This is a genomic window from Piscinibacter sp. PDB5-1, assembly GCF_056676035.1.
On sequence record NZ_JBWVZL010000004.1, the window covers coordinates 1 to 222398 of the forward strand.

At 68.3% G+C, this 222398-nt stretch carries 213 protein-coding genes and 6 tRNA genes (1 of these 219 running past the window's edge); 83 read left to right on the plus strand and 136 right to left on the minus strand.

All coding sequences use genetic code 11. The annotated features are described in order from the left end of the window. Window positions 1–476 precede the first annotated feature (476 nt). Entirely contained in the window at window positions 477–2273 is a 1797-nt protein-coding gene (gene ptsP, locus AC1KAT_RS16175) for a phosphoenolpyruvate--protein phosphotransferase (RefSeq protein WP_480327808.1), read from the minus strand. A 120-nt stretch (window positions 2274–2393) separates the two neighbouring features. Between ptsP and AC1KAT_RS16180 the strand changes: the two genes are divergently transcribed. Continuing rightward, a complete protein-coding gene (locus tag AC1KAT_RS16180; RefSeq protein WP_480327810.1) occupies window positions 2394–3239 on the plus strand; it encodes a GNAT family N-acetyltransferase in 846 nt (281 codons plus the stop codon). Window positions 3240–3354: 115 nt separating this feature from the next. Here AC1KAT_RS16180 and AC1KAT_RS16185 read toward each other — a convergent pair whose 3' ends face one another. The 3 genes from AC1KAT_RS16185 to AC1KAT_RS16195 all read right to left on the minus strand — a co-directional run bounded on the left by AC1KAT_RS16185 (window position 3355) and on the right by AC1KAT_RS16195 (window position 4694). Then, on the minus strand, window positions 3355–3624 hold the full coding sequence (locus AC1KAT_RS16185; RefSeq protein WP_480327812.1) for an HPr family phosphocarrier protein: 270 nt from the start codon (window positions 3622–3624) through the stop codon (window positions 3355–3357). Then, a complete protein-coding gene (locus tag AC1KAT_RS16190) occupies window positions 3593–4042 on the minus strand; it encodes a PTS sugar transporter subunit IIA (protein WP_480327814.1) in 450 nt (149 codons plus the stop codon). The genes AC1KAT_RS16185 and AC1KAT_RS16190 overlap by 32 nt, the downstream gene beginning before the upstream one ends. A gap of 133 nt (window positions 4043–4175) precedes the next feature. Beyond that, window positions 4176–4694, minus strand: a complete 519-nt coding sequence (locus AC1KAT_RS16195) for a hypothetical protein (protein WP_480327816.1) — start codon at window positions 4692–4694, stop codon at window positions 4176–4178. 38 nt (window positions 4695–4732) lie between these two features. Between AC1KAT_RS16195 and AC1KAT_RS16200 the strand changes: the two genes are divergently transcribed. Together AC1KAT_RS16200 and AC1KAT_RS16205 are read left to right on the plus strand one after the other, a co-directional pair. Then, window positions 4733–5995, plus strand: a complete 1263-nt coding sequence (locus AC1KAT_RS16200) for a CaiB/BaiF CoA transferase family protein (protein WP_480327818.1) — start codon at window positions 4733–4735, stop codon at window positions 5993–5995. Between the two features lie 223 nt (window positions 5996–6218). After that, window positions 6219–7373 carry a hypothetical protein gene (locus AC1KAT_RS16205; protein WP_480327820.1) on the plus strand — a complete coding sequence of 385 codons (1155 nt, stop codon included), beginning with the start codon at window positions 6219–6221 and terminating at the stop codon, window positions 7371–7373. A gap of 29 nt (window positions 7374–7402) precedes the next feature. On the opposite strand, the gene AC1KAT_RS16210 is transcribed toward AC1KAT_RS16205, so the two are convergent. Beyond that, window positions 7403–8086 carry a DUF4197 domain-containing protein gene (locus AC1KAT_RS16210; RefSeq protein WP_480327822.1) on the minus strand — a complete coding sequence of 228 codons (684 nt, stop codon included), beginning with the start codon at window positions 8084–8086 and terminating at the stop codon, window positions 7403–7405. Window positions 8087–8139: 53 nt separating this feature from the next. On the opposite strand from AC1KAT_RS16210, the gene AC1KAT_RS16215 reads away from it, so the two are divergent. After that, the gene (locus AC1KAT_RS16215) at window positions 8140–8649 is read left to right on the plus strand and encodes a TlpA family protein disulfide reductase (RefSeq protein WP_480327824.1); all 510 of its coding nucleotides are present in this window, start codon (window positions 8140–8142) and stop codon (window positions 8647–8649) included. Window positions 8650–8656: 7 nt separating this feature from the next. Here AC1KAT_RS16215 and AC1KAT_RS16220 read toward each other — a convergent pair whose 3' ends face one another. Together AC1KAT_RS16220 and AC1KAT_RS16225 are read right to left on the minus strand one after the other, a co-directional pair. Continuing rightward, the gene (locus tag AC1KAT_RS16220) at window positions 8657–9520 is read right to left on the minus strand and encodes a DMT family transporter (protein ID WP_480327826.1); all 864 of its coding nucleotides are present in this window, start codon (window positions 9518–9520) and stop codon (window positions 8657–8659) included. A 101-nt stretch (window positions 9521–9621) separates the two neighbouring features. Beyond that, the gene (locus AC1KAT_RS16225; protein WP_480327827.1) at window positions 9622–10053 is read right to left on the minus strand and encodes a hypothetical protein; all 432 of its coding nucleotides are present in this window, start codon (window positions 10051–10053) and stop codon (window positions 9622–9624) included. Window positions 10054–10286: 233 nt separating this feature from the next. Between AC1KAT_RS16225 and AC1KAT_RS16230 the strand changes: the two genes are divergently transcribed. Next, entirely contained in the window at window positions 10287–14165 is a 3879-nt protein-coding gene (locus AC1KAT_RS16230; protein ID WP_480327829.1) for a hypothetical protein, read from the plus strand. A gap of 19 nt (window positions 14166–14184) precedes the next feature. Here AC1KAT_RS16230 and AC1KAT_RS16235 read toward each other — a convergent pair whose 3' ends face one another. Beyond that, window positions 14185–15255 (minus strand): 2Fe-2S iron-sulfur cluster-binding protein, encoded by a 1071-nt coding sequence (locus AC1KAT_RS16235; RefSeq protein ID WP_480327831.1) that lies wholly within the window; start codon window positions 15253–15255, stop codon window positions 14185–14187. A 13-nt stretch (window positions 15256–15268) separates the two neighbouring features. Next, window positions 15269–16936, minus strand: a complete 1668-nt coding sequence (locus AC1KAT_RS16240; RefSeq protein WP_480327833.1) for an ethylbenzene dehydrogenase-related protein — start codon at window positions 16934–16936, stop codon at window positions 15269–15271. 226 nt (window positions 16937–17162) lie between these two features. Here AC1KAT_RS16240 and AC1KAT_RS16245 point away from each other — a divergent pair, with 226 nt between their 5' ends. Then, window positions 17163–17819, plus strand: coding sequence for a response regulator transcription factor (locus AC1KAT_RS16245; RefSeq protein WP_480327835.1), 657 nt, complete (start codon window positions 17163–17165; stop codon window positions 17817–17819). Continuing rightward, window positions 17770–19239, plus strand: a complete 1470-nt coding sequence (locus tag AC1KAT_RS16250) for a sensor histidine kinase (protein WP_480327837.1) — start codon at window positions 17770–17772, stop codon at window positions 19237–19239. The genes AC1KAT_RS16245 and AC1KAT_RS16250 overlap by 50 nt, the downstream gene beginning before the upstream one ends. 30 nt (window positions 19240–19269) lie before the next feature. On the opposite strand, the gene recQ is transcribed toward AC1KAT_RS16250, so the two are convergent. Together recQ and AC1KAT_RS16260 are read right to left on the minus strand one after the other, a co-directional pair. Continuing rightward, the gene (gene recQ, locus AC1KAT_RS16255) at window positions 19270–21129 is read right to left on the minus strand and encodes a DNA helicase RecQ (protein WP_480327839.1); all 1860 of its coding nucleotides are present in this window, start codon (window positions 21127–21129) and stop codon (window positions 19270–19272) included. 96 nt (window positions 21130–21225) lie between these two features. Beyond that, the gene (locus tag AC1KAT_RS16260) at window positions 21226–22389 is read right to left on the minus strand and encodes a pectinesterase family protein (protein WP_480327841.1); all 1164 of its coding nucleotides are present in this window, start codon (window positions 22387–22389) and stop codon (window positions 21226–21228) included. Between the two features lie 247 nt (window positions 22390–22636). Between AC1KAT_RS16260 and ssb the strand changes: the two genes are divergently transcribed. Beyond that, window positions 22637–23134 (plus strand): single-stranded DNA-binding protein, encoded by a 498-nt coding sequence (gene ssb, locus AC1KAT_RS16265; RefSeq protein ID WP_480327843.1) that lies wholly within the window; start codon window positions 22637–22639, stop codon window positions 23132–23134. 79 nt (window positions 23135–23213) lie between these two features. Here ssb and AC1KAT_RS16270 read toward each other — a convergent pair whose 3' ends face one another. After that, a complete protein-coding gene (locus tag AC1KAT_RS16270; protein WP_480327845.1) occupies window positions 23214–26405 on the minus strand; it encodes a sensor domain-containing diguanylate cyclase in 3192 nt (1063 codons plus the stop codon). A gap of 191 nt (window positions 26406–26596) precedes the next feature. Here AC1KAT_RS16270 and AC1KAT_RS16275 point away from each other — a divergent pair, with 191 nt between their 5' ends. Continuing rightward, on the plus strand, window positions 26597–26884 hold the full coding sequence (locus tag AC1KAT_RS16275) for a hypothetical protein (protein ID WP_480327847.1): 288 nt from the start codon (window positions 26597–26599) through the stop codon (window positions 26882–26884). Window positions 26885–27003: 119 nt separating this feature from the next. Here the strand turns inward: AC1KAT_RS16275 and AC1KAT_RS16280 are convergent, their stop codons facing one another. From AC1KAT_RS16280 to AC1KAT_RS16290, 3 genes are all read right to left on the minus strand, one after another. Continuing rightward, a complete protein-coding gene (locus AC1KAT_RS16280; RefSeq protein ID WP_480327849.1) occupies window positions 27004–27894 on the minus strand; it encodes a hypothetical protein in 891 nt (296 codons plus the stop codon). A 290-nt stretch (window positions 27895–28184) separates the two neighbouring features. Further along, the gene (locus tag AC1KAT_RS16285) at window positions 28185–29069 is read right to left on the minus strand and encodes a hypothetical protein (RefSeq protein ID WP_480327851.1); all 885 of its coding nucleotides are present in this window, start codon (window positions 29067–29069) and stop codon (window positions 28185–28187) included. Between the two features lie 185 nt (window positions 29070–29254). Continuing rightward, complete coding sequence (locus AC1KAT_RS16290) at window positions 29255–29599, minus strand: antibiotic biosynthesis monooxygenase family protein (protein ID WP_480327853.1); 345 nt, start codon at window positions 29597–29599, stop codon at window positions 29255–29257. Between the two features lie 189 nt (window positions 29600–29788). Here AC1KAT_RS16290 and AC1KAT_RS16295 point away from each other — a divergent pair, with 189 nt between their 5' ends. Then, the gene (locus AC1KAT_RS16295; protein WP_480327855.1) at window positions 29789–30046 is read left to right on the plus strand and encodes a hypothetical protein; all 258 of its coding nucleotides are present in this window, start codon (window positions 29789–29791) and stop codon (window positions 30044–30046) included. 79 nt (window positions 30047–30125) lie between these two features. Here AC1KAT_RS16295 and AC1KAT_RS16300 read toward each other — a convergent pair whose 3' ends face one another. The 6 genes from AC1KAT_RS16300 to AC1KAT_RS16325 all read right to left on the minus strand — a co-directional run bounded on the left by AC1KAT_RS16300 (window position 30126) and on the right by AC1KAT_RS16325 (window position 37405). Then, window positions 30126–32651, minus strand: a complete 2526-nt coding sequence (locus AC1KAT_RS16300; protein ID WP_480327857.1) for a putative bifunctional diguanylate cyclase/phosphodiesterase — start codon at window positions 32649–32651, stop codon at window positions 30126–30128. Then, window positions 32648–33259 carry a methylamine utilization protein gene (locus AC1KAT_RS16305; protein ID WP_480327859.1) on the minus strand — a complete coding sequence of 204 codons (612 nt, stop codon included), beginning with the start codon at window positions 33257–33259 and terminating at the stop codon, window positions 32648–32650. Before AC1KAT_RS16305 ends, AC1KAT_RS16300 begins: the two co-directional genes overlap by 4 nt. Before the next feature lie 162 nt (window positions 33260–33421). After that, window positions 33422–34630, minus strand: a complete 1209-nt coding sequence (gene mnmA, locus AC1KAT_RS16310) for a tRNA 2-thiouridine(34) synthase MnmA (protein WP_480327861.1) — start codon at window positions 34628–34630, stop codon at window positions 33422–33424. Between the two features lie 62 nt (window positions 34631–34692). After that, entirely contained in the window at window positions 34693–35172 is a 480-nt protein-coding gene (locus tag AC1KAT_RS16315) for a cache domain-containing protein (protein WP_480327863.1), read from the minus strand. 30 nt (window positions 35173–35202) lie between these two features. After that, the gene (locus AC1KAT_RS16320; RefSeq protein WP_480327865.1) at window positions 35203–36780 is read right to left on the minus strand and encodes a methyl-accepting chemotaxis protein; all 1578 of its coding nucleotides are present in this window, start codon (window positions 36778–36780) and stop codon (window positions 35203–35205) included. A 256-nt stretch (window positions 36781–37036) separates the two neighbouring features. Further along, window positions 37037–37405, minus strand: a complete 369-nt coding sequence (locus AC1KAT_RS16325; protein ID WP_480327867.1) for an NIPSNAP family protein — start codon at window positions 37403–37405, stop codon at window positions 37037–37039. A 75-nt stretch (window positions 37406–37480) separates the two neighbouring features. Between AC1KAT_RS16325 and AC1KAT_RS16330 the strand changes: the two genes are divergently transcribed. Next, a complete protein-coding gene (locus tag AC1KAT_RS16330) occupies window positions 37481–38179 on the plus strand; it encodes an ArsR/SmtB family transcription factor (protein WP_480327869.1) in 699 nt (232 codons plus the stop codon). Between the two features lie 9 nt (window positions 38180–38188). Here AC1KAT_RS16330 and AC1KAT_RS16335 read toward each other — a convergent pair whose 3' ends face one another. Genes AC1KAT_RS16335 through AC1KAT_RS16345 form a run of 3 tightly spaced genes read right to left on the minus strand, consistent with a single transcriptional unit; the run spans window position 38189 to window position 39627 of the window. Next, window positions 38189–38662, minus strand: a complete 474-nt coding sequence (locus AC1KAT_RS16335; protein ID WP_480327871.1) for a PaaI family thioesterase — start codon at window positions 38660–38662, stop codon at window positions 38189–38191. Continuing rightward, on the minus strand, window positions 38659–39075 hold the full coding sequence (locus AC1KAT_RS16340; protein ID WP_480327873.1) for a MerR family transcriptional regulator: 417 nt from the start codon (window positions 39073–39075) through the stop codon (window positions 38659–38661). Before AC1KAT_RS16340 ends, AC1KAT_RS16335 begins: the two co-directional genes overlap by 4 nt. Before the next feature lie 60 nt (window positions 39076–39135). Further along, complete coding sequence (locus AC1KAT_RS16345) at window positions 39136–39627, minus strand: NUDIX hydrolase (RefSeq protein ID WP_480327875.1); 492 nt, start codon at window positions 39625–39627, stop codon at window positions 39136–39138. Window positions 39628–39804: 177 nt separating this feature from the next. Here AC1KAT_RS16345 and AC1KAT_RS16350 point away from each other — a divergent pair, with 177 nt between their 5' ends. From AC1KAT_RS16350 to AC1KAT_RS16405, 12 genes are all read left to right on the plus strand, one after another. Continuing rightward, window positions 39805–40920: a Re/Si-specific NAD(P)(+) transhydrogenase subunit alpha gene (locus tag AC1KAT_RS16350; RefSeq protein ID WP_480327877.1), complete on the plus strand. Its 1116-nt coding sequence runs from the start codon at window positions 39805–39807 to the stop codon at window positions 40918–40920. 11 nt (window positions 40921–40931) lie between these two features. After that, a complete protein-coding gene (panD, locus tag AC1KAT_RS16355) occupies window positions 40932–41297 on the plus strand; it encodes an aspartate 1-decarboxylase (RefSeq protein WP_480327879.1) in 366 nt (121 codons plus the stop codon). A 42-nt stretch (window positions 41298–41339) separates the two neighbouring features. Next, window positions 41340–41660: an NAD(P) transhydrogenase subunit alpha part 2 gene (locus AC1KAT_RS16360; RefSeq protein ID WP_480327881.1), complete on the plus strand. Its 321-nt coding sequence runs from the start codon at window positions 41340–41342 to the stop codon at window positions 41658–41660. Continuing rightward, entirely contained in the window at window positions 41657–43096 is a 1440-nt protein-coding gene (locus tag AC1KAT_RS16365; protein ID WP_480327883.1) for an NAD(P)(+) transhydrogenase (Re/Si-specific) subunit beta, read from the plus strand. The genes AC1KAT_RS16360 and AC1KAT_RS16365 overlap by 4 nt, the downstream gene beginning before the upstream one ends. A 235-nt stretch (window positions 43097–43331) precedes the next feature. Further along, the gene (locus tag AC1KAT_RS16370; RefSeq protein WP_480327885.1) at window positions 43332–44864 is read left to right on the plus strand and encodes a YiiX/YebB-like N1pC/P60 family cysteine hydrolase; all 1533 of its coding nucleotides are present in this window, start codon (window positions 43332–43334) and stop codon (window positions 44862–44864) included. Window positions 44865–44887: 23 nt separating this feature from the next. Further along, on the plus strand, window positions 44888–45637 hold the full coding sequence (locus tag AC1KAT_RS16375) for an AAA family ATPase (protein ID WP_480327887.1): 750 nt from the start codon (window positions 44888–44890) through the stop codon (window positions 45635–45637). Window positions 45638–45759: 122 nt separating this feature from the next. Further along, window positions 45760–47433 (plus strand): long-chain-fatty-acid--CoA ligase, encoded by a 1674-nt coding sequence (locus AC1KAT_RS16380; protein ID WP_480327889.1) that lies wholly within the window; start codon window positions 45760–45762, stop codon window positions 47431–47433. 125 nt (window positions 47434–47558) lie between these two features. After that, a complete protein-coding gene (locus tag AC1KAT_RS16385) occupies window positions 47559–48035 on the plus strand; it encodes a hypothetical protein (RefSeq protein WP_480327891.1) in 477 nt (158 codons plus the stop codon). Window positions 48036–48039: 4 nt separating this feature from the next. Next, window positions 48040–48807 carry a 5'-methylthioadenosine/adenosylhomocysteine nucleosidase gene (locus tag AC1KAT_RS16390; RefSeq protein ID WP_480327893.1) on the plus strand — a complete coding sequence of 256 codons (768 nt, stop codon included), beginning with the start codon at window positions 48040–48042 and terminating at the stop codon, window positions 48805–48807. Continuing rightward, complete coding sequence (locus tag AC1KAT_RS16395; RefSeq protein ID WP_480327895.1) at window positions 48807–49544, plus strand: 16S rRNA (uracil(1498)-N(3))-methyltransferase; 738 nt, start codon at window positions 48807–48809, stop codon at window positions 49542–49544. Before AC1KAT_RS16390 ends, AC1KAT_RS16395 begins: the two co-directional genes overlap by 1 nt. Before the next feature lie 74 nt (window positions 49545–49618). After that, complete coding sequence (locus AC1KAT_RS16400) at window positions 49619–51007, plus strand: sensor histidine kinase (RefSeq protein ID WP_480327897.1); 1389 nt, start codon at window positions 49619–49621, stop codon at window positions 51005–51007. A 149-nt stretch (window positions 51008–51156) separates the two neighbouring features. Then, entirely contained in the window at window positions 51157–52557 is a 1401-nt protein-coding gene (locus tag AC1KAT_RS16405; RefSeq protein ID WP_480327899.1) for a sensor histidine kinase, read from the plus strand. A gap of 21 nt (window positions 52558–52578) precedes the next feature. Here the strand turns inward: AC1KAT_RS16405 and AC1KAT_RS16410 are convergent, their stop codons facing one another. The 9 genes from AC1KAT_RS16410 to argS form a co-directional block, all read right to left on the minus strand. After that, a complete protein-coding gene (locus AC1KAT_RS16410) occupies window positions 52579–53802 on the minus strand; it encodes a THUMP domain-containing class I SAM-dependent RNA methyltransferase (protein WP_480327901.1) in 1224 nt (407 codons plus the stop codon). Window positions 53803–53838: 36 nt separating this feature from the next. Further along, a complete protein-coding gene (locus AC1KAT_RS16415; protein ID WP_480327903.1) occupies window positions 53839–54411 on the minus strand; it encodes a YbhB/YbcL family Raf kinase inhibitor-like protein in 573 nt (190 codons plus the stop codon). 57 nt (window positions 54412–54468) lie between these two features. Beyond that, on the minus strand, window positions 54469–55290 hold the full coding sequence (locus AC1KAT_RS16420) for a helix-turn-helix transcriptional regulator (protein WP_480327905.1): 822 nt from the start codon (window positions 55288–55290) through the stop codon (window positions 54469–54471). A 38-nt stretch (window positions 55291–55328) separates the two neighbouring features. After that, a complete protein-coding gene (locus tag AC1KAT_RS16425; RefSeq protein ID WP_480327907.1) occupies window positions 55329–56858 on the minus strand; it encodes an RNA polymerase factor sigma-54 in 1530 nt (509 codons plus the stop codon). A gap of 120 nt (window positions 56859–56978) precedes the next feature. Next, the gene (gene lptB, locus AC1KAT_RS16430; RefSeq protein ID WP_480327909.1) at window positions 56979–57731 is read right to left on the minus strand and encodes an LPS export ABC transporter ATP-binding protein; all 753 of its coding nucleotides are present in this window, start codon (window positions 57729–57731) and stop codon (window positions 56979–56981) included. Continuing rightward, window positions 57728–58291 (minus strand): lipopolysaccharide transport periplasmic protein LptA, encoded by a 564-nt coding sequence (lptA, locus tag AC1KAT_RS16435; protein ID WP_480328517.1) that lies wholly within the window; start codon window positions 58289–58291, stop codon window positions 57728–57730. The genes lptB and lptA overlap by 4 nt, the downstream gene beginning before the upstream one ends. 237 nt (window positions 58292–58528) lie before the next feature. Continuing rightward, window positions 58529–59188 (minus strand): thiol:disulfide interchange protein DsbA/DsbL, encoded by a 660-nt coding sequence (locus AC1KAT_RS16440; protein ID WP_480327911.1) that lies wholly within the window; start codon window positions 59186–59188, stop codon window positions 58529–58531. A gap of 78 nt (window positions 59189–59266) precedes the next feature. Further along, window positions 59267–59902 carry an SPOR domain-containing protein gene (locus tag AC1KAT_RS16445; RefSeq protein ID WP_480327913.1) on the minus strand — a complete coding sequence of 212 codons (636 nt, stop codon included), beginning with the start codon at window positions 59900–59902 and terminating at the stop codon, window positions 59267–59269. A gap of 10 nt (window positions 59903–59912) precedes the next feature. Then, window positions 59913–61604: an arginine--tRNA ligase gene (argS, locus tag AC1KAT_RS16450; RefSeq protein ID WP_480327914.1), complete on the minus strand. Its 1692-nt coding sequence runs from the start codon at window positions 61602–61604 to the stop codon at window positions 59913–59915. 161 nt (window positions 61605–61765) lie between these two features. On the opposite strand from argS, the gene AC1KAT_RS16455 reads away from it, so the two are divergent. From AC1KAT_RS16455 to AC1KAT_RS16470, 4 genes are all read left to right on the plus strand, one after another. After that, entirely contained in the window at window positions 61766–63130 is a 1365-nt protein-coding gene (locus tag AC1KAT_RS16455) for a serine/threonine-protein kinase (protein WP_480327916.1), read from the plus strand. A 144-nt stretch (window positions 63131–63274) separates the two neighbouring features. After that, complete coding sequence (locus tag AC1KAT_RS16460; protein WP_480328518.1) at window positions 63275–63586, plus strand: PsiF family protein; 312 nt, start codon at window positions 63275–63277, stop codon at window positions 63584–63586. 196 nt (window positions 63587–63782) lie between these two features. After that, window positions 63783–64922 (plus strand): ABC transporter substrate-binding protein, encoded by a 1140-nt coding sequence (locus AC1KAT_RS16465; protein ID WP_480327918.1) that lies wholly within the window; start codon window positions 63783–63785, stop codon window positions 64920–64922. Between the two features lie 229 nt (window positions 64923–65151). Then, window positions 65152–65970 (plus strand): DUF1161 domain-containing protein, encoded by an 819-nt coding sequence (locus AC1KAT_RS16470; protein ID WP_480327920.1) that lies wholly within the window; start codon window positions 65152–65154, stop codon window positions 65968–65970. Between the two features lie 31 nt (window positions 65971–66001). Here AC1KAT_RS16470 and AC1KAT_RS16475 read toward each other — a convergent pair whose 3' ends face one another. Then, window positions 66002–66904 (minus strand): LysR family transcriptional regulator, encoded by a 903-nt coding sequence (locus tag AC1KAT_RS16475; protein WP_480327922.1) that lies wholly within the window; start codon window positions 66902–66904, stop codon window positions 66002–66004. A gap of 199 nt (window positions 66905–67103) precedes the next feature. Here AC1KAT_RS16475 and aceB point away from each other — a divergent pair, with 199 nt between their 5' ends. Continuing rightward, window positions 67104–68684, plus strand: a complete 1581-nt coding sequence (gene aceB, locus AC1KAT_RS16480) for a malate synthase A (protein WP_480327924.1) — start codon at window positions 67104–67106, stop codon at window positions 68682–68684. A gap of 75 nt (window positions 68685–68759) precedes the next feature. Here aceB and AC1KAT_RS16485 read toward each other — a convergent pair whose 3' ends face one another. Then, a complete protein-coding gene (locus AC1KAT_RS16485; RefSeq protein ID WP_480327926.1) occupies window positions 68760–69392 on the minus strand; it encodes a class I SAM-dependent methyltransferase in 633 nt (210 codons plus the stop codon). Window positions 69393–69428: 36 nt separating this feature from the next. Further along, complete coding sequence (gene cadR, locus AC1KAT_RS16490; protein WP_480327928.1) at window positions 69429–69854, minus strand: Cd(II)/Pb(II)-responsive transcriptional regulator; 426 nt, start codon at window positions 69852–69854, stop codon at window positions 69429–69431. A gap of 77 nt (window positions 69855–69931) precedes the next feature. On the opposite strand from cadR, the gene AC1KAT_RS16495 reads away from it, so the two are divergent. Beyond that, on the plus strand, window positions 69932–70600 hold the full coding sequence (locus tag AC1KAT_RS16495) for a cation efflux transmembrane domain-containing protein (RefSeq protein ID WP_480327930.1): 669 nt from the start codon (window positions 69932–69934) through the stop codon (window positions 70598–70600). 69 nt (window positions 70601–70669) lie between these two features. On the opposite strand, the gene AC1KAT_RS16500 is transcribed toward AC1KAT_RS16495, so the two are convergent. The 3 genes from AC1KAT_RS16500 to AC1KAT_RS16510 all read right to left on the minus strand — a co-directional run bounded on the left by AC1KAT_RS16500 (window position 70670) and on the right by AC1KAT_RS16510 (window position 73853). Beyond that, a complete protein-coding gene (locus AC1KAT_RS16500) occupies window positions 70670–72838 on the minus strand; it encodes a thrombospondin type 3 repeat-containing protein (protein WP_480327932.1) in 2169 nt (722 codons plus the stop codon). A gap of 215 nt (window positions 72839–73053) precedes the next feature. Further along, the gene (locus tag AC1KAT_RS16505) at window positions 73054–73434 is read right to left on the minus strand and encodes a hypothetical protein (RefSeq protein ID WP_480327934.1); all 381 of its coding nucleotides are present in this window, start codon (window positions 73432–73434) and stop codon (window positions 73054–73056) included. A gap of 29 nt (window positions 73435–73463) precedes the next feature. Then, window positions 73464–73853 carry a TraR/DksA family transcriptional regulator gene (locus AC1KAT_RS16510; RefSeq protein WP_480327936.1) on the minus strand — a complete coding sequence of 130 codons (390 nt, stop codon included), beginning with the start codon at window positions 73851–73853 and terminating at the stop codon, window positions 73464–73466. A 199-nt stretch (window positions 73854–74052) separates the two neighbouring features. On the opposite strand from AC1KAT_RS16510, the gene AC1KAT_RS16515 reads away from it, so the two are divergent. Genes AC1KAT_RS16515 through AC1KAT_RS16530 form a run of 4 tightly spaced genes read left to right on the plus strand, consistent with a single transcriptional unit; the run spans window position 74053 to window position 78293 of the window. Beyond that, entirely contained in the window at window positions 74053–75510 is a 1458-nt protein-coding gene (locus tag AC1KAT_RS16515; protein WP_480327938.1) for a DHA2 family efflux MFS transporter permease subunit, read from the plus strand. Window positions 75511–75568: 58 nt separating this feature from the next. Next, window positions 75569–76792 carry an NAD(P)/FAD-dependent oxidoreductase gene (locus AC1KAT_RS16520; RefSeq protein ID WP_480327940.1) on the plus strand — a complete coding sequence of 408 codons (1224 nt, stop codon included), beginning with the start codon at window positions 75569–75571 and terminating at the stop codon, window positions 76790–76792. A gap of 24 nt (window positions 76793–76816) precedes the next feature. Beyond that, window positions 76817–77578 (plus strand): class II glutamine amidotransferase, encoded by a 762-nt coding sequence (locus AC1KAT_RS16525; protein ID WP_480327942.1) that lies wholly within the window; start codon window positions 76817–76819, stop codon window positions 77576–77578. Further along, window positions 77571–78293, plus strand: a complete 723-nt coding sequence (locus AC1KAT_RS16530; protein WP_480327944.1) for an alpha/beta fold hydrolase — start codon at window positions 77571–77573, stop codon at window positions 78291–78293. The genes AC1KAT_RS16525 and AC1KAT_RS16530 overlap by 8 nt, the downstream gene beginning before the upstream one ends. 6 nt (window positions 78294–78299) lie before the next feature. On the opposite strand, the gene AC1KAT_RS16535 is transcribed toward AC1KAT_RS16530, so the two are convergent. The 3 genes from AC1KAT_RS16535 to AC1KAT_RS16545 all read right to left on the minus strand — a co-directional run bounded on the left by AC1KAT_RS16535 (window position 78300) and on the right by AC1KAT_RS16545 (window position 82385). Beyond that, window positions 78300–80858: a putative bifunctional diguanylate cyclase/phosphodiesterase gene (locus AC1KAT_RS16535; protein WP_480327946.1), complete on the minus strand. Its 2559-nt coding sequence runs from the start codon at window positions 80856–80858 to the stop codon at window positions 78300–78302. A gap of 205 nt (window positions 80859–81063) precedes the next feature. Beyond that, the gene (locus AC1KAT_RS16540; RefSeq protein WP_480327948.1) at window positions 81064–81339 is read right to left on the minus strand and encodes a hypothetical protein; all 276 of its coding nucleotides are present in this window, start codon (window positions 81337–81339) and stop codon (window positions 81064–81066) included. Between the two features lie 116 nt (window positions 81340–81455). Then, window positions 81456–82385: an alpha/beta hydrolase gene (locus tag AC1KAT_RS16545; protein WP_480327950.1), complete on the minus strand. Its 930-nt coding sequence runs from the start codon at window positions 82383–82385 to the stop codon at window positions 81456–81458. 166 nt (window positions 82386–82551) lie between these two features. Here AC1KAT_RS16545 and AC1KAT_RS16550 point away from each other — a divergent pair, with 166 nt between their 5' ends. Further along, window positions 82552–83208 carry a TetR/AcrR family transcriptional regulator gene (locus AC1KAT_RS16550; protein WP_480327952.1) on the plus strand — a complete coding sequence of 219 codons (657 nt, stop codon included), beginning with the start codon at window positions 82552–82554 and terminating at the stop codon, window positions 83206–83208. Window positions 83209–83222: 14 nt separating this feature from the next. Here AC1KAT_RS16550 and ypfH read toward each other — a convergent pair whose 3' ends face one another. Beyond that, window positions 83223–83954 carry an esterase gene (gene ypfH / locus AC1KAT_RS16555; RefSeq protein WP_480327954.1) on the minus strand — a complete coding sequence of 244 codons (732 nt, stop codon included), beginning with the start codon at window positions 83952–83954 and terminating at the stop codon, window positions 83223–83225. Window positions 83955–84171: 217 nt separating this feature from the next. Here ypfH and AC1KAT_RS16560 point away from each other — a divergent pair, with 217 nt between their 5' ends. After that, on the plus strand, window positions 84172–85287 hold the full coding sequence (locus AC1KAT_RS16560; RefSeq protein WP_480327956.1) for an acyltransferase family protein: 1116 nt from the start codon (window positions 84172–84174) through the stop codon (window positions 85285–85287). An 82-nt stretch (window positions 85288–85369) separates the two neighbouring features. On the opposite strand, the gene AC1KAT_RS16565 is transcribed toward AC1KAT_RS16560, so the two are convergent. Next, window positions 85370–86410, minus strand: a complete 1041-nt coding sequence (locus AC1KAT_RS16565) for a porin (RefSeq protein WP_480327958.1) — start codon at window positions 86408–86410, stop codon at window positions 85370–85372. A gap of 174 nt (window positions 86411–86584) precedes the next feature. Here AC1KAT_RS16565 and AC1KAT_RS16570 point away from each other — a divergent pair, with 174 nt between their 5' ends. Beyond that, window positions 86585–87088: a (2Fe-2S)-binding protein gene (locus tag AC1KAT_RS16570; protein ID WP_480327960.1), complete on the plus strand. Its 504-nt coding sequence runs from the start codon at window positions 86585–86587 to the stop codon at window positions 87086–87088. A gap of 85 nt (window positions 87089–87173) precedes the next feature. Beyond that, window positions 87174–89456: a xanthine dehydrogenase family protein molybdopterin-binding subunit gene (locus tag AC1KAT_RS16575; protein WP_480327962.1), complete on the plus strand. Its 2283-nt coding sequence runs from the start codon at window positions 87174–87176 to the stop codon at window positions 89454–89456. Window positions 89457–89991: 535 nt separating this feature from the next. Here the strand turns inward: AC1KAT_RS16575 and AC1KAT_RS16580 are convergent. From AC1KAT_RS16580 to purB, 3 genes are all read right to left on the minus strand, one after another. Beyond that, window positions 89992–93240 carry a PAS domain-containing hybrid sensor histidine kinase/response regulator gene (locus AC1KAT_RS16580; protein WP_480327964.1) on the minus strand — a complete coding sequence of 1083 codons (3249 nt, stop codon included), beginning with the start codon at window positions 93238–93240 and terminating at the stop codon, window positions 89992–89994. A 102-nt stretch (window positions 93241–93342) separates the two neighbouring features. Continuing rightward, window positions 93343–94182, minus strand: a complete 840-nt coding sequence (gene pyrF / locus AC1KAT_RS16585; protein WP_480327966.1) for an orotidine-5'-phosphate decarboxylase — start codon at window positions 94180–94182, stop codon at window positions 93343–93345. A 1-nt stretch (window position 94183) separates the two neighbouring features. After that, complete coding sequence (gene purB / locus AC1KAT_RS16590) at window positions 94184–95551, minus strand: adenylosuccinate lyase (protein WP_480327968.1); 1368 nt, start codon at window positions 95549–95551, stop codon at window positions 94184–94186. Window positions 95552–95816: 265 nt separating this feature from the next. Between purB and AC1KAT_RS16595 the strand changes: the two genes are divergently transcribed. Continuing rightward, entirely contained in the window at window positions 95817–96377 is a 561-nt protein-coding gene (locus AC1KAT_RS16595) for a hypothetical protein (RefSeq protein ID WP_480327970.1), read from the plus strand. Between the two features lie 16 nt (window positions 96378–96393). After that, window positions 96394–96744, plus strand: a complete 351-nt coding sequence (locus tag AC1KAT_RS16600; protein ID WP_480327972.1) for a GFA family protein — start codon at window positions 96394–96396, stop codon at window positions 96742–96744. Between the two features lie 74 nt (window positions 96745–96818). Here the strand turns inward: AC1KAT_RS16600 and cphA are convergent, their stop codons facing one another. Next, complete coding sequence (gene cphA, locus AC1KAT_RS16605; protein ID WP_480327974.1) at window positions 96819–99392, minus strand: cyanophycin synthetase; 2574 nt, start codon at window positions 99390–99392, stop codon at window positions 96819–96821. A 37-nt stretch (window positions 99393–99429) separates the two neighbouring features. Next, window positions 99430–101664 (minus strand): cyanophycin synthetase, encoded by a 2235-nt coding sequence (locus AC1KAT_RS16610; protein WP_480327976.1) that lies wholly within the window; start codon window positions 101662–101664, stop codon window positions 99430–99432. Between the two features lie 204 nt (window positions 101665–101868). Between AC1KAT_RS16610 and AC1KAT_RS16615 the strand changes: the two genes are divergently transcribed. From AC1KAT_RS16615 to AC1KAT_RS16625, 3 genes are all read left to right on the plus strand, one after another. Next, a complete protein-coding gene (locus AC1KAT_RS16615) occupies window positions 101869–104280 on the plus strand; it encodes a cyanophycin metabolism-associated ABC transporter (RefSeq protein WP_480327978.1) in 2412 nt (803 codons plus the stop codon). Continuing rightward, window positions 104277–104747, plus strand: coding sequence for a cyanophycin metabolism-associated DUF1854 family protein (locus tag AC1KAT_RS16620; RefSeq protein WP_480327980.1), 471 nt, complete (start codon window positions 104277–104279; stop codon window positions 104745–104747). The genes AC1KAT_RS16615 and AC1KAT_RS16620 overlap by 4 nt, the downstream gene beginning before the upstream one ends. A gap of 173 nt (window positions 104748–104920) precedes the next feature. Continuing rightward, window positions 104921–105262 carry a hypothetical protein gene (locus tag AC1KAT_RS16625; RefSeq protein WP_480327982.1) on the plus strand — a complete coding sequence of 114 codons (342 nt, stop codon included), beginning with the start codon at window positions 104921–104923 and terminating at the stop codon, window positions 105260–105262. A 42-nt stretch (window positions 105263–105304) separates the two neighbouring features. Here AC1KAT_RS16625 and AC1KAT_RS16630 read toward each other — a convergent pair whose 3' ends face one another. Next, window positions 105305–105982, minus strand: coding sequence for a L,D-transpeptidase (locus AC1KAT_RS16630; RefSeq protein ID WP_480327984.1), 678 nt, complete (start codon window positions 105980–105982; stop codon window positions 105305–105307). 248 nt (window positions 105983–106230) lie between these two features. Between AC1KAT_RS16630 and AC1KAT_RS16635 the strand changes: the two genes are divergently transcribed. The 5 genes from AC1KAT_RS16635 (at window position 106231) to AC1KAT_RS16655 (ending at window position 112997) form a co-directional block, all read left to right on the plus strand. After that, the gene (locus AC1KAT_RS16635; RefSeq protein WP_480327986.1) at window positions 106231–107496 is read left to right on the plus strand and encodes an HD-GYP domain-containing protein; all 1266 of its coding nucleotides are present in this window, start codon (window positions 106231–106233) and stop codon (window positions 107494–107496) included. Window positions 107497–107631: 135 nt separating this feature from the next. After that, entirely contained in the window at window positions 107632–108540 is a 909-nt protein-coding gene (locus AC1KAT_RS16640; RefSeq protein ID WP_480327987.1) for a helix-turn-helix domain-containing protein, read from the plus strand. 268 nt (window positions 108541–108808) lie between these two features. Next, a complete protein-coding gene (locus AC1KAT_RS16645) occupies window positions 108809–110524 on the plus strand; it encodes a carboxylesterase/lipase family protein (protein WP_480327989.1) in 1716 nt (571 codons plus the stop codon). Between the two features lie 89 nt (window positions 110525–110613). Continuing rightward, window positions 110614–111858 (plus strand): poly(ethylene terephthalate) hydrolase family protein, encoded by a 1245-nt coding sequence (locus tag AC1KAT_RS16650; protein ID WP_480327991.1) that lies wholly within the window; start codon window positions 110614–110616, stop codon window positions 111856–111858. A gap of 224 nt (window positions 111859–112082) precedes the next feature. Then, window positions 112083–112997, plus strand: a complete 915-nt coding sequence (locus AC1KAT_RS16655; protein WP_480327993.1) for a CE1 family esterase — start codon at window positions 112083–112085, stop codon at window positions 112995–112997. A gap of 130 nt (window positions 112998–113127) precedes the next feature. Here AC1KAT_RS16655 and AC1KAT_RS16660 read toward each other — a convergent pair whose 3' ends face one another. Then, the gene (locus AC1KAT_RS16660) at window positions 113128–113616 is read right to left on the minus strand and encodes a GNAT family N-acetyltransferase (protein WP_480327995.1); all 489 of its coding nucleotides are present in this window, start codon (window positions 113614–113616) and stop codon (window positions 113128–113130) included. Between the two features lie 176 nt (window positions 113617–113792). Between AC1KAT_RS16660 and AC1KAT_RS16665 the strand changes: the two genes are divergently transcribed. After that, window positions 113793–114443, plus strand: a complete 651-nt coding sequence (locus AC1KAT_RS16665; RefSeq protein ID WP_480327997.1) for an FMN-binding negative transcriptional regulator — start codon at window positions 113793–113795, stop codon at window positions 114441–114443. 15 nt (window positions 114444–114458) lie between these two features. On the opposite strand, the gene AC1KAT_RS16670 is transcribed toward AC1KAT_RS16665, so the two are convergent. Beyond that, a complete protein-coding gene (locus tag AC1KAT_RS16670) occupies window positions 114459–115196 on the minus strand; it encodes an META domain-containing protein (RefSeq protein ID WP_480327999.1) in 738 nt (245 codons plus the stop codon). A gap of 203 nt (window positions 115197–115399) precedes the next feature. Between AC1KAT_RS16670 and AC1KAT_RS16675 the strand changes: the two genes are divergently transcribed. After that, window positions 115400–115651, plus strand: coding sequence for a hypothetical protein (locus tag AC1KAT_RS16675; protein WP_480328001.1), 252 nt, complete (start codon window positions 115400–115402; stop codon window positions 115649–115651). A 108-nt stretch (window positions 115652–115759) separates the two neighbouring features. On the opposite strand, the gene AC1KAT_RS16680 is transcribed toward AC1KAT_RS16675, so the two are convergent. The 6 genes from AC1KAT_RS16680 to lipB form a co-directional block, all read right to left on the minus strand. After that, window positions 115760–116113 (minus strand): hypothetical protein, encoded by a 354-nt coding sequence (locus AC1KAT_RS16680; protein WP_480328003.1) that lies wholly within the window; start codon window positions 116111–116113, stop codon window positions 115760–115762. Between the two features lie 97 nt (window positions 116114–116210). Beyond that, window positions 116211–116900: an aquaporin Z gene (aqpZ, locus tag AC1KAT_RS16685; protein ID WP_480328005.1), complete on the minus strand. Its 690-nt coding sequence runs from the start codon at window positions 116898–116900 to the stop codon at window positions 116211–116213. Window positions 116901–116994: 94 nt separating this feature from the next. Beyond that, window positions 116995–117705, minus strand: a complete 711-nt coding sequence (locus AC1KAT_RS16690) for a phosphatase PAP2 family protein (protein WP_480328007.1) — start codon at window positions 117703–117705, stop codon at window positions 116995–116997. Next, window positions 117693–119378 carry a phosphoethanolamine transferase gene (locus AC1KAT_RS16695; RefSeq protein WP_480328009.1) on the minus strand — a complete coding sequence of 562 codons (1686 nt, stop codon included), beginning with the start codon at window positions 119376–119378 and terminating at the stop codon, window positions 117693–117695. Before AC1KAT_RS16695 ends, AC1KAT_RS16690 begins: the two co-directional genes overlap by 13 nt. An 85-nt stretch (window positions 119379–119463) precedes the next feature. Continuing rightward, window positions 119464–120468, minus strand: coding sequence for a lipoyl synthase (gene lipA, locus AC1KAT_RS16700; RefSeq protein WP_480328011.1), 1005 nt, complete (start codon window positions 120466–120468; stop codon window positions 119464–119466). A 25-nt stretch (window positions 120469–120493) separates the two neighbouring features. Then, window positions 120494–121171: a lipoyl(octanoyl) transferase LipB gene (lipB, locus tag AC1KAT_RS16705; RefSeq protein WP_480328013.1), complete on the minus strand. Its 678-nt coding sequence runs from the start codon at window positions 121169–121171 to the stop codon at window positions 120494–120496. Window positions 121172–121324: 153 nt separating this feature from the next. On the opposite strand from lipB, the gene AC1KAT_RS16710 reads away from it, so the two are divergent. The 8 genes from AC1KAT_RS16710 (at window position 121325) to AC1KAT_RS16745 (ending at window position 131093) form a co-directional block, all read left to right on the plus strand. Beyond that, window positions 121325–122848, plus strand: a complete 1524-nt coding sequence (locus tag AC1KAT_RS16710; protein WP_480328015.1) for a DUF4331 domain-containing protein — start codon at window positions 121325–121327, stop codon at window positions 122846–122848. Window positions 122849–122859: 11 nt separating this feature from the next. After that, entirely contained in the window at window positions 122860–123129 is a 270-nt protein-coding gene (locus tag AC1KAT_RS16715; protein WP_480328017.1) for a hypothetical protein, read from the plus strand. An 82-nt stretch (window positions 123130–123211) separates the two neighbouring features. Then, complete coding sequence (locus AC1KAT_RS16720; RefSeq protein WP_480328019.1) at window positions 123212–124408, plus strand: hypothetical protein; 1197 nt, start codon at window positions 123212–123214, stop codon at window positions 124406–124408. Further along, a complete protein-coding gene (locus AC1KAT_RS16725) occupies window positions 124405–125550 on the plus strand; it encodes a HupE/UreJ family protein (RefSeq protein ID WP_480328021.1) in 1146 nt (381 codons plus the stop codon). Before AC1KAT_RS16720 ends, AC1KAT_RS16725 begins: the two co-directional genes overlap by 4 nt. 46 nt (window positions 125551–125596) lie before the next feature. Further along, the gene (locus AC1KAT_RS16730; protein ID WP_480328023.1) at window positions 125597–127678 is read left to right on the plus strand and encodes a TonB-dependent receptor; all 2082 of its coding nucleotides are present in this window, start codon (window positions 125597–125599) and stop codon (window positions 127676–127678) included. A 78-nt stretch (window positions 127679–127756) separates the two neighbouring features. Then, a complete protein-coding gene (locus AC1KAT_RS16735) occupies window positions 127757–129595 on the plus strand; it encodes a sensor domain-containing diguanylate cyclase (protein WP_480328025.1) in 1839 nt (612 codons plus the stop codon). 160 nt (window positions 129596–129755) lie between these two features. Then, window positions 129756–130082, plus strand: coding sequence for a hypothetical protein (locus AC1KAT_RS16740; protein WP_480328027.1), 327 nt, complete (start codon window positions 129756–129758; stop codon window positions 130080–130082). An 87-nt stretch (window positions 130083–130169) separates the two neighbouring features. Further along, window positions 130170–131093, plus strand: coding sequence for a ketopantoate reductase family protein (locus AC1KAT_RS16745; protein ID WP_480328029.1), 924 nt, complete (start codon window positions 130170–130172; stop codon window positions 131091–131093). Between the two features lie 80 nt (window positions 131094–131173). On the opposite strand, the gene AC1KAT_RS16750 is transcribed toward AC1KAT_RS16745, so the two are convergent. Both AC1KAT_RS16750 and AC1KAT_RS16755 read right to left on the minus strand, forming a co-directional pair. Beyond that, the gene (locus tag AC1KAT_RS16750; RefSeq protein WP_480328031.1) at window positions 131174–132571 is read right to left on the minus strand and encodes a hypothetical protein; all 1398 of its coding nucleotides are present in this window, start codon (window positions 132569–132571) and stop codon (window positions 131174–131176) included. Between the two features lie 129 nt (window positions 132572–132700). After that, window positions 132701–133072: a hypothetical protein gene (locus AC1KAT_RS16755; protein ID WP_480328033.1), complete on the minus strand. Its 372-nt coding sequence runs from the start codon at window positions 133070–133072 to the stop codon at window positions 132701–132703. Window positions 133073–133342: 270 nt separating this feature from the next. Here AC1KAT_RS16755 and AC1KAT_RS16760 point away from each other — a divergent pair, with 270 nt between their 5' ends. Next, window positions 133343–134431, plus strand: a complete 1089-nt coding sequence (locus tag AC1KAT_RS16760) for a fatty acid desaturase (RefSeq protein WP_480328035.1) — start codon at window positions 133343–133345, stop codon at window positions 134429–134431. A 46-nt stretch (window positions 134432–134477) separates the two neighbouring features. After that, a complete protein-coding gene (locus AC1KAT_RS16765; protein WP_480328037.1) occupies window positions 134478–135296 on the plus strand; it encodes a nucleotidyltransferase domain-containing protein in 819 nt (272 codons plus the stop codon). A 13-nt stretch (window positions 135297–135309) separates the two neighbouring features. On the opposite strand, the gene AC1KAT_RS16770 is transcribed toward AC1KAT_RS16765, so the two are convergent. Both AC1KAT_RS16770 and rtcR read right to left on the minus strand, forming a co-directional pair. Continuing rightward, window positions 135310–136062: a hypothetical protein gene (locus AC1KAT_RS16770; RefSeq protein ID WP_480328039.1), complete on the minus strand. Its 753-nt coding sequence runs from the start codon at window positions 136060–136062 to the stop codon at window positions 135310–135312. Between the two features lie 326 nt (window positions 136063–136388). Continuing rightward, window positions 136389–137996 (minus strand): RNA repair transcriptional activator RtcR, encoded by a 1608-nt coding sequence (gene rtcR, locus AC1KAT_RS16775; protein ID WP_480328519.1) that lies wholly within the window; start codon window positions 137994–137996, stop codon window positions 136389–136391. Between the two features lie 316 nt (window positions 137997–138312). On the opposite strand from rtcR, the gene AC1KAT_RS16780 reads away from it, so the two are divergent. From AC1KAT_RS16780 to rtcA, 5 genes are all read left to right on the plus strand, one after another. Further along, window positions 138313–138381 (plus strand) — tRNA-OTHER (locus AC1KAT_RS16780). Window positions 138382–138659: 278 nt separating this feature from the next. Next, on the plus strand, window positions 138660–139796 hold the full coding sequence (locus AC1KAT_RS16785; protein ID WP_480328041.1) for a slipin family protein: 1137 nt from the start codon (window positions 138660–138662) through the stop codon (window positions 139794–139796). A gap of 72 nt (window positions 139797–139868) precedes the next feature. After that, entirely contained in the window at window positions 139869–141092 is a 1224-nt protein-coding gene (locus tag AC1KAT_RS16790; protein ID WP_480328043.1) for an RtcB family protein, read from the plus strand. Window positions 141093–141121: 29 nt separating this feature from the next. Then, complete coding sequence (locus AC1KAT_RS16795) at window positions 141122–141517, plus strand: zinc-ribbon domain containing protein (RefSeq protein WP_480328045.1); 396 nt, start codon at window positions 141122–141124, stop codon at window positions 141515–141517. A 35-nt stretch (window positions 141518–141552) separates the two neighbouring features. Then, entirely contained in the window at window positions 141553–142590 is a 1038-nt protein-coding gene (gene rtcA, locus AC1KAT_RS16800; RefSeq protein WP_480328047.1) for an RNA 3'-terminal phosphate cyclase, read from the plus strand. 69 nt (window positions 142591–142659) lie between these two features. Here rtcA and minE read toward each other — a convergent pair whose 3' ends face one another. The 3 genes from minE to minC all read right to left on the minus strand — a co-directional run bounded on the left by minE (window position 142660) and on the right by minC (window position 144588). Next, entirely contained in the window at window positions 142660–142926 is a 267-nt protein-coding gene (gene minE / locus AC1KAT_RS16805) for a cell division topological specificity factor MinE (RefSeq protein ID WP_480328049.1), read from the minus strand. 5 nt (window positions 142927–142931) lie between these two features. Next, a complete protein-coding gene (gene minD / locus AC1KAT_RS16810; protein WP_480328051.1) occupies window positions 142932–143747 on the minus strand; it encodes a septum site-determining protein MinD in 816 nt (271 codons plus the stop codon). Between the two features lie 73 nt (window positions 143748–143820). Then, window positions 143821–144588, minus strand: coding sequence for a septum site-determining protein MinC (minC, locus tag AC1KAT_RS16815; RefSeq protein ID WP_480328053.1), 768 nt, complete (start codon window positions 144586–144588; stop codon window positions 143821–143823). A 202-nt stretch (window positions 144589–144790) separates the two neighbouring features. Between minC and AC1KAT_RS16820 the strand changes: the two genes are divergently transcribed. From AC1KAT_RS16820 to AC1KAT_RS16840, 5 genes are all read left to right on the plus strand, one after another. Continuing rightward, the gene (locus tag AC1KAT_RS16820) at window positions 144791–145192 is read left to right on the plus strand and encodes a cupin domain-containing protein (RefSeq protein WP_480328055.1); all 402 of its coding nucleotides are present in this window, start codon (window positions 144791–144793) and stop codon (window positions 145190–145192) included. A gap of 79 nt (window positions 145193–145271) precedes the next feature. Continuing rightward, entirely contained in the window at window positions 145272–146042 is a 771-nt protein-coding gene (gene modA, locus AC1KAT_RS16825; protein WP_480328057.1) for a molybdate ABC transporter substrate-binding protein, read from the plus strand. A 4-nt stretch (window positions 146043–146046) separates the two neighbouring features. Further along, window positions 146047–146736 (plus strand): molybdate ABC transporter permease subunit, encoded by a 690-nt coding sequence (modB, locus tag AC1KAT_RS16830; protein ID WP_480328059.1) that lies wholly within the window; start codon window positions 146047–146049, stop codon window positions 146734–146736. Next, the gene (gene modC / locus AC1KAT_RS16835; protein WP_480328061.1) at window positions 146733–147809 is read left to right on the plus strand and encodes a molybdenum ABC transporter ATP-binding protein; all 1077 of its coding nucleotides are present in this window, start codon (window positions 146733–146735) and stop codon (window positions 147807–147809) included. The genes modB and modC overlap by 4 nt, the downstream gene beginning before the upstream one ends. A gap of 101 nt (window positions 147810–147910) precedes the next feature. Beyond that, complete coding sequence (locus tag AC1KAT_RS16840) at window positions 147911–148597, plus strand: condensation domain-containing protein (protein ID WP_480328063.1); 687 nt, start codon at window positions 147911–147913, stop codon at window positions 148595–148597. On the opposite strand, the gene AC1KAT_RS16845 is transcribed toward AC1KAT_RS16840, so the two are convergent. The 38 genes from AC1KAT_RS16845 to rpsL form a co-directional block, all read right to left on the minus strand. Next, the gene (locus tag AC1KAT_RS16845) at window positions 148522–148794 is read right to left on the minus strand and encodes a hypothetical protein (protein WP_480328065.1); all 273 of its coding nucleotides are present in this window, start codon (window positions 148792–148794) and stop codon (window positions 148522–148524) included. The genes AC1KAT_RS16840 and AC1KAT_RS16845 overlap by 76 nt on opposite strands. Window positions 148795–149366: 572 nt before the next feature. Continuing rightward, window positions 149367–149443 (minus strand) — tRNA-Met (locus AC1KAT_RS16850). Between the two features lie 97 nt (window positions 149444–149540). Continuing rightward, window positions 149541–150326: an ABC transporter permease gene (locus AC1KAT_RS16855; protein ID WP_480328066.1), complete on the minus strand. Its 786-nt coding sequence runs from the start codon at window positions 150324–150326 to the stop codon at window positions 149541–149543. Window positions 150327–150342: 16 nt separating this feature from the next. Beyond that, window positions 150343–151266, minus strand: coding sequence for an ATP-binding cassette domain-containing protein (locus AC1KAT_RS16860; protein ID WP_480328068.1), 924 nt, complete (start codon window positions 151264–151266; stop codon window positions 150343–150345). A 167-nt stretch (window positions 151267–151433) separates the two neighbouring features. Next, window positions 151434–151826, minus strand: coding sequence for a 50S ribosomal protein L17 (gene rplQ / locus AC1KAT_RS16865; RefSeq protein WP_480328520.1), 393 nt, complete (start codon window positions 151824–151826; stop codon window positions 151434–151436). A 162-nt stretch (window positions 151827–151988) separates the two neighbouring features. Next, the gene (locus tag AC1KAT_RS16870) at window positions 151989–152975 is read right to left on the minus strand and encodes a DNA-directed RNA polymerase subunit alpha (protein ID WP_480328071.1); all 987 of its coding nucleotides are present in this window, start codon (window positions 152973–152975) and stop codon (window positions 151989–151991) included. A 148-nt stretch (window positions 152976–153123) separates the two neighbouring features. Further along, entirely contained in the window at window positions 153124–153747 is a 624-nt protein-coding gene (rpsD, locus tag AC1KAT_RS16875) for a 30S ribosomal protein S4 (protein ID WP_480328073.1), read from the minus strand. Window positions 153748–153940: 193 nt separating this feature from the next. Continuing rightward, window positions 153941–154342 (minus strand): 30S ribosomal protein S11, encoded by a 402-nt coding sequence (gene rpsK / locus AC1KAT_RS16880; RefSeq protein WP_480319293.1) that lies wholly within the window; start codon window positions 154340–154342, stop codon window positions 153941–153943. Window positions 154343–154392: 50 nt separating this feature from the next. Then, entirely contained in the window at window positions 154393–154758 is a 366-nt protein-coding gene (gene rpsM / locus AC1KAT_RS16885; RefSeq protein ID WP_480328075.1) for a 30S ribosomal protein S13, read from the minus strand. 35 nt (window positions 154759–154793) lie between these two features. Next, on the minus strand, window positions 154794–154907 hold the full coding sequence (rpmJ, locus tag AC1KAT_RS16890) for a 50S ribosomal protein L36 (RefSeq protein WP_011830995.1): 114 nt from the start codon (window positions 154905–154907) through the stop codon (window positions 154794–154796). A 64-nt stretch (window positions 154908–154971) separates the two neighbouring features. Further along, window positions 154972–155190: a translation initiation factor IF-1 gene (infA, locus tag AC1KAT_RS16895; RefSeq protein WP_327492388.1), complete on the minus strand. Its 219-nt coding sequence runs from the start codon at window positions 155188–155190 to the stop codon at window positions 154972–154974. A gap of 27 nt (window positions 155191–155217) precedes the next feature. Then, a complete protein-coding gene (gene secY, locus AC1KAT_RS16900) occupies window positions 155218–156528 on the minus strand; it encodes a preprotein translocase subunit SecY (RefSeq protein ID WP_480328077.1) in 1311 nt (436 codons plus the stop codon). Between the two features lie 39 nt (window positions 156529–156567). Beyond that, window positions 156568–156999 carry a 50S ribosomal protein L15 gene (gene rplO, locus AC1KAT_RS16905; RefSeq protein WP_480328080.1) on the minus strand — a complete coding sequence of 144 codons (432 nt, stop codon included), beginning with the start codon at window positions 156997–156999 and terminating at the stop codon, window positions 156568–156570. A 29-nt stretch (window positions 157000–157028) separates the two neighbouring features. Further along, a complete protein-coding gene (rpmD, locus tag AC1KAT_RS16910; protein WP_480328082.1) occupies window positions 157029–157211 on the minus strand; it encodes a 50S ribosomal protein L30 in 183 nt (60 codons plus the stop codon). 29 nt (window positions 157212–157240) lie between these two features. Further along, window positions 157241–157759 carry a 30S ribosomal protein S5 gene (gene rpsE / locus AC1KAT_RS16915; protein WP_480328084.1) on the minus strand — a complete coding sequence of 173 codons (519 nt, stop codon included), beginning with the start codon at window positions 157757–157759 and terminating at the stop codon, window positions 157241–157243. A gap of 27 nt (window positions 157760–157786) precedes the next feature. Continuing rightward, window positions 157787–158152 (minus strand): 50S ribosomal protein L18, encoded by a 366-nt coding sequence (gene rplR / locus AC1KAT_RS16920; protein ID WP_480328086.1) that lies wholly within the window; start codon window positions 158150–158152, stop codon window positions 157787–157789. 12 nt (window positions 158153–158164) lie between these two features. Continuing rightward, on the minus strand, window positions 158165–158698 hold the full coding sequence (gene rplF / locus AC1KAT_RS16925) for a 50S ribosomal protein L6 (protein ID WP_480328088.1): 534 nt from the start codon (window positions 158696–158698) through the stop codon (window positions 158165–158167). Window positions 158699–158714: 16 nt separating this feature from the next. Beyond that, on the minus strand, window positions 158715–159110 hold the full coding sequence (rpsH, locus tag AC1KAT_RS16930) for a 30S ribosomal protein S8 (protein ID WP_480328090.1): 396 nt from the start codon (window positions 159108–159110) through the stop codon (window positions 158715–158717). Window positions 159111–159140: 30 nt separating this feature from the next. Next, a complete protein-coding gene (gene rpsN, locus AC1KAT_RS16935; protein ID WP_480328092.1) occupies window positions 159141–159446 on the minus strand; it encodes a 30S ribosomal protein S14 in 306 nt (101 codons plus the stop codon). An 8-nt stretch (window positions 159447–159454) separates the two neighbouring features. After that, window positions 159455–159994 (minus strand): 50S ribosomal protein L5, encoded by a 540-nt coding sequence (rplE, locus tag AC1KAT_RS16940; RefSeq protein ID WP_480328094.1) that lies wholly within the window; start codon window positions 159992–159994, stop codon window positions 159455–159457. An 11-nt stretch (window positions 159995–160005) separates the two neighbouring features. Beyond that, on the minus strand, window positions 160006–160323 hold the full coding sequence (gene rplX, locus AC1KAT_RS16945; RefSeq protein WP_480328096.1) for a 50S ribosomal protein L24: 318 nt from the start codon (window positions 160321–160323) through the stop codon (window positions 160006–160008). Window positions 160324–160347: 24 nt separating this feature from the next. Continuing rightward, on the minus strand, window positions 160348–160716 hold the full coding sequence (rplN, locus tag AC1KAT_RS16950; protein WP_183103998.1) for a 50S ribosomal protein L14: 369 nt from the start codon (window positions 160714–160716) through the stop codon (window positions 160348–160350). A 237-nt stretch (window positions 160717–160953) separates the two neighbouring features. Further along, entirely contained in the window at window positions 160954–161463 is a 510-nt protein-coding gene (locus tag AC1KAT_RS16955; RefSeq protein ID WP_480328098.1) for a redoxin family protein, read from the minus strand. A 108-nt stretch (window positions 161464–161571) separates the two neighbouring features. Further along, the gene (rpsQ, locus tag AC1KAT_RS16960; protein WP_480328100.1) at window positions 161572–161850 is read right to left on the minus strand and encodes a 30S ribosomal protein S17; all 279 of its coding nucleotides are present in this window, start codon (window positions 161848–161850) and stop codon (window positions 161572–161574) included. Continuing rightward, the gene (gene rpmC / locus AC1KAT_RS16965; RefSeq protein ID WP_480328102.1) at window positions 161847–162047 is read right to left on the minus strand and encodes a 50S ribosomal protein L29; all 201 of its coding nucleotides are present in this window, start codon (window positions 162045–162047) and stop codon (window positions 161847–161849) included. Before rpmC ends, rpsQ begins: the two co-directional genes overlap by 4 nt. Before the next feature lie 20 nt (window positions 162048–162067). Beyond that, complete coding sequence (gene rplP / locus AC1KAT_RS16970; protein WP_480328104.1) at window positions 162068–162484, minus strand: 50S ribosomal protein L16; 417 nt, start codon at window positions 162482–162484, stop codon at window positions 162068–162070. A 2-nt stretch (window positions 162485–162486) separates the two neighbouring features. Beyond that, window positions 162487–163371 (minus strand): 30S ribosomal protein S3, encoded by an 885-nt coding sequence (rpsC, locus tag AC1KAT_RS16975; protein ID WP_480328106.1) that lies wholly within the window; start codon window positions 163369–163371, stop codon window positions 162487–162489. Between the two features lie 12 nt (window positions 163372–163383). After that, window positions 163384–163713: a 50S ribosomal protein L22 gene (gene rplV / locus AC1KAT_RS16980; protein ID WP_480328108.1), complete on the minus strand. Its 330-nt coding sequence runs from the start codon at window positions 163711–163713 to the stop codon at window positions 163384–163386. 11 nt (window positions 163714–163724) lie between these two features. Continuing rightward, the gene (gene rpsS / locus AC1KAT_RS16985) at window positions 163725–164003 is read right to left on the minus strand and encodes a 30S ribosomal protein S19 (RefSeq protein WP_480328110.1); all 279 of its coding nucleotides are present in this window, start codon (window positions 164001–164003) and stop codon (window positions 163725–163727) included. Between the two features lie 15 nt (window positions 164004–164018). Continuing rightward, a complete protein-coding gene (gene rplB, locus AC1KAT_RS16990) occupies window positions 164019–164846 on the minus strand; it encodes a 50S ribosomal protein L2 (RefSeq protein WP_480328112.1) in 828 nt (275 codons plus the stop codon). After that, window positions 164846–165163 (minus strand): 50S ribosomal protein L23, encoded by a 318-nt coding sequence (rplW, locus tag AC1KAT_RS16995; RefSeq protein ID WP_480328114.1) that lies wholly within the window; start codon window positions 165161–165163, stop codon window positions 164846–164848. Before rplW ends, rplB begins: the two co-directional genes overlap by 1 nt. Then, window positions 165160–165780, minus strand: coding sequence for a 50S ribosomal protein L4 (gene rplD, locus AC1KAT_RS17000; protein WP_480328115.1), 621 nt, complete (start codon window positions 165778–165780; stop codon window positions 165160–165162). The genes rplW and rplD overlap by 4 nt, the downstream gene beginning before the upstream one ends. Further along, complete coding sequence (rplC, locus tag AC1KAT_RS17005) at window positions 165780–166451, minus strand: 50S ribosomal protein L3 (RefSeq protein ID WP_480328116.1); 672 nt, start codon at window positions 166449–166451, stop codon at window positions 165780–165782. Before rplC ends, rplD begins: the two co-directional genes overlap by 1 nt. 184 nt (window positions 166452–166635) lie before the next feature. Then, the gene (rpsJ, locus tag AC1KAT_RS17010) at window positions 166636–166947 is read right to left on the minus strand and encodes a 30S ribosomal protein S10 (protein WP_019561663.1); all 312 of its coding nucleotides are present in this window, start codon (window positions 166945–166947) and stop codon (window positions 166636–166638) included. A gap of 91 nt (window positions 166948–167038) precedes the next feature. After that, window positions 167039–168229: an elongation factor Tu gene (gene tuf, locus AC1KAT_RS17015; RefSeq protein WP_480328118.1), complete on the minus strand. Its 1191-nt coding sequence runs from the start codon at window positions 168227–168229 to the stop codon at window positions 167039–167041. A gap of 120 nt (window positions 168230–168349) precedes the next feature. Then, the gene (fusA, locus tag AC1KAT_RS17020; RefSeq protein ID WP_480328119.1) at window positions 168350–170452 is read right to left on the minus strand and encodes an elongation factor G; all 2103 of its coding nucleotides are present in this window, start codon (window positions 170450–170452) and stop codon (window positions 168350–168352) included. A gap of 83 nt (window positions 170453–170535) precedes the next feature. Continuing rightward, complete coding sequence (rpsG, locus tag AC1KAT_RS17025) at window positions 170536–171006, minus strand: 30S ribosomal protein S7 (RefSeq protein WP_480319332.1); 471 nt, start codon at window positions 171004–171006, stop codon at window positions 170536–170538. A gap of 164 nt (window positions 171007–171170) precedes the next feature. Next, window positions 171171–171548, minus strand: a complete 378-nt coding sequence (rpsL, locus tag AC1KAT_RS17030) for a 30S ribosomal protein S12 (RefSeq protein ID WP_480328121.1) — start codon at window positions 171546–171548, stop codon at window positions 171171–171173. A 265-nt stretch (window positions 171549–171813) separates the two neighbouring features. Here rpsL and AC1KAT_RS17035 point away from each other — a divergent pair, with 265 nt between their 5' ends. Then, the gene (locus tag AC1KAT_RS17035; RefSeq protein ID WP_480328123.1) at window positions 171814–172266 is read left to right on the plus strand and encodes a PIN domain-containing protein; all 453 of its coding nucleotides are present in this window, start codon (window positions 171814–171816) and stop codon (window positions 172264–172266) included. 112 nt (window positions 172267–172378) lie between these two features. Beyond that, window positions 172379–172549 carry a hypothetical protein gene (locus tag AC1KAT_RS17040; protein WP_480328125.1) on the plus strand — a complete coding sequence of 57 codons (171 nt, stop codon included), beginning with the start codon at window positions 172379–172381 and terminating at the stop codon, window positions 172547–172549. Here the strand turns inward: AC1KAT_RS17040 and AC1KAT_RS17045 are convergent. From AC1KAT_RS17045 to AC1KAT_RS17055, 3 genes are all read right to left on the minus strand, one after another. After that, window positions 172524–172919 carry a barstar family protein gene (locus AC1KAT_RS17045; protein WP_480328127.1) on the minus strand — a complete coding sequence of 132 codons (396 nt, stop codon included), beginning with the start codon at window positions 172917–172919 and terminating at the stop codon, window positions 172524–172526. The two genes, AC1KAT_RS17040 and AC1KAT_RS17045, sit on opposite strands and share 26 nt — an antisense overlap. Window positions 172920–172964: 45 nt before the next feature. Continuing rightward, entirely contained in the window at window positions 172965–173387 is a 423-nt protein-coding gene (locus AC1KAT_RS17050) for a guanyl-specific ribonuclease (RefSeq protein ID WP_480328521.1), read from the minus strand. Window positions 173388–173627: 240 nt separating this feature from the next. Further along, window positions 173628–175922, minus strand: coding sequence for an NADP-dependent malic enzyme (locus tag AC1KAT_RS17055; protein ID WP_480328129.1), 2295 nt, complete (start codon window positions 175920–175922; stop codon window positions 173628–173630). A 262-nt stretch (window positions 175923–176184) separates the two neighbouring features. On the opposite strand from AC1KAT_RS17055, the gene AC1KAT_RS17060 reads away from it, so the two are divergent. The 6 genes from AC1KAT_RS17060 (at window position 176185) to AC1KAT_RS17085 (ending at window position 181968) form a co-directional block, all read left to right on the plus strand. Continuing rightward, a complete protein-coding gene (locus tag AC1KAT_RS17060; protein WP_480328131.1) occupies window positions 176185–178398 on the plus strand; it encodes a sensor histidine kinase in 2214 nt (737 codons plus the stop codon). Further along, window positions 178395–179057, plus strand: coding sequence for a response regulator transcription factor (locus AC1KAT_RS17065; protein ID WP_480328133.1), 663 nt, complete (start codon window positions 178395–178397; stop codon window positions 179055–179057). Before AC1KAT_RS17060 ends, AC1KAT_RS17065 begins: the two co-directional genes overlap by 4 nt. 54 nt (window positions 179058–179111) lie before the next feature. Continuing rightward, on the plus strand, window positions 179112–180065 hold the full coding sequence (gene thiL / locus AC1KAT_RS17070) for a thiamine-phosphate kinase (RefSeq protein ID WP_480328135.1): 954 nt from the start codon (window positions 179112–179114) through the stop codon (window positions 180063–180065). Beyond that, window positions 180062–180628 carry a phosphatidylglycerophosphatase A family protein gene (locus tag AC1KAT_RS17075; protein WP_480328137.1) on the plus strand — a complete coding sequence of 189 codons (567 nt, stop codon included), beginning with the start codon at window positions 180062–180064 and terminating at the stop codon, window positions 180626–180628. Before thiL ends, AC1KAT_RS17075 begins: the two co-directional genes overlap by 4 nt. Window positions 180629–180638: 10 nt before the next feature. Further along, window positions 180639–181127: a CinA family protein gene (locus AC1KAT_RS17080; protein ID WP_480328139.1), complete on the plus strand. Its 489-nt coding sequence runs from the start codon at window positions 180639–180641 to the stop codon at window positions 181125–181127. 223 nt (window positions 181128–181350) lie between these two features. Continuing rightward, on the plus strand, window positions 181351–181968 hold the full coding sequence (locus AC1KAT_RS17085; protein WP_480328522.1) for a TetR/AcrR family transcriptional regulator: 618 nt from the start codon (window positions 181351–181353) through the stop codon (window positions 181966–181968). A gap of 9 nt (window positions 181969–181977) precedes the next feature. Here AC1KAT_RS17085 and AC1KAT_RS17090 read toward each other — a convergent pair whose 3' ends face one another. Both AC1KAT_RS17090 and AC1KAT_RS17095 read right to left on the minus strand, forming a co-directional pair. After that, window positions 181978–182751, minus strand: a complete 774-nt coding sequence (locus tag AC1KAT_RS17090; RefSeq protein ID WP_480328523.1) for a sulfite exporter TauE/SafE family protein — start codon at window positions 182749–182751, stop codon at window positions 181978–181980. 688 nt (window positions 182752–183439) lie between these two features. Next, entirely contained in the window at window positions 183440–184078 is a 639-nt protein-coding gene (locus tag AC1KAT_RS17095) for a MarC family protein (RefSeq protein ID WP_480328141.1), read from the minus strand. A gap of 291 nt (window positions 184079–184369) precedes the next feature. Here AC1KAT_RS17095 and AC1KAT_RS17100 point away from each other — a divergent pair, with 291 nt between their 5' ends. Continuing rightward, window positions 184370–184864 (plus strand): RNA recognition motif domain-containing protein, encoded by a 495-nt coding sequence (locus tag AC1KAT_RS17100; protein WP_480328144.1) that lies wholly within the window; start codon window positions 184370–184372, stop codon window positions 184862–184864. A 129-nt stretch (window positions 184865–184993) separates the two neighbouring features. On the opposite strand, the gene AC1KAT_RS17105 is transcribed toward AC1KAT_RS17100, so the two are convergent. From AC1KAT_RS17105 to AC1KAT_RS17120, 4 genes are read right to left on the minus strand one after another with little or no spacing between them, the layout of a single operon-like run. Beyond that, entirely contained in the window at window positions 184994–185785 is a 792-nt protein-coding gene (locus AC1KAT_RS17105; protein ID WP_480328146.1) for an SDR family oxidoreductase, read from the minus strand. Beyond that, window positions 185782–186444: an LPS export ABC transporter periplasmic protein LptC gene (lptC, locus tag AC1KAT_RS17110; protein WP_480328148.1), complete on the minus strand. Its 663-nt coding sequence runs from the start codon at window positions 186442–186444 to the stop codon at window positions 185782–185784. Before lptC ends, AC1KAT_RS17105 begins: the two co-directional genes overlap by 4 nt. A gap of 10 nt (window positions 186445–186454) precedes the next feature. Further along, window positions 186455–187027, minus strand: a complete 573-nt coding sequence (locus tag AC1KAT_RS17115; protein ID WP_480328150.1) for a KdsC family phosphatase — start codon at window positions 187025–187027, stop codon at window positions 186455–186457. 25 nt (window positions 187028–187052) lie between these two features. After that, window positions 187053–188042 carry a KpsF/GutQ family sugar-phosphate isomerase gene (locus AC1KAT_RS17120; protein ID WP_480328152.1) on the minus strand — a complete coding sequence of 330 codons (990 nt, stop codon included), beginning with the start codon at window positions 188040–188042 and terminating at the stop codon, window positions 187053–187055. A gap of 65 nt (window positions 188043–188107) precedes the next feature. Between AC1KAT_RS17120 and AC1KAT_RS17125 the strand changes: the two genes are divergently transcribed. Beyond that, the gene (locus AC1KAT_RS17125; protein ID WP_480328154.1) at window positions 188108–190108 is read left to right on the plus strand and encodes a monovalent cation:proton antiporter family protein; all 2001 of its coding nucleotides are present in this window, start codon (window positions 188108–188110) and stop codon (window positions 190106–190108) included. 34 nt (window positions 190109–190142) lie between these two features. Here the strand turns inward: AC1KAT_RS17125 and AC1KAT_RS17130 are convergent, their stop codons facing one another. From AC1KAT_RS17130 to AC1KAT_RS17145, 4 genes are all read right to left on the minus strand, one after another. After that, entirely contained in the window at window positions 190143–191690 is a 1548-nt protein-coding gene (locus AC1KAT_RS17130; RefSeq protein WP_480328156.1) for an alpha/beta hydrolase, read from the minus strand. Window positions 191691–191919: 229 nt separating this feature from the next. Next, a complete protein-coding gene (locus tag AC1KAT_RS17135; protein WP_480328158.1) occupies window positions 191920–192387 on the minus strand; it encodes a cyclic nucleotide-binding domain-containing protein in 468 nt (155 codons plus the stop codon). Window positions 192388–192525: 138 nt separating this feature from the next. Then, window positions 192526–193380, minus strand: a complete 855-nt coding sequence (locus AC1KAT_RS17140) for an SIR2 family NAD-dependent protein deacylase (RefSeq protein ID WP_480328160.1) — start codon at window positions 193378–193380, stop codon at window positions 192526–192528. Next, window positions 193377–193775 carry a response regulator gene (locus AC1KAT_RS17145; RefSeq protein WP_480328162.1) on the minus strand — a complete coding sequence of 133 codons (399 nt, stop codon included), beginning with the start codon at window positions 193773–193775 and terminating at the stop codon, window positions 193377–193379. Before AC1KAT_RS17145 ends, AC1KAT_RS17140 begins: the two co-directional genes overlap by 4 nt. Window positions 193776–194002: 227 nt before the next feature. Between AC1KAT_RS17145 and AC1KAT_RS17150 the strand changes: the two genes are divergently transcribed. Further along, the gene (locus tag AC1KAT_RS17150; protein WP_480328164.1) at window positions 194003–195724 is read left to right on the plus strand and encodes a right-handed parallel beta-helix repeat-containing protein; all 1722 of its coding nucleotides are present in this window, start codon (window positions 194003–194005) and stop codon (window positions 195722–195724) included. A 157-nt stretch (window positions 195725–195881) separates the two neighbouring features. On the opposite strand, the gene AC1KAT_RS17155 is transcribed toward AC1KAT_RS17150, so the two are convergent. From AC1KAT_RS17155 to AC1KAT_RS17175, 5 genes are all read right to left on the minus strand, one after another. Further along, window positions 195882–196988 (minus strand): tyrosine-type recombinase/integrase, encoded by a 1107-nt coding sequence (locus AC1KAT_RS17155; protein WP_480328166.1) that lies wholly within the window; start codon window positions 196986–196988, stop codon window positions 195882–195884. Then, the gene (locus AC1KAT_RS17160; protein ID WP_480328168.1) at window positions 196966–197460 is read right to left on the minus strand and encodes a helix-turn-helix domain-containing protein; all 495 of its coding nucleotides are present in this window, start codon (window positions 197458–197460) and stop codon (window positions 196966–196968) included. The genes AC1KAT_RS17155 and AC1KAT_RS17160 overlap by 23 nt, the downstream gene beginning before the upstream one ends. Before the next feature lie 57 nt (window positions 197461–197517). Further along, complete coding sequence (locus AC1KAT_RS17165; protein WP_480328169.1) at window positions 197518–197787, minus strand: helix-turn-helix transcriptional regulator; 270 nt, start codon at window positions 197785–197787, stop codon at window positions 197518–197520. A 92-nt stretch (window positions 197788–197879) separates the two neighbouring features. Beyond that, window positions 197880–198704 (minus strand): hypothetical protein, encoded by an 825-nt coding sequence (locus tag AC1KAT_RS17170; protein WP_480328171.1) that lies wholly within the window; start codon window positions 198702–198704, stop codon window positions 197880–197882. A gap of 1 nt (window position 198705) precedes the next feature. Beyond that, a complete protein-coding gene (locus AC1KAT_RS17175; protein ID WP_480328173.1) occupies window positions 198706–199950 on the minus strand; it encodes a hypothetical protein in 1245 nt (414 codons plus the stop codon). Between the two features lie 190 nt (window positions 199951–200140). Here AC1KAT_RS17175 and AC1KAT_RS17180 point away from each other — a divergent pair, with 190 nt between their 5' ends. Both AC1KAT_RS17180 and AC1KAT_RS17185 read left to right on the plus strand, forming a co-directional pair. Beyond that, window positions 200141–202249, plus strand: a complete 2109-nt coding sequence (locus tag AC1KAT_RS17180) for a site-specific DNA-methyltransferase (RefSeq protein WP_480328175.1) — start codon at window positions 200141–200143, stop codon at window positions 202247–202249. Window positions 202250–202252: 3 nt separating this feature from the next. Further along, complete coding sequence (locus AC1KAT_RS17185; protein ID WP_480328177.1) at window positions 202253–204847, plus strand: DEAD/DEAH box helicase; 2595 nt, start codon at window positions 202253–202255, stop codon at window positions 204845–204847. Between the two features lie 27 nt (window positions 204848–204874). On the opposite strand, the gene AC1KAT_RS17190 is transcribed toward AC1KAT_RS17185, so the two are convergent. The 15 genes from AC1KAT_RS17190 to AC1KAT_RS17260 all read right to left on the minus strand — a co-directional run bounded on the left by AC1KAT_RS17190 (window position 204875) and on the right by AC1KAT_RS17260 (window position 222157). Further along, the gene (locus tag AC1KAT_RS17190; RefSeq protein ID WP_480328179.1) at window positions 204875–206086 is read right to left on the minus strand and encodes a tyrosine-type recombinase/integrase; all 1212 of its coding nucleotides are present in this window, start codon (window positions 206084–206086) and stop codon (window positions 204875–204877) included. 184 nt (window positions 206087–206270) lie between these two features. Beyond that, window positions 206271–207644 carry a tRNA uridine-5-carboxymethylaminomethyl(34) synthesis GTPase MnmE gene (gene mnmE, locus AC1KAT_RS17195; protein ID WP_480328181.1) on the minus strand — a complete coding sequence of 458 codons (1374 nt, stop codon included), beginning with the start codon at window positions 207642–207644 and terminating at the stop codon, window positions 206271–206273. A 216-nt stretch (window positions 207645–207860) separates the two neighbouring features. Further along, on the minus strand, window positions 207861–212084 hold the full coding sequence (gene rpoC / locus AC1KAT_RS17200; protein WP_480328183.1) for a DNA-directed RNA polymerase subunit beta': 4224 nt from the start codon (window positions 212082–212084) through the stop codon (window positions 207861–207863). A gap of 150 nt (window positions 212085–212234) precedes the next feature. Continuing rightward, window positions 212235–216359, minus strand: coding sequence for a DNA-directed RNA polymerase subunit beta (gene rpoB, locus AC1KAT_RS17205; RefSeq protein ID WP_480328185.1), 4125 nt, complete (start codon window positions 216357–216359; stop codon window positions 212235–212237). A gap of 377 nt (window positions 216360–216736) precedes the next feature. Then, entirely contained in the window at window positions 216737–217111 is a 375-nt protein-coding gene (gene rplL, locus AC1KAT_RS17210; protein WP_480328187.1) for a 50S ribosomal protein L7/L12, read from the minus strand. A gap of 46 nt (window positions 217112–217157) precedes the next feature. Further along, window positions 217158–217691: a 50S ribosomal protein L10 gene (gene rplJ / locus AC1KAT_RS17215; RefSeq protein WP_480328188.1), complete on the minus strand. Its 534-nt coding sequence runs from the start codon at window positions 217689–217691 to the stop codon at window positions 217158–217160. A 288-nt stretch (window positions 217692–217979) separates the two neighbouring features. After that, window positions 217980–218690, minus strand: a complete 711-nt coding sequence (gene rplA / locus AC1KAT_RS17220; protein ID WP_480328190.1) for a 50S ribosomal protein L1 — start codon at window positions 218688–218690, stop codon at window positions 217980–217982. Between the two features lie 4 nt (window positions 218691–218694). After that, a complete protein-coding gene (gene rplK, locus AC1KAT_RS17225) occupies window positions 218695–219123 on the minus strand; it encodes a 50S ribosomal protein L11 (protein WP_480328192.1) in 429 nt (142 codons plus the stop codon). 178 nt (window positions 219124–219301) lie between these two features. Then, complete coding sequence (gene nusG / locus AC1KAT_RS17230; protein ID WP_480328194.1) at window positions 219302–219895, minus strand: transcription termination/antitermination protein NusG; 594 nt, start codon at window positions 219893–219895, stop codon at window positions 219302–219304. A gap of 10 nt (window positions 219896–219905) precedes the next feature. Continuing rightward, window positions 219906–220289 (minus strand): preprotein translocase subunit SecE, encoded by a 384-nt coding sequence (gene secE, locus AC1KAT_RS17235; protein WP_480328196.1) that lies wholly within the window; start codon window positions 220287–220289, stop codon window positions 219906–219908. 149 nt (window positions 220290–220438) lie between these two features. Continuing rightward, window positions 220439–220514: transfer RNA gene (locus AC1KAT_RS17240), tRNA-Trp, on the minus strand. Window positions 220515–220528: 14 nt separating this feature from the next. After that, entirely contained in the window at window positions 220529–221719 is a 1191-nt protein-coding gene (tuf, locus tag AC1KAT_RS17245) for an elongation factor Tu (RefSeq protein WP_480328118.1), read from the minus strand. 43 nt (window positions 221720–221762) lie between these two features. Beyond that, window positions 221763–221837 (minus strand) — tRNA-Thr (locus AC1KAT_RS17250). An 81-nt stretch (window positions 221838–221918) separates the two neighbouring features. Continuing rightward, window positions 221919–221992 (minus strand) — tRNA-Gly (locus tag AC1KAT_RS17255). Between the two features lie 79 nt (window positions 221993–222071). Next, a tRNA-Tyr gene (locus AC1KAT_RS17260) sits at window positions 222072–222157 on the minus strand. A gap of 118 nt (window positions 222158–222275) precedes the next feature. On the opposite strand from AC1KAT_RS17260, the gene AC1KAT_RS17265 reads away from it, so the two are divergent. Beyond that, window positions 222276–222398: the 5' end (the start) of an outer membrane beta-barrel protein gene (locus AC1KAT_RS17265; protein ID WP_480328198.1), read on the plus strand. 462 nt of this gene lie beyond the right edge of the window; 123 of the gene's 585 nt are visible here — the first part of the coding sequence; it begins with the start codon at window positions 222276–222278; its stop codon lies beyond the right edge, outside the window.

The following is a 222398-nucleotide window of genomic DNA, read 5'->3' on the forward strand; positions in this document are numbered from 1 at the left end:
ACTTCTATGAGCGTTTTAGGTCCATGAGACCTGAAGTCTTTCAACTTCTGGCACTCGCCTTCAAACGCCCACACTTATCGGCTGTTCATTTTTAAAGAGCTGCAAACTGTTTGTTTGCGTCCCGCTTTTAGCAGGAGAGCGATTTTGACATGTTTTTTAAACCCTGTCAAACACTCTGATATTTGCTTATTTCTTACGCCGCTTGCAGCGCAGTGTTTTTAGCTGAGCCTTCAATTATGACATGATTTTTAAGTCATCGTCAACACTGATTCGCCCTCTTGCTTCTCGTGTTTGGCACCACTTGAACTGGCGCCTCGGCGATCAGCGAAGCCTTTGATTATGACATGCTTTTCAAGCATCGCCAACCCTCAGGCCACTCCGCTCCCCAAGTTCTTACCCTTGCGGGCTAGGTCCTGAACAGCACAGCCTTCGACTATAGCACGCTTTGCAGTCGAAAACTTCGGAAGCCGCTGGCGTTATGCGGCGGGGACGTCTCGCTGCGGGGCGCGGGCACGGCTACCCAGCGATAGGCATGCGGCAGCTGGGTCTTCGCTGCTCAGCACAAGTCCCAGGTGCCCTTCCAACCGTTTGGTGTCGGCTCGCAGGACGCGTTGCTTTACGGAGGCAATTTGGGACGGATGCATCGAGAACGTACGCAGGCCCATCGCCAACAACAGTTCGGTGAATTCGGGATCGCCCGCCATTTCTCCGCATACCCCCACGCCTTTGCCGGCGGCTCTTGCGCAACGGATGCTCTCGGCGATGAGTTTTAGCACCGCGGGGTGCCAGGGATCGTAGAGATGCGCCACCGCCTCATCAGCACGGTCGATGGCTAGCGTGTACTGAATGAGGTCGTTGGTTCCAATCGAGACGAAGTCGAAGTACTTCAACAAGGACGGGAGCACGAGGGCCGCCCCAGGCACTTCGATCATGGCCCCTATCTGCACTTCTCCATAAGGCCGGCCCGCGTCGGTGAGTTGTTGCTTGACGCGGGCCAGGGCATCGAGCGTCGCCTTGACCTCGCCAAGATGCGCCAGCATTGGGATGAGCAATCGCACAGGACCCAGCGCACTGGCGCGCAGGATGGCGCGCAGTTGCTGGCGAAACATGGCGGGTTCGGACAGGCTCCAGCGGATCGCCCGCAGGCCCAGCGCGGGGTTGAGCGCGTGTTCGTGCCGCAGTTCGTTGACGGACAACCGATCCAGCGGCTTGTCGGCGCCAATGTCCACGGTGCGGATGGTGACCGGCAACCCTTGCATGGCGAGGACCGCCGCGCGGTAGGCCTCGAACTGCTCGTCTTCGCCGGGCAGTTCGCCGCCGCGGTTCATGAAGAGGAACTCGCTGCGAAACAGGCCGACGCCCATCGCCCCGGCTTCGAGCGCTGCCGCCGCATCCGAAGGCAGCTCGATGTTGGCCTGCAACTCGACGCGCTCACCGTCGAGGGTGATGGCCGGTGTGTGGCGCAGCCGAGCCAAGCGCTCGCGCTCCAAGCCGCTCTGGCGCTGTCGGAAGCGGTATTCCTCCAGCACGATGGGTGACGGGTCCACGATCACGATGCCGCAATCGCCGTCGATGACCACCCAATCGTCCTGCCGCACGATGCGGCTCGCTTCGCGGGTGCCGACGACGGCGGGGATGTCCATGCTGCGCGCGACGATGGCCGTGTGCGAGGTCTTGCCACCCACATCGGTGATGAAACCGGTGAACACGCTGCTCTTGAACTGCAGCATGTCGGCCGGCGCGATGTCGTTGGCGACGAGCACCAGCGGATCTTCGCCCGCGAAATCGCGCGCACGCACCGCGGGGGCAGCGCTGTAGTCGGGGGCCGCGGCGCCGGTGGTCAGAGCACGCAGCAGGCGTTCGACGACTTGTTCGAGATCGGCCTTGCGCTCGCGCAGGTAGGCGTCTTCCATCTCGTCGAACTGGCGGGCCAGCACTTCGAGTTGCGCCGACAGCGCCCATTCCGCGTTGTAGTGCCGCTCCTGGATCCACTGCTTGGTGGCGCCGGTGAGCGTGTCGTCGTGCAGCAGCATCAGGTGCACGTCGAGCAAGGCCGACAACTCTGCCGGCGCGTCGATGGGCAGTTCGCGCTGCAGCGTCGTCAGCTCGGTGGCGACCGCGTCGCGCGCCACACGCAGCCGATCGACTTCGGCCTCGACCTGCGCGTCGTCGATGAAGTAGTGGGCGACGTCGATGCGGCTCGATGCAATCAGCACCGCGCGCCCGATGGCCACGCCACGAGATACCGGCAGACCAAACACCTGGATGCTCATGCAGCCCATCCTAGCAGCCGCGCGCACGGGGAAAACACCGCTGTCATGCCTTCGTCACCAGCGCTTCACGGGCGCGTCACGCCGCCCGCCGACGATGCCGCCAACCTTCGGAGAACCGCCATGCGTGAACTGCCCCAACCGACGTTTCCCCTGGCCGAGCTGTGCGGCGAACCTTCTCGGAGGTCACTTCACGAACGCTCGCCAGCGCCCGGCCTCGCCCGCACGGAAGCGGCTCGGTTTGAAGTGGTTTGGGCACGCACTCAAGAAGAGGTTCGCGAAGCCCAGCGCTTGAGGCACCTGGTCTTCGCCGAAGAGATGGGCGCGCGGCTCAGCGTGCCGCAAGGGTCGCCGGCTGGGCACGACATCGACATGTTCGACGCGTTCTGCGAGCACCTGCTGGTGCGCGCACCCGGCGAAGGCGGAGAGCCAGGCCCGGTGATCGGCACCTACCGGGTGCTGACGCCAGATTCGGCCAAGCGCGTGGGCGGCCTGTACAGCGAGACCGAATTCGACCTGACGCGCCTGCGCCCCTTGCGCGGCAAGATGGTCGAACTGGGCCGCTCGTGCGTGCACCCGGCCTGGCGCTCGGGCGGCGCGATCATGTCGTTGTGGGGGGCGCTGGCCAGCTTCATGGTGCGCAACGAGCTGGACACGATGATCGGCTGCGCCAGCATCAGCATGCGCGACGGCGGCCACTTCGCCGCCAGCCTGTGGGAGCAACTTCGCCACACCCACCTGGCGCCGATCGAATGGCAGGTGCGCCCGCGCCTGCCATTGCCGGTGGAAGAACTGCAGCGCGACCTGCCGGTGGAAGCGCCGGCACTGATCAAGGGTTACCTGCGCTGCGGCGCCAAGGTGCTGGGCCCGCCGGCATGGGACCCCGACTTCAACACCGCTGACCTGCCGATGCTGATGCGCATCGACGACCTGCCGCCGCGCTATCGCAAGCACTTCCTCGGCGCCTGAGTCCACCCAACAACAAGAAGAAGACAGAACAACAAAAACCAAAGCGGCCGCCCGGCCGCTTTTTTATGTCAGGGCAGCGTCCACCTCAGCAGATGGCGCCGGCACCCCGCCGGGCTCACTCGCCTTCGCCGAACTTGTCGTTGATCAGCGCCAGCAGCGCGTCCATGGCCTGTTGTTCGTCCGGGCCGGTGGTTTCGATCTCGATCTCGCTGCCGTAGCCGGCGGCCAGCATCATGACGCCCATGATGCTCTTGGCGTTGACCTTGCGGCCGGCGCGGGCCATGAAGACTTCGCTCTTGAAGCTGCCGGCCAGCTTGGTCAATTTGGCCGAAGCGCGGGCGTGCAGGCCGAGCCTATTGCTGATGGTGATGCTTGCTTTGGTCATTGGCACCCGGTTTGAAAGCTTGGTTTTGCGGCCGTGACGACGCCACCTGCATCACCCCCTGGGTGGCACCGGCCACCGCACGGGCGACGACGGCGTCGAGCGGCTCGTCGGCATAACAGAGGGATCGCCACAGCATCGGCACGTTGACGCCGGCCAGCACCTTGACGTTCAGGCCGTCGGCCAGGCGCTGGGCCACATTGCAGGGCGTCGCGCCGAACACGTCAGTGAATATCAGCGCCTCGGGCCCGCCAAGCTGCGCCAGCAGGGCACGTGCCCGGGTCTCGATCTCTTCGGGTGGCATGTCGGGCGGCACGTCCAGCGCGACCAGACGCTTGGCGCAGTCTGGAAACGTGTGCTGCGCCACCGCCTGGAGCGACGACGCCAGCGGCGCGTGGGCAATGATCAGCAGGCCTGGCATGGGGCGAAATTCGATGGACCGAGGAGGACGGGGGCGGACCCTGACTGCCGGGCGCGCGTGGATTTTGTGCAGTGCAGGCTACCGCATCGCCCGGCGCTTGACCACCCGGGGCGTGCGCTGCCGGCCACACAGATCACGGCGGCGTGAATTTGAGCGACTCGACGAAGGTGTCGCCGGCCTCGGGGCTCAGCTTCGGGCCCATCGCCACGAGTTGGTAGACCCGCGTGCCCTGAGCGAACACCGCCACCTGCTGCCGCAGCCGCCGGCCGTCGGGAAGTTGTCCGTCGATGCGCCAGCGGCTCGCCCCCGGCGCGGCCCCGGCCGGGGCGCCAGCCAGGGGCTCGGTCGGGCCACGCAGCTTGCTGCTCAGCGCGGCGCGCAGTTCCGCGAGCGCGGGGGCGACCCGGGCGGGGTCGGCCACGTCGGCATGCGCCAGCGCGAACGCCGCATCGCCCGCCTCGCAGCCGACCATGGCCATTTGCACCGGCGCGCCGGCCAGCGGCAGCGTTCGGGTCTCGGTCTTGGGCTTGCACGGAAAGAGCACCAGCACGCCGCTGCCCTCGGGGCGCACCTCGCGCCAGTTGAGTTCGGGGGCGCAGCCGGCCAGGGCCCAGGCACCGGCCAGAGCGGTGAAAACCAGGTGAAGACGCATCGGGCGATTATCGGCAGGCCCTCTTGCACAATGGCCCGATGACCTCGCCCACCCCTGCTTCTTCAGCGGCCGCGCAGCCCCTGGCCGGCGTTCGCATCCTCGATCTGTCGCGCGTGCTGGCCGGCCCCTGGTGCACGCAAACCCTGGCCGACCTGGGCGCCGACGTGATCAAGGTCGAACGGCCGATGCGCGATGGCAGCGGCGGCGACGACACCCGCGGCTGGGGCCCGCCCTTTCTGAAAGACCGCGACGGGCACGACACGGCCGAAGCCGCCTATTACCTGGGCACGAACCGCAACAAGCGTTCGATCACCGTGGACATCGCCCACCCCCACGGGCAGGCGCTGATCCGCCGCCTGGCCGGGCAGTGCGACGTGTTCATCGAGAACTTCAAGGTCGGCGACATGGCGCGCTACGGGCTCGATGCGGCCCGGCTGCTCGCCGAGCACCCACGCCTGGTGTATTGCTCGGTGACGGGTTTCGGCCAGACCGGCCCCTACCGCGAACGCGCCGGCTACGACTACGCCATCCAGGGCATCGGCGGGCTGATGAGCGTCACCGGCGAACGCGACGACCTGCCCGGCGGCGGCCCGCAGAAAGTAGGCGTGGCCGTGGCCGATCTCTTCACCGGCATGTATGCGACGGTGGCCATCCTCGCCGCGCTGCGGCACCGCGACGCCACCGGCCAAGGCCAGGCGATCGACATGGCCCTGCTCGACACACAGGTCGCCATGCTCGCCAACCTGGGCGCGAACTACCTCGCCACCGGCGTCGCACCGAAGCGGGCAGGCAACGCGCACCAGAACATCGTGCCGTATCAAGTGTTCGAGACGAGCGACGGCCACCTGATCCTCGCGGTGGGCAACGACAGCCAGTACGCCAAGTTCTGCGACGTGGCCGGCCGGCCCGACCTTGCCACCGACCCGCGCTTCGCGCGCAACGCCGACCGCGTGCGCCACCGCGATGCGCTGGTGCCCTTGCTGGCCGAGGTGATGAAGACGCGCCGCAAGGCCGAATGGCTGGCCGCACTCGAAGCCGCCAAGGTGCCCTGCGGCGCGATCAACCAGCTGGACGAGGTCTTCGCCGACCCGCACGTGCAGGCGCGCGGCATGACGGTCCCGATGCCGCACCCGCTGACGGATGCGCTGCAGCTCGTCGCGAGCCCGATGAAGTTCTCGGCCACGCCGGTGCAATACCGCCGCCCGCCACCGCTGCTGGGCCAACACACCGACGAGGTGCTGCGCGATGCGGGTCTGAGCGACGCCGAAGTCGCGGCCTTGCGCGACGCCGGCGCCCTTTGACGCGCCGCCATTCGTAAGCAGCAGTAAACCGCGGTAAGCGGTTTCATCGTTTCGCGCTGCCGACGGTGCGCGCCCCCGTGTTTTCGGGGGCTTTCAGCACCCCTAGTTCCAGGGGAGCAGCGCCCCATGCACTGGCGCGCAGGAGGACACTCCGTGACAAGACTTGTGTGACAAAAGCCGGCACTTGGTGACGCGCAATGTCAGATCTGCACAGGAAACGACCATGGACATGACCGACCTGAACCGCGCCACCTCCCCCCTCGCCGGCGAAGCGCCCGCCGACGCACCGCCTGCGGCCGACGACCGCTTTCGCGAACTGGTCGGCGAGCTGAGTGCCGAGATGGCCGGCCCGCTGACCGCCGCGCTCGAACGCGTTCAAATCATGGCCACCACCGGCCGCATCGACCGCGCCGGGCTGCGCGCGCTGGGTGAAGAGATCTACCGGGCGCGCAAGGTCAGCATGTCCGGCCAGCAGCTCTCGCGCCTCGCCTCGGGCGACCTGCGCCAGACGCCCGAGCGCCTGCCGCTCACCGACACACTCAAAGACGTGCTCACGCAGCGCGCCAACGAGACGCAGGCACGCAACATCCACATCAAGCAGGTGCTGCGGCCCACCGAGGTCATCGTCGATGCGTCACTGCTGTACACGCTGATCAACACGCTGATCGACTGGGCGCTGCCGCAGGCGCAATCGACCCTCGAACTGCGCATCGACATCAAGACCTGGCCGGCGCATGCGCGGCTGAACTGCAAGTTCGCGCACTACCCGGTCGACCAGCAGCTCGACGAGGCCGAAGCCGAGCGCGTGCTGCGCCGCCTCGACGCCATCAACTGGCGCCTGCTCGAACAGACCGCATGGACCATGGGCCTGCCGATCGAGCGCAAGGTCAACGGCGCAATGGTCGAACTGGTGATCGAATTCCCGCGCACGGTGAATGACCAGCTCGAAGGCGTCAGCGCCATCGAACTCGACCAGGGGTTCGCCCCCACGATGCAAGGCAGCAAGCCGCTGGCCGGCAGCCATGTGCTGGTGGTGGCCTCGCGCCGCGACGTCCGCATCCAGGTGCGCGATGCGATCCGCAACATGGGGTTGATCGTCGATTTCGTGAACTCGGTCGATGAAGCGCGCGAGTTCTGCCGCGGCGGCCTGCCACACGCCATCGTGATCGAGTCGGTGCTGCGCGGCGAGCGTTTCAACGACCTGCGCTCCGAGGTCGAGTCCGAACGCGCCGACGTGGCCTTCATCGAGATCATCGAAGAGGGCAACAGCTTCGAGATCTCGGGCTTCGGCGGCCTGAGCATGGCCCGCGTGGGCCGCGACGCGATCCTCACCTCGCTGCCCTCGGCGCTGCTGTTCGAGCTGTCGAAGGCGATGTGACCCGTCTTCGGCGGGCGTAAGCGTTCAGGTCAACGCAGCCCGCCGAACACACGCTTCAAGATCGCGCTGCCGGTGGCCACCGGGTTCTGGCGGATCTTGCGTTCTTCTTCACCGATCAGCAGGTACAGGCCGTCGAGCGCTTTGTTGGTGACGTGCTGCTCGATGCTCGCGTCTTCGGCCTTGACGAGGCGCAGCTTCACGGCGCGTGCGGCCAGCGCGTTGTACTTCTCGGCCAGCGACACCTTGCGCGTCGCTTCGACCACCACCGGCAAGAACTTCTCGGTCAGCGGCGCGCGCGTCTTGGTGATGAAGAACTGCGTCACCGAATCGTCGCCGCCGCGCACGATGTCGCGGGCGTCTTCGACGCTCATGCCCTTGACCGCATTCACCAGCAGTGGGCGGGCCTGCGCCACGGCCGATTCGGCGGCGCGGTTCATCGCGGTGATCAGCTCGTCGGCGCGTTTTTGCTGGCCGGCCGCGCGCAGCAGGCGTTCGGCGTCGGCCAGGTAGGGCGGCAGCGGGATGCGAACCTTCGGGTTGCCGAGGAATCCATCGGTGCGGCCGAGCAGCGACACGGCCGCGTCGGCGCCCTTTTCCAGCGCCAGGCGCACCGCCGAGGCGGCGTCGGTCTCGGTGAAGGCCTGCGCGGTGCCCAGGGTCAAGACCCAGCCGCTGCCGCCCGCGCCGAGGGCCATAAACTTTCGTCGTTGCATGAAGTTCTCCAGTCTGTCCGTTGGTCTGTCTTGACGCGCCGAGGCGCCGCCCGATGAAAACGTCTCGCCATGTTGCCCTGTTGACCGCCGCCCTGATCGGCCTGGGTGCACTCGGCGTGGCAGGCCATCAGTGGCTCAAGCGGCCCCCCGCGCCCGACGTGGCCTTCACGCGGCTCGACGGCAGCAGCAGCCGGGTCGGCGCCTTGCAGGGCCGCGTGGTGCTGGTGAACTTCTGGGCCACGACCTGCGCGGTGTGCGTGAAAGAAATGCCGCAGCTCGTGGCCACGCACGACAAGTTCAAGGCGCGCGGCTTCGAGACGTTGGCCGTCGCGATGGCCTACGACCCGCCGGCCTCGGTGGTCAACTTCAGCAGCTCGCGCAAGCTGCCGTTCACGGTGGTGATCGACCTGAGCGGCCAGGTCGCCCGGGCCTTCGACGACGTCAAAGCCACGCCGACTTCAGTGCTGATCGACAAACAAGGCCGCATCGTCGAGCGCATCGTCGGCGAGCCCGACTTCGCCGCGCTGCACGCGCGCATCGACGGCCTGCTCGACGAGCAGTAAGCGCCTGTCAACCCGGTGCGCGCAGGCCCACCAACGCCGCGCCAACGATCAGCACAGCGGCCAGTCCGATCCACAGCGTCAACGCCTGCCCGGCGACGAACACCAGCAAGAGCGTGGACGCAAGCGGCGTGAGGTAGCTCAGGATGCCGATGCGGCGCGGGTCGCCGAGCTTGAGCGCGCGGTCCCACAAGAAGAAGGCCGCCCCCAGCGGGCCGAGCCCCATCGCGGCGATCAGGCCCGCGTCGCGCAGGCTCAGCGCGGCGGGGGGCTCCAGCGCGGCGTGGCAGGCCAGAGACAGCAGTCCCGACACCAGGCCGAAAAGGCCGATGGCGGCGGTCGAGAAGTGGGGCACGCGGCGCGTCCACAGCGAATAGCTGGCCCAGATGAAGGCCGAGCCCAGCGCGGGCAGGTAGCCCCAGGCGAACTCGCCCGACAGCTCGCGCCCGCCGACGATGGCCAGCGCCGCGCCCGCGAAGCCCACCAACGCGCCCAGCACGTGCACGGCGTGCAAGCGCAGGCCGGGCAGCAGCAGCGGTGCGAGCACCACGATCAACAAGGGCCACAGGTAGTTGACGAGGTTGGCTTCGACGGGCGGCGCGTGGCGCAGCGCGATGAACAGCAGGAAATGAAAGCCGAACAATCCGTACACGCCCAGCAGCAGGGTGCGCATCGGCACCCGCCATTGCCGCCACAGCGGCCACGCGGGCAGGCTGCCGATCACCAGCGCCAGGCCGGTCAGCAAGAAGGGCGGCACATGGCTGAGCGCGACACCGAGCGTCGCCAGCGACGCCCACAGGGCGATGGCGGCCAGCGCGCACAGGGTCGCCTGGGGCGCATGCGAGGCAGAGGACAGGGTCGCGGCAGGGGTCATGGCGGGGCGGTGCGCTCCCGCCATGTCGGGGGCGGCGGGGCCGTTCAGTATGGCCCGCCTGCCGGGCATGCAGCGGTCGGTCGCCGCGCCGTACCCGGAGCTCAGTACTCGACCATCAGGTGCAGCACGTGCGAGCCGATGCGCTTTTCGACGCGTGGGATGTACGCCAGCCGCACGGTGGCGCCGGCGACCTTGGCGATCTCGGCCGAGGGCACGATCAGCGCCTGGACCGGGTGCGTGTAGCCGCTGACGCCGGCCAGCGTGAGGCTGAACGGGCCATGGCTCAGCGTGCGACCGACGTAAATGCTCGGGCGCGTGAGCGAGTTCATGTAGAAGCCGCCGACCCAGCCTTCGGGCGTGCGGTAGTACAGCCCGGGGTTGAGGTTGCTGTAGCGCTGCTTGTAGGGGATGTGCTGGCTGGCGACGTGCACGCCGATCACCTGCGCGGCTGCGGGCAGTGCGGTGCCGGCGAGCAGCCCCGCGAAGGCGGCGAGGCCGGCACAGCGGGCGAGATGGGCAAGGAGGCGGCGCATGGTCGGGCGGTGAAGCGGTGTTGCTTCGATATCGGCCGGCGCGCCCGGTCGCATCAGCCCCCGCCGCGCGAAGCCGCGCCCACGCGTGCAGAACACACGGCACTTTTGCGCGCTTGCACGGGTGAATCCCGATGACGCCCCCCTAGAACACCGCCCAGGCAATCGGTGACAGCACCGCGGGGGCTGCCTAAAGTTGCAGCAGTCCACCCACCGCGCCCCGACGCGGCCTCGCCATGACAGCCCCAGCCCCCGGTTCTTTTGTCGATGCGGCCCTGCGCTCCCCCGGGGGCGAAGCCCACCGGCCCCTCGGCGACGACTGGGCCGCCTTGCAGGCCGACGAGCGCGCGGCGCTGCAGCAACGGCGCCAGCAGGTGCTGGGCGCGGGCGCCACGCCGGACGACCTCTCCCTGCCGCGCGTCGGCCTCGCGCTGTCGGGCGGCGGCGTGCGCAGCGCGACCTTCGCACTGGGCTTGCTGCGCGGGCTGGCGCGCCCGGCCTCGCGCCGCGACGAGGGTGAATCCACCGAGCCCTCGTCACCGCCCGCCGCCGCGCCCGGGGGCTGGGCCCAGGCCGGCGTGCTGGCGCGCATGGACTACCTCTCGACTGTCTCGGGCGGCGGCTACACCGGCGGCATGTGGGGCCGGTTGGTCGGCACCTATGGGCTGGCGCGGGCGCTCGCGCTGCTGTCGCGGGCGGACTCGCCGGTGCTGCAATGGCTGCGGCGCAATGGGCGCTACCTCACGCCGACCGGCTCGCGCGACCTCGGCATCGCGGCAGTGACCTACCTGCGGCCGGTGATCGCCATCCACGTCGAGTTCATGTTCGCCTGCATGCTGCTGGGCCTGCTGGTCGTGGCGCCACACCTGTGGCAACACACCACGCAGGCGCTGGCCTCGCAGGGCTGGGAACGCTGGTTCACGCCCTGGTGGGCGCTGGCGCTGGCGTGGTGGGCGGCCACCGCGCCGGGGCTCATCACCGGCTACTGGGCGGCGCGCGACGCGCCCAACCCGAGCGCGCAGCGCGTCACCTTCGCGTGGCGCGACTGGTTGTTCCTGATCGGCGCGGCGGCCGGTTCGTACCTGCTCTTGTGCGAACTGCTGGCGAGCGGCTCGCTCAACCCGCGCCGCGACAGCCTCAACTGGCCGACCGCCGCCGTGCTGGCACTGGTCTCGGGCGTGATCGGCCAGGCCGCGGTGCAGCTCGGGCTGGCCATCACGCGCTCGCCGCGCGCGCTGGCGGTCGCCCGCGTGCGCAACACGCTGACCCGCGCGCTGCGTGCCTGCACGCTGGGGGCCGCGGCACTCGCCGGGCTGGGGGCGCTCGACCGGCTGAGCTGGTGGGTGCTCGAAGAGCTGCAGTCGGGCAACGAATGGCTGTGGGGCGGCGTCGGCGTGGGCGGCGTGATCGTGCTGGCGCTGCGCACGATGATGCAGCCGCTGCAGCAGGTGGCCGCGCAGGCCACGGCCCACGCCACCGAGTGGCTGCCGCGCCTGCTGAACGTGGCCGGGGCCTTCGGCCTGCTGGTGCTGGTCACCGCGTGGCTGGTGGTGCTGCAGTGGTTCGTGTTCGCGCCCGAGACCTTCGAGGTGTTTCGCAACGTGCCAGCGTGGATGCGTGCCGGCCTCGTCGCCGCGGTGTGGGCGCTGTGGGTGCTGCTCACCGCCTGCAACGCGCAGATGGCCAACACCTCGGCGCTGCACAGCTTCTACCGTGCGCGGCTCACGCGCGCCTACCTCGCGGTGGGCAACCGGCAGCGCGGCTTGGCCGACGACGCCCCGCACGCTGGCCGGGCCGACGACGTGACGGCCGTGGTCGAAGGCGACGACACCGCCCTGCCCCACTACCGGCCCGAGCTGCAGGGCGGGCCGATCCACCTCGTGAGCACCTGCCTCAACCAGACGCGCGACGACCGCAGCGGCCTCTACAACGCCGACCGCAAGGGCTCGGCGCTCACCGTCACCTGGCGCGGCTTCGAGATCGGCCCGAAGCAGTTCGTCGCGCTGCGCCCGGGGCAAGACGTGGGCACGCTGGGCCGCTGGGTCGCCATCTCGGGCGCGGCGGCGTCGCCGGGCGCGGGCTCGTACACCTCGCGCGGGCTGGCGCTGCTGGTCTACTTTCTGGGCGTGCGCCTGGGCCAGTGGGTGCGCGCGCCGCGCGACTGGGTGCAGCTGCGCTGGCTCAGCCAGTTCGGCTGGCGCTTCCTGACCAAGCCCCTGATGCTGACGAGCGAGGCCACCGCCACCTTCTTCGGCGTCGAGCGGCCCTGGTGGTACCTGTCGGACGGCGGCCACTTCGAGAACACCGGCGTGTACGCGCTGCTCAAGCGCGAGCTCGATTTCATCTTGCTGTCGGACGCCAGCTGCGACGCCGACTACGCCTTCGGCGACCTCGAAAACCTGGTGCGCAAGGCGCGCATCGACTTCGGTGCCGAGATCGAGTTCTATTCGCGCGAAGAGGCCGCGCAGCTGATCGACGGCGAGAACCCCGCCGCCGAGTGGTGCCGCGAGCTGACCGTGCTGTCGCCCGAAGACATGGCCGACAACCACTCGTGCCGCGGCGTGCTGCTCGCGCGCATCCGCTACCGCGAACGTCCGGGGCCCGACGGCCTGCCGCACCGGCCCGAAGGCACGCTGCTGGTGGTCAAGCCCAACCTGCACGACGGGCTCGACGTGGACCTGCTGGCCTACGCGCAAAAGCACCCGGCCTTTCCGCACGAATCAACCGGCGACCAGTCGTTCGACGAAGCGCAGTGGGAGAGCTACCACCGCCTGGGCGAAGACTTCGGCCGCGCGCTCAGCGGGCCGTGGCTGGCGCAGTTGCCGGGCTGGACGGCCCCGGCGCGGCACGGGCACCACGTGTCGGCCCGGCTGCGCGCCGCGCAAGAGGCCGCCGCCGCGACCGCCAAGGCCGAGCCGCTGTGGCGCCGCACGGCACGCGCCACCGCCGTGGGCACCACGCTCGGGCTGGGGGCCTCGGGCACGCTGCTGCTGTCGCTGTGGCAGGTGCAAGAGCAACTGCGCCGCAACGAGATCGACCAGCAGACCGAGGCCCGGCAACTCTTCACCGACGTGTCCAAAGGCCTGCAAGACTTCAGCGGCAGTTGCCCCAAGGTGGCCGAGCACCTGGTCACGCAGGTGTCGCTGCTGCTCGACCTGCGCGACAGCCCCGTGATGCGCCCGCTGGAGCGCGCCGGCATCGAACGCCTGGCCGCGCGCATCGGCGACGAATGCACGAAGCCGGTGGACGCGAGCGAGGAATGCCTGCTCGCCTCGCAGCGCATCCAGAACGACCTGTGCGCCACGGTGCTCAAGCCGCCGACCGAGAACACCGCGTTCAACTACTGGCACCCCGGCGTGTCGCCGTCGGAGCAAGCCTTCGCCGCGCGGCAGGTGCTGGGCGAGATCGCCACCTGGTGGCCCGGGACGCGCGACATGACGCTGGCGCAGGCCGATGCGGTGGGGGCGGCGCCCATCCCGGCCGCACCACCGACCGCACCACCGACCGCGCCACCGACCACACCGCCGGCTGCATCGCCCCCAGCCACCGCGCCGGCCACGCCCGCCGCCGACAGCCCCCGCCCCCCGCCCGCTGACCCGCAACCCACCCCGCCCCCGCGCGACCGCCCGCCCACCGCCCACACCCCCGGCGGGACGGCCTACGCCAACAGCGCCCAAGCCGTGGTGCCGCTCAACCCGGCGCTGGCGTCGGCCTGTGCCAACGGCAGCCGCAGCACGCTGTACATCCAGGTCTACGACGAAGACTCGCGGGTGCTGGCGCGGGCGCTGCGCCGCCGCATGCAGCAGGCCGCCGGCGAGGCGGTGCAGGTTGCGCCCATCGAGAACGTGTCCCGCAGCGCCGAGCTGCGCGGCGAACGCCGCCCCGTGCCCTGGCCGCAGCCCACCTTCGTGCTGCACGACCCCAGCCGGCGCGCCTGCGCACTGGCCCTGGCCGCCTACATCGGCGAGCCCTGGGTGCCGGCCGCGACGCCCGACAAGGTGTGGGTGCGCGCGCTGCCGCAGGCCTTGAAGCAGCGCAACGTCGCCCAGGAACGCCCGGGCGTGATCGAGTTGTGGCTGCCGCCGCAGGCCCGGGTGCCGGCGGCGGCCCGCTGAGCAGCGCTGCCTCCGCCCTTCAGGCCACCGCCGGCACGCGCGGGCCGAACAGGCGCTTCAGGCGGTCGAGCAGCCCCAGCGCCTCGGGCGCCGCGGCATGGAAGGCGTCGGCGAAAACGTCCTGCTCGCGGGCGCCGGCCTGCAGCGCACAGGCCCGCACGGCATCGACCATCGGGGGCGGGCCCGCCACGAAGACACGCGTGCCGCGCAGGTCGGCGTGGTCGCGGGCGATGGCGTCGTGCAGCCAGCCGGTGCGGTGCACCGTCGGCCCCGAAGGCAGCGACAGCACCGGCACGTAGCGCAGCCGCCGCTGCGCCTGCAGGTGGGTCAGCCACGCGTGGGCGTACAGGTCGCGCTCGTCGCGCACGCCGTGGTACAGCACGATGTCGCGCGGGCCGGCGTTCAGGGCCGCCTCCAGCACCGACCACAGCGGCGCCAGCCCGGTGCCACCGGCGGCCAGCAGCAACGGCGCCGCATCGGCCTGGGCCTCGGCGCGCCACACCGCCGCACCGAACGGCCCTTGCAGCGCGACCTCATCGCCGACCTGGAGGTCGGCGGCCACGTGCCCGCTGACCCGCCCCTGGGGCAGCACGCGCACGTGGAAGTCCAGCTCGGCCTGACCGGGCTGGCTGGCCATCGAATAGCTGCGCGCCGGCAGCCGGCCGAAGCGCAGGCGCGCGAACTGCCCCGGCAGAAAGTGCAGCGGCTTGCCCGTCACCGCCAGCCGCAGGCGCACCACGTCATGCGCGAGCCAGTCTTTCTGGGCGACGCGGGCGCGCACGCGGCGCACGGCGGGCACGGCCTCGCCCAGCCGCGCAGGCAGCAGCCATTCGACCTGCACCGCGCCCTTGGGCCGCGCGCGGCAGGCCAGCACCAGGCCCTGCGCCCGCTCGTCGGCGGTCAGCGCGTCGGGCAGGTGCGGCCCGTGCTCGACCTCGCCGCACAGCAGCCGGCTCTTGCACTGGCCGCACTCGCCGCTCATGCACTGGTGCGGAAAGGGCACCCCCTGCGCCAGCGCGGCTTCGAGCACCGTCTGCTGCGGGCCGCACGGCACGGACTGGGGCCATTGCTGGATCTGGATCTGCCGCATGGGACACCCCCTGTCAGTCAACGATGAGCCGCACCGGGTGCACATGCCGCGTGTGGCGTGCCTGGGTGTGGTCGAAGGCCGAGACCCACAGGTACAGGCCGCTCTGGAAGCGCTGGTCGAACTTCGAGCCGGTGTCGAGCTTGCGGCGCGCCTCCAGGCGCCACCAGCCGTCGTGCCAGGTGCCCACGGCGCTCACGTCGCCGCGGTCGCCCACGAAAGGCGCATCGAGCAGCACCGAGGGCAACACGGTGCCGACCGGGTAGGTGTCGAGCTCTTTGCTGTAGGGCACGGTGTCGGCCAGTTGCATGGCCATGGGCACCTCGTCGGGCGCGTCGGGCTGCAGGCGCAGGCCGCGCAGGCGGGCCTGCAGGGCGGCCATGTCTTTGGGCAGGCGCTTGGGCGTCACGAAGCGGCTGCCGGCGACCTTGTCCCAGTTCTGGTCGAAGCCGCCGGCGGTCTTGGGGTCTTGCGAGTAGCCGCCGGTGTAGCGCTTGCCTTCTTTTGCCGGCAGGGGCGGGCCGAAGTAGTTGTCGTCGATCTGGCCGATGCCGGCGGAGCGCACGCCCTTCCAGTGCCACACATCGACCAGCGAGCCGTCGGTCGTGTAGTGCAGGCCGCGGCCCGCCGCCGGGGCCGGCTTGCCGGGCAGCGGCTGCGTGCCGAGCTGCGAGGCGCCGCCACCCATCGTGGCCTGCGTCGAGAACATCACCGCGAACTTGTCTTCGTAGAAGTCGTCCTCGTCGTCTTTCGCGTACTTGTGCTCTAGCACCTCCCAGCCCTCGGCGGTCTTCACCATCGGCAGGTGCTTGAGGCTGCGCGTCGTGTCGCGCCACTCGAACAAAAAGACGGCGTGCTCGGCGTCGTGCACCGCGCGGATGCGCACGTCGGTCTCGCCCCCGGGGAAGTTGGCGCCGCGCACGGTGTGCACCGTCACGGCCGGGGCGCCCTGCCAGGCGGCGTCGTTGGGCAGGCCGTCCACCTGCGGCAGCGTGCGGGCCGCCGGCATGTGCAGGTCGGGGATGGCGGCGCGGTCGCCACCGGCCAGCACCGCCCACGTCACCCCGGCCATGCCCAGCGCCACGGCACCGGCCGCCCCGTAGGCCATGCGCGGGCGCACGATCTTCAGCAGCTGCGCGATGCCCCCGAGCCAGACCTGGGCCGCCACGTGCAGCACCACATAGCCGACGAAGCCCCAGGCGGCCCACTGGTGCACGGTCGCAAGCGGCATCTCGGGCAGCAGGCCCGAGGCGAAGTACATCGCCGCGCCGGTGAGGCCGGCCACGCCCAGCAGCGCGAAGGCCAGCCAGTAGAGCAGGCGGTTCCAGGCACGGCGGCGCTGCTCGGGGTCGTCGGCGGCCAGCGCCTCGGCACTCAGCCGCACGCGGCCACCCAGCGCGCCGCGCCACAGCAGCACCGCGTAGGCCAGCGCGCCGGCGAGCAGCAGGTAGGCACTCCAGACGTGCCAGCGGCCCACGTCGCCCTGCAGCAGCAGGGGTTCGAGCCAGCGCGCGCTGACGCGGCTGTCGCTGACGGCAATGCGCAGGCCGGTCAGCAGGCTCACCACCAGCGCGGCCACCATGGCCCAGTGGATGACGAAGGTGGGGGTGTCGGTGCGCGGCGCGCCGGTGGCGAAGCGGGGGCGGCCTGGCTGGGGCTCGGGGGCCCGGGCGGGGTGGCTCATGCGGTCTCCTGTCTTGGGTGGGCCGGGGTGGGTCCATGCCCACCACCGGCACCGGCTCGTGGGCCGGCCAGGCCAATCTAGGAAAGAAATGCACGGGCGTTGATTAGGGGTCGCCGCCGCGCGGCTTCATATACGTAACGTCGGGTTACATCTCAGGCGCCGCCCGACGGCGCGCTTCACACTGAGGCCAGACGACACGGGGCCACCGCAGCCCCAGGAGGAGACGATGCGCGTGCTGCTCGCAGAAGACGACCCGGTGCTGGGCCGTGCGGTGCAGGTGGGGTTGGGGCAAGACGGGCTGGACGTGCACTGGACGCGCGACGGCATCGACGCCTACGCGGTGCTGCAGCGGCACGAGTTCGGCGCCGTGGTGCTCGACCTCGACCTGCCCGGCATGCACGGCCTCGACCTGCTGCATCGCATCCGCCAGACGCACCAGCGGCTGCCAGTCGTGATCGTCACCGCCAGCGGCGAAGTCTCCCAGCGCATCCGCGGCCTCGACTTCGGCGCCGACGACTACCTCGCCAAGCCCTTCGACCTGGACGAGCTGCTCGCACGCCTGCGTGCCGTGAACCGCCGCGCGCACGGCGCGCCGGGCCGGGTGCTGCGCGTGCGCGAGGTCGAGCTCGACCTCGTCGAGCACCAGGTGCGGCGCGACGGCGAGCCCGTGTGGCTGAGCGCCCGCGAGTTCTCGGTGCTGCGCCGCCTGATGGAGTCAGCCGGCGAACCGCTCTCGCGGGCGCAGATCGAAGCGCACCTGCGCGGCTGGGGCGACGAGATCGAGGGCAACCTGGTCGAGGTCTACATCTACAACCTGCGAAAGAAACTCGGACGTGAGTTCATCCAGACCTTCCGCGGCAGCGGCTACCTCATCCCGCTTTGACGCCGGCCTCGCCGCGCCGCCCCCCGCGCACGCGACAACCGCACTCGCCCCGGCACGCAGCCTGAAGGCGCGCTGCCTGCGCAGCATCGCCTGGGTGTCGCTGCTGACCTGGCTGGTGCTGTCGATGGCGCTGCTGGCGGTGGTGCAGCACGAGGCGCACACCATGTCGGACGCCACCCTGCGCGAGCTGGCCGAGATGGCGCTCGCGTTCGCCGACCACGAGCTGGCCGAGATCCAGGCCTCGAACGGCCCCGGCGTCAGCGACGCGGTCGATGCCTCGTTCAGCGACAAGGTCGTCTACCAGGTGTGGCAGCCCGGCGGCGTGCTGGCCTACCGCAGCGTGCGCGCACCCGTCACGCCCCTGACCGACGGGCAGCACGGGTTCGCGCAGGTGCAGCTGCAAGACGAAACGCTGCGCAGCTACACCGCGTGGAACGCCGAGCACAGCTTCCAGATCCAGATGGCCGCGTGGCCCGACGAGCGGCGCGCGTACAGCACGCGCCTGTCGCTCGCCGTGGTGGCCGGGCTGGTGCTGGCGCTGGGGGTCTTTCAATGGCTGATGCGGCGCAGCCTCGACCACGCCTTCGCGCCGCTGCGCCAAACAGCCGACGCGCTGGGGCGCAAGCCCGCCTCGGACCTGTCGCCCGTGAACGCCGAACAGCACGCGGCCGAGTTCACGCCCGTCATCCAGGCCTTCAACGGCCTGATGCAGCGCGTGAGCCGGCTGCTGCGCCACGAGCAGCGATTCACCAGCGACGCCGCACACGAGCTGCGCACACCGCTGGCCGGCCTGAAGGTGCTGGTTCGCAACGTGCGCCGCGCGCGCAGCGAGGCCGAACGCGACGAGGCGCTCGCCGAGATGGACCGCTCCATCGACCGCTCGACCCAGCTCATCCAGCAACTGCTGGCGCTGGCCCGCTACGACGGCGACCCCTCGCAGCTGGTGCTCGACGAAGCCGTGCAGCCCAACGCCCTGGCGCAGCAGGTGCTGTCCGACCTGCGCCCGCTGGCCGACGAGCGCGGCACCCGCCTCGCGTGGGTGGCCGCCGAGGGCACGCCCGCGCTGCGCGGCAATGGCGAGGCGCTGGCCTCGCTGCTGCGCAACCTGGTCGAGAACGCCGTGCTCTACACGCCCGCAGGCGGCCAGGTGCGCGTCGAAACCTGGGTCGATCACGCCCAGGCACGCGCCGGCTGGCGGGTGCACGACAGCGGGCCGGGCGTGCCGCAGGAGCTGCGCGAGCGCGTGTTCGCCCGCTTCTTCCGGCTCGACCGCAACGCCTCGCGCGGCGCCGGACTGGGGCTGGCGCTGGTCCAGCGCATCGCCCAGGTGCACGGCGGCATAGTCAGCCTGGGGGCGTCAGCCGAACTCGGCGGGGCGCGGGTCGAGGTGAGCCTGCCGCTCGACGGCCACGCGGCGTGACACGTTGAGGCGCTGAGGCGCCGCAGCGTTTCAGCCTTCGAGCACCCGCAAGATCTCGCGGCCGTAGGCTTCGAGCTTTTTCGCGCCGACCCCGCTGATGTGCCCCAGCGCATCGAGCGACTCGGGCGCGCTGCGGGCCATCTCGGCCAGCGTCGCGTCGTGAAAGATCACGTAGGCCGGCAGGCCGTGTTCGCGCGCCACCTCGGCTCGCCAGGCCTTGAGCGCGGTGAAGCGCTCGGTGGCCTCGGCGTCGAGCGGCACCGGCGGCGCCTTGTCTTTCGCACCCGCCGTCTTGGCGAACTTGCCCCGGCGCCCCTTTGGCGCCTCGGTCGGCTGGCGCAGCAGCATCGTCACCTCGCCGCGCAGCACCTCGCGCGCACTCGCCGTGAGTTCGAGCGTGTTGTATTCGCCCTCGGTGCGCACGTGGCCCAGGGCGATCAGCTGGCGCAGCACGGCGCGCCATTGCGCCTCGCTCACGTCGGCGCCGATGCCGAAGGTGCTCAGCGTCTGGTGGCGGTACTGCGTGACCTTGTCGGTGACCTTGCCGCGCAGCACGTCGATCAGGTGCACGGCGCCGAAACGCTGGCCGTTGTTCTGGTGAAAGCGGTAGATGCAGCTGAGCGCCTTGCGTGCCGCCTCGGTGGCATCCCACGTCGCCGGGGGCGTCAAACAGTTGTCGCAGTTGCCGCAGGGCTGGCTGTCTTCACCGAAGTACGACAACAGCCGCACGCGCCGGCAGTCGTGCGCCTCGGCCAGCGCGAGCAGGGCTTCGAGCTTGCCGACCTGGTTGCGCTTGAAGTCTTCGCCGGCGGGGCTCTCGTCGATCATGCGGCGCTGGTTCACCACGTCGGCCAGGCCGTAGGTCATCCACGCGTCTGCCGGCAGGCCGTCGCGGCCGGCGCGGCCGGTCTCCTGGTAATAGCTCTCGATGTTCTTGGGCAAATCGAGGTGGGCCACGAAGCGCACGTCGGGCTTGTCGATGCCCATGCCGAAGGCGATGGTGGCGACCATCACGAGGTCGTCCTCGCGCAAGAACTTGTCCTGGTGGCGCTTGCGGATGTCGGCGTCGAGCCCCGCGTGGTACGGCAGGGCGTTGATGCCTTCGGCCTTGAGCCAGTCGGCCGTCTCTTCGACCTTCTTGCGCGACTGGCAGTACACGACGCCCGCGTCGCCCTCGTGCTCCTCAGCGATGAAGCGCAGCAGCTGCGCGCGTGCGTTGTCTTTCTCGACGATGCTGTAGCGGATGTTCGGCCGGTCGAAGCTGCTGATGAAGACGCGTGCATCTTGCAGTTGCAGGCGCTCGATGATGTCGGCGCGCGTGAGGTCGTCGGCGGTCGCGGTGAGCGCGATGCGCGGCACGTCGGCATAGCGCTCGTGCAGCACGTTGAGCGACAGGTAGTCTTCACGGAAGTCGTGGCCCCACTGGCTCACGCAATGCGCCTCGTCGATGGCGAAGAGGCTCAACAGGCCCCGCTCGTGCAGCGAGTCGAGCTGCGCCAGGAAGCGCGGCGTGGTGATGCGCTCGGGCGCGGCGTACAGCAGCACGAGGCGGCCGCTCATCATCTCGCGTTCGATGCGCGACGCGTCTTCCGAGGTCAGCGTGCTGTTGAGAAAGGCCGCGTGCACGCCGGCCTCTTCGAGCGCACCGACCTGGTCGTGCATCAGCGCGATCAGCGGGCTCACGACGATGGCGACGCCCTGGCCGCCGCGGTGCCGCGCGATCGCCGGCACCTGGTAACACAGGCTCTTGCCGCCGCCGGTGGGCATGAGCACCAGCGCATCGCCGCCGGCGGTCACGTGGTCCACGATGGCCTCTTGCTGCCCCCGGAAGGCGCCGTAGCCGAAGACCTCTTGCAGGATGCGCAGCGGCGCGGTCTCGGGCAAGGTCATGGGCGGGGACGTGGGCAGATCGGCAGGGGACAGCATGGCGGGGGCAACGCGGACAAGCCGCGCATCGTACCCGCCGCCCCCTGGCCGAGCCGCCTCTCAGGAGCCCGCGCCGGTGTTCTTGTACTCGCGCAGGCGGTTGCCCGAGGGGCTGAAGGCGCGGCCCGAGGTCGAGGGGCCCCAGGGCTTTTGCAATGTGATGTGCGAGTCGAGCGTCGATTCGCGGATCACCGCCTGCCCGTTGGGCGACACCCCCGGCACGTAGCTGCCGGTGCTCAAGCCCTCGTCCCAGCTGCGGCCGAGTTCGATCACGTTCGAGCCGGTGTTGCTGTCGCGCGCGAAATGGCTCTTCACGAACAGGAAGCCGTACGTGTTGCCCGCCGCCGTGGCGGGCGCGATGTGGTTGCCGTTGTTGCCCCAGCGGCTGCTCACGTACTGGATGCGGCAGCCGTCGAACACGGCGGTGCCGCGGCCGAAGATGAAATCGACGTCACCCTGGATGTGGCTGTTCTTGAAGTACGAGCGCGCCACGTTCTGGTAGCCGCCGGTCGAGACGAACAGGGTGTCCTGGTTGCCGAGCACGCGCACGTTGTCGAACACCAGCTTGTCGCTCATGGTCATCAGCGCCACGGCCTGCACGTTGTTCGAGCCCGACTCGCTGTAGTCGTTCGAGAAGGTGAGGTTCTTGGCGTGGAAGTCTTTCGCCATCACGGTGAACGAGGCGCTGCCCGTGGTGCCGTAGGTGGTCGAGCCGGTGTTGGGGTTGCAGGCATTGGCCGACGCGCTCGACGACTTCGACTTGCCGGCGTGGTTGTTGTAGACCAGCACGGTCTTCGACGCGTCGGCGTTGGTGCTGTACAGCGTGATCGGCGGCTTGCCCGCCGGCACGCACACCACCTGCCGGTAGGTGCCAGGCTTCACGGCGATGTAGACACGCGCCGTGCCCGAGGCCGAGTTGATGGCCGCCTGCACGCTGCTGTGCGTGCCGCTGCCGTCGGCCGCGACGGTGTAGCGCGGCGTGAAGGTGGCCACATCGCCCGCGCCGGTCGGTGCCCAGTTGTCGGTGACCAGCGAGCCGATGGTGCCGGCGCGCTGCAGGTACCGCGCGGCGGTGTAGCTGGTGGCCTGGCTGTTGCTCAGGTTGGGGCGCGAGGCCGACACGGTGGCGGCCTGGACGCCTGGGGCGACGGCAACGACGGCCCAGGCCGTGCAGGCGAGCGCCCAGCGCGGGGCGAACCCGCGGCGATGCGAGAAGGGGGTCATGGGTTTGTCTCCTGGCCGGTCGTGCCGGCTTCGTTGTGGTGGATCACCCCGCGGCGCAAATTGCCGAAGGGTGTCCGCACATTCTCGATTTCGCCGCCCCCACCCGCATTGGTGGAAGCCCTTTCGCCGGCCGGTGCCCCCGCTTGCGGGCCTGTCCCAGAGACCGCCTTCGGCATAATCGACGCCTCTTCGGGCCGCGCCGCGCGCCCTGCTGCTCTACCCCTTCCACGCTTCACAGGACACCGCCATGGCGTCGATCAACAAAGTCATCCTCATCGGCAACTTGGGCAAGGACCCGGAAGTTCGCTACACGCCCAGCGGCTCGGCCGTCTGCAACATCACGGTGGCCACCTCGCGCCAGTGGAAAGACAAGACCTCGGGCGAGCGCCAGGAAGAAACCGAATGGCACCGCGTGGTGTTCTTCGACCGCATGGCCGAGATCGCCGGCGAATACCTGAAGAAGGGCCGCCCGGTCTACGTTGAAGGCCGCCTGAAGACCCGCAAGTGGACCGACAAGGACGGCGTCGAGAAGTACACGACCGAAATCATGGCCGAGAACATGCAATTGCTGGGCGGCCGTGACGGCGGCGGTGGTGGCGATGAAGGCGCCAGCGGCGGCGGTGGCTACAGCCGCGGTGGCGGTGAGCGCAGCGCCGCCCCGGCCCCGCGCCAGGCCCCGCAGCGCCCGGCCCCGCAGAAGTCGTCCACCGGCTTCGACGACATGGACGACGACATTCCGTTCTGAGCGGCCCCGCCCGTTCGCCCCGACAGCCCGCCGCGTGCGGGCTTTTTCATGGCCGCCCGACGCGCGGCCGCCGCACCGCTCACGCCAGCACTTCTTCGACCCGGTAGGTGTTGCGGCCCGCGGCCTTGGCCTGGTACAGGGCCTTGTCGGCCAGCGCGAGCAGCGCGTCGCGGGCAAGAGGCCGCTGGGTGAAGGCGATGCCCACGCTGGTGGACACAGCCACCGTGCGCTCGGCCACCGGCCAGTCGCCGGCGATGGCCGACACGATCTTGGCGGCGACCTGCTGGGCTTCGTCGAGCTGGCGCAGGCCTTCGAGCACGACGATGAACTCGTCGCCGGCCAGGCGCGCGACGGTGTCGGTGACGCGCACGCAGCCCTTCAGGCGCCGGGCGAATTCGACCAGCACCGCGTCGCCGGTGGCGTGGCCGAAGCTGTCGTTGATGTGCTTGAAGCGGTCCACGTCGAGAAACAGCAGCGCCAGCGGCCGGCCGCTGCGCTGGCTGCGCGCCAGGGCCTCGTCGATCTTCTCGTTGAGCGCGTGGCGGTTGGGCAGGCCAGTCAGGGTGTCGAAGCGGGCCAGTTGCGCCAGCTCGGCCTCGATGCGGCGGAAGGCCGTCACGTCGGTGGTCATGGTGTAGATGCCGATGACCTCGCCCGCGTCGTTGCGATCGGGCACGTAGACGACCTCCATGTGGCGCCGCGTGCCCGAGGTGTCGGAGTGCGCGTCGAAGCTCAGGCGCTCGCCCGCCATCGCGCGGTCGAAGAACGGGTGGCACTGCGCGTACAGCTCGGGCTCGATCACGTGAACCAGCCGCTTGCCGACCATCGTCTCGGCCGCGATGCCGCTCCAGTGCTGGTAGGTGGCGTTCATGAAGGTGACGCGCTCGTCGCGGTCGAGGTAGATCACAAGCACCGGCAGGTTGTCGGTGATGAGGCGCAGGCGGTGTTCGTCTTCGGCGATGCGCAGCTCGTTGTTGCGGCGCTCGGTGACGTCGGTGGTCATCGCGAAGAAGGCCTGCACACGGCCGGCTTCGTCGTAGTCGGGCACGTAGGTGGCCTCGAAGTGCCGCAGCTTGTCGCGCACCAGGGTGCTGCCCTGGTAGGTGACCCGCTCACCGGCCAGCACCTTGGCGACCTGGGTCTGGATCAGGTCGTACAGCGTGCCGCCGCGTTCTTGCGCGATGTGGCGCCCGACCATCTGCTCGGGCGTGGTGCGAAAGAGCCGCGCGACCTGCTGGTTGGCAAACAGGTAGCGCTGGTCGGCGTCGATGTGCGACAGCAGCGCGGGGATGTTGTCCGTCATGGCGCGCAGGCGCTTTTCGCTGGTGGCGAGTTGCTGCTCGGCGGCGCGGCGTTCGGAGATGTCGCGCACGAAGGCATGGGCGACGTAGCCCTCGCCGTCGTGGAAGGACGCGATCGACAGCTCGACCGGCAACTCGTGCCCGTGGCGGTGCGAGGCCATCAACTCGATGCGCCGCCCCACCACCGGCCCGCTGCCGGTCTGCGTGAAACGGGCAAAGCCCCGTTCGTGGGCCTCGCGCTGTGCCGCCGGCACGATCAGTTCGGACAGGCGGTGGCCCTGCGCTTCGGCAGCGCTCCAACCGAAGGTGCGCTCGGCCTGCGCATTCCAGTCGGTCACGCGGCCCTCGCGGTCGAGTGCGATGAAGGCGTCGTTGGCGTTGTCGAGGATGTTGCGGGTGCGCCGTTGCTCGTTGAGGATCTGCACGACGAGCGGGTGCACGCGGTTGTGCAGTGCATAGCCTCCCAGCGCGACCAGCGCCACCAGCGTGACCATCAGCCACACGACGCGGTCTTTCAGCGGCGCGTAGAGGGTCTCGACGTCGCTCTTGACGACCAGGCCGAGCGACCACGGATCGAGCGGCGTGTAGGCACCGACCACATCGACGCCGCGAACGTCTTTCATGACGCCCACACCGCGCTCGCCGAGCACGGCGCGGGCCAGCGGCAGGCGCGACTCGTGTTCGGCCGCGCGCAATTCGACGCGAAACGGCTCGGCGTGGTGGCGCGAAGGGGCGCACAGCGCATGCACGCCGTCGCGGCGGCACAGCAACGCGTCGGACGCGTCACCCGTGGTGCGCAACTCTTGCAGCACGCGGTCGAAGCTGCGCAGGCGCTGCTCGGCCACGATGTGGCCCACCACGCGGTGGCCGTCGCGCAGCGGCGTCTGGGTGCGCAGGCGGTAGCCATCGAGCCACAGCAGTTCGGCGGTGTCGTCTTCGCCGCCCAAGGGGCTGTGCCAGGGCGTGGCACCGCTCAGCGAACCGGCCTCGATGCGCACGCGGCCGGTGGTGTCCACCAGGCGCACGCCGAGCATGTCACCCACCAGCAGGCGATCGACCTCCTGGTGCGCCTGGGCGTTGCCGGCGGGGGCATTCAGCGCCGTCACCAGGCCGGGGCGCGAGGCCATGCCGGGCATCAGGTCGAGGGCGGCTTCGAGCGCGTTGCTGAGCGCCGCGGCGTTGGTGCGCGCGGTGAGCAGCAGCTTGTCGGCGATGGCCCGCTCGAACGAATCGCGCATGACACCGAAGCCCGCGATGCCCGCACCCAGGGCGACCAGCGTGAGCACCATGCGCGAGCGGCCGACGATGCGCTTTTCGTGGCGGTCGAACGAGTCGTGACGGGCCTCTTCTCGCGCATCGCGCAGCAACCACAGGGCCCCGCCGAGCAGCGTGAGGCCGAGCGCCGTGGGCAGCAGCAGGCGGTTGTAGTTGCCCAGGCGGTACAGCGCCTCGAGGCGAAGAAAGTAACCCGCCAGCCCGGCCAGGCCGATCAACGTGACGAGGGTGGCCATGGCGACGAAGCCTCGGTCCAGGCTCGGGCGGCGCGGCACGCGCGCCATCAGCACCGCCAGCCCGAAGGCCAGAAAACCGATGCAGGCATTCGGCGACATGCGGCCGGGGAAGGGCCGCCCGGGCGTGGGCCGGTCGGGCAGGTAGACCCAATCGACGCCGAGGTTTACGCCACCCAGGTGCTCGACCAGCATGGCCGACGGCCAGGCGATCAGCGCGGCGGCCAGCACCAGCAGCGCAGCCCCGGCCGCGCGCGAGCCCGCGCTCGGGCGCGGCAGCAGCACCAGGCACACGGCGGCGGCCACCAGCAGCAGCGGCGAGGCCAGGCCCATGTCGGTCACGCCCGGCATCCAGGCCGTGACCAGCGGCGAGCCGGTGAAGCCGCGCCAGGTCGCAGCCAAGCCCAGCAAGCCGGCGAGCGCGGCGAGCAGGTGCTTGGGCGTGAAGTGGGGCAGGGTCATGGCAGCAGCCGGCGCGCGCGCAAGGGCACCCGGGGGCCGGGTCCGGGCAGCATAGGTGCGGGGGCTGCGGGCAAAGCCGAAAGATGATGCCGGCGGGGCGGTCTTTTCCGCTGGCGGCCCGGCTGAAATGCGGGGCGGACGGCCCGCTGTTTCGGCGAGTGCAGAGGACCGGCGTCTCGACAATTCGATCCATGCCGCAGAAGACCCCCGCCCCCTCGCCCGCCCGTGGCGCCCGCCACGGCCTTGCCAGTTGCCTGCTGTTGGGCCTCGTGCTGGGCCAGATCGTGCTGTCGATGGCCGCGCAGCGGCCCGGCGACCTCTTCAGCCTGGTGATGGCGATGGTGTGCCTGTCCGCCGCTTCGGCGTCGATGGTCAGCTACCTGCTCAGTCGCGCCCCTGCCGCACGTGCGCAGGTGCCTGCGTGGTTGCTGGCCATTGCGGCCGGCATGTTGCTGAGCCTGCATGGGGCGTCGCTCTGATCCAGCCGCCCCAGAGAAGCGAACCCAAAAAAAACGCCCCGTTTGCACGGGGCGCTTTTCTTCGTGGAAGGCCCAGCTGACGGTCCGGGGTCAGGCCCCCGGCCGTCACGCCTGCCGAATCACGGCGTGGTGTAGGTCTTCAGCCAGTCGAGCGTGGCTTCGAGCGCCCAGGCGGACGAGCTGTTCAGGTAGCCCTGATCGATGCTGGTGCCGCTGCAGCCGCCGTTGAGCATGAAGCAGTGGTCGGCCTCGCCGTCTTGCACTTCGCTGTCACGCACGATGTACCAGCCGCTGCCGTTGGCGCGGAAGCACGAGGTCGCGGTGCTGCCGCACGACAGGCCGGTGATGGCCTGGTTGGCGGTGCGCACGTTGCTGGCGGTCGGGCCGACGAAGATGTCCTTCTCGCCGTTGATCAGGCGGATGCGATCGGCCGTCTGCGTGTGGCGGCCGTTGTTCATGCACGAGGACAGGTCGTAGATCGAGTACTTGTTGCCCGTGCCCTGGCCCATCGACGCACGCACGCGGCTGTCGTAGTTGCGAGAGAGCACCGAGACGATCGACCCTTGGCTCAGGCCACCGGTGACGATGCCCTTGGAGCAGTCGGCCTTGGCGCGGGCGCACAGCTTGGCGACGGCCGAGTTGCTGTTCGACGGGTTGAAGATGCAGCGCGTCTTGGTGCCGATCGACGAGCACGAACCGAAGCTGCCGTTCGAGTAGGCGACCGTGGCGGCCACGAAACCCTTGGCGGCCATGCGCTGGATGGCGGCCATGGCCAGGATGCTGTCGTAGGCCTCGCCGGTGCCGCCGGTGTGGATGTAGACCGGGAACTTGCCCGTGCCAGTGGGCTCGACACCCTTGATGTTGTAGCTCGACGAGCACAGCGATGAGGTGCCGCCGCGGTAGGTCGTGGTGAAGCTGGTGGTGGCGAGTTGCGCCATCGCCGACGTGCCCACCGACACGAATGCCAGGGCCGCGCCCAAGCGCAGCAGGGTCTTGCTGAGGGATTTCATGGCTGTCTCCAAGGTATGGGTGTGTTCGACTGACCGCGCGCAGGCCCGGGGGTTGGCCGGTCAGTTCGTCATCGGGCTCGGTGGCCCGACGCGCGATGGTCTTTTTTTGAGCCGCCGCTCACCATAGTGGTTTGCACGGTTGTGCAAGGACGGCGGCGCCGTCCAGGGCAACCCTGCGAAACCGGCCTCGAAACGCAAAAAAGGCGCAGCGCCGGAAGGGCGTTGCGCCGGGCCACGGTCCGCTGGGGACCGGGCGGCAAGCCTCAGTTCAGCCCCTCAGGGCTGGCCGCTCAGGGCGTGGTGTAGGTCTTCAACCAGTTGAGCGTGGCTTCGAGCTGCCAGGCGGCGGCGCCGGTCTTGTAGCCCGCGTCGGTGGTCGCGCCGCTGCATCCGCCGTTGAGCATGAAGCAGTGGTCGGCCTCGCCGTCGGTCACTTCGGCGTCTTTCACGATGTACCAGCCGCTGCCGTTGGCCCGGAAGCACGAGGTCGCGGTCAGGCCGCACGACAGGCCGGTGATGGTCTGGCTGGCCGTGCGCACGCTGCTGGCGGTCGGGCCGACGAAGACGTCTTTCTCGCCGTTGATCAGGCGGATGCGGTCGGCGGTCTGCGTGTGGCCGCCGTCCTTCATGCACGAAGACAGGTCGTAGATCGAGTAGTTGGTGCCGGTGCCCTGGCCCATCGAGGCGCGCACGCGGCTGTCGGTGTTGCGCGAGAGCACCGAGACGATCGAGCCCTGGCTCAGGCCGCCGGTGACGATGCCCTTGGAGCAGTCGGCCTTGGCCCGGGCGCACAGCTTGGCGACCGCCGAGTTCGTGTTCGACGGGTTGAAGATGCACTTGGCCTTGGTGCCGATCGACGAACACGAACCGAAGGTGCTGTTGGCGTAGGCCACGGTGGCGGCGACGAAACCCTTGGCCGCCATGCGGTTGACCGCCTCCATCGCCAGGCCGCTGTCGTAGGCCTCGCCCGTGCCGCCGGTGTGGATGTAGACCGGGAACTTGCCCGTCGCCGACGGCTCGGCGCCCTTGATGTTGTAGGTGGACGAGCACAGCGACGACGTGCCGCCCTTGTAGGTGGCGGTGAAGGCCACGGTCTGGGCGAGAGCGGCGCTGCCGAGCGAAGCCAGGGCGACGGCAGCGCCGAAGCGCACGAGGTTTTTGGCGACGAAGTTCATGGAGGTCTCCGATGCGTTTTGTGGGGGCCGTCGGTCGAGGAAGCCCGGGCAGTTCCTCTGGCGACGCGTCGGTGATGTGCCGATGGATGCATCGTCGCGCGGCGAAACCAAGAGGTGACTCATGGTTTCCACGCGTAACAAGTCGTGTTTTTGGTGCGAGCGTGACCGATTGCGCAGGCCTGCCTTCAGGCCTCGCCGGCCCCACCCGCGGGCTTGGCATAGCTGCGCTCGACCTGGGCGATGCGCACCTCGTAGTGGGTGTACCAGTCGCGGCGGCCGGTTTCTTGCGCGATGCGGTGTTCGGCGTGGGCTCGCCAGGCGGCGATGGCCTCGGTCGAGTCCCAGTACGACACCGTGATGCCGAAGCCGTCGGCGCCACGCGCGCTTTCGACGCCCAGGAAGCCGGGCTGCTGGGCCGCCAGTTCGACCATGCGGTCGGCGGTGTGTTCGTAGCCGGCTTCGACCGCCGTGCGCAGCGACGAGAAGATGACGGCGAAGTACGGCGGGCGCAGGTTTCGGGCGAAGTTCATGGGCGGCACGAGGGGTGTCGAAGACGATCGGAGGCCGATCCTAGCCACGCCCTTGTGACTTGCCTCAACACCCCCAAGTGGGCGAATTCACCCCGGCAGACGGGAAGCCGCGAATGAGAGGACAATCACGGCCCCGGCGCATTGCCCTGTCTCCCCTGCCCCGGCTCCAACCAGAGGTACTCCGCATCCATGGCCACTCGACGTTCCCCCGCTGTCGCACCCTCCGAGACGACGCAGAAGCTGCGCCAAACCCAGGCGGAGTACACCGCCGCCCGACCCTCCGGAGAACCCGGCATCAAGCCGATGATGTCCAGCGCCAAGATGTACGTGTGCCGGCGCTGCCAGGCGAATTTCAAGACCGGTGACGGCAAACCCGACCCGCGCCTGCCGGGCCTGGGCAAATGCAACCGCTGCCTGGAGGCCGCCGCCGCCAAAGCGGTCGCCTGAGCCCCGGCGGCTCCGCCCCCATGCCAAACGGCCGCTCGCGCGGCCGTTTTGCTTTTTGAGCGATGCCCCGAACGCGGGCTCAGTGCAGGATCACCGGCCCCGGGTCCACGCCGCCGGCGTTGCCCGACACCCGCACCGCGTGCTTGGCGGTCCAGCCGCTGCACCAGCGCGTGAACTCGTGCGAGGGCATCGGCTTGCCCATGTGGAAGCCCTGGGCCTCGTCGCACGACAGGTCGCGCAACAGGTCCCAGGCTTGGGCACTTTCGACACCTTCGGCCACCACGCTCAGGCCCAGGCCGTGGGCCAGGTCGATGGTGGAGCGCACGATGCGCGCGTCGTCGGCGTCTTTCTCCATGTTCATCACGAAGGACTTGTCGATCTTCAGCTCGTCCACTGGCAGGCGCTTCAGGTAGGCGAGCGACGAGTAGCCGGTGCCGAAGTCGTCGATGGCGAGGCGGAAGCCCAGTGCGCTCAGGCGTTCGAGCGTCGCCAGCGCCCGCTGGGGGTCGTCCATGATCGCGCTCTCGGTGATTTCGAGGCAGAAGCGTTCGGCCGGCACGCCGTGCTTGGCGAGCAGCGCGTCGAACTTGGCCGGCAGTTCGTGGTCGAGCAGGTCGCGGGTCGAGAGGTTGACCGAGATGACGATGGCAACGCCGCCCTCGTCGAGGAGGCGCGAGGTGCGCGCCGCCTCGCCGAACACCCACAGCGTCAGCGCGCGGATGAAGCCGGTCTGCTCGGCGAAGGGGATGAACTGCATCGGCGGCACCAGCCCGCGCTGCGGGTGCTGCCAGCGCACCAGCGCCTCGGCCCCGACCACCGCGCCGGAGCTGAGCGAGAGCTTGGGTTGCAGGTACATGCGCAGCTCGCCGTGTTCGACCGCGTGGCGCAGTTCGCTCATCAGCGTGAGCGTCTGGGTGCTGGCGGCGTCGAGGGCGGGGTCGTAGAGCATCGGCCCGTCACCGCGGCGCTTGGCGGCGTACATCGCGACCTCGGCGCGGCCGAGCAGCACGTCGGCGTCGCTCGCGTGCTGCGGGCAGCTCGCCATGCCGATGCTGGCGCTGATGTCCACCGTGTGTTCGTCGAGCTGCATCGAGCCGTCGAAAGCCACCGCGATGCGCTGCGCCACCTGGCGCGTGAGGCCCAGGTCACCGATCGGGTCGAGGTCGGCCAGCAGCACGGCGAACTCGTCGCCATCGAGCCTGGCCACCATGTCGCCCGAGCGCACCGCCTGTTGCGACAGCCGCTCGGCGACGCGCTTGAGCAAGAGGTCGCCGAAACGGTAGCCCAGCACGTCGTTGACGTGCTTGAAGCGGTCGAGGTCAAGCATCACCACCGACACCGAACGCCCGCTCGATTGCGCGGTGGCGATGGCCTCTTGCACCGCGTTGCGGAACTGCACGCGGTTGGGCAGGCCGGTGAGGCCGTCCCAGTAGGCCAGGCGCAGGATCTCGCCCTGCTGCTGCGCGATGCTTTCGCGCATGCGTTCGAACGATTGCGACAGCTCGCCGATCTCGTCGCGGCGGTGCTGCCCGAGGAGCGGCGTGGCGTAATCGCCGGCACGCAGCCGCTCGGCCGCCATGGCCAGGCGGCGCAGCGGCGCGGTGACGTGGCGCGCGGTGAGCACGCTGCCCACGCCGAACACCAGCACGCCCAGCAGCGTCAACACGGCCAGGCCGACCTGCAACTGACGGTAGGGCGCGATGGCGTCGTCCACCGAGCGCAGCAGCACGGCCGCCACCTCGGCGCCATCCGCCCGGTCGCTGCGTCCCAGGCGCACGGCGCGTCCGCTGAACTCGCCGTCGAGCAATTCGAAGTTCATGGCCCGCGACGACGCGTCGGTCGCCAGCGCCGGCGCGAGCTGGTTGACTTGGTGTTCGATGGTCGTGCGCGCGTCGGCCGCCAGCGTCGAAACGGCGGCCTTCCACGGCGTGCTGCCGTTGGGGCGCACATGCAGGCTCAGTTCGAGGCCCGAGATGTCGTGCAAGTCATCGACCAGTTGCTGATCGACCGGAAAGCCCATCAGCACCCAGCCCGCGAGCAGCGGCGTGCGCAGCGGCACCAGCACGAACTGGAACGGCCGCCCGCCCAGCACGGCGATGTCGCCTATGTGGCGCGCCTGCGGGTCGCGGCCGGCCAGGCGGCTCACGATGGGCTCCAGCTCGCTCGCTTCGCTCTGGGTCGAGGCACGCAGGCGCAGGCGCGTGTCGAGCAGGGCCGACACCGGCGCGCCGATGCGCTCGCCGTGGTTGGCCAGCACCGAGCCGATGGTGCCGGTGTCGTTGCTGCTGACCGCCGCGCGAAAACCGAAGTCGGCCGCCAGCAGGCTGGCCGCGTCGCCCAGCTTCTGGGCGTTCTGGTCGAGCACGCGCTGCAGCACGCGTTCGCCGACGCGCAACTCGTCGGCGATGGCCGCCCGCGCGTTGCGGTCGATGCTGGCGCGGATGGCAAGGAAGCTCGCCGCCTGCACCGCCAGCAGCAGGCCCAGGAACAGCATCACGATGCGCATGCCGATGGAGTTGCGCTTCCAGGCGTGGAAGGCGCCGCGCACCCACACGGCCGGCGCAAAACGGCGAATGACCGGCGGCGGCCCGTCGGTCGCGTTCATGGCATCCCCGCCGCGGGCAGTTGCACCGTGAGCGTCGCGTCGGCCGCGCCGACCTGCAGCGCCTGCGTGGGCGCTTCGCGGTCCACGGGCCAGCCGGCGTGCCAGGTGCGCAGCCGGTAGGCGCCGGGGGCGACACCGTCGAGCCGGGCCGCGCCTTGCGCGTCGGTGCGCGCGTGGTGCGGCGTGTCCACCACGACCACCCAGGCCACCATCTGGTCGTGGATGTTGCAGCCGAGCACGGCCACGCCGGGCTTGTCGAACACCACCGGCTTGCCCGGCACCCCGGCGTACAGCTTCAGCTCGAAGGTCTTGGCGGGCGAGAACGAATACACGTGGTGCCGCACGGTGTCGTAATTCGGAAAGTTCACCGCCGTGCCCGTGGTGACGACGGTCACGCGGGGGTTGAACTGGCGCTTGGCCTGGGCGATGTCGACCGGCGCGAGGGGCTGCACCGGCAGGCGGCCCTTGGCAGGTTCGAGCGTCAGCACGGCATCGGCCACCGGGCGGCCGGCCGCGTCGCTCACGACCACGCTCACGCCGGCAGCGTGAGCGGTGGGCCCGGCGACCAGCAATGCGGCGAAGACGAACAGAAGGCGGGTGAACAACATGGGCGGTGCGGGCAGACGCCGGCGGGCGCACCTGTGCGCGCCTCTTCGGCCTCTTTCCTATCGGCCGGTGCGGGCCTCGGTTGAGGCGCGCCCCGCCGGCGCCGCCGAAGCGCGTGACTTATGCCCACAAGCAGCGCCGGCTGTGCGCCGGCAGCCACTGCATCAAAGCGCCTGCGCGATCACCCCGCCACCGAGGCACACCTCGCCGTCGTAGACCACGGCCGACTGCCCCGGCGTGACGGCCCACTGCAGCTCGTCGAAGCGCAAGCTGAAGCTGGCGCTCGCCTCGGGCGTGTCGCTCGACGGCCCGTGGGCCAGTTCGCACGGCGCGTCGGCCTGGCGGTAGCGCGTCTTCGCGGCGACGCGGCCCGGCGCGGGCGGGTGGCCGGCGGTCCAGCTGATGTCTTCGGCGCGCAGCCCGGGCGACAGCAGCCAGGGGTGGTCGTGGCCTTGCACGACGTAGAGCGTGTTGGTCGCCATGTCCTTGCGCGCGACGAACCAGGGCTCGTGCTCGGCGCCGCCCTTGGCCGACTTGCTCTCTTTCACGCCGCCGATGCCGATGCCCTTGCGCTGACCCAGCGTGTAGAAGCTCAGGCCGACGTGCTCGCCGATCTTGCGTCCGCGGTCGTCCTTGATCGGGCCGGGCTGGTTGGCCAGGTAGCGGTTGAGAAACTCGCGGAAAGGCCGCTCGCCGATGAAGCAGATGCCGGTCGAGTCTTTCTTCTTCGCGTTCGGCAGGCCGATCTCGGCGGCGATGCGCCGCACCTCGGTCTTGGGCAGCTCGCCGACGGGAAACATCGTCTTGCTCAGCTGCGCCTGCGTCAGGCGGTGCAGGAAGTAGCTCTGGTCCTTCAGCGGGTCCAGGCCCTTGAGCAACTGGAAAGACGACGCGGGGGGGGCGTCGCCGGGCCGCCCCAAGACGGCCCGCGCCCCCTCGGGGGGCAGGAGCGCAGCGACGTGGGGGCACTCACGCACGCGGGCGTAGTGCCCTGTCGCGATTTTTTGCGCGCCCAGGCGCATCGCGTGGTCGAGGAAGGCCTTGAACTTGATCTCGGCGTTGCACAGCACGTCGGGGTTGGGCGTGCGGCCGGCCTGGTACTCGCGCAAGAACTCGGCGAAGACGCGGTCCTTGTAGTCGGCCGCGAAGTTGACGTGCTCGATCTCGATGCCCAGCACGTCGGCCACGGCCGCGGCATCGACGAAGTCGATGTTCGACGAGCAGTACTCGCTGTCGTCGTCGTCTTCCCAGTTCTTCATGAAGATGCCGACCACCTCGTGGCCTTGCTGCTTCAGCAAATGGGCGCTGACGGCGGAATCGACACCGCCGCTCAAGCCGACGACGATGCGGTGCTTCGGGGACTGCTGGGACATGGGGCGCGATTCTAGGAAGCGCCTGGCGGGCGCGCCGCGCCCGGCCCGTTCAGCCCCTCATCTCACTGCTCGTACGCCCCGCACAGGTAGATGATGTCGCCGGCGCGCTGGAAGAACGCGAGCTTGGGTTCCATCTTGCCGTTGGTGGGGTTCTTGTACTTGTAGTCCACGACGCCGCCGCCCTTGGCCAGCGCCATCTCGACGATGACCTTGCGGAAGAGTTTGCCGTCGGGGTCGGGCACGTCGATCATGTTCTTGCCGATCAGCTTGGCATTGACCGGGTGCGCGACGACCTCGCCCTTGGTGTTGTACGCAAAGGCGTACAGCTCGCCCTTGTGGAAGGGGCCTTCTTTCGTGCTGATGGCCGCGAGCGTCTTCTCCGGGCCGGCCGTGCGGTGCATGGCCATCACGGCATCGACCATCTTCTGCGCGTTGGCGCGCGAGGCCTCTTCGGCACCGGCGAACGGGGCCGCCGCCAGCGACATCAGGCCGAGGAACAGAGCGCCGAGCGCACGGCGCGTGGGGACGAAGCTTGCGTTCATGGGCGTTTGCCTTTCGTGGATTTGGAAGGGTCAACGGGCGCCGGCCGGGGCCAGGTCCATCTTGAAGATCGAGACGGTGCTCACCAGCCGCTCGGATTCCTTGCGCAGCGAGGCCGCCGCCGCCGCCGCCTGCTCGACCAGGGCCGAGTTTTGCTGCGTGGCGCCGTCGATGCTCGACACGGCCTCGGTCATCACCGAGATGCCTTCGTTCTGCGAGCGCGAGGCGAGCGAGATGCGCTCGACCGTGGCGGCCAGGCTGCCGGCGGCCTCGACGATGCGGCGCATGGCCTCGCCCGCGTCGTTGGCCAGGCGCGCGCCGGCGTCGATGCGCGCCACCGAATCGGTGATGAGCCGCTTGATCTCGCTGGCGGCCGTGGCGCTGCGCTGCGACAGCGAGCGCACTTCGCTCGCCACCACCGCGAAGCCGCGACCCTGCTCGCCGGCCCGTGCCGCTTCGACGGCCGCGTTCAGCGCGAGGATGTTGGTCTGGAAGGCGATGCCGTCGATCACGCTGGTGATGTCGTGGATCTGCCGCGCTGAGCTGGTGATGTCGCCCATCACGGCCACCACCTGGTTGACGATCTGGCCGCCCTCTTCGGCCGCCTTGAACGATTGGTCGGCCAGGCGCGCGGCGTCGTCGGCGCTGCGGGTGTTGTCGCCCACGGCCGACAGCAGCTCGGCCATGTTGGCGCTGGCCTGCTGCACCTGCGAGGCCTGCTGTTCGGTGCGCGCCGACAGGTCGGCGTTGCCCTGGGCGATCTCGTGGATGGCCTGGTCGATGTGGCGCGAGGCATCGACCACGTTGCTGAGCGTGTGGCGCAGCGTTTGCACGGTGTCCGACAGCGCCTGCGCCGAGCGCGCGACCTCGTCGGAGCCGGCCACCGCGTGCATGGGCGACAGGTCGCCGACCTTCAGGCGATGCGCCGCGTCGCGGATCGACCCGACCGAGCCCAGGATGGCACGGCGCACCAGCGCCCCGACCAGCCCGGCCAGCAAGAGTCCGCCGGCCACGACGGCCAGCGTCGTCCACACGGCCACGCTGTAGGCGGTGGCGGCGGCGGTCGCGTCTTCGTGCGCATGGGCTTCCTGCGCCTCGCCGAGCGCACGCACGTCGCCGAGGATCTTGTGCAACTGGGGTTCGAGCTTGACCATCACCAGCGTGGCCAGCAGCGGGTCGGTCTCGGACAGGTCGAGCGCCTGCACGATGCTCTTCGAGAAGCTCTCGACCTGCTGCGGCAGGCCGGCCGCGCGGGCCGCTTCGTCGGCGTTGTAGAGCGGTGACCGGCTCAGCGCGCCGGTCATCTCGGCCAGCGTCTTGATGTGCGTGCCCAGGCTCTTTTGCAGCGCCTCGCACTGCTCGGCCGAGTAGTCGGAACTCTTCCACGCCAGCAGTTGGTAGGTGGTGCCTCGCACCAGCTTCACCTGGTCGGCCAGCCGCACCGTGGCGAGCACCTGCGGGTAACGCTGCTCGATGATCTGGCCGATCGCCGCATGCTGTCGGCTCAGACCCAGGTAGCAGGCCCCTCCGACCAGCATCAACAGCAACACCGCCAGGGCCGGCGCGAGCAGCAGTTTTGCGCCCAGGCCGATGTGGTTCAAGGTCTTCATACGCCCTTCCTCGTGCACACCTCCGTCGGGTCCCACTCCCTCGAAGGCGGCTTGGTTGTCAGTTCGTACCGCTGTGAGCCAGCCTTAACGGCCGAATCGCGCACAGCTTTAGGAGCCGTCAGCCAGGTGTCAGCGATTTGAGGACAACGGACCCCAAGATTCGGGGCCGGGCGTGACGGATTCCGCGTTCCACCTGGCAGATCACGTCGCGAAGGCGATAGCGCGACCGCCGCAGCCGGGCCGGGCGGCCGGCGTTTCAAGGGCCGGGGACTGGCGCGGGGGCCTCCACAGCGGGCACGCCGAAGGTGCCCGCCACGGCGTCGCAGAAGCTGCGTTCCTCGCGCAGGATGAAGCGCTGGTCCTGCGCGAAAGCGAAGTTGGCCCGGCCCTCGGCGTCGGTCTTGAGCCGGGCGCGGTAGCGCTCGTAGGCCGCGAGGCTGTCGAAGGCGATCAGGCCCCAGGCGATGTCGTTCGTGCCCTCGTGCGGCAGGAAGTAGCCCACCAGGTGCCCGCCGCAGCGCGGGATGATCCGGCCCCATCGTTCGGCATAGGCCCGGAAGGCGTCGCGCTGGAAGGGGTCGATCTGGTAGCGGATGAAACAGGTCAGGGACGGGGACGAGGCCATGTGAAGACTCCAACGGTGACAGAGGCTTCACGGTAGGGCGCAGCCCGCTCGCTACAGTTCGGCGCGAAACGAACCATGGACGGCATCGACCCGATGAAAGACGGCCCCCACATCGCGCGCATCGCCGGCCTGATCGGCGACCGCGCCCGCGCCGAGGTACTGACGGCCTTGATGGCCGACCGCGCGCTCACCGCGACCGAGCTGGCCGAGGTCGCCGGCATCACCAAGCAGACGCTGTCGGCGCACCTCGCCAAGCTGGTGGACGCCGGGCTCGTGGGCGTCGAAAGCCAGGGCCGCCACCGCTACTACCGCCTCGCCGACCCCGACGTGGCGCGCCTGCTCGAACTGCTGATGGGCGTGGCCTTTCGCAGCGGTGCGGTGCGGCTGAAGTCGAGCCCCCGCGAGCCGGCGCTGCGCACCGCGCGCGTCTGCTACGACCACCTGGCGGGCGAGCTGGCGGTCGCCGCCTACGACGCGGGCCTGAAGCGCCGCGCGCTGCAGGTCGAGGCCGGTGAATTGCGGCTCGGGCCCGCGGGCGCCGGGTGGTTCACCCGCCTGGGGCTCGATGTGGAGGAGCTGCCGCGCAGCCGCCGGCCGCTGTGCCGGGCGTGCCTCGACTGGAGCGAGCGCCGCCACCACCTGGCCGGCACGCTGGGCGCCGCGCTGCTCGACCGGCTGCTCGTGCTGCGCTGGGCGCGCCGCGACGCCGACTCACGCGTCGTGCGCTTCACGGCCGTCGGCGAACGCAACCTGCGCGCATGGGCCGAGGGCTGATCCGCCGGGTCACACCATACGGAAGCTGGCGTTCGCGCGCGCCACGCATCGCTCGCCGATCACGACACGGCACTCGGCAAAGGCCAGCGTGCGCCCGACCTTCAGCACCACCGGGTGACATTCGAGCACCTCGCCCAGCCGGCCGGTGTCGAGGAAATCGAGCGCAAGCGACACCGTCACCGCGCCCGCCTGCGTCAACCCCAGGCCTTCGCGCGCATGGCGCACGCACGACAGGCCCATCGCGTTGTCGGCCAGCGACGAGATCAGTCCGCCATGGGCAAAGCCGCGGGCGTTGCAGTGCGCCTCGCGCAGGCACAGCGCCAGTTGCACCGCGCCGGGCGTCTCGCGCGCGAACAGCGGCTCCCACGGGTCGGTGAGCGGGCTCCGGCGCGTGTGGCGGCGGTAGCCCTCAGGGAAAGCGCCCGGGGCCATGAGGCCATCGTCGCTGGCGTTGGCCAGGCTGGCGGGTGTGGGTGCGTTCATGCGCGCTTCTTCGCAGGTGCCGGCCAGGCGGCAACCCCCGACGCCTTCTTGCGCGCGGCGGCTTCGGCCTTGCGCCGCTCCAGCCAGGCGACGTGCTCGACGAGCCGCTTGCGCAGCGCGCGCTGGGCGTCGATCTCGGCGTCGACTTCGGCGATGCGTCGGAGCATGTCGCCGATCACCTCGTCGTGCGTCAGCGTGCCAGCGCGGTACCGCGGCAGCGATTCGGCCAACGCATCGAGCGAGAAGCCCAGGTCGCGCGCCATCGAGATGAACACCACCTCGCGGATGGCGCGTTCGTTGAACTCGCGGTACCCCGAGGCGCTGCGCTCAGCCTGGATCAGGCCCTGGGCCTCGTAGCGGCGCAGGCGGTGAATGGAAACGCCAGTGCGGCGTGCAAGCTCGGAGACTTTCATGCCGCAAAGGCTAGCAAGCCTCGCGCTGTGCGAGGGTTGGCCGCGCAGCCCCGCCTGGGGTCAACCCTTGATTTCGGGCGCGAAGACGGTCGCGTCGGTGATCACCGCTTCGAGCGGGTAGCGCTGGCCGGCGAGGTGGTCTTCGATGCAGCGCAGCACCAGCGTGCTGCGGTGCCGCTCGCGACTGGCGCGCAGTTCGTCGAGCGTCATCCACACAGTGCGCACGATGCCGGTGTCGAGGGCGCGTTGCGGGTCGGGTTCGCCCACCGTGCCGGCGAAGGCAATGCGAAGGTAGGTCACGTCTTCGCCGCGCGCCGGCCGCTGGTAGCGCGACAGGTACACGCCGACCAGGCTGTGCGGCGTGAAGGCGCAGGCGGTTTCTTCCAGCACCTCGCGCACCACGCCTTGCTGCGGGGACTCGCCCGGGTCCAGGTGGCCAGCCGGGTTGTTCAGGCGCAGGCCTTCGGGCGTGTGCTCTTCGACAAGCAGGAAGCGGCCGTCGCGCTCGATGACCGCGGCGACGGTGACACTGGGTTTCCAACGGCTGGACATGGGCGCGCATGGTAGCGGCGCGCCGCGGCCGGGAAAGTCGCCACCGAAACACCGTCTCGGTTCTGCATCGCAGAAGCACGAATCCGCTGCGCAGTAGGGTAATCTTGCGGACTTTTCGCGCGCCGGGCTCACCGCGTGCGCCGTTCGACCCAATTCCAGCGCCTGAGGAGGGCATCCATGTTCATCGGGGTTCCGCTCGAAACAGCGGCCGGGGAGACCCGTGTCGCCGTCACCCCTGAAACCGCCAAGAAGCTCAAGGCCCAGGGCCACACCATCCGCGTCCAGTCGGGCGCCGGGGTGTCGGCCAGCGTGACCGACGAAGCGTACGTGGCGGCCGGCGCCGAGATCACCGACCAGGCCGGCGCCTTCGGTTGCGACCTGGTGCTCAAGGTCCGCTCGCCGCTCGATTCCGAACTCTCGCTCATGAAGACCGGCAGCGCGCTGGTCGGCATGCTCAACCCCTTCGACCGCGACAACCTGCAGCGCCTGGCCGGTGCCGGCCTGACGAGCTTCGCGCTCGAAGCCGCGCCGCGCACCACACGCGCCCAGAGCATGGACGTGCTCTCGTCGCAGGCCAACATCGCCGGCTACAAGGCCGTGATGATCGCCGCCGACAAGTACCAGCGCTTCTTCCCGATGCTGATGACCGCCGCCGGCACCGTGAAGGCCGCCCGCGTCGTGATCCTCGGCGTCGGCGTGGCCGGCCTGCAGGCCATCGCCACGGCCAAGCGCCTGGGCGCGGTGATCGAAGCGTCGGACGTGCGCCCCTCGGTGAAAGAACAGGTCGAGTCGCTCGGCGCCAAGTTCATCGACGTGCCGTATGAAACGGCCGAAGAGAAAGAAGCCGCCGAAGGCGTGGGCGGCTACGCCAAGCCGATGCCGCAAAGCTGGCTCGACCGCCAGAAGGTCGAAGTCGCCAAGCGCGTGGCGCAGGCCGACGTGGTCATCACCACCGCGCTGATCCCGGGCCGCGCCGCGCCGGTGCTCGTCACCGAAGACATGGTCAAGGCGATGAAGCCGGGCTCGGTGATCGTCGACCTGGCGGCCGCGCAAGGCGGCAACTGCCCGCTGACCGAAGCCAACAAGACGGTCGTCAAGCACGGCGTCACGCTGGTCGGCGAAACCAACCTGCCGGCCCTGGTGGCGGCCGACGCGAGCGCGCTCTACGCACGCAACGTGCTCGACTTCCTCAAGCTCGTCATCACCAAGGAAGGCACCTTCAACGTGCCGATGGACGACGACATCGTCGCCGCCTGCCTGATGACGCAGGGCGGCGAAGTCAAACGAAAGTAAGCGGTACCGATATGAACAACCGAGTGATGCTGCGGGCCAAGCTGCACCGCGCCACCGTCACCGAAGCCGACCTGCACTACGAAGGTTCGTGCGGCATCGACGAAGACCTGATGGACGCGGCCAACATGGTCGAGTTCGAGCGCATCGAGCTCTACAACATCAACAACGGTGAGCGCTTCTCGACCTACATCATCAAGGCCGCACGCGGCTCGGGCGTGATCTCGTTGAACGGCGCGGCCGCACGCAAGGCGCATGTGGGCGACCTGCTCATCATCTGCACCTACGCGACGATGAGCGAGGCCAACGCCTCGACCTACAAGCCCAGCGTGGTGCTGCTCGACGAGAAGAACCGCGTCAAAGAAATTCGCAAGTTCTGATCGCAAGTTCTGAGTTGGATTCTTAAAACAGGAGAACGTCGGATGGACATCATCTCGCCGACCATCGTCAACCTCATCATCTTCGTGCTCGCGATCTACGTGGGCTACCACGTGGTCTGGACCGTGACCCCTGCGCTGCACACGCCGCTGATGGCCGTCACCAACGCCATCTCGGCCATCGTGATCGTGGGCGCCATGCTCGCGGCCGCGCTGACCGAAACGGGCCTGGGCAAGACCATGGGCGTGCTGGCCGTGGCTCTGGCCGCGGTCAACGTCTTCGGCGGCTTCCTCGTGACGCGCCGCATGCTCGAGATGTTCAAGAAGAAAGACAAGAAAGTCGCCGTGAAGGAGGGCGCCAAGTGAGCCTCAACGTCGTCACGCTGCTCTACCTGGTTGCGAGCATCTGTTTCATCCAGGCCCTGAAAGGCCTGTCGCACCCCACCACCTCGATCCGGGGCAACCTGTTCGGCATGGTCGGCATGGCCATCGCCGTGGTGACCACCGGCGCGCTGATCTGGAAGCTGGCCGAAGCCGCCAGCATCGCCCCGATGGTCGGCCTCGGCTGGGTCGTGCTGGGCCTCCTGGTCGGCGGTGCCGCCGGCACCATCATGGCCAAGCGCGTCGAGATGACCAAGATGCCCGAGCTGGTCGCCTTCATGCACAGCATGATCGGCCTGGCCGCGGTGTTCATCGCGGTCGCCGCGGCCGTCGAGCCCTGGGCCTTCGGCATCACCGCCAAGGGCGGGTTGATCCCGCACGGCAACCGGCTCGAACTCGCGCTGGGCGCGGCCATCGGTGCCATCACCTTCAGTGGTTCGGTGATCGCCTTCGGCAAGCTCTCGGGCAAGTACAAGTTCCGTTTGTTCCAGGGCGCGCCGGTCACGTTCAAGGGCCAGCACCTGCTGAACCTCGCGCTCGGCCTGGCGGCGGTGTTCTTCATCGTCGGCTACACGATCAGCGAAGCGCGCATCGATTTCTGGGCGCTGTTGGCCATCGCCTTCGTGCTGGGCGTGCTGATCATCATCCCGATCGGCGGCGCCGACATGCCGGTGGTGGTGTCGATGCTGAACAGCTACTCGGGTTGGGCCGCGGCCGGCATCGGCTTCTCGCTCAACAACAGCATGCTGATCATTGCCGGCTCGCTGGTGGGCTCGTCGGGCGCGATCCTGAGCTACATCATGTGCAAGGCGATGAACCGCTCGTTCTTCAACGTGATCCTGGGCGGCTTCGGTGGTGACGCCGGCAGCGCCGGCCCGGCCGGTGCGCAACAGCAGCGCAACGTGAAGAGCGGCAGCGCCGACGACGCGGCCTTCGTGCTCGGCAACGCCGAGACCGTGGTCATCGTGCCGGGCTACGGCCTGGCCGTCGCCCGCGCGCAGCACGCCGTGAAAGAACTGGCCGCCAAGCTCACCGAGAAGGGCATCACCGTCAAGTACGCGATCCACCCGGTCGCAGGCCGCATGCCCGGCCACATGAACGTGCTGCTGGCCGAAGCCGAAGTGCCGTACGACCAGGTCTTCGAGATGGAAGACATCAACGGCGAATTCGGCCAGGCCGACGTGGCGATCATCCTGGGCGCCAACGACGTGGTGAACCCGGCCGCGCACATCAAGGGCAGCCCGATCTACGGCATGCCGATCCTCGAGGCCTACAAGGCCAAGACCATCATCGTGAACAAGCGCTCGATGGCCGCCGGCTACGCGGGCCTCGACAACGAGCTGTTCTACATGGACAAGACCATGATGGTGTTCGGCGATGCGAAGAAGGTCGTCGAGGACATGGTGAAGGCCGTCGAGTAAGCCTCGCCCACGCCGCCCATGCAAGCCGCGCCGGTTCCACATCGGCGCGGCTTTTTTGTTGAGCCTTGCGCTTCGTCGAGAGCAACGCGCACGGAGCCGACATTCAACGCAAAGCTCGCCATGACGCCAAGGACGCCAAGAATTCAAGGGCTGCTTTCTGGGCGTCCTTGGCGTCTTGGCGTTGAATGAACCGCGACACCTCTCCGCCTACCCCACCTCATCAAAGCATCGCCCCATGAGAAAGCACCTCGCTGCCTGCCTCGGCACCCTGCTCCTCGCCATTGCATCGCCGGGTCACGCGCAGGCCGATGACGCCGCTGCGATCGCCCATGCGCGCACCGGCCTCGCGCACACGGTGAGCTACATGCGCTCGAAGCCCGAGCTGTTCGTGAAGCGCGAACCCAGGCCGCCCCGCGTCCTGAGCCCCGAGCAGCGCCGCGAACTGCGCGACCTGTGGGCGAGCTTTCAAGACCGCATGCTGATGCTCGACAACGTGAGCCGCCGCCAGGTCGAGGCCGCCGCCGGCGGGGCGGACGCGGCCGCGCGTGCGCGCGCCCTGGCGCTGCACCACGCCGCGCTGGTGTCGCGCTACCGCCACGCGCTCGACTTCATCGCGCTGACCGACGCCGACCCCACGTTGCGCATCGTGCTCGACGAACCCGTGCCCGAACTCGGCCTGCCCGGTGGCAGCTACGCGCAGTTCAAGCTGCGCTACCTCAACGCGCTGATCGCGAGCGAGTTCGCCGCCTTGTCGGCACGCCGCCAGCAGGCCGCCGCGCAGCTGAAGCAGCCCCCCGCCCTGCCCGCGCCGCTGCTCACGGCCGCGCAGGACGACGACCGCGCGCTGTGGAGGGCCGGCCGCGGCGACGGGCTCATCAACACCCTGCGCAACATGGGCCACGTGACGCAGGACACGGGCTTCAAGCTCTTCTTCCCGGTGCAGAAGGGCGTGTCCGAATGGATGGGCGACACCCGCGTGGCGCAGGGCGAACGCTTCCTCGTGCGGCCGGCGCAGATCGACAAGCTCGACGCCGTGCTGCGCCCCGGCGATGTGCTGCTGGTGCGGCGCGAGTGGTACCTGTCGAACGTCGGCCTGCCCGGCTTCTGGCCGCACGCGGTGCTGTACGTCGGTTCGCCCGAACAGCGCGCCACCTGGTTCGACACCCCCGAGGTGCGCGCCTGGCTTGTCGCGCAGGGCGCCGCCGACGGCCGCCTCGACACGCTGATGAAAAAGCGCCACCCGGCGGCCTACGACCGGTTGCTGGCCAAAGACGCCCATGGCGACCCGCACCGCGCCATCGAGGCCATCAGCGAAGGCGTGGTGCCGACCAGCCTGCCGCACGCGGCCGGTGGCGATTCGGTCGTGGTGCTGCGCCCGCGCCTGACGCCGCTCGACGTGGCGCAGACCCTGGTGGCCGCCCTTCACTACCAGGGCCGGCCCTACGACTTCAACTTCGACTTCCGCACCGACGACACGCTGGTGTGCACCGAGTTCGTGTTGAAGGCCTACGCCACGCAGACCGGCAAGCGCGGCCTGCAAATGCCGCTGCGCCCGGTGGCAGGCCGCCCGGTGACGAGCGCCAACGACATCGCCCAGCACTTCGACCAGACCTACGGGACGCCCGCGCAACAGTTCGACTTCGTCGCCTTTTTCGACGGCGACGCGCAAAAGGGTGAGGCCGTCGAGGGCGACCTCGCGCGCTTCCGCGAGAGCTGGAAGCGGCCCAAGTGGCACATCGTCACGCAGGGCATGGGCGCCCCGCGCTGAGCGTCGCCTTCAGGCCCCCGCCCATGATCTCGACGCAGTTCTTGCAATGCGCGAGCCTGCGCCGCGACACCATCGCGTCGTTTGAGGTCTACCCCTTTCACCTGCCTGCGGTGCGCGCGCTCGAACGGCTGGACTTCCACCCGAAGCTCACCGTCTTCGTCGGCGAAAACGGCAGCGGCAAATCGACCTTGCTGGAGGCCATCGCGGTGTCGCTGGGCTTCAACCCCGAGGGCGGCTCACGCAACTTCAACTTCGGCACGCGGGCATCGCACTCGGTGCTGCACCAGCACCTGCGCGTCGCCAAAGGCGTGAAGCGACCGCGTGACGGCTTCTTCCTGCGCGCCGAGAGCTACTTCAACGTCGCGACGAACATCGAAGAACTCGACGCCGCGCCGGGCCCGGGCATGCCCATCCTGCCGGCCTACGGCAGCGTTTCGCTGCACGAACAATCGCACGGCGAGTCGTTCATGGCGCTGGTGATGAACCGCTTTCGCGGCCAGGGCCTGTACCTGCTCGACGAACCCGAGGCCGCCCTCTCGCCGCAGCGCCAGCTTGCCTTGCTGGCCCGGTTGCACGCGCTGATCGAAGAGCAGTCGCAGTTCGTGATGGCCACGCATTCGCCGATCTTGATGGCGTATCCCGACGCGTGGATCTACCAGTTCACCGCCGACGGCATCGAGCGCGTCGCCTACGAAGAGACCGAGCACTACCAGGTCACGCGGCGCTTCCTGCTCGACCGGCAAGGCATGCTCGACCAGCTGTTGGCCCGCTGATCCCGGGCCGTTTGCACCCCCGCCGAGACATCTTTCCTCCCACGATTGAACGGGGACACAGAATTCTGGCCTCGGCTTCCGTCAGAATTGCGCGGTTTTGCATCAAGCAAGGGTCGCCTGCAATGGAAAAGATTTGGCTCAAGCACTACCCCCAAGGGGTCGCGGGGCAAGTGGAGACGGGGCAGTACAAGTCGTTGAACGACTTGCTGGAGGAGAGCTTCAAGAAGCACGCGGGGCGCTCGGCCTACCGCTTCATGGGCAAGAACTTCAGCTATGCCCAGATCGATGAGCTTTCGCGCGCCTTCGCCGCGTACCTGCAAGCGCAGGGCTTCGCCAAGGGCGACCGCATTGCGGTGATGATGCCCAACGTGCCGCAGTACCCGGTCGCCGTGGCCGGCATCCTGCGCGCGGGCTGTGTGGTGGTGAACGTGAACCCGCTGTACACGCCGCGCGAACTCGAGCACCAGCTGAAGGACTCGGGCGCCAAGGGCATCGTGCTGATCGAGAACTTCGCCACCACGCTCGAACAGTGCTTCGGCGCCGTGCCGACGAAGAAGGTCATCGTCACCGGCATGGGCGACCTGCTCGGCTTCCCCAAGGGCGCGATCGTCAACTACGTCGTGCGCAAGGTGAAGAAGATGGTGCCGGCCTTCAAGCTGCCCGGCGCAGTGAGCTTCAAGGACGCGCTGTCGCAAGGCCGCTCGGCCACGCTCAAGACGCCGCAGATCGGCTCGGACGACATCGCGGTGCTGCAGTACACCGGCGGCACGACCGGCGTGAGCAAGGGCGCGGTGCTGCTGCATCGCAACCTCGTGGCCAACGTGCTGCAGTCCGAAGCCTGGTACCAGCCGGCGCTGCGCAAGATCCCGAACGGCCAGCAACTGGTCACCGTGTGCGCGCTGCCGCTGTACCACATCTTCGGCTTCAACTCGAACATGATGCTGGGCCTGCGCACCGGCGCCTGCAACATCCTGATCCCGAACCCGCGCGACATCCCGGCGGTGTTCAAGGAGCTGAAGGGCCAGACCTTCCACAGCTTCCCGGCCGTCAGCACGCTTTTCAACGCGCTGGTCAACCACCCCGAGTTCAGCACCGTCGACTGGAGCCACCTGGTGATCTCGGTCGGCGGCGGCATGGCGGTGTCAAGCGCCACGGCCAAGCAGTGGCTTGAGAAGACCGGCTGCCCGATCGTCGAGGGCTATGGCCTGTCCGAGACCTCGCCGTCGATCACCTGCAACCCGACCGACAGCAACGCCTTCAGCGGCAACATCGGCATGCCGCTGCCCAACACCGAGGTCAAGCTGATCGACGACGACGGCAACGAGGTGCCCCCGGGCACGCCGGGCGAGATCGCCGTGCGTGGCCCGCAGGTGATGGCCGGCTACTGGCAGCGCCCCGACGAGACCGCCAAGACCATGACGGCCGACGGCTTCTTCCGCACCGGCGACATCGGCACCGTGGACACGCGCGGCTTCTTCAAGATCGTCGATCGCAAGAAAGACATGATCCTGGTGAGCGGCTTCAACGTGTACCCGAACGAGGTCGAAGACGTGGTCGGCCTGATGCCCGGCGTGCTCGAATGCGCCGCGGTCGGTGTGCCCGACGCCAAGGCCGGCGAAGCGGTCAAGCTCGTGATCGTCAAGCGCGACCCGAAGATCACCGAAGCCGATGTGCGCGCGTACTGCGAGGCCAACCTCACCGGCTACAAGCGTCCGAAGCTGGTGGAATTCCGCACCGAACTGCCGAAGACCAACGTCGGCAAGATCCTGCGGCGCGAACTGCGCGACAAGGCCTGAGCAGCCCACCCGGCCCCGCCCGCGGCGGGGTTCGGGGCCGGCCCTGCGGCGCGTCGCCCATTGGGTTGACGCGCTGCACAAAGCACCGCAGCATGGCCCCCCACTGAACTGGGGGGAACCACACGGTGATCTGGACCAAGACCGAGGCAGGGCGCACGGAAATCCAAGCCAAGGCGCTCATCAAAGAGCGCGCCCAACGCAACCTGCTGGTGCTCATCGACGGGCACAAGAGCGAAGAGATGCTGCTGGGCGCCATCGCCGGCATCACGCCCGATGACTTCACCTGGCTCGAATCGCTGGGCTTGATCGAACCCCTGAGCGAACCCGAGAGCCGCTCGCCCGCGCGTGCGGCAGCCCCCAGTGCGGCGGCCGCCCCGCCGCCCCCGGCCCCACCGACCGACTACGCCCACTTCACCGAGGCGCTGACGCAGATGATCTCGAAGGAACTCGGCCTGCGCGGCTTGCCGCTCACGCTGGCACTTGAGAAAGCCTCGACCCCGCAAGAACTGCGCGACGTGGCCGAGCGCGTGCTCGACAAGCTGAAAGAGCGCAAGGGCGAGGCCGTCGCCGAAGCGGCGCGCCGCACCCTGTTCGGTGGTTGAGGCGATGGTCTTTTCCGCCGAACGGCCGCTGGCGATCAGCAGCCCGATGCACGAAGAGCTGCGCGCGCTGCTGCCGCTGGTCGAAGACGTGCGCCGCGTGCCGCTGGCCGGGCGCGAATTTCACCTCGGCCACATTGCGCGCCAGCCGGTGGTGCTGGTGCTCTCCGGCATCGGCAAGGTCGCCGCCGGTGCCACCACGGCGCTGCTGCTGTCGCACTTCAACGCCGGCGCGGTGGTGTTCACCGGTGTGGCCGGCGGGCTGGGCGCCGGCGTGAGGGTGGGTGACATCGTCGTGGCCGACGCCCAGGCCCAGCACGACATGGACTGCTCGCCGCTCTTTCCGCGCTTCGAGGTGCCGCTCACCGGCACGACCCGCTTCGCCACCGACGCCGCGCTGAGCGCCGAACTGCACGCCGCCGCCGCACGCGTGATCGACAGCGCCGAGCGCTTGATCGGCCGCGCGCACCTGAACGACTTCGGCATCACCACGCCGCGGCTGCACACCGGCCTCATCGTCAGCGGCGACCGCTTCGTCTCGACGGCCGCCGAGAGCCGTGCGCTGGTGCAGGCGCTGCCCGACGCGCTGGCGGTCGAGATGGAAGGCGCCGCCGCTGCGCAAATCTGCGCCGATTTCGGCCGGCCCTTCGCGTCGCTGCGCACCGTGTCCGACCGGGCCGATGACGACGCGCATGCCGACTTCTCGCGCTTCATCGTCGAAGTCGCCAGCGTCTACACCCGGGCTGTCGTGCACGACTGGCTCGCCGCGCGCTGATGCCGCGGCTGTATGTCGAGGCGGCGCTGGCCGCCGGCGCCGCGTTCGATCTGCCGGAGGGGCCCTCGCGGCACGCCCAGGTGCTGCGCCTGCAACCGGGCGCCGCGCTGACGCTGTTCAACGGCGCAGGCGGTGAGTGGTCCGCCCAAGTCACGCAGATGGGCCGCAAAACGGTCACGGTGGACGTGCTCGCGCACGACCCCATCGAGCGAGAGCTGCCCGTGCAGGTGACGCTGGCGATGGGCATGCCGGCCAACGACCGCATGGACGCGCTGGTCGAGAAGGCCACCGAGCTGGGCGTGGCGGCGATCCAGCCGCTGCTGACCGAACGCTCGGTGCTTCGCCTGAGCGGTGAGCGCGCCGACAAGCGCGTCGAACACTGGCGCGGCGTGGCCATCGCGGCGGCCGAGCAGAGCGGGCGCACGCGCGTGCCGCGCATCGCGCCGATCCGCCCGCTGTCTGACTGGCTGCGCGACGCGGCGCCCACCGAAGGCAATGCGCGTTGGCTCTTGAGCCTGACCGGGGCCGAACCGCTGGCGCGAGCGCTGGCCGCGGTGGGCCCGTCCGTCACGGTGCTCAGCGGCCCCGAAGGTGGCCTCGCCCCGGCCGAAGAGGCGCTCGCCCGGACCGTCGGCTTTGTCGGCGTCGGCCTGGGCTCCCGCGTGCTGCGGGCCGACACGGCCCCGCTCGCGGTGCTGGCGAACGTGTCCCTGCGCGACTCGTTGGTGCTGCCTTAGGGGGTTTGCGCCCGTGACGCCGGCGTATGCTGGCTCGCCCCCGCACTGGCACGGGGCGCATCGGGAGACAACGCATGACGGCGACCGACACCTATGCCCTGGCTGGGGCGCTGGCACTGGGCGCCCTGGGCCTGCTGCACGGGCTGGTGTGGCGGGTGCAGCGCGAGCGCTGGGCCGCGTGTTTCGCGGTGGGCTTCATGGCTGCCGCCCTGGTCTATGCCTTCGACGAGCACACGCGCCCGCAGGGCGACCTGCCCAACGTGTATTCGGGGGTCGTGGCCCTGCTGCTGGTCACGCTGACCACGCTGGGCCTCATCGACTACTTCAGCATCACGGGGCGCGCCGCAAAGCGGTTGGCCGCGGGGGTGCTCGGCACCTCGGCCGTCATGACGGTGCTGATGGCCTTGGGCGCGGTGAACCGCCTGACGGCGTTTGCGGTTTACGGGGCCCTGCTCGGGGTCCAGGGGCTGATGGCCTGCCATGCCATGCGGGCCGAGCCCCGCAGCGGGCACGGGCTGGTGGCGGCGACCTTGCTGCTGTACCCCGGGGTGATTGGTGCGGCCGCGCTGGGCTGGCTGCCCGTGCCCCTGCTGAGGTACCTGCTGATCGTGCCCACGGCGGCGGTCGGTGCCACCGTGCTGACGACCGGCCTGCTGCGTGCCCACCGCCGCGCCCAGGCCGAGCTGCAAGGTCGGCAGGCCGCCGAACAGGCCCTGCAGGCGCTGAACGAATCGCTCGAACAGCGCGTCGCGCAGCGCACCGCCGAACTGCACGAGGTGGTCCTTGCGCTGGAAAGCTTCAACCGCAGCGTGTCGCACGACCTGCGCGGACCGCTCGGCGGCATCGCCGGCGTGTCACGGCTGGCCGCCGAGGCGCTCGCCCGCGACGACCGCAGCACCGTTCAGCGCATGCTGGAGGTCATCGCCACCCAGGCCGACAGCTCGGCCAAGCTGGTGGGCGCCCTGCTGGCGCTGGCGCGCGTGGGCGATGTGCCGCTGCGTGCGCAGCCCGTCGACCTGGACGTCTTCGTGCGCGACACGCTGGAGCAAATGCGCCTGGCCGACCCCGAGAGCAGGCCGCCGCCGGTCACCGTGCAGACCCTGCCGCGTGTGCATGCGGACCCGGACCTGCTGCGCCAGGTCGTCGTCAACCTCGTGGGCAACGCCATGAAGTTCACCCGCGACAGCCACCCGCCGCGCATCGAGGTCGGCGCCCTGCAAACGACCAACACCCCCGGCAGCGAGCGCATCCTCTTCGTGCGCGACAACGGCGTGGGCTTCGACATGGACGAGGCCACGCAGCTGTTCCAGCCCTTCAGGCAACTGCACGGCCCGCAACGCGCGCAGGGCCACGGCGTGGGCTTGAGCATCGTCAAGCGCATCGTCGAACGCCACGGCGGCAAGGTCTGGGCCGAATCCGCCCGCAACCACGGCGCCACCTTCTACTTCAGCCTGCCGGCCTGAGCCGTGCCCCGGCCGACCCGCGCAATTTGTCGACCCCGTCACGCGCAAGCCTCACCTGTGGTCTCACCCGCGCGGAACGACGCCTCGTGTCCCTGGGCATCGGCGTATGCTGATCGGCCTCACGCTGTGCGGGCCCTGGGGACGTGGTGATGCAGGCGGTCGAAGGTTATGCCTTGGTGGGGCTGTTGGCGCACGCTGCGCTGGCCTTGCTGTTCGCAGCGGTCTGGCACGCCGAGCGGGCCCGTTGGGCCGCCTGCTTCGGCGGGCTGTTCGCCATCCTGACGCTGATCTTCCTGTTCGACACCCAATGGCGACCCATCGGCCTGCGCCCCCACCCCGCGCCCCTGTCGCTGGGCATGGTGGGCGCGGCGCTGACAGCGCTCGGGCTGATCGACCTGCTCGCCCCGCCACGGCGCCTGCGCCGGGTGCTCAACGCACTGGCCATGGCCTGGCCGGCAGCACTGTGGTTGGCGGTGCAGGCAGGCAGCGGCACGGGCCCGCTGGTCCTGGGCCTGGCGTTCTTCTTCGCATCACTCGCGGTGCTGGTGCTGTGGTCCGCCTGGCGACAGCGCGACGCGCGCTTGCTGCTGATCTTCGTGGTGTTCGCGATGTACCCCACGGTCTTCGGCATCTCGGCCGCGGGCCTCATCCCGACCGGCCTGCTGCGCTATGCCGCCGCCGTGCCCACGCTCGCGCTGGGCATGACGGTGCTGACGCTGGGCCTGTTGCGCGCGCACCGCCGCGGACAGGATGAACTGCAGCGTCGCGAAGCCGCCGAGCAGGCCTTGCAGGCGCTGAACGAATCGCTCGAGCAGCGCGTGGCGCAACGCACGACCGAGTTGCGCGAGATGGTCGAGGGGCTGGAAAGTTTCAACCGCAGCGTCTCGCACGACCTGCGCGGGCCGCTCGGTGGCATCGCCGGCGTGGCGCGCCTGGCGCGTGACGCACTCGCGCGGCGCGACCTGGTGAGCGCCGAGCGCATGCTCGATGTGATCACCACCCAGGCCGACTCGTCGGCCAAGCTCGTGGCTGCGCTGCTGGCGCTGGCGCGGGTGGGCGACGTGCCCCTCGCACCACGCCGGGTGGACCTCAACAGCTTCGTGCGCGACACGCTGGAGCAAATGCGCCAGGCCGACACCGCCCCCACGCCGGACTGGCCGGTGACGGTCGAGGCCCTGCCCGCCGTGCGCGCCGACCCCGACCTGCTGCGGCAGGTGCTGATCAACCTGGTGGGCAACGCGCTGAAGTTCTCGCGCGAGACCGAGCACCCGCAGGTCGTGGTGGGCGCGCTCGGCCCCGAGCAGGCCCCGGCCCAGGCCCACCGCGGCGAGCAGGTCGTCTACGTGCGCGACAACGGCGTCGGCTTCGACATGAAAGACTCGGAGCGGCTCTTCGCCCCGTTCGAGCGCCTGCACAGCGCGCAGCGCTTCCAGGGGCACGGCGTGGGCCTGAGCATCGTCAAGCGCATCGTCGAACGCCACGGTGGCACGGTGTGGGCCGAGTCCGCACCCAACAGCGGCGCGACCTTCTACTTCAGCCTGCCGGCCTGAACGGCACGGCCTTCGGCCGGGTCAGGCCTTCGGCGAACCCGCCACCAGGTCGAATCGGAACAGGCGGCATTCGATCGGGCCGTTCCACATCGGCACGCGGCGGCTTTCTTTCAGGCGCATCGCGCCGGGCAGCTTCATGTCGGGGCTCAGCACCCACGCCGTCCAGCCCGCCGGGTGCTGCGTGTAGGCGCGCTTCCAGTGCGTGGCCAGGCGCGGAAAGAAGTCGTCCGGCGTGTCGCGGTCTTGCGCCGACGGCCGCGCCGCCTTGCCCGCCACGTCGATGCGCTCGCCATAGGGCGGGTTCAGGATCAGCGTGCCCGGCAGGTCGGCCGGCAGCGTGGGCGCCGGGCGCTCCAGCGCATCGCCCCCGTTGAACTGGATCGCCTGCTCGACGCCCGCGCGCTGCGCATTGCGCCGCGCGAAATCAACCATGCGAAACGCGATGTCGCTGGCGTGGATGGGCACCGCGCTCGGGCGGACGCGCGCCTGCGCGTGGCTCTTCAGGCGCTGCCACTGCGCGCGCATGTTGGCGTCGCTGAACGGCAGCTGGCGCTCGAACGCGAAGCGGCGTTTCAGGCCCGGCGCGATGTCGCACGCGATCTGCGCGGCCTCGATGGCCAGCGTGCCCGAGCCGCAGCAGGGGTCGTGCAAGGCGCCGCCTTCTTGCGGCGTGCCGCGCCAGCCGGCGGCGGCCAGCATCGCGGCGGCCAGCGTTTCTTTCAGCGGCGCATCGCCCTTGTCTTCGCGCCAGCCGCGCTTGAACAGCGGCTCGCCCGAGGTGTCCACGTACAGCGACGCCCGCTCGGGCCCCAGGTGCAGCACCAGCGGCAGGTCGGGCCGGTGCGTGTCCACACTCGGGCGCTCGCCGGTCGCCTCGCGCATCACGTCGCAGACACCGTCCTTGATGCGCAGCGCGGCGAAGTTCAGGCTCTTGAGCGGGCTGCGCTGCGCGGTGGTGTCGACCTTGATCGTGTGCTGCGGGGTGATCCACTGCGTCCAATCGACCCCGCAGGCCAGGTCGTACAGATCGTTCTCGGCGAAGTACGGCCCCTCGGCCACCTCGGCCAGCACCCGCTGCGCGAGACGGCTTTCGAGGTTGAGCTGCATCACCTCGTCCGGCCCGCCTTCGAGCGACACCCCGCCGCGCGCGGCATGCACCGGCACCTCGGGCAGGATGCGCCGGACTTCATCGGCCAGCAGCGATTCAACGCCAGCGGCGCACGGGAGGAAGAGGGGCAAAGGCATGCCGGCATTGTCGCCGCTGGCCTTGCCCCCGCCAGCTCAGCGCCCGTACCGCGCCTCGATGCTCGCCGAGCCCAGCCGGTTCATCGTCAGGTAGAAGCCGACCATCGCGGCGCTCGCGCCGGCGGGTGGGTCGATCGCCTCGACCTTCAGCGCATGCACGGTGAACACGTAGCGGTGCGGCTTGTCGCCAGCGGGCGGGCAGGCGCCGCCGAAGCCGGGCGTGCCGTAGTCGGTGCGGCCTTGCACGGCGCCCGCAGGCAGGCGCGGGGCCTCGGCCGCGCCGGCACCGACCGGCACGCCGGTGGTCGAAGCCGGCAAGTTGTAGACGACCCAGTGCCACCAGCCCGAGCCGGTGGGCGCGTCGGGGTCGTAGGCGGTGATGGCGAAGCTGCGCGTGCCGGCGGGCGGGTTCTTCCATTCGAGCGCGGGCGAGCGGTTGCCGCCCTGGCAACCGAAGCCGTTGAAGACCTGCTCGCTGCCGAGCGTGCCGCCGGGGCTGAACTGCGGGCTGGTGACGGTGAAGCCTTCGGCCTGCGCCACGGGGGCCGCCACGAGCTGGGCGATCAGGGCAAGGGCGGCAAGGGCGGGACGCATCGGGGGCAAGGGCATGGCGATCTCCTGTCGAGGTGATGGAGCCACCATGCTGCCGTCGGCAGGCCCGCCGCCCTAGCCTGCGAGCGCCAAGTCTTGTGCCGCAGCGTTCATCCCGGGCCGCAACTCATTCGGCGCAAGGCCGAAGCGCGACTTGAACGCCGCGCTGAAGCGGCTGTGCGATTCGTAGCCGCAACGCGCAGCGATTTCGCCGATCGGCCGGTCCGTCGTCTGCAGCAGGCCGAGCGCGGCCTCCAGGCGCACCTCGCGCACCAGTTCGCCGGCGGTGATGGCTTCGTCGGCGAGGCGGCGGCGCAAGGTGCTCGCGCTCATCGCGAAGGCCTCGGCCAGCGCCTCGACCGTCCAGTCGGCTTCGAGGCGGTTGGCGACGACTGCCCGCACGCGGTCGGCCCAGCCGCGCGTCTGGCCGGGCGCGAAGCACCAGCCGCGTTCGGCCAGCACCAGCAGCAGTTCGTGCAGACGGTGCCGCGCCACGGCAGGCGACACGCCCGAGGTCGCGTCGAGCGCACGCGCGCTGCGGGCGAAGGTGTCGGCGAGCTCGTCGTCCGCTCGCAGGCGCACCGCGTCGTGCACGTGGCGGGCGCGGGCGGCTTCGGGCCGGGCCGCGAAGGCCTGCACCTCGTCGGGGCCGGGCACGAGGACGAGCGCACGGTAGTGGCCGTCGGGCGCCGGGTCGTTGACCACGTCCCATTGCCGGCCGCGCGGCAGCACGAACAACTCACCGCGCTGCCAGTGGCGTTCGCCCTCGGGGCCGAGCAGGGTCTTGGTGCCGGACTGCACCCAGCCGATCACGTCTTCGCGGATCGCCAGCGTCTTGAGCCGGTAGCGCACCGAGGTGGCGAACAGGGCGGAGGCCGCCGCGCGGGTCTGGCTCACGGGGACACCCTCTCAGCGCGCAGCCACCGGTGCCCCGCTCACAGCGCCCGGCGCAGGTTGGCCGGCGCGATCTTGAGCGCTTCGCGGTACTTGGCCACCGTGCGGCGCGCCACCTGGATGCCCTGCTCTTCGAGCATGTGGCTCAACTGGCTGTCGGACAGCGGCTTGGCCGCGTCTTCGGCCGCCACCAGCTGCTTGATGAGTGCGCGCACCGCCGTGCTCGACGCGTTGCCGCCGGCGTCGGTGTTGAGCGACGAGCCGAAAAAGTACTTCAGTTCGAAGGTGCCGTAGGGCGTGGCCATGTACTTGGCCGTGGTGACGCGCGAGATGGTCGATTCGTGCAGGCCCAGCTCATCGGCAATCTCGCGCAGCACCAGCGGCTTCATCGCGATCTCGCCGTGCGTGAAGAAGCTCTTCTGCCGCTCGACGATGGCCTGCGACACGCGCTGGATGGTGTCGAAGCGCTGCTGGATGTTCTTCATGAACCAGCGTGCCTCTTGCAGGCGCGAGCTGAGCGCCGAGCCGCCGGAGCCACGCGAGCTGCGGATGGCCTGCGCGTACAGGTCGTTGATGCGCAGCTTGGGCATCACGTCGGGGTTGAGCACGACCTTCCAGTTGCGGCCCGACTTCTGCACGATCACGTCGGGCACGACGATGTTGGCCTCGGCGCGCGTGAAGGGCCGGCCGGGCTTGGGTTCGAGCTGCACGATCAGCACCTGCGCGGCCTTGATCAGCTCTTCGTCGGCGCCGGTGGCGGCCATGAGCTTCTTCATGTCGCGCTTGGCGAGCAGGTCGAGGTGGCTCTTGCAGATCAGGATGGCGATCGCCTGCGCCTCGTCGCGCGGCAAGGCGCGCAGTTGCAGCACCAGGCATTCGGGCAGGTTGGACGCGCCGACGCCGATGGGCTCCATGTTCTGCAACCACTTGAGCGCGCAGCGCAGGCGATCGACCAGGTCTTCGCGTTGCGCGAGGCTGTCTTCGTCTTCGCCCGGCACCAGCTCGGCGGCGATCGCTTCGAGCGAATCGGCCAGGTAGCCGTCTTCGTTCAACGATTCGATCAGCACGTGCACGGCCGCTGCGTCTTCGGGGCTCAGCCGCATGCCGAGCAACTGGCGGCGCAGGTGCTCTTGCAGGCTTTCGCCGACCGGGTTGCGGTCTTGCGGATCGAAGTCGTCGTTGTCGTTGTTGCCGCTGCCGGACGAGGGCGTTTCGCGGATGCCATCGAAGTCGTCGCGCTCGGTGCCGTTCTCCCAGTCCTCGCGCTCGGTGGCGCCGAACTCAGCCGCATCGACGCCGGCCGGCTCGTCGCCATCACCGCTGCTGGTGCTGTCGTTCGCGTGATCGACCTCGCGCTCGGCGTTGCGCTCGGCCGGCAGCAGCCGCTCGGCCAGCGGCTCGAAGGCCGGGCTGCCGTCGTCATCGGTTTCGAGGAACGGGTTCTGCTCCAGCATCTGCTCGACCTCTTGGTGGAGTTCGAGCGTCGAGAGCTGCAACAGGCGGATCGACTGCTGCAGCTGCGGCGTCAGCGCGAGATGCTGCGAGAGGCGGACCTGCAACGATGGTTTCATCGTGCAGCCTCGATCAACGCGAGGGCCGCAGCGCCGGGCCGCCCCCAAGCAGCGGCCCCATCCCCTCGGGGGATCGGATCGCCAGGGTTGAGACGAGGGGTGAGATAAGGGGCCGTCATCTCACATCCGGAAGTTTTCGCCGAGGTACACCTTGCGCACATCGGGGTTCTCGACGATCTCGGCGGGCGTGCCTTCGGCCAGCACCTCGCCCTCGCTGATGATGTAGGCGCGGTCGCAGATGCCCAGCGTCTCGCGCACGTTGTGGTCGGTGATCAGCACGCCGATGCCACGGCTCTTCAGGAAGCTGATGATTCGCTGGATCTCGATCACCGCGATCGGGTCCACGCCCGCGAAGGGCTCGTCGAGCAGAATGAACCTCGGCTGCGTCGCCAGCGCGCGGGCGATCTCGACCCGCCGGCGCTCGCCGCCCGACAGCGCCGGGGCCGGGCTGTTGCGCAGCTTCTCGATGCTCAGGTCGTGCATCAGGCCCGACAGCAGCTTGTCGATCTGCTCTTTGGGCAGCGGCTTGCCGTCGGGGCCGCGCTGCAGTTCGAGCACCGCGCGGATGTTCTCTTCGACGGTCAGCTTGCGAAAGATCGACGCCTCTTGCGGCAGGTAGCTCAGGCCGAGCCGCGAGCGCTGGTGGATCGGCAACCGCTCGGCACGCTGCCCGGCGATGCTGATCTCGCCGGCGTCGGCGCGCACCAGGCCGACGATCATGTAGAAGCTGGTGGTCTTGCCGGCGCCGTTCGGGCCCAAGAGGCCCACCACCTCGCCGCCATCGACGGCCAGGCGCACGTTCTTCACCACCTTGCGCGAGCCGTAGCTCTTTTGAAGGCCCTGGGCCTCCAGCCGGTTCGGCGCCGCCGTCATCGGCCACCCCCGGCCTGCGATGCGCTCTGCGCGGCCGCTTCGGCCGCCGCGGCCGTCCCCTCGCGGGGCGACAGCACGGCGCGCACGCGGCCGGTGGGGTTGCTGGGCGTGGCCGCGGCGGCCCCGCCCGAGACGGTGAACACCTCAGCGGTGTTGTCGTAGGTGATCAGCGCGCCGCTCACCTCGTCGGCCACCGCCTCGCCGCGCAGGCGGCGCACCTGCGCCTTGCCCACGAACTTCACGGTGTCGCCCTTGCTGTCGTATTCGAGCCGGGCGGCTTCGCCTTCGATGAACTCGTTGACGCCTTCGCGCTTCTGGCGAAACTTCGCCGGCTGCTCGGGCGTGCCGGTGGCAATCGCGATCTGGTAGCCGTCGGGCGTTTCGCGCACTTCGATGCGCTGCGCGCGGATGGACATCGTGCCCTTGAGCACCACCACGTCACCGCTGAACACGACGACCTGGTTCAGCAGGTCGATCTTGCCGGGCTGGTTGGACTCGACCTCCATCTTCTTGAGGCGGTCGGCGCGCTCGGCCTGGGCCGGCGCCACCGCACCGAACACGGCCAAGGCGGCGCCCAGTGCTGCAACGCAGCAACGACTTGACAAGAGGGAGGAAATGAGGGTCTTCATTGCGGCACGAAACTTGCAGGCCATTCTAGCCCACAGGCGTGGCCGACCGCAGGGGAAATCTCACATCCGGCGGGCGAATCCGCCGGTGAGGTCACCCCGACGGACGCCGTCCAACGCCGGGGTGATGAGCGGCACCTGCTGACGAGGCGCCGCGTCAAGCGAGGGGGCTCAGCCCTTTTTCTCGCGCAGGGCGCGCTGCACCAGCACATCGGCCACCTGGAGCGAGCGCTCCGGCGAGCCGGCCATCTGGCCCGAGGTCAGGTAGCGGCCGTTGATGCCCAGGGCCGGCACGCCTTCGATCTTGTACGCGTCGGCCAATTGCGAGGCCTGGCGGGCCTTGGTCTGCACCGAGAAGCCGTTGAACAACTCCATGAAGCGGGCGCTGTCGAGGCCGTTCTTGCCGATGAACGCGGCAATCTCTTCGGGCTTGTCGAGGCGCTGGCGCTCGCTGTGCATCGCATAGAACACGCGACGGTGCATGGCGTCGAGCTTGCCCATGGCTTCGAGCGCGAAGTAGAGGCGTTGGTGGATGCCGTGCGGGTTTTCGCGGAAGGCCACCGGGCTGCGGCGGAAGGCCACGTTGGCCGGCAGCTTCTTGACCCACTCTTCGAGCGCGGGCTCGAAGGCGTTGCAGTGCGGGCAGCCGTACCAGAAGAACTCGACCACATCGATCTTGCCGGCGGGCGACGACACCGGCGCGCCGGGGTTCACGCGCACGAAGTCCTTGCCCTCTTGCGGGCCCTGGGCGAGGGCCGCGAACGGCGCCATCAGCGCGGTGCCGCCGAGGCCGAGGCCGGTGAGTTGCAACGAGAAATCGCGACGGTTCATGGGGTCAGTCCTGCAAGTGGGTTCGGGGTTTCCGAGTCGGGCCGGGGCACAAAGTTCAGGCCCCGCGGCCCGGGTTGCTTACGGTTGCTTTTGCACGCGCACCAGGTCGGATTCGATGCTGGCGCCGTCGAGCTTTTGCTTGGCCGCGCCCGCCGCGTCTTTCGAGTCGAACGGCCCGACGCGCACGCGGTACCAGGTGCGGCCCGCCTGTTCGCGTTCGGTGATCTTGGCGCTCAAGCCCATCATCGCGAGCTTGGCGCGCTGCTGTTCGGCCTCTTCGGACCGGGCATACGCACCGGCCTGCACAAAGTACGTGAACGGATCGGCGGTCGATCCGGTGGACACGGGTGCCGACGCGATGGCCCCGGGTTTGTCCGCCAGGATGGCGGCGGGGTCGCGCGTGCTGGCCGCGGCACTGGCGGGTGCGGTCGCGGCCGAGGCCGGGACCGAGGCCGAGGGCAGCGGCGGGATCACCCCGCTGGCCGTGCCCGAGGGCTTGGCCGGGTTCTTGCCGTACAGGGCCGAGTTCGGGTCCCAGTTCTTGTTGCGCTCGGTCTCGGCGGCGTCTTGCTCAGGGGTGCGCTGCGGCACCTTGTTGACGAAGGGGATGGGCACCTTCGAGATGTAGAGCGCCACACCGAGCGCCAGCGCCAGCCCGATCAACAGGCCGACAACCATGCCGAGAAAAAACCCGCCGCGTTGGTTCTTCTTCATTCCGTCTCCGTCACATCTTCTCGGGGGCGCTCACACCCAGCACGGCCAGGGCGTTGCGCAAGACCTGCCGGGTTGCCGCCAGCAGGGCCAGCCGGGCGCGCGTGAGTTCCGCGTCGTCCTCGACCAGAAAACGTTCGGCGGCATAGTAACTGTGGAAGGCACCCGCCACGTCACGCAGGTAGAAGGCGATGTCGTGCGGCGCGAGGCCCGCGGCCGCGCCCGCCAGCACGGCCGGAAACTCAGCCAGCTTGAGCATCAGCGCCGCCTCGGTCGGCGCCGCCAGCAGCGCGAGGTTCGCGCCTGACAGGCCGGCCACATCGCCGCCCTTGTCGCTGGCCCAGTCGCGCAGCACCTTGCTGAGGCGCGCATGCGCGTACTGCACATAGAACACCGGGTTCTCGTCGTTCTGCTTCAGCGCGAGGTCCACGTCGAACACGAACTCGGTGTCGGCCTTGCGGCTGATCAGGAAGAAGCGCACCGCGTCCTTGCTGGTCCACTCGATCAGGTCGCGCAGGGTGACGTAGCTGCCGGCGCGCTTGGAGATCTTGACCTCTTCGCCGCCCTTCATCACCGTGACCATCTTGTGCAGCACGTAGTCGGGGTAGCCCTCGGGGATGCCCTGATTCACTGCCTGCAGACCGGCGCGCACGCGGGCGATGGTGCCGTGGTGGTCGCTGCCCTGGATGTTGATGGCCTTCGTGAAGCCGCGCTCGTGCTTGGCGAGGTGGTAGGCCACGTCGGGCACGAAGTAGGTGTAGGTGCCGTCGGACTTGCGCATCACGCGGTCCTTGTCGTCACCGTAGTCGGTGCTGCGCAGCCACAGCGCGCCGCCGTCTTCGAAGGTCTTGCCGGCGTCGATCAGGCGCTTCACCGTCTGCTCGACACGGCCGCTCGAATACAGGCTCGATTCGAGGTAGTAGTTGTCGAAGCGCACGCCGAAGGCTTGCAAATCGAGGTCTTGCTCGTGGCGCAGGTAGGCCACGGCAAACTGGCGGATGCCGTCGAGGTCGTTCGCGTCACCCGACGCGGTGAACTCGCGGTCGTCGGCCTTGACGGTCTTCTTCGCCATGAAGTCGGCGGCGATGTCGGCGATGTAGTCGCCGTTGTAGGCCGACTCGGGCCAGGCCGCGTCGCCCGGCTTCAGGCCGTCGATGCGCGCTTTGGTCGATGCAGCCAGCGTGCCGATCTGCACGCCCGCGTCGTTGTAATAGAACTCTCGCGTGACCGCGAAGCCCTGCGTCTCGAAGAGGTTGCAGATCGCGTCGCCCAAGGCGCCCTGGCGGCCATGGCCCACGTGCAGCGGGCCGGTCGGGTTGGCCGAGACGAACTCGACCAGCACCTTGTTGTCGGCCTGCGTGGGCTGGCGGCCGAAGGCGTCGCCAGCGGTCAGCACTTCGCGCACGACGGCCTGCTTGGCGGCGGCCTTCAGGCGCAGGTTGATGAAGCCGGGGCCGGCGATCTCGAGCGCATCGACCCACTGCTGCACGGCCGGCTGCGCGTTGAGCGCGTCGATCAGCGCCTGGGCCAGTTCGCGCGGGTTCTTCTTGAGGGGCTTGGCGAGCTGCATGGCCGCCGTGACGGCGAAGTCGCCATGTGCCGCTTGTTTGGGCAGTTCGACGGCCGCCGGCAGCGTGCTGCCGGGGCTGACCTGGGCGATGGCTGCGGCCAGCGCATGCAGCAGGTCTTGTTTGGCTTGGATCATGGCGCGCGATTCTAAGTGGGGGTCTGATGCACACCCGGGGCCTGCGGCACGCTGGTACGGGGCGGTCCCAAGCCCCGGATAAGCACGTGGTTTCGTGCGTTACTTGGCAAGCACAGCGCGGTGCGCAGTGCCAAGATGGCCTCCCCGATCTTGTGCACTTCATGTCTTCGCCCGTCGCCAGCCCACCCCCGTTTTCGCCCCCCGGTGCCCTGCCACTGCCTGCGCAGATCGGCAAGTACCCGGTCTTGCGCCGCCTGGGCGAAGGCGCGACGAGCGAGGTCTTCCTGGCGCGCGACGAATTTCACCAGCGCGACGTGGCCATCAAGCGCGTGCGCGCCGGGGCCATCAGCGACCCGAACGACGGGCGCTACTTCGAGCGCTTCTTCGCCGCCGAAGCGGCGCTGGTGGGCCGCCTGCAGCACCCGAACGTGGTGCAGATCTTCGACGCGGTGGCCGACCCGGTCGAGCCCTACCTCGTCATGGAATACGTGCCCGGCAACACGCTGCGCCCGTACTGCCGCGCCGACCAGCTGCTGCCGCTCGAACTGATCGTCGAGATCGGCTTCAAGTGCGCGATGGCGCTGGGCTACGTGTACCGCCAGGGGCTGATCCACCGCGACGTGAAGCCGGCCAACCTGCTGGCCGTGGTGCAGAACGGCAACGTCACCGACGTGAAGATCAGCGACTTCGGCAGCGTGCTCAACATGTCGGCCGAGACCACGCAGGTCTACCGCGTGGGCTCGCTGACCTACATGGCGCCCGAGCAGCTCGACGGCGCGCAGCTCGACTGCCGCGCCGACATCTATTCGCTGGGCGCCGTGCTGTACCACCTGATCGCCGGGCGGCCGCCCTTCGATGCGAACACGCAGCCGGCGATGATGAACCAGATCTACACCGCCAAGCCGCCGCTCTTGAGCACGCTGCGCGCGGGCGTGGGCCCGGGGGTGGACGAGGTCATCCTCACCGCGCTCGAAAAACACCCCGACGACCGCTACCCGAACTGGGACGAGTTCGCGCACGCGCTGTCGGGCCTGATCGTGCGGCAGCAGGTGCCGCGCGGGCACATCCAGGGCGTGCTCGATTCCGAGCGCTTCAACACGCTGCGCACGCTCGACTTCTTTTCGAGCTTCGGCGACGTCGAGATCTGGGAAGTCGTGCACCGCGCCAAGTGGCAGCGCCACTACGACGGCCACGCGCTGTACCGCAAGGGCGAAGAAGGCCGCACCTTCCACATCATCGCCAGCGGCGAGGTCGAGGTCTTCCGCGACGGCAACAAGGTCGCGCAGCTGGGCGCCGGCACCTCGGTGGGCGAGATGGCCTACCTCGCGCCCAGCGCCGAGCTGCGCCGCCACAGCACCGACGTGATCGTCACGCAGCCCACCACCACCATCTCGTTCACCCCCGAGACGCTGGCGCAGGTCAGCCCGAGCTGCCGGCACCTGTTCGACGAGGCCTTCATCCGCGTGCTGGTGCGACGCCTGCACGCCGCGCACGAAGCGCTGGCGCACCCACGGCGCATCCTCTGAACTGCCGGCGCACGGCCCTGACACGCCTGGTTTCTTGATCGCGGTCAGCCGGCGCGGTCTGCGGCGCGTTGCTGCCTTGTCGGTGCGCGCAAGCCCATGCTTCAATCGCACGCCGATGCCGTTCGCAACCCTTCAGGAGAACCCATGAAAAAGCTCGTTTCAATGCTGGCCCTGTCTGCTTTCTGTCTGGGCGCCGCGCATGCCCAGGCCCCGGCCGCCGCCGCCTCGGCCCCCGCCAAGGCCCCCACTGCACAGCAAAACAAGATGGCCACCTGCAACAAGGATGCGGGTGAGAAAAAGGGCGACGAGCGCAAGGCGTTCATGAAAGAGTGCCTGTCGGCCAAGGCCGATGGCCGCACCGCCCAGCAGGAAAAAATGAAGACCTGCAATGTCGACGCCAAGGGCAAGAAGGGCGACGAGCGCAAGGCGTTCATGAAAGAGTGCCTGAGCAAGTAAGAGCCGCACGGCACAATGCGCACCTGCATGACCCGCGCGTCGGGCATGCAGCATGCAAGGCCCGGTGGTCCGGGACAGCGACTTGCCAGCCCGGGCGACCGGGCCAGAAATTTGTGAGGCCCGGTTGACCCGGGCCTCTTGCATTGCACTCGATCGTTTCAGTTCGTGACGGGCCGCAGAGCCCTGGGGGACATCCATGACATCCAAACTCACCAGCCGACGCGGCTTCGTGGCCGGCGTTGCGGCCAGCACCGCGCTTTTCCACATCCAGCGCGCGGGCGCCGCCGAAGGCGACATCGTGATCGGTCAGAGCGCACCGCTCAGCGGCCTGATGGGCTCGGCCTTCAAAGAGGGCGCGCTCGATGGCCAGCGGCTCGGCTTCGAAGAGATCAACCGCAAGGGCGGCATCAACGGCCGCAAGATCCGCCACGTCATCGTCGACGACGCCTTCGACCCCAAGCGCTCGGCCGACAACGCCCGCACGCTGATCGACAAGGAAGGCGCGGTCGCGTTGTTCGGCTTCGTCGGCACCGCGCAGACAGCCGCCGTGCTGCCGGTGGTGGCCGAGAAGAAGGTGCCGCTGATCGCGTGCTACTCGGGCAGCCCGGCGCTGCGCGCCAAGCCCAACCCCTATTTCTTCACCACGCAGGCGAGCTACGTGGACGAACTGCACCAGATGGTGCGCAACCTGATGGCGCTGCAGCTCAAGCGCCTCGCGGTGATTTACCAGAACAACGACCTGGGCAAGGGCCTGCTGCCGATCGCCGAGAAGGTGATGGCCGAACAAGGCGCCTCGCTCGCGGCGGCGCGCACGGTCGAGTCCGACGGCGGCGACGCAGTGCAGGCGGCACAGCACGCCGGCACGGTCAAGCCGCAGGCGGTGATCATCCTGGCCGCCGGGCCGTCGGTCGCGGCCACGGTGAAGGCGCTGCGCCAGCACGTGCCGGCACCGATCTACACGATCTCGCTCGGCCTGACCAACAGCGTCGTGGCCGCGCTCGGCGACGACGCCCGCGGCGTGGCCGTGACCCGCACCACACCTTATCCGTGGCGGCCGGTGAACGCGCTCACGCGAGACTTTGCCGCGATGATGCAGAAGGCCGGCAAGCCGCTGAGCTACGACCTCTTCGCCGGCTACATCAACACACGCGTGGTGGCCGCGGCACTCAAGGGCGCCGGCCGCAACCCGACGCCCGAGAGCATCACGCAGGCGATGGAACGCCTGGGCACGCTCGACCTCGGTGGCTACAAGATGAACTTCGGCCCGAACAACCGTCATGGCTCGAAGTTCGTCGAGATCACGATCATCGGACCGCGCGGGACGTACATCAAATAGCGGCCGGCTCGGCATCGGGGCCGGCCGACGCGGGCGCAATCGCGTGAATTTGCCCGCGAGTCTCGCCCCCACCCCGGGGTGAGCCCCCTGCCACGAGAGCGGGTGATCGCTCCACAATCGGGACGCATCGATGCGCTGCCTCCGGGTTGCGGTCCGCGGCCCTGCGAGCGCTGATCCTGGCGCCACACCGACAGGGCGCCGGGCTGGCCCTCACCAGGACCCCTTCGCCATGCCATTGCAAGCCGCCGCACCCGCCACCCGCCCCACGGCGCAGCCCGCCAGCCGGTCGCGGGCGCGACGCCTGCTGGGTCTGGCCGTCACCTGCGGCGTGTTCGCCGGGGCGGTGCCGGCCACGGCGCAAGCCCAGTCGGCCGCCTGCGAGCAGTTGAAGACGCGACTCGCTGGCCGGCTCGACCCCAGCATCCGCGGTTACTCGATGGAAGTCGTCCCCGCCAAGACCCCGGTGCCACGTGGCGCCAAGGTCATCGGCACCTGCGACGGCGGCGCGCACAAGGTGCTGTACTGGCGCTTCGGTGGGTCGCTGGCGAGCTCGCCGGCTGCGGCGCCTGCGCCGGCCCCGGTCGCCCAGGCCGCCCCCGCGCCCGTGGTGCCGCAGCCCGCGCCAGCACCTGCCGAGCCCGTGCGTCGCACACCGCCCCCCCCGCCGGTGGCGAAGCCTGCGGCGGCACCGGCGCCCGCCCCTGCCCCCGCGCGGCTGGCGGCGCCGGCCTCCGCGCCGCCGCTCATCCCCAAGCCAGCGGCCAGCGCAGTCGCTGCGGTGGTGCACCCCACTCCCGCCCCCGCGCCGGTCGACAGCGCCTCGCCGGTCGTCAGCGCCGCGCCGGTCGAAGCCCCGGCTGCGGTGGTGACAGAAACGCCGCCGGAGAACGCATCGTCGTGGTGGTCGCAGGCCGCTTCGGCCTTCGTGGCGCGGCCCTGGGCCTGGCTGCTGGCGATCCTGCCCATCGCGGCCGGGCTCTGGTTGTGGCTGGCCCGTCGCAGCGCCTACGACGCCGCCGGCCTGCCGCGCGGGCCACGGCTGAACTGAACCGAGTGGCGGGCACACCGCCCCCTGCCGTTCAGCGCCAGTACGCCGCGTCGCTGTAGGTCAGCTTCAGGAAGTCCACCCAGGCGCGCACCCGCAGCGGCAGGTGCTTGCGCTGCGGAAAGAGCGCGTAGATGCCGTTCGGCGGTGCCGCGAACGCATCGAGCACGGCCACCAGCCGCCCGGCCTTGAGGTCGCTTTCGACCTCCCAGGTGGACCGCCACGCCAGACCCAGGCCCGCCACGCACCAGTCGTGCAGCACCTGGCCATCGCTGCAATCGAGCCGGCCGCTCGGCCGCAGGTGCAGCACCTCGCCTTCGACCGTGAAAGCCCAGCCGCGGGTCTGGCTGGCGTCGCTGCTCAGCATCAGGCACTCGTGGCGCGCCAGGTCGTTGGGGTGCTGCGGGGTGCCGGCGCGCTGCAGGTAGCTGGGCGCGGCGACGCAGAGGCGCCGGTTGTCGGCCAGGCGCACGCTCACGAGGCTGCTGTCGGGCAGGTCGCCGACGCGCACGGCGCAGTCGAAACCCTCGTTGACGATGTCCACCAGCCGGTCGCTCAGGTTGAGCGAGAAGCGCACCTCGGGGTGGTCTTCGAGAAAGCGCGGCACCAGCGGGGCCACGTGGCGGCGGCCGAAGCCGGCCGGCGCGGTGACGCGCAAATAGCCGCTGGCCTTGACGCCGCCGGCGCTGACGCTGGACTCGGCGCTCGCCAGGTCGGCCAGCACGCGCTGGCAGTCTTCGAGGAAGGCGCTGCCCTCGTGCGTGAGCGTGATGCGCCGCGTGGTGCGCACCAGCAGCTTGACGCCCAGGCGCTCTTCGAGCGCGTCGATGCGCCGGCCGATGACCGCCGGCGCCACCCCCTCCGCCTTGGCCGCCCCGGTCAGGCTGCCCTTGGCAGCGACCGCGACGAAGGACTCGATCTGCTTGAGTTTGTCCATCCGCCGAGACTACCTTCACTGGAGTCACAAATACAAGCCGTTCGGGGTACTTAATCAATCTGGCGGTATCGAATAAATTCCCCGCCTCGGGCGCGACGCTTGCGTCGCCGGGCGGGCACCGCCCCGCACGCACCACGGTGAACCGCTTCGCCGGCGCGGCCCTCCCCTTTCGTCTTGTTGAACCGCTGAAGGAACCTCCATGAGCCTCACCCTGCCCCAAGGCATGCAGATCAACGCGCCCGTCCTGCCGGGCTTCGAGAACGTGCTGACCCTGCCGGCGCTCGAACTGGTCGCCAAGCTGCAACGCCAGTTCGGCCCGCGCCGCAAAGAGCTGCTGGCCGCCCGCGTGGCGCGCGCGAAAGAACTCGACGGCGGCGCGAAGCTCGACTTCCTGGCCGAGACCGCGCACATCCGCAACGGCGACTGGAAGGTCGCGCCGATCCCGAAGGCGCTGCACTGCCGCCGCGTCGAAATCACCGGCCCGGTCGAAGCCAAGATGGTCATCAACGCCTTCAACTCGGGCGCCGACAGCTACATGACCGACTTCGAGGACAGCAACGCGCCCTCGTGGACGAACCAGATCCAAGGCCAGATCAACCTCGGCCAGGCGATCCGCCGCACGCTCAAGCTCGAACAGAACGGCAAGACCTACCAGCTCAACGACAAGATCGCCGTGCTGCAGGTGCGCCCGCGTGGCTGGCACCTCGAAGAAAAGCACGTCACGCTCGACGGTGAACGCATCTCGGGCGGCATCTTCGACTTCGCGCTGTTCATGTTCCACAACGCGAAAGAGCAGATCGCTCGCGGCGCCGGCCCCTTCTTCTACCTGCCGAAGATGGAGTCGCACCTCGAAGCCCGCCTGTGGAACGACATCTTCGTCGCCACGCAAGACGCGCTGGGCCTGCCGCAAGGCACCATCAAGGCGACCGTGCTGATCGAGACGATCAACGCCGCGTTCGAGATGGACGAGATCCTGTACGAACTGCGCGAGCACAGCGCGGGCCTGAACGCCGGCCGCTGGGACTACATCTTCTCGTGCATCAAGAAGTTCAAGGTGGACAAGAACTTCTGCCTGGCCGACCGCGCCAAGGTCACGATGACCTCGCCCTTCATGCGCGCCTACGCGCTGCTGCTGCTCAAGACCTGCCACAAGCGCGGCGCCCCCGCGATGGGCGGCATGAGCGCGCTGATCCCGATCAAGAACGATCCCGAGAAGAACGCCATCGCCATGCAAGGGATCATCAACGACAAGAAGCGCGACGCGACCGACGGCTACGACGGCGGCTGGGTGGCACACCCGGGCCTGGTCGAGCCGGCGATGAAGGAGTTCATGGCCGTGCTGGGCGACAAGCCGAACCAGTTCACCAAGCAGCGCGACGACGTGAACGTGACGGCCGCCGACCTGACGAACTTCCAGCCCGAGACGCCGATCACCGAAGCCGGCCTGCGCATGAACATCAACGTCGGCATCCACTACCTGGGTGCCTGGCTGGCGGGCAACGGCTGCGTGCCGATCCACAACCTGATGGAAGACGCGGCCACGGCCGAGATCAGCCGTTCGCAGGTGTGGCAGTGGATCCGCTCGCCCAAGGGCGTGCTGGAAGACGGCCGCAAGGTGACCGAAGAACTGGTGCGCGCCCTGGTGCCCGAAGAGCTCGAAAAGGTGAAGGCCTCGGGCGCCGCCGGCAAGTTCGACCGCGCCGCGGAAATCTTCGTCGAGATGAGCACCAAGGACGCGTTCGAGGAATTCCTGACGCTGCCGCTCTACGAAGAAATCTGATCGACGCGCAAGGCCGCGTGACAACGAAAACGGCGCCTTCGGGCGCCGTTTTTCATGGCGCGCCCGAACGGGTTCTCAGCCCTCGCGCTGCATCAGGCAGTAGACGAACTGCTGCGGCGCGCCCCAGGGCGTGGTGTGCAGGTCCAGGCTGTGCTGCCGCAACACGAAGCCGGGGCCGAACTCGGCGTGCAGCGCCTCGGGCGTGTAGCGCGCCACCGGCAGGCCGCTGCACTGCGTGGGGCCTTGCGGGCCGAAAGTCGCGACGACCACGAAGCAGCCCGGCCGCAGCGCGTGGCGCAGCTGGGCCACGTACCGAAGGCGCTGCGCCGGCTCGGTCAGGAAGTGGAACACCGCGCGGTCGTGCCAGAGGTCGAACGAGGCCGCCTCGAACGGGTGGCTGAGCACGTCGCCGACGCGCCAGTCCACCCGCGCTGCGCGTTCACCCAGGCGCGCACGGCAGACCTCGGCGGCCTTGGCCGAGAGGTCGAGCACGCTCAGGTGCGTGTAGCCGGCGTCGAGCAGGTCGTCCACCAGCGTCGATTCGCCGCCGCCCACGTCGATCAACGCGGCCGAGGGGGGCAGGCCGGTGCGCGCGATGCACGCCAGCGATTCGCGCAGGTGCGGCGCGTACCAGCTCACCGCGTCGGCGGCCTTGCTGCCGTAGACCGTTTCCCAGTGGGTTTGCGTGCTCGATGTGGTGGCGGACATGGCGGCCTTTCGGTGATGAATCGGGCGTGGTGCGGCTCAGCCCGCCGGGTGGCAGGCGCAGGCGTGCTGCTCGGCGGCGCTCATGAAGGATTCGAGGATGGCGCAGGGCTGCGAGCCGTCGCCGTTGCAGGTCTTGCGCAGCGCCACCAACTGCTTCTCCAGCGCCTTCATCGCCTGGATGCGCTGGCGCAACAGCGCGATGTGCGCGTCGAGCAGGTCGTTGACCTGGGCGCACGACTGGTCGGCGTGCTGCGACAGGTCGAGCAGCTGCCGCACCTCGGCGAGCGAAATGTCGAGCGTGCGGCAGTGGCGGATGAAGTTGAGCCGCGTGAGCTGGCGCTCGTCGTAGCGGCGGTAGCCCGAGGCCTCGCGCGGCGGCGCATCGAGCAGGCCTTCGCGTTCGTAGTAGCGCACCGTCTGCACGTCGCAGCCCGCGCGGGTCGCCAGTTCGCCGATCTTCATGGCCGATTCCTTCGTGCTTGACCCTGTACCAGCTACAGGGTTTCCAATGCTCGCACACCGTCACTTGCCCTCTTGCCATGTCTGCCCATTGCCACGACCACTGCCATGACCACGCCGAAGCCTCGGCCATCGACCCGCGCTACCGCCGGGTGCTGTGGGTGGCGCTGGTGCTCAATGCGCTGATGTTCGTCGTCGAGGTCGGTGCCTCGTGGTCCTCGTCGTCGGTCTCGCTGCTGGCCGACTCGGTCGATTTCTTCGGCGACGCGGCCAACTACGCGATCTCGCTCGCGGTGCTGGGCATGGCCGTCTCGACGCGCGCCAAGGCCTCGCTGTTCAAGGCGGCCTGCATGGCGGGCTTCGGCGTGTTCGTGATCGGCCGCGCGCTGTGGGCGCTGTACGTGGGCACCGTGCCCGAGCCGCTGACGATGGGCGTGGTCGGCTTCGCAGCGCTCACGGTCAACGCGGGCGTGGCGCTGATGCTCTACAGCTTTCGCACCGGCGACTCAAACATGCGCTCGGTGTGGATCTGCTCGCGCAACGACGCGCTGGGCAATGTGGCGGTGATGCTGGCGGCGCTGGGCGTCTTCGGCACCGCGAGCGGCTGGCCCGACCTGGTGGTCGCCGGCGTGATGGCCACGCTGGCCTTGACCGGCGCGCAGACGGTGCTGAAGCAGGCGCGGCGCGAACTGCGCGGCGCAGCGCCGGCGCACGGCGAGCACGCCGGTCACGAAGGCCACGCGCACTGAGCGCCGCCCCGTCCAAAAAAAAAACGGCGCCCGAGGGCGCCGTTTGTCATTGAGCGATTCGCCGGTGCGTCAGTGCACGAACGGCGGCGCGAAGATCGGCAGGTCGAGCGAGGGCTGCACCAGCCGGCGGTCTTGCAGGATCGGCAGGGCCGGCATGCGCAGGCAGCTGTTGGTGGCCAGCGCCTCGATCTGCTGCGCACGGCGTTGCAGGTCGGCGAAGTGACGCTGGGGGGCGCCGTAGGCCGCATCGGCCACCGGCGTGAAGGGTGCCGTGGTCAGGGTGCCGGTCAAAAAGCGCGACAGGCCGGCCGGGGCGTTGAGCGGCCCGTCGCCGCGCACGTGCGTGAAGGCCGTGCCGGTCTCGCTCAGGTGGCAGCCGCTGCAGGTGTTGAGGCTGACGTTGAAGCGCGCCGGGTTGGGCACTTGCGGCGAACCGTTCCACGGCGGGTTGTTCGGGAACGAGCCCGGCCCGTAGGTGATGGCCGCGCCGAGCAGGTCGCTGCCCATGAACTGGCGCGGCATCTCGGTGGTCGGGTTGGGCGTCATGTAGGCGTTCAGCAGCGCGGTGTTGTTCCACGACTTGTCGGGCGTGTTCTTCACCGTCTCGTGCATCAGCTTGCCCGACGCGAGGCCGCCTTGCAGCGTGAACTCGCGGATCTCCCACGGCGAGGCGAGGCGGATCTCGTTCGTGCGCACCTGCCCGATGGCGCTGTTGTTGATGCGGCCCGGGAAGGCGTTCGCCAGGGTCACCTGGTCGGTCAGCGACTGCAGCTGCGTGTTGTAGGCCACGCTGCCGGGCACCAGGCCGTCGAGCGCGATCCAGCGGTTGGCCAGGTTCTTCAGCGTCAGGCAGGCCGTGCCGGGCACCTTGTATTCGAAGATCACGGTCATCTCGCGGCTGGGCACGCAGCTGGCGCCCGAACGCTCGACCAGGCCGAAGACGAAGCGCAGCTCACCCGGCTCGCCCGAGCCGAGGTAGCCCGCGCCCGCGAGGTCGAGGCGGTTGACCACGGCCAGCAGGCGGAAGGGCAGGCGGTCGAGGTCGAGCGTGGCCGGGTTGTTGGGGTTCCAGCCGGGCTGGAAGCCTTGCACGATGGTTTGCAGCGCCGGGCGCGCGGGGATGACCCAGGGCACGGTCGCGCCATCGCTGTGCTTGACGGCGTTGTCGGCCACCAGCCACTTCTTCAGCCAGTCGTTGACGAAGACCTGCGGCGAGGTGCCTGTGAGGGCCGGGTTCGCCATGTTCGTCATCAGCGTCTTGAAGGCCCAGGCGCCGTTCGGGTTGCCGAAGGGCGCGATGGCCCCGGCCGGGGTGCAGGGCGAGAAGCTGCGCGTCGGGTCTTGCACCACACCGAGGTGGTTGACCATCAGCGTGCGCGCCGGGTCGGTGGTGGCCGGCAGCGGAAAGCGCGGCAGGCGGATCGGCTTGGCGACCAGCCGCAGGCTGCCCACGGCCGGGCTCACCACGCTGAACTCGGCCGAGGGCGCTTCGGCTTCGAGCGTCTGGCTGATGTCGAAGGCGACCTCGCGCGACAGCTGGCGGCCGTTGAACAGCTGCACCGTCGTGAGCTTCTTGGCCGTGGCGCGGCTGGCGAACGAGTTCGCATCGCGCGCGGCGGCCTCGCGGCCGAAGCGGACCAGGCCGCCGTAGATGCCGTCACCGCTTTTCTGGTCGGCCTCGAAGCCGATGTCGTTGACCACCACCACACCGACCTCGGTGTGCAGCGCGATGGCCGCCGGCGGCTTGATGCCGCGCGCATCGAAGGCGCCGCTGAAGTCGGCCTGCACGATGGCGTTGCGGCCATCGGCCAGCGGCGTGTCCAGCCCGAAGACCTGCACCGACTTGGCCAGCGGCGGCGTCTTGGCGAAGCTCGCCTTCAGCGCGAAGCCGGTCGGGCCGGGGCGCGAGCCCAGCAGCTGCGTGAAGCGGCTGGAATCGGCCTCATCGACCTTGCCGTCGCCGGTGAGGTCGCCCGAGGGTTCGCTGGTGCCGAGCCAGCGCTTGAGGATCGCGGCATCGGCGTCGTTGACGATGCCGTCGTTGTTGAAGTCGGCGTCGCAGGCGTTGCCGAAGCCGTCGCCGTCGCTGTCACGTTGCTGCGGGTTGGCGGCGCGGGCGCAGTTGTCCACCGCGTCGGGCACGCCGTCGGCGTCGGCATCGTTCAGTTGGGCATGGGCCGCGCCGGCCGTGAGCATGCACAGTGCCACGCAGGCACCGAGCCATCTGGGTTTCGTCATGTGTTCTCTCCTCTGGGGTGTGGCCGATGACACCGGCCGCTGCATGCGATGGATGCAGCGGGCGGGACTGTCGTCGGCCCAGAAGAGAGGGTCAAGACATCTGCGGGCGACAGGCTAGGGGTGCTTCATCCCGCGCCCCGCCCGAAGGAGGGACTGGCCTGCGCGGGGCCCTCGGGCGCACGCGCGTCACGGGCGCGCGTGTCTGTGCGGACCGCTCAGGTCGGCGTCGGCGAGCCCTGCATGCGGTCGTACTTCAGGAAGTACTTGCGCGCCAGCGCCACGAGCTGCGCGTCGCTCGGGTGGTCGATCGCCTCGGTGCCGACCAGCTGGCCCACGACCTGCGGGCGGTGCTTGTGGCAGTACGAGACGAACTCGGTCGGCGCGGTGCCGGGGCCAGCCACCAGCACCTCGGCAATGCCTTGCAGCGCGTCGGCGACCTCGCCATAGAACTCGTGCTGCGTGCGCACCTCGCTGCCGTGCTGGCGGGTGTGGTGCGTGTGGGCCTTGATCTTCTGGGCCTGCACGTGCTCGGCATCGAACTGAAGGATCTGTGCGACGGCGTGGTCGATGCGGACAACGGCGTGAATGGTGGTCATGGGTGAAGGCTTTCGGGGTGAAGAACTTGTCAAAGCGTCGCGTGGCGCGCGCCGCCGTGGGCGGCCTCACGCACGGTCTCGCAGGCCACGCAGCGCAGGGCCCAGGGTTCGAGCTTGAGACGGTCGAACGGAATGCTCACGTCGCAGTCCGCGCAGCGGCCGTAGTCGTCGGTGCCGATGCGTTGCAGCGCTTCGCTCACGGCGGTCAGCTCGCGCTCTTCCAGGTCGCCGAGGGCTTGCGACACCTCGCGGTCGGCCGCGCGCTGCGGGGCATCGTCGGGGCCGTCGCCGGCCAGCGTGCGTGCGTGCTCGACGCGGCTCTCGCCGTGCTTGGCCGCGGGCAGGCGGCTCTTGAGTTGGTGCTGGCGCTGTTGCAGCAATTGTTCGAGCAGGGCGCGTTGGCCGGTGGTCAGGTGCATGGGGTTCTCCTTGCGACCTGCGCATGCTCGCGCCGAACCGGCTGCGCGCGCTTGACGCGGCGCAAGTCGTCGCGACACCGACGCGCGGCCCCTCGCCTGTCATGGGGGCGACAGGCCCGGCGTGCGCTTGTCACGCGAGGTCTGGGGCGGCGGCGCGACGCAGGGTGCATCGGCGCCGCTGCAGGGCTAGCATGTGCCGGTGTCCGAGACGCCCCTCTCTTCATCGCACCCCCACTCGCTGAGCGCGCTGCGCGAACGCCACGGCGAGAACTACCGCTGGCGCGTGCTGCTGACGGTGATGCTGGGCACGATGGCGTCGATCATGGCCTCGACCATCATCAACGTGGCCGTGCCCGACATGAGCCGCGTGTTCACCTTGGGGCAAGAGCGCGCGCAGTGGCTGTCGGCCGGGTTCATGGCGGCGATGACCATCTCGATGCTGACCACGCCCTGGCTGCTCGAACGCTTCGGCTACCGGCGCACCTACCTCGCGGCGGTCTGGGTGCTGATGCTGGGCGGCATCGGCGGCGGCCTGGGCACCCACTTCGAATGGGTGCTGGCGATGCGCGTCACCGAGGGCCTGTCGGCCGGCGTGCTGCAGCCCATCCCGGCCGTCATCGTGATGCACGCCTTCGCGTCGAACGAACAAGGCCGCGCGATGGGCATCTTCGGCTTCGGCGTGGTGCTGGCGCCGGCCATCGGGCCCAGCGTGGGCGGCGTGCTGGTCGATGTGTTCGGCTGGCGGTCCATCTTCTTCGGCGTGGTGCCGTTCTGCGTGGCCGCGCTGTGGCTGGCGCTGCGCTACCTGCCGCACAACGCACCGGGCGGGGCCGAGGTGAACGCGCGGCCGCGGCCCTTCGACCTGCTGGGGCTCGTGCTCGTGTCGGTGTTCGTGCTGTCGCTGCTGAACGGCCTGGTGCACCTGCACGCCGATGGCTCGGGGCCGGCCCTCGCACTCTTGGGGCTGGCCATCGCCGCGCTCATCGCCTTCGTGCTGCACCAGCGGCGCAAGGCCGATTCGCTGCTCGAATTGCGCCTCTTCGGCCACACCGCGTTCTCGATGGGCGGCTGGGTCGCGTTCATCTACGGCATGGCGCTGTTCGGCTCGACCTACCTGGTGCCGGTGTTCATGCAGATCGCGCTGAAGCTGCCCGCCTCGCAGGCCGGCGCGGTGCTGCTGCCGGCAGGGTTGGTGCTGGCGATCACCATCCCGGTCGCGGGGCGGCTGGCCGATCGCGTGGCGGTGCACCGCGTGCTGTCGGTGGGCCTCATGCTGCTGGCGCTGTCGTTCGCGCTGATGGTCATGGTGGGGCTGAAGACGGCGCTGTGGGTCATCACCGCCTGGGCCATCGTCGGGCGCATCGGGCTGGGGCTGGTGCTGCCCTCGCTCAACCTGGGGGCGATCCGCCGGCTGCCGCTGAACCTGGTGTCGCACGGCTCCAGCACCATCAGCTTCCTGCGCCAGCTGGGCGGTGCGGTGGGCGTCAGCCTGGTGGGCATCGTGCTCGAATGGCGCCTGCAGGTGCACGCCGACGACCCGGTGCAGGCCTTCCACGAAACCTTTCTGATGCTCGGGGCGATCAGCGCCATCGCGGTGCTCGCGGCGTGGCGCATGCGGCCGCCGCCGAACGACGCCAACCCGCCATCCAACCCCTGACCGGCCGGCCCTACCATTCGGGCCCCGCCGCCCCTCGGTCCCTCGCACCGCCCTGCCCATGAACCTCGACCTCGACCAACTGCCTGCGCGCTGCGACGTGCTCGTCGTCGGTGCCGGCCCGGCCGGCAGTGCGGCGGCCACCGTGCTGGCGAAGGCCGGCCTGTCGGTGGCCCTGGTCGATCAGCAAGCCTTTCCGCGCGACAAGGTCTGCGGCGATGCGCTGATCCCCGACGCCCACGCGGCGCTGCGCCGGCTGGGCGTGCTCGACGCCGTGATGGCCCGCGCGCAGCGGGCCCAGCACGTGGGCTGCGTGGCGCCACGCGGTGGGCGCGTCGAGGTGCCCGGCACGCTGGCCGTGCTGCCGCGCAAGCAGCTCGACCTGCTGCTGTGCCAGGCCGCCGTCGATGCGGGCGCGCTGATGGCCGCGCCGGTGCGCTTCGTGGCGCCGACCGAGGCGAACGGTGTCGTCACCGGCGCCCAATTGCGCAGCGGCGAGCGCACGCGCGAGATCACTGCGCGCTGGGTCGTCATCGCCACCGGCGCGGTGCCGCAGGCGCTGATCGCCGCCGGCATGTGCGAGCGCCAGTTGCCCAGCGGCGTGGCCCTGCGCGGCTACGTCAAGAACCCGGCCTTCACCGCGCAGCTCAAGTCGCTCGACATCGTCTGGCACCGCGCCCTGAAGCCGGGCTACGGGTGGATCTTCCCGTGCGGTGGCGACGTCTTCAACATCGGCGTGGGCGTCTCGCACAGCCACCAGGCGGTGCGCGGCGGCGTGGCCAAGAAGGGCGACGCGAACCTGCGCGACATCTTCGAGGCCTTCACCCGCGTCTACGAGCCCGCACGCAGCCTGATGGCCGGCGGCACGCTGCAGGGCGAGCTGAAAGGCGCGCCGCTGCGCTACTCGCTCGAAGGCGCACGCTTCTCGAAGCCCGGCCTGCTGGTCACCGGCGAGGCGGCGGGCAGCACCTATTCGCTCACCGGCGAGGGTATCGGCAAGGCACTCGAGACCGGCACGCTGGCGGCCGAGGCCATCGCCCAAGGGCGCGACGACGCCGACACCCGCGCGCGTTACGCCGCCGGCCTGGCCGCGCTGAAGCCGCGCTTCTCGCTGTACGAGCGCGCCAATCGGCTCAACGAACACCTCTGGCTGGCCGACCTGCTGGTGTGGCGCGCACGGCGCAGCCCGGGCATCCTGCAGCGCATGAGCGGCCTGCTCGACGAGACCAGCAACCCCGCGCGCTTGATGAGCGTGTCGGGTGTGTTCAAGCTCTTCACCCGCTGACACCTTTCGCCGACGACAACCGCCATGTGCCAACTGCTGGGCATGAACGCCAACACGCCGACCGACCTGATGTTCAGCTTCAGCGGCTTCTCGCGCCGCGCCGATGAACACAAGGACGGCTTCGGCATCGCCTTCTTCGAAGACCGCGGCGTGCGGCTCTTCGTCGATTCGCAAAGCGCCGCGCAGTCGCCGGTGGCCGAGATCATTCGTCACTACCCGATCCGCAGCAGCCAGGTCATCGCGCACATCCGCAAGGCCACGCAGGGCCGCGTGGCGCTCGAGAACACGCACCCCTTCCAGCGCGAGCTGTGGGGGCGCTACTGGGTGTTCGCGCACAACGGCAACCTGAAAGACTTCGAACCTCGCCTGCACGGCGCCTTTCGCCCGGTGGGCGACACCGACAGCGAGCGTGCCTTCTGCTGGCTGATGCAAGAGCTGGCCAAGGCCCACGCCAGCGTGCCGCCCATCGGCGAGCTGACCGCGACGCTGCGCGAGCTGGCCCCGGTGGTGGCCGCGCACGGCACCTTCAACTTCATGCTGAGCAACGGCCAGGCGCTGTGGGCGCATTGCTCGACGCAGCTGCACCACCTGACGCGCGTGCACCCCTTCGGCGCGGCGCGCCTGCAAGACGAAGACCTGCAGGTCGACTTCGCCCAGGCGACCACGCCGAACGACCGCGTGAGCGTGGTCGTCACCGAACCCTTGACCATCAACGAAGCCTGGCAAGCCTTCGCCCCTGGGGAGCTGAAGGTGTTTGTCGATGGCGCGGAGTGGACCCATGGCTGACACCCTCGACAAGCCGCCGATGCTGCTGCTGCACGGCGTGAACGGCACGCAGGCCGAAGTGCAGCCCTGGGCCGAGGCCCTGCGCGACGACTTCGACACCCAGGCGGTCAACCTGCTGGGCCATGGGGGCCGGCCGCTGCCCGAGGCCTTCAGCGTCGAGGCCTTTGCGCAAGACCTGCTGGCGCAGATGGACGCGCGCGGCCTCAAGGCCCCCGTGTTGCTGGGCTACAGTTTCGGCGGCCTGCTGGCGCTGTACCTCGCGGCGCACCACCCCGAGCGGGTCGGCGCGGTGGTCACGGTGGCGACCAAGTGGCATTTCGACGCGACGACGATCCGCCACGTGACCTACCTCTTCGGCATCGAACGGCTGGTGGCGATGAAGGCCCGTGCCGCGCAACTGGCCACGCTGCACCAGCCCAACGACTGGAAGCAGCTCGCGCTGCGGCTGAGCGCCATGTACACCGGCTTCGCGCAGCAGCCGCCCTTGAACGCGGCCGACCTGCAGCGCGTGCGCTGCCCGAGCCTGGTGCTATCGGGCGACTCGGACCCGATCGTGCCGCTGGCCGAGACGCACGCCCTGCACCGCGCCCTGCGCGGCAGCGGCCTGGCCACGCACCCGGGCTCGGCACACCCGGCGGGGCTGATCCCGGTGCCGGGCCTGCGGCGCGCGGTGCGCGAGTGGGCCACGCACGTCGGCCTCGCCGGCCGCGCGTGACGGCGTTCAGCGCAGCGCGAGCCTCGGCGTGAAGTCGGCCGCCGGCTCGGGCCGCGCGAACAGGTAGCCCTGCAGCACGTCGCAGCCCTGCGCGCGCAGGTAGTTGCGCTGCGTGTCGGTCTCGACCCCTTCGGCCACGACCGAGAGCTTGAGCCGGTGCGCCAGCGCGATGACCGCATCGACGATGGCCGCGCCACCCGCATGCAGGCCGATGTCACGCACGAACGACTGGTCGATCTTCAACGCGTCGATCGGAAAGCGCTGCAGGTAGCCGAGGTTCGAGTAGCCGGTGCCAAAGTCGTCGAGCGACAGCTTCACACCCAGCGTCTTGAGGCGGTGCAGCAGCGCGGTCTGCGCCGGGCCGTGGTCCATCAGCATCGACTCGGTGAGTTCGACTTCGAGCAAGGCCGCGGGCACGTTGTGGCGCTGCAGGGCCTGACCGATCACCACATCGAGGTCCCCCGCGGCGAACTGCCGCGCCGCCACGTTGACGGCGATGGGCACCGGCGAGCGCCCCGCGTCGAGCCAGGCCCGCAGTTGCGCGCAGGTCTGGTCGATGACCCAGGCGCCGATGTCGAGGATGAGGCTGCTGTGCTCGGCCACCGGGATGAACTTGCCCGGGGGGACCATCACGCCATCGCGCCGCCAGCGCAGCAAGGCTTCAGCACCGACCACCGCGCCGCTTTGCGCATCGACCTGCGGTTGGTAGTGCAGTTCGAGTTCGCGCCGTTCGAGGGCGCGGCTGAGGGCGAACTCGAGTTCGTACTGCTCGACCGCATGCGCGTTGAGGTCGCTGGTGTAGAAGCTGAAGCGGTTGCCGCCCTCGTCCTTGGCGCGGTACAGCGCGGCGTCGGCGTCGCGCAGCATCTCGACCGCCGTGCCGCTGCCATCGTCGGGGTGCACGCTGATGCCGATGCTGGCGGTGACGCGGCTCAGCCGCCCGCCGCTCAGGGCCACCGGCTCGGCGATGGCGCTGAGCAGGTCGCGCGCCAGGGTGCTGGCGGCGGTGGGGTCGTCGAGAGAATCCAGCACCACCAGGAACTCGTCGCCGCCCTGGCGACCCAGCGTGTCTTCGGCGCGGATGCGCGCCTTCAGGCGCTGGCCGATCGCCACGATCAACTCGTCGCCCACCGGGTGGCCGAAGCTGTCATTCAGTGCCTTGAAGCGATCGATGTCGATCGACATCACCGCCACGCGCGTGCAGTGGCGCTGCGCGTGGGCCAAGGCCTGGTCGAGCCGCGCGTGGATCATGCGGCGGTTCGGCAGCTCGGTGAGCGGGTCGTAGTGCGCGAGCCGTTCGACCTGCGCCTCGCTGCGCTTGAGGCCGGTGATGTCGGTGAACACGCCCACGTAATGCGTGCGGCGGCCCGCGTCGTCGTGCACCGCATCGAGCGTCAGCCATTCGGGGTACAGCTCGCCGCTCTTGCGGCGGTTCCACAGCTCGCCTTGCCAGTGGCCTTGCTCGGCCAGGGCCTGGTGCATGGTGGCGTAGAAGTCTTCGCCCTGGCGGCCCGAGCGCAGCATCGCCGGCGTGTGGCCGCGCGCCTCGTCTTCGGTGTAGCCGGTGATCTGCGTGAAGGCGCGGTTGACGGCGACGATGCGGTGCTCGACGTCGGTGATGATGACCCCGTCGCGGATGCTGGCGAAGGCCGTGGCCCACTGGCGCAGGCGGTCTTCTTCGCGCTTGCGCTCGGTGATGTCACGGCTGATGCCGAAGATGCCGACGACCTCGCCATCGGTGCCGCGCAGGGGGCCCAACGTGTCGAAGTAGAAGCGCGTGCCCGTGGGTGTGGACACCGGGCCTTCGTGGCGCACCACGCGACCCGCGTCCATCAAGGCCTGCGCGCTGCGCCGCATGCAGTCGGCCTGCGACTTCGGAAAGAACGCTTCGACCTCACGGCCGATCACCGCCTCACGCGCGTGGCCCAGCACGCGGCAGACCTCGTCGTTGACGAACAGGAAGCGGCCCTCGCGGTCTTGTGCGTAGATGGCGTCGGTCGAACCGTTGGCGATGCCGTCGAGCAGTTGCAGCAGGTGCAGGTTTTCGCGCTGTTGGGTGTACTCGCGTTGCGCGACCAGGGACTCGCGGCGCTGCCACATCGCAAACAGCATCGAGCCGCACGCTGCCAGCGCCAGCACCTGCACCGCCGCCACGATGGCCGAATGGCGCATCAGCTGCGCGTGCAGCTCGGCGGCTGGCAGGTTCGCCAGTTGCGCCACGCCGGCCAGGCCGGCCAGCACGATCACCGCCGACAGCACGGCGAAGAGCAGCAGCAGGCGCCCAGCATTGCGCGGGCCCGGCTCGGGCGGGGTCGCGGCATCGTGCGGCGCGGCGCGCGGGCATGTCCACCAGAACAGCATCACGCTCGACAGCAGCACGAAGGCCACGCCCTTCCACAGGCTCAGCGTCGAGAGCGAGGCCACGTCGGGGGCCAGTGCGAACAGGATTTGGTCCGACAGCAGGATCCACGACAAGCCGAACACCGCATAGCCGATCACGGCCGCGACCGCGGGGTGCCTGCGAGACAGGCGGAATGAAGAAACAAGGGGATCGTTCGAAGTCATGGCCCAGCGCTTCGTTCAAAGACGATGACGAAGGAACCACGAACCGAAGGGCCGATGGAATCAGCGCCCGCATGACCACCAGTGCGTGCCGGTGGGTGTGTACCTTCCCTGAGCTTTGATCAAAACACACACGCCGCGCGCCGCGCTTGATGCCTGTCAATCGCGTAACCAGCACACGCGCTGTCGTGCGCAGTCGTTCACGGGTTCACGGCGCTTGGCAGCGCCCGCGCTTTTCGGCCCAGTACACGATGTTGCCGACCACGGCGATGCTGCCCGACACGACAGCTGTCGCCGCGGCCACGGCACCGCTCGCCACCAGGAGGGCGACGCAGCCTTCGTTGGCACAACCGCCGAAGCTGCCGATCTGCGTGGCTTCCAGCGTCATCTGCTTGACGTAGATGCGGCAGTCGGCGTCGTACACCTCTTGCGTGCGCGGCACGACGATGCAGCCGGCCAGCGACAGCGCCATGAGCACGGGCATGCAGGTTCGGGCGGGCAGGCGACGCGAAGTCATGGCGGCGGAAGGTCAGGCGCAAGGCGCGCCGCCTTGCACTGTGCCTGAAGGCCCGCGCGCGCCGGGCGGGTGCAGCCGTGCCGTCAGCGCTGCGCAGGCGCGGGCAACGCCGCGTCGCGCAGGAAGGAGAACGCCGCGTCGATCGAACGCTGGGCCTCGGGCATGCGCCACACGAGTTGCCACGCGTGGTGCATGCCGGGCCACACCTGCAGGTCCGCCCGCACGCCGGCGGCGCGGGCCCGCTCGGCCAGGCGCACCGAGTCGTCGCGCAGGATTTCGTCTTCGCCCACGTGCAGCAGCAGTGGCGGCAAGCCCTGCAGGTCAGCGCGCACGGGCGAAGCCAACGGGTGGGTCGGGCTCGTGCCGCGCAGGTAGACGGGCGTGAGCCGGTCTTCGTGTCCGCCTTTGAACATCGCATCGCGGCCCGCGCAGCTGGTGCGCGAGGGGCTGTCGTTGCACAGGTCGGTCACGGGTGAAAACAAGGCGGCCGCCGCAGGCAGCGCGCGGTGCTCGTCACGCAGGCGCAGCATCAGACCCAGCGCCAGGTTGCCGCCGGCGCTGTCGCCCGCCACGGCCGGCACGCGGTGCCTGCCGGCCGCTTGCTCGGCCGCGCACAAGGCGCGCCACGCGTTGCAGACGTCATCGAGCCCTGCCGGAAACGGGTGCTCGGGCGCCAAGCGATAGTCGGGCACGAAGACCCGCGCACCACGCAGCGCGAAGGCCGCCGTCACAGGACGGTGCGTGCGCGCCGAGCCTCCGACAAAGGCGCCGCCGTGCAGGTACAACAAGGTGTAGTGTGCGGCGCGCCCCTCGCCCGACTCGACCCATTCACCCGGCACGCCACCCAATTCGCCCGGCACGTAGCGCACCCCGGACGGTGGAGGCAAGGTCTTGTCGAACACCGCGCGCACCTGCATAGCGTCGCCCAGATCGCCCAGTCGGCGACGCACCCGATGCCGCACCACGAAGTTGCTGAGCCTGGCCTGCCAGCTCACGGGCATCGGCTTGCTCATGTGATTTTGATGACAAACATCTTCACAATGCTAGGGGGGTGTCGGTCTGGTGTCAAATTGCGGGATGGTGGAACCCGATACGAAGACCAGTCCCGCTGAACTCGGCGAGACGCCCTCCGCGCAGCGAAAGACACGCCGCGCACTGCGTGAAACAGGCTCTGGCGAGGTGCCCACGGGCCGCCCTTACGGCGGCCGCAGCCTCGAAGACCGCGTGGCCACGCGACGTGCGCGCTTCATCGAAGCGGGCATCGCGCTCTTCGGCCGGCAGGGCTTCCGGGCCACCACCGTGCGGGGCGTGTGTGCCGAAGCCGGCCTCACCGACCGCTACTTCTATGAATCGTTCGACAGCCTCGAAGACCTGCTGATCGCGGTGCACGCCGCGCTCACCGACGGCATGCGCGACCGCATGGCGCGCGAAGCGCTGGCCGCGCCGACGCTGGAGATCGAAGACATCAAGCGTCGCGCCTTCAATGCGTATGCGGTGTGGTTCGATGCGGTGAGCGACCCACGCTTCGCGCGCATCGTGCTGTACGAGATGCTGGGCGTGAGCCCGCGGGTCGATGCGGTGTACGAGGCCCGCCTGGCCGAGTTCGGCGACATGACCTCGGCGCCGCTGAACTCGAAGGTGCTGCTGCCGAACATGTCGGACGAGCGCCGCGCGATGATCGGGCGCGCCCTCGTGGGCGGCGCGGTGCAGGTCGCCGCGGCCTGGTACACGGGCGGCTACAAGGAGTCGCGCGAACTTGTCATTGGCACCTGCACGCTGCTCGGCATGGGCGTGCTGCACGCCCTGGCCGCCGAGGCGATGGCCAACCGCCGCTGAGGGCGTTCGGCCACTCAGCCGTCCCCACTCGGCCCGTGGCCGAGTTCGTCGCTCGACGCCGTGCGCGGCACGAGCGGCGCTTCGCTCATCACCTCGCGCCACACGCGTTTGGGCAAGAAGCTGCGCAGCTGCTCGATGGCCTGGTCGATCAGGCGCGGGTGCAGTTCATGGGCGATGCCTGGCAGCACGTCGGCGGTGACATCCCCACCGAGCGCCAGCAGGCGCTCGGCCGAATCGATGGCCGGGCCGGGTGGCACGACGCGGTCTTCCATGCCGTGCAGCAGGTGCACGGTGGTGTCTTCGGGCGCGTGCATCGGCGCGGTCGCATGCCGGCCTGAAAACGCCAGCACCCGCCCCGCCAGCGCTGGCTCGGCCTGCACCGCTTCGAGCGACATGATCGCCCCCTGCGAAAAGCCCGCCAGCGCGGTGCGTTGCCAGTCGAGCCCGAAACGTGCGGTCTGCGCGCGCACTGCCGCAATGAACTCGGGCAGGGCCGCGGCGATGCGCTCGGCACGGTTCGCTTCGGTCAGGCCCACGGTCGAGAACCACTGGTGGCCGCTGCCACCCGGCGCGCCGTCGTAAGCGCGAGGCGCGTTCATCGACACGATGGCAGCGGCCGGGTACTCGGCCGCGAGCCGCTGCGCCAGGGGCAGCATGTGCCGCGCGGTGCAGCCCACCCCATGGCACAGCACGAAGAGCAGGGCCGGCGCCGTGCCGGTGGGGACGTATTCGAGGGCGGGGGTCATGCGGGAAAGTGGTGACAACAAGAAACACGTGCCAGCGCCCGGTGCAGAAGATGCATGCTGCGAGACGCTGCGTTCAATAGTAAGACCTTGCTATTGAAACGCCCGCCGAGTCAGGAAACGATGCGCGCTGCGCCCGGGTTCGCGTGCACATCCCTTCACAGAACCGCGGACCGATGTCCCCCACAATCGCGCGCCCCGCTTCGTCTGCGGGCAGCCTATGACCCCCTCCACCACCCTTTCTGCTGACGCCATCGCCCTTCCCGCACCTCTTGAGCAAGCGCGGCCCCGCGAGGCCATGCTCGACATCGCCAAGGGCATCGGCATCTTGCTGGTGGTGCTGGGCCACAACCCGTGGCTGTGGTTCGACCTGAACCAGCTGCTGTCGTCGTTTCGGCTGCCGTTCTTCTTCTTCATCGCGGGCATCACCTTTCCGGCCGAGCGCGGCGTGTGGACGATCGCCCGCCAGCGCGCCGATTCGCTGCTCAAGCCCTTCATCGTGGTGGTGCTGACGCTGAGCCTCTTCCAGTGGTTCTCGGGCTCGACCACCGCGCAGTCGCCCTGGCTCGCGGTGCTCTATGGCACGGGCTTCACGCTGTCGTGGCAGCCGCTGTGGTTCCTGCCGCATCTGTGGCTGGTGAGCCTCTACGGCGCCTTCATGCTGGGTTCGGCACGCGCCCTGTTCAGCACGCCGTGGCGCCGCGCCCTCACGCTGGCCGTGACGCTGGTGCTGGGCGCGTGGCTGATGCGCCAGTTCGACGGGCCCGTGCAGAACGGCGCGTGCCGCTTCATCGACGACTTCAGCTGGACTCTGTTCGACTGCGGCCTGCCATTCAGCGCCGACGTCGTGCTGATGACCGGCTTCTTCTTTTTGGGCGGCCACCTGTGCAAGCACTGGGTGCGTTCGTTTCGTCCGAACGTGTGGCTGTTTATCGCCGCGCTGTCGGTCTTCGTGGTGATGTGGCTCGCTTTCGAGCATGGGCTGAACTACAACTTCCGCGAGTACAGCCACCTGGTGGTCTCGACGGCACAAGCCATGCTGGGCATCTATGTGCTGCTGTGCGTGTGCCATGCCTTGCAGCACGCGGCACGGCTCTCGGCGGTGATTCGCTACGTGGGCCAGGGCAGCCTGTTCGTGCTGGTCTTCCATTACGTGCCGCAAGTGCGCCTGTACCGCGGCCTCAGCGAAGCCACCGGCAGTCTCACGCTGAGCGGGCTGTTGTCGTGGGTGCTGTGCGTGGCGCTGTGTCTGCTGATCTGGGAGATCACACGGCGCAGCCGCGTACTGTCGGCGCTGTTGCTGCCGCGGCCGCGTGCGCGCGCGCACGCGGCCTGACGCAAGCACGGGTCCGCAAAAAAAACCGACACCCGAGGGTGCCGTTTTCACGCAGGCCGCAGCGAGCCCGCGGGGACCGAGCTCAGAAGCGGTGGCGAATGCCCAGCGCGAAGCTGTTGCCGCTGTCCACGCCGGTGAGCTTGTCGTTCATGTAGATGCCGTACAGGTCGGTGCGCTTCGACAAGAAGTACGTGTAGCCCAGCGTCAGCGTCTTGTTGGTCTTGTCGGCCGCGCCGACGATCTCGGCCTTCGACTGGCCGTACTGCGCGAGCAGCGTGCCGGGGCCGATCGGGGCCGAGGCACCCAGCTGCACGATCTTGGTGTCGCTGTCGGGCCCGGCCACCAGGTCGGTGTCGTGCGTGACGTACTCGGCAAACAGCTTGATCACCTGCAGGTCGTAGGCCGCGCCGAGCAGCACGCTCTCTTGGCTTTGCAGCGTGGGCGCGGTGCCCTGGCCCTTGACCTTCTGCGCCGCGAGCGTGGCCGAGAAGGGGCCACCGAAGTACAGCACGTTGCCACCGACGTTGCCGCCGACGCCGCCGTCGGACTCTTTGCTGGTGGCCTGCAGGTTGAAGCTCAGTCCGCCGAACTTCGGGCTCGAATAGGTGATGGAGTTGCTCCAGCCCGTGTCGCCATAGAAGTTGGGCAGCGAGGCTGTCGTGCCGTGCAGCGTGTGCGGGACCAGGATCTGCCGGATCGCCGGCGAGTAGCCGAACGCGTCGCTGAAGGCATTGAAGATCAGCGTCGAGACGAAGAACTGGTTCGTCGTGCGGCCGAGCTTGGTCGAGCCGAAGTCACCTGACAGGCCGACCCAGGCCGAGCGTGCCCAGAACTTGTCGCCAGGGAAGCGCCCCAAATCGCCCGTGTCCACCCGCAGGAAGTGCTCAATCGAGAAATCGGCCTTCAGGCCACCGCCCAGGTCTTCGCTGCCTTTGAAGCCGATGAAGCTGGTGGTCATGTTGCCGCTGTCCAGGCGCTTGTCTTTCGTGGCCCCGGCGTTTTGAAACTGGCCGAGCGAAAGGTCGAGCAGACCGTAGATTGAGACCGACGACTGCGCCAGCGCGGGCGCGCAGAGGCACAACGTGGCGGCCGCAGCGGCCACGGCTTTGAGAGAACGCGTCATGAGAAGAACTCCAGTGAGAGGTTGCGGATTCGGAAACAAGCGCGTCCGTCTTGTATGCAAGGCATATGCCCACGTGACGGATGCCCGTTCGCGCTGCATCTCGTTGCGAGGCGGCGCCCCGCGCAGCGCAGAATGGGCCGCACCTGGGCGCACGCGCCGTCAACTGATGTCCCGATGAACCTTCTTCTCAACGGCCAGACCGTTCCGCTGCCCGACGAGGCGGTGGCGCCCGAGATGCCTGTGCTGTGGGTGCTGCGCGATGTGCTGGGCCTGACCGGCACCAAGTTTGGGTGCGGTGTCTCGGCCTGCGGGGCCTGCACGGTGCATGTCGAGGGCGAGGCCGTGCGCGCCTGCACGCTGCCGCTGTCGGCGGTGCAAGGCAAGGCGCTGCGCACCATCGAAGCCCTGGGCAGCGACGAACACCCGCACCCCTTGCAGGCGGCCTGGCTCGCGCACCAAGTGCCGCAATGCGGCTACTGCCAGAGCGGCATGCTGATGGCCGCGGCGGCCCTGCTGGCCAAGAACCCGAACCCGAGCGACGCCGACATCGACGCCGCCATCACCAACCTGTGCCGCTGCGGCACCTACCCGCGCATCCGCGCCGCCATCCAGACCGCCGCACGCACGCTGCGGCAGCAGGCCCCGGCGCGCAAGGCCGCGGGACGCGGCGTCGCATGAGGCGCGCCCCTTCAGCCCCGCGGCGGGCCGAGCGCGGGGCCGTGCCCAAGCGGGCCCGCACACAGGCGTCGGCCGAGGGGCCCACATGAAGCGGCGCACCTGGTTGCTCAGCGGCCTGGGCGGCGCCGGCGCGTTGATCGTCGGCTGGGGCGTGCTGCCACCGCGCAGTGCGCTCGGCGAAGGCGACCGCCCGCCCTTCGGTGACGGCCCGGTCGCGTTGAACGGGTGGATTCGCATCGCCCCCGACGGCCAGGTGCAGCTCGCCATGCCGCGCAGCGAGATGGGCCAGGGCGTGCACACCGCGCTGGCCATGCTGGCGGCCGAGGAGCTGGACGTGCGGCTCGCGCAGGTGCGCCTGATCGACGCGCCGGCCGATGCCATCTTCGGCTCGGTGGCCTCGTTGGTCGAAAAAGTGCCCAGCCACCCGAGCGACCGCGAGCCCGGCGCCGAAGGCACGCTGTACCGCGCGCAGCAGTGGTTCGGCGCGAAGCTCATGCGCGAGCTGGGCATCACGCTCACCGGCGGTTCGTCGAGCGTGATGGACGCCTGGGAGCCGCTGCGCCTGGCCGCTGCCACCGCGCGCGCGCAGCTGCTCGGCGCGGCCTCGCTGACCTGGAAGCTGCCGCGCGACGAGCTGCTGGTGCACGAGGGCATGGTCTCGCACCCGAGCGGCCCGCAGGCGCATTTCGGCGAGCTGGTGCGCCGCGCGGCGGCCACGCCTGCCGGCGAGGTCACGCCCAAGAAGCGCGAGGACTGGACGCTGATCGGCACGCCCGCCGGCCGCACCGACCTGGTCGCCAAGACGCAGGGCCGCGCGCGCTTCGGCATCGACGTGCGCGAGCCCGGGCAGGTGTTCGCCGTGGTGCGCCACTGCCCCATGCTCGGCGGAGGCATCGGCCGCGTCGACGCCCGCGCGGCGATGGCCCTGCCCGGCGTCGAACGCGTCGTGCGGCTGGGCAGCTACGCCGGCTCGACGCCCGCCATCGCGGTCGTCGGCCGCAGCACCTGGCACGCGATGCGTGGCGCGCAGGCGCTGCAGATCGAGTGGCGCGCGCCACCCGCTGGCCTGGCCGACTCGAACGCCATCCTCGACGCGCTGAGCGCCACCGCACACGCGGCATCGGCGGCGGACGGCGGCCTGCCCTTTCACCGCGAAGGCGACGCGCGCGCTGCCCTTGTCAGCGCGCCGGTGCGCATCGACGCCACCTACCGCGCGCCCTACCTCGCGCACGCGACGATGGAGCCGATCAACTGCACCGCGCAGGTGAAAGACGGCCACGTCACCGTGTGGGCGCCGACCCAGGCGCCCTCGGCCGCACGCGCGCTGGCCGCCGAGGTGGCCGAGGTGCCGCGCGACCAGGTGACGCTGCACGTGCCCTTTCTCGGCGGCGGCTTCGGCCGGCGCCTCGACGTGGACTACGTCGGCCAGGCCGTGCGCATCGCGCTCGAAACCGGCGGCCGCCCGGTGCAGCTGGTGTGGCCGCGCGACGAAGACCTCACGCACGACTTCTACCGCCCGGCGCAGGCCGCGGTGATGCAGGCCGGGCTCGACGCGCAGGGCCGCGTCACCGCGCTGCACATCACGAGCGCCGGCGACGGCCTGGTGCAGCGCTGGCTCGAACGCACGCTGCCGCTGTTCGACGCGCCCTTCGACATCGACCTGCCCGACAAGACCGCGAGCGAAGGCCTGTTCGACCTGCCGTATGCGATCCCGAACCAGCGCATCGCGCACGTGGCCACGCGGCACGACGTGCCCATCGGCTGGTGGCGCGCGGTCGGCCACTCGCACAACACCTTCTTCGCCGAAAGCTTCATCGACGAACTCGCGCACGCCGCCGAACGCGACCCGGTGGCCTTCCGGCTGGCCATGCTCGACACCCTGCCGCGCCACGCGGCGGTGCTGAAGCTCGTGGCCGACAAGGCCGGCTGGGGCCGCCCGCTGCCCCCGCAGCGCGCCCGCGGCGTGGCCTTGCACGAAAGCTACGGCAGCATCGTCGCGCTCGTCGCCGAGGTCGAAAAGCAAGGCAGCGGCTGGCGCGTGCACCGCGTCGTCTGCGCCGCCGACGTGGGCACCGTGGTCAACCCGCAGATCGTCGCGCAGCAGATGGAAAGCTCGGTCGTCTTCGGCCTCAGCGCGGCGCTCTACGGCCGCATCGACGTGCGCGAAGGCGTCGTGCAGCAGCGCAACTTCCCCGACCACCCGGTGCTGAAACTCGCCGAGTGCCCCGTGATCGAGACGCACCTGGTCGAGAGCGTCCGCCCACCCAGCGGCGTCGGCGAACCCGGCTTGCCGCCGGTCGCACCAGCGGTCGCGAACGCAGTGTTCGCGCTCACCGGGCAGCGCATCAGAAACCTGCCGATGCGCTGAACGCCCGAGCCTTCGTCAAACCAGCATGGGGGCCAGGGGCCAAGCCCCATCCGCATCCACAGAGCGCGAAGCGCCTGACTGAGCTATTTCTCGTGGGCCCCGTAGGAGGCGTCGAGAAGCGCAGGGCTTGAGGGCGGCGCGCGAAGCGCGCTTCGTCATCTGACTTCGCGCAATGTTCGAGTCGCAGTGACCGCAGGGAACGGAGCGAGTTTTGCGCGACTCGCCCTCAAGACCGAGCATCGCAGAGCAGTCCCGCGCAGCGGGACCGCCGGAGCCGGGTCGCCTTTCTTTGCTTCCTTTCTTTGGCGAGACAAAGAAAGGAAGTGCGCTGCCGGGCGCACTTCCCGGCGCCGACTCCCGTGTGGGGAAGAACGAACCCACATGCCAACCAAAGCACGAGGACTTCGATACCCCCGTCCGAACGGGATGGGGTATGCGCACGGGAGAGGTGGTGTTCGAACGGACGTCCGTGGCCTACGGACCAGGCCCTTCGACAGGCTCAGGGCGAATGGAAACCAGGCAGAGCCAAGCGGCCCTACTCGCGCGCGGGCAGCACCCGCGCCAACGCATGTCGCAGCTTCTGCGGGTCGATCGGCTTGGTCAGAAAGTCGTTCATGCCCGCCGCCAGCGCCTGCTCGCGCTCCGACACCAGCGCCGCCGCCGTGAGCGCCAGGATGGGCAACGTCTTCGCATCGAAGCGCAGGCGCAGGCGCGTCGCCGCTTCGTGGCCGCTCAGGCGCGGCATCTGCACGTCCATCAGCACCGCGTCGAACGGGTGTCCTGCATCGGCCGCGCGCTCGACGGCCTCGACCGCCTCCAGCCCGTCGGTGGCCTGCACGACGTTGGCGCCCCATTGTTCGAGCATCGCCACGCCGATCATCATGTTGACCGGGTTGTCTTCGACCAGCAGCACGTCCACGCCGACCAGCCGCGCCACGTCGTCGGCGTCGGACTGCGCATCCACGTTCAGCGCGTCGGTCACCGGCAGGGGCAGCTCCACCCAGAAGCGGCTGCCCTGCCCCGGGTGGCTGATGACACCGCAGCTGCCACCCATCAGCTCGGACAGCTCCTTGCAGATCGACAGCCCGAGCCCGGTGCCGCCATAGCGCCGCGTGGTCGATTCGTCGGCCTGCGTGAACGGGCGGAACAGGCGCTGCTGCACCTCGGCCGCGATGCCGGGGCCGGTGTCCACCACGTCGAGCCGCACCACGCCGGGCCGCGCCAGCGAGGCTTCGATGCGCACCTCGCCGCGCTCGGTGAACTTGAGGCCGTTGGTGATGTAGTTCGACAGGATCTGCCGCACCCGCACCGGGTCGCCGCGCACGACGGTGGGCACGTCGTCGGCGATGTGCAGGTTGAGCCCCAGCGAATGGCCCTGCGCGAGCGACTGGTAGGCATGGTGCACGGCGACCAGCAGCTTGCGCAGGTCGAAGGGCACCGACTCGATGCTGAACTTGCCGGCCTCGATCTTGGAGAGGTCGAGGATGTCGGAAATGATGTCCGCGAGGCTGCGCGCGCTGTCCTGGATCTGCTCCAGGTACTGCGTGCGGCGCGCCGGGTCGAGGTCGGGTTGCACGGCCAGGCGGGCCAGGCCCATCAGCCCGTTGAGCGGGGTGCGGATCTCGTGGCTGGTGTTGGCGAGGAAGGCACTCTTGGCGCGGCTCGCGGCCTCGGCGGCGTCGCGTGCGGCGGCCAACGCCTGCTCGACGCGGCGGCGCTCGGTGACGTCTTCGGCGATCCAGATCGTGCCCGACAGGCGCGGGTGCGTCGGATCGACCACCTGCGCGATCAGGCGGCACCAGAAGGTGCTGCCGTCACGTCGTCGCATCTCGCGTTCGACCTCGACCGACTTGCCTTCGGACAGCGGCTGGGCCGACTCTTCGAGCACGCGCGAGAAGTCGGCTGCGTCGGTCCACAGCACGCCGCCCGACTGCCCGACCAGCGCACCGGGCTCCCAGCCGAAGATCTGCTCGAAGCGTGGGTTGGCGCGCATGAACTTCTGCTCGCGGATCAGCGAGATGCCGATCGACACGCTCTCGAGGATGGTTTCGTATTCGAGCCGCGCGCGCTGCACGTCGGTCACGTCGCGGCCGTTGACGACGAGGTAGTCGCGCCCGTCCATCTGGAAGCGGCCGGCCGACATCATCAGCGACACCGGTGCGCCCGACTTGGTGACGAACCACGCCGGCAGGTCGTACACACCGCCGTGGGCAGTGAGCTGCTCGACCATCTTGATGCGGTCTTCGGGCCGGTACCAGATGCCGAGTTCGAGCGCGCTCTTGCCGATGACCTCGTCGGGGTCGTAGCCGAAGATGCGCGAGAAGGTCTTGTTGACCAGCACGTAGCGGCCGGTCTGCATCTCGCTCATCGTGATGAAGTCGGGGCTGGTGGCGAACAGGTGCGACAGCATGGCCTGCGAGCGCCGCATGCCCTCTTCGGCCGCCATGCGCGCGGTGATGTCGTAGTAGATCGACAGCGAGGCCAGCCCGTCGGCCGTGTTGACGCGCACCCCGGTGGCCTGCACCGTGAGGTGCGCGCCGTCGAGCGCCTGCATCTCGAAGTCGTCGACTTCGAGCGCGCTGCCCACCGGCAGGCTTTCGAGCCGCGCGATGCGCGCCTGGTCGCGTTCTCGGTCGGCGCCGGGTCGGGTGAGCGAGACGATGTCGTGGCCGATCATGGCCTCGGCCGACACGAAGCCGAACAGCAGCGCGGCCGCGTCGTTGGCGTCGAGCACGATGCCGCCGCGGTGCAGGATCAGCGGCGACGGCGAGCGCGCGAACAGCTCTCTGTAGCGGTTTTCGCTGGCACTCACCGCCTGGCGGGCCTGCATTTCGGCGGTCACGTCGCGGCCCACGCCCCAGTAGCCGGCGAAGCGCCCCTGCGCGTCAAAGCGCGGCCGGCCGCTGACGCTGAAGAAGTGCACCTTGCCTGCCTTCGAACGGCGCTGGATCGCGAGGTTGCTGAAGGGCTGGTGCGCTTCGAGCAACATGCGGTGCGCTTGGACCTGTTCGGGGGTGAGGCCCATGTCGGACAACTCCCAGGGCCGCAGGCCGCGCCACTGCGCGCCCAGGCCCTGCGCCTCGGGGTTGAGCTCGTTCGAGACGTTGCTGAAGCGCAGGCCGGCGTCCAGCTCCCAGTACCAGTCGGCCGCGATGCGCAGCAAGGTGGTGAAGCGCTGCTCGCGTTCTTCGGCTTCGAGCAGGGCGCGGTTGACGAGCTTGGACATGAACACGCCTGCCGCCACCGCCGTCACCAGCATCACGAGCAGCGTCAGCACGTTGAGCAGCGTGGGGCCGCGCAGCCAGGGCGCGGCGGCGGACAGCGGGCCGCTCCAGTCCTGCACGAGGGCGATCGCCACCACGGCCACCGAGGCCAGCAGCGCGAGGGCCACCCCGGCGCGCACGCTGGTCAGCAGCGTCGCCAGGCACACCACGAGGCCCAGAAAACCCAGTGTCAGCGAGTGCACCCCTTCCCCTGTGCCCACGCCGGTGAACGCGGTGACCAACAGCGCAAGCACGCAGGCGGCCAGCACGATGCGCTCGACCGCGTGGCGCCTCATCAAGCGCACGCCGACGGCCAGCAGCGCCGCCAGCAGCAAGCAGCTGATCGCCAGGGTCGCGCGCATGCCCCCGGGCAAAGGCAGGGGCAAGAGGCTGTAGACCACGGCGCCCGTCAGCGCAATGCCCATCCCGACCGTGAAGAAGAGCTGGGCAATGCGCCGGTTGAGCGCCTGGCGGGTGACAGCGACGGACGGGTGGGCGGAAAACTCGAGCGGGTCTGTCATGCGACGGGCCGGGCCGGCGAGGACGAAGGGCAGCGCACGGGCACACGCGTGCCCGCACCCCCAAAGTGTCGGCGGCATTGGCCTGTCGGCACAGCCTCGTTACTACGAAGGCAGGCGCTCGCTTCGTGCCCGATTTAACGCTTGCCGGGTGGCCTCGGCGACCTGCCTTGCGGCCGAGGCGAAGTCGTCGCCGGCCGAGGCATACAGCACAGCGCGCGACGAATTGACGGCAATCGGCGCGTTCGGCCGCCAACCGGCGCGCACCGTGGCCTCGGCGTCCCCGCCCTGCGCCCCGACACCGGGGATCAGCAGCGGCAGCGTCGGCGCCAGCTCGCGCACCCGGGCGATCTCGGCCGGGAAGGTCGCGCCCACCACCAGGCCGAGCTGCCCGTTGCGGTTCCACGCGGTCTCGGCCAGGTGGGCCAGGTGCTCATACAGCATCGGCTGGCCCGGCACGTCGGCCAGTCGCTGGGCCTGCCAGTCGCTGCCGCCGGGGTTGGACGTTCTGCACAACAGGATCACGCCCTTGCCCGGATAACGCAGGTAGGGCTCGATGGTGTCGAAGCCCATGAAGGGCGACAGCGTCACCGCGTCGGCCTGGTAGCGCTCGAAGGCCTCGCGCGCGTACTGCTCGGCGGTCGAGCCGATGTCGCCGCGCTTGGCGTCGAGGATGACGGGCACCTCGGGCGCGACGCGGCGCATGTAGGCCATCAGTTCCTCGAGCTGGTCTTCGGCGCGGTGCGCGGCGAAGTAGGCGATCTGCGGCTTGAACGCCAACACCAGGTCCTTCGTTGCATCGACGATGCGCGCGCAGAACTCGAAGATGCGCGAGGCGTCGCCCTTCATGCAGGCCGGAAACTTCGCCGGCTCGGGGTCGAGGCCCACGCACAGCAGCGAGTCGTGGCGCTCACTGGCGCGGATCAGTTGCGCGCGAAAGTCCACCTCAGATGTCCTTCGCCAGCTTGGCGGCCTGCCCCGTGTAGCTGCCCGGCGTCATCGCCAGCAGGCGGTCCTTGTCGGACTGCGGCAGCGGCAGGCCGTCGATGAAGCCGCGCATCAGCTCGCGCGTCATCGGCTGGCCGCGGGTGAACTTCTTCAGCTGCTCGTAGGGTTCGGGCAGGCCATGGCGGCGCATCACGGTCTGGATGGGTTCGGCCAGCACTTCCCAGGCGCCTTCGAGGTCGGCTTCGAGCGCGCGGGTGTTCAGTTCCAGCTTGTCGAGGCCGCGCAGCAGCGAGTCGTAGCCGAGCACCGCATAGCCCACCGCCACGCCCATGTTGCGCAGCACCGTGCTGTCGGTCAGGTCGCGCTGCCAGCGGCTGATCGGCAGCTTCTGGCTCAGGTGCGTGAGCACCGCGTTGGCCAGGCCGAAGTTGCCCTCGGCGTTTTCGAAGTCGATCGGGTTGACCTTGTGCGGCATGGTCGAAGAACCGACCTCGCCCTCGCGCGTCTTCTGCTTGAAATAACCCAGGCTGATGTAGCCCCACACGTCGCGCGACCAGTCGATCAGGATGGTGTTGGTGCGCGTGATCGCATCGAACAGCTCGGCCATGTAGTCGTGCGGCTCGATCTGGATCGTGTACGGGTTGAAGCTCAGGCCGAGCTGGCCTTCGATGACGCGGCGAGCGAAGGCCTCCCAGTCGAGTTCGGGGTAGGCCGAGAGGTGGGCGTTGTAGTTGCCGACCGCGCCGTTCATCTTGGCCAGCAGCTTCACGTCGGCGATGCGCTGGCGCGCGGTCTTCAGGCGTGCGACGACGTTGGCGATTTCCTTGCCGACCGTCGTCGGGCTGGCGGTCTGGCCGTGCGTGCGGCTGAGCATCGGCACGGCGGCGAATTCGTGCGCGAGCGTGCTGAGCTTGTTGATGATCTTGTCGACGGCCGGCAACAACACGTCGTTGCGCGCGGCCTTAAGCATCAGCCCGTGGCTGGTGTTGTTGATGTCTTCGCTGGTGCAGGCGAAGTGCACGAACTCGCTCGCTGCCTTCAGCTCGGGGCTGTTCTCGAAGCGGCCCTTCAGCCAGTACTCGACCGCCTTCACGTCGTGGTTGGTGGTGCGCTCGATGTCCTTGATGGCCTGGGCGTCGGCTTCAGAGAAGCGCGTCACCAGCCCGCGCAGCAGGCCGCGCGCGGCGCCGGTCAGCGGCTTGAACTCGGCGAAGCCGGCGTCCGACAGCGCGATGAACCATTCCACCTCGACCTGCACGCGGCGGTGCATCAGGCCGAATTCACTGAGCAGCGGGCGCAGCGGTGCCACCTTGGCGGCATAACGGCCGTCGAGCGGCGACAGGGCGGTGAGGTGGGACGAGTTCATGACAAAGGCCCGCACGCGATGCAGGCAGAGGGTGACACGGAGTGGGCGCGATTTTAGGTGGCGCAGCGACCGACTTTTCCTGACCCTCGGCCCCACGCGCGTTCACCCGGCACGCACAGGGTCATGGCGAGAAGAACTTGACGGGCATCTGATAAGTTCACGCCTGTTGCGCCCACCAGCGTCGGGAATGCCCGGATGGGGACGGCCGACAAGCAGCGGTTAATCTGACGGATTCGGCACCCCCTTGGTGCCGCGAGGAGACCCCATGCCGAACGCGGCCCTGATCCACGAAATCGAACAGCTTTTCCTCCGCCAAGGCGGGCTCGCCCACCACAGCCACGGCGCCGACCCGGTGAGCGTGCTTGCGCACGCGCTGCACACCGCCCAGCTCGCCGAATGGGCCGATGCCGACGAGGCGCTGGTCGCCGCCGCGCTGCTGCACGTGCTGAGCCACCTGCAAGGCGAGGCCGGCGGCGCTTCCGAGGCGCGCGCCGTGGAATGGTTGGCCGACGGCTTCGGTGAAGACCTGATCGCCCCGCTGCGGCTGCAACGCGACGCGCGCCGCTACCTGCGCGCCATCGAGCCGGGCGCAGCGCCCGCCGGGGGCGCCAACGAACCGCCGATGTCGCTGGCCGAACAGCTCGAATTCGACGTGCTGCCGCATGCGCGGCGCGCGTTGCAGCTGTGCCGCCTCATCCAGCAGGCGCGCAGCACGCCGGTGCCGCGCACGCCGCCGCTCGACTACTACCTGGCCTTGCTCGAAGACCTGCAGCGCCAGACCAACGACCGCGACAAGCTCGAAGTCGGTCCGCAGACGGTCAGCTGAGCCCAGGTCGCACACCATGGCCAACGGAAGCTGTCACTGCGGTCGCGTCAGATTCGAAGTGCCCGGCGAGCCCGGGCCGGTGCTCGAATGCAACTGCTCGCACTGCGAGCGCAAGGGCTTCCTGCTGTGGTTCGTCGGTGGCGACCAGTTGCAAGTGACGCAGGGGGCGGACACGCTGTCCACCTATCGGTTCAACAAACACGTCATCGAGCACAAGTTCTGCCCGAACTGCGGCGTGCAGCCCTTCGGCCTGGGCACCGACCCGAAAAGCGGCCAGGCCACGGCGGCGATCAACGTGCGCTGCCTCGACGGCATCGACCTCGGGGCGTTGAAGCGCATCCCGTACGACGGGCGCAGCCAGCCCTGAGCGAAAACGCCGCGACGCAAATGACGAAGGGCGCACGGTGTGCGCCCTTCGTTTCTTGAGGCACCCGCCGCCGGTCAGTGCGGCGCGGTCTGCGCTTCGGCCACGCGCTGGGCCAGGTGGGCCAAAGCCTCTTCCACCTGATCCACCAGCACGAGGCACAGGTCACCCGCCTGCAAGCGCGACAGCGCGGTGTCGATCGCGACAAACTCGCCCTGGATCTCGTCGATGTGGCGCGTGCGGCCGGCCCCTTCGAGGCCCTGGCGCAGCAGGCGCAGCACTTCGCCGTCGGCGCGGCCGCGCTGGCAGGCGTCCTGGTACAGCAGCACGTCGTCGAAGGCTTCGCCGAGGATGGTCGTCTGCTCGCGGATGTCTTCGTCGCGCCGGTCGCCGGCCCCGCTGATGACCACCGAACGGCGCTTGGCCGGCATCGCGTCCACGGCCGCCACCAGCGCGCGCATCGCGTCGGGGTTGTGGCCGTAGTCGGCGATCAGCGTCGCGCCCTTGTAGTCCATCACGTTGAACCGGCCCGGCGCGTTGTCGGCGTCGTTGACGAAGCTGGCCAACCCGCTGCGCACCGCGTCCCAGGGCACGCCCGCGCCCCAGGCGGCAGCCACCGCCGCGAGCACGTTCTCGACCTGAAAACCGATGCTGCCGTGGCGCGTGATGGGCACGTCGCGCAGCGGCACGCTTTCGCGCCACGTGCCCTCGCTGGCAATCACGTGGCCATCGTCGACGTACACCGTGCGCTTGCCCTGCGCGCGGTGCGTGGCCATCACCGGGTGGTGGCGGTCGGGCGCGAAGTAGATCACCTGGCCCGGGCACACCGAGGCCATCGCGGCGGTGATGGGGTCGGCCGCGTTGAGCACCGCATAGCCGTTGGCGGCCACGTTCTGCACGATCACCTGCTTGAGCACCGCGAGGTCTTCGACGGTGGTGATGTAGTTGAGGCCGAGGTGGTCGCCCGCGCCGATGTTGGTGACGACGGCCACCTGGCAGCGGTCGAAGCCCAGGCCTTCGCGCAGCACGCCGCCGCGCGCGGTCTCGAACACGGCCGCTTCGACGTCGGGGTGCATCAGCACGTTGCGCGCGCTGCGCGGGCCGCTGCAGTCGCCGCTGTCGATCTGCCGGCCATCGACATACACGCCGTCGGTGTTGGTCATGCCGACCTTGAAGCCGGCGCTGGCGAACAGGTGCGCGGTGAGCCGCGTGACGGTGGTCTTGCCGTTGGTGCCGGTGACGGCGACCACCGGGATGCGCCCGTCTTCACCGGCCGGGAAGAGGTCGGCCATGATGGCCTCGCCCACCGGGCGGCCCTTGCCGTACGAGGGCGACAGGTGCATGCGCAGGCCCGGCGCGGCGTTGACCTCGACGATGCCGCCGTGCTGCTCTTCGAGCGACTGCAGCACGTTCTGGCACACCACATCGACACCGCAGATGTGCAGGCCGACCATCTGCGCTGCCGCCACGGCGCTGGCGGCCACGTCCGGGTGCACGTCGTCGGTCACGTCGGTGGCGGTGCCGCCGGTGCTGAGGTTGGCGTTGTTGCGCAAGACGACGCGGCGGCCCTTCTCGGGCACCGATTCGGGCGCCAGGCCCTGCACCTGCAGGCGCGCGATGGCGATGTCGTCGAAGCGGATCTTCGTCAGAGAGGTCGCGTGGCCGTCGCCCCGGCGCGGGTCGGCGTTGACCTTGTCCACCAGCTGGCGCACGGTGTGCACGCCGTCACCGATGACGTGCGGCGGATCGCGCCGCGCGGCCGCCACCATGCGGTCGCCAACGACCAGCAGGCGGTAGTCGCTGCCGGGCAGGTATTTCTCGACCAGCACGTCGCCGTGCTCGGCGGCGGCGCGGTAGGCGATTTCAAGGTGCTCGCGCGTGACGATGTTGACCGTGACGCCCTTGCCCTGGTTGCCGTCCTGCGGCTTCACGACGACGGGCAGGCCGATCTGCTGGGCCACGTCCCAGGCCTCGTCGATGCTCTGGACCGGCTTGCCATACGGCACCGGCACGCCGGCGGCCTGCAGCAGTTGCTTGCTGAGGTCTTTGTCTTGGGCGATGGATTCGGACACCGCGCTCGTGCCATCGACCTCGGCCGCCCAGATGCGGCGCTGTTTCGCGCCCCAGCCGAACTGCACCAGGCTGCCTTCGGTCAGGCGGCGGTACGGGATGCCGCGCACCACGGCCGCATCAACGATGCAGCCCGTGCTGGGCCCGAGGCGCACGTCTTCGTCCTTCTCGCGCAGCTGCGCGATGGCGGCGGCCACGTCGAAATCACCGCCCGCCTGCGCGGCCTGCAAGAGCGCCTGCGCCTGGTCGAAGGCGAGCCGACCGACGGTCTCTTCGCTGTACTCGACGACGACCTGGTAGACGCCGGGCTCGACCGTCGCGGTGGTGCGGCTGAAGGTCACCGGGCAGCCGGCTTCTTCTTGCAGCGCCAGCGCGGCAGCTTCGAGCACATGGGCCAGCGACACCGGCCCGGGCGCGCGCAGCACGCCGATCGAGGGAAACAGCTTGCGCACGCGCGCCTCGAAGCCCGGCATCAGGTCGAGCGAGCGCTCTTTCTCGGCGCAGGACACGATGGCTTCGATCGCCGTGTGCCGGCTCCAGAGGTTGGGCCCGCGCAGGGCCCGGATGCGTGAGACGTCCATCGGTGAAGGCGAAAGGTGCGAAGAAGTGCGTCGCGCGTCAGAGCGCGTTGCGGGCCGGGGGCAGGTGCGCCTGCGGCAGTTCCATGTCGAAGGTCTCGATGCCCGCGACGATGAGGTCCGGCGCGATGTCGAGCGCCCAGGCGGTGGCGATGGCCGGCAGCAGGGCCACCATGTCCACCACGCCGCCGTGGCCGCGCTGGCGCGTCAGGCGCTGCAGGCCGGCCAGGCGCGTCTCGGCGCTGCCATGGGCCAGCACGACGCGGGCGTCGCGCTCGAACACCGCACGGCCGCCACGGGCGCCCTGGCGGCGGTGCGCCACGATGGCCGGCAGGTTGGGGTCGGCCGCGTAGAGGATGACTTCGCCGTCGCACAGCCGCGCCATGTCGGCCACGCGTTCGTCGCTGGCGTTCAGCACGGCCACACCGTCGGGCAGCACCACATCCACCTGCGTGCGCATGACCTTGACGAGCTGGTCGCTCTCGCGCACGTCGTGGTGGCCGAGCTTGTCGGCGCCTTCGAGGTCGGTGACCACGCCCACGTGGCAGCGGTCGTAGGGCAGGCCATCGCGCAGGATCGCCTCGGGCCCGTTCTCGAACACGGCCGTGTTGACGCGGCGGTTCATCAGCAGACGCCGCGCCGGCTCGAAGCGCGTGCCGTCGGCGTGGTCGATGCGGCGGCGTTCGAGGAAGACGCCGTCCTTGCAGGCCACGCCCACGTGCTTGCCGCTCAGGTGCAAGAGCCACGCGACCAGGCGCGCGGTCGTGGTCGTGCCCTGCGTGCCGGCGATGCCGACGATGGGGATGCGGCCAGTCTCGCCTTCGCGGAACAGGTGCTCGACGATCGCACGGCCCACCGGACGCGGCGTGCCCACGGCGGGCTTCAGGTGCATCAGCAGGCCCGGCCCGGCGTTCACCTCGACCACCGCGCCGCCCTGCGCCTGCAGCGGCTTCGAGATGTCTTCGCAGACCAGGTCGACGCCGGCGATGTCGAGCCCCACCACGCGGGCGGCCAGCGCCACCGCGTGTTCGACCTCGGGGTGCACGTCGTCGGTGCAGTCGTTGGCCACGTTGCCGTTGCGCTGGATCAGCACGCGCTGGCCGGCGGCCGGCACGGCGTCGGGCGTCAGGCCCTGGCGCTGCAGGTCGAGCAGGATGGCTTCGTCTTCGCCGCGCAGCCGGATCAGCCCGAGCGGAAACTCTTCGGCTTCGCCGCGGCGCGGGTCGGTGTTGAGCTGCGCATCGACGAGTTGCTCGACCGTGGCGGTGCCGTCGCCGGTGACCCAGGCGGTTTCACCGCGCGCCGCCGCCGCGACCTTGCCGCCGACGACCAGCAGGCGGTGCTCTTCGCCGCGCACGAAGCGTTCGACGATCACCTCGCTGCCGTGCTTGTCGGCCAGGTGGAAGGCGGCTTCGATGTCTTCGCGCTTGTGCAGGTCGAGCGTGACGCCGCGGCCGTGGTTGCCGTCGGCCGGCTTCACGACGACCGGCAGGCCGATGTCTTGCGCGGCCTCCCAGGCGGCCTCGGGGCTGTCCACGACCTGGCCCTCGGGCACCGGCACGCCGCAGCTCTGCAGCAGGCGCTTGGTCAGGTCTTTGTCGCGGGCGATGTTCTCGGCGATGGCGCTGGTGTTTTCGGTTTCGGCCGTCCAGATGCGGCGTTGCGCCGCACCGTGGCCCAGCTGCACCAGGTTGCCGCCGTTCAGGCGGATGTGCGGGATGCGCCGGTCGGTCGCTGCACCGACGATGGCCGCCGTGCTGGGGCCGAAGTACGAGTCATCGACCTGTTCGCGCACCTGCGCCACGGCGGCAGCCAGGTCGAACGGCTGGTCGTCGATCACCGCCTTGATCAGCGCGTGGCCGGCGGCCAGCGCCTTGCGGGCGACGTGCTCGTCGCGCGCCCGGAAGACCATGCGGTACACGCCGTGCTGCGAGGTGCTGCGCGTCTGGCCGAAGCCGGTGGGCATGCCGGCGAGGTTGAGCAGTTCGATGACGATGTGTTCGAGCACGTGGCCGGCCCAGGTGCCTTCTTCGAGGCGCTGCACGAAGCCGCCGTGCTCGCCGACGCCGCAGTGGTGCGCCACCAGGGCCGGCAGCAGCTTCAGCAGGCGCTCGTTGAAGCCCGGCAGCAGGTGCGAGGGCTGGTCTTCCAGCGCGCCCAGGTCGAGCCAGACTTCGAGCACCGGCCGGTAGGTCCAGAGGTTGGGGCCGCGCAAATAGTTGATGCGCAGCAATTGCAGGGCGTCGGAAACGGCGGCGGGAACGGCAGCAGGCATGGCGGCGGGACGGGACGGGCGCAAACTCCCATTGTCCGCGCTGGGCGCCGGGGTTTTGCCCAGACCGGCCCCTGCAAGCGCGTGGACACGGGCCGGGGCGCAACAGGCGCTTGGGCGAAAATCCGCGCCCCCGGTGCGGCCTGCGGAAGGCTTTTGCGGCTCCCGCTCGGTTTCCGTCAGGCAGCCTTGCGGCACAACGTCAGCATGCAACATCAACATCCCATCGACCTTTCTGGCAACCCCCGGGCCCCGTCCCCGACCCCGGCCCTGGCAGGGCCGCCATCGGCGGGGGGCGATCCGGGGCCGATGACACCGGCCGGGGCGGCCGCCTCGTTACGGGCGGCCTTGTCTTCCCGACTCGGACCGCACGAGAACGTGCTGGGCCTGCTGGAGGTTGACTTGGACGACCAGTTGCGTTTTGCGCAAGGGTTGCTGGTTGTGACGGAATCCCGCCTGCTGGCCGCCAACGCCGAGGGCGAATGGCGTGAGTGGGCGCTGGCATCGACACTGTCTGTGCGCCAGACCGACCACGCCGGCGTGGGCACGCTGGAGTTGCTGGACACCGATCAGCGCCTGGCCACCTGGCGCTTCACGCTGGCCCGGCAGACCGCCGCGCTGGCCTGGGTGACGCGGGTCGAGCGGCAGATCGCCGCGGGCCCCGCCGGCGCCGCCGAGCCGCAAATCGACGGCGCCCTGTGCCCGAGCTGCCACGCCCCGCTGCCGCCCGATGCCGACGCCGACGAATGCCCGGTCTGCAACCGTGAGGCGCCCGTGCCACCCTCGACCTGGGTGCTGCTGCGGCTGTGGCGCTTCGCCCGGCCCTACCGCAAGGAGCTGGCCGCCGGCTTCTTGCTGACGCTGGCCGGCACCGGCGCGAGCCTCATCCCGCCGTACCTGAGCATTCCGCTGATGGACGACGTGCTGATCCCGTTCCAGAACGGGCAGCAGATCGACACGATGCTGGTCGCCAAGCTGCTGGCCGGCCTGCTGGCGGCGGCACTGGCCGCCTGGGGCCTGAGCTGGGCGCGCACCTACCTGCTGGCGCTGGTGTCCGAACGCATCGGCGCCGACCTGCGCACCACCACCTTCGAGCACCTGCTGCAGCTGTCGCTCGACTACTTCGGCGGCAAGCGCACCGGCGACCTGATGGCGCGCATCGGCTCCGAGACCGACCGCATCTGCGTCTTCCTGTCGCTCTACGCGCTCGAATTCGCCACCGACGTGCTGATGATCCTGATGACGGCGGCGATCCTGTTCTCGATCAACCCGTGGCTGGCGCTGGTGACGCTGGTGCCGCTGCCCTTCATCGCCTGGATGATCCACATCGTGCGCGACAAGCTGCGCACCGGCTTCGAGAAGATCGACCGCGTGTGGTCCGAGGTGACCAGCGTGCTGGCCGACACCATCCCGGGCATCCGCGTGGTCAAGGCCTTCGCGCAAGAGTCGCGCGAGGCCAAGCGCTTCCACCAGGCCAACCGGCACAACCTCGAAGTCAACGACCGCATCAACAAGACCTGGTCGCTGTTTTCGCCGACCGTCTCGCTGCTGACCGAAATCGGCCTGCTCGTGGTGTGGGCCTTCGGCATCTGGCTGGTCTCGAAGAGCCAGATCACGGTCGGCGTGCTGACCGCCTTTGTCGCCTACATCGGGCGTTTCTACACGCGGCTCGACGACATGAGCCGCATCGTGTCGGTGACGCAGAAGGCCGCGGCGGGCGCCAAGCGCATCTTCGACATCCTCGACCACGTCTCGAACGTGCCCGAGCCCACGAACCCGGTGCCCATCGGCAAGCTGAAAGGCGGGCTGACGATGCGCGGCGTGGGCTTTCGCTATGGCAACCGCACGGTCATCCGCGGGCTCGACCTCGACATTCGCCCCGGCGAGATGATCGGACTGGTGGGCCACAGCGGCTCGGGCAAGAGCACGCTGGTGAACCTGATCTGCCGCTTCTACGACGTGACGGACGGCGGCATTCAGGTCGATGGCATCGACATCCGCCGCCACGCGGTGGCCGACTACCGGCGCCACATCGGGCTGGTGCTGCAAGAGCCGTTTCTCTTCTTCGGCACGGTGGCCGAGAACATCGCCTACGGCAAGCCCGATGCGACCCGCCAAGAGATCATCGCGGCGGCGCGCGCCGCGCATGCACACGAGTTCATCCTGCGCCTGCCGCACGGCTACGACTCGCTGGTCGGCGAACGCGGCCAGGGCCTGTCGGGCGGCGAGCGGCAGCGCATCTCGATCGCCCGCGCGCTGCTGATCGACCCGCGCATCCTGATCCTCGACGAGGCCACCTCGGCGGTCGACACCGAGACCGAAAAAGAGATCCAGAAGGCGCTCGACAACCTGGTGCAGGGCCGCACGACGATCGCCATCGCGCACCGCCTGTCCACCCTGCGCAAGGCCGACCGGCTGGTCGTGATGGACCGCGGCCAGGTGGTCGAAGTGGGCCCGCACGACACGCTGATGGAAAAGCCCGACGGCGCCTACCGCCGCCTGTACGAAGCGCAGCTGCGCCACGTCGAAGAAGAAGAGAGCGACGAGGTGCAGGGCGAGCGCGAGGCCGCGCACGAAGTGCACGTGCCGCCGAGCAAACCTGCTGTGGAGTCCACATGAGCCCGCGCGTCTTCACCCTCACCCGCAACGCCTTCGGCCGGCTGGTCTTTACCGCGCCGGGCGGCGAGCCGCAGGTTGGCGTGCTGCCGGTGCGGGCCTTTCCGCTGGCCGCGCCCGACGAGGGGCTGTCGCTGGTCGGGCCCGATGGCCACGAGCTGGCGTGGATCGACCGCCTCAGCGAGTTGCCGGCAGACCAGCGCGCGCTGGTCGAGGCCGAGCTGGCCGAGCGCGAGTTCGCCCCGACCATCGAGCGGCTGCTGGATGTGTCGAGCTTCTCGACGCCCAGCACCTGGCAGGTCGAGACCGACCGTGGCCCGACGAGCTTCGTGCTCAAGGGCGAGGAAGACATCCGCCGCGTCGGCCGCACGCGGCTGCTGATCAGCAGCGGTGAAGGCCTGCACTTCGTGGTGGCCGATGCGACCCAGCTCGACCGCCACTCGAAGCGGCTGCTCGAACGCTTTCTCTGAGCGCGTTGGATCCTTGGAGCGTTGCCCCGACGCGGGGCGAATCTGCTGCCGGGCGGGTGGGGCAGGCATGCGCATTGCCGATGACTCGGGCCGAGATCAGGCACGCAGGCCCGCCTGCAAGCCCCGGACGTGTGCCGTGGCTCGTTCATCCCACCCGAAAAGGAGATCCATCCATGAACAACTTCACCTCCCGCCTTTCTGCCGCTGCGGCCATCGTTTCTCTCGTCGCCGCTGTCGGCGTGGTCCAGGCCCAGTCCGGCACGAGCGGCAGTGGCATGGGCTCGACGTCGTCGGACGCGGCACGTGGCGGCCCCTCGCCCAGCGAAACGCCTGCGGGCACGCTGCCGTCCAGCGGCACGACGAGCACCGACGGCAGCATGGGCACGACGGGCACGTCGACCAGCCCGTCCAGCACGGTCAACCCGGCCAACGCGCCGGTGAACACCGACAGCACCACCGGCGCCCGGGTACCGGCCGAGCCGCTGGGCCGCGCACCGCGCGCTGACCGCGGTTAAATGCCCGAAGGGGCGGCGGCACGCCGTCGCCCCGGGCGGCTCTCACTGTGCGGTCACGGCGCCCGCAGCGCTGGCGCGGGCTGACCCCGCCAGCGGAAACACCTCGCCCAGCGCCCGCTGGTCGGGCAGCACGTAGACGACCTTCGGCCCGGCCGCGAACAGCGGCTTCACCGCGGCGTCGAAGAACGCCGCCGGCACATTGACGCAGCCATACGAGATGCGGTTGTCCGCCGCGGTCGGCGTCGCCAGGCGCTGCAGGCGGCGCTCTTCGGCCTTGAGCGGCCGCACGCGGTGCAGCGACACCGCCGCGTCGTAGTCGATCCACACGATGTCTTCGCCTTTGGCATTGCGCCCCGCCTCGGCCACGAAGCGGCCGGCGGGCGTGGTGCGCTCGTCGGGACGGATGTCTTTCAGCGCACGCTCGCCGATGCCAGGCACCGTGTGGTCGCCGCGCGCCAGCCCCAGCAAGGCAGGCGCGGCAGCCTGCAAGCGACCGCGCGCGTCGAACACGAACACCCGCGCACGCGGTTTGTCGATCACGACGAAGGCTTGGGAACGGGCGTCGCCGCTGGCGAGCGCCCAATTGGCGATCTGCCGCGCGGCGGGCGAGGGGCGTTCCTGGGCGAAGTCGGCGACGGGCGATGCCGCCTGCACGCCGCTGCCGGCCACGAGCAGCAGCAGGCCGACGCGCCACGCGAGGGGTGGGGTTGAAGAGCGCATCCCGGCGTCGGGGCAATCGGCGCGCCCGGCCCTGGCGACCGCCGGAAGGCCGCCGGCACCGATTCATGCAGCAGGCTTTACCGCAGCGGCAGTGCGGTGCTGCTCAAGTTCGCGCCGGGGTGACCGAAAGCAGGCAGAAGGCCCAGCCCACCGCCACGGCCGCCGTGGGTCCAGGCCCCAGGCGCAGCCCGCGAGCCCGGGCACTGCTCCCGGGCCGATTGCAGCGCGCGCAGCGCAGAGGCACATCCGTGAGCGACACCGTCAACCCGCACTACCTCGAACGCGTCATCGGCGCGTCGCGCGAACACGAGGTCGCGGCGAACGAGGACATCCTCACGCGCAACGGCATGAAGCTCCTGGCCAAGGGCGCCAAGGTCGATGCCGCGGTGCGCGAGCGCCTGCTCGAACACAAGCTGCTCAAGCCGCTGGAGAGCAGCCTCACCGTGAGCGGTGGCCTCGACACCCGCGCGCTGCACCGCGCCGCGCAGGCCGCGCTCGACGAGCACCCGCTGCTGCGCCGGCTGTACACCGTGCGAGACGGCGTGGTGCCGCTGCACGTGATCCGCGACCTGCGCCTGAACGCGCCGACCCTGAGCGTGCTGACCCTGCATGCCCAGCAGCGGCCGACGGCGCTGTCGCACCTGATCGCGGTGGCCCTGCTCAACCTCTCGCTGCACCAGCGCCTGGGCCTGGGCAGCGCGCGCAAGCTGGCGGCGGCCGCGCTGGCCGCGCTGCTGCACGACGCCGGCGAGCTGTACATCGAACCGCACGTGGTCGAGGCCCCGACACGCGGCTTCGACGGCTGGAAGCAGATGTGCGTGCACCCCATGCTGGGTCACCAGTTGCTGCTGCGCCTGCCCCAGCCCGACACCGACGCCGCACACGCCGTGCTCGAACACCACGAGCGGCTCGACGGCTTCGGCTACCCGGCCTCGGTCGGCGGCGAGTCGCTCGGCCCCGCGGGCCGCGTGCTGGCGGTGGCCGAGGTGCTGGCTGAAGCCCTGGGCGACGGCGCCCCGGCCAACAGCGCGGCGGTGGCGCTGAAGCTGATCCCGGCCGAGTTCGACCGGCGCGTGGTCGACGCCGTGCTCGCCGATGGTGGCCTGGCGCGCGACGAGCGTGAGCGCGCCGAGGCCCCGCCGATCGCGCAGACGCTGGCGCAGTTCCAGGCCATCGCGGCGGCCATCCACGGCTACGAATCGCGCCGCTGCGCGCTGGTGGACGAACTCGAACGGGCGCCGGCCGTGTTTCGTGAGGCGCGCGACCGTTACGAGCGCATCGTGGCCGCCTTCACCAGCGCCGGGCTCGACACCCGCGCGCCCGAGGCCCTGCTGGCGCGGCTGGCCGACGACGTGCCGACCGAGGTGCGCCTCGAACTGGCGCTGGTGGTGCGCGAGATCGACCGCCGCTTCGCCGACCTGCGCCGCCAGCTCAAGCTGCGCGTGTCGCAACTGGCCCCGTCGCACGCCGCGCTGGCCTCGCAGGTGCTCAAGACCTCGCCGATGCCGCTGTGACCCGCCCCGGGGCGAACCCGCCCCTCACTCTGTTGGCCTGGGTAACAAATCAGGGTGTTCCCGCTGGCAGAACGCCGGGCCGAAACGCAGCATCCGCCCCACCCCGCCGAGCGGCGGGTCGCGCAGGGGACGGGCATGGACGAGATCGACATCTGGGTCAAGAAAAACGACCGCGAAGAGCGCCTGGGCGCCGACCCCGTCGTGCGCCCGCAAGACCTCGCGCACCTGACCGGCCTGAAGATGGTGCGCTACCGCTTGCCCGAAGAAATCATCGACCGGCACATCGTCGCGCCGCACCCCATCGTCACCTGGGTCTGCCGCGGCCAGACCAGCTCGCGGCTGCGCTACGGGCTCGGCGAGGTCAACACCTTGTGCAGCGCCGACGACCTGATGTTCTATGGCGGCGGGCGCGAGATCGCCTACGCGCAATGGCGCACGCGCGACGCCGAGCTGGTGTCGATCGAACTCGACCCGGCGCGCCTGAGCCTGCTCGAAGCCGGCGACACCCGCTTCAGCGAACGCTCGCTGGTCGGCACGCCGCGCTTCACCGACCCCGAGCTGCGCGGGCTGGTCGCTGCGCTGTGGCACGAGGTCGAGGCCGGCTGCCCGCGCGGGCGGCTCTACACCGACAGCCTGAGCCTGGGCCTCACGGTGCACGTGCATCGGCGCTTCGGCTCGCTGCACGGCTCGCGCGGTGAAGACCGGCGCGAGGCGCGATCGCGGCTCACCGGCGCGCAGATCCGCCGGGTCGACGACTACATCCGCCAGCACATCGGCGAAGCCATCGGGCTCGACGACCTGGCGCGCGAGGCGGGCCTGAGCCGCTACCACTTCACCCGTCTGTTCACCAACACGGTCGGCCGCAGCCCCTACCAGCACGTGCTGCACAAGCGCCTCGAACGCGCCTATCACCTGCTGGTCAGCACACCCGCGCCGGTGGCCCACGTGGCGCTGGCGGTGGGCTTCTCGAGCCAGAGCCACTTCTCCACGGTGTGCCGCCGCCTGCTCGGCGCCACGCCCAAAGAGCTGCGCGAACGCCACTGAGCGAACCGAGGGCGTCGCCCTCGCCCCCCTCCCCCGACCGCCGCTGTGCCGCCCGCCCCCCGGGGCGGGGTGCCGCCGTGTCGTCGTGGTTTTCCCGAAGGCTGCGAAGCCGCCTCCTGGGAAGCGCGGCGCACCGGCGGGTTCTTGCGCGTTCGCACGCACGTTCATGAAAGACCCGCCGCGGCGCGCTGCCCACCATGCGCACCTCACTGCGAGGCGGCCGTGGGTTCACAGGCGCCGCCCGCGACTTTCTTTCGGAGACGAGTTCATGAAACTGCATTGGATGGCCGCCCTGCGCACGGCGGCCTTGGGGCTGGTGGTCGGTGTCGGCCTGGGCGCCTGCGGCGGCAGCGACGACCCCGAGCCGGTCGCGGCGCCTGCCCCGACCGCCCAGACGCTGTCGGGCACGGTCGAGGGCTCGCTGCACAGCTCGGGCACGATGAAACAGTTTCTCGGCATCCCGTACGCGGCGCCGCCGGTCGGCGCGCTGCGCTGGGCCGCGCCTACGGCCCCGGCCAGTTGGGCCGGCGTGCGCAGCGCCAAGCAGTACGGCACCCACTGCCCGCAACGCGACACCTCGCCGCTGTCGTTCTACGGCACGGCCGCCGGCAGCGAAGACTGCCTGTACCTGAACGTCTTCACCCCCACGACGCCCGGGCCGCACCCGGTGCTGGTGTGGATCCACGGCGGCGCCTTCCAGTACGGCCGCGGTGTGGGCTACACGCCGGTGCGCCTGACCGCGCAGGGCATCGTCGTCGTGTCGATCAACTACCGCCTCGGCGCGTTGGGTTTCCTGTCGCACCCGGCGCTCAACGTCAACGGCCGCTCGGGCAATTACGGCGTGATGGACCAGACCTTCGCGTTGCACTGGGTCAAGAACAACATCGGCAACTTCGGCGGCGACCCGAGCAACATCACCATCGCCGGCCAATCGGCCGGCGCGGCCAGCGTGCTCACGCAGCTCAACTCGCCGGCGGCGGTCAACCTCTTCCACAAGGCCGTGCTGCAGAGCGGCCCGGTGACCGAGCAGCCCACGCTGGCCGAAGCCCAGTTCGGCCGTGCGGCCGCCCCGGGCGTCACGCCCATCACGGGCGGTGTCGATGTCGCGGCCACGCGCTTCAGCTGCCCGAACGACGCCAACGCCGCCACCTGCCTGCGTGCCCTGTCGGTGGACACGGTCATCGCCAACCAGCCGTCCGACACCTTCTCGGCCACCAACTCGCCGGTCGTCGACGGCGTGTACCTGGTGCGCGGCAACCAGGCGGCCGTCAACGGCAACCTGCTGTCGAGCAAGGTGCCGGTGCTGATCGGCGCGACCACCGACGAGTACACCTCGCTGCTGGCCGGCGAAGAAACCGCGGCCAACAACACCGGGCTCGCGGCCGGCTCGCCCGTCAGCGGCCTGAAGCCCGTCACCGACCCGACCTACGTGCCCATCCTGGCCGACGACGCCGCGCTCACCACGCGCCTGGTGCGCACCTTCGGCCCGACGGCCGCGCCGGCCGTCGCGGCGGCCTACCCGGCCTCGGCCTACGGCGGTTCGCGCCCGCTCGCGCTGAGCGCCGCGGTCACCGACTCGCTCTTCGCCTGCGGCACGCGCCGCGCGGCCAAGGCGCTCGCGGCCAGCGGCGTGCCGGTCTACGCGTACGAGTTCAACGACCCGAACGCACCGATGGCCTTGCAGCCGGCGGTGAGCTTCCCGTTCAAGTCGTACCACGCGGCCGAGATCCAGTACCTGTTCGACCTGCCCAGCAGCGCGCTGCTGAGCGCCTCGCAACGGGCGCTGGCCGAGCAGATGACCACCTACTGGGCCAACTTCGTGAAGGCCCGCAACGGCAACCCCAACGCCGCCGGCAGCGCGAGCTGGCCGCCGTACACCACGGCCGAAGAGATGCTGCTGTTCGCACCGACGGGCACCACGGTCATCACCAACTTCAAGACGACCCACCGCTGCGCTGCGCTGTGGACGCCTGATCTGCCCTGATCGACCCCGTCGGTCGCGCACACCGAGAACGCCCGGGCCGGCATGCCGCCGGCCCAGGACGTCACACCCCCAAAAAGGAGACAGTCCCGATGAAAACTTCCACATCCACCCTGCGCCGGGCCCTCGCGGGCGCGGCCTTCGCGCTCGGCCTCATGGCCAGCGCCCACGCGCAGACCACGCTGCTGTCCACCACCTTCACCGGTGGCCTGGGCAGCTTCACCAGCGCGGGCAGCGTGGCCACCGGCACCTACGGCGCCCGCCTGCGCGGCGCACTCACCGGGGCCGATGGCGCCATCACCTCGCCGGCCATCAGCACCGTGGGCCACACCAGCGTCAGCGTGAGCTTCACGCGCAGCACGTCGGGGCTGGACAGCGGTGAAGCCGGCATCGCCGAGTACTCGGTCAACGGCAGCACCTACACGGCCATCGAATCGCTGCAAAGCGTGTCGGGCGCCACCACGGTCACGCTGCCGTCGAACGCCGCCGGCCAGAGCGCGCTGCGCCTGCGCTTCCGCGTCAACGCCAGCAGCTCGCTCGAGACCTACACCGTCACCGGCCTCACGGTCACCGGCAACAGCGGCACCGGCGAGCCGCCCCCGACCGGCGGCGGCACCCTGCCCCCGGTGACCAGCGTCGATGCCGACGGCCCGTTCGCGGTCACCGTCACGCAATCGACCGGCCCGTCGCGCCAGGCCTGGGTCGTGCGCCCGACCACGCTCGGCGCCAACGGCCTGAAGCACCCGATCTTCATCTGGGGCCCGGGGGCCGGCACCGGCCCGAGCAACTACGAGTTCCACCTGCGGCGCATCGCCTCGCACGGCTTCGTCGTGTACTCGATCACCTCGACCGGCGACGGCACCGAGATGAAGGCCGGCCTCGACTGGCTGATCCAGCAGAACAGCAGCAGCACGAGCGCGCTCAACGGCAAGCTCGACACCACGAAGATCGCCGCCGGCGGCCACTCGCGCGGTTCGGTGAGCACCTTCGCCTTCGCCACCGACTCGCGCCTGACGACGACCATCCACGTCGCCGGCGGCTCGTTCGATGGCAACGGCCCGAACAACCTGCGCAAGCCCGCCGCATACATCTGCGGTGAAGCCGACACGCTGGCCACGCCGAACTGCGAGCGCGACTACACCAACACGCGCGTGCCGGTGTACTTCACGGTGATGAACGACGTGGACCACGTCTCGGCCGCGCGCGAAGGCATCGGCGCCATCGTGGCCTGGCTGCGCTGGCAGCTGGCCGGCGAGACCTCGCGCCGCACGAGCTTCCTCGACCCGGGCCAGGCCTTCACCACGGGCAAGTTCGTCTCGAAAGACAAGAACTTCTGATCCCTGTTTGACGCGTCCCCAGTTCCGGCGCACCTCGGTGCGCCGGCTTTTTGTCGTCGGCCGCGCGCATCGCCGACCTTTGATCTGCCCCAGCAAGCACGTTCTGTTTTGGTGCTGTGAATGCCGGGGTTTGCACGGGCGTTGAAATTTAGTTAGCTTGCATAACATTCATCGCCGCCACCCAAGAGCGGCGCGTTCATCGATCCAACAACAGGAGACTCCCCATGATCCCAAAGACCCTTCGCCCCGCGCTGCTCGCGCTCGCCGCGGCCGCACTCGCGCCAGTGGCCACGCAGGCCGCACCGGTGTGCAACACCACCACCGCCTCGTCGGGCAACACCACGCACACGATCGTTCACAACGGCGTGTCGCGCACCTACCGCCTGCACATCCCGCGCTCGCTCACGACGCCCGCCGCGGTGGTGCTGAGCCTGCACGGCCTGGGCAGCAGCGCGTCATCGCAGCAGTCGAGCAGCGGCTGGGACACCACCTCCGACACCAACCGCAATTTCGTCGTTGCCTACCCGCAGGGCGTGAACGCCCGCTGGAACGTCGCCGGCTTCAACCCCACCGTCGATGACACCGGCTTCATGAAGGCCATCGTCGACCACGTGTCGCAACGCGTGCGCATCGCGCCGAACCGCGTCTACATCAGCGGCACCTCGCTGGGTGGCGGCTTCTCGCACAAGATGGCCTGCACGCAAGCGAACTACTTCGCCGCGGCCGCGCCGGTGGTGTTCCACCTGCACAGCAGCCCGCAGGACTATGTGTGCGCCCCGCAGCGCCCGATCAGCGTCAAGGAATACGCCGGCCTCAACGACACCCTGGTGCGCTACGAAGGCGGCACCAGCACGGTCTCGGGCCAGACCGTGACCCACCTGTCGGCCAACGCCAGCTTCCAGAAGTGGGCCCAACTGAGCGGCTGCACCGGCAACCCGGTCACCGTGTGGTCGCGCTTCTCGGCCAACGACAAGGAATACCAGAACTGCGCCGGCGGCGTGAAGGTCGGCCTGGCCAGCCTGTCGTGCGGCCACGGCTACTGCACCAGCACCAGCTACGGCCGCCCGAGCGACAACGCGTGGAAGTTGTTCGCCACGCAAGTCACGCCGGGCCTGAAGGCAGACGCCTGCGGCTCCTGAGCACGCAGACGCGCCTCACACCCATTTCATCGGCCTATCCGGGTTGTTCGGCCTGCCTCACGGCAGGCCGTTTTTTTTGGTGCCTGCGGTGTCGCGTCGCCTCCCGGCGCAACGGCACTGCAAGGGGTCGTCAGCCCACTTCGGCTTCGGCCTCCTGGGGCCGTGCGACCAGCGCGGCGACGAAGCTCACGCCGTGGCGCTCGAAGCCCAGGCGCTCGTAGAAGGCATGGGCCGCTTCGCGCTCGACGTGCGACGACAGCGCCAGCTTGTAGCAACCCGCCTTGCGTGCGATCGCCATGGCCTCGTTCATCAGCTGACGGCCGAGGCCGGTGCGCCGCATCATGGGCATCACCGCGAGGTCTTCGACCACCGCGCTCGGCGCGCCACTTTCGCCCAGCAGCGGCAGCAGCACCAGCGTGAGGGTGGCGAGGATGGTGCCGTCGCAGCGGCGCGCGACCAGCACCCGCGCGGTCGGCAACTGCGCCTTCAGGCGGTCCCACTGCTCGAAGGCGCGGTCGGGGTCGAAGTCGTCCCACGAGCTGAGGCCGGCTTCGCAGAGCAGCGCGGCCAGGGCCGGGGCGTCGTCGCGCGTGGCGTCGCCGACGTGCATGTCATGCATGGTGTCTCCTTGCGTTGGTTCGATGGCGGCATTTTGTCGCGGCCTCGGGGCGCGGTTGATGCGGGTCAACGCGGGGACCGCAGGTCGAATCGCACACCGGGGCGGCTGGCGCGACCGGCGGTGGGACACAGAGAATGGCGCTTCCTTCCGCCCGCCTTCAGCCGCCGAGGTTCCCGATGTACGTCCCCAGTGCCCACGCCGAAACCGACCTCGACACCCTGCACGCGCTGATCGCCGCCCACCCTCTGGGCACCTGGGTCACGCTGGGCGACGGCGAACTCATCGCCAACCCGGTGCCCTTTTTGCTCGACCGCACGCGTGGCCCCTGCGGCACGCTGCTCGCGCACGTGGCGCGGGCGAACCCGGTGTGGCAAGCCTTCTCGGCTTCGGTGCCCTCGCTGGTGGTCTTTCAGGGACCGCAGCGTTACATCACGCCCTCGTGGTACCCGAGCAAGCACGCGCACGGCAAGGCGGTGCCGACCTGGAACTACGCCGTCGTGCAGGCCCGCGGCACGCCGCGCGCCATCGAAGACCGCGACTGGCTGCTCGCCCACGTGACGCAGCTGACCGACACGCACGAGGCCGGGCAGGCACTGCCCTGGCAGGTGTCCGACGCGCCGGCCGACTTCACCGAGCGGCTGCTCGGCGCCATCGTCGGCATCGAGATTCCGGTGGACTCGCTGACGGGCAAGTGGAAAGTCAGCCAGAACCGCCCGGCCGGCGACAAGCTCGGCGTGGTCGCGGGCCTGATGTCGCAGCCCGACGAGGCCTCGCAGCACATGGCCGGGCTCGTGCGCCGCGCGATGGGCGAGGATGCCGCCGGCTGAGCCGCCCGCAATTGCCTATTGCAGCTGGCGCGACTCGAAAGTCGCCAGCACGGTGCCGCCTTCGTCGAGCAGGTCGAGCTTGTCGCCGCCGATGCGCCAGTGCGCCGCGCGGGCCAGCGCGTCGAGAAACGCCTGCTCATGCGCCATGCCCTGCGCGCACGCCATGCGCGTGCCGGCCAGGCCGCTGAAACTCAGCCGATCGCCTTGCAGCGTGTAGCCACCCGTCATGCGGTTGCAGCCGCTGAAGCCCGCCACGCGCGGCGGAACCGTCTGCAGCACGAGATGCGGCTCGCGCTGGCCCTCGGCCAGCGTCACCGGCTGGCCGGCCACGGTCATCAGCTTCCAGTAGGTGTCTTGCAGCGGGGCGGTGGCCAGCACGTTCGGGCAGCCGACCTCGGCCGTCGCCGCGATGACGCGCTGCACCCGCAGCGACGCGCGCGGGGCCGCCGCATCGACCGACGGGCGCGTCACCACCTGCGCCTCGACCTCGACGCGCACTGGCGCGCCCGGGGCCGGCCGTGCGGCAGCGTAGGCGCGTTGCAAGGCAGCGGCGTCGCCGTCTTCGAGCACCGGCCAGCGGCGGCCGCTGGTGCAGTCGACAAAGCTGCCCGCATCGGCCAGGTGCGTATACAGGCCCAGCATCGGGCGCGCCCTGTCGGGCGTGGCACAGGCGGCGAGGCCGACGGCGGCCACGCACGCGGCCGCAAGCTCGGCCAGGGCATGCCGTCCACGCGACAGACGAAACGGACTCATGCGGGGGCCTCCTGAGGTGAAACACGGCGCGCGCCGGGTGGGCGCCGCGTGCAAGGTCGTGCAGCTTTGCAAGCCGCCCCGCAGGCGTCAAGCCGCATCGGCAAGACCCGCCGAGCCGCCGGGTACGCAGTCACGGCAGGCGGGCACGCCCTTCGCCCGTTGCAGGAACCGCCGGCCCCCGCCGGCACCGACGAAAGGCCCCCATGAACAACCCCTGGACGAAGAAGAACCCCTGGATGAGCATGTGGCTGAGCGCCGCCCACCAGGTGGGCAACACCGCCCTGGCACAGACCCGCGCGCAGGCCCAGGCACAGATCAACCGGACCGTGCAGCAGGGCGTGCACGATGCGATGTCGGTGTGGACGGGCTGGATGTTCCCCAGCACCGCCAGCCCGCACCCCCCGCCGCCGGCTCGCCGCAAGGCGAGCCCGGCGCGCGCGAAGAAGCGGCGTTGACCGCAGCGCGGACCTGCGGCCGGCACGCGAGATCGGCAACCGGCAGCCGGTGACCGGTAAGGCCGCGTGCAAGAACGACAGGTCGTGTGTGCGCGGCTGGCACCGCGGTCAAGGTCCGCTGGCCGGGGCGGACGGCTTCGCGCCGCCGGTGGCCTTGTCCACCACCTTGTCGGCGGCGCGCCCGGTCGCCTCGGCGCCGCGCTTGATGCCGCGTCCCGTGGCCTGCACCCCGCGCTCGACGCCGCGTGCGGCGGCGCTGGCGCCCCGTTCGATGCCGCGCGCCGCGGCCTTCGCCCCGCGCTCGACACCGCTGGCTGCGGCGTGCACGCCGCGCACCACCGCGCCTTCGACCTTGCGCACCGCGGCGGGCGCCGAGGCCGACGCGTCCTGCGCGAGCACCGGGCCCGCGGCCGACGCGCCGCACAAGAACAACAGGCCCAGAAGGCGAGAAAGCATCGTCATGTCAGACCGGTGAAGCTGCGATGCCGGGCATCTTAGTGAGGCCTGGCCCGCACCACTGGCCGCGAGGTCTTGCGGTGCGAGCGCGGACCATGGCCAGTCAGGCCTCGTCGCGGCCGATGGCGCGGTAGGCCACGGCCCCCAGCACCGCGCCGACGATGGGTGCGACCCAGAAGGCCCACAGCTGCGCCACCGCCCAGTCGCCCACGAACAGCGCGACACCCGTGCTGCGCGCCGGGTTCACCGAGGTGTTGGTGACAGGGATCGTGATCAGGTGGATCAAGGTCAGCGCCAGGCCGATGGCGATGGGCGCAAAGCCCGCCGGCGCGCGCTTGTCGGTCGCTCCGAGGATGACGATCAGGAAGAACATCGTCATCACCACCTCGGCCACCAGCGCCGCCACGAGCGAGTAGCCGCCCGGCGAATGCGCGCCGTAGCCGTTCGACGCGAAGCCCTTCGACACATCGAAGCCCGGCGCGCCGCTGGCGATCACATAGAGAACCGCACCGGCCGCCACCGCGCCCAGCACCTGCGCGACGATGTACGCCGGCAGTTGCGAGGCCGGAAAGCGCCCCCCGGCCCACAGCCCGATCGACACCGCCGGGTTCAGGTGGCAGCCCGAGATGTGCCCGATGGCATAGGCCATGGTCAGCACCGTCAGGCCGAAGGCGAGCGACACGCCGTGCAGGCCGATCCCCACCTGCGGAAACGCAGCCGCCAGCACCGCGCTGCCGCAGCCCCCCAGCACCAGCCAGAACGTCCCCAGGAACTCAGCACCATATGTCTTCACGGCTCACCCTTTCATGACAGCCTTGGTCTTCGACGACAGGCCTGCGACGCGCACGACAACATGCGTGCCGGCGACGTTGGCAGGCCTGGACCTTCTAACCGAGGCGGGCGGCTTTGAGAATCCCCGAGGGGCTTCGCCGCAGGTGAAATGTCAGCGCCGACAGTCCCCAGCACAGCCAGGCCGTCCACAGCGAATGGCTGGCGTAGTGCGCCCCGCGCACCAACTGCGCAACACCGCACGCGAAGCCCATCCCCACGGTCACCGCGAGCCACAGGCGCGCGGCTCGGGGCGCGTCGCGCCGCAGGGCAAACCAACCCGGCATGAACGCGAATGCCGTTGCAGCGTGCCCCGAAGGAAAACACCCCCCAGGCCCACCGTCTGCCACGCCCAGCACCCAGTGCGGCACGTACGACGCCACGCCCCCGAACTGCGCGAGCGACCACGGGCAACTCGTCGCGCTGGTCCGCTTGAGCAGCGGGATGAGCAGCGCGCACGCCATCGAGGTGACGAGCCATGCGATGCGCTCGCGATGCGGCAGGCCGCGTGCGAAGGGCAAGGGCTGCCAGACGCCCAGCGCAAGCAGTCCCAGCACCGCCCACGCGGCCACACGCACCCCGTCATGCATCACCCCCGAGAGCAGCCAGTGGTTCTTCCAGGCGAAGCCCTGGGCACCACCGAACACCTGGGACAGCGGCAGGTCGAGGCCGCTGGCGTCCCAGGCCAGCACCAGGAGCAGCCCCGCGAACAGTCGCAGGGCATCGGCCTGGGCCGATGCCGCGTGGTCGTCGCGGCTCAGTGCCGGCATGCGGCGCTCACGTCCAGGCCCGGCTCGTAGACCGCGGTCTGCACCTGCAGCAAGCCCAGCACGGTGTGGAACAGGTGGTCGTGCGTCCAGGGCCGGGTGGTCTGCTGCGCGAGGCAGCCGCGGTCGAGCCCGAAGCCCTGGCTGAAGCCCGGCGACAGCCACCACACCATGGGCACGTTGAGCTGTTCACGCGGCGCGATGAGTTGCGGCACGCCGTGCAGGTAGAGCCCGTGTTCGCCCAGCGACTCGCCGTGGTCGGACAGGTAGACCATGGCCCCGTCGAAGCGAGACACACGCTGCTGCAGGAAGCCGATGACCCCGGCGAGCAGGTGGTCGGTGTAGAGCAGCGCGTTGTCGTAGGCATTCACGATCTCGGGCGTGCTGCAGCGGCGCAGGTCGTCGCTCTCGCACGCGGGCGTGAAGCGCTTGAAGGCCTCGGGGTAGCGCCGGTGGTACGCCGGGCCATGGTTGCCCAGCGTGTGCAGCACCACCACGAGGTTGCCATGGGCGTCGCGGGCCACCGCATCGAGGCCGTCGAGCAGCACGTCATCGAAACACCGGCCCTCGGCGCACAGGCCGGGCACCTTGGCCTGGTCGAGCTGCTCGGCATGCAGGCCGTCGCAGACGCCCTTGCAGCCCGATTGGTTGTCGCGCCAGAGCACCTCGAAGCCGGCGTGGTCGAGCACATGCAGCAGCGATTCGCTGCCCCGGATGCGCGCCTCGTCGTAGTGGCGCCGGCCCACCGCCGAGAACATGCACGGCAGCGAGGTCTCGGTGTTGGTGCCGCAGGCCGTCATGTCGCGGAAGTTGAGCACGTCGAGCGCCGCCAGCTCGGGCGTGGTCTGGCGCGCATAGCCGTTCAGGCCCCAGTTGGCCGCCCGCGCGGTTTCACCGACCACCAGCACCAGGAGCACCGGCTTGCGCCGGGCCGCCCACGCCGGGCCCAGGTGGGCATCGGTGCCCACGGGCGCGCGCACGCCGCCCGCCGCGTGGGCGTCGCCCACCAGCACGCGCGCGGTCGAGTACACGAGGTTGGCCGGCGTCACGAGGTAGCGCAGCTCTTTGTGGTTGCGCATCTGCGCCGAGACGTCCTGCGACACGGCGCGCAGCGACACAAGGGCCAGCACCGCGCAGCCCAGCAAGAGCGCGGCCCGCGTGAGCACCGCACGCCCCACCGGGTGCCGCCTCACGCGCAGGCGCCACAGCAGCCACAGCGGCAGGCCGGCGTACAGCGCCAGGTGCACCCCCAGCCCGGTGCCGAGCAATTCGCGTGCTTCGGCAGGCTGGGTGTGCAGCACGTTGCGCAGCATCGTGGGGTCGAGAAACACGCCGTAGTGCTGCATGAAATGGCCCGCCGCGGCCGAGGCCACGACCAGCACCGACAGCAGCGGGCGTGCCGTCCAGGCGTTCAGCACCAGCCCGAGCAAGAGGCCGTGCACGGCCACGAGCCCTGCCAGCACGGCCGCCGCGAAGGCCCAGGTGGCCGGCTGCGACCCGTCGCGCCCCGACAGCAGCGCGTCGAGAAAACGTCCGTTGAAGGCCAGCGCGAACAGCAGACTCGCGCCCAGCACCAGCGCGTCGCTGCCCACCTGGGGCCGCCAGCGCCATGCGGTGCGCAGGCCGCCGGCGACGTCGGGCCAGGCGGGCAGGCGGGATGACACGGGGGACAGCATGCCGTGCATGGTCGACACCCCGGCTTAAGAACGCCTTAACCCCAGCCGGCCGGCGTGGCCAGCACGCGGGCGCGGTGGGCGGGGCTTACTTGGGGTCAGCCGCGGGGGCGCCGACCCCCGCCTGCGCCGCCTGCTGGTCGGCGTGGTAGCTCGACCGCACCAGCGCGCCCACGGCGGCGTGGGTGAAGCCCATGGCCTTCGCCTCGGCCTCGAACATCTTGAAGGTGTCGGGGTGCACGTAGCGGCGCACGGGCAGGTGGTGGCCGCTGGGCGCGAGGTACTGGCCGATGGTGAGCATGTCGATGCCGTGCTCGCGCATGTCGCGCATGACCTGCAAGATTTCTTCGTCGGTCTCGCCCAGGCCGACCATCAGGCCGCTCTTGGTGGGCACGCCGGGGGCGAACTCTTTGAATCGCTTGAGCAGGTTGAGCGAGAACGCGTAGTCGGAGCCGGGGCGCGCTTCTTTGTAGAGGCGCGGCACGGTTTCCATGTTGTGGTTCATCACGTCGGGCGGCGCGGCCTTGAGGATGTCGAGCGCGCGGTCCATGCGGCCGCGGAAGTCGGGCGTGAGGATCTCGATGCGCGTTTGCGGCGACATCTCACGCACCCGGCGGATGCACTCGACGAAGTGGCCCGCGCCGCCGTCGCGCAGGTCGTCGCGGTCCACGCTGGTGATGACGACGTACTTGAGCTTGAGCGCGGCGATGGTCTTGGCGAGGTTGACGGGCTCGTCGGCGTCGAGCGGGTCGGGCCGGCCGTGGCCCACGTCGCAGAACGGGCAGCGCCGCGTGCACTTGTCGCCCATGATCATGAAGGTGGCCGTGCCGTGGCCGAAGCACTCGCCGATGTTGGGGCACGAGGCTTCTTCGCAGACGGTGTGCAGCTTGTGCTCGCGCAGGATCTGCTTGATCTCGTAGAAGCGGGTGCTGGGCGAGCCGGCTTTCACGCGGATCCAGTCGGGCTTCTTCAGCGTCTCGGCCGGCACGATCTTGATGGGGATGCGCGCGGTCTTGGCCTGCGACTTCTGCTTGGCCGTGGGGTCGTAGTTCGACGGGTCCTGGGCCTGGTGGACGACGTTGTCGGAGGACATCGGGAGCGCTTTCGAGGCGAGCGGTTCAGCTCAGGTGGGAGGCGAGTTTGTCGCCCAGCCGTTGGGCCACTTCGGGCCAGCCGGCGGTGACGCCGAGTGTAGCCAGATCGACTGTTTGCAGCCCTGCGTAGCCGCAAGGGTTGATGCCGCCGAAGGGCTGCAGGTCCATCGCCACATTGAGCGCCACGCCGTGGTACGTGCAGTGCCGGCTGACCTTGATGCCGAGCGCGGCGATCTTGCCCAGGCCCTCGAAGGGGTCGGCGCGCGGGCCGGTCAGCGCGGCGTGGCCGAAGGGGTCGGCGAGGTTCACGTAGATGCCCGGCGCGCCCGCCACGCGGTGGCCGGTCACGCCATACGACTCCAGCGTCTTGATGACGCAGTGTTCGAGCCGGTAGACGTATTCCTTCACGTAGATGTTCAGGCGCTTGAGGTCGATCAAGGGGTAGGCCACGACCTGCCCGGGGCCGTGGTACGTGACCTGGCCGCCGCGGTTGGTCTGCACCACGGGCACGCCGTGCGCGTCGATCACGTGCTCGGCCTTGCCGGCCAGGCCCTGGGTGTAGACGGGCGGGTGCTCGCACAGCCAGATCTCGTCGGGCGTGTCGGACGTGCGGGCCTCGGTGAACTGGCGCATCGCGGCCTCGGTGGCGGCGTAGTCCACGCGGCCGAGCAGGCGCACGGTGGCAGGGGCGAAAGAAGGCATGGCCGGAATTGTGGCCGCGCGGGTACGCAGCGCCCGCGCGGCTGGATGCAAACCAGGGCGCCGCCCCCGGACATCTGCACGCGTTTGCGTCTGCATGCGCGGCCGGCGCGTAGGGGTGGGGGCCGGCAAACGGCCGGTGAAGCACACCAGGAGATGTCCATGACCACCCCCAAGTTCCGCGCGCTGCCCCTGATGGCAGCGGCGCTGCTCGCCGCCTGCAGCAGCGCCGGCGCGTCCAGCCACCGCGAGGCGCCCTTCATCACGACCGTACCCAAGGTCGATGCGACCGACTTCTACATGTTCCGCAGCTACGAGACGGGCCGCAGCGACTACGTGACCCTGATCGCCAACTACCAGCCGCTGCAAGACGCGTACGGCGGGCCGAACTATTTCTCGATGGACCCGAACGCGCTGTACGAGATCCACATCGACAACGACGGCGATGCGCGTGAAGACCTGAGCTTCCAGTTCCGCTTCCGCAACACGCTGGCCGGCGACAACGGCGTGGCCTTGCCGGTGGGCGGCCAGAGCGTGGCGATTCCGCTCATCCAGGCCGGCCCGGTGAGCGCCGTGCGCGACGCCAACCTCAACCTCGCCGAGAGCTACACGGTGACGCTGGTGCGCGGCAACCGCCGCAGCGGCCAGGCCCAGCCGATCAGCAACTACAGCGGGGGCGCCACCAGCTTCGCCAAGCCGGTGGACAACATCGGCGTGAAGACGATCGCCAACTACGCGGCCTATGCCAACCAGCACATCCACACGGTCAACATCCCCGGCTGCAGCGCGCCGGGCAAGGTGTTCGTCGGCCAGCGCAAGGACCCGTTCGCGGTCAACCTGGGCACGATCTTCGACCTGGTCAACGCGCCGGTGGCGGTCATCACCAACCCGGCGCTGATCGGCGCGGCGCCCAACACCATCGACGACAAGAACGTCACCACGCTGGCGCTCGAAGTGCACAAGAGCTGCCTCACCGCCGGCAGCGAGCCGGTGATCGGCGGCTGGACCAGCGCCAGCCTGCGCCAGGTGCGCCTGCTCGACCCGACGCCCAGGCCCGGCCACCAGACGAGCGAAAAGGCCGGCGGCGCCTGGACGCAGGTCTCGCGCCTGGGCATGCCGCTGGTCAACGAGGTGGTGATCGGCCTGAAGGACAAGGACCGCTTCAACGCCAGCAAGCCGGTCAACGACGGCCAGTTCGCCCCCTACGTGACGAACCCCTCGCTGCCCAAGCTGCTGGAAATCGCGCTCAACATCCCCAACACGGCGCCGACCAACTACCCGCGCACCGACCTGGTGGACACCTTCCTGCGCGGCATCCAGGGCGTCAACCGGCCGGCCAACGGGGTGGCGTCCGAGATGCTGCGGCTGAACACCAGCACCGCGCCGGTGGCCTTTGCCAACCAGCACCGCCTCGGACTGATCGGCGGCGACGGCGCGGGCTTCCCGAACGGCCGCCGCCCGAAGGACGACGTGGTCGATGTGTCGCTCGTCGCGGTGATGGGCGGGCTGTGCGTCGCCAACGGCAACAACAACGCGCTCGGCTTCGGCACTGCGTGCAACCCGTCGGCCGTGCCGCTGGGGGCCACCTCGCTGAACCTGCACGACGCGGTGGACCAGGCCGTGCTGCCGCTGCTGCCGGGCTTCCCGTACCTCGCCACGCCCATCGGTGGCACGCCGTGAAGGGGACCGCGATGAAGCCCTCACGACTCTTCTTCGCCCACGCGGCGGCCGTGCTGCTGCTCAGCGCCTGCGGCGGTGGCGGCGCGGACAGCGGCTTCGAGCCCGAGCCGCTCGACACCGCGGTGCCCGACTCGGCCACCGCGTCGAGCGAGGCCTACACGCAGTACGCGGTGCGGCAGATCGACCTCGACCTCACGCGTCCGCGCGGCGAGCCCTTGAACGTCGATGCGGTCACGGCCCCGCCGACCAGCGAAACGACCGAGCCGCTGCCTCTCGATTGAGCGGCCCCCGCGCACGCGGCGGCGGGCTGCCGTCGCCGCGTGCGCCCCGGGTCTTTCCACCCTGTTGTCTGGAGGTGCGGCCATGGAGCCTGCGCGTCTTCCCCTGTTCGCCCTGGCGCTGCTGGCGCTGGCGGCGTCTGCGCCCGCCGCGGCCGCGCCCTACACGCCGGCGCACGACGCCGCCATCGTCGAGACCCTGCCCACGCCGCTGGGCGCCAGCGAGCGCCAGCTGCGCCGCCAGTGGCAGCAGCAGCCGGCGCAACTGCCCCTGGCGCTGCGCCTCGCCCGCGACGCCATCGGCCGCGCCCGACGCAGCGGGGACCCGCGCGAGTGGGGGCAGGCGCAGGCCGCGCTCGCGCCGTGGTGGTCGTTGCCCGACGCGCCGGCCGCCGTGCGCCTGCTGCGCGCCACCGTGCGCCAGGCCGGGCACCAATTCGATCTGGCACTGGCCGACCTCGACGCGCTGCTGCGCGAGCCGGCCAGCACACCCGTGCCGCTGCGCGCGCAGGCCGAGCTGACGCGTCTGGCGGTGCTGCAGGTGCAAGGCCGCTGGCGCGAGGCCGAGGCCGCCTGCGAACGCCTGGGCGGCCCGCGCTACGCCGAGCTGGGCGCGGCCGTGCGCGTGCCGGCCGAGGCCTGCCGCATCGAGCTGGCCCACCTGCAAGGCCGCGCCCCGCACGCCGACCGCCAACTCGCCGCGCTGGCCGCCCAGGCGGGCTCGCAGGCCGGGTGGATCGCCCTCTTGCGCGCCGAGCTGGCCGAGCGTGCGGGCCAGCCCCAGGCCGAGGCGCGCTACCGCGAAGCCATCGCGGCCGACCCCGGCGTCTACGCGCTCGCGGGCTATGCCGACTGGCTGCTCGCCCACGACCGCGCGGCCGATGCCGCCGCACTCTTGTCCCCGCACCCGGCGGCCGATGCGCTGCTGCTGCGGCAGGCCATCGCCTGGCGGCGGCTCGGCGACCCGCGCGCGGCGCAGGCGGCCGCGACCCTCGCGGCGCGCTTCGAGGCCAGCGCGCAGCGCGGCGAGGGCAGCGCCCATGCACGCGAGCAGGCGCGCTTCGCGCTCGACGTGCAAGGCGACGTCGCCCGCGCCCTGCAGCATGCCGAGCGCAACTGGGCCACGCAAAAAGAACCAGCCGACGCCTTGCTGCTGCTGCGCGCGGCCGAAGCCGCCGGCCGCGCCGACGCGGGCGAGCCGGTGCGGCGCTTCATGCGCGAGACCGGCTGGACCGACGCGCGCCTGCCGCGCCCCGCCGCACCCGCACGGAGGCTGGCATGAGCCTGCGCCTGCTGCGGCAACTGGCGGCGGCCTGGACGCTGGCGTGCATCGCCCACCCCTTCGCGCACGCCCACCAGGCGAGCGACGCCTACCTGCACCTGCGCGTGCACGACACGCAGGTCGAACAGCGGCTGGACATCGCGCTGCGCGACCTCGACCGCGACCTGGTGCTCGACGCCGACGGCGACGGCCGCCTGAGCTGGGGCGAGGTGCGCACCCGCTGGGGCGAGATCGACGCGCTGGCCCAGCGCGCGCTCGCGCTCAGCGCCGGTGGCCGCGCCTGCACCGCGGGGCCGGCCGGGCCGGCGCAGCTCGACACGCACAGCGACGGCACCTACGCCGTGCTGACCCGCCGCTGGGCCTGCGCGGCGCCGGTGCACACGCTCGACGCGGTCTACACGCTGTTCGCGCAAACCGACCCCACGCACCGCGGCATCGCCCGCGTGCGCACGGCCGATGGCGAACACAGCGTGGTGCTGGTGCCCGGCCCCGGCGCGCACGGGCTGCTCGCGGGCGAGGCCGGCGCCGCGCGCCCGTGGGTGGGCTTCGTGGCCGAAGGCGTGCACCACATCCTGATCGGGGCCGACCACGTGCTGTTTCTCATCGTGCTGCTGCTGCCCGCCGTGCTGGTGCGCCAGGGTTCGACCTGGCACGCGGCGCCCTCGTGGCGCGCCACCGGCACCGAGGTGCTGCGGGTGGTCACCGCCTTCACGCTGGCGCACTCGATCACGCTCGCCCTCGCGGTGCTCGACGTGTGGAACCCACCCTCGCGCGGCGTCGAAACGCTGATCGCCGCGAGCGTGCTCTTTGCCGCCGCCAACAACCTGCGCCCGATGGTCAACGCGGGCCGCTGGAAGCTCACCTTCGCGTTCGGCCTGGTGCACGGCTTCGGCTTCGCCGGCGCGCTGAAAGACCTGGGCCTGGGCGGCGGGTCGCTGGCCGCACCGCTCGTCGGCTTCAACCTCGGGGTCGAGTTGGGGCAGCTCGCCCTCGTCGCGCTCGTGCTGCCGCTGGCCTGGGCCCTGCGCCGCACCCGCCTGTACCAGCGCGGCGTGCTGGTGGCCGGCTCGTCGGCCGTCGGCCTGGTGGCCCTGTTGTGGCTGGTCGAACGCGGCTTCGACCTTCAACGCCCCTGGCTGTGAACCCCCCGACGCTTGCCCACAATCCCGTTCATCCCACGACCTCGCCATGCACACCCCACCCCCCCTCACCACGAAGGGCTGCCGCCTGCTGCCGCTGGCCGCCGCGCTGTTGCCCGTCCTCACCCACGCCCAAGCCCCGGGGCCGGTCCAGCAACTCGAGCCGGTGCTCGTGCTCGGCCACTACGAGAACAGCGTCGGCTCGTCGGACGCCGCCAGCGAAGGCAGCGTCACCGCGCGGCTCATCGCCAACCGGCCCGCGCTGCGCCCGGGCGAGCTGCTCGAATTCGTGCCGGGCGTGATCGTCACGCAGCACAGCGGCGACGGCAAAGCCAACCAGTACTTCCTGCGCGGCTTCAACCTCGACCACGGCACCGACTTCGCCACCTTCGTCGATGGCATGCCGGTCAACATGCCCAGCCACGCGCACGGCCAGGGCTACAGCGACCTGAACTTCGTCATTCCCGAGCTGGTGCAGCGCATCCACTACCGCAAGGGCCCGTACTACGCCTCGGAGGGCGACTTCTCGCTCGCCGGCAGCGCGCGGCTGGCACTGGCCGATGCGCTGCCGCAGGGGCTGGCGCAGCTCACGCTGGGCCGCCACGGCTACCGCCGCGCGCTGCTGGCCGACAGCACCGCGCTGGGCCCGCAGGGCAGCCGGGGCAGGCTGCTGGGAGCGCTCGAACTGCAGGGCAACGACGGCCCCTGGCAGCAGCCCGAAGGCTTGCACAAGCTCAACGGCTGGCTGCGCTTCAGCCAACGCGGCGAAGGCACGACGCGCAGCCTCACTGCGATGGCCTACAACGCACGCTGGACGGCCACCGACCAGGTGCCGCAGCGAGCCGTCGAGGCCGGCACGCTCGACCGCTTCGGCACGCTCGACGCGAGCGACGGCGGCCGCACGCAGCGCATGAGCCTGTCGGCCCAGCAAACCACCGCCCTGACCGATGGCAGCTGGCAGGCCAACACCTATGCGATCGGCTCGCGCCTGAACCTGTGGTCGAACTTCAGCTACGCGACCGACACCGCCAACAACGACGGCGACCAGTTCGAGCAGGCCGAGCGGCGCCGCATCGTCGGCGGCTCGCTCAGCCGCATCTGGGACCTGAAGCTCGCCGGGCGCGACGCGCAGCTCACCGTCGGTGCACAAACGCGGCACGACCGCCTGGCCCCGGTCGGCCTGTACGACACGGTGCAGCGCCAGCGCACGATCACGCAGTCAGAGAGCCGCGTGCGGCAGACCCACTTCGGCGTGTACGGCGAACTCGCCGCGCCCCTGGCGCCGAAGTGGCGCGGCGTGGCCGGCCTGCGCGCCGACCACGCGCGCTTCAGCGTCGAGAGCAGCCGCCCCGACCTCACCGGCCGCGCGAGCGACACGGTGCTGTCGCCCAAGCTGTCGCTGGTCGCCGGGCCCTGGGCCCAGACCGAGTTCTTCGCCAACCTCGGGCGCGGCTTTCACAGCAACGATGCGCGCAGCACCACCGACCGCACCCGCGACGTGACACCGCTCGCTCCCGGGCGCGGGGCCGAACTGGGCCTGCGCAGCGAGGCCGTGCCGGGGCTGCAAAGCTCGCTGGCGCTGTGGCGGCTCGACCTGGACTCCGAGCTCGTGTTCGTCGGCGACGCCGGCGTGACCGAAGCCACCGGCGCCAGCCGCCGCCATGGCATCGAATGGAACAACCACTGGCGACTTGACGGCGTGGGCCTCAGGGGCTGGCTGCTCGACGCCGACTTCGCCGCCTCGAAGGCGCGCTACACGAACGCCGTGCCCGAAGCCCGGCGCGTGCCGGGGGCGGTCAACCGCGTCGTGTCGCTGGGCCTTGGCTACGGCGATGCGCAGACGCCGTGGTCGGCGCAGTTGCAGTTGCGCCACTTCGGCCCGCGCGACCTGGTCGAAGACGGCGCGGTGCGCTCGGCCAGCACCACGCTGGCCTACCTGCGCGGCGGCTGGCGTGTGGGCCCACGCGTGTCGCTCAACGTCGATGTGTTCAACCTCTTCAACCGCCGTGCCAGCGACATCGACTACGTCTACGAGTCGCAGCTGCCGGGCGAGGCCGCGCCGGTGACCGACCGGCACTTCCACCCGGTCGAGCCGCGCAGCCTGCGCGTCACGGTGGCTGTGCAGTGGTGACCGGCCACCGGCCACGTTGCGGCTTGCATCACACAAACCCCGCTGGAGCCCGCACCCAAGACGGCCGATAACCGGGGGATGTCCCTTCGCCTTCCGCTGCGCATGCTGTGCCGCGGGGCCGTGGCCCTGTGGGCCAGCGCCCTGGTCGCCCTGGCCTGCGCGGCCGAGCCGGTGCGACTGGACCCGGCGCGCGCCCCGCAGGCCATCGTCGCGCAGGCCGAGTGGCTCGAAGACCCTGGCCAGCGCCTCGACCTCGCCAGCGCGCGCCAGGCCACCGGCTGGCGCCGCACGCCGGGCACGGCGCTGGCGTTCGGCATCTCGCGCTCGGCCTACTGGGTGCGCTGGCGCATCGAGAACGCGAGCGAGCACGCGCAAGACGCCGTCATCGACCTCGGCCAGCCGCGCCACGACCTCGCCCACTGGCACGTGCTGCGCGACGGCGGCCGGCGCATCGACGGGGTCGTGCGCGGCGGCGACCGCCTGCCCTTCACGCAGCAGCCGCTCGACGAGCGCAACATCGCGCTGCCCTTCCGGCTGGCCGCGCGCGAGGCGGTCGAGGTCTGGGTGCGGCTGTCGACGCACGACGGGCTCTACGAAGCGCTGCCGGTCGCCCTGCACACGCGCGTCGGCTTCGAGGCCGCGATGGACACTGAGAACTCGGTGCTGATGCTCTTTCACGGTGCGGTGCTCGCGCTGGGCCTCTACAACCTGCTGCTGTACGCGGCCACCCGCGAGCGCGCCTTCGGCGCCTACGCGCTCTACATCGCATGGTTCATCGCCTGGAACCTCACCTCGCGCGGCTACGCGTGGCAGTACCTCTGGCCCGACGCACCGGGCTTCAACAACGACTTCCTGACCGTCGCCACGGCCGGCGTGTTCGCCTCGGTGGGCCTGTTCGCGCTGGTGTACCTGCGCCTGGCCGAGCAGGTGACGCGGCCCTGGCGGATCGCGCTGTGGGTGTTGATCGCCGCGAACCTGGGCGACGCCGCGCTCGCACTCACCGGCCACTACACGCTGGGCGTGGTGGTGGGCTGGGCCACCGGCCTGCCACTCGGGCTGCTGACGCTGGGGCTGGCCGCGTGGCTGGTGGCCCGCGGTTTTCGGCCAGCCCGTTTCTACGTGTTGGCCTTCACGCTGCTGTGCGTGGGCGCCGGGGCCTACATCGCGCAGATCGCCACGCTGGCCCCGACCAACTGGTTCACGACCTGGGGAATCCAGATCGGCTCGGCCTTCGAGGTGCTGCTGCTCGCGCTGGGCCTGGCCGATTCGCTCAACACGCTGAAGGCCGAGAAGCTGCAGGCCGAACGCCGCGAGCGCCAGGCGCAGCAGTCCCTCGCCACGCGGCTGGAGGGCGAGGTCAAAGACCGCACCCGCGCGCTGGAACTGGCCAACCGCCGCCTGCGCGACCTGTCCATCACCGACGAGCTGACCGGCGCCTTCAACCGCCGGCACTTCAACGACTTCTGCAAGCGCCTGCTCGAACAGCGCCCACGGCACGAGCCGCTGGCCTTCTGCATGTTCGACATCGACCACTTCAAGGACTTCAACGACTCGATGGGCCACCGCGCGGGCGACGAGGCCCTGCACGCTCTGGCGGGCGCCGTGCAGGCCGAGCTGCGTCGATCGGGCGACCTGCTCTTCCGCCTGGGTGGCGAAGAGTTCGGCGTGCTCTTCACCGCCACCTCGCCCGACGGCGCTCGCTACTTCGTCGAGCGGCTGCGCGAAGCCATCCGCGAACTGCGCATCACCCACCCGGGCAACCCGGCCGGCATCGTCACCGCCAGTTTCGGCGTGGCCTGGTGGGGCACCCCCGACACGGCGGGTCTGACACGTGACGAGTTGTACGCCCGCGCCGATGGCCTGCTCTACGGGGCCAAGGACGCGGGCCGCGACCGGGTCGCCGTGCAAGCGCTGTGAACCGCAATCCCCCGTGAAGAAGGGGATCGGGTCACGGGGTTTTGCCCTTGCCGCGGCGGCGGCTTCGCGGTGTCATCGGGCCGATCCCCCAGCGCCCGCAACGGCCCAGGCGCAGCACAAGGGTTGTGGTGGTGGCCGTGCACCGACCGGAGAAAGGTGCATGAACCTGCGCGACCTGCCCCAGCCCGTGCCCGATGTGTTCATTCGCGCGATGCAGGCGCGCCTGCTCGACGCGCTGCGCGGCGAAGCCCTCAACCGGCGCGTCGCGGTGCACGAGGGGCGCCAGACGCCCGAGGTTGCGGCCTGCCTGCTCGACCAGTTCAGCCAGGGCCTGCTGACGCTGTCGGACGTCATCGGCATCCCCATCGACCTGCGCACGACGCTCGACCACCTCTTGCGCGAGCTCGACCCCGACTTCGACGCGCACCGCATGCAACGCTGGCAGACACGCGACCTGGCCTTCACGTCACTGCGGCAAGAGCGCTGACGCCGGCACCACGGCACGCACCCAACATGCCTCGGGCGTGCGACGTGAACGGCATACTGCGCGCCCTGTGCCCTCGACACCGCCCGCATGTCCCCCGTCATCTCTGCCTCGCGCGAGCCCATTGCCATCCTCGGTGCTGGCGCCGTCGGCTGCTACTACGGCGCCCTGCTCGCCCGCGCCGGCCACCCGGTCACGCTGATCGGCCGCGCGCTGCATGTCGAGGCCATCGCCCGGCACGGCCTGCGCCTGCAGGCCCACGGCCTCGATGAACACATCGCCGTCGCCGCGAGCACCGACGCGAGCGCCGCACGCAGGGCCAAGACGCTGCTGTTCTGCGTCAAGTCCACCGACACCGAAACCGCCGCCGCCGAACTGCGTCCGCACCTCGACGCCGATGCGCTGGTGCTGAGCCTGCAGAACGGCGTGGACAACACCGAGCGCCTGCGCGCCGTGCTCACGCAAGAGGTGGCCGCCGCCGTCGTCTACGTCGCCACCGAAATGGCCGGCCCCGGCCACGTGCGCCACCACGGCCGCGGCGACTTGCTGATCGAGCCCTCGGGCCGCAGCGAAGCCCTGGCACAGGCCTTCACGCAGGCCGGCGCGCCCTGCGAGGTGTCGACCAACGTGCGCGGCGCGCTGTGGGCCAAGCTGATCGTCAACTGCGCCTACAACGCGCTCTCGGCCATCACGCAACGCCCCTATGGCGAGCTGGTGCAAAGCGTCGGCGTGCCCGAGGTGATGCGCGACGTGGTCGCCGAATGCCTGGCCGTGGCCCAGGCCGAGGGCGTGCAGGTGCCCGGCGACATGGCCGAGGCCGTGCGCCGCATCGCCGAGACGATGCCCGGCCAGCGTTCGTCCACCGCCCAAGACCTCGCCCGCGGCCGCCGCAGCGAGATCGACCACCTCAACGGCCACGTCGTGCGACGTGGCGAGGCCCTGGGTGTCGCCACGCCGGCCAACCGCGTGCTGCATGCGCTGGTGCGGGCGCTCGAGGGACGTGCGGGCGGTTGATCCACCCGCACCGGTAAGTTCTGCGTGCGGGCGTGTAGCCTTTGCCGGTGGTTTTGGGCCCGGACCACCGGACGCCTTACTCACAGCGTGAGCAGGTAGGCCGCCAGCGACTCCTTCTCTTGCGCGTTGAGCTTGAGCCCAAGCACGAGGTTGAAGAACTCGACGGTGTCGGCGAGCGTGGGCAGGCGTCCGTCGTGCAGGTAGGGCGGTGAGTCCTTGATGCCACGCAGCGTGAAGGTCTTGATCGGGCCATCGGGCATCAGCGTCATGCCGTTGCGCGATTCGCCGGTCTTGTAGAAGCGTTCGAGCTTCAGGTCGTGCATGGCGTTGTCCATGAACCCGGTCTGAGGCGCGTGGCATTCAGCGCAGCGCGCCTTGCCCATGAAGAGCTTCTCGCCGGCCAGCTCTTGCGGGGAGGCCTTGCCCGCGATCAAGCGCCCGGTGGGGTCGAGCTTGGGCGCAGGCGGGAAGTCGATGATGTTCTGCATCTGCGCCATCATGGCCACCTGGCTCGACCGGTCGGGCAGGTTCACGCCCTTGCGCGCCGCGCTGACGTGGTCGCCGTTGAAGTACGCGGTGCGCTGCTCGAACTCGGTGAAGTCTTCGATCGACCGCAGCGAACGCTTCGAGCCGTGGATCTGCTGGTTGAACATGCCACGCAGGCTGGTCGTGTCAAGGCGGAAGCGCGCTGCCTGCGGCCGCACGTCGGGCGTCAGGTGGAAGGCCGCGTTGCTGTGGAAGTTGGCGTGGCAGTCGAGGCAGGCCACACCCAGGCTGGGCGCGGCGACCTTGCGGTCTTCGGTGAAGTTGAACTCTTCTTGCGGAAAGGGCGTGAGCAAGAGCCGCAGCCCCTCCATCTGCACCGGGGTGACGATGCCGTTCATCAGCTCGTAGAAGTTGCGGATGTTCAGCAATTGCCCCTTGGACACATCGCCGAGGTCCGTGCGCGTGGTCAGGAAGATCGGCGGGGGGAACTCCGGCGTCAGGTGGTCCGGCAGGTCGAAGTCCACATCGAAGCGGCGCAGGTCGCGCTGCTCGGCACGGGCGATCTGGTCGATCTGCTGGGTGGGGAAGACCTGCCCACCGGTCGCATGCTTCACGTGCGGCAAGGGCTTGAAACCCTCGGGCAGCAAGTTGCGCTGCTTGATCTCGTCGGGGCTCATCGCAGCCAGCGCATCCCAGCTGACACCGCCGGGCAGCTTGACGCGCACGCCGCCTTGCACGGCCTTGCGCCCGCCCGACATCATCACGCCGGCAAGAGGCCGGTTCGACAGGTCGTAGCGCGCGCCGAACAGTTCGGCCTGCCGCTGCATCACCTGCGCTTTCTGCGCTTCGTCGTTGCGTTTGACCTCGGTGAAGGGCTGCGTGGGCAGCGGCCGGTAGGTGGTGTCGGGCGGCAGCGGGTCGGCCCAGGCACCGAGGCCGAGGGCGAGCGCAGGCAGCACCGCAAGCGGTGCCAAGGGGGCGAGCTTGAACATGGTGGGCCTCTCCTGATGGCCGGCCCACGAGGGCGTGGGCTCTTCTGTGGAACACGCGGCCCAGGGGCAAGCGACATGCCGGGACGAACAAGGGGTGAGGCCGCCGAAGCGGTGCGGGCCCCGCAGCCGTCACCCCGGCCCGGCCAGCTCTTTCATCGACAGCTTCAAGCGCTTGCGTCCGTCGGCGTTGGTGGCGCGCCAGGCCTTCAAGGCCAGCGCCAGAAACTGCTGTTCGGCCGCGCTCAGGCCCTGCGGCTCGTGCGCTTCGTCGAGCCAACCCGCGGCTTCGCCACAGGCCGCTTCGATCTGCCGCGCGAGCTTGTCGCCGATGGGGCGGCTGCTCTTGAGCTGGCTCCACATGCTGGGGCTGATCTGCAGCTTCTGCGCGAAGGACTGCTCCATGCCCTTGGGGGGCACACCGGCCCGCATCTGCTCTTCGGCGTAGCGCTGGAAGAGGGTCAGCACGTTCTGGCGGCGGTGAAGGGTGACGTTGGCGGGCACGTGAACGCAGGCGGGGTGGCGTGAGCGGGGCGCGATTGTCGCACCGGCCGGGCGACCAAGTGAAGAGTCTTTACCTTGTTCGTGGCCAGGGTCGGCGGGCCGGCTCCGTGCCGGAATGCCGGGCCGACGCCCCACCGCGAGACAACTCCTTGACGCACCACAAAACCGCTTCGACAGGGTCGCGGTGAAATGCCGGCCTTCGCATCCCTCGCGCTGGCCGGGCCTTGCGGCGCAACGCGCCCGCGGCCCTGCGGATCGGCGCTCTTGTCCATGACCGCCTCCATCGCCACGACCGCCCCGCGCGTGTCCCCCGCCCCCATCCCGCACCGCAAGGAAATTCGCGCGTGGATGCTGCCCATCGCCACCCGCAACACCGCGCACGCATTGGCGCTGGTCGTGCTCGATGTGCTGCTGTTCGCGCTCAGCATGGCCGCGACCGTGCTCGCCCCGCACCCGCTGTTGCAGGTGCTGGCCGGTGTGGCCGCAGGCTTCGTGATCGGGCGCCTGTTCATCCTCGGGCATGACGCGTGTCACCAGGCCTTCACACCGCACCGCACACTGAACCGCTGGCTCGGGCGCCTCGTCTTCCTGCCGTCGATGACGCCCTACAGCCTGTGGGAGGTCGGCCACAACGTCGTTCACCACGGCTACACCAACCTCAAGGGCTTCGACTTCGTCTGGGAGCCGCTCACGAAAGAACAGTACGACGCACTGCCCGGCGGCCGCCGCCTGCTCGAACGCCTGTACCGCAGCGGCTGGTTTCCGTGGCTGTACTACGGCGTCGAGGTGTGGTGGAAGCGGCTCTTCTTTCCGTCCAAGGCCACGATGCCGACCCGGCGCCCCGCCTTCATCGGCGACGGGCTGCTGGTGAGCGCTTTCGCGCTGGTGTGGATCGCCGCGCTGGTGCGGGCCGCAATCGCCACCGGCCAGTCGGTGGCGTGGCTGGTGGGCGTGGGCTTTGTGCTGCCTTTCCTGTTCTGGAACGCGCTGATCGGCTTCGTCGTCTACGTGCACCACACGCACACCGGTGTGGCCTGGTACGAAGACAAACCGAGCTGGGCCGCCGCGCAGCCTTTCGTCTCGACCACCGTGCACCTGACCTTCAAGGCGGGCATCGGCGGCGCGTTGCACCACATCATGGAACACACCGCGCACCACGTGGACATGAGCGTGCCGCTGTACCGCCTGAAAGCGGCGCAGAAGCTGCTCGAAGCGCGCATGCCAGGCCGCATCGTGATCCAGCCCTTCTCGTGGCGCTGGTACTTCGACACCGCGCGGCGCTGCAAGCTCTACGACTTCAAGCGCCACTGCTGGACCGACCACGCAGGACGCCCGACGAGCCGGTCGCTGTCGGGCTGAGCCTGCGTGTAGCCTGCGGGGCCTGTTCGTTCGATGGCCCCGCGACATGTCACGCACCCCACCCCTGCCCGCCTCTGCGCCGCGCGACGACGCGCACCCGATCGACCCGGCGATCCGCGCCGAGATCCTGAACAAGCTGGCGGCCGTGGAAGCCGAACACGGCGTGCGCGTGCTCTATGCCTGCGAGTCGGGCAGCCGCGGTTGGGGCTTCGCCTCACCCGACTCCGACTACGACGTGCGCTTCCTCTTCGTGCGGCCGGCGCGCGAGTACTTGCGCGTCTCGCCGGTGCGCGACGTGATCGAAGAAGCGCCCGGCCCGGTGTTCGACGTCAACGGCTGGGACTTGCGCAAGGCGCTGGGCCTGCTCGCCAAGGGCAACGCGACGCTGATCGAGTGGCTCAGCTCGCCGGTGGTCTACCGCGAAGACGCCGCCTTCATGGAGCGCTTGCGCGCCGCATCGGCCGCGGTGTACCGGCCGGTGCGTTCGTTCCACCACTACTTCTCGATGGGGCGCGGCAACTTCCGCGAGTACCTGCAAGGCGAGCAGGTGCGCGCGAAGAAGTACCTCTACGTGCTGCGCCCGCTGCTGGCCGCCCACTGGGTGCGCACACGCGACGACGCGCCGCCGATGGCTTTCGAAGACCTGGTGCGTGAGCTGGTGCACGACCCCGTCGTGCTGCGCGAGATCGAAGGCCTGCTCGCGCTCAAGCGCCAGAGCGGCGAGCAGGAATGGCTGCCCGCACGCCCCGCGCTCAACGCCTACCTGGACGCGCTCATCGCCGACCTGTCGACAGCCGACCCCGCCGCCGGCGAGGCCGAACTGCAGGTGCTCGACAACCTGCTCTACGAAACGCTGCTCGGCTGAGCGCGACCTCGCGTCAGGCCAGGCCGTGCTGCTTGAGACGGCGGTGGTCGAGCTGGCGCTTGGCGGCGGCGTGCACGTCGCATCGGCCATAGAGCTTGCGCAGTTCGCCAGCGGTCTGTCCGCTGACCATGCGCTTGAGCACGTGGTCGTAGACGTGTGTATCGGCTGGCATCGGCTTCAGCGTCACCTCGAACCACAGGCCGTCGAGGCGGTGCCATTGGCTATTGGCCGGCATGCCCGGCAGACCGACGCGGCGATCCGCCTCGCAGGCGTGTTGCTTCACCTCGTTGGCAAGGCGCCGCGCGTGAGCCGCACGCTCGCGCGCCCGGTTGACCAGCAGGATGCCCGTGCGCGGGTGCACGTACATCGACTGCCGCGCCTGGGCGAGCGGCACGAGATCGCCCCATCGCCACACGTACACCGCGTCGTCACGCCACAGCGTCTCGATGGCCACGCGGTCGTCGATGTGCTGGAAGAGGTGGTTCTGCACCACGTTGCGCCGGTCCAGCCCCGCGCACAGCTCACCGTAGACCTTGGCCCACGGCCGGTTGACCTGCTGGCGCAGGTAGCGGTACAGCGGGCCGAGGTGTTCGCCGAAGTGCTTGCGGCTGATCGCGTCGCTGCGCATGCCGCGGTGCGACACGCCACCTTCGCCATCAGGGTCGATGGCGTGGCGCAGTTTGCGACGGCTGCCTTTCAGCGCGTCGGCGTAGGACCGGCCGCTGCGGGGCGACTCGACCAGCACCTTGTCCATGTCGTCACGCATGACAGCCTCCTTGGCCCGCGTGCGACCGCTTCAGAGTGCCCATGAGGGGCTCCTTCGAGATCAAACAACGCCTGGCGAAAAAGGACTCGAACGACGCCGCACCCTTCCGCGCATGAGCGGTGTGTGGATGCAGGAGGGCGGAGGCAGTGGCTTCGTCCTCGACGTCGCGAACGGTCGGCACATCGACCGTCGCGCGCCAGGCGTTGGCGCAACGGTCAGTGCATCAGGGGATGGCACTGCGACATGGGTCGGTTGCGGGTCTCGTGATGGAAGGCGCGGATGGTAGTGACGCGCCGAGGATTGTCAAGAGTCTTTACTTTTGATCGTCAACGCGCGGCGACCTGCTCCCAGCTCAGGCCGAACTTGTGCAGGTACTTGCGCAGGCGGTCGGCGTCGTTGACCACGCTGCGCTGGGTGCGCGACACGTCGAACAGCTGGCGGCCCGCCTCGGACAAGCTGCGCACGCGGCGGCACACGCGCACCACCGCTTCGAGTTGCAGGCGGTCGAAACAGTCGATGGCACCCAGCGCGTCGGCATCGAGCAGCGCGTGCAGGTCGACATCGCCCGGCGCCGCCTCGCCGCCTTCGTCACGCCGCCACAGCCAGCGCAGGCGTTCGATCTCGGCATCGACCAGGCCCTCCGAAATGCGCCCGCCTTCGGCCAACGTCGCCAGCCGCGTGACGCTGGCGCTGAGGTCGCGGAAGTTGCCGCTCCAGCGCGCCTCGGGCGATTGCGCGAAACGCAGGTAGCGCGCCTTGGCCTCGGCGCTGAAGCGCGCGGCGTGGCCCGTGTCTTGCGCGCTCGCGATCAGCAGGTGATCGACGTTGGGCTCGATGTCTTCGACGCGCTGCGCGAGGCCGGGCAGGTCGTAGGTCCACAGGTTGATGCGCGAGAACAGGTCGTCGCGGAAGCGCCCCGCCGCCACCTCGGCACGCAGGTCGCGGTTGGTGCCGGCGATCAGCTGGAAGTCGCTCTCGACCTCGCGGTCGGCACCGACCGGGAAGAAGCGCTTTTCTTCGATCGCCTTGAGCAACATGGCCTGCTCGTCCAGGCCAAGTTCGCCGATCTCGTCGAGAAAGAGCAGGCCGCCATCGGCCGTGCGCAACAGGCCTGCGCGGTCGCTCATCGCGCCGGTGAACGAACCCTTCTTGTGGCCGAACAGCGTAGACGCTGCGCCGTCTCCGCGCAGCGTGGCGCAGTTCACCTCGACGAAGGCGCCTTCGATCTGGTGGCGCGACTTCTTTAACTCGTACATGCGCCGCGCAAGGAACGACTTGCCCGCGCCAGTGGGCCCCGCGAGCAGGATGGGCGCACGCGAGCGCACAGCCACGCGCTCGATCTCGTCGATCAGCGCGTTGAAGCGCGCGTTGCGCGTCGCGATGCCGCTCTTCAAGAAGGCCACCGCGTCGCGTCGCTCTTGCCCGAAGCGCTGCGCGATGTGGTCGTAGCGCGAGAGGTCGAGATCGATCACGGCCATGCTGCCGGGGTCGCCTTCGCGCTGGCGCTTGGGCGGCGCAGTCTGCAGCAACACACCCGGCACGAGGCGCGACTCGACCAGCAAGAAGAGGCAGATCTGCGCGACGTGCGTGCCGGTGGTGATGTGCGCCCAGTACTGCTCGCGCTCGGGGTCGAAGCGGTAAGCCTTGGCCCAGTCGTAGAGGGCGGCGTAGACCTCGCCGAAGTCCCACGGGTCGGCCAACTTGATCTCGACCAGGTTCACCTTCGTCTCGGGCGAGACGCTGGCGATGTCGGCCTGCAGTTGTTTCGCCAGCTCCAGGTGCGGCGGCGTGTACAGCAGCTCCAGCCGGTGGATCACGACGTCGGCGTGCTGCGTCAGCGAGACGGTGGGTCGCCATTTCTCCCACCGGCCGGCGCCACGGCCAGAGTCGAGTTGGGTGCCCAGGAAGCCGATGACGACGTTTTGTCTTTTCATCATTTTGGCTAATTAACTAGCCAAAATGATAGCCCCACACCCTTGCTCGTCAAGACCACCCGGCACACAGTCCTTTCAAATCAATGACTTAGCAAACCACCCCTGCCTGGCACAGCCCATGCGAAAGACAAGGCGTTCATCGCAAGCGACGGAACGCTCGCAGGCCGGGGTTGGGACGCAGGTTCGCCCCACCGGTGCCGGGGGACCGAGGTGCAAGCCTCGTGGTTCGTCGGCATGCCGCGCCGCGTGAGCGATGGGCAGGGCCAGCAGTGGTTGCACCGCTTGCGGCGCCAGGTTCGACTCCTGGGTGGCCCACCAGTCTGTAGCTCAGTCGGGTAGAGCGGCCCCTCGGGGCTTGTCGCGGGTTCGATTCCCGCCAGACCTCTGGCTTAAACAGCCATTGAAGCAACCGGTCGAAAGACCGACCCGCCGAACGCGGATGGCGCGCGGCCAGCCTCGGCATCTGCCGAGGCTGCGACGCGAGCGATCCGTCAGCGGTGGTGGCCCGAGTGGCAATACCGCCGGGCGCATGCCCGCAGCCAGCGACGCGGGGGCTCCCTGAGCCCCGCAACGCGCACTGCGAAGCCCGCGCCATGGCGCCCGCCCACCCGCCGCCACCGCTGTAACGGCCCCCTTTTTTGTGGAGCAAAGGAGAAGAAGAACATGAAGATGCAACGTGTGACCGTGAAGAAGAACGAACGCGCCCTGCTGCTGCGCAACGGCGACTTCGAGCGTGTGCTGCAGCCGGGCTCGCACTGGCTGTTCGGCGGCTTCGACCAACTGCGTGTCGAAAGCTTCAGCATCGACCAACCGGCGTTCACGCACGGTCTGGCCGACTACCTGTTGGCCAAGGAGCCCGAGCTGGTTGCGGCCGAGTTCGTGCGTGTCGAACTGACCGAGCAGCAGGCCGGCCTGCGCACGGAAAACGGCGTGCTCGTCGAGGTGCTGCCGCCCGCCACGCGCCGCCTGTACTGGAAGGGACTGGTCGACGTGCGCGTCGAGGTGGTCGATCTGGCCGCCTCGGCCGAGTTGCCGGCGCCGCTGGTGTCGCGCCTGACCCAGAGCCAACTGCGCCAGCGCGCCGTGGGCGGGCTGGCTGGTGTGCTGCAAGTGCAGGTGCCCGAGCACGGCGTGGGGGTGCTGTGGATCGACGGCAAGGTCGAGCGCCTGCTGGAACCCGGCGCCTATGCGTACTGGAAGTTCAACCGCAGCGTGTCGGTGGATCTGGTCGACCTGCGCTTGCAGGCGGTGGAAGTGGCGGGCCAGGAGATCCTCACCCGCGACAAGGTCGGCCTGCGCCTGAACCTCAGCGCCACCTACCGGTTCACCGATGTGCGCGTGGCCTTCACCCAGTTGCACAAGCCGATGGAGCACCTGTACCGTGAACTTCAGTTCGGCCTGCGCGCCGCCGTGGGCACCCGCACGCTGGACGAACTGCTGGAGAACAAGACCGTGATCGACGACATCGTGGGCGCCCACGTGAAGGCGCGGCTCGCTCCGTACGGCATCGCGCTCGACGGCGCGGGGGTGAAAGACATCGTGTTGCCGGGCGAGATGAAGACCATCCTCGCCCAGGTGGTCGAGGCCCAGAAGTCGGCCGAGGCGAATGTCATCCGCCGCCGCGAAGAGACGGCGGCGACGCGTTCGCTGCTGAACACCGCCAAGGTGATGGAAGACAACCCCACCGCCCTGCGACTGAAGGAACTTGAAACGCTGGAGCGCGTGGCCGAGCGCATCGACAAGATCTCCGTCTATGGCGGACTCGACAGCGTGCTCAACGGGCTGGTGAAGCTGCGCTGACACGCATGCAATGAAAACGGGCGGGGCCGCATCGAAGGCTGCGGACTCGCCCCATCAAAAAGAGACGAACCAATGGAAAACCCAACTTCTCACAACACCCACCACGTGCCCGGCGGTGTGCCGGTCAAGATGTGGACGCAGGGCGTGCCGGTCGAAGACGAGGCCAAGCGCCAACTGGAAAACGCGGCGCGCCTGCCGGTGGTCTTCAAGCACATCGCCGCCATGCCCGACGTGCACCTGGGCATCGGCGCGACCGTGGGCTCGGTGATCCCGACCCTGCGCGCGATCATCCCGGCCGCGGTCGGCGTGGACATCGGCTGCGGCATGATGGCCTGCAAGACCACCCTGAGTGCCAACGACCTGCCCGACAACCTCGCGCCGCTGCGTGCCGCCATCGAGCGCGCCGTGCCGCACGGCCGCGCACCCGGTGCGCGCGACCCGGGCGCCTGGGGCAAGGTGCCCGGCGCGGTGGACACGGCCTGGTCGCAGCTCGAACCCGAGTTCACCGAGCTGTGCCGCGACTACCCGAAGCTCGCCAAGACCAACAACCGCAACCACCTGGGCACGCTGGGCACCGGCAACCACTTCATCGAGGTCTGCCTCGACGAGGAAGGCTTCGTGTGGTTCATGCTGCACTCGGGTTCGCGCGGCGTGGGCAACGCGATCGGCACGATGTTCATCGAGTTGGCCAAACAAGACGCGATGCGCACATGCGCCAACCTGCCCGACCGCGACCTCGCCTACTTTGAAGAAGGCGCGCGCTACTTCGGCGACTACGTGCGTGCGGTCGGCTGGGCGCAGAAGTTCGCGCGACTCAACCGCGAGGTGATGATGCGCCGCGTGATCGAGGCCGCGAAGACGGTGATCCGCCAGAACTTCCAGGCGCACATCGAGGCGGTGAACTGCCACCACAACTACGTGCAGAAGGAAACGCACTTCGGCGAAGACGTCTTCGTGACCCGCAAGGGCGCGGTGAGCGCCAAGAAGGGCGAGCTGGGCATCATCCCCGGCAGCATGGGCGCGCGCAGCTACATCGTGCGCGGCAAGGGCAACCCCGAGTCGTTCGAGAGCTGCTCGCACGGCGCGGGCCGCACCATGAGCCGTGGCGAAGCCAAGCGCCGCTTCACGCTGGCCGACCACCGCGCGGCGACCGAAGGCGTCGAGTGCCGCAAGGACAAAGACGTCATCGACGAGATCCCGATGGCCTACAAGGACATCGACGCGGTGATGGAAGCCCAGCGTGACCTGGTCGAGGTGGTCCACACCTTGAAGCAGGTGGTGTGCGTGAAGGGCTAGCAACGGGCGCGGTGCCCAAAGGAGTTGCCATGAAGAGCGGCAAGCAGCGCCGGGCCGAGATCAAGGCCAGGCGCTTGGAGCGGGCCCTGTCGATGCAAGGGTCGGACACAGGCCGCATGCCCACCCAGCTGCCGGCGGGGGCGGTTTGGGTGGACCGTGACAAGCTGGCGCACAACAACACTTACGGCCTGCTGCCGATCTTCTATGTGGACCACATCTTTCGCTGCCGCGACTGCGGCTCGCAAGAGGTGTGGACAGCCAAGCAGCAGAAGTGGTGGTACGAAGACGCGCAGGGCAACATCAACAGCACCGCGGTGCGCTGCCGACCCTGCCGAGGCGTCGAACAGGCGCGCAAGGCCGAAGCGCGCCGTGTTTCCGAAGAAGGCCTGCAACGCAAACTCGAAGCCAGGAAGGCCGGCACCTGACCGGCCCGCAATGAAAACAACACAAGGGAGGAACCATGATCGAACTCGATGGCAGCCAGGGCGAAGGCGGCGGCCAGATCCTGCGCACGGCGCTCGCACTGAGCATGTGCACCGGCCACCCGATGCACATCGACCACATCCGCGGCAAACGGCCCAAGCCGGGCCTGATGCGCCAACACCTGGCCTGCGTGCAGGCGGCCCAAGAGCTCAGCGATGCCGACGTGCAAGGCGCCGAACTCGGCTCGCAGACGCTGCGCTTCGAACCCGGCCGCGTGCGGGCCGGCGACTACCGCTTCTCGGTGGGCACGGCCGGCAGTTGCACGCTGGTGCTGCAGACCGTGCTGCCGGCCTTGATGCTCGCCGCCGAGCCCAGCCGTCTGACGCTGGCTGGCGGCACGCACAACCCGATGGCCCCGCCGTACCACTTCATCGCCCGCAGCTTCACGCCCTTGCTGCGTCGCATGGGTGTGGGCCTCGCGCTGCGCCTGCAGCGCCATGGCTTCTACCCGGCCGGCGGCGGCGAGTTCGAAGCCCTCGTCACGCCGGCGGCCGACCTGCAACCCTTCGACCTGACGACGCGGGGCGAGCTGCGCGAGGCGCAGGCCGAGTGCCTGATCCCCGCGCTGCCGCGCAGCGTGGCCGAGCGTGAACTGCAGACGCTCGCCGGCGCACTGGGCTGGGCGCCCGAGCAGTTGCGCGTGCCCAGCCTGCGCGCGAACGAAGGCCCGGGCAACGCCTTGATGGTGACGCTCGAACACGCGCACGTCACCGAGGTGGTGACGGCCTTCGGCGAGAAGTCGGTGAGCGCCGAGCGCGTGGCCATGCAGGCCGTGCGCGAGGTGCGCGCCTACCAGGCGTCGGCCGGTGCGCTGGGCCCGCACCTGGCGGACCAGCTCGCGCTGCCGCTGGCCCTGGCCGTGCACCGCACGGGCCGCGCCGCGCGCTACAGCTTCACCGAGCTGACCGCACACACGCAGACCAACTTCGACGTGATCGGCCGGTTCTTGCCGGTGCGCAGCGACGTGAGCGGCAGCGATGCCGAGGGCTGGACGGTGCGCATCGCCCCACACTGAGCACGTTTCAGCACACCCAACAAAACGGGCCGCGATGCGGCCCGTTTTTCGTTCAGCGCCAATCGGCGCTCAGCGTGTTGCCGTGGCCTCGCTCAGCTCGATCTTCACCTGCAAGACTTCGAGGTCGTCTTGCCGTTCGAGCATGACCTTGATGTCTTCGGGTTTGACCGAGACGTACTTCGAGATCACCGCCAGCAGCTCTTTCTGCAGCTCGGGCAGGTAGTCGCGGCGGCTGCTCAGGGCAGAGCGTTCATGCGCGAGGATGATCTGCAAGCGCTCTTTGGCAACGCTTGCGGTCTTCTTCTTCTCGCCCAGCAGGAATGAGAGCAAAGACATCGTGCTCACCTCCCACCGAAGATGCGCTTGAGCAGGCCCGGCTTCTGGAAGTCGGTGAAGCGCATCGGGCGGCTCTCGCCGAGGAAGCGGCCCACCACGTCCTTGTAGGCCTCGGACACATCGGTGCCCTTCAGGTGCACCGCCGGCACGCCCTGGTTCGACGCGTCGAGCACGGTCTCGGACTCGGGGATCACACCCAGCAGCGGGATGCGCAAGATTTCCTGGATGTCTTCGAGCGACAGCATCTGCCCGCCCTGCACGCGGCCGGGGTTGTAGCGCGTGATGAGCAGGTGCTCTTTGATCGGGTCGCCGCCTTCGATGGCGCGCTTGGTCTTCGACGACAACATGCCGAGGATGCGGTCCGAGTCGCGAACCGACGAAACCTCGGGGTTGGTCACCACCAGCGCTTCATCGGCGAAGTGCATCGCCATCAGCGCGCCGGTCTCGATGCCGGCCGGCGAGTCGCACACGATGTACTCGAAGCCCATCTCACCCAGGTCTTTGAGCACGCTTTCGACGCCGTCCTGCGTCAGCGCTTCCTTGTCGCGCGTCTGCGAGGCGGCCAGCACGAACAGGTTGTCGCACTGCTTGTCTTTGATGAGCGCCTGGTTCAGGTTGGCTTCGTTGTGGATGACGTTGATGAGGTCGTACACCACGCGGCGTTCGCAGCCCATGATGAGGTCGAGGTTGCGCAGGCCGACGTCGAAGTCGATGACGGCGGTCTTGTGGCCGGCGAGCGCGAGGCCCGACGCGAAGCTCGCGCTGGTGGTCGTCTTGCCGACGCCTCCCTTACCCGAAGTGACGACGATGATTCTGGCCATGGGGGTTGGATCCTTTGCTGGTGACTCGTGGAAGGCGAAGGCCCGAGAGAGTTCGATGAAGTGCTGAAACCGTTCAGACGGCGATGGGCTCGATCAGGAGCTTCTCGCCGTCGAGCCGCACCTGCGCGGGCTTGCCCTGCACCGCGTCGGGCAAGGCGTTTTCGCTGGTGCGGTAGATGCCTGCGATGGACACGAGTTGCGGCTCCATGCAGGTGGTGAAGATGCGCGCCTGCGTGTTGCCGCTCGCCCCGGCGATGGCACGGCCGCGCAAGGGCGCATAGATGTGGATGTGGCCGTCGGCAATGACCTCGGCGCCGAAGCTCACCGCGGCCATCACGACCAGGTCGGCACCGCGTGCGTAGACCTGCTGGCCCGAGCGCAGCGGGCGATCGACCACGACGGTGGGCTTGGCCCCGGGTTCGCGCGCGGCCGGCGCCTCGGCGGCGGGCTCGGGCGGCGTGGTCTCGTCGGGCTCGGCCGCGGCGCGGGGCCGGGGGCCGGGCTGCACGCCCTCGGGCGCTTCGGACAGGCCGGCGTCGAGCGCTGCGGCCATCTGCTCGCGGCTGCCGCCCTTGACGGCCACCGGCACCACCTGCTGCTCGCGCAGCAAGGCCGCGACGGCGGCGAAGTCGATGGGCTCGTTCGACTCGCGCAGGGCCGACACGTCGATCACCACCGCGTCGCGGTCGAAGATGCCCGGCGAGTCGGCCAGCAAGGCGCTGAACTCGGTCCGCAGCCGCGCCAGATCGGCCGTCTTCAAGACGACGCTGATCAGGGTCAGCGCCGCGCTCTTCAACTCGAAGGCCGCGTTGCCGGCGGGGGGTCGGGAGGCAGCCGTCATGCGTGCGTGAAGCTCGGTGTTGCAAAGCCCGGCAGTTTAGGGCTTGTTCACCCCCTGACGCCTCGGTAGCCAACGCGTTGCGGGTGAATACGCCCACATTCCCGCCCGCTGCGTGAGGTTGCGCGCCCACCCCTTGAACGCGACGGGGTTTCGGGCGCACGATGCGCGGGCCGTGTGGCCCTTGCCGCATGAGGAGACACCCGTGGCCCTGCCCCATGCCCATCCCCTCGACGTGATCGACCTGCCGCGTGTCGGCCCCGACGCCGAGCGCGCCATCAGCCGCAGCCTCATCAAGACCGAGAGCATCCAGTTGCTGCACCTCGTGCTGCGCGCCGGCCGCCAGCAACCCGACCACCACGTGGACGACGCCTGCACCGTGCAGTGCATCGACGGCGAGGTCGAGGTGCTGATGCCCGACGAGCGCCGCATCTTGCGCAGCGGACAGTTGCTGGTGCTGCCCGGCCGCCAGCGCCATGCGCTGCGCGCACGCGAGGACTCGTCGCTGCTGGTCACGCTGCTGCTGCACCAGGGCGACGCCAGCCTCAGCGGCGACGGCGGCACGGCGCAGGTGCGGGCGCAGCACGCGGCCGCCCAAGGCGCCTGAGCCCGGCCTGCGCACCGCCGGCAGCCGGCGGTGCGAGCTATCCTCGCCCGCGCATGACGGACGAGGAGCCCTGGGCCACATGACATCGAGCACGACACCGAGATGGATCCTGAGCGCCCTGCTGTGCGCCGCGGCCCCGGGCGCCCAGGCCGATGAGGTGCTGGTGGCCGTCGCCGCCAACTTCGCCGGGCCGATGGCGCAGATCGGCCAGCGCTTCACCGCCGCGACCGGGCACACGCTCAAGGTCTCGACCGGGGCCACCGGCAAGTTCTACAGCCAGGTGGTGGCCGGTGCGCCGTTTCAGGTGCTGCTCGCGGCCGACGACGAAACCCCGCAGCGCCTCGTCGCCGAAGGCCACGCGGTGGCCGGCACGGCCTTCACCTACGCCATCGGCCAGCTCGCGCTGTGGAGCCCGCAAGCCGACCTGGTGGACGCCCAGGGCGCGGTGCTGCAATCGGGCCGCTTCACCCACCTGGCCATCGCCAGCCCCAAGGTCGCCCCCTACGGCCGCGCCGCGATGGAGGTGCTGCAGGCGCGTGGATTGACACAGGCGCTCACGCCCCGGCTCGTCACCGGCGAGAGCATCGCGCAGGCCTACCAGTTCGTCGCCACCGGCAACGCGCAGCTGGGCTTCGTGGCGCTGTCGCAGGTGCAGGCGCCGGGCAAGCCGGTGACGGGCTCGCTGTGGCGCGTGCCGGCCTCGCTGCACCAGCCCATCCGCCAAGACGCCGTGCTGCTGAAGGCCGGCGACAAGAGCGCCGCCGCACGCGCGCTGCTCGCGCACCTGAAGGGCGCCGACGCGCGCGCGCTGATCCAGGCCCACGGCTACGGCGCGCCCACCACCCCCTGACCGCATGACCGACGCCGACTGGGTCGCCATCCGGCTGACCGCCGAACTCGCCGCCACCACGACCGTGCTGCTGCTGATCCTCGGCACGCCGATCGCGTGGTGGCTGGCCCGCACGCACTCGCGCATCAAGCCGCTGTGGTCGGCCCTGGTGGCCATGCCGCTGGTGCTGCCGCCTTCGGTGCTGGGCTTCTACCTCTTGCTGCTGATGGGCCCGCAGGGGCCGGTCGGGCAGTTCACGCAATGGCTCGGGCTGGGGCGCCTGCCCTTCACGTTTGCCGGGCTGGTGGTCGCGTCGATCCTCTACTCGCTGCCCTTCGTCGTGCAGCCATTGCAGCAGGCCTTCGAGGCCGTGCCCGAACGCGCGCTCGAAGCCGCTGCCACGCTGCGCGCCGGGCCCTGGGACCGCTTCTTCAGCATCGCCCTGCCGCTGGCACGCCCGGGCTTCATCACCGCCGGCGTGCTGGGCTTCGCGCACACGGTGGGCGAGTTCGGCGTGGTGCTGATGATCGGCGGCAACATCCCCGGCGCCACGCGCGTCATGTCGGTGGCGATCTACGACCACGTCGATGCGACCGAGTTCGCCGACGCCCACCGGCTCGCGGGCGTGATGGTCGCCTTCGCGGCCACGGTGCTCGTCACGCTGTACTGGCTGAACCGCCCCCGGCACAGCCACGCGCCCGGGGCCACGCGGTGATCGACGCCACGCTGCGCCTGCCCCGGCGCGACTTCGTGCTCGACGTGGCGCTCGCGCTGCCCAGCCGCGGCGTGACGGCCCTGTTCGGCCCCTCGGGCTGCGGCAAGACCACCGTGCTGCGTGCGCTCGCCGGCCTTGAGCGTGCCGCCGGCCGCGTCGCACTCGACCACGAGGTCTGGCAGGACGACGCCCGGCGCCTCTTCGTGCCCACGCACCGCCGGCCGCTGGGTTATGTGATTCAAGAGGCCGCGCTCTTCCCGCACCTGAGCGTGCGCGCCAACCTCGACTACGGCCGACGGCGCAGCGGCCCCGCGGCACCGCACACGCTCGACGCGGCCGTCGAGCTGCTCGGCATCGGCGCCTTGATGGAGCGCCGGCCCGACACGCTCTCGGGCGGCGAACGCCAGCGCGTGGCCATTGCCCGTGCGCTGGCCACGCAGCCCCGGCTGCTGTTGATGGATGAGCCGCTCGCCGCGCTCGACGCCGAACGCAAGGCCGAGGTGCTGCCCTACCTCGAACGACTGCAACGCACGCTGGCGATGCCCATCGTCTACGTCACGCACGCGATGGAAGAAGTCGCCCGGCTGGCCGACCACCTGGTGCTGCTGCGCGACGGCCGCGTGCTCGCCAGTGGCCCCACGGTCGAGCTGCTGTCGCGCCCCGACCTGCCGCTCGCCCCGCGCGACGAAGCCGGCGTGGTGATCGACGCCGAGGTGTGCGAGCACGACCCGGCCTTCGGCCTGATGCGCATCGCCGCCGACGGCCTGGGCCTGTGGGTGGGCGGCGCTTCGGTGCCGCTCGGCGAGCGCGTGCGGGCCTCGGTGCTCGCGCGCGACGTGAGCGTCACGCGCGAGGCGCCGCGCGAGACCAGCATCCTCAACGTGCTGCCGGTCACGCTCGAATCGCTGCACGTGCACGGCAACACCGTGCTGCTGCGGCTGGCGCCGCGCGGTGCACGCCCCGAAGCACCCGTGCGGCTGCTCGCGCGCATCACGCGCAAAAGCTGCGAGACCCTGCGGCTGCAGGCTGGCGACGCGCTGCACGCGCAGGTGAAGGGCGTGGCGCTGATGTGAGCTGAATCGGCGCGCCCGCGGCACTGCCCGAAAGCACAGTGCCAGGCCACCGCCCCGCGGCGCATGCTGCCCGCCCGCCACCCCGGCGGCGAAGGCAACCCATGAACGACCCGATGACCGCGCACCCGCCTGGTTGCGCCACCCACGCGGCCACACCCCAACAACTCGCGATCTGGCTCGACCTGCAATGCGGCGCGAGCGCGGCCTCCTACGCCGTGGGCGGCTGCCACTGGATCGACGGTGACATCGACGCCGCGACCCTCGCCCAGGCCATCCACCAGGTCGTGGACCGGCACGACGCGCTGCGCCTGCGGTTGGTCGACACGCCCGCCGGCTTGCAGCAGGTGCTGCGCGCGGCGGTGCCGGTGGTGCTGGCGCAGGGCGATTGCCGCGGCGCACCGCACCCCGAAGCGCAGGCACGCCACTGGATGCAGACGCGTCTTGAACAAGGCTTCACAGTGGGCGATGACGAGCCCCTGTTCGCGTTCGCGCTGCTGCGCGTCGGCCCGCAGCGCGTCGCGGTGATGGGCGTGTTTCACCACCTGATTGCCGACGGCTGGTCGGCGGCGCGCGTGACACAAGACGTCGCCGCCACCTACACCGCGCTCGTGCAGCAGGCACCGCCACCGCCGATCGATGCCCAGGGCTACACCACCCACCTGCAGGCGTGCCAGGCGCATGCGCAATCGGCGCGTGCCACCGCCGATGCGACCTATTGGCCAAGGACGGCATCGCCCTTCTCGGGATCGACGATGCGCTCGCCGGTGCCTGCGCGGCCTATCCAGTAGCGCACGCGGCGTGGGCCCCCGCCGAAATCACGCTCGTGGATGATCGCGTAGCGGCGAAACGGCAGCAGCGTGTGCACGACCGTCAGCACTTGCGTCAAGCACACGAGCTCGCCGGCGCCTGCATCCGGTGCCAAGCCGCGCGCGCTCCCCGCCATCCAGGGCGTGGGTGGGGTCTCGATGAGAAATGACAGGGTCATGGCGTACCTCAGAGACAAAGGGGGCATGCGCCCGGCAGACGTTCGAAGATCGGCTTTTCTGTGCCACGGCAGCGTGGATGAATCTTGCTCACGCACATGTCGGGACCATGAAGGGTGGTTCGGGTGGAGCGGGCATTCGCCCCACGTGAAGACCTGACATGGTTTTCGACGTTCACGTCGGTTCTAGAGGTGAGGCCCAGCCCCGCTCCACCGCATGTGGCGAGATGGAGCGAGGCGGACTCTGAACCTTGCCCACATGGCAAGGTCAAGCACGCCGCACCGCTGGCCCTTCCGGTTTTGGGGGCATGGGGGCATGCGGTCAGTGGGTCCCCGGCGCGCGATCGCGAGGGTCGCTGCGCGTGCTGGCGATGACGCGCGCGCACGGCGCATGAGGGCCGTGCTGCGAATCGGATGCATTGCGGACGACACGCGGGCATCGCTCGGCGCCATGGACCGCTAGCCCTCGGCAGGTGTTCAGTCGTTCAACGCGGGGCAACAGCGATCGCCGCGTCTTAGAAACGACAAAGCCCGCACGAGGCGGGCTTTGAGGGTGCTTCACAGCACCGATGTTTTGGTTGCGGGGGCTGGATTTGAACCAACGACCTTTGGGTTATGAGCCCAACGAGCTACCAGACTGCTCCACCCCGCGACTGAGCCGACGATCATAGCACAGGCTTGGGGCATCAGACACGGTTTGCTGGCATTTTGTTTGACGACGCCCGCGCCCTCAGCTCCAGCCTCGGGCCTCATCCAAAGAAGCGACGGCGCGTCAGCACCAGGGCCAGGTAATAGCCCCCCACGGCATACGCCAGCAAGGTGAGCGCTGGTCGAAGCCACTCCGCCGGCATCTCTCCCAGCACCAAGGGCCGCACCAACTCCACAGCAGCCGTGAGCGGCAGCACAGCGGCGAGCGCTTGCAGCCACGAAGGCATCTGCTCGATCGGGAAGTACACGCCGGACAGGAAGGTCATCGGCGTGAGCACCAGCGTGAAGTAGTAGGTGAAGAAGTCGTAGCCCTGCGCGAGTGCATTGAAGACCAGCGCGATCGACGCGAAGGTGATCCCGATGCACATCAGCACGGGCAAGGCGAGCAGCAGGGTCGGCGCGCGGCTGATGCCCAACACGACGAGCACGGCCATGATCGCGGTCACCGTGAACATCGACTTGATCGCCGCCCACAGCATCTCGGCGAACACGATGTCGTCGAGCGCGATGGGGGCGTTCATGATGCTTTCCCAGGTCTTCTGCACCGCCATGCGCGAGTAGGCCGAGTACAGCGCCTCAAAGGTCGCTGCGAGTGCGCAGCTAACAGCAATGCTGCCCGAGGCCAGGTACTGGATGTACGGTCGCCCTTCGACCTGTCCGATCATCGAGCCGAGGCCGTAGCCGAACGCCACCAGCGTGATCAGCGGCTCGGCGATGTTGCCCAGCACGCTCGGCACCGCGAGCTTGCGCCACACCAGCAGGTTGCGCAGCACCACCGGCCAGAAACGGCGCGTGAGCTGCGGGGCGGCATACAGCGAGATGAGCATGGCGGTCCTCGTGAGGTCAGGCGTCGTCGCGGATCTGCCGACCCGTGAGCTTCAGGAACAGGTCTTCGAGATTGGCCGGCCGGTGCAAGGTGCGGGCTCGTGGCAATTGGCTCAGCGCCTGCAGCAGCGGCTGCGGTTCGCGCAGGTAGAAGAAAACGGTCTCGCCGCTGGTCTCGACCCGCTGCGCAAGCGCTGCAAAACGTTCGGCGGCTTCCTTCGCACCCTCCCCGAAGACTTCGACCACATCCGTCTCCAGGTGCTGGGCGATCAGCCCACGCGGCGTGCCCTCGGCGATCTTGCGGCCATGGTCGAGCACCAACAGGCGGTGGCAGAGGCGCTCGGCCTCGTCCATGAAGTGTGTCGTGAGCAGGATGGACTTGCCCTGCTGCAGCAGGCTGCCCAGTCGTTCCCACATCAGGTGACGCGCTTGCGGGTCGAGGCCCGTGGTGGGCTCGTCGAGCAGCAACAGGTCGGGGTCGTTGACGAGCGCGCGTGCGAGGCTCAGCCGCCGCTTCATCCCGCCCGACAGTTCGCCCGGTCGCGCGTTCGCCTTCGACTGCAGCGCCGCGAAATCGAGCAGCTTCGGGATGCGTGCGTCGATGGCCGCACGCGTCACACCGAAGTAGCGGCCATACACGCGCAGGTTCTCGGCACAGGTGAAATCGGGGTCGAGACTGTCGAACTGGGTGACGACACCGATGCGCTTCTTGGCATCGCGCACCCGTGCCGGGATCGGCAAGCCGAAGGCTTCGATGTCGCCCCCGTCAGGCCCCACCTGGCCGAGGCACATGCGGATGGTGGTGGTCTTGCCGGCGCCGTTCGGGCCGATCACCCCCAGGCATTCGCCGGGCTGGATCTCGAAGGACAGGTCATCGACGACGGTGTTGCCGGCGAACTGCTTGCGCAGGTGCTGAACGCGAAAGAGCGGTGCAGAGGCCATGGCGAGCGAGTGTGCCAAAGGCGCGTGACGCCTGCTGGCAGCAGGCCGACTCGAGCGGTCCGCGCGCGGCTGCATCGTCGGTGTCGATCCGGACCACCCAGAAACGACAAAGGCCGGCAAAGCCGGCCTTTGAGGGTCGCTCGAGCGAGCGATCCGGAGTTGCGTGCTTACTCGGCAGCGCCTTCGGTGGCTTCAGCCACTTCCGGACGGTCCACGAGTTCGACGAACGCCATCGGGGCGTTGTCGCCGACGCGGAAGCCCATCTTCAGGATGCGGGTGTAGCCGCCCGGACGCGCCTTGTAGCGCGGGCCGATTTCGTTGAAGAGCTTGGTGACGACGTCCCGGTCACGCGTGCGGTCGAAAGCGAGGCGGCGGTTGGCCAGCGTCGGTTCCTTGGCGAGCGTGATCAGCGGTTCGACGACGCGGCGCAGTTCCTTGGCCTTGGGGACCGTGGTCTTGATCGCTTCGTGCGTGATCAGCGAGTTGCACATGTTGCGCAGCATCGCTTGGCGATGCGACGAGGTGCGATTGAGTTTGCGAAGTCCGTGGCGGTGACGCATGGTGCTGTCCTTTCTGTCTATGAATGCCGGCAGCCGTGTCAGGTACTGCCGGGTGCACCGGGTGCTTTGGGGCACCCTTGGTTGATCGAGAAGCCACCGAAGCCGGTGGCACCCTCTCGGAGGGCGGCGGGCGATGGTTGCATCACCCGCCGATGCTTTTGCTTAGCGCTTGTCGAGGCCTTGGGGCGGCCAGTTCTCGAGGCGTGCGCCCAGCGTGAGACCACGCGAAGCCAGCACTTCCTTGATTTCGTTGAGCGACTTGCGGCCCAGGTTCGGCGTCTTCAGCAGCTCGGTCTCGGTGCGCTGGATCAGGTCGCCGATGTAATAGATGTTTTCGGCCTTCAGGCAGTTGGCCGAACGCACCGTCAGTTCGAGCTCGTCGACCGGGCGCAGCAGGATCGGATCGAACTGCGTGCTGCGCTGCTGCGGCTCGCTGAACGCGGCGATCTCGCTGCCTTCCAGCTGAGCGAACACCGCGAGCTGCTCGACCAGGATCTTCGCCGAGGCGCGGATCGCTTCTTCCGGCGTGATCGCGCCGTTGGTCACGATTTCCATGACCAGCTTGTCGAGGTCGGTGCGCTGTTCCACACGGGCCGATTCGACCGTGTAGCTCACGCGCGAAACCGGCGAGAACGACGCGTCGAGCACGATGCGACCGATGGCCTTGGTCGGCTCGTCGCCATAGCGGCGCAGGTTGCCCGGCACATAGCCGCGACCCTTCTCGACCTTGATCTGCATGTCCAGCTTGCCGCCTTGCGACAGATGGGCGATCACGTGGTCGGGGTTGATGATTTCCACGTCGTGCGGCGTCTGGATGTCGCCGGCCGTGACAGGGCCTTCACCTTCCTTGCGCAGCACCAGCGTGACCTCGTCACGGTTGTGCAGGCGGAACACCACGCCCTTGAGGTTCAACATGATGTGAACCACGTCTTCTTGCACACCGTCGATGGCCGAGTACTCGTGCAGCACGCCAGCGATCGTCACTTCGGTCGGTGCGTAACCCACCATCGACGACAGCAGCACGCGGCGCAGCGCATTGCCCAGCGTGTGTCCGTAGCCGCGCTCGAACGGTTCGAGCGTGACCTTGGCGCGGTTGCCGCCCAGCGGCTCCACATTGATGGCTTTGGGTTTGAGCAGGTTTGTTTGCATGAGGTCTTTCTTTCAATACCCTCGGTTCGTTACACCGATAAGGCTGAGGACCAACCGGTTCGGACGACGCCGTTGCCGGACGAGAGGAAAACCAGAAACGACCGCGCGCGCTGCCCCGTGAGGCAACGCGCTCTCGGTCGTGAAACGATCAGCGCGAATACAGTTCGACGATCAGCGCTTCTTTGATGTCGGCACCGAACTCGTCGCGGTCGGGCGTCTTCTTGAACACGCCTTCGAGCTTGCTGGCATCGACCTGCACCCAGGCCGGCATGCCTTGCGATTCCGCCAGCTTCACCGAGTCCACGATGCGCAGCTGCTTCTTGCTCTTTTCGCGCACGGCCACGGCATCACCGGCCTTGACCATGTACGAAGCGATGTTGACGACCTGGCCATTGACCGTGATCGCCTTGTGCGACACCAGCTGGCGTGCTTCGGCGCGGGTCGAGCCGAAACCCATGCGGTAGACGACGTTGTCCAGGCGCGATTCGAGCAGCGACAGCAGGTTGGCACCGGTGTTGCCCTTGCGGCGCTCGGCTTCAGCGAAATAGCGGCGGAACTGGCGCTCCAGCACACCGTACATGCGCTTGACCTTCTGCTTTTCGCGCAGTTGCAGGCCGAAGTCAGAGGTGCGCGAGCCCGAGGTGCGGCCGTGCTGGCCGGGCTTGCTGTCGAACTTGACCTTGTCACCGATGGCGCGACGCGCGCTCTTCAGGAAAAGATCAGTGCCTTCGCGACGGGCGAGTTTGCCCTTGGGTCCGAGGTAACGTGCCACGTGAGTTCCTTTGCTTCAATCTGACGCAGGCGGGGGCATCCCATGCGCTTGCGCGAGTCCGGCGGATGTTGTTCTGATCGCTCGGACGGTGGGCTTATGCGGGGCCTTGCGGCTCCAACGAACACGCCGGCAAGCACACGAGGCGCTTGCCGGCGACTGAAAACCAATCAACCGATCAAGTGGACCAATCGGCTTAGATGCGGCGGCGCTTCTGCGGGCGGCAGCCGTTGTGCGGGACCGGCGTCACGTCGGAGATCGACGTGATGCGGATACCCAGCGAGGCCAGCGCACGAACCGAAGACTCGCGGCCCGGGCCCGGGCCCTTGATGCGCACGTCGAGGTTCTTGATGCCTTGTTCTTGAGCGGCACGGCCGGCGACTTCAGCCGCGACCTGGGCCGCGAACGGGGTCGATTTGCGCGAACCCTTGAAGCCTTGACCACCGCTCGAAGCCCACGACAGGGCACCGCCTTGGCGGTCGGTGATCGTGATGATCGTGTTGTTGAACGACGCGTGCACGTGCGCGATGCCGTCCGCAACGTTTTTGCGGATCTTCTTGCGCACGCGTTGGGCGGCGGTATTCGGTGCTTTAGCCATATCGACCTTCTCTCTTGATGCTCGTCGTCAATTGCGATGCCGAGCAGCGATCACTTCTTGACCAGGGCGCCAGACTTGCGCGGGCCCTTGCGGGTGCGGGCGTTCGTCTTGGTGCGTTGGCCGCGAACCGGCAGGCCACGGCGATGACGGAAACCGCGGTAGCAGCCCAGGTCCATCAGGCGCTTGATGTTGATCGACATCTCACGGCGCAGGTCGCCTTCGATGGTCATGCGGCCGATTTCTTCCCGGATCTTTTCCAGGTCGGCGTCGGTCAGGTCCTTGACCTTGCGATCAAACGGCACGCCCGAGTTGGTGCAGATCTTCTGCGCCGTGGTGCGACCGATGCCGTAGATGGCGGTCAGGCCGATCTCGGTGTGCTTGTGAGGCGGAATGTTGATGCCAGCAATGCGTGCCATGTGCTTCTCTCTATTTCAACGAGTCGAGGCTGTGCTCAGCCTTGGCGCTGCTTGTGACGCGGATCGGTACAGATCACACGCACCACGCCCTTGCGACGGATGACTTTGCAGTTCCGGCACATCTTCTTGACCGATGCAGCAACTTTCATGCTCTTCTCCTAAGCCTTCGCAGGCCGCTCTTTCAACTGTTCAAACCGTGCCGTGCAAGTGCACTCACTTGGCCCGGAACACGATGCGCGCACGCGTCAGGTCGTACGGCGTCAACTCCACGGTCACCTTGTCCCCCGGCAGGATGCGGATGTAATGCATCCGCATCTTTCCGGAGATGTGCCCCAGCACGACGTGACCGTTTTCCAGCTTCACACGAAACGTTGCGTTGGGGAGGTTCTCGAGAATCTCGCCCTGCATCTGGATGACGTCGTCTTTCGCCATGCGTTTCGCTTGTCAATGTCAGCGAGCTCAGCTCGCTTTGAAATTCGCTTTCTTCAGCAGTGACTCGTACTGCTGGCTCATCACATACGACTGCACCTGAGCCCAGAAGTCCATCGTCACGACGACGATGATCAGCAGCGAGGTGCCGCCGAAGTAGAACGGCACGTTGTACTTCAGCACCAAAAATTCAGGCAGCAAACAGACACCGGTGATGTAGATCGCACCAATCAGCGTCAGGCGGGCCAGGATCTTGTCGATGTAGCGTGCCGTTTGATCACCTGGGCGAATGCCGGGGATGAACGCACCGCTCTTCTTCAAGTTGTCGGCCGTCTCACGGCTGTTGAACACCAGCGCCGTGTAGAAGAAGCAGAAGAAGATGATCGCAGCAGCGAACAGCATCACGTAGATCGGTTGGCCCGGCGACAGCATGTCGGCTAGGTCTTTCAGCCATCGCAGGCTGTCACCCGTCGCGAACCAGCTCACCGCCGTGGCGGGCAGCAGAATGATCGACGACGCGAAAATCGGGGGGATCACGCCCGCCATGTTCAGCTTCAGCGGCAGGTGCGACGACTGGCCACCATAGACCTTGTTGCCCACTTGGCGCTTGGCGTAATTCACCAGAATCTTGCGTTGGCCGCGCTCGACGAACACCACCAGGAAAGTCACCGCCACCACCAGCAGCACAATGATCAAACCCGCGACCACGTGGATCTGGTTGTCGCTCACGAGCTTGAGGAACTGGGCCGCGCCGGTCGGCAAGCCGGCGGCGATACCGGCGAAGATCAGGATCGAGATGCCGTTGCCCAAACCGCGCTCGGTGATCTGCTCACCCAGCCACATCAGGAACATCGTGCCGGCCACCAGGCTGGTCACTGCCGTCACCCGGAAACCGAAGCCCGGGAACAACACCAAACCCGGCGAGCGCTCCAGGGCCAGTGCAATCGCCAAGGCCTGGAACAAGGCCAGTAGCAAGGTGCCGTACCGTGTGTACTGGGTGATCTTCCGGCGGCCGGATTCGCCTTCTTTCTTCAGCGCTTCCAGGCTCGGCAGCACGTAGGTCATCAACTGCATGATGATCGACGCGGAGATGTACGGCATGATGCCCAGCGCGAACACCGTGAAGCGCGACAGCGCCCCGCCCGAGAAGACGTTGAACAGGTTCAGGATGCCGCCCTGCTGCCCCTTGAACAGCTGCTCCAGCTGGCCAGGGTCAATGCCCGGCACAGGGATGTGCGCGCCGATCCGATAGACCACGAGCGCCAGCAGCAAGAAGACGAGCCGACGACGCAGGTCGCCGAACTTGCCGCTCTTGGCCAGTTGATTCGCGTTGCTTGCCACGGGTGCGTGATCCTGTTCAGTCGTGCGCGCTCAGGCCGCTCAGGCGAGCGAGCCGCCAGCCGCTTCGATGGCCGCCTTGGCGCCGGCAGTGGCACCGATGCCCTTGAGCGCGACCTTCTTGGTCAGAGCGCCCGAGGCGATGACCTTGACAACCTTGGCGTTCTCGGCGATCAGGCCAGCTTGCTTCAGCGCCAGCATGTCCACGTCGGCTGCGCCCAGCTTGTCGAGGTCACCCAGAGTGATCTCGGCGTTGTACTTCAGCGTCATCGACTTGAAGCCGCGCTTCGGCAGGCGACGCTGCAGCGGCATTTGACCGCCTTCGAAACCGACCTTGTGGTAGCCGCCCGAACGCGACTTCTGACCCTTGTGGCCACGACCCGCCGTCTTGCCCAGGCCCGAACCGATGCCACGGCCCACGCGACGCTTGGCGTGCTTGGAACCGGCGGCCGGCTTGATGGTGTTGAGTTGCATGGTGTTCTTCCTCAGCCTTGGCGTGGTGCTCAGAGCACCTTCACCAGGTAAGCGACCTTGATGATCATGCCGCGCACCGCGGGCGTGTCTTCCAGGACGGATTCACTGTTCAGCTTGCGCAGGCCCAGCCCGCGCACCGTGGCCCGGTGCGATTCACGGGTACCGGCGATGCTGCGAACCAGCTTGACCTTCAGGGTTTTCTTGTCAGCCATGACGTTTCTCCAGGCTACAGGTCGGCGACTCAGTTGAAGATTTCTTCAACGGTCTTGCCGCGCTTGGCAGCGATCTCGGCCGGCGTGGTGCTGCGACGCAGGGCGTCGAGCGTCGCGCGGACGATGTTGTAGGGGTTCGACGAACCGAGGCTCTTGCACACGATGTCGGTCACGCCCATCACTTCGAACACGGCGCGCATCGGGCCACCGGCGATGATGCCGTCACCCGGCTTGGCCGGCGCCATCAGCACGTGCGAAGCACCGTGCTCGCCGACCACCTTGTGGTGGATCGTGCCGTCCTTGAGCGAGACCTTGACCATGTTGCGGCGGGCCGATTCCATGGCCTTCTGCACCGCAACAGGCACTTCCTTGGCCTTGCCCTTGCCCATGCCGATTCGGCCGTCGCCGTCACCAACCACGGTCAGCGCCGCGAAGCTCAGCGTGCGGCCGCCCTTGACGACCTTGGTGACGCGGTTGACCGCGATCATCTTTTCCTTCAGGCCGTCGTCGTTGCCTTCAGCCTGGGCGCGGGGTTGAAACTTTGCCATTTCGAATTCCTTCGTCGTTGCCCGTGCTTAGAACTGGAGGCCGGCTTCCCGGGCGGCTTCGGCCAGGGCCTTGACACGGCCGTGGTACGCGAAACCCGCGCGGTCGAATGCGACCTTTTCGATGCCAGCGGCCTTCGCCTTTTCGGCGATGCGCTTGCCGATGATCGTGGCCGCGGCCACGTTGCCACCCTTGCCGGCGGCGCCGAGTTCCTTGCGGATGTCGGCTTCGGCAGTCGAGGCGCTGGCCAGCACACGCTCGCCGTCGTCCGAAATGACGCTGGCGTAGATGTGCAGGTTGGTGCGGAACACCGTCAGTCGAGCCACCCGTTGCGTCGCGATGCGGGCACGGGTCTGGCGGGAGCGGCGAACGCGCTGATCCTTTTTGTTCAACATGTCTGTCGCTCCTTACTTCTTCTTCGTCTCTTTGAGGGAGATCTTCTCGTCGGCGTAGCGGATGCCTTTGCCCTTATAGGGCTCGGGCGGTCGGATCGCGCGGACTTCAGCAGCGATCTGACCCACCACCTGACGGTCGGAACCCTTGATGACGATTTCGGTTTGCGTCGGGCATTCGACCTTGATACCGGCCGGCATGTCCTTGACGACGGGGTGCGAGAAGCCGATCTGCAGGTTCAGCTTGGCGCCTTGGGCCTGGGCACGGTAGCCCACGCCGACCAGCGTCAGCTTCTTCTCGAAGCCCTTGCTCACACCATTGACCATGTTGGCCACCAGCGCACGGTACGTACCCGAGAGGGCATCGGCTTCGGTCGACTCGTTGGCCGGCGCGAACAGCAGCTTGCCGCCTTCGTTCTTGATCGTGACCAGCTCGTGCACCGGGCGTGCCAACGTGCCGAGCGAGCCCTTCACACTGATCTGGCCGCCGTTGATCGCCACATCCACACCTTGCGGCAGGGCGATCGGCATTTTTCCTACGCGAGACATTTCGATTTCTCCTCGATCAGGCCACGTAGCAAAGCACTTCGCCGCCGATGCCGGCCTGGCGCGCCTTGCGGTCGGTCATGACGCCCTTGGGGGTCGTCACGATCGCCACGCCCAAGCCATTCATGACCTGGGGAATGTCGTGGCGGCCCTTGTAGATGCGCAGACCGGGGCGGCTCACGCGCTCGATGCGCTCGATCACCGGACGACCCGCGTAGTACTTCAGCGAAATCTCAAGCTGGGGCTTGGCCGCCTCACCGCGAATCGCGAAATTGTCGATGTAACCCTCGTCCTTCAGGACTTGGGCGATCGCAACCTTCAGCTTCGACGACGGCATCACCACAACCGCTTTGTCAACGCTTTGCGCGTTGCGGATGCGGGTCAGCATATCGGCGATGGGATCACTCATGCTCATACGAATATCTCCTGCTCAGCCTGCGCCGGCTTACCAGCTGGCCTTGACGACACCGGGGATGTCGCCCTTGAAGGCCAGTTCACGGATCTTGTTGCGGGCCAGGCCGAACTTGCGGAAGGTGCCACGCGGACGACCGGTCAACTCGCAGCGGTTGCGCTGGCGGGTCGGGTAGGCGTTGCGGGGCAGCTTTTGCAGTTCGAGGCGAGCGGCGTAACGCTCTTCGTCGGACTTCTTGGCGTCGTTTGCGATGCCCTTGAGTTCGGCGTATTTCTTAGCGAACTTGGCAACCAGTTGCTCGCGCTTGAGTTCGCGCTGGATCAGAGAGGCTTTAGCCACGGGTCACCTCAGTTCTTGAAGGGGAATTTGAACGCGGCGAGCAGGGCCTTGGCCTCGTCGTCGGTCTTTGCGGTCGTCGTGATGCTGATGTTCAGACCACGCAGCGCATCCACCTTGTCGTACTCGATTTCCGGGAAGATGATCTGCTCTTTGACGCCGATGTTGTAGTTGCCACGACCATCGAACGAACGACCCGAGATGCCGCGGAAGTCGCGCACACGGGGCAGCGCCACCGTGACGAAACGATCCAGGAATTCATACATCTGGACGCCGCGCAGCGTGACCATGCAGCCGATGGGCACACCGTCACGGATCTTGAAACCGGCGATGGCCTTCTTTGACTTGGTGACCACGGGCTTCTGGCCGGCGATCTTGGTCAGGTCGCCAACGGCGTGCTCCATGACCTTCTTGTCGGAGACAGCTTCACTCACACCCATGTTGAGCGTGATCTTGGTGATGCGGGGCACCTCCATCACCGACTTGTAGCCAAACTTCGTGGTGAGGTCAGCCACCACTTTTTCGCGGTAGAACGCTTGCAAACGTGCCATGACTGGACCTCTTACGCCTTGATTTCTTCGCCGCTGGACTTGTAGACGCGGACCTTGGTCTTGTCTTCCAGCAACTTGATGCCCACGCGGTCGGCCTTGCCGCTCGCAGGGTTGAAGATGGCGATGTTGGACTGGTGAATCGACAGCACCTTGTCAACCACGCCGCCGGTCGTGCCCTTCATGGGGTTCGGCTTGACGTGCTTCTTCACGACGTTCACGCCCTCGACGACCACGCGGTCTTCACTCTCACGCGAGAGCACGACACCGCGCTTGCCCTTGTCGCGGCCGGTCAACACGATGACCTGGTCGCCTTTGCGAATCTTGTTCATGGCTTGTTGCCCTTCAACCGCGGCTTAGAGAACTTCGGGCGCCAGCGACACGATCTTCATGAAGCGCTCGGTGCGCAGCTCGCGCGTGACCGGGCCGAAGATGCGGGTGCCGATGGGCTCCAGCTTGGCGTTCAGCAGAACGGCGGCGTTGCCGTCGAACTTGACGAGCGAGCCGTCTTGGCGGCGCACACCCTTGGCGGTGCGAACGACGACGGCACTGTAGACCTCGCCCTTCTTCACGCGACCACGCGGCGCAGCTTCTTTGATGCTGACCTTGATGATGTCGCCAATGCCGGCGTAACGGCGCTTGGAGCCGCCGAGCACCTTGATGCACTGAACGGACTTCGCACCAGTGTTGTCCGCGACATCCAGCCGCGATTGCATTTGAATCATGTTCTGTCCCCAACTTGTCCCGCATGTGCCTTGCGCCAATCGCAAAGGCTGCCGCGGTCAGTCTTGGGCCCGTCGATCGAGCCTGTCAGCCTGATCGCTTGGGCGGAACCGGAACCCTGGGCGCACCGTGGAAAGTGCGTTCGGAATTTCGGCGAAGCTGCGGATTATGAGCGGGCTGCAAGTCTTCGTCAACAACTTGAGGATATTTTTCTTGCAGCCCTCAGCAGGGTCTCGGTGTCAGAGCGTCTGCGCCTGCTTCAGCAGGGTGTTGGCGTCGCTGACCTCGAACTTGCCCGGCGCCTCGACGTTGAGGGCCGTCACGACACCGTTCTTCACGAGCATCGAGTAGCGCTGCGATCGCAGGCCCATGCCGCGGCTGGTCAGGTCGAGCGTCAAGCCGGTCGCTTTGGCGAAATCGGCGCTGCCATCGGCCATCATGCGCACCTTGGTGGCCGTCTTCTGCTCGCGCCCCCAGGCACCCATGACGAAGGCGTCATTGACGGACACGCACCAGATCTCGTCCACGCCCGCCGCTTTGAACGCGTCGGCGTTCTGCACATAGCCCGGCACGTGCTGCGCGGAACACGTCGGCGTGAAGGCGCCCGGCAGCCCGAAGATGGCGATGGTCTTGCCAGCCGTCAGTTGTTCCACATCGAACGCATTCGGACCCAGCGAGCAGCCATTGCCTTCGACTTCGATGAACTCCTGCAGCTTGGCGGCTGGGAGCTTGTCACCCACTTTCAACATCGTGCGACTCCTGTGTGAGAGGGAGAGATGGAAATGAAAACGGCCGGACACCAGAGGTGTACCGGCCGCATGGATCGAAGGCGCGCGAGCGACTCCGATGCGGGCAGATCAGACCGAGCGGGCCTTTTCGACCAGGCGGGTCACAACCCAGGCCTTCGTCTTCGAGATGGGGCGGCTTTCCGCGATCTCGACCACGTCGCCCAGCTTGTACTCGCCCTTCTCGTCGTGCGCGTGGTACTTGCTCGACTTGCCGACGATCTTGCCGTACAGCTCGTGCATCGTGCGACGCTCGATCAACACGGTGACGGTCTTCGCGCGCTTGTCGCTGACCACGCGACCCACCAGGGTGCGCGTGTTCTTCGGCTTGGCTTGTTGGGCTTCAGTCATTTCGCGGCCTCTTTCTTCTTCTCGGCCAGGATGGTCTTGGCACGAGCGATGTCGCGGCGCGTGTTGCCCAACTGGGTGTGGTTGGTCAGTTGCTGCGTCGCCTTCTGCATGCGCAGGCCGAAGTGGGCCTTGAGCAAGTCCGCCACTTCCTTTTCGAGGCCAGCGACGTCTTTGGCGCGGAGTTCAGATGCTTTCATGTCGTTCTCCGGTCAGGCGATCAGGCGCCCACCTGGCGCGACACGAAGGTCGTGCTCAGCGGCAGCTTGGCCGAAGCCAGCTTGAACGCTTCGCGGGCGAGTTCTTCGGGAACGCCGTTGATTTCATAGAGCACCTTGCCCGGCTGGATCTCAGCCACGTAGTACTCGGGGTTGCCCTTGCCGTTGCCCATGCGGACTTCGGCAGGCTTTTGCGAGATGGGCTTGTCCGGGAAGATGCGGATGAAGATGCGGCCACCGCGCTTGATGTGCCGCGAGATCGCACGGCGAGCCGCTTCAATCTGGCGTGCGGTGATGCGGCCGCGCTCGGTCGCCTTCAGGCCGAAGTCACCGAACGACACGTTGGCGCCACGCGTGGCGACACCGGTGTTACGGCCCTTCTGCTCCTTGCGGTACTTTCTGCGTGAGGGTTGCAGCATATTTATTCTCCTTTGCCCTCGCCGCCTGCCGGTGCGTCAGCCCCTGGGGCCTTGCGCACGCGCTTGACGGCGGGGGTCTTCGCGGCATCGGCACCCACGGCAGGCTTGTCGCTGCCATCGGCCGGCGCACCACCTTGACGGGGACCACGGTCACCACCCGGACGGCCACGGCCGGCGGGTGCGCCCGGACGGGCGTTGCGACGCGGACGGCGGTCGTCTTCGGGCATCTCTTGCTTGGCTTGCGGCGCCAGTTCGCCATTGGCGAGGCGGTCACCGCGGTAAACCCAGCACTTCACACCGATCACGCCGTAGGTGGTGTGCGCTTCCGAGAAGCCGTAGTCGATGTCGGCCTTCAGCGTGTGAAGCGGCACGCGACCTTCGCGGTACCACTCGCAACGCGCGATTTCGATGCCGTTAAGACGACCCGACGACATCAGCTTGATGCCTTGGGCGCCGAGGCGCATCGCGTTCTGCATGGCACGCTTCATGGCGCGGCGGAACATGATGCGCTTCTCAAGCTGCTGGGTGATGCTGTCGGCGATCAGCTGCGCATCGATTTCAGGCTTGCGCACTTCTTCGATGTTGACTGCCACCGGCACGCCCAGACGCTTGGTCAGTTCGGCCTTCAGGTTTTCGATGTCCTCGCCCTTCTTGCCGATCACCACACCCGGGCGCGCCGAGTAAATGGTGATGCGGGCGTTCTTGGCCGGACGCTCGATCAGGATGCGTGAGACCGCGGCGTTCTTCAGGCGCGTCTTGAGGTAGTCGCGAACCTTCAGGTCTTCGGCCAGCATCGTGGCGAAGTTCTGGTTCGACGCGTACCAGCGCGAAGCCCAATTGCGGGTGACAGGCAGGCGGAAGCCAGTCGGATGAATCTTTTGTCCCATGTTCTTCCTGCCTCAGTTGCCGACGGTGATGTAGATGTGCGCGGTCGGCTTGCTGATGCGGTTGCCGCGGCCCTTGGCGCGAGCAGAGAAACGCTTCAGCGTGGCACCTTGCTCAACGAAGATGGTCTTGACCATCAGTTCGTCGATGTCTGCACCGTCGTTGTGCTCGGCATTCGCGATGGCGGATTCGAGCGCCTTCTTGATGATGCCGGCTGCCTTTTTGGGAGTGAAGGCCAGGATGTTGAGCGCCTGGTCCACCTTCTTGCCGCGGACCATGTCGGCCACCAGCCGACCCTTGTCGGCCGAGAGGCGGACGCCGCGAACGATTGCTCGGGTTTCCATCGTCGTCATCCTTACTTCTTGTTGGCCTTCTTGTCGGCCGGATGCCCCTTGAACGTGCGCGTCAGCGCAAATTCACCGAGCTTGTGGCCGACCATCTGGTCGGTGACGTACACAGGCACGTGCTGCTTGCCGTTGTGCACGGCAATCGTCACGCCGATGAAGTCCGGCAGGATCGTCGAACGGCGCGACCAAGTCTTGATCGGCTTCTTGTCCTTGGTGGCAACGGCCTTTTCGACCTTGGCCATCAGGTGGTGGTCGACGAACGGACCTTTTTTGAGCGAACGGGTCATGGCTGTACCCCTTCCTTACTTCTTGCGACGCGAGACGATGAACGTCTGCGTGCGCTTGTTGTTGCGGGTGCGGTAGCCCTTGGTGAGCGTGTTCCACGGCGACACCGGGACCTGACCCTCACCCGTGCGACCTTCACCACCACCGTGCGGGTGATCCACCGGGTTCATGGCAACGCCACGAACGGTCGGGCGGATGCCCTTCCAGCGGATCGCGCCGGCCTTGCCGTATTGGCGCAGGCTGTGCTCTTCGTTCGACACCTCGCCGATCGTGGCACGGCAGTCGATGTGGATGCGGCGCACTTCACCCGAACGCAGACGCAGCTGCGCGTAGGTGCCTTCGCGAGCCAGCAGGGTCACCGAGGTGCCCGCCGAACGGGCGATCTGAGCGCCCTTGCCCGGCAGCAGCTCAATGCAGTGGATGATCGAACCGACGGGGATGTTGCGGATCGGAAGCGTGTTGCCGGCCTTGATCGGGGCCTCAGAACCGCTCACGACCGTGGCGCCGACATCCAGACCGCGCGGGGCGATGATGTAGCGGCGCTCACCATCGGCGTAGCACAGCAGCGCGATGTGCGCCGTGCGGTTCGGGTCGTACTCGATGCGCTCGACCTTCGCGGGAATGCCGTCCTTGTCGTTGCGCTTGAAGTCGACCACGCGGTAGTGGTGCTTGTGACCACCGCCCTTGTGGCGAATCGTGATGTGCCCGTTGTTGTTGCGGCCGGACTTCTGGAACTGAGGTTCCACCAGCGACGCCTCGGGCTTGCCCTTGTGGAGGTGCGCATGCACCACCTTCACCACGGCACGGCGGCCAGGCGAGGTCGGTTTGACTTTGACGATGGCCATTACGCAGCCTCCCCGGAGAAGTTGAGCTCTTGGCCTTCCTTCAGCGACACATACGCCTTCTTGACGTGGTCGCGACGGCCAATCGAGCGGCCAAAGCGCTTGACCTTGCCCTTTTGCACGGTGGTCTGCACCGACTTCACCTCGACCTTGAACAGCAATTCAACTGCCGCCTTGATCTCGGGCTTGGTCGCGTCGCGCAGCACCTTGAACAACACCTGGTTGTTCTTTTCGGCAGCAGCGGTGGCCTTTTCGGAAACGATCGGAGCGACCAGCACCTGGGCCAGGCGACCTTCATCGAACTTGGGTGCCGTGCTCATGCCAGCATCTCCTTCAGTTGCTCGATCGCGCCCTTCGTGACGAGCACCTTTTTGTAGTGCACGAGCGAGAGCGGGTCGGCGTAGCGGGACTCGACCACCAGCACATTGGGCAGGTTGCGCGAGGCCAGCGCCAGGTTGTCGTCGATCTGGTCGGTGATGACCAGCACCGAGTCCAGCCCCATGCCCTTGAACTTCTGGGCCAGCAGCTTGGTCTTCGGGGCATCGACGGTCAGCGAATCAACGACAGCCAGTCGGCCTTCGCGGGCCAGCTGCGAGAAGATCGACGCCATGCCGGCGCGGTACATCTTCTTGTTGATCTTCTGCGTGAAGTTTTCGTCCGGGCTGTTCGGGAAGATCCGACCACCCCCACGCCACAGCGGCGACGACGACATACCGGCACGGGCGCGGCCCGTGCCCTTTTGACGCCAGGGCTTCTTGGTCGTGTGCTTCACCTCGGCGCGGTCGAGCTGGGCACGGGTGCCCTGGCGCGCGTTGGCCTGGAAGGCGACGACGATCTGGTGAACCAGCGCTTCGTTGTAGTCGCGGCCGAACACGGTGTCGGGCGCATCGACCTTCGACGAGGCCTGGCCTTGTTCATTCAGGAGCTCGAGCTGCATCAGTTGGCCCCCTTCTTGACCTTGACCTTGACGGCCGGGCGCACGACCACGTGGCCGTTCTTGGCACCCGGAACCGCGCCGCGAACCAGCAGCAGCTGGCGGGCTTCGTCCACGCGGACGATGTCGAGGTTTTGCACGGTCTTGGTCACGTCACCGAGGTGACCCGACATCTTCTTGCCCGGGAACACGCGGCCCGGGTCTTGCGCCATCGAGATCGAGCCCGGCACGTTGTGCGAACGGCTGTTGCCGTGCGACGCGCGCTGCGAGCCGAAGTTGTGGCGCTTGATGGTGCCAGTGAAGCCCTTGCCGATCGACGTGCCCTGCACGTCCACCAACTGGCCCACAGCAAAGGTGGTCACCGGAATTTGCGCGCCGGGCTGGAAGCCAGCGGCGACATCTTCGGCAACACGGAATTCCTTGAGGATTTCGCCGGCCTCGACGCCCGCTTTCGCGAGGTGACCAGCTTCAGGCTTGCTCACACGCGATGCTTTGCGGGTGCCGAACGCCACTTGAACGGCGCTGTAGCCATCGGTCGCAGCGGTTTTGACCTGGGCGACGCGGTTGTTGGACACATCGAGCACCGTCACGGGGATGGCATCGCCATCGTCCGTGAAGATGCGCATCATGCCCACCTTGCGGCCCAGCAAACCGAGACGGTTGCTCAGACTCATGATTTTCTCCAGCCCTGCAAGCAGAGCCTTTGTTTCGAACGCCCAACATCGATTGGTTGGGCTGACTTGGTTTGCGGCTTCCCGGAAGAAGCCGCGCCGCTGACGAACGAATTCGTCAGCGGAAAAGCCGGCGAGTATAGCACCCGCCCCTCGCGGGGCAAGCGGCCATCACCGCTGACTGCGCTTATTGCAGCTTGATCTCGACGTCCACGCCAGCCGGCAGGTCCAGCTTCATCAGCGCGTCAACCGTCTTGTCGGTCGGGTCGACGATGTCCATCAGGCGCTGGTGCGTGCGGATCTCGAACTGGTCGCGCGAGGTCTTGTTGACGTGCGGCGAACGCAGGATGTCGAAGCGCTGCATGCGGGTCGGCAGGGGCACGGGGCCCTTGACGATCGCGCCGGTGCGCTTGGCGGTGTCCACGATTTCGAGGGCCGACTGGTCGATCAGCTTGTAATCGAATGCCTTCAGGCGGATGCGAATCTTTTGCTTTTGCATGATGAGTCCTTAAAGAGCGATGCAGCCGGTGCAGCACCGGCCACGAGGTGAATACCGGGCGCCGCGAGGCCCCCGGTGTCCATCACGCAAATTACTCGAGGATCTTGGCGACGACGCCGGCGCCGACGGTGCGACCGCCCTCACGGATGGCGAAGCGCAGGCCCTCTTCCATGGCGATCGGGGCGATCAGCTTGACGGTGATGCTGACGTTGTCGCCGGGCATGACCATTTCCTTGTCCTTCGGCAGCTCGACCGCACCGGTCACGTCCGTCGTGCGGAAGTAGAACTGGGGGCGGTAGTTGTTGAAGAACGGGGTGTGGCGGCCGCCTTCTTCCTTGCTCAGCACGTACACCTCAGCCGTGAAGTGGGTGTGGGGCTTGATGGAGCCGGGCTTGCACAGCACTTGGCCGCGCTCGACGTCTTCACGCTTGGTGCCGCGCAGCAGGATGCCGACGTTGTCGCCTGCTTGACCTTGGTCGAGCAGCTTGCGGAACATTTCGACGCCGGTGCAGGTGGTCTTTTGCGTGGCACGGATGCCGACGATTTCGATTTCTTCGCCGACCTTGACGATGCCGCGCTCGATCCGGCCGGTCACGACGGTGCCGCGGCCCGAGATGGAGAACACGTCTTCGACGGGCATCAGGAAGGCGCCGTCCACCGCGCGCTCGGGCGTGGGGATGTAGCTGTCCAGGGCTTCGGCGAGCTTGAGGATCGCGCCTTCGCCGAGTTCGCCCTTGTCGCCTTCCATGGCGAGCTTGGCCGAGCCCTTGACGATGGGGGTGTCGTCGCCGGGGAAGTCGTACTTGCTGAGGAGCTCACGCACTTCCATTTCGACGAGCTCGAGCAGCTCGGCGTCGTCCACCATGTCGCACTTGTTCAGGAAGACGATGATGTAGGGCACGCCGACCTGGCGGGCCAGCAGGATGTGCTCACGGGTCTGGGGCATCGGGCCGTCGGCGGCCGAGCACACCAGGATGGCGCCGTCCATCTGGGCGGCACCGGTGATCATGTTCTTGACGTAGTCGGCGTGGCCAGGGCAGTCCACGTGGGCGTAGTGGCGGTTGGCCGTCTCGTATTCGACGTGCGCGGTGTTGATCGTGATGCCGCGGGCCTTTTCTTCGGGCGCTGCGTCGATCTGGTCGTAGGCCTTGGCCTCGCCGCCGAACTTCGTCGCCAGCACCGTCGTGATCGCCGCCGTCAGCGTCGTCTTGCCGTGGTCCACGTGACCAATCGTCCCCACGTTCACGTGCGGCTTGGTCCGTTCAAATTTGCCTTTTGCCATTTCAGTTCTCCAGTAAAGAGCACGTCAGTGCTTGGTTTAAGGTCTCCGGCGGGGTCATGGTCCGTTCGCCACTGACAGCGAACGGCGCCCCGCCGAAGACCGGCTTCGGTATGAAGTTGTTTACTTGGCGCGCGAGGTGATGATCGCGTCGGCCACGTTCTTCGGAGCTTCGCTGTAGTGCTTGAACTCCATCGTGTACGTGGCGCGGCCTTGCGACATCGAGCGCAGCGTGGTCGAGTAGCCGAACATTTCGCTCAGCGGGACTTCGGCCTTGATGATCTTGCCGCCGCCCACCATGTCGTCCATGCCCTGCACCATGCCGCGACGGGACGACAGGTCGCCCATCACGTTGCCGGCATAGTCTTCCGGCGTCTCGACTTCCACGGCCATCATCGGCTCGAGGATGACGGGGCTGGCCTTGCGCATGCCGTCCTTGAAACCCATCGAGGCGGCCATCTTGAACGCGTTTTCGTTCGAGTCCACTTCGTGGTACGAACCGAAGGTCAGCGTGACCTTCACGTCCACGACCGGGAAGCCGGCCAGCACGCCGTTCGGCAGCGTGTCTTCGACGCCCTTCTTGACGGCGGGGATGAATTCACGCGGCACGACACCACCCTTGATGGCGTCGACGAACTCGAAGCCCTTGCCCGGCTCTTGCGGCTCGACGGTCAGCACGACGTGGCCGTACTGGCCCTTGCCGCCCGACTGGCGCACGAACTTGCCTTCGACGTCGCTCACCGACTTGCGGATGGTTTCGCGGTAGGCCACTTGCGGCTTGCCGACGTTGGCCTCGACACCGAACTCGCGCTTCATGCGGTCCACGATGATTTCGAGGTGCAACTCGCCCATGCCCGAGATGATGGTCTGACCCGATTCTTCGTCGGTGCGCACACGGAACGAGGGGTCTTCGGCAGCCAGGCGGCCCAGCGCGATGCCCATCTTTTCCTGGTCGGCCTTGGTCTTGGGTTCGACGGCCTGCGAGATCACGGGCTCGGGGAAGACCATCTTTTCGAGCGTGATCACAGCTTCCGGGTCGCACAGGGTTTCGCCCGTGGTCACTTCCTTCAGGCCCACGCAGGCGGCGATGTCGCCGGCCAGAATCTCTTTGATTTCTTCGCGCTGGTTGGCGTGCATCTGCAGGATGCGGCCGATGCGCTCTTTCTTGCCCTTGATCGGGTTGTAGACGGTCGAGCCCGAGTTGAGCACGCCCGAGTACACGCGCACGAAGGTCAGTTGGCCGACAAACGGGTCGGTCATCAGCTTGAAGGCCAGCGCGGCGAACTTCTCGTCGTCGGCGGCGCGGCGCGTGACTTCCTTGTCGTTGTCGTCCGTGCCCGGCACCGGGGGGATGTCCACCGGCGAGGGCATGAAGTCGATCACGCCGTCGAGCATGCGCTGCACGCCCTTGTTCTTGAAGGCGGTGCCGCAGAACATTGGCTGGATTTCGGCAGCCAGGGTGCGGGCACGGATGCCGCCCTTGATTTCTTCTTCGGACAGGTCGCCCGACTCGAGGTACTTGTTCATCAAGTCCTCGCTCGACTCGGCCGCCGCCTCGATCATGTTCTCGCGCCACTTCTGGGCGTCGGCCTGCAGATCGGCGGGGATGTCCTTGTATTCGAACTTCATGCCCTGCGAGGCCTCGTCCCAGATGATGGCTTTCATCTTGAGCAGGTCGATCACGCCGGTGAAGTTTTCTTCAGCACCGATGGGGATGACGATGGGCACCGGGTTGGCCTTCAGGCGCAGCTTCATCTGGTCGTAGACCTTGAAGAAGTTCGCGCCGGTGCGGTCCATCTTGTTGACGAACGCGAGGCGAGGCACCTTGTACTTGTTGGCCTGGCGCCAAACGGTTTCGGATTGGGGCTGCACGCCACCCACGGCGCAATACACCATGCAGGCACCGTCGAGCACACGCATCGAGCGTTCGACTTCAATGGTGAAGTCCACGTGCCCCGGGGTGTCGATGATGTTGATGCGGTGCTCGGGCAGCGACAGGTCCATGCCCTTCCAGAAGCAGGTCGTCGCCGCCGACGTGATGGTGATGCCGCGCTCTTGCTCTTGCTCCATCCAGTCCATCGTGGCCGCGCCATCGTGCACTTCGCCGATCTTGTGGTTCACACCGGTATAGAACAGGATGCGCTCGGTCGTCGTGGTCTTGCCGGCGTCGATGTGGGCCGAGATGCCGATGTTGCGATAGCGCTCGATGGGGGTCTTGCGGGCCATGGTGGCACTCCAGAAACTGAAACGCGCCCGACGGTCGTTCAGACCGTGGGGCCGCGTCGGGGGCTAAAAACGAAGCGTAGGGCTTAGAAGCGGAAGTGGGAGAACGCCTTGTTGGCTTCAGCCATGCGGTGCACTTCGTCGCGCTTCTTCATCGCGCCGCCACGGCCTTCGACCGCTTCGAGCAACTCGTTCGCGAGACGCTGGGCCATCGACTTCTCACCGCGCTTGCGGGCCGACTCTTTCAACCAGCGCATGGCCAGGGCCACGCGGCGCACGGGGCGAACTTCCACGGGAACTTGGTAGTTCGCACCGCCAACGCGGCGTGACTTCACTTCGACCATCGGCTTGATGTTGTTCAAGGCGACCGTGAAGATTTCGAGCGGATCCTTGCCCGACTTCTTTTCGACCTGTTCGAGCGCACCGTAGATGATGCGTTCGGCCACGGCCTTCTTGCCGGACTCCATGATCACGTTCATGAACTTGGACAGATCGACCGAGTTGAACTTCGGATCGGGGAGGATGTCCCGCTTGGGAACTTCGCGACGACGAGGCATTTCTCTTCCTTTTGCTTCAGTTGGCCCGGCTTTCCAGCCTGACCGCGGACTTCACGCTTTGAAGCCCACTTACTCGGCAGCACGGGGCTTGCCGCAATACGCCGGACTCAGGTGTAGCACCGAGCCATGACAACTTTTCGAGTCGGGCTTTGCCGACTCAGGCTTTAGGCCTTCTTCGGACGCTTCGCGCCGTACTTCGAACGCGACTGCTTGCGGTCTTTCACGCCTTGCAGGTCGAGCGAGCCGCGCACGATGTGGTAACGGACGCCCGGAAGGTCCTTCACCCGGCCGCCGCGCACGAGCACCACGCTGTGCTCTTGCAGGTTGTGGCCTTCACCGCCGATGTACGAGATGACCTCGAAGCCGTTCGTCAGGCGAACCTTGGCGACCTTCCGCAGCGCGGAGTTCGGCTTCTTCGGCGTGGTGGTGTACACGCGGGTGCACACGCCACGGCGCTGGGGTCCACCCTGAAGCGCCGGGGACTTGGACTTCGTGACCTCGGTCTCACGACCGTGGCGCACGAGTTGGTTGATGGTTGGCATAGGTAACTTGTTCCCGTTTGAAGTCACACTGCGCGGCCCGGCACCTTCGACCATCGAAGGCATCGCACCGCAGGTTTTCGCCCCTCGCCGCAGCCCTTGCCAGGGCCGTTGCCAGAGAATTTCGAGAGAAAAAGCCGAGCACTCCGAGAGGGAGACAAGCCCGAAGCCGCAAGTGATTTGCGGGGAGCCGCCCGACAAAGAGCGCAGCAAAATCTGCCGAAAAGCCGGCGATTATATTCAGCGCCCCTCTTGCCCGCAAGAAGCCATGGAACCTTCGTTGCCGCGCCTCGTGCTAGACACCAACGTGGTGCTGGACTGGTTTGTCTTTCGCAACCCCGCCTGCGAGGCGCTCGCCGCGGCCGTCGAGGCTCGCAGCGTTCACTGGATTGCCACCGAGGCGATGCGCGCCGAGTTGGCACACGTCATCGGCCGCGGCGTGGTGGCTGCCTGGGCGCCTGACGAAGCTGAGCTCTGGAAACGTTGGAAATGCCTGGCGTGCACCGTGGATGAGCCCTCACTCACAGGACCCGCAACCCGCCTGCGGTGCAGCGATCCGGACGACCAGAAGTTCGTCGATCTCGCCCTCGGCGGCGCGCGATGGCTGATAACGCGTGACCGGGCCGTGTTGAAACTGGCCCGCCGCGCCGCACCCCTCGGCCTGCAGGTGCTGACGCCCGAACGCTGGGCCAGCAGCTTTGCCGAATCCATCGGCACCTGATCACCTGAAAAAGCAAAGCCCGCCACAAGGGCGGGCCTGCTCATGCGCGATCGATTCGCCGCGGCACTCGGCCGCAGACTCACCCGATCAGGCAGCGTTCAGCCACATCGAGGTGTCGAAGGCGCTGCTCATCATCGGCATGTTCATCCCGAAGTTGGCGTTGCTGGCGGTTTTCGACGCCGGCTTGGCCGGCTTGTCGGTGCTGATCTGGGCCGTTTCCGTCGCCCGTTCCCATGACCCGAGTTCTTGGGAACGGGCTACTGAAAAGAATAGAAGCACCTGAAGGGGATTTTCCTTTCAGCCCAAAAGTCTGCCGCGTCGCGGAAGACATCGAGCAGTTGCTCGCGCGCTTCGCGGTCGAAACGCGGGTTGTCGGGCAACTGCTCCAGCACCACCACGAAGCCTGGCTGCTGACCCGACTTGTGGACGAGGTCCGTCATGCAGTCATAGAGCGCATCGAGGTTCTTGCCGAAGTGGGCCGGGAACAGGAAGGACTCGGCGATGAGCTCCATCACGTCCTGCTTGGACTGGGCCTGGGTCAGGTTGGCGTAGAGAAAATGCTGGCCGACGTTTTGGGCGGCCTCTTGCAAGTCCTCAACGCGGTAGGCGCGTATCGACTGGACAATGTTTGGACGGACTGACTGCAAAAGCATGGTCGCGTTCCTCCTCGGTTCAAAACAACGAATCTCGGGGCCGAATCACTTCACGATGCGACGAAAGCTCGTGTAATGGTCTTCGGTGTAATAACAAACATCGGGCACGGTGACCTGCTCGCCGCCACACACCAGGCGACGCGGTCCGCGGTGACGCACCCCGGGCGACCGAACCGTGTATTCACGGTAGTAGCCGCGGCGCGCTTGGGGGAGAAGGCGTTCGCGATTGCCGAACACCGTGCCGTCCTTGGAATACGGGAAAGGACCGCCGGAGCGGATCAAACGTTCCGTGATCTGGGCTTCTTTTGGGAGGCTTTCAAGGGCCACCCCCACCAGAACCGGCGACGCATCGCGCGCTGACTCTTTGGCCTGAAGCGGGGACCCCAGGACGGTCGCCCCTGCCAGAACAATAGCGAGCCCCAACTTCTTGAAGGGTTGCCACGCTGGCGGCTGACCAGAGCAAGACACGGGAAATCCCTGAAACCAGAAAGCCGGGATGCTACCGAATTGGCCGCGAAAGCTCAAGCTGCTGCCTCAATTTGGGGCAGCAGCTTGAGGGTATTAGTGGGCGCTCACAGCCGATTTTTTCTCGATACTCCCTGCCTGAAGAAGCCGTGCAGGAGTGCAAAAAAGAATGTGACGCCCGCGTGACGCAGTTCGCACAAGCCGCCGGGGGTCATTTCGACCCGCTGGCGGCAGCCAGAAGGTTCAACGCGACGCGTTGGCGTCGGCGACGGTCAGCGCGGTCATGTTGACGATGCGGCGCACCGTGGCCGACGGGGTCAGCACGTGCACTGGCTTGGCGGCGCCGAGCAACACCGGGCCAATGGCGATGCCGCCGCCGGCGGCCGTCTTCAGCAGGTTGTAGCTGATGTTGGCGGCGTCAATGTTGGGCATGACGAGCAGGTTGGCTTCGCCGGTCAGCGTGCTGTAGGGCATGAGCTGCTGGCGATAGGTGCCGTCGAGCGCGGCGTCGCCGTGCATCTCGCCATCGACTTCGAGCCACGGGGCCTGTTCGCGCAGCAGCGCGAGCGTGTCGCGCATCTTGACGGCCGAGGGGTGGTTGGTCGAACCGAAGTTGCTGTGGGACAGCAGCGCGACCTTGGGGCGCAGGCCGAAGCGCTTCATCTGCTCGGCGGCCATCATGGTGATCTCGGCCAGCTGCGCCGCGGACGGGTCGTAGTTGACGTGCGTGTCCACCAGCATGACCTGGCGGCCCGGGAGGATGAGCCCGTTCATCGCCGCGTAGGTCTTCGCGCCTTCGCGCAGGCCGATGACCTGGTCGATGTACTGCAGGTGCAGTGCGGTGTTGCCCCAGGTGCCGCACAGCAGGCCATCGACTTCGCCCTTGTGCAGCAGCATCGAGCCGATCAGCGTCAACCGGCGTCGCATTTCGATCTTCGCGTGCTGCGCGGTGATGCCCTTGCGCGCAGTCATGCGGTGGTAGGTCTGCCAGTAGTCGCGGTAGCGGTCGTCCTGTTCGACGTTGACGACGTCGTAGTCGCGCCCGGCTTGCAGGCGCAGGCCGAACTTGTCGCAGCGTTGCGCGATGACGGCCGGGCGGCCGATCAGCACCGGGCGTGCGAGGTTCTCGTCCACCACCACCTGCACCGCGCGCAGGATGCGTTCTTCTTCGCCCTCGGCGTAGGCCACGCGCTTGCGCTGCGCGTTCTTGGCCAGCGCGAAGATGGGCTTCATCGTCGTGCCCGAGGCGTAGACGAAGCTCTCCAGCTTTTGCCGGTAGGCCTCCATGTCCTTGATGGGACGCGAGGCCACGCCGGATTCCGCCGCCGCGCGCGCCACCGCCGGTGCGATCTTCATCATCAGCCGCGGGTCAAACGGCTTGGGGATCAGGTACTCGGGACCGAAGCTCAAGGTCGCGCCGAGGTAGGCCGCGGCGACCACCTCGCTCTGCTCGGCCTGCGCCAGTTCGGCGATGGCGTGCACGGCGGCGATTTCCATCTCGACGGTGATCGTCGTCGCGCCGCAATCGAGCGCACCGCGGAAGATGTACGGGAAGCACAGGACGTTGTTGACCTGGTTCGGGTAGTCGGTGCGGCCGGTCGCGATGATCGCGTCGGGCCGCACATCCTTGACCTCTTCCGGCAGGATCTCGGGCGTCGGGTTGGCCAAGGCCAGCACGATGGGCTGCGCCGCCATCTTGGCAACCATCTCTTTCTTCAGCACGCCGCCGGCCGACAGGCCCAAGAAGATGTCCGCGCCTTCGATCACTTCGCTCAGGCTGCGCTGCGCGGTCTTCTGCGCGAAGACGATCTTGTCTTCGTCCATCAACTCGGTGCGGCCTTCGTAGACGACGCCGGCAAGGTCGGTGACCCAGATGTTCTCGCGCGGCACGCCGAGCTTCACGAGCAAGCCCAGGCAGGCAAGCGCCGCGGCACCCGCACCCGAGGTCACGAGCTTGACCTGGGCGATGTCCTTGCCGGTGACCTTGAGCGCGTTGAGGATGGCGGCGCCGACGACGATGGCCGTGCCGTGCTGGTCGTCGTGGAAGACGGGAATCTTCATGCGGTTGCGCAGCGCGCGTTCCACATAGAAGCAATCGGGCGCCTTGATGTCTTCGAGGTTGATGCCGCCGAAGGTGGGCTCCAGCGCGGCGATCAGGTCGACCAGCTTGTCGAGGTTGCGCTCGTTGACTTCGATGTCGAACACGTCGATGCCGGCGAACTTCTTGAAGAGCACGCCCTTGCCTTCCATCACGGGCTTGGCGGCGAGCGGGCCGATGTCGCCCAGGCCCAGCACCGCGGTGCCGTTGGTGATGACGGCCACGAGGTTGCCGCGCGAGGTGTAGCGGAAGGCGTTGGCAGGGTCGGCGACGATTTCTTCGCAGGCCGCGGCGACGCCGGGCGAGTAGGCGAGCGCGAGGTCACGCTGGTTCACGAGCGACTTGGTCGCCGAGATGGCCACTTTGCCGGGCGTCGGGAACTCGTGGTACTCGAGGGCCGCGCGGCGCAACTCGGCGCGCTTCTCTTCGTTGTTGGCCATGGTCGTGTGCGAGTGATCGATCGAAAGGAGCGGTACTGTGGACGAAGCCGCAGCAGCCTGCAATGCACGACGGCCGCTCGACGGCGGCCGCGGGCAGAACATTTCATTGTAGGAGCGCCTCGCGGGCGATCGGCGCGCGCACGGCACGACTTGCGCGCGCATGCGCGAAACCGCGTATGGGCAAGGCGCCCAGGGCGGCAATACTGACGGACCGCCCGGTCACATTCGGGTGGGTCCGTGCTGCCCCGCCCCAAACCTCGCCATGCCCGCCCCGCCATTGCCACACGACGCCGCCACCGGCACGCGACCTGCGCGGCGCTGGCGGCGTGTGCTGCCATGGGCGGCGCTGGTGGGGCTGCTGCTGGTCGCACAGACGTTGCTGCTGTGGCTGACCTTCACTTACGAGAGCCGCGAAGCGCAAGAGCGTGTCGAGGCCACCGCCACCGCGCTCGCCAGCGAACTCAAGCACGCGCTGGAGCGTGATGCGCAAGTCTTGCAGTCGCTGCAGTGGAACCACCCCTCGATGCCGCGCTGGCGAGCCGACGCCGACGACGTGCTGCGCACGCGGCCGGCGCTGCTGCGCCTCGAACGCCGCGATCTGCGGCTGAACATCGTCGAGGCCGTCAATTCCCCGTTCCAGGCGCCCTGGCTCGACACCCCGCCACGCACACCATCGGACCCCGAGACCGCGCTCGCCTGCGCCGCCGGCAAGGGCAAGGGCGGCGGCGCCTTCTCGCGCACGTACTTCTTGCCGCTCGAAGCCGACCAGGGCATGGAGCTGATCGACCTGTGCCTGCCGATCGAAGACGCCGGCCGCGTCGAGGGCTATCTGGTCGCCACCTACGCGCTGCCGCGTCTGCTGGACCTGGTGGGCGACGAGGTCGCGCGCACACACGAGCTGTCGCTGGTCGAAAGCGACGGCACCCGGCTCGCGCGTAGCGGGCGCGTGCGCGGCGGCGGGGTCTTCCATGCCGAACGCGTGGTGGACCTGCCCGGCAACGCCCTGCAACTGCGACTCGACAGCAGCAGCGGGCGGCCCCGGCTCATCCCGCACCTGGCAACGGCGTTGGTGCTGGGCCTGTCGCTCGCGCTCACGGCGGTGGTGATGCTGCTGGTGCGCGACGTGCGCAAGCGCGCCCGCGCCGAGGCCGCGCTGGCCGAGTCGCTCGCCTTTCGCAAGGCGATGGAAGACTCGCTGATGACCGGCATGTACGCGTGGGACCTGCACGGTCGCATCACCTACGTGAACCCCGCGTTCTGCCGCATGGTGGGCTTCAGCGCCGACGAGTTGATCGGCCAGACCGACCCGCCCTACTGGCCGCCCGATCTGGCCCGCGGCTACCACGCGCGCCAGCAGGCCCGAGCCGCCGGGCAGGTCGAACCTGCGCGCGACGGCATCGAGGTGAGCTTTCAGCGCCGCAACGGCGAGCGCATTTCGGTGATGCTCTTCGAAGCCCCGCTGGTCGATGGCAACGGCCGCCAGACCGGCTGGATGAGCGGCGCGATGGACGTGAGCGCCAAGCACCAGATGGAAGACCTCGCGCGCCAGCAGCAAGAGCGCCTGCAGGCCACCGCACGGCTCGTCACCGTCGGCGAGATGGCCTCGCTGCTGAGCCACGAGCTGAGCCAGCCGCTCTCGGCCATTGCCAGCTACGCCACCGGCTCACTCAACCTGATCGACGAGCCGCAAAAGGGCGCCGAGAACGACACCCGCGACCTGCTGCGCCTGGCCATGCAACGCGTGGCAGAACAGGCCGAGCGTGCCGGCCGTGTCATCAAGAGCGTGCACGACTTCGTGCGCCGTCGCGAGCATGCGAGCGAGGTCGTGCCAGTCGATCAGCTCGTCGAGTCGGTGCTGCCGCTGGTGCGACTGCAGGCGCGCAAGAGTGGTACGCGCATCGAGGTCGATGTGCCCCGGCCCATCCCGCGCGTGGTGTGCGACCGCACGATGCTCGAACAGGTGCTGCTCAACCTCACGCGCAACGGCATCCAGGCGATGGAGACGCACACCCCGGCGGGGCAACGCGAACTGCTGATCCGCGTGCGGCAGTACCACCCGCGCCGCGTGACCTTCAGCGTGATCGACCGCGGGCTGGGCATCCCGCCCGACGTGGCCCAGCGGCTGTTCACGCCCTTCTTCACCACGCGGCGCGAAGGCATGGGGCTCGGCCTGAGCCTGTGCCGCACGGTGGTCGAGCAGCACGGCGGCGAGTTGCAATTCGAGAACATCCCCTCGCCGCACGGTGGCGCGCCGCAGGGGGTCGAGTTCCGCTTCACGCTGTCGGCCGAATGGTCGCCGCGGGGCCCGCAGGACGCACCCGCCGCCAGCGCCACCCCGCCAATGCCCCCGCCGCCTGCGGCCACTCCGTTTTCTACCGACCGGCCGCCAGACGCCGGCGTCTCCCACGAGCCCGTCCCCGACGACGGGCCGCTCACTCACCCCGACCCGGCCGCCTCGACGGCCACCCCGCCATGACCCCGATGTCTTACCCGGGGCTCGGCCTGCCGCTCGTCTATCTGGTGGATGACGAAGCGGTGGTGCGCGATGCCCTTGCCTGGCTGCTGCGAACGCGGCGGCTGCTGTCTGAAGGTTTTGGAAGTGCCGAAGACTTCGACGCCATGCTCAGCGCACGGCTCGACACCGGCAACCCCTGGCCCGTGGCCCCCAGCTGCCTGCTACTCGATGTGCGCATGCCCGGCACCAGCGGCCTGGCGTTGTTCGACCGCCTGATCGAACGCGACCTGCTGCGCGTGCTGCCCGTCATCTTTCTGACCGGGCATGGCGACGTGCCCACAGCCGTGTCGTGCGTGCGCCGCGGCGCGTTCGACTTCGTCGAGAAGCCGTTCTCCGACAACACGCTGGTCGATCGCATCGAGCAGGCCCTGGCCCGCAGCGCAGGGGCCATCCTGCTGCTGCGTGAGCAGGCCGCCCTGCGCAAGCGCGTGGCCGAACTCACCGAACGCGAGCAAGAGGTCATGCGCCGCGTGATCGAAGGCCGCCCCAACAAGCTCATCGCGGACGAGCTGCACATCAGCGTGCGAACGGTCGAAGTGCACCGCGCCCGGCTGTTCGAGAAAATGGAAGTGAAGTCGGCCGTCGAACTGGCGAACTTGCTGCGCGACGTGCCGTGGTGAGCGCACGTCGATAATCCGCGGCTCCTCCTGAACTGCGGCCGTGCCGCGCAACGCATGGGCGAATTCGACCTCATCGCCAGGCACTTCACCCGACCCGCGCGGCGCGCGGCGCTCGGCGTGGGCGACGACTGCGCGCTGATCGCGCCGCGCGCCGGGCAGCAGTGGGCGGTCTCGAGCGACATGCTGGTCGAAGGCCGCCACTTTCTTTCGACGGTCGCGCCCGAGCGGTTGGGCCACAAGGCCTTGGCGGTCAACTTGAGCGACCTCGCTGCCTGCGGCGCGCAGCCGGTGGCCTTCACGCTCGCGTTGGCCCTGCCGCGTGCTGACGAGGCCTTTCTCGCCGGCTTCGCGCGCGGGCTGTTTGCCTTGGCCGACGCGCACGGTTGCGAGCTGGTCGGCGGCGACACGACGCAGGGGCCGCTCAACATCTGCATCACGGTGTTTGGCGAGGTGCCGCCCGGCGCGGCCCTGCTGCGCTCGGGCGCACAGCCGGGCGACGACGTGTACGTGAGTGGCACGGTGGGCGATGCGCGTCTGGCACTCGAAGCCTTTCGTGGCACGGTGGCGCTCACAGGCGAGGCCTTCGAGGCCGTGCGCGGCGCGATGGAGCAACCCCAGCCGCGCGTGGCGCTGGGCCTCGCATTGCGCAGCTTGGCGACGGCCGCCATCGATGTGTCCGACGGCTTGCTGGGCGACCTGTCGCATGTGCTGGCGCGCTCGGGCGTGGGCGCGACCGTCGAGGTCGATGCGGTGCCGCACAGCACCTGGCTCGCATCCCAGCCCTTGGAACTTCGGCGCGAATGCACGCTGGCCGGCGGCGACGACTACGAGCTGGTCTTCACCGCCGCTGCGTCCGACGCCGCACGGGTGCAGGCGGCTGCGCAGCAGGCGGGCACCCGCGTGTCGCGCATCGGGTACATCGAGGCCGAGGCCGGCCTACGCCTCGTGAACGCACAGGGCGCGCCGGTGGCCGCGCGATTTTCATCGTTCGACCATTTCAAGTCATGACCGTGCCTTCTTCGTCCACCCCGCCCCTCGCACCTCCGATCCAGGCGTCGATTCGCCGCCCGGGCATCGGCTTCATGGCGCGGCACCCGGCGCACTGGCTCGCCTTGGGCTTCGGCAGCGGGCTGTCGCCGGTGGCACCCGGCACCGTGGGCACCTTGTGGGCATGGCTCGCGTTCGCGGTGATGCAAGCGCACCTGGGCGATGTGCAGTGGGCGCTGCTGCTGACCGCCGGCCTGCTGGTCGGCTGGTGGGCCTGCACGCGCACGGCCCAGCACATGAACGTTGCCGACCCGGGCGCCATCGTGTGGGACGAGGTGCTCGCCTTCTGGCTGGTGCTGTGGCTCATCTCGCCGGCGGGGCTGTGGGCGCAGCTCGTGGCGTTTGGCCTGTTTCGGTTCTTCGATGCAGCCAAGCCCGGCCCGGTGGCCTGGGCGGACGGCTTCTTCAAGGGCCGGCGCGGCGAGCGGCCCGGCTGGGCGCAAGGCTTTGGCATCCTCTTCGACGACCTGGTCGCGGCCTTGTGCACGCTGTTCGTCATCGCGCTGTGGCGCTGGTGGGCCTGAGGAACCGCACATGGACGTCGACGCAACGGTCGCCTCTCTCGCACAGGCGCTGCGGCAACGCAGCTGGCGGCTGGTCACGGCCGAGTCCTGCACCGGGGGCTTGATCGCCGCAGCTTGCACGGCGCTGGCCGGGTCGAGCGATTGGTTCGAGCGCGGCTTCGTGACCTACAGCAATGACGCCAAGCACGAGCTGCTCGGCGTGCCGGCCGAGCTGATCGCCACGCACGGGGCCGTCAGCGAAGAGGTCGCGCGGGCGATGGCCGAAGGCGCGCTGGCGCATGCACGGGCGCAACTGGCCGTCGCCGTCACAGGCATCGCCGGCCCCGGTGGGGGCTCGCCCGGCAAACCGGTGGGCACTGTGTGGCTGGCCACGGCCCTGCAATCGGGCGAGACACGGGCCGTGCTGCTGCGCTTGCCGGGCGACCGCCGCGAGGTGCGCGAGGCCACCGTCGTGCAGGCGTTGCATGCCCTCTTGCAGCGCGCGCAAACAGGCCATTGATCGGGCCGCTGAGCCGCGTTCACACGTCGCGTTGGCGACATGCACGTCACGTAGAAGTACGTACGGGCGTGCAACTTTGTGCCGACAAGAATCGTCGAACTTGTCCCTGGCTCTTCCCGACACGAGAGGTGCATCCATGAGCGTCCAAACGGGTCCCAACGCAAACGCCCTGTCCCCCGGCTTCCTGCACTTTCTGCGGCACACCGACGCCCGTGCGGAGTCGATGGCGACCAAGCGCGTCAAGAGCGAGAACACGCTGGCGGCCATCGTCTCGACTGCACTCGACATCGCGGTGGTCGAAGGGTTGAAGAACATCTCGCTCGGCGAAATCGCCAAGCGGCTCGACATCAGCAAGAGCGGCGTGTTCGCCCGCGTCGGTTCGCTCGAAGCGCTGCAGTACCTGGTACTCGCCGAGTACGACCGCGTGTTCGCCAACAACGTGTTCCTGCCCGCGCTCAAAGAGCCGCGCGGCCTGCCGCGGCTGAACATGATCATGAAGCTGTGGATCGGGCGCGGCACCGGCGACAACGCCATGGCCGGCGCGCTGCACACCGCCGCCGCCTTCGACCTCGACCACGGCGACAGCCCGCTGCGCGACCGCCTGCTCAAGAGCGTCACTTCGTGGCGCCAGGTGCTGCGCCGCACGGTGCTGCAGACGGTGGAGCAAGGGCACTTCCGTCCCGACACCGACCCCGAACAGCTCGTCTTCGAGCTGTGCAGCTTGATGGTGGGCTTCTTGCACGACTCGCGTTTCGTGCGCGACCCGAAGACGCACGAGCGCGCACTGGCCGCCTACCTGCGATTGATCTCGACCTACCGCAGCTTCAACGTCGCCGATTGACCCCGGCATTCACGAGAGCCACGCGGCCACCCAGGCGTCGTAGCCGGTCTTGACGATCAGCGCCGAGACCACCCACAAGAACGCGACCCGCACGAAGCGCGCCCCGTGCTTCAGCGCCAGGCGGGTCCCGAGCAAGCTGCCCAGCACATTGGCCACCGCCATCACCGCCGCCACGTGCCACCACACGTGGCCGGTCGCGGCAAACAGCACCAACGCCGACACGTTGGTCGCGGTGTTCAGCAGCTTGGCCCCGGCCGAGGCATGCAGGAAGTCGTAGCCCAGCAGGCGCACGAACAGAAAGACAAAGAAGCTGCCGGTGCCGGGCCCGAAGAAACCGTCATAGAAACCTACGACCGCGCCGATGCCCGAAGCCACCCACTGCTCGGCGCGCCGCGAGGTCATCGGCGCATGGGTGCGGCCGAGGTCCTTGCGGGCCAGCGTGTACAGCAGCAGCGCGAGCAGCACGAAAGGCAGGGCCTTGCGCAGCAGGGCCGCGTCGGCCAAGGTCGCGCCCCAGGCACCCACGAAGCTGCCCGCGCAGGCGGCCACGGCCGCGGGCAGCAGGGCGTGCCATGGCATCTGCACCCGCCGCGCGTATTGCATGAAGGCCCAGCCCGTGCCCCACACCGCCGCGCCCTTGTTCGTGCCGAACAGCGTGGCGGGCGCCGCCTGCGGAAAGACGCTGAACAAGGCCGGCACCAGGATCAACCCGCCGCCGCCGACGATGGCATCGACGAAGCCCGCGAAGAACGAAGCCAGGGTGACGGCGGCAAGGTCGAGCATCATCGAGGAAGCTTACAGGCCGGGCGCCGCCTTCGAGGAAGACGCCTCGCGCCAGCGACATCCCGGCATCGACCGGAGAGGGGCGAAGGTCCACGCTGCCCACAAATGACGAAGGGCGCCAGGTGGTGGCCTGACGCCCTGTCTTTTGGGTGAACTCGGTGGGCTTGGAAGCACCCGGTTCATGGATTCGCAGCCTCGGGCGGGTGCCTCTGGTGCGTTGTCTTTGTCTCCTCAGAACCCCCGCCGATGCGAGCCACACGTTCGTGTGTCTGCTGCGAGTGGAGCGAACTGTAGGGCTGTGCACGGGTGCACACATTGGGGTTTCCCTGCACCCAGACCGGTCCCAGCCGACCTTTTTGAACCCATGTGCAATCCTTCCGTGAGCAATGTCACAAATTGTTAGCAAATCTTGTGTCTGAACGTTCTGTTCGTGAAGGGGTTCACGAGATGTCGTCGCAGAAATGTGCGTGGATGTACGAGCTGGTGCACTCCCGTGCACACCCGGGTGCGTCAGAAACGAGGCAGTGCGGTGAACCAGCCCTCAGGCCTCGCCAATTCGGTGCAGACCCAAGGCCGGCGCGGGTTGTCGCCCAGCGGGGGGGTCGCGCTGCGCCGAGCAGCGAACACCGCGCACGGGCCCGGCTGCGCAAGGGGCGATTGCACACCCGTTCGCCGCCTCGACCACCCTTCAGCGCAGCGACGAAGCCAGCACCGGGAAGAGCTTCAGCAAGCCATCGGACATCACTTCGATGGCGAGCGCCGCGAGGATCAAGCCCATCAGCCGCGTCATCACGTTGATGCCCGTGCGCCCCAGCACCTTCGCAATGCGCCCGGACAGGCGAAACGCCAGCCAGACCGACAGCCCGATCACCACGCCGTAGCCGACCAGCACGGCCTGCTCCCACCAGTGCCGCGTCTTCTCGGCGTAGATCACCATCGTCGAGATCGTGGCGGGGCCGGTGAGCAGAGGGATGGTCAGCGGCACGATGGCAATGCTGTCGCCGGCATCGACCTTGTGTTCACCCTCGCTGAGGTCATCGGCCCGGGTTTCGGCCGGCTGGGCATTGAGCATCTGCAGCGACGAGATCAGCAGCAGCAAGCCGCCGCCGACCTGGAACGAGGCGAGCGAGATGCCGAAGAACTCGATGATCCGCAGCCCGGCCATCGCGCTGACGGCGATCACCATGAAGGCGCTGAAAGCGCTGACCCGAATCGTGCGTTGGCGCTGCTGAGCCGTGAAACCCTGGGTGAAGTGAATGAAAAAAGGTATTGCGCCTATGGGATTGACAATGGCCAAGAGGGCGATCAAGGGTTTGTAGATGTCCATTCACTTTCCCCAACAGGCCATGTGAGCAATTGTTGAAAAACCTCGGCAAGCCGCACAACACAAGGTAAAACATCGGGCGCAGCCCACGTCGCTCTGCTTTCTGGCAGGGCTTCGGAAACTGTGCTTCAAGCCCGTCCTTGCGCAGGGGTTTCCACAATTTGCACCTGCTCGCGTACTTACTCGATAATGAAATTCTGTGTCTGGAAGCAGCGCCTTCGCTTGAATGGTTCAGGATGGGTAGAAGCTCCACATGGTTCTCTGTGACATTTAGGAAAGAAAGGCGCTCTCTTCATGGGCAATAAACTTTACGTAGGCAACCTGTCCTACAGCATCCGCGACGACGATCTGCAGCAAGCGTTCGCTCAATTCGGCAACGTCTCTTCGGCCAAGGTCATGATGGACCGTGACACCGGCCGCTCCAAGGGCTTCGGCTTTGTGGAGATGGGGACCGACGCAGAAGCGCAATCCGCCATCAATGGCATGAACGGCCAAGCCCTCGACGGCCGCGCCCTCGTCGTGAACGAAGCCCGTCCGCGCGAAGAGCGCCCGGGCGGCTTCCGCTCCGGCGGTGGTGGCGGTAGCTACGGTGGTGGTGGCGGCGGTGGTGGTTACGGCGGCGGCGGTGGTGGTGGCCGTTCGGGTGGCGGCGGCTACGGCGGTGGCGGCGGCTACGGCGGCGGCGGCGGTGGCCGTTCGGGTGGCGGCGGCTACGGCGGTGGCGGCGGTGGCCGCTCCGGCGGTGGCGGTGGTTACGGCGGCGGCGGCGGTGGCCGTGGCGGCTACTGATCCCAGCCTGTCTCAAGCAGACTGAATCTCAAAAGGCGGTGGGTGCGAAAGCGCCCACCGCCTTTTTTCATGGCCTGGCGATCAGGCCCGCAGTGCTCGGTGATGCGCGCCTCCTGACGCGCCTTCGGTTCACTCGCCCTGGCGGTGCTTGCGCGGGCGCCCTGCCGTGAGGCGATCGAGCAACCCATCGGGCAGCAAGCGCATCACGCGTGCGACCCAGCCCATTTGCCACGGGATCACGCGGTAGCTGTCACCTGCTTCGATGGCCCGGAAGGCCCGGTCCGCGAAGTCGTCGGGCTGCATCAGGAACGGCATGCTGTACGGGTTGTCGCGTGTGAGCGGCGTGTCGATGTAGCCGGGCACCACGGTCACGACCTTCACGCCGAACTCGCGCAACTCGCCGCGCAGGCTCTCGCAGTAGCTGATGACGCCGGCCTTGCTCGAACAGTAGGCCCCGTGGCCCGGCAGGCCGCGAATGCCGGCCACGCTGGCGATGCCCACGAAGCGGCCGCTGCGGCGCTCACGCATCGAAGCCACGAAGGGCTGGAAGGTCGCCGTCATGCCGAGGTTGTTGGTCTCGTAGATCGCGCGCATCACTTCGAGGTCGTCATACACCGCGGTGTCGATGCCCACGCTGATGCCGGCGTTGGCGATCACCACGTCGGGCAGCCCTTGTGCGGCGATGCACGCGCGGCCGACGCCGGTGATGGCAGCGATGTCGCGCACGTCGGCGGCATAGACGGCCACGCGCGCCGCATCCATGCCTTGTGCGCCGACCCAGGCCTGCACGTCGTGCGTGCGACGCGCCACCAGCGCGAGGCGGTAGCCGGCGCGGTAGAAGCGCGCGGCGAGCGCCTGGCCGAGGCCACTGGACGCGCCGGTGATGAACGCTAGCGGCGCGCGGTTCGCAGAGGCGCTCATCGCGGATCCCTTGGGCTGAAGACGGTTTGCATGCGACCGCCGAAGCGCAGCACGCGGTCGAGGTGGGTGTAGTCCATGGTGTCGGCGCGCACGGTGACGCCGCCACGCTCGATCGTCACCGGCAGGTGCGAGCGGATGCGCTCGGTGTCGAGGAAAGCATGCAGGAATTCGCCCGTGAATCGCAGCGCTTCCCCGTCTTTCGAGGCCTCGCGCACGACCTCGGCACCGCCGACCAGTTGCACCTCGGTGGCGTCGCCATTGGCAACGGCGCGGCGCGCAGTGGCGACGGTGACGGCGCCGTCGGGGCCGATGGCTCGCAGCCGCACGTTGTCGATCTCGAGCGTGTCGGTGTCGGGGTAATGGCGCAGCGCCTCGCCTTCGATCTGCGCGCGCAGCCGTCCTTCGGGCGTGAAGCGCTCGACCGAGAAGCGGCGCATCTCGTAGTCGGGCTCGTGGCGCAAAGGCGCATCGCGCAACTCGTCCCCCGGGACCGGCGTGTTCTTCGCCAGCCACCAGGTGCCCAGGGCCAGCAGGGCCATCAGCAGCAGCGGCAGGTAGGCGCTGAGCACGCTCGCCAGGCTGCGGCGGTGCCGGGGCGGGGTCGGGGTGTCGCCGGCCACCGGCAAGGGCGGGTCGAGCGGCGAGAGGTTCAGCTCCAAGCGCAGGCCCTCAGCGTGTGCCGTCGAGGGTGGTCAGGTGGCCGTGCAGCAGCGCCGCGTAGCGCCCGGCGGCCATGAGCAGCAGGTCGCACAGCTCGCGTGCGGCACCGTGGCCGCCCGGAGCCGCGGTGACGTGATGCGCCACGGCTTTCACCTCGATGTGCGCGTTGGCCGGTGCGCAGGCGAAGGCGGCGCGCGTCATCAGCGGCAGGTCGGGCCAGTCGTCGCCGATGGCGGCGAGCCGCGGCCACTCAAGCTGCAGCTCGGCCATCAGGGCTTGCGCGGCAGCGAGCTTGTCGTGCGCGCCATAGACCGCATGCACGATGCCGAGGTCGGCCACGCGGCGGCGCACGGCCGGCGAGTCGCGCCCGGTGATGACGATGGGCGCGATGCCGCCTTGCGCGAGCAGCTTGAGGCCGTGGCCGTCGAGCGTGGCGAAAGCCTTGAACTCTTCGCCGCGTTCGCTGATGTAGATGCGGCCATCGGTCAGCACGCCATCGACGTCGAAGATGGCCGCGCGAATGCCCTGCGCCTGCAGCAGCAGTTCGGGCGGGTACGACAGGACGGGACGAATCTCTCGCATGGGGCCGGGGGTCAGGTGACGACCATCAGATGACCTTCGCGCGCATCAGGTCGTTGGAGTTGACCGCGCCGACCAGTTGGCCTTGCGCATCGGCCACGAGCACGAGGGTGATGCGCGCCTGCTCCATCAGGTCGGCGGCTTCGACGGCCAGCGCTTCGGGCCGCACGGTCTTCGGCTTCGCGTGCATCACGTCCCGTGCGACGAGGCCGCGCAGGTCTTGCCCGCGTTCGACGCAGCGGCGCAGGTCACCGTCGGTGAAGATGCCCAGCACGCGCTGCGCGTCGTCCACCACGATGGCTGCGCCGAGCGCCTTGGCGCTCATCTCGCGCATCAGTTCGATGAAGCCGGCATCGGCCTTCACCAATGGCAGCGCGTCGCCGTGGCGCATCACGTCGCGCACATGCGTCAGCAGCTTGCGGCCGAGCGAGCCGCCCGGGTGCGAGCGCGCGAAGTCTTCTTCACGAAAGCCACGCGCGTCGAGCAAGGCGACGGCGAGCGCGTCGCCGAGCGCCATTTGCGCGGTGGTGCTGGCAGTGGGCGCGAGGTTGAGCGGGCAGGCTTCTTCATCGACGCCGCTGTCGAGCGCGATGTCGGCGTGGCCGGCGAGGGTCGATTCACGCCGGCCGGTCATCGCCACCAGCGTGATGTGCAAGCGCTTGAGCGCGGGCAGGATGGCGGCCAGTTCGTCACTCTCGCCCGAGTTGCTGATGGCGAGCACCACATCGCCCGGCGTCACCATGCCGAGGTCACCGTGGCTGGCTTCGGCCGGGTGCACGAACATCGCCGGCGTGCCGGTCGAGGCCAGCGTGGCGGCGATCTTGCGGCCGACGTGGCCGCTCTTGCCCATGCCCATCACGACCACGCGGCCGGTGCAGGCCAGCATGGCTTGCACCGCCTGCGTGAAGGCCTCACCCTGGCGCGCCTTCAGGCCCTGCAGTGCGCGGGCTTCGATGTCGAAGGTCTCATGCGCGAGGCGCAGCGCACGCTCAGCATCGAATGGCAGGGGGGCAGACACAGCGTTTGCAAGGCGGTCGTTTACGATCGATCGATTGTAGGCATGGGGTGCTTGCCCCTCTGCGCATGGCGTCCACCCTCGAACTCGTCCTGCTGTACCTGATCGCTGCGGTGGCCGCGGTGGTGTTGTGCCGGCTGGTCAAGCTGCCGGCGATGCTGGGCTACCTGGCCGTGGGCGTGCTGATCGGCCCCAACGCGCTGGCGCTGGCCAAGGACTCGGCCGGCGTGCTGTACCTCGCCGAGTTCGGCGTGGTCTTCCTGATGTTCGTGATCGGGCTCGAATTCAACCTGCCCAAGCTGCGCAGCATGCGCAAGCTGGTGTTCGGGCTGGGGCTCGCGCAGGTCTTTCTGACCATCACCGGCACGATGGCCGGGCATGCGCTGCTGACCTGGTTGTTTTCGTTCACCGCCACGCCCTGGGAGCTGTCGTGGCGCGGCTCGGTGGTGCTGGGCGGGGCGATGGCGATGTCGTCCACCGCCATCGTCGTGAAGATGATGGCCGACCGGCTCGAACTCGAAAGCGAGCACGGCCGGCGCGTCATCGGCGCCCTGCTCTTCCAAGACTTGGCTGTGGTGCCGCTGCTGGTGATCATCCCGGCGCTGAATTCGAGCGGCGCCGACATGGCCGCCTCGCTCAGCTGGGCGGCGCTGAAGGCCATCGCGCTGCTCACGCTGCTGCTGGTCGGCGGCCAGAAGGTGATGCGCTGGTGGCTCACGCTGGTGGCGCGGCGCAAGAGCGAAGAGCTGTTCATCCTGAACCTCTTGCTCATCACGCTGGGCCTGGCCTATCTGACCGAACACGCGGGTCTGTCGCTCGCGCTCGGTGCTTTCGTGGCCGGCATGCTGGTCGCCGAGACCGAATACAAGCACCAGGTGGAAACCGACATCCGCCCGTTCCACGACGTGCTACTCGGGCTGTTTTTCATCACCATCGGCATGAAGCTCGACTGGCGGCCGGTGATCGACCAGTGGCTGCTGGTGCTGCTGCTGACCTGCCTGCCGGTGATCGCCAAGTTCGTGCTGGTCGCGGGGCTGGCGCGGCTGTTCGGCTCGGCGCCCGGCGTGGCGCTGCGCACCGGGCTGTACCTCGCGCAAGCGGGCGAATTCGGCTTCGTGCTGCTGACGCTGGGCGCGTCGCACGACCTGATCGACCCGCGCTGGCTCAGCCCGGTGCTCGCCAGCATGGTGCTGAGCATGCTGGCCACGCCGCTGCTCATCACCTACAGCGACCGCATCGTGATGCGCCTGAGCGCGAGCGACTGGCTGATGCAGTCGGTGGCCATGACCAGCATCGCCAAGCGGGCGATCAACACCGAGGCGCACATCATCATCGCCGGCTACGGCCGCAGCGGGCAGAACCTCGCGCGCCTGCTCGACCGCGAGCACATCCCGTACATGGCGCTCGATCTCGACCCCGACCGCGTGCGCCAGGCTGCGGCGGCCGGGCAGAGCGTGGTCTTCGGCGACGCCGCCCGGCTGCAAAGCCTGATGGCCGCCGGCCTCGCGCGCGCCAGCGCGGTGGTCGTGAGCTACCACGACACGCCCTCGGCGCTGAAGATCCTGCACCTGGTGCAAGAGCACGCGCCCAAGGTGCCGGTCATCGTGCGCACCATCGACGACGGCGACCTGGAAAAGCTGCGCGCCGCCGGGGCCACCGAGGTCGTGCCCGAGGCCATCGAAGGCTCGTTGATGCTGGCCAGCCACGCGCTCGCGCTGGTGGGCGTGCCGATGCGGCGCGTGATCCGCCTCGTACAGGAGCAGCGCGACGCGCGCTACGGCCTCTTGCGCGGCTACTTTCACGGCGCCGACGACCGCACCCTCGACGACCTGCAGACCGAGCGCCTGCTCAGCGTGAGCCTGCCGCCCGGCGCCGGCACGCTGGGCCAGCAGCTGGCCGACTTCGCCTTTCACGCGATGGGCGTGAGCGTGGTCTCGGTGCGCCGCGACAGCGGCACCGTCGCCAAGCCCAGCGACGAGCTCACACTCGCGGCCGGCGACACGCTGGTGCTGTCGGGCCTGCCCGAGCCGCTGGCGCTGGCCGAGGCCAAGCTGCTGGGCAAGGGCTGAGCCCTCGCCCGCAGCGCAGCCGCTCACGCGTCGCTCAGGGCGTGCAAGCCGGCAGCGTCGCCCGAACGGCGATGTTGGAGCCCACCCCCGTCGGCTCGCCGTCCACCGGCGTGTTGACGGTGAACGTGCAGCCGTAGTTCGCGTTGGCAAGCGTCGCCGGGGTCAGCACGTCATCGCCCGCGGGGCGCTGCAGGGCCGGGTTGGTCGCGCTGCCGTTCTCGGCCCAGTTGATCATGTCGTTGAACGCGACCACCTGCTCGGTCACCGAGAAGTCGCAGTGCCCCGGGGCACGGATCGCCCGCTGCACCAGCCACGCGCCGCTGCCGTTGGCTTCGGCGCGCTGGCGGTAGATCTGCTCCATGTGGAATGGCACGAACATGTCGCCCAGCGTGTGCAGGGTCACCACCGGCACGTTGAAGCGCCCGTTCACGCGCGGGATCCAGCGCAGCCCGTCGGTGCGCAGCCGGTTCGCGTTCGGCTCGGCCGTGGCCCGCAGGATGCCCGCGTTGAACGCCGCGATCTGCGCGTCGGTCGCCCCGTCGAAGCGGAAGGTGAAGCGGTTCGTGTCGGTGCCCTGCTTGTTGAGCACGCCGTTGATGGTGCCGTCGCCGCCCAGGCTGTTGGCCCAGATCAGGCTGTGCGCCGGGTGCACGAAGCCCTGCGCGAAGATCGGCCGCGGACCGCCGGTGAGGTTCATCACGACGCTGCGCATGCGCTGACCCTGCGCCGTCGGCGAGGCGAACGAGGTGGTGCTGGCGAACAGCGTGTTGCGCACGTCCGTCGAGATGGCCGCCCAGTCGCCGGTGGGAAAGCGCGCGGCCGGGTAACCCGCCAGCGCCTGCGCCACCAGCTGGTAGGCCGCGAAGTAGTCGAACAGCTCGCTGTCACCGGTCACGCCGCACATCGGCACCGCGCCGTTGTAGCGGACGCGGTGGCGCGCGGTCTGCAGGGTTTCGTCTTCGACGGCCGCTGCGGCCACGTGACCGCCCATCGAGTGGCCGATGATGTAGCTGGCCGTGGGGGCCGGCAGCGAGCGCCCGCGCGCTGCGGCGATGGTGTTGAAGGCGAGCGCCAGCGCGTTGGTGTCTTCGACACCGGCGCGCACGTCGTAGTAGTTCTTGCTGTAGCTCGACGCGGCCCAGGCGTAGCCGTTGGCCACCAGGTGCCGGCGGATGGATGGGTCGCCGACGGTGAGCCCCGGCACGTTGCCCCGGAAGCCATGCGCGTACATCACCAGCCGGCCGTTCCAGTTCTGCGGCACCTCGATGCGGTACGAGGCGCCGTTCAGCACACCGGCCCAGCGGCTGGTGGTGGACAGCGGTGTCGTGCCGTCGGCCGCGTTGCCGCTCAGGGCCGTGAAGCTGGCCGCGCCGCCGACGGCTTCGTAGTCGGCGTAGTAGGGCCGGTTGGGCGGCACCGAGGCCGGGTTGGTCGCGTCCCACGCGATCACCTCGAAGCTGCGGCTGTCGTGGGCGCGCGTTTCTTCGGGGGTGGGCTGCGGTGCGACCTCGTCACTGCCACCGCCACAGGCGGCCAATGCAGCGGCCAGCGCCAGGGCGCTGAGGCGAATCGGGAAAGTCATGTCTTCTCCTGCTGAGGGCTGGGTGAGTGGCGCCGGCGGCTTCGAGGCCACCGTGCGCGCGTGCAAGCAAGCCCGCCTGCACACGCGCCAGACTAGCCAGCAGGGCCCGTCGCGTCGCGGGTACTTTCCCGTTTGGCGGCGTCACACCGGCGACAAGGTTCGACACGGCACGCACCAACAACAAGGCCACCCGAAGGTGGCCTGTGGCAGGAAGGCGCGGACGTGCCGATCAGCTCAGCGGCGTCTGCTTGGTCATGTTGGCGCGCATGCGCACCGCCATCACGGCGCCGGCAGCACGCACCAGTTCGAGCGCCAGCGCTGGCGAACGCTGCGCCAGCTCTTCGAGTCGAGGGCCGCGCAGGGCCCACACCACACACGGCGTCATGGCTTCGACGTTGGCCATGCGCGGTGCGTCGCTGAAGATGCCGGGCTCGCCGACCACCGAACCCGGCCGCAGGATGGCGATGCGGTTGCTGCCCGGGGGCCCGCCCACCATGAAGACCTGCAGCGACCCCTGGCCCAGGAAGTACATCGTGCGGTCGGCCTCGCCCTGCTTGATGAGCATGTCGCCCGCGCGAATGTCGTGGCGTGTCAGGTAGGGTCCGATCGTGCGCCACTGTTCGAGGTTGAGCCGCGAGCGAAACGCGTCTTCCGCATTCAGCGATTGGATGGCCTGGACGAGTTCGGTGAGATCCATCAGCAGCTTTCGCGAGGCCCGGCGATGCAGCCTCGCGCGGGCGTGAAAAATGTCCGCGCATTATGGGCAGCCCCGGCGTGGCTCACAACCGCCGAGGCCGGCGCGGCGGGCCATTCGTCCCGCCCCGGCGCCCGCTGGTCAGCGACAGGCGGCGTCGATGCGTGCCAGCCCCTCGCTCGCCCCGAGCGCCACGCCCACGTCGGCCTCTCGGGGCACCTGCGGCTCGCGCAGGTTGATGCGCAGCAGCGGCACATCTAACAGGCGCGCGCAGCGTTCGCTGAAGTGCCGCACGGTGGGCACCTGCGTGCCCGCCCCCAGCTCGACGATGGCGGGCCGCTGCACGCTCTGCAACCACGCGTGCAGGCGCGCTTCCTGTTCGTTCGCGCGTGACGCGACCCAATCCCCATCACCGAACATCAGCACGTTGGGGCGCGCCAGCCGCCCACAGTGCCGGCAGGTCGGCAGGTCGCCGCGCCACTGGCAGGCCTCGGCGTCGATGTCGGGCTGCAGGTCGTCAGCCGGCCAGATCTCATGCCGGCACCTCCGCAGGCACTGCAGGTGGTGCAAGCTGCCGTGGCATTCGTGGAGGCGGTCCTCGGCAAAACCGGCCCGCTGGAACTGGCCGTCCACGTTGCTCGTGAACACGAAGGCGCCGTGCGGCATCGCCTCGGCCCAGCGCTTGAGCACAGCGAAGCCGGCATGCGGCACGGTCGCGCGGTACATCGCCAGCCGGTGGCCGTAAAAGCCCCAGGCCAGGCGCGGGTCGGCCAAGAAGGTGTCCGGCGAAGCCACCTGGTAGAAGTTCATGCGGGCCCGGCCCAGCGCCGGGTAGGCGTTCCAGAAGCCCTCGTTGCCGCGGAAGTCGGGCAGGCCCGAATCGACGCCCATGCCAGCTCCGGCCGTGACCAGCAAACCGTCGGCGCGGGCAAGGGCCGCGGCCGCGCGCGCCAAGCGCTCACCCAAGTCGCCCGGACTGACCGGCGCGCGGCTCATGCCAGTTTCGTCGCGCACCAACGCTCGATCAGCTCGAACAGGGCGACCGGTTCGACCGGCTTGGTGAAGTGGTAGTCGAAGCCCGCCTGGTCCGACAGCCAGCGGTCGCGGTCGTGCCCGTAGCCGGTCACGGCCACCAGCAGCATGTCTTCGCCCCAGGGCTGTTGGCGCAGGGCCGCCGCGACGCCATAGCCGGTCAACTCGGGCATGCCGATGTCCAGCAGCGCCACTTGCGGCCGCACGCTGTTGGCGACGAAAAGCGCCTGCGCGCCGTCGTAGGCGGTGTGCACGGCGTAGCCCTCCATCGACAGCAGTTGCGCCATCGACTCGGCGGTGTCGGTGTTGTCGTCGGCGACAAGCACCGACACAGGAAGCGACGTGTTCGAAGCCGTCACGAAAATCCTCCCTCTTCAGAGACCCGGCGATTTTGTGCGCGGGCCGGTCGGCCCTGTCGCTGCATGGGTTACCGGGCGTGCCCAGGCTCATCTGACGAGCCACCCGGTCGCTATCCTGAACATTCCGACGACGGCATTTCACGCTGGGTCGGTTGGTGACCGCAAGGGTCACCGCTGGCCGCCCGGCATGCCAAGCGGCCAGTCATCACAAGACTTTAGGAGGAACCATGAGAAAACCAAGCACATTCCATTCACATCGCGCGCTGTTCGCGCGTGCCGCAGGCCTGTGCCTGATGGCCACCCTGGCGGCCTGCGGCGGGGGCGGCGACGAGTCGCCCGCCGGATCGCAAGCGCGTGAAAGCGCGGCGAACTACAACCCGACGCCCTTGCCGCCGCTCACGACCAGCGGACCGATCTACTACTTTTCAGATTGCCAAGCGGGCGCGCACGTGGATTGCGTTCCCGGCGACAACGCCAACGCAGGGACCAGCCCTTCCGCACCCAAGCGAACCATCGACCCGAACTTCGCGAATTCGCTGCCGGCCGGTTCGCAGGTTCGCTTCGCGCGCGGGGGCGCGTGGACGAACTTCTACCTCATCACCGTCAACCCGAACGCCACGCCGTCCCAGCCGATCGTCTTCGACAGCTACGCGCCCAGTTGGGGCGGCAACACGCTGCCCTGGCTCAAGTCGCCCTCACAAGCCACGGCCTTCCGCTTCGGCTGGACGAGCGACACGCTGAACGATGGTGGCTACGTGATCCGAAACCTCAAGCTCGACGGCAACGGTGTGGCCGACCGCGGTTTCATGATCCACAACGACGTTCAGCACCTCACGATCGACAACGTCGAGATGACCGGCTTCAAGATCGCGGTCGAGTCGATCAGCTCCAGCACCGGCACCGTGGGCGTCACCAACCTGACGATCCGCGCGGCCTACATCCACGACAACAGCTCGATGGGCTTCCTGGGGGATGCCAAAGACCTGGTCATCGAGAACAGCGTCTTCCTGGCGAACAACTTCTCAGGCAGCGCGTTCGAGCACGCCATCTACCTGAGCGGCCACGGCGAGCGGGGGACGATCCGCTACAACTCCTTCGTGAACAACTCGGCGGTGAACGGCGTTTGCACCGGCGGCAACGTCACGGTGCACGGCCAGTGGGACGGCCTCGTCATCGAGGGCAACAACATCCGCCAGGACGCATCGGCAGGCGGCTGCTACGGCATCGCGGTCAACACGGGGTACACCACGCCCGAGTGGTTCCGCAACGTGAAGATCCGGCGCAACGCCATCGTCAATGTCGGCTTCATCGCCATCGGCGCCAACGCAGCGCCCGGGATCGTGATCGAGGACAACCTCATCGTGAACACGCAGGCCACGTCGCAGACGGGCGTCGTGATCCCCGAGCGAGCCCCCGGCACCGGCGACGACCTCGACTCGGGCGCGATCGTGCGCAACAACACGATGCACTTCGCCCAGCCTCAGGGTGGCACGGGTGTCTCGCTGCGAGACCTGCACAACGCGCTGCTGCCGGGCAATCCGCTGGTGGCTTCGGCGGGCTCCAACCTGACGGTGGTGTCGAACCTCGTGTCGTATGGCAGCACCGCCACGGGAACGCACTACTGCTTCGAGCTGAGCGACGCGTCGAGCTATGCGGTCTTCAACAACAACTTGTGCCACATCCCCAACAGCACCCACGGGCGCTGGAGCTGGGGCTGGGCGTCCGGCACCACCTTCTCGACCTTGGCCCAGGCGCAAGCCGCGGGCTGGGACCTGCAAGGCGTCAGTGCCGATCCGCTCTTCGTGGCCGCACCCACCGCGACGGCGTGGTGGACCGACTCGCTGCAGACCGGCAGCCCGGCCGTCGATGCCGGGCATGCGACCCTCAGCAGCACGCACGACCGTGGCGGCGTGGCGCGCTCGGTCCCCAACATCGGTTCGCGTGAGTGATCGCTGAACCCGCGTGACAAAGGCGCCCCTCGGGGCGCCTTTTTTATTTCGATGCAGAACATAGAAACCGCGCTGCAGCCGCATGGATACTGGGTTTTCACTTCTCTATCCTTCCACTTGGACACAAGCTTGGACATACGCGGAGAGGGTTGCCCCATCACCGCAGCGCGACGCCCCGCTGTTCAAGGTTTCGGAGCACTGCCGCTGCAATCGCGTCGGCTTGGGTCGCCGCCACGGCCGGCGGGTTGGCTAGGTCTTTGATGATCTCGCCCTGCCGGTTCTGCGCCACGCTGCCGTAGCTGTAGAAGGTCGTCAGCACGCCCTCGTGCCCAAGGTTCTGGCTCCAGGCCTTGAAGTCCTCGGGGGTCTTGCAGATCGTCTGGCCCAGTTGCACCAGCGTGCTGCGCAAGCTGTGCGGGTTGAAGTAGGGCAGGCCCGCCGCCGCGAAGGCTTCCTTGAAAATTGCCCGGATGGGTGCGGCCGATGCCCAGGGCTTGCGGTCCAGGCCCGTGGCCTCGAAGTGACGGGACTGGCCGACTTCCACCAGCGTGGCCGGGAACAGCGGGTCGTCGTTCCCCCACAAACAATCACGCCGCAGGTAGTCCACCCAATCCTCGGCGATCCGCCGGGCCTCCCCGCCCACCGGGAAGAAATACGTCGTGAAGCTCTTGCTGAACTTCGTCTTCACTTCGCGGGCGTCTTGGTAGATGCTGCCGGCGGCCAGGTCCACATGCTTCAGGCGCAGTGAGGCCAGTGCACTGTCACGCGCGCCAGTCAACAGCGCGAAGGCCACCAAGGCGCGGTTGCGCTGCTCGATCACCGTGCCGGCCGGCATCGTCGCAATGGTGTGGTGCACCTGTTCCAGCGTCGGTGCCGCGCGGGTGCGGCGGGCCGTGGCGACCCGGGAATCCTTCTCCGAGAAGTTGAAGTACTCGGCATCGCTGTACTTCAGCTTGGACTTGTACAGCGGCTGCATCGCCAGCCATTGAAAGAAGCGCTTCAGGTGCGCCAGCGTCGCGTACTGCGTGGCCTTGCTCAATTTCCCGCCCGTCGCGCGGCTCTCCTTGTCGGCCAGGCGCCGCTTGAAGGCCACCGCCTGCTCGAAGTGAAAGGTCTTGAAGTCGCGGTACTGAGTGTCGGCCTCGAAACGCGCAATGGCCTCCGCCGTGGCGTCCACCGAGTCCTCGCTCTGCCGCTTCGCTTCCTTCAGAAAGACGAAGTACTGACGCTTGATCCGCTCGTTATCGGGGTGATGGTTTCGCATGGGTGCTGGCGTCCTGGTTGAAGTCACTGTTTGTGCAGGCGGGGTGGCTCTCGTCTATGTGCTCCAGACCCTGCGCATCACGCGCGCCATTTCTGCGTGAATCGGCACCGTCCAGACCCTGTAGAACCGTCAAGCCACCCAGCGCCCGAGCCAGGCTTTTCTCGCTCACGCGCCGGTACAGGCTGGCATCGCAGGAAGGGCAGCGGCCCACCAGATTGCCCAGCGTTTCCGTCAGCGGCTCATACCGGACGGCACCACCCATGGGGTGCTGCGGCTCGCGGCAGCGCACGCAGTAGAGGCGGCCAGGCCCGCAGGTCTTCTTGTTCACCTCTCGCCGCGCTTGCAGGAAGTCGCGGAGGTGCCGGCCCAGCACCAGCACCGGGCGGCGGTCATCCAGGGTGGGCAGGCCGCGCTTGATCCAGGCCCGCACCGTGTTGCGATGCGCGCCGTACAGCGCGGCAATCTCGTCCACGGTGTAGCTGCGATGAATCTTGGCAAGCCGAGGGTTCGGCCGATGTGTGGTCACGGCCTACTCCGCCGCCGTAGGCGCCACGTCCTGCTCGGTCTGCCCGCGTGAGGCCTCCAGCTTCACCACCAGCGCGCGAATCTGCGCCTCGGTCTTGCCGGCAATGCGCGCCGCGTTCAGTGCGGCCACGTCACCGGCAGGCCAGGCCACCGCCCTTGCACCCAGGCTGACGGGGTGAGTCCAAAGGCCCTGCGAAATGCGCAGGTAGATCGTGCTGCGGCTGTAGCCGGTCTCCGCCTTGACGGTCGGAAGTCTTAGGAGCGTGTGGAGCATCTTGGCACCTCGTTGGTTGGGACGGGTGCCAGTGGGAGCTGGCTAGCCCCCTGTCTCGCAAGCTGTCCAGCGGCATCGCGCCGCAGGCCGCATCAGCGCTTGCGTGCGGGCTTCTTCGAGCCAGCCCCGGCCAGGCCCGCCAGCGGTGCGGCCCAGGTGTCAGCCGGTGGCTTTGGCTCCGCCACCAACTGCTTCAGCCGCGACAGCGATAGCCCTTCCTCCGCCGCCACCGCTTGCATGAAAGCCTTGGTGCCCTTGCGTTTCTCTGCCGCGACACGCGCCTTCAGCCGCTGCCGCCGTTCATCGGGCGACTCGGCCGGCACCCCCGCACCGGCTGCAGGTGCGTCCACGCATCGCACCAGCGTCATGCCGTCAAGGTTGAGCGCGGCGTCCTTGATCGTCAGCGCCAGGTCCAGCGGCAGCACATGCCCTGCCACCTCCAGCACCGCACCACCGTCTTGCCAGCGCAGCAGCACCGCCGCCCGCGTCGTTCGCCCAGCCACCACCCCCAGGCGCAACGCCTTCACATCGCCCATCAGCCGTGTGGCTTCGGTGCTGCCCAGCAGATTCGCCAGCGCGTCGGCCAAGCTCGTGTCGCTCGCGCGCCAGCGATCCAGCCGCCGCAACGCCACCGGCACACGCCCGATGTCATCGTCCTTGTCGCACGCGATGAAGGCGCGGGGCGGCTGCCCTTGCTTGGTCAGCACCTGCACTGGCATCGAACAACCCCGCTCGCATCCATCGCACACCGCGCTGGTCGCAGGTGATGCAGGCGCCAATACCCGGCGGGCGTGGAGCGCTTGCACCGCCTCCGCCGGCCAGCGCGCCAGCTCGTCGCCCCGCAGTTCAATGGCCCCGCCGCCGGCCGCACCCAGCCGGGCCAGCAGTTCACCCAGGGCAGCGGTCGCAGGTTCCACGTCAGGCGGCAGCGGTAGCCTTCACCCCCGCAGCGACAGCAGCCGGCTGCGCGGGGGCCTCGGCTGGCGCCTTGGGCTCAATGCCCGAGTCCTCCAGCATTTGCCGCAGCGTCAGGTCCAGGTCGTCGTACTTGAGCGAACAGGAGTTCGGGTGCGTTATGCGGAAGCTCACCGTCTTGGGCGGCTTGCCCTCGGCCACAAACACCGTGGCGGCCAGCTCCACCTGCGTGACGTTGTACAGGTGCAGCGGCAGCGACTTCTGTATCTGACCCACCAGTTCGTAGATCGCCTGCCGGTTGTTGGTGGAATCCGATTCCACCGTGATGCGGTCTCCGGCCCGCACGCGGGACGACAGCCGCAGCTTTTTCACCACCACCGTGCCAATGCCGCTGCCCACAGGATGCGCGAAGTCGAAGTCGGGCTTTGCCAGCGCCTGCAGGTCATAGACGCGTTCGTCCTTCGGGTCGGGCGGCAGCTCGTCCAGCTTCAGGATGGCCTGCGCGAACATGCCTTGCAACGCCTCGATGGCCTTGCGGCTGCCGCGAAAGTTCAGGTCCAGCGTGCCCTCTTTCTGCGCGTAGACAAACACGATCTCGAAGGCAGGGTTGTGCGGGCGCGGGTGGAATTCGCCGTCCACCCATTCAATGCTGCGCTGCGCGTGGTCCTCCGGGAAGGCGAAGAAGTAGTCGCGCTCGCCCCGCCGGTAGGCCTCCACCACGCAGTTCTTGCCCCGTCCCTCCGTGCGCGCGAAGTAACCCTTGATCAGCGCGGCCAGCTTCGCCGTGTCTTCATGGCCGGCGGAGGCGGCCACCTGGGGCAAGTTCTTCCGTTTGCGCCAGTGGGTGAGCTGGTCGGCGTAGTGAAAGCGCGTCGCCCCTTTCCAGCACGCGGGCAGGCTCAGGAAGGCCTCCATCGCGCGGGAATAGAAATCTTCCAGCGAGCCCAGCTTGCCCAGCAGAGATTGCAGCTCGTCGGGCTGGTCTTCAAGCTGCCAGCGGGCCTCGTCCAGCAGCGCCTGATAGCCCTTGCGGTTGCTCATCGCCAGGATCTCGCGGAAGTCGGCCTCCGCTTCGCTGCGCTGTTCGTCGGGCAACTGGCCCCAGGCCTCCAGCAGCTCGTCGGGCTTGCCCTCCTTCATGGCCTTGAAGTCCAGGCCCGCCAACAGAGACTTGCCGGCGAAGTAGCGCGCCAGCATGGCATTGGGCATTTGCCGGAAGAAGTCCCGGCTGGAGTAGTTCCGCGACATGGCACCCCCTGGGTGCGCCCCTGACATGGGACGTTATGGGCCCGTAATGTACGTACCGTCCGCGGCTTGGGTACGTAGGCAGTGAACAAGCCAGAGCTGGCAACATTGCAGTGAACTCGGCCGCCCCCCTTTACATTCACAACCCCACGCGGCGCTGCACGCGTGATCGAAGGATTGATTTGGAGCCCCCGTGTCCCGACTGACCGACTTGATTGCCCAGGCCAAGGCCAAAGACCCGCAACTGGGCGCCGACCTGGATCAGGAGTTCAAGCAACTGTCTTCGCGCCTTCCCTTCGGCCTGAACTTCGAGCGCCACCGACCCGAGGTGGTGGAGTTGCCGCAGCGCCCGGTGCGCAAGGGCGACAAGGTGCGCGTGCTGCCGCCACGCGGTTCCACGAAGAAGGGCGACACGCGGCTGTGGCAGGTCAAGGCCATCCGCAAAGCGGCAACGAGCAAGGTGGCCGACCTGGAATTGCTGAACGCAGCCGTGCCACAGGCGCAGACCGTGGCGCTGGACGACTTGGTGGTGGTGGCCGAGTTCCGCGACACCATCTACCCGGGCCTGATCAGCACGGGTCGGGTGCAGCGCGGGGGCGACAAGCCCCACCACACCGTCATCAATGGCGAGAACTATCACGTCTTGAAGGCGCTGACCTATACGCATCGGGGCAAGGTGGATGCGATCTACATCGACCCGCCCTACAACTCCGGCGCGAGGGACTGGAAATACAACAACGATTATGTAGAAGACGACGATCTTTACCGGCACAGCAAGTGGCTGGCGATGATGGAGCGGCGCCTGCTCGTCGCGCGCACGTTATTGAATCCTGCCGACTCGGTGCTGATTGTCACCATAGACGAGAAAGAGTACCTTCGCCTTGGATTACTGCTTGAACAGCTATTTCAGGACTCCAAGATTCAGATGGTCTCTTCTGTGATCAATAGAAAAGGCATAGTTCGAGCGAACGAGTTTCGGAGGACTAACGAATTCATTTACTTTGTCATGTTTGGCGCTGCGCAACTTGACCCAAACCGCACCGAGACCGGGGCGCCGGTTCGGTGGGCGAGTTTGCGACGAACCGACATCGAATCGCGACGAGGAACAGCGAAGGGCGGACAGTCGCAGTTCTTTCCCATTTATGTGAACCGGACATCCCAGAAGATTGAAGCGATAGGTGAGCCGATCAGCCCTGACGTTGATCGGGCCACGATTGCTGATATGCCCGGTTGCTTCACGATCTGGCCTGTTCGACCAGATGGAACCGAGATGAACTGGGGCTTAACGCCCAAGTCTGTTGAGTCCAGGCTGGCAAAGGGATTTGTCCGTGCTAGCGCTGGCAGAGGGAACAGGGAGCCTAGTCTCTACTATCTAACAAGCGGGCAAATTTCGGAGATCGGTGAAGGCAGTCTCAAGGTAGTAGGGTACGAGCCTAGCGGTGCTGCGATTGTCGAGTTTGAAGCGGGCAAGTCCTCTATGCCTACTACGCAGTGGGACAATGAGTCACACAGTGCTCAAGAACACGGGAAGTCGATCATTAAGGCTTTGATCCCGGGCCATGACTTCGATTTCCCAAAGTCTCTGTATGCGGTTGAGGATGCATTGCGTCTCTTCATTCTCAAGAAGAAGCGAGCAATTGTCCTGGACTTCTTTTCCGGTTCGGGCACTACCGCACACGCCGTAATGCGCCTCAATAGGCAAGACAGCGGCACACGGCAATGCATTTGTGTCACGAATAACGAGGTTTCTGCAAATGAGCATGCCTCGCTGCGTAGCAAGTCGCTGCGCCCCGGAGATGCAGAATGGGAGCGATGGGGCATTTGCGATCACATCACAAAGCCTCGCATAGCGGCCGCCATAACTGGTAGGACGCCGCGCGGCGAACCGATCAAGGGCGACTACAGATTCGCCGACGAGTTCCCGATGTCCGACGGCTTCGACGAAAACGCCGAGTTCTTCACCTTGACGTACGAAACCCCCGTCTCGATCAACCACAACCGCGCCTTCGAGCGCATCGCACCGCTGCTGTGGCTGCGCGCCGGCAGCCGTGGCCCGCGCATCGACAAGCTGCCGCCCGAGGGCTGGGCTGTCGTTGATGCGTATGGCCTGCTGGTGGAGCCCGACGCGGGCACACCGTTCATCAAGGCGGTGCAACGGACCCCGGGCCTGCGCATCGCCTACATCGTCACCGACGACGACCGCCGTTTCCAGGCGCTAGCCCGGCGTTTGCCCGATGGCGTGGAGCCGGTGAGGCTGTACGAGTCGTACCTGACCAACTTCAGCTTCACGAACGGGGACTGAACCATGAAGTTCACGCTGAAGGACTACCAGGCCGACGCAGTGCGCGATGCCCTGGAACACCTGAAATGGGCGAGAACGGCCTGGCACTCTGCAGGCCGGCGACATGCTTTCTCGCTGACAGCCGTGACCGGCGCCGGCAAGACCGTGATGGCCGCTGCCGCCTTCGAGGCCTTGTTCCACGGCGACGACGACTACAGCTTCGACGCCGACCCGGGCGCGGTGGTGATCTGGTTCAGCGACGACCCTTCGCTGAACGAACAGACCCGCTTCCGCCTTATGGAAGCCAGTGACCGCATCCGCCACACCGACCTAGTGGTGGTGGAGAACACCTTCAACCAGGCCAAGCTGCAGGCCGGGAAAATCTACTTCCTGAACACCCAGAAGCTGGGCAAGAACAGCCTGCTGGTGCGCGGGCATGACCCCGAGGAACTGGACGAGATGGCCGGCACCCTGCTGCCAGAAACCCGGCCCGACCTGCGCTCCCACACCATGTGGGACACCATCCGCAACACCATTGAAGACCCCAGCTTGACCTTGTATCTGGTGCTGGACGAAGCCCACCGCGGCATGGGCAAGCCCAGCGCCGCCAGCCTGAGCGCGAAGACCACCATCGTGCAGCGGCTGATCAACGGCGCCCACGGCGTGCCCGGCATCCCGGTGGTGTGGGGCATCTCGGCCACGGTGGAGCGCTTCAACAAGGCGATGGATGGCGCGCTGAAGCGCGACCGCCTGGCCGATGTGGTGGTGGACGCGGCCAAGGTGCAGGAGTCTGGCCTGATCAAGGACACCATCCTGCTGGACATGCCCGACGAGGTGGGCGACTTCGACACGGTGCTGGTGCGCCGCGCCACCGATAAGTTGAAGGCCAGCACCGATGCCTGGGCCGAGTACGCGCGGCAGCAGGAAGAACCGCACACGGTGCTGCCCTTGATGGTCTTGCAGGTGCCCAACACCCCCGACCCGAACGACATTGGCCGCGCGCTGGACACCATCTACCAGCAGTGGCCCGACCTGCCCGCCGGCAGCGTGGCGCATGTGCTGGGCGACCACAGCACGCAGCAGTTCGGCCAACGGCAGGTGCCCTACATCGCGCCTGAACGGGTGCAGGACGCCACCTGGGTGCGCGTGCTGGTGGCCAAGGACGCCATCAGCACCGGCTGGGACTGCCCCCGAGCGGAAGTGATGGTGTCGTTCCGATCCGCCAGCGACCGCACGCACATCACGCAACTGCTGGGCCGCATGGTGCGCTCGCCCCTGGCGCGGCGCATACCGGGCAACGACCGCCTGAATTCGGTGGACTGCTTGCTGCCCAAGTTCAACCGCAGCACGGTGGGTGAAGTGGTCGAGGCGCTGATGAAGGGTGACGACAGCGCCCCGCCGCCGCCTGGGCGCGTGCTGGTCAACCCGGTGGAGATGGTGCCGAACCCGGCTGCCGGCGCCGAGGTGTGGGCCTTGTTCGAGCGCCTGCCTTCGCAGACCCGCCCGCAGCGTGGGGCCAAGCCGGCGCGGCGTCTGACGGCGCTGGCGCACGAATTGGCCTCGGACGAAATTCTGCCCGGCGCCGGCAAGCTGGCCCATGCCGCGCTGCACGCGGTGCTGGACGGCCTGCAGGAAAGCGAAAAGGACAAGATCGCTGCCAAGCGCAAGGGTGTGCTGACGGTGGACGGCAAGACGGTGGTGGCCGACATGCGCGGGCGAACCAAGAGCTTCGACGAGTTTTGGGAAGAAGCCGACATGGCAGTGATCGACGACGCCTACCGCCGCGCCGCGCGGGTGTTCAGCCCGGATGTGTCCCGCACATACGTTGATGCGCTGGCTTACCGGGCTGCCGACCCGGAAGACGCTGACGAATTCGAGGAAGCGCTGGTTGAAGCGCGGGTTCAGGTAGCGGCCCTGGGCCTGTTGGCAGAAGTGCAGCCCATCTTCGACGCCGCCGCTGACCGGCTGGCCAAGGAATGGCTGGGCACGCACGGCGCGGCCATCAAGCGGCTGTCGCACGACCGGCAGGAGTCTTACCGCCAGGTGCGAGAGATGAGCACCGAACCGCAGGACGTGGACCTGGTGAAGCCGGCGGGCCGTTTCGAGATGACCCGGGTGCGCGTCAACGACATGGAAACCGCGCTGCCCACCTACCCGCAGCACCTGCTGTGCGATGCGCAAGGCCTCTACCCGGCCGAGATGAATGCCTGGGAAGTGAAGGTGCTGGAAACCGAGATGAAGCGCCCGGGGTTCCGCTTCTGGTATCGCAACCCGCAGCAGCCAGGGCAGTCGTCGCTGGGCGTGGCCTACCTGTCGGGGGAGCAGTACGGCATCGTCCGGCCCGACTTCATCTTCATAGCCACGACCGAAGATGGAGCCCTGGTGGCAGATCTAGTAGACCCGCACGGGCTGCATCTGGCCGATGCGCTGCCGAAGCTGCGCGGCTTGGCAACCTATGCAGCCACGCACCCTGCAGCGTTTCGGCGCGTCGAGTCCGTAGCGGAAGCGCTCGGACGGCTGCGTGTGTTGGACCTCACGAAGGCCACGGTGCGAGATGCCATCGCGGAGGCCGAGGACGCGGCCAGCCTGTTCAAGGGACCTCTCTCGTCTGACTACTGAACCCTGGCGGCATGGAGTGCGCCGGCTTCAAGCCACCTGCTTGAACCGCCCCAGGATCACCTGCCCGCTGCCCATGAGCTGGTCGATGTAGTCGGCCCAAAACTGCAGCATTTCCTGACGCTGCGGCCCGTACTCGGCGCGGTTGTAGACGCCCCGCACGCCACCGATGGTGTGGTTCAGGGCCTTTTCCACCACGTCCGAGGGCCAGCCGTTCTCGTGCAGCAGTGTGGACGCCGTGCGGCGCAGGTCGTGAATCGTGAAGGCCGGGATGTCCTGGCCCTGCAGCGCCACCTTCAGCGCCTGGTTGATGGCGTTCTGCGCGAACGTCTTCGTCAGGCTGCCGCGCCCCGGCAGCACCAGCAAGCTGCCGCCGGCCAAGGCCTGGAGTTCCTTGAACAGCGCCAGCGACTGCCGCGACAGATAGACGATGTGCGGCTTGCCAGTTTTGGAGTGCGCCGCCGGGATATGCCACTCGCCCTGCTCGAAGTCCACATGCTCCCAGCGGGCCAGCAGCAGCTCGGACTTGCGCACCATCGTCAGCAAGAACAGGTGCATGGCGATCTTGAACTGCCGCCGGATGTTGGACTCGAAGGCCGCCTTCAGGAACTTGCGGATTTCGTCCGGTGTAAGCGCACGCTCACGCGCCTTGACTCGGTGCACGTGACGGGTGGGCAAGGCCAGCACCGGGTTCACCGTCACCAGTCCGGCGGTCATGGCGTAGTCAAACAAGCGCTTCAGCACGCCCCGGATGTTGCTGGCGGCAGCGTCGAAGCCCTCGTCCTTCTTCTTCCAGATGATGGCGCGCACGTCCTCCGTGGTCACGTCGCGCACGGGCTTGCTACCGATGGCGGGCAGGATGGCCTTGTCCAAGTAGCGCCGGGGGATGGTCACGTCCTTGCGGTCCTTCTCCACCATTTCCCGGAAGAAGCGCTCGCTGAACTCTTGCACGGTGGTCTGGTCGGCTTCCGCGACTTTGGCTAGCTGCTTCTGCTCGGCGGGCGAAGTGCCCATTGCTGCTGCCTGTGCCGCCTCGTTGCGCTTGATCCGCGCGTTTTTGAGCGTGAGCGCAGGGTACTTGCCCAGCGTCACCTTCTCTGTCTTGCCATTGAGGCGATAGCGATAGCGCCATACAACGCCGCCTGTCGGGAAGACCTCGACATACAGGCCCCGCTCGTCGGTGACGGTGTAGGGCTTGTCTTTGGGCTTTAGCGCCTTGAGCGCTGTTTCCGACAGTGGCATCAGGCCTCCGTATGTCCAAGTAGACGGGTCGCGTGTGTCCAAGTGGCTTACTTGGACACAAACTTGGACGCACGTCGGATTGGCTGGTGCTGTGCCCTCTTGAACATTCTAGGACGCTAAATCCAATAAAAACAACAGCTTGCAGCAACGAATTGGACGGCTTCGGCGACCGTCGGAAGCAACTCTACTTTCCGATGCAGAAGCGGCTGAAGATCTCGCCCAGCAGGTCGTCCGGCGTGAACTCGCCGGTGATCTGCGCGAGCGCGCGGTGCGCCAGGCGCAGCTCTTCGGCCAGCAGGTCGAGCGCCGGGCTCGGCGACTGCACCTCGCACTGCGCCAAGGCCAGGTGCCCGCGCGTCGTGCGCAGCGCCTGCACGTGTCGCGCACGGGCGATGAACACGCCCTCGGGCAGCGCGTGCCAGCCGGCCAGGTCGAGCAGGCGGCGGCGCAGGGCCTGCAGCCCATCGCCGGTGCGCGCCGACAGCACCACGCCATCCAAGCCCTCGGCGATCGCCGCGTCGGCCTTGTTGAAGACGTGCACGAGGCGCGGGCTGCCCTTGAGCGAGGCCGGCAAGCGCTCGGCGATGTCGGCTTCGGCGGCCTCGTAGGCCGGCTCACCGCGCCGCGTGAGGTCGTGCATGAAGAGCACGGCGTCCGAGGTCTCGATCTCGGCCCAGCTGCGCGCCACGCCGATGCGCTCGACCTCGTCGGTGCTGTCGCGCAGGCCGGCGGTGTCGGTCACGTGCACCGGCACGCCTTCGATCTGGATGGTCTGGCTGACCTTGTCGCGCGTGGTGCCCGCGATCGGCGTGACGATCGCCAGCTCGGCCCCGGCCAGCGCGTTGAGCAGCGAACTCTTGCCGACGTTGGGCTGCCCCGCGAGCACGACGCGCATGCCGTCGCGCAGCAAGGCGCCTTGCTGCGCGCGGTCGAGCACCGCCTCGACCTCCTCGGCGATCGCATCGAGCTGTCCGCGCGCGTTGGCTTTGTCGAGGAAGTCGATTTCTTCTTCGGGAAAGTCGAGCGTCGCCTCGACCAGCATGCGCAGCGTGACGAGGCGCTCGCCCAGCGCGTCGATCTCGTGCGAGAAGGCGCCGCTGAGCGAGCGCCCGGCCGAGCGTGCGGCGGCCTCGGTGCTGGCGTCGATGAGGTCGCTCACGGCCTCGGCCTGCGCGAGGTCGAGCTTGTCGTTCAGGTAGGCCCGCTGCGTGAATTCACCCGGCTCGGCCAGCCGCAGGCCGAGTGCGGCGCCCGCTTCGAGACAGCGCGCGAGCAGCAGTTGCAGCACCACCGGCCCACCGTGCGCCTGCAGTTCGAGCACGTCTTCGCCGGTGTACGAGTGCGGTGCCGGAAAGTGGATCGCCAGCCCCTGGTCGATGGCCTGCCCCTGCGCGTCGAGAAATGGCCCGTGCGTCGCGTGGCGCGGCTTGAGCGGCTTCGCGCAGATGGACTCGATCACCGCGCCGATCCCCTTGCCCGATACCCGAACGATGCCCACGGCCCCCCGACCGGGTGCGGTGGCGATGGCGACGATGGGCTCTTGGTGGCGGCTCAGCATGGTGGTCGGGATTGTCTCGTCATCGGGTGTGGGGCCAGGTCTTTCAACGCAGAGCCACCAAGGACAACGGCTCGGAACGCCAAGTCATGCCTTGATGTCTCGGGTTGCGTCTTTGCGTCTTCGTCTTGCGCTGAAGAAGCGTGACCCCTTCCCCAATGAAAAAGGCCGCCCGGAGGCGGCCTTTCAAGGCGAGGCCCGAAGGCCTCGTTGCATCGATCACTCGGCCACGTCGCCGCTCGGCGCGTCGGCCGAGGCGTCGTCGGTCACCGTGGCCAACTCTTCGGCTTCTTGGGCCGCGATGGCACGGCGCTCGGCATCGTCGAGGTCTTCCTTCGCCTTGCGGGCTTCGTGGAAGGCCATGCCGGTGCCGGCCGGGATCAGGCGACCCACGATGACGTTTTCCTTCAGGCCACGCAGCTCGTCGCGCTTGCCCATGATGGCCGCCTCGGTGAGCACGCGCGTCGTTTCCTGGAAGGACGCCGCCGAGATGAAGCTGTCGGTCGACAGCGACGCCTTGGTGATGCCCAGCAGCACGTCCGCGTGCGTGGCGATCTGCTTGCCTTCGGCGCGCATGCGGTCGTTGGTGTCCAGCAGTTCCGAACGCTCGACCTGCTCGTTGGCGATGTAGTGCGTGTCGCCCGGGTTCGTGATCTGCACGCGGCGCAGCATCTGGCGAACGATCACCTCGATGTGCTTGTCGTTGATCTTCACGCCCTGCAGACGGTACACGTCCTGCACTTCGTCGACGATGTAGCGCGCCAGCTCTTCGATGCCCAGCAGGCGCAGGATGTCCTGCGGATCGGCCGGGCCGTCGACGATCGACTCGCCCTTGTTGACCACCTGGCCTTCGTGCACCAGGATGTTCTTTTCCTTCGGCACGAGTTCTTCGAAGACCTTGCCTTCCGGGTCGGTGATCTGCAGGCGAACCTTGCCCTTGGTCTCTTTGCCGAACGACACCGTGCCGGTGATCTCGGCCAGCGTGCCCTTGTCTTTCGGGGTGCGGGCTTCGAACAGCTCGGCCACACGCGGCAGACCGCCGGTGATGTCGCGGGTCTTCTGACCTTCGACCGGGATACGTGCCAGCACTTCGCCCGGGGCGAGGTCTTGGCCGTCGCGGATCTGGATCAGCGAGCCCACCGGGAAGCCGATGGTCACCGCGTGGTCGGTGCCCGGGATCTTCACTTCGACGCCCGCGGCGTCGAGCAGCTTGACCTGCGGGCGCACGACCTTGGTCGAGCCGCGGCGCTTCGGGTCGATGACCACCAGCGTCGACAGGCCGGTGATTTCGTCCACCTGCTTGGCGACGGTCACGCCTTCTTCGACGTTCTCGAACTTCGCCTTGCCGGCGAACTCGGTGATGATCGGGCGGGTCAGCGGGTCCCAGTTGCCGAGCACGAGGCCGGCCTTGATGGTCTGGTCGGCCTTGACGTTCAGCGTGGCGCCGTACGGAACCTTGTGGCGCTCGCGCTCACGGCCGTGCGGATCGGTGATGACGATTTCGCCCGAACGCGAAATCACCACCAGTTCGCCCTTGCCGTTGGTCACGTAGCGCATCGTGGCGTTGAAGCCGATGATGCCGTCCGACTTGGCTTCGACACTCGACGCCACCGCCGCACGCGAGGCCGCGCCGCCGATGTGGAAGGTCCGCATCGTCAGCTGCGTGCCGGGTTCACCGATCGACTGCGCGGCGATCACGCCGATCGCTTCGCCACGGTTCACGATGCCGCCACGGCCCAGGTCGCGGCCATAGCAATGCGCGCAGATGCCGAAGCGCGTGTCGCAGGTCAGTGCGGTGCGCACCTTGACTTCGTCCACGCCAGCGGCTTCGAGCACGTCCAGCGTGTCTTCGTCGAGCATGCGGGCACCTTCGACCAGCACGGCGCCGGTTTCCGGGTGCTGCACTTCGATGGCGGTCACGCGGCCAAGCACGCGGTCGCGCAGCGATTCGATGACTTCACCGCCTTCAACCAGCGCGCGCATGTTCATGCCGTTCTGGGTGCCGCAGTCGTCTTCGATCACCACCAGGTCTTGCGTCACGTCCACCAGACGACGCGTGAGGTAGCCCGAGTTCGCGGTCTTCAGCGCCGTGTCCGCCAGGCCCTTACGGGCGCCGTGGGTGGAGATGAAGTACTGCAACACGTTCAGACCTTCACGGAAGTTCGCCGTGATGGGGGTTTCGATGATCGAGCCGTCCGGCTTGGCCATCAGGCCGCGCATGCCGGCCAGCTGGCGGATCTGCGCGGCAGAACCGCGAGCACCCGAGTCGGCCATCATGTAGATGGAGTTGAACGACTCCTGGTCGACCTGCTTGCCGTGGCGGTCGGTGGTCTTTTGCTTCGACAGCTGGCTCATCATGACCTTGCCGACTTCGTCGCCGGTCTTGCCCCAGATGTCGACCACCTTGTTGTAGCGCTCGCCGGCCGTGACGAGACCCGAGACGTACTGCTGCTCGATCTCCTTCACTTCTTTTTCGGCGCGCTCGATCAGCACGTGCTTTTCTTTCGGCACGAGCATGTCGTCGATGGCGATCGAGATGCCGGCGCGCGTGGCCAGGCGGAAGCCCGACTGCAGCAGCTTGTCAGCGAACACGACCGTTTCCTTCAGACCGCACTTGCGGAACGAGGTGTTGATCAGGCGCGAGATTTCTTTCTTCTTCAGCGCCTTGTTGATGTTCGAGAACGGCAGGCCCTTGGGCAGGATCTCGCTCAGCAGGGCGCGGCCCACCGTCGTGTCAACAATCTTGGTCTCGGGCGTGAACTCACCCGTTTCCTTGTTCTTGACCCATTCGGTCAGGCGCACGGCGATCTTGGCGGTGACTTCGACCTGGCCGTTGTCGAGGGCGCGCTGCACTTCGACCACGTCCGAGAAGATGATGCCTTCGCCCTTGCCGTTGATGCGTTCGCGGGTCGCGTAGTACAGACCCAGCACCACGTCTTGCGACGGCACGATCGACGGTTCGCCGTTGGCCGGGAACAGCACGTTGTTCGAAGCCAGCATCAGCGTGCGGGCTTCCATCTGCGCTTCGATCGACAGCGGCACGTGGACGGCCATCTGGTCACCGTCGAAGTCGGCGTTGAAGGCCGCGCAAACGAGCGGGTGCAGCTGGATCGCTTTGCCTTCGATCAGCACCGGCTCAAAGGCTTGGATGCCCAGGCGGTGCAGCGTCGGCGCGCGGTTCAGCATGACCGGGTGTTCCTTGATGACTTCTTCAAGGATGTCCCACACGACCGGCGTGCCCGACTCGACCTCTTTCTTCGCCGCCTTGATGGTGGTGGCGATGCCCATGGCTTCGAGGCGAGAGAAGATGAAGGGCTTGAAGAGTTCAAGCGCCATCAGCTTCGGCAGGCCGCACTGGTGCAGCTTGAGCGTCGGGCCCACCACGATGACCGAACGGCCCGAGTAGTCCACACGCTTGCCCAGCAAGTTCTGGCGGAAACGGCCCGACTTGCCCTTGATCATGTCGGCCAGCGACTTCAGCGCGCGCTTGTTGGCACCGGTCATCGCCTTGCCGCGACGGCCGTTGTCCAGCAGCGAATCGACCGCCTCTTGCAGCATCCGCTTTTCGTTGCGGACGATGATTTCCGGGGCCTTCAACTCCAGCAGACGCGCGAGGCGGTTGTTGCGGTTGATGACGCGGCGGTACAGGTCGTTCAGGTCGGACGTGGCGAAGCGGCCGCCGTCCAGCGGCACCAGCGGACGCAGGTCCGGCGGCAGCACCGGCAGCACGTCCATCACCATCCACTGCGGCTTGATGCCCGACTTCTTGAAGGCTTCCATCACCTTCAGGCGCTTGGAGTTCTTCTTGACCTTCAGCTCCGAGCCGGTCATGTCGCCGCGCAGCTTCTCGATCTCGACGTCGAGGTCGATTTCTTCGAGCAGCTTCTTGACGCCCTCGGCGCCCATCTTGGCTTCGAACTCGTCGCCGAATTCGGTGCGCTTCGCGTCGTAGTCGTCCTCGGTCATGATCGAGAACTTCTTCAGCGGGGTCATGCCGGGGTCGGTGACCACGTACGCTTCGAAGTACAGCACGCGTTCGATGTCGCGCAGCGTCATGTCGAGCACCAGGCCCAGACGCGACGGCAGCGACTTCAGGAACCAGATGTGCGCACACGGCGCGGCCAGGTCGATGTGGCCCATGCGGTCACGGCGAACCTTGGTCTGCGTGACTTCAACGCCGCACTTCTCGCAGATCACGCCACGGTGCTTGAGGCGCTTGTACTTGCCGCACAGGCATTCGTAGTCCTTGATCGGGCCAAAGATCTTGGCGCAGAACAAGCCATCACGCTCCGGCTTGAAGGTCCGGTAGTTGATGGTTTCGGGTTTCTTCACTTCACCGAACGACCACGAGCGAATCTTCTCGGGCGACGCGAGGCCGATCTTGATGGCATCGAAATGCTCATCAGGGGTGAATTGACGGAAGAGATCCAGCAAGCCTTTCATGGCTTTCTCCTAAAAATTCAGCACGAGGTTGGAATGAATTGACGGGGGCAGAAGCGCGTCAGGCAAGGCGAGGGGGAAGGCCCATCAGCACTGCGGAAGGCAGCGCTATGTGACCGACCCGGCAACGCCGCATGACGGGCTTCCGGCACGTCAGTTCTTCTCCAACTCGATGTCGATACCGAGGGATCGAATTTCCTTGACCAGTACGTTGAACGACTCCGGCATGCCGGCTTCGATCGCGTGTTCGCCCTTGACGATGTTCTCGTACACCTTGGTGCGGCCGTTCACGTCGTCGGACTTCACGGTCAGCATTTCCTGCAGCACGTAGGACGCGCCGTAGGCTTCGAGCGCCCACACTTCCATCTCACCGAAGCGCTGGCCACCGAACTGCGCCTTGCCGCCCAGCGGTTGCTGCGTGACGAGCGAGTACGGGCCGGTCGAGCGGGCGTGCATCTTGTCGTCCACCAAGTGGTGCAGCTTCAGCACGTGCATGTAGCCGACGGTGACCGGACGCTCGAAGGCGTCGCCGGTGCGGCCGTCGTGCAGCGTGGCCTGGGTGCGCGTGTCGGTCAGGCCCTTGGCCTTCGCGATGTCGTCCGGGTAGGCCAGCTTCAGCATCGAGCGGATTTCTTCTTCCTTGGCGCCATCGAACACCGGCGTCGCGAACGGCACGCCCTTGCTCAGGTTGGCGGCCATCTCGAGGATGTCGGCATCGCTCAGGTGGTCCAGGCGCTCGGTCTTGCCGCCCGACTTGTTGTACAGCTCGTCGAGGAACTTGCGCAGCTCGGCCACCTTGGCCTGTTGCTGCAGCATGTCGCCGATGCGCTGGCCAATGCCCTTGCCGGCCCAGCCCAGGTGAACTTCGAGCACCTGCCCGACGTTCATCCGCGAAGGCACGCCCAGCGGGTTCAGCACGATGTCCACCGGCGTGCCGTCGGCCATGTAGGGCATGTCTTCGACCGGGTTGATCTTCGAGACCACGCCCTTGTTGCCGTGACGGCCGGCCATCTTGTCGCCCGGTTGCAGGCGGCGCTTGACGGCCAGGTACACCTTGACCATCTTCAGCACGCCCGCCGGCAGCTCGTCGCCTTGCGTGAGCTTCTTGCGCTTTTCTTCGAACGCGAGGTCGAAGCTGTGGCGCGTCTGCTCCAGCGAGTTCTTGATCGATTCGAGCTGCAGCGCGATGGTTTCATCGGCCGGGCGGATGTCGAACCAGTGGTACTTCTCGACCGAGTCGAGGTACGCCTTGTCGATGGCCGTGCCCTTGGCGATCTTCTGTGGGCCGCCGTTGGCGACCTTGCCGATCAGCAGCTTCTCGATCCGGTCGAACGCGTCGGCTTCGACGATGCGCAGCTGGTCGTTCAGGTCGAGGCGGTAGCGCTTCAGCTCGTCGTCGATGATCTGCTGGGCGCGCTTGTCGCGCACGATGCCTTCACGGGTGAAGACCTGCACGTCGATGACGGTGCCGCTGGTGCCTTGATCGACACGCAGCGACGTGTCCTTCACGTCCGACGCCTTCTCGCCGAAGATGGCGCGCAGCAGCTTTTCTTCCGGCGTCAGCGTGGTCTCGCCCTTCGGCGTGACCTTGCCCACCAGCGTGTCGCCGGCGTTGACTTCGGCACCCACGTAGACGATGCCCGACTCGTCGAGGCGAGCCAGTTGCTGCTCGCTCAGGTTCGGGATGTCGCGGGTGATTTCTTCGGCGCCCAGCTTCGTGTCGCGCGCCATGACCACCAGTTCCTCGATGTGGATCGAGGTGTAGCGGTCGTCGGCGATGACGCGTTCGCTGATCAGGATCGAGTCTTCGAAGTTGTAGCCGTTCCAGGGCATGAACGCGACCAGCATGTTCTGGCCCAGAGCCAGCTCACCGATGTCGGTCGAGGCGCCGTCGGCAATGATGTCCTCGGCTTCGACCTTGTCGCCGCGCTTGACGATCGGGCGCTGGTGGATGTTCGTGTTCTGGTTCGAACGCTGGTACTTGATCAGGTTGTAGATGTCGACGCCGACTTCACCCGCCACCGTTTCCGTGTCGTTGACACGGATCACTATGCGGTTGGTGTCGACGTAGTCCACCACGCCACCGCGGCGAGCCGCGACGACGGTGCCCGAGTCTTTGGCAGCCACGCGCTCGACGCCGGTACCGACCAGCGCCTTTTCGGGGCGCAGCGTCGGCACGGCTTGGCGCTGCATGTTGGCGCCCATCAGTGCGCGGTTCGCGTCGTCGTGCTCCAGGAAGGGCACGAGCGAAGCCGCGACCGACACGATCTGCGCTGGGGCCACGTCCATGTACTGGATGCGTTCCGGCGAGGTCAGCACCGATTCGCCCTTTTCACGGGCCGAGACCAGCTCGTCGATCAGCTTGCCGTCGGCGTCCAGCGTCGCGTTCGCCTGGGCGATCACGTACTTGCCTTCTTCGATGGCCGACAGGTAGTCGATCTGGTCGGTCACCTTGCCATCGGCCACGCGGCGGTACGGCGTTTCGAGGAAGCCGTACTCGTTGAGCTGAGCAAACAGCGCCAGCGAGTTGATCAGGCCGATGTTCGGGCCTTCCGGCGTTTCGATCGGGCACACGCGGCCGTAGTGGGTCGGGTGCACGTCGCGGACTTCGAAACCGGCGCGCTCGCGGGTCAGACCGCCCGGACCCAGAGCCGAGACACGACGCTTGTGCGTGATCTCGGACAGCGGGTTGGTCTGGTCCATGAACTGCGACAGCTGCGAGGCACCGAAGAACTCCTTCAACGCGGCCGAGATCGGCTTCGAGTTGATGAGGTCGTGCGGCATCAGCGCTTCGGTCTCGGCCTGGCCGAGACGTTCTTTCACGGCCTTCTCGATGCGGGCGAGGCCCGAGCGGTACTGGTTTTCGGCCAGTTCGCCCACGCAACGCACACGACGGTTGCCCAAGTGGTCGATGTCGTCCACTTCGCCACGGCCGTTACGCAGCTCAACGAGGATCTTCACCACGTCGAGGATGTCGTCGTTCGACAACGTCATCGGGCCTTCCGGCACGTCGCGGCCCACGCGGGCGTTGAACTTCATGCGGCCGACGCGCGACAGGTCGTAGGTGTCCGGGTTGTAGAACAGGCGGTTGAACAGCGCCTCGACCGCGTCTTCGGTCGGCGGCTCGCCGGGGCGCATCATGCGGTAGATGGCGACGCGTGCGGCCAGCTGGTCGGCCGTTTCATCGGCAGCCAGGGTCTGCGAGATGTAGGCGCCTTCGTCCAGCTCGTTGGTGTACAGGGCCTGCACTTCCTTGACGCCGGCCGAGCGCAGCTTCTTCAGCAACGCTTCGGTCAGCTCGTCGTTGGCCTTGGCAATGATCTCGCCGGTGTCGGCATCGACCATGTTGCGAGCAACCACGCGGCCCACCAGGTAGTCCTCGGGCACGCTGATGAACTGCGTCTCGCTCTGTTCGATCTGGCGCACGTGGCGCGCCGTGATGCGTTTGTCCTTCTCGACGATGACGTTGCCGTTCTTGTCGGTGATGTCGAAACGGGCGACTTCACCGCGCAGGCGGTCGGCGACGAATTCGAGCTGCGCGCCCGAGTCCATCAGGCGGAAGTTGTCGAACACGAAGAAGTTCGCGAGGATCGATTCCGGGTTCAGGCCGATGGCCTTCAGCAGGATCGTCACCGGCATCTTGCGGCGGCGGTCCACGCGGAAGTACAGGATGTCCTTCGGGTCGAACTCGAAGTCGAGCCACGAGCCGCGGTACGGAATGATCCGCGCCGAGAACAGCAGCTTGCCCGACGAGTGCGTCTTGCCCTTGTCGTGCTCGAAGAACACGCCCGGCGAACGGTGCAGCTGAGACACGATCACGCGCTCGGTGCCGTTGACGATGAAGGAGCCGTAGTCGGTCATCAGGGGCACTTCGCCCATGTAGACCTCTTGTTCCTTGATTTCCTTGACCGTCTTCGCCTGCGGCGACTCGCGGTCATAGATGATCATCTGCAACTTGGCGCGCACGGCAGCGGCGTAGGTCAGGCCACGCTGCTGGCACTCCCGCGTGTCGAACGCGGGCTTCGCCATGTTGAACTCGATGAACTTCATCTCGACAAACCCGTTGTGCGACACGATCGGGAACGCGGAGAGGAAGGCAGCCTGGAGGCCCTCGGGTTTTCGCTTTTGAGGCGGTACGTCCTTCTGCAGGAAGGCAACGTACGACTCCTTCTGCATCGTCAGCAGGTAAGGAACGTTGAGGACACTCTCACGCTTGCCGAAGCTCTTGCGGATACGCTTGCGCTCGGTGTAGCTGTACGGGGTTGTTTGCTGCGCCATAGGTGATTTCTCACTCCATCTCAGGCAGCGCGGCCGGGCCCAGGCCTTCGCTACCGTCGGCGACTGTCATTCGAACGTTGCGTTCGAAGTCTGGTGGTTGGCCACTACCAACCGCTGGCGGACAACCTCGGCGTTGCACCGAGGCCCGACCAAACCCGGTTCTTTGCAGTCGGATCAAAGAACACTTGGAAGAACCCGACATTGTCGATGGGGGCTCTTCCAGGTGCTCTCGGGAAGCGGGATAACCCCACCACCCGAAGAAACCCACCTGTTCGACACCGCGAATGCACGCGGCTTGAAACGCAAAAGGCTGGTCCGAAAACCAGCCCCGCGCGGAGGGCCGAAAAGCCGCCGGAGCGGCCTTCGGTCCAGCCGAATTACTTGACTTCGGCCTTGGCGCCGGCTTCGACCAGCTTCTTGACAGCGGCTTCGGCGTCGGCCTTGGGCACAGCTTCCTTGACGGGCTTCGGAGCGCCGTCCACCAGGTCCTTGGCTTCCTTCAGGCCCAAGCCCGTCAGTTCGCGCACGGCCTTGATGACCGACACCTTGTTGGCGCCGGCTTCGAGCAGCATCACGTTGAATTCGGTCTTCTCTTCAGCGGCCGGGGCAGCGGCACCACCGCCAGCCGACGGAGCGGCGACAGCAGCGGCCGACACGCCGAACTTCTCTTCGATGGCCTTGACCAGGTCGTTGAGTTCGAGAACGGTCATGGAGTCCAGCGAGGACAGGAAAGCGTCTTTATCGAATGCCATTTTGGGTTCCTAGATACAGATAAGAGGTTGGAATGTCGTCGTCAGATCAGGCGGCAGCTTCGGCCGCGGGCGCTTCTTCAGCACCGGCGGCGGGGCCACCCTTGGCTGCGGCCACCGCGCCAACAACGCGTGCGAAACGCGCGATGGGCGACTGCAGCAGGCCGGCGATCTGGGTCAGCAGCACTTCGCGCGAAGGGATCGATGCCAGCGCTTTCACGCCGTCGGCATTCAATGCCTTGCCGCCGAAGGCGCCAGCCTTGACGATCAGCTTGTCATTGCTCTTGGCAAAGTCAGAGATGACTTTGGCCGCGGCAATGGCGTCTTCCGAAAAACCATAGATCAGCGGGCCGACCATGCTTTCCGAGGCCACTTCGAACGGCGTGCCGGCGACGGCACGGCGAGCCAGGGTGTTCTTCAAAACATGAAGGTACACGCCCTTTTCGCGAGCCTGCTTGCGCAGGTCGTTCAGGTGAGCCACGGTGAGGCCACGGTATTCAGCCAGCGCCAACGTCTGCGAGCGAGCCGCCTGGGCCGCCACATCCGTCACCACGGTTGCTTTCTCGTTGCGATTGAGACTCAAGGTCTACTCCTCACACTACGTGCCGTTTGCGAAACCTTCCCTTGAGAAGGCGCCACGCCCGGCACACCACGATTTCAGCGACCTCTGTCCAGGAACCAAAATTCCTTGCAGCGGGACCGCCATCTGCGCGGGCTTCGGATGTCGGCTTGCGCCTCGTCCTCGATTAAGCGGTTCGTCCCCGAGAGGAGAGCCGCACCTGCGGTCTTGGATGACCTGAGACGACTTGCGCCGCCTCAGCCCACCAAACTCATCAGGTCCGCGCCAGACTCGCGCGAACCCTCATCTTTCTCAGGCCGCGGCGGCCGCGGCGTTGATCGACGCCACGTCGACGCGGGCGCCGACGCCCATCGTGGACGAGATCGCGACCTTGCGCAGGTACACGCCCTTGCTGGTCGCCGGCTTGGCCTTGTTCAGGGCCTCGATCAGCGCGCGCAGGTTGCCCACCAGCTTGTCGTTGTCGAACGAGCGGCGGCCGATCGTGCCGTGCACGATGCCGGCCTTGTCCACGCGGAACTGCACCTGACCGGCCTTGGCGTTGCGCACGGCCTGGGCGACGTCGGGCGTCACGGTGCCGACCTTCGGGTTCGGCATCAGGCCGCGCGGGCCCAGGATCTGGCCCAGCGTACCGACGATGCGCATCGTGTCGGGCGAAGCGATCACCACGTCGAAGTCCATCTTGCCGGCCTTGACCTGTTCGGCCAGATCGTCCATGCCGACGATGTCGGCACCGGCGGCACGGGCTTCTTCAGCCTTGGCACCTTGCGCGAACACGGCAACACGCTTGGTCTTGCCAGTGCCATTGGGCAGCACGACGGCGCCACGCACGACCTGGTCCGACTTCTTGGCGTCGATGCCCAGCTGCACGGCCACGTCGATCGACTCGTCGAACTTGGCGGTGGCCAGTTCTTTCACGAGGGCGATGGCGTTGTCCAGCGGGTACAGCTTGGTCGTTTCGACCTTGCCCACGAGGGCTTTTTGTTTCTTGGTCAGCTTGGCCATGATGTCAAACCTCCGCGTTGACGCCCATCGAGCGGGCGGTGCCGGCGATGGTGCGAACCGCTGCGTCCATGTCGGCGGCGGTCAGGTCCTTGATCTTGATCTTGGCGATCTCTTCGAGCTGGGCGCGCGTGATCTTGCCGACCTTCTCGACGTGCGGCTTGCTGGAGCCCTTGTCGAGCTTGATCGCCTTCTTGATCAGCACGGTCGCCGGGGGCGACTTCAGAACGAAGGTGAACGACTTGTCTGCAAACGCGGTGATCACCACCGGCAGCATCAGACCAGGCTCCATGCCCTGCGTCTGGGCGTTGAACGCCTTGCAGAATTCCATGATGTTCAGTCCGCGCTGACCCAGCGCCGGACCGACCGGGGGCGACGGGTTCGCCTTGCCCGCCGGGATTTGCAGCTTGATGAAGCCGACAATCTTCTTGGCCATAACTTTCTCCTGAAGAGGTCACAACGCTTGCGCGCTCAACCCCTGAGTACCAACGCCAAGGACTGGTTACCTTGGCTCCTCGAACCGGTGTCTCGTCACCGGCAGCAACGGGTGAGGTTCGCGCCGGGCGTCGCCGCCCGTTGCCGGCCCTCACCGGGCCTGTGATTCATTCAGTTCGTCAGACTTTCTCGACCTGCGAGAAGTCGAGCTCGACCGGCGTGGCGCGGCCGAAGATCGTGACCGAGACGCGCACCTTCGACTTGTCGTAGTTGACGTCTTCGATGGCGCCGTTGAAGTCCGTGAACGGACCTTCCTTGACGCGCACCAGCTCGCCCACCGACCACTCGACCTTGGGCCGGGGCTTTTCGACGCCCTCCTGCATCTGGGTGACGATCTTCATCACCTCATGCTCGGAGATCGGCGAGGGGCGGTTCTTGGCGCCGCCCACGAAGCTCGTGACCTTGCTTGTGTGCTTCACCAGGTGCCAGGTGTCGTCGTCCATCTCCATCTCGACGAACACATAACCCGGGAAGAAGCGGCGCTCGGTCACGGCTTTCTTGCCGTTCTTGAGCTCGACGACTTCTTCCATCGGCACCAGGATGCGCCCGAACTTGGCCTGCATGCCCGAACGGTCGATGCGCTCGCGCAGGTTGCGCTCGACCGCCTTTTCCATGCCCGAATAGGCATGGACCACGTACCAACGTTTGTTGGACGGAACCGGCGCGGCGGCCTCGCCGCCTGCGCCGTCATTCGTCGCGATGTTGTCGCTCATGCCGTGCTCCTCAACGCTTCCAACCCAGGACCAGATCGAACAAGACCCATTCGAGCGTCTTGTCGGTGATCCACAGGAACAAGGCCATCACGACCACGAAGGCAAAGACGTACCCCGTCATTTGCATCGCTTCTTTGCGCGACGGCCACACGACCTTGCGCACTTCACGGGTCGAATCGCGGCCGAAAGCGATCAACTGCTTGCCGGACTCGGACACCAGGAAGACACCCACCGCCGCCGCCAGCAACACCAGCAGCGCGACCACGCGCAACCACAGGTCTTGCTTGCCCAGCACATAGAACGCTGCCACAGCCGCCACGACCAGCACGCCGGCCGCGGCGAGCTTCGCCTTGTCAGCCCCCGTGGAGACGGTTTCGACTTGAGGAGTGGACATTTCGTTTGCTTTTCAAAGACTTCGCAGCACGTCGCCGCATCAGGCACACCACAGAAAGCGGCGCATCTCTTAGCAGCAAAGCCCGCCGCGACTTTCATCGCTGTGCGGGCTGCTTCGGGGACCTGCCAGACCAGCCGACTACCGGGGTTTGGCAGGGGCAGTAGGAATCGAACCTACAACCTCTGGTTTTGGAGACCAGCGCTCTGCCAATTGAGCTATACCCCTGTGGTCATTTCAACTTACTCGAGGATCTTGGCGACGACGCCGGCGCCGACGGTGCGGCCACCTTCACGGATGGCGAAGCGCAGGCCTTCTTCCATGGCGATCGGGGCGATCAGCTTGACGGTGATGCTGACGTTGTCGCCGGGCATGACCATTTCCTTGTCCTTCGGCAGCTCGACCGCACCGGTCACGTCCGTCGTGCGGAAGTAGAACTGGGGGCGGTAGTTGTTGAAGAACGGGGTGTGGCGGCCGCCTTCTTCCTTGCTCAGCACGTACACCTCAGCCGTGAAGTGGGTGTGGGGCTTGATGGAGCCGGGCTTGCACAGCACTTGGCCGCGCTCGACGTCTTCACGCTTGGTGCCGCGCAGCAGGATGCCGACGTTGTCGCCTGCTTGACCTTGGTCGAGCAGCTTGCGGAACATTTCGACGCCGGTGCAGGTGGTCTTTTGCGTGGCACGGATGCCGACGATTTCGATTTCTTCGCCGACCTTGACGATGCCGCGCTCGATCCGGCCGGTCACGACGGTGCCGCGGCCCGAGATGGAGAACACGTCTTCGACGGGCATCAGGAAGGCGCCGTCCACCGCGCGCTCGGGCGTGGGGATGTAGCTGTCCAGGGCTTCGGCGAGCTTGAGGATCGCGCCTTCGCCGAGTTCGCCCTTGTCGCCTTCCATGGCGAGCTTGGCCGAGCCCTTGACGATGGGGGTGTCGTCGCCGGGGAAGTCGTACTTGCTGAGGAGCTCACGCACTTCCATTTCGACGAGCTCGAGCAGCTCGGCGTCGTCCACCATGTCGCACTTGTTCAGGAAGACGATGATGTAGGGCACGCCGACCTGGCGGGCCAGCAGGATGTGCTCACGGGTCTGGGGCATCGGGCCGTCGGCGGCCGAGCACACCAGGATGGCGCCGTCCATCTGGGCGGCACCGGTGATCATGTTCTTGACGTAGTCGGCGTGGCCAGGGCAGTCCACGTGGGCGTAGTGGCGGTTGGCCGTCTCGTATTCGACGTGCGCGGTGTTGATCGTGATGCCGCGGGCCTTTTCTTCGGGCGCTGCGTCGATCTGGTCGTAGGCCTTGGCCTCGCCGCCGAACTTCGTCGCCAGCACCGTCGTGATCGCCGCCGTCAGCGTCGTCTTGCCGTGGTCCACGTGACCAATCGTCCCCACGTTCACGTGCGGCTTGGTCCGTTCAAATTTGCCTTTTGCCATTTTTCGCGCTCCTAGCGATCGAGATTGACAGTGCAGTACAACTTGGTGCCCATAGCGCGGATCGAACGCGCGACCTCTCCCTTACCAAGGGAGTGCTCTACCACTGAGCCATATGGGCCAACCATTCTGGGTGCCGGATCGACACAGGCTTGGCGGCCGTTCAACACACCAACAACCATGCCTCTGGCGACCGACGCCATGGAGCGGGAGACGGGAATCGAACCCGCGTCATCAGCTTGGAAGGCTGGGGTTCTACCATTGAACTACTCCCGCCCGGGAGCCCCTTCGGCCCGCATCACCACGTGACACGCAACCTCCGGGAACACAACAAACCGCTCAAAAAAGTTTCGCTTGGTGGAGGAGGCTGGATTCGAACCAGCGTAGGCGTAAGCCAACAGATTTACAGTCTGCCCCCTTTAGCCACTCGGGCACCCCTCCGAAGCGAACTCGGGAGTATACAACACAGAAGCCGGGTGGCAATGACGGCGCTGTTCGAGCGATGTCCCGGCTCGCCACCGTCGAATAATCCGCCGCACCCAACCCGTCGAGGCCCCTGATGAAGAAGCTGCTTTCCACTTGCCTGCTGCTTGCCGTTCCGCTGCTGGGGAATGCCCAAACGCCCGACGGCGTGGGGGTGCGGCCCTTCCTCAACCTGGGGTTGACCGGCGGCGGCGATGCC

Bases quoted from the DNA above. Each gene is read 5' to 3' on its own strand.
- ptsP (WP_480327808.1), bottom strand. From the start codon at position 2,273: ATGAGCATCCAGGTGTTTGGTCTGCCGGTATCTCGTGGCGTGGCCATC.
- AC1KAT_RS16180 (WP_480327810.1), top strand. From the start codon at position 2,394: ATGCGTGAACTGCCCCAACCGACGTTTCCCCTGGCCGAGCTGTGCGGC.
- AC1KAT_RS16185 (WP_480327812.1), bottom strand. From the start codon at position 3,624: ATGACCAAAGCAAGCATCACCATCAGCAATAGGCTCGGCCTGCACGCC.
- AC1KAT_RS16190 (WP_480327814.1), bottom strand. From the start codon at position 4,042: ATGCCAGGCCTGCTGATCATTGCCCACGCGCCGCTGGCGTCGTCGCTC.
- AC1KAT_RS16195 (WP_480327816.1), bottom strand. From the start codon at position 4,694: ATGCGTCTTCACCTGGTTTTCACCGCTCTGGCCGGTGCCTGGGCCCTG.
- AC1KAT_RS16200 (WP_480327818.1), top strand. From the start codon at position 4,733: ATGACCTCGCCCACCCCTGCTTCTTCAGCGGCCGCGCAGCCCCTGGCC.
- AC1KAT_RS16205 (WP_480327820.1), top strand. From the start codon at position 6,219: ATGGACATGACCGACCTGAACCGCGCCACCTCCCCCCTCGCCGGCGAA.
- AC1KAT_RS16210 (WP_480327822.1), bottom strand. From the start codon at position 8,086: ATGCAACGACGAAAGTTTATGGCCCTCGGCGCGGGCGGCAGCGGCTGG.
- AC1KAT_RS16215 (WP_480327824.1), top strand. From the start codon at position 8,140: ATGAAAACGTCTCGCCATGTTGCCCTGTTGACCGCCGCCCTGATCGGC.
- AC1KAT_RS16220 (WP_480327826.1), bottom strand. From the start codon at position 9,520: ATGACCCCTGCCGCGACCCTGTCCTCTGCCTCGCATGCGCCCCAGGCG.
- AC1KAT_RS16225 (WP_480327827.1), bottom strand. From the start codon at position 10,053: ATGCGCCGCCTCCTTGCCCATCTCGCCCGCTGTGCCGGCCTCGCCGCC.
- AC1KAT_RS16230 (WP_480327829.1), top strand. From the start codon at position 10,287: ATGACAGCCCCAGCCCCCGGTTCTTTTGTCGATGCGGCCCTGCGCTCC.
- AC1KAT_RS16235 (WP_480327831.1), bottom strand. From the start codon at position 15,255: ATGCGGCAGATCCAGATCCAGCAATGGCCCCAGTCCGTGCCGTGCGGC.
- AC1KAT_RS16240 (WP_480327833.1), bottom strand. From the start codon at position 16,936: ATGAGCCACCCCGCCCGGGCCCCCGAGCCCCAGCCAGGCCGCCCCCGC.
- AC1KAT_RS16245 (WP_480327835.1), top strand. From the start codon at position 17,163: ATGCGCGTGCTGCTCGCAGAAGACGACCCGGTGCTGGGCCGTGCGGTG.
- recQ (WP_480327839.1), bottom strand. From the start codon at position 21,129: ATGACCTTGCCCGAGACCGCGCCGCTGCGCATCCTGCAAGAGGTCTTC.
- AC1KAT_RS16260 (WP_480327841.1), bottom strand. From the start codon at position 22,389: ATGACCCCCTTCTCGCATCGCCGCGGGTTCGCCCCGCGCTGGGCGCTC.
- ssb (WP_480327843.1), top strand. From the start codon at position 22,637: ATGGCGTCGATCAACAAAGTCATCCTCATCGGCAACTTGGGCAAGGAC.
- AC1KAT_RS16270 (WP_480327845.1), bottom strand. From the start codon at position 26,405: ATGACCCTGCCCCACTTCACGCCCAAGCACCTGCTCGCCGCGCTCGCC.
- AC1KAT_RS16275 (WP_480327847.1), top strand. From the start codon at position 26,597: ATGCCGCAGAAGACCCCCGCCCCCTCGCCCGCCCGTGGCGCCCGCCAC.
- AC1KAT_RS16280 (WP_480327849.1), bottom strand. From the start codon at position 27,894: ATGAAATCCCTCAGCAAGACCCTGCTGCGCTTGGGCGCGGCCCTGGCA.
- AC1KAT_RS16285 (WP_480327851.1), bottom strand. From the start codon at position 29,069: ATGAACTTCGTCGCCAAAAACCTCGTGCGCTTCGGCGCTGCCGTCGCC.
- AC1KAT_RS16290 (WP_480327853.1), bottom strand. From the start codon at position 29,599: ATGAACTTCGCCCGAAACCTGCGCCCGCCGTACTTCGCCGTCATCTTC.
- AC1KAT_RS16295 (WP_480327855.1), top strand. From the start codon at position 29,789: ATGGCCACTCGACGTTCCCCCGCTGTCGCACCCTCCGAGACGACGCAG.
- AC1KAT_RS16300 (WP_480327857.1), bottom strand. From the start codon at position 32,651: ATGAACGCGACCGACGGGCCGCCGCCGGTCATTCGCCGTTTTGCGCCG.
- AC1KAT_RS16305 (WP_480327859.1), bottom strand. From the start codon at position 33,259: ATGTTGTTCACCCGCCTTCTGTTCGTCTTCGCCGCATTGCTGGTCGCC.
- mnmA (WP_480327861.1), bottom strand. From the start codon at position 34,630: ATGTCCCAGCAGTCCCCGAAGCACCGCATCGTCGTCGGCTTGAGCGGC.
- AC1KAT_RS16315 (WP_480327863.1), bottom strand. From the start codon at position 35,172: ATGAACGCAAGCTTCGTCCCCACGCGCCGTGCGCTCGGCGCTCTGTTC.
- AC1KAT_RS16320 (WP_480327865.1), bottom strand. From the start codon at position 36,780: ATGAAGACCTTGAACCACATCGGCCTGGGCGCAAAACTGCTGCTCGCG.
- AC1KAT_RS16325 (WP_480327867.1), bottom strand. From the start codon at position 37,405: ATGGCCTCGTCCCCGTCCCTGACCTGTTTCATCCGCTACCAGATCGAC.
- AC1KAT_RS16330 (WP_480327869.1), top strand. From the start codon at position 37,481: ATGGACGGCATCGACCCGATGAAAGACGGCCCCCACATCGCGCGCATC.
- AC1KAT_RS16335 (WP_480327871.1), bottom strand. From the start codon at position 38,662: ATGAACGCACCCACACCCGCCAGCCTGGCCAACGCCAGCGACGATGGC.
- AC1KAT_RS16340 (WP_480327873.1), bottom strand. From the start codon at position 39,075: ATGAAAGTCTCCGAGCTTGCACGCCGCACTGGCGTTTCCATTCACCGC.
- AC1KAT_RS16345 (WP_480327875.1), bottom strand. From the start codon at position 39,627: ATGTCCAGCCGTTGGAAACCCAGTGTCACCGTCGCCGCGGTCATCGAG.
- AC1KAT_RS16350 (WP_480327877.1), top strand. From the start codon at position 39,805: ATGTTCATCGGGGTTCCGCTCGAAACAGCGGCCGGGGAGACCCGTGTC.
- panD (WP_480327879.1), top strand. From the start codon at position 40,932: ATGAACAACCGAGTGATGCTGCGGGCCAAGCTGCACCGCGCCACCGTC.
- AC1KAT_RS16360 (WP_480327881.1), top strand. From the start codon at position 41,340: ATGGACATCATCTCGCCGACCATCGTCAACCTCATCATCTTCGTGCTC.
- AC1KAT_RS16370 (WP_480327885.1), top strand. From the start codon at position 43,332: ATGAGAAAGCACCTCGCTGCCTGCCTCGGCACCCTGCTCCTCGCCATT.
- AC1KAT_RS16375 (WP_480327887.1), top strand. From the start codon at position 44,888: ATGATCTCGACGCAGTTCTTGCAATGCGCGAGCCTGCGCCGCGACACC.
- AC1KAT_RS16380 (WP_480327889.1), top strand. From the start codon at position 45,760: ATGGAAAAGATTTGGCTCAAGCACTACCCCCAAGGGGTCGCGGGGCAA.
- AC1KAT_RS16390 (WP_480327893.1), top strand. From the start codon at position 48,040: ATGGTCTTTTCCGCCGAACGGCCGCTGGCGATCAGCAGCCCGATGCAC.
- AC1KAT_RS16395 (WP_480327895.1), top strand. From the start codon at position 48,807: ATGCCGCGGCTGTATGTCGAGGCGGCGCTGGCCGCCGGCGCCGCGTTC.
- AC1KAT_RS16400 (WP_480327897.1), top strand. From the start codon at position 49,619: ATGACGGCGACCGACACCTATGCCCTGGCTGGGGCGCTGGCACTGGGC.
- AC1KAT_RS16405 (WP_480327899.1), top strand. From the start codon at position 51,157: ATGCAGGCGGTCGAAGGTTATGCCTTGGTGGGGCTGTTGGCGCACGCT.
- AC1KAT_RS16410 (WP_480327901.1), bottom strand. From the start codon at position 53,802: ATGCCTTTGCCCCTCTTCCTCCCGTGCGCCGCTGGCGTTGAATCGCTG.
- AC1KAT_RS16415 (WP_480327903.1), bottom strand. From the start codon at position 54,411: ATGCCCTTGCCCCCGATGCGTCCCGCCCTTGCCGCCCTTGCCCTGATC.
- AC1KAT_RS16425 (WP_480327907.1), bottom strand. From the start codon at position 56,858: ATGAAACCATCGTTGCAGGTCCGCCTCTCGCAGCATCTCGCGCTGACG.
- lptB (WP_480327909.1), bottom strand. From the start codon at position 57,731: ATGACGGCGGCGCCGAACCGGCTGGAGGCCCAGGGCCTTCAAAAGAGC.
- AC1KAT_RS16440 (WP_480327911.1), bottom strand. From the start codon at position 59,188: ATGAACCGTCGCGATTTCTCGTTGCAACTCACCGGCCTCGGCCTCGGC.
- AC1KAT_RS16445 (WP_480327913.1), bottom strand. From the start codon at position 59,902: ATGAAGAAGAACCAACGCGGCGGGTTTTTTCTCGGCATGGTTGTCGGC.
- argS (WP_480327914.1), bottom strand. From the start codon at position 61,604: ATGATCCAAGCCAAACAAGACCTGCTGCATGCGCTGGCCGCAGCCATC.
- AC1KAT_RS16455 (WP_480327916.1), top strand. From the start codon at position 61,766: ATGTCTTCGCCCGTCGCCAGCCCACCCCCGTTTTCGCCCCCCGGTGCC.
- AC1KAT_RS16460 (WP_480328518.1), top strand. From the start codon at position 63,275: ATGAAAAAGCTCGTTTCAATGCTGGCCCTGTCTGCTTTCTGTCTGGGC.
- AC1KAT_RS16465 (WP_480327918.1), top strand. From the start codon at position 63,783: ATGACATCCAAACTCACCAGCCGACGCGGCTTCGTGGCCGGCGTTGCG.
- AC1KAT_RS16470 (WP_480327920.1), top strand. From the start codon at position 65,152: ATGCCATTGCAAGCCGCCGCACCCGCCACCCGCCCCACGGCGCAGCCC.
- AC1KAT_RS16475 (WP_480327922.1), bottom strand. From the start codon at position 66,904: ATGGACAAACTCAAGCAGATCGAGTCCTTCGTCGCGGTCGCTGCCAAG.
- aceB (WP_480327924.1), top strand. From the start codon at position 67,104: ATGAGCCTCACCCTGCCCCAAGGCATGCAGATCAACGCGCCCGTCCTG.
- AC1KAT_RS16485 (WP_480327926.1), bottom strand. From the start codon at position 69,392: ATGTCCGCCACCACATCGAGCACGCAAACCCACTGGGAAACGGTCTAC.
- cadR (WP_480327928.1), bottom strand. From the start codon at position 69,854: ATGAAGATCGGCGAACTGGCGACCCGCGCGGGCTGCGACGTGCAGACG.
- AC1KAT_RS16495 (WP_480327930.1), top strand. From the start codon at position 69,932: ATGTCTGCCCATTGCCACGACCACTGCCATGACCACGCCGAAGCCTCG.
- AC1KAT_RS16500 (WP_480327932.1), bottom strand. From the start codon at position 72,838: ATGACGAAACCCAGATGGCTCGGTGCCTGCGTGGCACTGTGCATGCTC.
- AC1KAT_RS16505 (WP_480327934.1), bottom strand. From the start codon at position 73,434: ATGACCACCATTCACGCCGTTGTCCGCATCGACCACGCCGTCGCACAG.
- AC1KAT_RS16510 (WP_480327936.1), bottom strand. From the start codon at position 73,853: ATGCACCTGACCACCGGCCAACGCGCCCTGCTCGAACAATTGCTGCAA.
- AC1KAT_RS16520 (WP_480327940.1), top strand. From the start codon at position 75,569: ATGAACCTCGACCTCGACCAACTGCCTGCGCGCTGCGACGTGCTCGTC.
- AC1KAT_RS16525 (WP_480327942.1), top strand. From the start codon at position 76,817: ATGTGCCAACTGCTGGGCATGAACGCCAACACGCCGACCGACCTGATG.
- AC1KAT_RS16530 (WP_480327944.1), top strand. From the start codon at position 77,571: ATGGCTGACACCCTCGACAAGCCGCCGATGCTGCTGCTGCACGGCGTG.
- AC1KAT_RS16535 (WP_480327946.1), bottom strand. From the start codon at position 80,858: ATGACTTCGAACGATCCCCTTGTTTCTTCATTCCGCCTGTCTCGCAGG.
- AC1KAT_RS16540 (WP_480327948.1), bottom strand. From the start codon at position 81,339: ATGCCCGTGCTCATGGCGCTGTCGCTGGCCGGCTGCATCGTCGTGCCG.
- AC1KAT_RS16545 (WP_480327950.1), bottom strand. From the start codon at position 82,385: ATGAGCAAGCCGATGCCCGTGAGCTGGCAGGCCAGGCTCAGCAACTTC.
- ypfH (WP_480327954.1), bottom strand. From the start codon at position 83,954: ATGACCCCCGCCCTCGAATACGTCCCCACCGGCACGGCGCCGGCCCTG.
- AC1KAT_RS16560 (WP_480327956.1), top strand. From the start codon at position 84,172: ATGACCCCCTCCACCACCCTTTCTGCTGACGCCATCGCCCTTCCCGCA.
- AC1KAT_RS16565 (WP_480327958.1), bottom strand. From the start codon at position 86,410: ATGACGCGTTCTCTCAAAGCCGTGGCCGCTGCGGCCGCCACGTTGTGC.
- AC1KAT_RS16570 (WP_480327960.1), top strand. From the start codon at position 86,585: ATGAACCTTCTTCTCAACGGCCAGACCGTTCCGCTGCCCGACGAGGCG.
- AC1KAT_RS16575 (WP_480327962.1), top strand. From the start codon at position 87,174: ATGAAGCGGCGCACCTGGTTGCTCAGCGGCCTGGGCGGCGCCGGCGCG.
- AC1KAT_RS16580 (WP_480327964.1), bottom strand. From the start codon at position 93,240: ATGACAGACCCGCTCGAGTTTTCCGCCCACCCGTCCGTCGCTGTCACC.
- purB (WP_480327968.1), bottom strand. From the start codon at position 95,551: ATGAACTCGTCCCACCTCACCGCCCTGTCGCCGCTCGACGGCCGTTAT.
- AC1KAT_RS16595 (WP_480327970.1), top strand. From the start codon at position 95,817: ATGCCGAACGCGGCCCTGATCCACGAAATCGAACAGCTTTTCCTCCGC.
- AC1KAT_RS16600 (WP_480327972.1), top strand. From the start codon at position 96,394: ATGGCCAACGGAAGCTGTCACTGCGGTCGCGTCAGATTCGAAGTGCCC.
- cphA (WP_480327974.1), bottom strand. From the start codon at position 99,392: ATGGACGTCTCACGCATCCGGGCCCTGCGCGGGCCCAACCTCTGGAGC.
- AC1KAT_RS16610 (WP_480327976.1), bottom strand. From the start codon at position 101,664: ATGCCTGCTGCCGTTCCCGCCGCCGTTTCCGACGCCCTGCAATTGCTG.
- AC1KAT_RS16615 (WP_480327978.1), top strand. From the start codon at position 101,869: ATGCAACATCAACATCCCATCGACCTTTCTGGCAACCCCCGGGCCCCG.
- AC1KAT_RS16620 (WP_480327980.1), top strand. From the start codon at position 104,277: ATGAGCCCGCGCGTCTTCACCCTCACCCGCAACGCCTTCGGCCGGCTG.
- AC1KAT_RS16625 (WP_480327982.1), top strand. From the start codon at position 104,921: ATGAACAACTTCACCTCCCGCCTTTCTGCCGCTGCGGCCATCGTTTCT.
- AC1KAT_RS16630 (WP_480327984.1), bottom strand. From the start codon at position 105,982: ATGCGCTCTTCAACCCCACCCCTCGCGTGGCGCGTCGGCCTGCTGCTG.
- AC1KAT_RS16640 (WP_480327987.1), top strand. From the start codon at position 107,632: ATGGACGAGATCGACATCTGGGTCAAGAAAAACGACCGCGAAGAGCGC.
- AC1KAT_RS16645 (WP_480327989.1), top strand. From the start codon at position 108,809: ATGAAACTGCATTGGATGGCCGCCCTGCGCACGGCGGCCTTGGGGCTG.
- AC1KAT_RS16650 (WP_480327991.1), top strand. From the start codon at position 110,614: ATGAAAACTTCCACATCCACCCTGCGCCGGGCCCTCGCGGGCGCGGCC.
- AC1KAT_RS16655 (WP_480327993.1), top strand. From the start codon at position 112,083: ATGATCCCAAAGACCCTTCGCCCCGCGCTGCTCGCGCTCGCCGCGGCC.
- AC1KAT_RS16660 (WP_480327995.1), bottom strand. From the start codon at position 113,616: ATGCATGACATGCACGTCGGCGACGCCACGCGCGACGACGCCCCGGCC.
- AC1KAT_RS16665 (WP_480327997.1), top strand. From the start codon at position 113,793: ATGTACGTCCCCAGTGCCCACGCCGAAACCGACCTCGACACCCTGCAC.
- AC1KAT_RS16670 (WP_480327999.1), bottom strand. From the start codon at position 115,196: ATGAGTCCGTTTCGTCTGTCGCGTGGACGGCATGCCCTGGCCGAGCTT.
- AC1KAT_RS16675 (WP_480328001.1), top strand. From the start codon at position 115,400: ATGAACAACCCCTGGACGAAGAAGAACCCCTGGATGAGCATGTGGCTG.
- AC1KAT_RS16680 (WP_480328003.1), bottom strand. From the start codon at position 116,113: ATGACGATGCTTTCTCGCCTTCTGGGCCTGTTGTTCTTGTGCGGCGCG.
- AC1KAT_RS16690 (WP_480328007.1), bottom strand. From the start codon at position 117,705: ATGCCGGCACTGAGCCGCGACGACCACGCGGCATCGGCCCAGGCCGAT.
- AC1KAT_RS16695 (WP_480328009.1), bottom strand. From the start codon at position 119,378: ATGCTGTCCCCCGTGTCATCCCGCCTGCCCGCCTGGCCCGACGTCGCC.
- lipA (WP_480328011.1), bottom strand. From the start codon at position 120,468: ATGTCCTCCGACAACGTCGTCCACCAGGCCCAGGACCCGTCGAACTAC.
- lipB (WP_480328013.1), bottom strand. From the start codon at position 121,171: ATGCCTTCTTTCGCCCCTGCCACCGTGCGCCTGCTCGGCCGCGTGGAC.
- AC1KAT_RS16710 (WP_480328015.1), top strand. From the start codon at position 121,325: ATGTCCATGACCACCCCCAAGTTCCGCGCGCTGCCCCTGATGGCAGCG.
- AC1KAT_RS16715 (WP_480328017.1), top strand. From the start codon at position 122,860: ATGAAGCCCTCACGACTCTTCTTCGCCCACGCGGCGGCCGTGCTGCTG.
- AC1KAT_RS16720 (WP_480328019.1), top strand. From the start codon at position 123,212: ATGGAGCCTGCGCGTCTTCCCCTGTTCGCCCTGGCGCTGCTGGCGCTG.
- AC1KAT_RS16725 (WP_480328021.1), top strand. From the start codon at position 124,405: ATGAGCCTGCGCCTGCTGCGGCAACTGGCGGCGGCCTGGACGCTGGCG.
- AC1KAT_RS16730 (WP_480328023.1), top strand. From the start codon at position 125,597: ATGCACACCCCACCCCCCCTCACCACGAAGGGCTGCCGCCTGCTGCCG.
- AC1KAT_RS16735 (WP_480328025.1), top strand. From the start codon at position 127,757: ATGTCCCTTCGCCTTCCGCTGCGCATGCTGTGCCGCGGGGCCGTGGCC.
- AC1KAT_RS16740 (WP_480328027.1), top strand. From the start codon at position 129,756: ATGAACCTGCGCGACCTGCCCCAGCCCGTGCCCGATGTGTTCATTCGC.
- AC1KAT_RS16745 (WP_480328029.1), top strand. From the start codon at position 130,170: ATGTCCCCCGTCATCTCTGCCTCGCGCGAGCCCATTGCCATCCTCGGT.
- AC1KAT_RS16750 (WP_480328031.1), bottom strand. From the start codon at position 132,571: ATGTTCAAGCTCGCCCCCTTGGCACCGCTTGCGGTGCTGCCTGCGCTC.
- AC1KAT_RS16760 (WP_480328035.1), top strand. From the start codon at position 133,343: ATGACCGCCTCCATCGCCACGACCGCCCCGCGCGTGTCCCCCGCCCCC.
- AC1KAT_RS16765 (WP_480328037.1), top strand. From the start codon at position 134,478: ATGTCACGCACCCCACCCCTGCCCGCCTCTGCGCCGCGCGACGACGCG.
- AC1KAT_RS16770 (WP_480328039.1), bottom strand. From the start codon at position 136,062: ATGCGTGACGACATGGACAAGGTGCTGGTCGAGTCGCCCCGCAGCGGC.
- rtcR (WP_480328519.1), bottom strand. From the start codon at position 137,996: ATGAAAAGACAAAACGTCGTCATCGGCTTCCTGGGCACCCAACTCGAC.
- AC1KAT_RS16785 (WP_480328041.1), top strand. From the start codon at position 138,660: ATGAAGATGCAACGTGTGACCGTGAAGAAGAACGAACGCGCCCTGCTG.
- AC1KAT_RS16790 (WP_480328043.1), top strand. From the start codon at position 139,869: ATGGAAAACCCAACTTCTCACAACACCCACCACGTGCCCGGCGGTGTG.
- AC1KAT_RS16795 (WP_480328045.1), top strand. From the start codon at position 141,122: ATGAAGAGCGGCAAGCAGCGCCGGGCCGAGATCAAGGCCAGGCGCTTG.
- rtcA (WP_480328047.1), top strand. From the start codon at position 141,553: ATGATCGAACTCGATGGCAGCCAGGGCGAAGGCGGCGGCCAGATCCTG.
- minE (WP_480328049.1), bottom strand. From the start codon at position 142,926: ATGTCTTTGCTCTCATTCCTGCTGGGCGAGAAGAAGAAGACCGCAAGC.
- minD (WP_480328051.1), bottom strand. From the start codon at position 143,747: ATGGCCAGAATCATCGTCGTCACTTCGGGTAAGGGAGGCGTCGGCAAG.
- minC (WP_480328053.1), bottom strand. From the start codon at position 144,588: ATGACGGCTGCCTCCCGACCCCCCGCCGGCAACGCGGCCTTCGAGTTG.
- modA (WP_480328057.1), top strand. From the start codon at position 145,272: ATGACATCGAGCACGACACCGAGATGGATCCTGAGCGCCCTGCTGTGC.
- modB (WP_480328059.1), top strand. From the start codon at position 146,047: ATGACCGACGCCGACTGGGTCGCCATCCGGCTGACCGCCGAACTCGCC.
- AC1KAT_RS16840 (WP_480328063.1), top strand. From the start codon at position 147,911: ATGAACGACCCGATGACCGCGCACCCGCCTGGTTGCGCCACCCACGCG.
- AC1KAT_RS16845 (WP_480328065.1), bottom strand. From the start codon at position 148,794: ATGACCCTGTCATTTCTCATCGAGACCCCACCCACGCCCTGGATGGCG.
- AC1KAT_RS16855 (WP_480328066.1), bottom strand. From the start codon at position 150,326: ATGCTCATCTCGCTGTATGCCGCCCCGCAGCTCACGCGCCGTTTCTGG.
- AC1KAT_RS16860 (WP_480328068.1), bottom strand. From the start codon at position 151,266: ATGGCCTCTGCACCGCTCTTTCGCGTTCAGCACCTGCGCAAGCAGTTC.
- rplQ (WP_480328520.1), bottom strand. From the start codon at position 151,826: ATGCGTCACCGCCACGGACTTCGCAAACTCAATCGCACCTCGTCGCAT.
- AC1KAT_RS16870 (WP_480328071.1), bottom strand. From the start codon at position 152,975: ATGCAAACAAACCTGCTCAAACCCAAAGCCATCAATGTGGAGCCGCTG.
- rpsK (WP_480319293.1), bottom strand. From the start codon at position 154,342: ATGGCTAAAGCACCGAATACCGCCGCCCAACGCGTGCGCAAGAAGATC.
- rpsM (WP_480328075.1), bottom strand. From the start codon at position 154,758: ATGGCACGCATTGCTGGCATCAACATTCCGCCTCACAAGCACACCGAG.
- rpmJ (WP_011830995.1), bottom strand. From the start codon at position 154,907: ATGAAAGTTGCTGCATCGGTCAAGAAGATGTGCCGGAACTGCAAAGTC.
- infA (WP_327492388.1), bottom strand. From the start codon at position 155,190: ATGGCGAAAGACGACGTCATCCAGATGCAGGGCGAGATTCTCGAGAAC.
- rplO (WP_480328080.1), bottom strand. From the start codon at position 156,999: ATGCAACTCAACACCATCAAGCCGGCCGCCGGTTCCAAGCACGCCAAG.
- rpmD (WP_480328082.1), bottom strand. From the start codon at position 157,211: ATGGCTGACAAGAAAACCCTGAAGGTCAAGCTGGTTCGCAGCATCGCC.
- rpsE (WP_480328084.1), bottom strand. From the start codon at position 157,759: ATGGCAAAGTTTCAACCCCGCGCCCAGGCTGAAGGCAACGACGACGGC.
- rplR (WP_480328086.1), bottom strand. From the start codon at position 158,152: ATGTTGAACAAAAAGGATCAGCGCGTTCGCCGCTCCCGCCAGACCCGT.
- rplF (WP_480328088.1), bottom strand. From the start codon at position 158,698: ATGTCTCGCGTAGGAAAAATGCCGATCGCCCTGCCGCAAGGTGTGGAT.
- rpsH (WP_480328090.1), bottom strand. From the start codon at position 159,110: ATGAGCATGAGTGATCCCATCGCCGATATGCTGACCCGCATCCGCAAC.
- rplE (WP_480328094.1), bottom strand. From the start codon at position 159,994: ATGGCACGTTTGCAAGCGTTCTACCGCGAAAAAGTGGTGGCTGACCTC.
- rplX (WP_480328096.1), bottom strand. From the start codon at position 160,323: ATGAACAAGATTCGCAAAGGCGACCAGGTCATCGTGTTGACCGGCCGC.
- rplN (WP_183103998.1), bottom strand. From the start codon at position 160,716: ATGATTCAAATGCAATCGCGGCTGGATGTCGCGGACAACACTGGTGCG.
- AC1KAT_RS16955 (WP_480328098.1), bottom strand. From the start codon at position 161,463: ATGTTGAAAGTGGGTGACAAGCTCCCAGCCGCCAAGCTGCAGGAGTTC.
- rpsQ (WP_480328100.1), bottom strand. From the start codon at position 161,850: ATGACTGAAGCCCAACAAGCCAAGCCGAAGAACACGCGCACCCTGGTG.
- rpmC (WP_480328102.1), bottom strand. From the start codon at position 162,047: ATGAAAGCATCTGAACTCCGCGCCAAAGACGTCGCTGGCCTCGAAAAG.
- rplP (WP_480328104.1), bottom strand. From the start codon at position 162,484: ATGCTGCAACCCTCACGCAGAAAGTACCGCAAGGAGCAGAAGGGCCGT.
- rpsC (WP_480328106.1), bottom strand. From the start codon at position 163,371: ATGGGACAAAAGATTCATCCGACTGGCTTCCGCCTGCCTGTCACCCGC.
- rplV (WP_480328108.1), bottom strand. From the start codon at position 163,713: ATGGAAACCCGAGCAATCGTTCGCGGCGTCCGCCTCTCGGCCGACAAG.
- rpsS (WP_480328110.1), bottom strand. From the start codon at position 164,003: ATGACCCGTTCGCTCAAAAAAGGTCCGTTCGTCGACCACCACCTGATG.
- rplB (WP_480328112.1), bottom strand. From the start codon at position 164,846: ATGGCCATCGTCAAAGTCAAACCGACCTCGCCTGGCCGCCGTGCCGTG.
- rplW (WP_480328114.1), bottom strand. From the start codon at position 165,163: ATGAGCACGGCACCCAAGTTCGATGAAGGTCGCCTGGCCCAGGTGCTG.
- rplD (WP_480328115.1), bottom strand. From the start codon at position 165,780: ATGCAGCTCGAGCTCCTGAATGAACAAGGCCAGGCCTCGTCGAAGGTC.
- rplC (WP_480328116.1), bottom strand. From the start codon at position 166,451: ATGAGTCTGAGCAACCGTCTCGGTTTGCTGGGCCGCAAGGTGGGCATG.
- rpsJ (WP_019561663.1), bottom strand. From the start codon at position 166,947: ATGCAAAAGCAAAAGATTCGCATCCGCCTGAAGGCATTCGATTACAAG.
- tuf (WP_480328118.1), bottom strand. From the start codon at position 168,229: ATGGCAAAAGGCAAATTTGAACGGACCAAGCCGCACGTGAACGTGGGG.
- fusA (WP_480328119.1), bottom strand. From the start codon at position 170,452: ATGGCCCGCAAGACCCCCATCGAGCGCTATCGCAACATCGGCATCTCG.
- rpsG (WP_480319332.1), bottom strand. From the start codon at position 171,006: ATGCCTCGTCGTCGCGAAGTTCCCAAGCGGGACATCCTCCCCGATCCG.
- rpsL (WP_480328121.1), bottom strand. From the start codon at position 171,548: ATGCCAACCATCAACCAACTCGTGCGCCACGGTCGTGAGACCGAGGTC.
- AC1KAT_RS17035 (WP_480328123.1), top strand. From the start codon at position 171,814: ATGGAACCTTCGTTGCCGCGCCTCGTGCTAGACACCAACGTGGTGCTG.
- AC1KAT_RS17045 (WP_480328127.1), bottom strand. From the start codon at position 172,919: ATGCTTTTGCAGTCAGTCCGTCCAAACATTGTCCAGTCGATACGCGCC.
- AC1KAT_RS17055 (WP_480328129.1), bottom strand. From the start codon at position 175,922: ATGGCCAACAACGAAGAGAAGCGCGCCGAGTTGCGCCGCGCGGCCCTC.
- AC1KAT_RS17060 (WP_480328131.1), top strand. From the start codon at position 176,185: ATGCCCGCCCCGCCATTGCCACACGACGCCGCCACCGGCACGCGACCT.
- AC1KAT_RS17065 (WP_480328133.1), top strand. From the start codon at position 178,395: ATGACCCCGATGTCTTACCCGGGGCTCGGCCTGCCGCTCGTCTATCTG.
- thiL (WP_480328135.1), top strand. From the start codon at position 179,112: ATGGGCGAATTCGACCTCATCGCCAGGCACTTCACCCGACCCGCGCGG.
- AC1KAT_RS17075 (WP_480328137.1), top strand. From the start codon at position 180,062: ATGACCGTGCCTTCTTCGTCCACCCCGCCCCTCGCACCTCCGATCCAG.
- AC1KAT_RS17080 (WP_480328139.1), top strand. From the start codon at position 180,639: ATGGACGTCGACGCAACGGTCGCCTCTCTCGCACAGGCGCTGCGGCAA.
- AC1KAT_RS17085 (WP_480328522.1), top strand. From the start codon at position 181,351: ATGGCGACCAAGCGCGTCAAGAGCGAGAACACGCTGGCGGCCATCGTC.
- AC1KAT_RS17090 (WP_480328523.1), bottom strand. From the start codon at position 182,751: ATGCTCGACCTTGCCGCCGTCACCCTGGCTTCGTTCTTCGCGGGCTTC.
- AC1KAT_RS17095 (WP_480328141.1), bottom strand. From the start codon at position 184,078: ATGGACATCTACAAACCCTTGATCGCCCTCTTGGCCATTGTCAATCCC.
- AC1KAT_RS17100 (WP_480328144.1), top strand. From the start codon at position 184,370: ATGGGCAATAAACTTTACGTAGGCAACCTGTCCTACAGCATCCGCGAC.
- AC1KAT_RS17105 (WP_480328146.1), bottom strand. From the start codon at position 185,785: ATGAGCGCCTCTGCGAACCGCGCGCCGCTAGCGTTCATCACCGGCGCG.
- AC1KAT_RS17115 (WP_480328150.1), bottom strand. From the start codon at position 187,027: ATGCGAGAGATTCGTCCCGTCCTGTCGTACCCGCCCGAACTGCTGCTG.
- AC1KAT_RS17125 (WP_480328154.1), top strand. From the start codon at position 188,108: ATGGCGTCCACCCTCGAACTCGTCCTGCTGTACCTGATCGCTGCGGTG.
- AC1KAT_RS17130 (WP_480328156.1), bottom strand. From the start codon at position 191,690: ATGACTTTCCCGATTCGCCTCAGCGCCCTGGCGCTGGCCGCTGCATTG.
- AC1KAT_RS17135 (WP_480328158.1), bottom strand. From the start codon at position 192,387: ATGGATCTCACCGAACTCGTCCAGGCCATCCAATCGCTGAATGCGGAA.
- AC1KAT_RS17140 (WP_480328160.1), bottom strand. From the start codon at position 193,380: ATGAGCCGCGCGCCGGTCAGTCCGGGCGACTTGGGTGAGCGCTTGGCG.
- AC1KAT_RS17150 (WP_480328164.1), top strand. From the start codon at position 194,003: ATGAGAAAACCAAGCACATTCCATTCACATCGCGCGCTGTTCGCGCGT.
- AC1KAT_RS17155 (WP_480328166.1), bottom strand. From the start codon at position 196,988: ATGCGAAACCATCACCCCGATAACGAGCGGATCAAGCGTCAGTACTTC.
- AC1KAT_RS17165 (WP_480328169.1), bottom strand. From the start codon at position 197,787: ATGCTCCACACGCTCCTAAGACTTCCGACCGTCAAGGCGGAGACCGGC.
- AC1KAT_RS17175 (WP_480328173.1), bottom strand. From the start codon at position 199,950: ATGTCGCGGAACTACTCCAGCCGGGACTTCTTCCGGCAAATGCCCAAT.
- AC1KAT_RS17185 (WP_480328177.1), top strand. From the start codon at position 202,253: ATGAAGTTCACGCTGAAGGACTACCAGGCCGACGCAGTGCGCGATGCC.
- AC1KAT_RS17190 (WP_480328179.1), bottom strand. From the start codon at position 206,086: ATGCCACTGTCGGAAACAGCGCTCAAGGCGCTAAAGCCCAAAGACAAG.
- mnmE (WP_480328181.1), bottom strand. From the start codon at position 207,644: ATGCTGAGCCGCCACCAAGAGCCCATCGTCGCCATCGCCACCGCACCC.
- rpoC (WP_480328183.1), bottom strand. From the start codon at position 212,084: ATGAAAGGCTTGCTGGATCTCTTCCGTCAATTCACCCCTGATGAGCAT.
- rpoB (WP_480328185.1), bottom strand. From the start codon at position 216,359: ATGGCGCAGCAAACAACCCCGTACAGCTACACCGAGCGCAAGCGTATC.
- rplL (WP_480328187.1), bottom strand. From the start codon at position 217,111: ATGGCATTCGATAAAGACGCTTTCCTGTCCTCGCTGGACTCCATGACC.
- rplA (WP_480328190.1), bottom strand. From the start codon at position 218,690: ATGGCCAAGCTGACCAAGAAACAAAAAGCCCTCGTGGGCAAGGTCGAA.
- rplK (WP_480328192.1), bottom strand. From the start codon at position 219,123: ATGGCCAAGAAGATTGTCGGCTTCATCAAGCTGCAAATCCCGGCGGGC.
- nusG (WP_480328194.1), bottom strand. From the start codon at position 219,895: ATGAGCGACAACATCGCGACGAATGACGGCGCAGGCGGCGAGGCCGCC.
- secE (WP_480328196.1), bottom strand. From the start codon at position 220,289: ATGTCCACTCCTCAAGTCGAAACCGTCTCCACGGGGGCTGACAAGGCG.
- tuf (WP_480328118.1), bottom strand. From the start codon at position 221,719: ATGGCAAAAGGCAAATTTGAACGGACCAAGCCGCACGTGAACGTGGGG.